We start from the raw sequence: 228,700 nt of genomic DNA, 5'->3' as shown, positions 1-228,700 counted from the left end.
CGGGACGCCAATCCCGGCAACGGATTTTGCCGCTGCCCGCGCAGTATCGCGCAACCAACCGCAACCAATCAACCACCAATCGACACAAACCCGCCCGACCGCACACAACACCAGCAGCAGGGTAGCGATTTCCGTCAGGGCAGGGGATGTCTGTTTAGGCTGGGGGCAAACACAGAGTGGTGATTTACAGTTGATTAGCTAATTAGCGGTTGAAGAACTGTTCGGCAATCTCGGCAAGTCGGCTTAGAAAGAGAGCGTTCCGTGCCATAGCATGCCCAGGTTTCAGTAAGGCAATGACACAAGCATGGCCTTTTAGCTCATCGATACAGTACACCAGATGCACATCAGAGGTTTGACGGTACTTGAAGCCTCTGTAGCGCACGGATAGCGTACTTAGTGGCAGTATATGAACATGGCGTAACTTGGCTGCTTTGACACTGGAGGGGGTGTCCAAGTGGTCATAGAGTTCATCTCTGCCAAAGAGCCCAGTTGGCTTGGTGTAGAGATGCTGCCCACGTTGCAAGTAGGCTTTGAAGTCTTTGAGTAGTTGTGTCTTGCTCGCCTCTAACTCTGGATCATCTGTCAAGTCGGCCCTGAACATCGCGTCATAGCTGACGACTTTTGTGATCTTCATGAGGGCCGACGGGGTCAGATTTCAGAGAACGTGGCGTTTTTGGGGTCACTTGTCAGGATGGACGCCATAGATAACATGGCGAGGCGATCGAGCTGCTCGGCCGTTACGGCAGTCTTCATGGTCTCATGGTGGTGGTCATGAGGACGCTTTAAGGCCACAGCAACCCCTTCATGCACCATATCTTGGCGCACTTTGGTGTGGGGTTTGAATTTGTTTGCTGTGTGCATGATGACTCTCTGTCTGAGGTTGGTTAAGGCAGTACGCCTCGCTCTTAGCGTAGTCCCGATTCGGGATTTCAGGCGCATTATTACGCAATACTGCGCAACGGACAACCGCCAAAAGCGACTAAGAGCCACCATTAACCACAAATCAGGGCCAATTAGTGAGCATGATCAATCTGCTTGCCAACATAGACGAGCATCAGGCCAAAAGTGAAAAGTGCAGCGTAGAGAGAGAAGGCGCCAGCTGTCTCGGGAATGAGAGCATTAATCAACGGCCATTGTGCAAAAGGGCTTATTGGCTGGGGTAAGACGACTTGACCGTTAGTGATGGCTTCTATTCTGTTGTTAACTCGGTCGACGCGGTGATGGAATCTAGAGAGCAAGAATCCAGCAGAAATAGCTACAGAAGCGATAGAGATACAGCATTTCCCAACACCCTTCAAAAATCCAGGCTCGAGTATCAGGCTCATCAGAAAATCTTGTATGCGTTCCTTCATGTACACAATCCATTTAGGCCTCAATCGATGCAGCTTATCCCGAGCTGCAGGTAAGCACCAGATGGAGTTATGAGGTCAACCGTGCCAGCAACAAGTCTTCCAGCAGCTCCACCTCCTCAGAGGTTATCCCCAACAGCTCCCTCGCCGGATAGCGGATCTCGCGGCCCTTGATGCGGTCTTTGAGGCCGTATTGGTGAATGGTGGCGAGGCGATTGGCCGAGCCGACAAACTCGACCACGGCCTGATGTTCTGTGCTGGTTGCCTTGAGCCAGCGGGGGCTGATCAGATGCTGAAACATCTTGCGGCGAGTGGCACCGCGTTTTTTCGCCAGCGTCTTGAGCGGCTTGCGCGGGGTCATGGCGCTGCCATCGGGCTGGATGTTGGCCCTGATCCTTTTGCTCTGACTGGCGCGCAGGTTTCGGGCCATTTCCCCCATCAGTTGCCGGCGGGCGGCCTGTGTCATGCCGGCCAGCAGAGCATCGGCCCAGTTTACCAGCCGGTTCAGGTCGTCGGTGGCCATGGCTGCGGTTCCCCGTTGATAAAGAGCTCCCAGGTGATGCCGTCATAAGGGTCTTCCGGCGGTTCTGGCAGATGCTCCCAGCCTATCCCCTGTTCGTTCTGCCATACCTTGACCCGTTCGGTCAGTTTGACGGTGATGATGAGATCCATCAGGTCGTTGGCGAGGTATTCGGCCTCGAAGGTGATGCCATCCTTGCGCAACTCGTCGTTGGTCATCAGCTCGGACTGGTGTTGGCGCAGCCAGGCCAGCAGCGGCACCATGATCTGATCCGGGTGGCCGGCAAAGTCTTCAATGCCGATGGTGAGGGGGTATTGCCACTCGAACGAGAGGGAACGGGCGCCGGTGCTTTCGACGTTACCCGGGGCGATAAAGATGTGCAGCTTGTCCGGGTTGGCCTTGAGGTGCGGCACGCAGCGGGTCAGTACCTCACGGATCTGTTTTGGCTTTTCCATCTTCACTCCGTTGTTGTCGTGTCTGGCAGGTGATGAGGCTATCGACCTTGGCGGCGCAACTGGCCCAGGCGGCCTCGGTCTGGCTCAGTTGGTCGAGCAAGTCGCCGTTATTGCGTGGCGCCGCCGGCGGCAGCTGGCAGGGGCTCGGGGCCGGACAGGTGAGCCTGATAATCTGCGGCGCCGGTGAGGGCGGGGCGCTGGAGCAGCCTGATAACAGGGTCAGGCAGAGGGCGATCAGCCCAAGCGCTGAGTTCGGCATTTTCACGTTTGAGCCTCTTGATGGTGTCGGCGCGGGTGGCGGCGGCCTGCGCCAGCTGGTCGAGCTGTCCCTGCAGCTGCTGCGCCGCTTGTGCCTGGGTGGTCAGTTCCCGGGTGAGGGTAGCGATGGCGGTCTCTTTAAGCTGCTCGCGTCGCTCGGCCTCTCTGGTTTTCTCTTCGGCTGCCTTGAGACTGGTTTGCAGGGTGGTGACGTCCCCTTTGGCCTTGGCAGCCGAGCGGGCTGACCAGCCCCAGCCACCAAGGGCGACAGCCAACGCCAGCAGCAACCAGCTGAGGGGCGAGCCCAGCAGCTCACGCCACATTAGCCACCTCCTGCCCCTGATAAACCTTGGTGAAGTGCGCAAACCACTTGGCCAGCTTGGTGTCGTAGTCGTTCTCCTTAAACGCCGGGCCGTTATAGCGGCGGGCGAAATCCGCCCATTTTCGCCCCTGCAGCGCTTTGTGCATGGCGGGGTCTTGCTGGATAAAGCGGCACAGGGCGGTGAGGTGTTCGACCTCGCTGCGCTGCATGGCCGCCTGCCAGTCGCTGGCAGAGGCAAAGCCCAGCGGCTGCCAGTGGTAGCCCATGATCTGGAACATGCCCCAGCTGGCCGACTCGATGGCCGCATCCCGATGCAGGCTGATGGCCAGTTGCAGCCGCTCCCACTCGGCTGCGCCGCCTGCATAGCCGCCGCGTTTGGGGTTGACCAAGTTGGGGTAATGGGCGGCCAGCTGGTCGGCAGCCGCCTTGCCCAGATGTTTGGTGAGCTGCTTGTAGAACACATGCCGCTCGAACAGCACCACCGGGCGCATGGCTTGGGTGAAGCCTTCACCGATGCTCTCGACCTGGGCAACGGTGGCCATGGTGGCCAGCGGTACCGCCAGCAGATCGGCGCCGGCCTGCATGTGGTTGATGGTCAGCTGGTTGCCGCGCTCACTGCCGAGCAGTGCGGCCAGGGTACGCGGGCCCGCCTGACCGATGGCGGCGATCATGTAATCCCGCTGGAAGGCTACCAGTGCATTTTCGGTTGCCTCACCAAACCAGCCATCGACTGCCAGCGGATAACCGGCGGCGGTGAGGCGGCGTTGCAGGTCGGCCACGGCGGTGCCGGTATCCCCTTTTTTCAGGCTCATGGCTGGTACCTCCGGTAAATATCCCGGGCATGGTCGGTGCTGGACGGTTTGCTCCGGGGCAGCAGGTGGTGCACCGAGCCGCGAGTGTTGAGCACGGCGCACAGCAGGAAGAGGGCGAGCCCGAAGGCGGCCGGATCTGGCACCGGAATGCCACCGAACAGAAAGCGCAGCGGAATGGAGCCTGACAGCACGCAGAGCAGCCACGCCATCCAGGCGGGCAGGGCGCGATACTCACCACCTTTGCGGTCAAACAGCATGACCCGCAGGAAGATGGCGGCGCAGATCAGGGCGTAAAGGGCGGTGTAGATAAACACACCGGTCGGAGTAGTCGGGATCATGGTTGCCCCCTTTTGTTAAACAAGGCTTCAAGTAGCCGATCCTGATTGCGCATGATGAGCTGCAGCAGGCGCACCATCATGGCGGAGGCGATCAGCGAGCCGATCGCATTGCTGACCTGGACGCTGGCGGGCAGCAGTACCTCCAGCAGTTGGCAGGTAAAGCCGGCCAGCAGCAGGCCGCTGATAAATGAGGCGATAAACAGGGCAATCCGGCGCAGGCGCCCCTGCTCTTCGGCGGCCGAGATAAACAGCACCGCGCCGGTGAGCGCGCCGAGCACGACGGAGGGATCCACCCCAGGCAGGGTGAACAGCAAGGCCAGACCGGTGAGGGTGCTGGTTGCGGCGCTGGAGGAAATCGGTTCTGGCATCGTGCTCTCCTATCGTTTGCTGCCGCAGTGGCGGGCGAGTTGGAATTCGTGGATGGTCTGGCAGTCGGCGCAGCGCTCGCAGCCCCGGATCGCCTCGCGGCGCTCTTGCGGGATCGGGTCGTCGCAGTCGATGCAGTAGTGGGGGCCAGTGCCCGCAATGCGGGCGGCATGGATGCGGGCAGCCAGTTGCTGCTCGCTGATGTTGGCCAGTCGTTCGAGTTCGTCGTCGAGGCGGCTCATGTCGGTGTTCTCTTTTTTCGCATGACAGTCAGTCCCATAGCTGGAGCAGCGGCTGTTCGGCCTGCGTGGGGGCCGCTGGCATGTTGATGAGGGTGCCGGTCGGCAGGATGGGGCCGAGCGCTGCCAGACCGGGGTTGAGGTTGAGCACCTGCTCGGTGATGCCTGCGGTGTAGCCGTAGTGACGAAACAGGATGAGATCGAGGGTGTCGCCCTGCAGGCTGCGCAGTTGCATCAGATGAGCTCCACCGTGGTGTGGGTGGTGCCGATGATGTCGCGGATGGCAAAGCGGGCATCGCGGTAGAGGTCATCCGAGCTGACGATCTTGGCATCTGCCGCTTTGACGCCGTCACCGGTGGCGCTGTAGTCGGTGTAGCGCTCCAGCAGGTTGGCGCGGGTCATGGCGTAGACGGCGCGCCGGTAGCTGTGCAGGTATATCGATTCGCCGTTGATGGGCTCGGCGGGCACGGCTGCCAGGGTGGCGTGACCTTCACTTTCTCTGGCGCTGCGCCACTGGGCCAGATCCCGGTTGACGCTGGTGATGGCGTCGATCACCGCATGGGTGAGGCGGGCGGTGGTGACGGTGCCATCGAGCCGGACGGTGTCGCGCAGCGCGCAGAGCGAGATCGCCGGCCAGAAGGGGGCGCTGGTGATGTCGCCCTCTTCTGTGGCGGCCGGGGTCGGGTTGGTGGCTAAAAATCCGGTGCTCATGGTGCTCCTGATGTGAGGTGGCGCCGCATGTTGGGCGGTGGTCGGGCCGTCTGGTATGCCGCTGGCATTCATCAGGCCCGAGCCGCCCAGGGTGCGGGGTTCGCTCGGTTAGCTGGCCTCGCCGGGGGCGGAGTCAGGCTGTTCGGGGGGCTGTGATTCGGATTGGGGCTCAGCGTCTGGCTGCGGTGCCGGTTCGTTGGCCGGCTGGCCGGCGGCGGCTTTCTCCTTTTTGATCTCGCGCACCAGATCTTCCAGCTCTCGCTTGATGCCCACCTTGTCGTGCAGTTCGATGGCGCGGCGGTAGTAGTCGGCCGCTTGCTCTTTGAGCCCTTCGGCATAACAGGCGCGGCCCACCGCCTTGTGCAACTTGGCGCGCACCTGGTCGAAGATGTCGCAGTCAGCCAGCATGCTCATGTAGCTGCTGAGCAATGGCAGGGACGGACCATTGCCCGCCTCTTGCAGCTTGATGGCTGTGTCGGCCACCTCTTCGGCGATAAGGGTGGGGGCGGTGCGTTCGTACTGGTCAGGGGTATTGAGGCCGTGGCGGATCACGTAATCAGCCATCGGCAGGGCACCTGCCAGATCGCCGGTGTCGAGGTGCCACAGCATCACGGTCACCATGACGTCATCCTGACCACCGCGATCGGCGGCCAGCAGGCCATCAATCCACGGTGTGTAGGTGGCCAGCATGGTGCGTTTGGCGTCAATCTTGCGCTCGAGGCTCTGGATACCCTTGAGGGTGCGACGGTGCTCGGCCAACTGCATCAGCTGGAGTTCGTACTGGTTGGCGGCGGCGCGATCCTGCTCGGGGTTGGCCGCCCCTTGCAGGGCGGCCATGATGCGGGCGGTGTGTCGTTGTGCAGGTGTCATCGTGGCTCCTTAACCGCCTGCAGGCGCAGGTTTGGCGCCCAGCGTGATGTTTTCTGCGACGGCGATGCAGTCGTAATCCTCGACCACGTAGGCATCGTTGGAGGATTCCCAGTTGACGATGCGGTCGAGGCTCGGCTGCTCTTCCAGGTGGCGACGGCGGCCGCCGATCTGCCAGTAGATGGAGAGGTTGTCGAGGCGGGTGACGATCAGAGTGTCTTCCGGGACGAAGGGGACGCGGATCGCCAGCAGGCCGCCAATCTGTTTCTGGCTCACCAGCACCTGACCGGCCAGCTTGTTCTGGTTGTCCCGGGTCTCGTTAAGGATGGGGAAGTATTTGTCGGCCAGCAGTTTGCGACCGCAGATCACCACCAGATCGGTGTCGTCCTGGTACCAGGGTTTGATCTTGCTGTTGACCAGATCGAACACCAGGGCGTCGAGGTTGCCGTAATCACCCTCTTTGGTGTCGGCTTCACTGTTGGGCTGGTAGATGTAGATATGGCCGGTGCCCGCATCCCCTTCGCTCATCACCTGGGCGGGAGCATCATTGCGGGTGTGCTCAATCCAGCCGATGTTGACGTCCTGCAGCATGGGGAACTGGACGCGATCGGTGTCTTTTGCGGCGAGTTTGCCGTTCCAGCCGATCATAATGCGATCCAGGCCCTGGCGCTTGACGATGGCATCGCGAATGCGGATCTGGAAGTCTTTGAACTTGGCCCAGGCATCAAGCTTGGCGTAACCGATGCTGGTGTCGTAGTTGGTCTTTTCGCACTCGTATTTGGTGTTTTGCAGTCCGGTCGGGTCGAACGGGACGCGGGCCTTGCCGCCACTGGTATCGGTGCGAGAGGCGATGGTGCCATTGATGCCGATGCCGACCTTTTCCCCTTTGAGTTCGTCCACCGGCACGATGTTGATCATGCTGAGGAAGTCGACGGACTCCTGCATTTTGGTTTCCAGCTTTTGCTGGATGCTGGGCTCGACACTGAATTGCACCATGGCCGAGCTGACGGCATTCAGGCTCGCCAGTTGGCTGGTGTACTGCTCGAATTGCTGACGGGTATCGTTGCGCATTATCGGGGTCCCTTAAAAATCGGTGGAGGTCGGCTTGGTGCCATCGTCACCGGTGGCAGGCTGGCGCTTGTGGCTGAAATCTTCCTGGCGCTCGAGCTGGGTGGTCAGGTCGGCCAGGGCGTTGGCGGTCGCCGTTTGCCGGGCAGTCAGTTCGTTGAACCTGGTTTGCAGGTCGGTATCGAGGCTGGTCACCTCTTTGGCGACGGCTTCGACGGCCTGATGCACCTCGCTGAAATCGGCGGTCGATTGCTGCTTGTGACTGGTGAAAATGGCGCTGATCCGTTCCAGCAGGCCCGGGCCTTTCTCCTGCTCATCTTCAAACTCGATGACGGTTTCGAGGGCTTCGGTAAACAGGCATTCCGGATGGTATTTGCGGTCGGCCAGCGGGTTGACCGCGGCCTTGCTGCAGAACTGCAGCATTTCAGTGCCAAGGCTTGCCGGGCTGTCTGTCACGGCCAGCCCCATCATGTAGGCCCCTTTTTCGTTCAGGTTGGGGTGGATCTCGATGGAGGTGTAGACCTTCTGGCGCTTCTTGTTGAGCGCGATCAGCTCCGGCGTCGGGTCAATCTGGACGAACAGGGCCAGCCGCTGTTCCCCTTCGATGGTGACCTCTTCGGTCTTGGCGGCGGTGATGTCGCCGTACATCTTGAACAAGCCGTTGGGGTCGAGGCCCCGGATATGCTCCATATTGACCCGTGCGCCATAGGTGGCCTGGTTGTAGCGCTGGGCCATCTGCTCAATCCATTCGCGGGTGATGGCGCGACCATCGGTGGTGCCCCCCTCAACCGCAACACGGAAGAATTTGGACTTAGGCATGTGCTGGGATCCCTTTGGTAATTGGGTAGTGATGTCGCGGTTATGGTCTGGGTGAGCGGCGGGATCGTGCAATCCGGGGCCAGTGTGGGATGGCGCTACACACTGGCAGTGGGGCGTTTGGGGTGGTAGCGGCTGGGTAGACTGGCGCCATGACAACAGCACCCATCATCTTTCCCCATCTCGACCCCAGACGGCAGGCCATGTACCTGTTCTTTCAGGGGTACCCGTTGCGCGCCATTGCCGAGTTGCTGCAAACGCCGGAGGGTACCGTCTCGACCTGGAAGAAACGCGACGGCTGGGAGGACATCAAACCGATAGACCGGGTGGATAGCGCCATCGAGGCGCGCATGATCCAGCTGGTGATGAAGGAGACCAAGAGCGGCGGCGACTTCAAGGAGATTGACCTGCTGGGCCGTCAGCTCGAGCGTATCGCCCGGGTCAACAAGTACAGCAACGGCGGCAACGAGGCCGACCTCAACCCCAAGGTCGCCAACCGCAACAAAGGGCCGAAGAAGGCCCCCGAGCGCAACGTGGTGGAGCCCGAGCAGCAAGAGCGTCTCATCGAGCGGTTTGAGTCGACCATGTTCGATTACCAGCGGGTCTGGTATCAGGCCGGGCAGGAGTACCGGATCCGCGACCTGCTCAAGTCGCGCCAGATCGGGGCGACCTACTTCTTTGCCTTCGAGGCCTTCATTGATGCCCTGGTGACCGGGCGCAACCAGATTTTCCTGTCAGCCAGCAAGGCGCAGGCCCACATGTTCAAGCAGTACATCATCCAGTTCGCCAAGGAGGAGGGGGTTGAACTGAAAGGTGACCCCATGGTGCTGCCAAACGGGGCGCACCTTTACTTCCTCGGTACCAATGCCCGCACCGCCCAGAGCTACCATGGCAACATCTACATGGACGAGTATTTCTGGATCCACGGCTTTCTGGAGTTTCGCAAGGTGGCGTCCGGCATGGCGATGCACAAGAAGTGGCGCCAGACCTACATCTCCACCCCTTCCAGCCTTTCCCATCCTGCTTATGGATTCTGGTCTGGCGCTAACTTTAACCGCGGCAAGGCCAAGGCCGACCGGGTCGAGATTGACCTGAGCCACGCCAACCTGTCTGCCGGAAAACTGTGCGCCGATGGTCAGTGGCGGCAGATCGTCACGGTGGAAGATGCGGTGCGCGGCGGTTGCAATCTGTTCGACCTGGTTCAGCTGCGCAGTGAGTATTCCGAGGATGAGTACCGCAACCTGCTGATGTGCGAATTCATGGATGACACCGAGAGCCTGTTTTCGCTGGCGACGCTGCAGCGCTGCATGGTCGACAGCTGGCTGGTGTGGGAGGACTACAAGCCTCACACCTTGCGGCCGCTGGCCAACCGGGCTGTGTGGATAGGCTATGACCCAGCCAAAGGTGGCAAAGGTGACAGCGCCGGCTGCGCTGTGTTGGCCCCGCCACTGGTGCCCGGCGGCAAGTTTCGGGTGTTGGAGCGCCACCGCTGGCAGGGGATGGACTTTGACGCCCAAGCCAAATCCATTCGCGCCATCTGCGATCGCTACAACGTCGCCTATATCGGCATCGATACCACCGGGATCGGGGAGGGGGTCTATCAGCTGGTGAAGCAGTTTTACCCGGCAGTGACCGCCATTCAGTACAACCCCAACGTGAAGATGCGGATGGTGATGAAGGCACAGGATGTGATGAACAAGGGGCGGCTGGAGTTTGACAGCGGCTGGACCGACTTGGCCCAGGCGTTTATGAGCATCCGCCGCGCCGTGACCCAAAGCGGCAAGCTGCCCACCTTCGAGGCCAGCCGCTCCGATGAGACCAGCCACGCCGATATTGCCTGGGCAACCATGCAAGCCCTATTACACGAGCCCCTTGAGGGGCAGACCGGCACCAATTCCGGCTTTATGGAGATTTACTGATGAGTGAGCAGATCAACTCGCCTGCCGGTGTGCAGGCGTTTACGTTTGGGGAGGCTATCCCGGTGTTGTCCCAGCGGGAGGTGTTCGATTACCTGGAGTCGATGCATAACGGCCGCTGGTATGAGCATCCCCTGAGCCTGCACGGGCTGGCGCGGGTCTATCGGGCGGCAGTACATCACGCTTCGGCCATCCAGGTGAAGCGCAATATCTTGCGCGGCTGTTTCATCCCTCATCCGAAACTGAGCCTGGCCGCCTTCACCGGGCTGGTGATGGATTACGAGATCTTCGGCAACGCTCACCTGCAGCGGGTACGCAACCGGCTGGGTGGCACGCTGCGCTATGACCAGATGCCAGCCAAGTACACTCGCCGATCCCTCGAGCTGGATCGCTACTGGTGGGTGCCAAGGCCAGGGGATGAAGTGGAGTTGCCCGCCGGTGATGTGGGGCATGTGATGGAGGCGGACGTTAACCAGGAGATTTATGGCATCCCTGACTATGTGGCCAGCCTGAACTCGGCGCTGCTCAACGAGTCGGCCACGCTGTTTCGCCGCCGCTACTACGAGAACGGCAGCCATGCGGGGTTTATTCTGCACATCAGCGATGCCCTGCAGAACGAGGGCGATATCACCGCGCTCAAGACGGCGCTACAAAACAGCAAGGGGCCGGGCAACTTCCGCAACCTGCTGCTCTACACCCCGGGTGGCAAGGCGGATTCGGTGAAGCTGATCCCGGTGGCTGAGATTGCGGCCAAGGATGATTTTCTATCCATCAAGGGGGTGAGCCGGGATGACCAGCTGGCGGCCCATCGGGTACCGCCGCAACTGATGGGGGTGGTACCGAACAACACGGGCGGGTTTGGGGATGTGACCAAGGCGGCCCAGGTGTTTGACGTCAACGAGATCGACAGCATGAAGGCGAACTTTGCGCAGTTCAACGAGTGGGCAGGGGAGGAGATAATCCGATTCACTTCTTATCGACTGTCAGATCTGACAGTGCAAAGCTGAAAACCTTGGCTATCTTCAAATTGGAATTCCTCCAAATTCCTCCATGATTTAATTCAAAGCCCCCTACCCAGGGGGCTTTGTTTTGGCTGAGCACCCATCCTGCCAGAGCCCACCAGTCGCGTTACAGGCCATCGCCGGCTATCCCTTCGCAACCACACTCCCGAGATCCTTCACGCGCACCTGCGAGCATGAGCGAAGCCTCGAAAGGCCCCTCAACACCCAGCGCGCGCAATCGGGACCCCGCCTCGCCTGCGCGCTTCCTGTGTCGATTTTCATGCGGGTGAAAGACTGCTGGCGGCCGGCTGCTCCCCGTGCCAGCACTGGCCGCGCGGGGGATTCCAGATCCTTTTTGCGATCCTTCACTTTCTGTCAGATCCTTTCACCTTCTGTGCGGGAGCTGGCACGGCACCACCTTGTCCTTTCCACTCACTGATAAGCGCACCTGGAAGCTTTGATATAAAAATCCGGCTTGGCTTTGAGCTGATCAGCAAACTTGCTGGCAAGCTGATGATGCCAGTAGGGAGCCATCATCTCTTGATCGGGAGACTTGGGGCCCAGGGTGACATGTTTGATCGGGGCAAGGTGATTGGTTCGGTGCATCTCCAGATAGAGTCGGGGAGGAATGCCTTTTATCAAATCAGGTTTTTGCACTTTAATTTCTTTGGCACCGTATTCCAGATGGGTGACGATAATGCGGTGTTCTTTCTCTGCTTCATAGTCCGCATCTTTGAGCAGATAGGGTAATGGCCCCAACAACAGCGACAGCTGCTGAAACCTTTCCGTATCTGGTTTAGAGCCTAGGAATTTTTTCACCGCGTTTTTTAATTCCTTGAACGTCTTCAAGAGAGTGTTTTCTTTGTCATCGCCATGAATCTGCATATCCCCTTTGATATAGACGACGCGATAAAAGGCTGCGCTCTCTTGAGGTGACTTTCCTGAATTGGGAAAAGACAAGTTTTTTACATCTTTCTGTGTATCACTTGGTTTTTTTTTCAACAGGTCGAATTTGAAAAAACCGTCGGTATTAAAGGTAATGGCACAGCCGCAGGCATCATCGTTTTGATGATTTTTGCTGTAAAACCGCCACATATTCAGGCTGTCCTCCTCTGGCAGGAAGCACCCTACAAAGGCAGGCTTATTCTCCACCGGGGAATGGCCAAGATAGCGCCAAAGCAGCTTCCCTTCATTGGGGTCATTGAGCGCATTGATATGCCCCAGCCGCAAAGGGCTCTGCTCTAGTAACAAGGCATTGCCTACCTGCAGCGAGGTGTAATGGGTCATGGTGACGCTTTCTTTGACTTTCAGAAGATCCAGAATGCGTTCCCGAATTTTGGTTATCTGAGGTGATAGTGCATAGCGCTTTGCTTGGTCTTGAAATTCAATGGCTTTAAAACGCAGCTGGGGCTGTGCAAGTCGGGCAGCTCTGCGAAAAAGGGCTTGTGCCCTTGCATAGCTTCGTTTACCACCTATTTCGCTCATATACGTCAAACCAAAATTGAAACAGGCCTGAGCATTTCCTTTTTTGCTCGCCTTGCGAAATAACTCGACAGCTATGCGATCGTTCTTCTCTACTCCTTGGCCCGTAACGTACTTGACTCCCAGATTGCACTGGGCATCAGCATCCCCTTTTTCAGCAGCTTTGCTGTACCACTCGACCGCCGTGATATGGTTTTGAGTTACTCCTTGACCTCTTTCGTACATACCTCCCAAATTGAACTGGGCAGAAGTTTCCCCTTGTTCGGCGGCTTTGCGGTACCACTCGACAGCTGCGCTATCGTTTTGAGTTACACCTCGGCCCTGCTCGTACATCCATGCAAGAGAGAACTGAGCTGCTGCATACTCTTGTTCGGCGGCTTTGCGGTACCACTCGACAGCCTTGGTGTCGCTCTGTTCGATACCTCGCCCTCTCTGGTATCTTTTACCGAGTAGATACTGTGCGGCTACATCCCCACTCTCTGCTGCCTCTATCAGTGCGTTTAGTTCTTCTGATTGTTCTGACTTATCCATATCTGATTACCCATGCATTTGTTGTTATACCAACCCACACCGATCTTCATATGTTGTTTTTATCCGCAACCTATTGAAAATGATGCACTTATTTTAAGTGCGGATATCTTGCCCTAAGCCCTAAATATTGTCGATTGAAGGGGGCCTGGGCCCCCGAGGATTTAACTGATCGAGTTCACATTACCAACTTTTTGTTGCTGGCAGATGGTTCTGGTGTGGGGGCAACCCGTTCCTGTTGTGACTACTGTGGGTAGAGCTCTGAAAATGGTGGGTTTTGTCTGCTAGGAGATGTTTGGTGGCGGTCAGTGTTAGCCATGGTAGGGGATAGCGGTGAACTGGATGTCATGGAAGCGGGGGTTGTTCATGGCTTGGATTCCTTTGCTCTGAAGGTAATCGCCACCATCGATACCAATCCCGGCAACGGATTTTGCCGTTGTCCGCGCAGTATCGCGCAACGCAGCACGACCAGCAACACCCAATCAGCCCCAATAAAGCGGGATAAGCCCCAATAGCCCCACCCAGCAACACAACACCGCCGGCAGGGTACCGGTTCTACACAGGGAAGGGGACGTTAGTTTCGGCAGGAAACATACACAGGGCGCCGAAGGCGCCCTTGGTCATTGGCTACTTGGCTGCATCGCGCTTCTCAATAGCATCACGCGCACCTTGGGGTAACTGATCGAACATGGCATTGATTTCATTTGGCCTTGTTATGAGTTCAGCAACTAAGAAGTTAATCATCTTGAACATCATGTGTGCGATTTCTGGGGTGTCCTCTATGTTTAACTCCCCAGGGTGGGCTGCGTTATTGCCAGCTACTCGACAGATATCCAATGCCCTCTGGACCTCGGTAGAAACTCCTTTGGCCACGAGGAACTTGATATCGTCATTGATATTCTTGCCTACTGCTCCGAAATGGACCATCAGCTTCTGAAGGCACAACCGTAACAGGGCAGCAGCCCCCCGAGGTGAGCGGCCAACGATATCCCTCGCTTCTTCATACTCCGTTCGGCAATCTTCCGGCAGGTCATAGTGCATTTTTTCTGCCTGGCTTGTATGAGGAAACACAATTTGTTGTTCATACCAAACTGAATGCTTCTGACAGTGGCTGCAGTACGCACCGATTAGTCCGTTTGGATCTATGGGAGTCCTAGTAAGATTGTTGTGGGTAAAATAGTCCCATCTCTGATGAGCCCAAACACCACAATGCGGGCAATTAAAATTTTTAGCCTGAAAGATCGGAGGATAATATTTGGATTGCATAGTGTATTTCCGGGTTACTGATGATGCGCAATTGCACATAAGGCTGATTGGAAAAGCAAACCATATTTATTGGGGAACAGTGGTCAGTGATTGTATCTATGTTATCCACCTTTTTCCTCACTCATTTTCCCCCGTATAAAGCCAATTTGGCTCCTGAGTGGGTGGAGCCAAACGCCGAACGGTGATCCTCTCTGGGTTGGTTGTTATACTGTATTTTTATACAGTCACCTGAGGTCGTCCCCATGTTTGCTCAACCCGCTCCCGATGCTCCCTTGTTGGAGCTACCCCTGTTTCTCTCCCCAGTGGCCTGCGGCTTTCCGTCGCCAGCGCAGGACTACACCGAGCAGACCATCGACCTCAATCAGTTGTGCGTGGCCCATCCGGCGGCCACCTACTTCGTGCGGGCGGCCGGCGACAGCATGGTGGACCACGGGATCCGCGATGGCGACCTGCTGGTCGTCGACCGCAGCCGCAAGGCGCGCCACGGCAGCGTGGTGGTCGCCGCGGTCGATGGCGAGTTCACGGTGAAGAAGCTGCAGCTTGCGCCAACCGTGGCGCTGCTCCCTGGCAACCCGGCATATCGGCCCATCCAATTCAGTGAGGGGCAGGAGCTGGAAAGCTAGCCGATTTCACCCCTACCAACATGCAGCAGAGCGACCTGTTTGCTGCACGGCAGCAATCCCAACGCTGTGAGGAGCTGATGCCGGTCATCGACAAGATCAACCAGGGACGGTTGGGGAAGGTCTACTTCGTGGCCGAGATAGCAAAGAGTGGATGATGAAGCGGGGGCAGCTAAGCCCCCTATATACCACCGCGATTGACGAACTACTGGTGGCAAAATGATCTTTTTAGTATGCAGGCCGCCATCATCTAGGCTTTGCGTAACAGCACCCCCGAACTGGAGCGGGAACTGAAGGACCCGCTGGAGAGAGTGATGCAGAGTATGGATTACGCTCAACCATCATCTTGATTCGGTAATGAGTCAAACAAGGAGGAGTGATCATCGATGAACTATCATGGGCCCTGTAATAAATCCATTTTTACAGGGCCATTTTAAGAGCGCTTACAAACTTTTCGTGCTGGTGATCGTTACAGGTTCTTGGCTATTAAAAATGATGCGTCTGAATTTTTCAGCATTCCTTTCAACAATATAGTGCATAAAAGTGCCAAAAAGCAAAACGACAAAATAGATGCTTATTATTGAAAAAATATTTAGGTTGTTGCGTTCAAAAAACCAAAATACATAATTATACAAATAAATTGAATACGATCGCACACCTATAAATGACATTGTTTTAATGAAGTAACCCGAAGTACGTGAATCGTTTAAACTAATAAATCCAACCATGAGCAGGCCAACTATCGTTGATATAATTAGCTCATATATTTTAATGTGATTGTTAAATCCATTCCCTTTATAACAAAGCAATGCCACAGATATGATTACCATCAAAGCCATGAGTATTGGGTTGGTTACAACATTAGCTATTTTTCTTTGGTGCATAGCAAGTAACCACCCAAGCAAAAACAAATATAGATATGTGCTCAATCCCCACGTAAATAACTGGTTTGATGAAAGCAAATTTATGGCGATCCCCACTGATGCTGATAAAAACAACACGATTAGTTGTGAGTATACTTTTCGGAATAATACTAAAAATAAAGGGAGTAAAAGATAAAACTGCATTTCCACGGCTAGCGACCAATACACCCCGCTAATAGAGAAAAATGTTTCTTGGTGAAGGTTGTGTATGAATAAGAGGTGAGTAATTATATCTACAGTCCCTGTTGGCTTTACCGCGACGCCAAATCTCTCAATAACAAATACCCAAAAGACAATTGATATGTAATATGGAATTGCAATCCTTAAATACCGTTTTAAAAAATACATGGAATATTTTCTACATGTAACGTTAGGGTTAAATGCTTTTGATGTTACCCCGAACATGCAATATCCAGAAATAACAAAAAACAATCCAACACCAATCCAACCATTACCGAAGATACCCATGGCATCAAAACCACCCCATAGGGGAATTGTTGATGTTCCAGACCACATGAAGAGATGAAATCCTGTAACTAAAAGGACAGCAATACCTCTGAAAACATCAATAATATCATTGCGCTGTGACACGTCATCACCAGTTCGATTAAGATTTTTCGCAATTATAACGGTTTGAGTAGTCAGGTAAATGAGCAATGAAGGCTCAACTCGATTAGGCACACCTAGATTCGGTAAATCAACGGGTTCAAAATCAATTCCCATTAGATTCCAGTCTGACACCCGCCGTCAATCCAGACCCTCCAACACACGCCACATCTCTGACTGATAGGGCTGCGGCAGCATCTCGATCCAGCGGTGCGCCCCGGTATGCCCCTGTGCCTGGTAGACCTTGCCGCACAGCTCAACCAGCATCGACCAGTCCGGATCCCCCTCTGGTACCGCGTATTCATCCGGCAGGCCCTGTTCGGCTGGCTGTAGTCCCTCCAGTTGCCAATCCGGCTCGCTTGGTAGCGATCGATTCGACTGCACCTGCCCGTTCTCCAGCCAAAGGATGAAACCGTCCACTGTTACGCTGGCACCTGACCGTAATCGGTCGATAGAGAAGGGCGATAATCCCCATTGTTCCCTCATGATCTGGTCTGCGAAGGCATCAGGATCTGGCCGCGTACAGTTATTGTCAGAGCTCCAAGGGGCCGGGCTGTCGCCCGTCTTAACCCCAACCCCCCTCGCTGCAGCCTCGGCGGCTTTCCTGGCGTCATGGGTGCCGGCAGGCACAACTTCCCACCCTTGCAGGCGGGTCTTGATGCCAAGGCGAGCGGAGGTAATGCCCATCAGGCGTTTGATGTCTTCGCCATAGCTGTTGGCTTGCACCTCAATGAGGTGGGCCAGTTTGATGGGGTGTTCGGCACGGGTGGCCAGTGCACCGCCCATGGCGTGTAGATAGCAGCGAAAGATGCCGTTATCTGCAGCAAAGCGAGCCGCCTCAAAGCGCGGGTCTTGCAGCACTGGCTTGGGTGGGCCAACCAGATCGGCATTCTTCTTGGCGTTGCTGATACGGCGCAGTTCACGCCATACCCCGACCGGGGCACCGCCGATCTGCTGGAAGGTGCGGATCCCCCACCAACTGGCCCACGCGCAAGCATGTTGGGCGCCCACGTCTGCCGGGGTACCCGCCTCGTCATCACCATCAACGTGCTCGCCGTCGATGTTCTTGGCGATATAGGCAGCGAGATAACCGGTCGCATCGCCCTTGTCTGGGTCAACTATTTTCCAGTCAAAGCGGGGTGTTATGTCGGTAAAGGAGGCCGCCTCTGACGTGGAGCGAACCAGCTCGGTTTTGTCGTCGTGCAGGGCGTAATACTGCAAGGTGCTGATCACTTTGTTGCGATCGTGCGGGCGCATAAAGAGCAACATGTGCCAGTGCGGGGTTCCGTCATGGTGCGGTTCGCAGACCCGAAAGCCGTAAACAGGTAAATCATTTCGCTTGAGTGAGGCGCGGGTCAGGCTCCACAGCTTGGCCAGATAGGAGCAGGTTTCGCGCGGTGTGGCGCCCTGATACTTGTCGTTCTCGATGGTCTTACCATTGCGGCCGGTCTTCCAGGCATGGAAGCGACTAGGGGCCGTCCAGGTAAAGAACACCCCCACATGACCCTGTTCCTCGGCGTAGTCCTCAAAGCCGCGCATCCTAGTCATCATCTCTTTGCGGCGGTTGACCGGGTTCGAGACGCTGGCCTCCCAGCAATCCTTCATCGATACGATCAGGTCATACTGCTCGTTGACCATTTCCGACTCGGCCAGCCAGCGCATCATGGCCCGCTTGCGCTCTCGCACCACCTTCATGGTGGCGTTCGATACATAAGCCGACACACCCTTGCGCACTTTGCCGAGCAGAATGTTGATATGCTCTTGCAGTCTGTCCCAGCAGCGGTTGACGCGTTTCTCCCACCACTTGGCAGAGAGCAGGCGCACCATCACGCTCAGGATCCAGTTATCCCGCGCCTCTTCGGTTTTGAAATTCGGCAGCTCGCCGATAAACCCCCACAGGTCTGCTGGTTGGCGCATCAGCTCCCAGGTCAGCAGCAGATCCGGCTCAGCACCCTCTTTGATGCCTTGTTCGATGTTCTTGTAAATAGCTGCGGTCTGGTTGGCGAACTGGTGGGCAATCTGTTTGCGGCCGGTGTCATCGCGCATCTGTTTCGGATCGACCGGGATAGCCTGGAGCTGCATCCGCACCCACTTGGTTCGCTCCCTCAACCAGATGTTGGCGGAGCGGCAATGGGTAAAGCTGCAATCCTTGCGGCGGCGGATGTACTGCTTGAACAGGTTCTTGGTCAACTCGGTGGAGAGCCCATCGAGCAGTTGCATGGCCCAGATCAGATCGTACTGGCCGCGGTCACCAGCAAAAGCGGCGTCAAAGTTGACGCCGGGCAGAGAGTTGCAAAGGGTATCGATGCGCTGCCGCAGCGTTCTTTTCGACAGCGGCAGGCGTTTGGTTTTGCTGGTCATGCAGAGAGATAACCGGATAGCTGTTTGATGTGGGATTGGCAGCCACGAACGCTCTTTTGGGCATGCTTTTTTAATCGACGGGCAGCAGCACATTGGCGCAGCAACTGTCTGATGCTGGCGTGGGGGCGGGCAGGTAGTCGGCGCGCATGGGCCAGCTCCCGCTGATAAATGCGCAGCCGTGCCGCGTCTTCCCGGTAGGTGGCTTGCCAGCGATCTTGCAGGAGCGTGAGCTCCCATTGCAGTCCATGGCTCATTTGATGATCTCCCCCTGTCCATGCAGTGGTGCGCACTCGGCCCACCACTCGGCAATTTCCCGGGCCAGTGCCAACTCCAGATTTGCAGCAGCCAACCAGTAGACGGTGCGCATTGCGCCCAGCGCCAGCAGCTCGGCCACCTGATCCCGGTTGCCTCTGGCATCGCTGCCCGCAGCGATAAACTCGGCACGGGCGGCAAACCAGTGGGTGGTCAGCTGGCTGACCGGTGTGGTGGGCTGTATATGAGCAGGGCCGGCTTCGCTCTGCTCTTGTTGGGCGTCCAGCTCAAACAGTTCGAAGTTGCTCATCGTATGCCTCATCTATTGCCTGAAAGTCCGGCTCATCGATGGCGATATGGCCCGCCTCAATGCGGATCGAGATACCGAGTTCACCACCACAGCAGAGCGGGGCTGTCGGCAGCAGTTTCGATTCGTTCTGGGCCAGCCACTCTTTCAGGTTGGCTAGGGTGAACAGCGTGGTACTCATGCCTCATCCCCCATCACCAAATCGTCATCGAGTAGATCCGCACGCTTGCTGGTCACCACCAGTTGCACCTGGATGTATTCATCCCCCGAGTAGAGTGCGCCCAAGGCGATGCGGTTATCCTCGGCGCGTGCGGCAAACATCTCGGCCAGCAGACCCTCGATCACCTTGGGTGCTTGGTTGGCAATCTTGATGGCGTCACTCATGGGCGGGCCCTCCGGTTGAGGTGGTGAAACAACTGGTGCCAGCGCAATGACTGCTGCGCCTGGACTAACAGGGATTTGCCCTCTGACCCCCGATAGGTAAAAGAGGCAGGGCGAGCTTTGGCGGTCAGCCGTTGTTGAAGGCGCGGCAACTCTGCCAGCGCTTCTTGCTCGGATATGGGGTGGAAGATCTGCCTCATGGCTGCACCTCCGGCGTGGCGATACCGGTTAGCAGCCAGTCGATGTGCCGTTTCAGCTCCGGGTTGTTGGCAATCAGCAGGAACAAACCGCCGCCAATCTCGCGGTACCCCAACTCGTAGTTCTTGAGCGTGGTGGGCGGAATATCCAGCAGGTCGGCAAACTTCGGGCGGCTCAGCTTCAACTGTTCCCGCAACTGGCGCAGGCGCTTGGCGGCATGGTGGTTGAGCAGATTGATTTGGGTCGGTTGTGCGGTCATGGTCAGGCTCCTTGTTGAGGTGTGCAGGGGTTGATGCGGCTGAACAGAGAAGCCCAAGCCAGTGCGGTGGAACGCTCGAGCAGCGCCACCCCGTCAGGGTGCTGGCTAAGACGGGCGCCATAGCGGCCCGTCAGCTTGCGTTGCTGGATGCGAAGGTTGCGCAGTGCGCATGGGATCGCTAAAGTTGCCATGTCGACTTCCTCATACGTTGTTGATAAAGGCCCGCTTGGAGTTGCAGCTCCGTTAAGCGGGCTTTTTAGTGCCCGATGGGTCTCGGGCCTTCTTGGCCAATCTGGCCAGCGACATGCATCGCATGATCCAGTTGCTGGCGTTTGGCCTGTTCTCTCTGCTTCCGCTCGGCCAGTTCTGCCGGCATCACCTTCACCGATGGGTGCCACACCTTCGGATCACACCCGCTGTGAAACAGCGACTGATAATCCAGCGCAATCACCGCAAGGCGGATCGCCTCACGCTGCTGATAGGGAAGGGCAGAGAGGGTCGCCATCATCAGCGAATCCCACGGCTGGCGGGCGATGGTGCAAATGGCGACGCGCTTGGTCTTGGGCGCATTAAGCCAATCACCGTCGAGGTTTGAACCCGCCCGGTTGAGGTGCTCCCGCAACAGCGCTATGCCTGCGGTATTCATCAACACCTGCTCCTCGGCGGTCAGGCCGGCGATGTTGCGGGGTTCGTGTTGGGTGTGTTGCATGCTGGTTTCTCCTTCACCTGGGCGCAGAATCTGGCGGCCAGTGAGGGGATCACTGGGCCACCTCTTTCACTCTGCGTGGGACAATAGGCAGCACAATGGCCGGATTGGGCATGGCACTGGGGCTGATGGTTGCGATGATTTCGAACCCCGCCTTGAAGGTGTGGCCGCAATCCACATTGCTGCATTGATAAGTGGCGATGCCGCAAAGCGGGCTCATCCGGATGGATGTGCGAGTGCTGGCGCGGGCACCACAGTGGGGGCAAATCAGTCTCATGGCTTCTCCTATGCGCCCAGTGCTGCACGCGCCATATCAGCGGCACACGCAAGACCAGGGACGGCGTGAAAGCGGTCTTCGACCTCGGTAGCCAGCAGCACAAGGTGCTCAATGCCAGCCCAGATGCCGGTGACGACGGTGTTTCGGTTGGATTTGGTGACGCGGTCACCGGCAAGCAGCGTGGTCGCCTGAGCGGTGACGCCCAGGATCTGGGCCCCCGCATTGAGCGCCTGCTGGGCACGTGCTTCTGGTGCAGCGGTCGCTGCCGCCGGCAAGCGCACGGCCGTCAACTGGCAATCAAACAGCAGCCCGTCGAACAGGGTGTCGTCACCGGTGACGCGGTAGAGGTCGATAAGGTCAGTCGCCGTCAACTTGTGCCGCGCCTGAGCCGGGTTGAACTTGTTGCGCAGCACATCGGCGCTCATGCCGATCTGCGCGGCCAGGTCGGCAAGGTTGTGCACCTGCTTGAAGCGGTCGCAGGCGCTGGCGAAATGGCGGTGTAGGTTTTGTTGACAGTTAGACACTTTCGGCTCCTGTTCGCAGTCGCTACTGTGGGATCAAGCCACAGAGCGGGACGTGGGCTTCTTGGTCAGCGCACGGCTTGCTAGCCGCCGCCCGGAGTTCTCATTGACCAGCTTGAAATACTGCTCCGGCTCGCTGGCCATCTCGCGCCAGCGCACCAGATTGACCCAGGGCTGATCGCCGGCGCGCAGCTTGGGAATGATGGGAATACGGCCATCGGCAATCATGTCCTGGGCGGTGCGCTTGGGGAGCTTGAACTTGTAGACGTCGAGCAGCATGTCCAAAAAGGCATCGAGCGGAATGGCCGGCAGGGCTTGCAGGGCCAACCCTTGCTTGATGGCCGCCAGCTCACGCAGTACCTCGGTGATGGGCTCGACAGGATGACTTTCCATCGTCATGGCGATCTCCTTACTGCGCCGGGCGGGCAGAAGATGCCGCCGGGTTGGCTTTCAACTGGCCACCGGTCAGTACCTCGATCTGGTAGGCGCGGCCTTGGGGGATGGTTTCGCCCCATTGAGATACGGCGCCCTTGTTAATGCCTAGTGCTCTAGCAAGGGCCGCTTTTGAGCCGAAATATTTGACGGCATGGCTTGTTGTCATAGTCACATCTCACGGTTTTGAATGCTTAACTTGTTGTGATTTCCAAACATGCAAAGGTTAAGTCTTCACAACTTCACCTGTCAAGCATTCACAACATGATATGGTTTATATTCCTTAACCATGAAAAGCGAACGCATCAAAGAACTTCGGAAAAAACATGGCCTTACCCAACAAAAGTTGGGTGAGTTAGTTGGCGTCAATAAGGCATCCATTTCGCAATGGGAGCAGGGTGAGTACGCACCAAGTGGTGATAATCTCGTCGCTCTTGCGAAAGCGTTAGGAGTCTCTGCGCACTGGCTGGCAACAGGGAAGGGCTCCCCAGACCCTTCGGTTGTTTTGATAGATGAGGCTCATCAGGCTGCTGGAGTTGGCAATTCCCACGATGTTTCTGAACGCGATGTTTCGGAATATGTGAATAAGCTTTTTGACGAGTGGGCGAAGAGCAAGAACCTTATTGCCATGTCTGCTGCGCCAATGAGTAAAACGGCTTCTGTGGTTAATGAAGATGATGTGAGATTTAGCAACGTCGAACCGGCGGAGATCCCCGTCGGACGGCGAGTGCCGATCCTGAGTTATGTACAGGCGGGCCACTGGCGAGAGATGTGCGAACAGGCCAGCGGGTTTGATGGCAATGTAGAGTATGTGTCTGCCAGTATCGATATTGGCCCTCGCGGGTTTGGTCTCTGGCTGCGCGGTAATTCCATGACCCCATTCTTCAATGAAGGGGACCTGGTCATCATCGACCCCGATGAACAACCACGCCCAGGCGACTATGTGGTCGCCAAGAACGGCAGCGAAGAGGCCACCTTCAAGAAGTACCGCCCCCGAGGCATCGACGAGAGTGGGCAAGAGGTCTTCGAACTGGTGCCCCTCAACGACGATTTCCCCACCATGCACTCCGACCGGCAGCACATCGAGATCATCGGCGTGATGGTAGAACACCGGATTTTCAGAAAAAGATAAGGGCGCTGATGCGCCCTGTTTGCATTGTCAGGTTTTAGCGGGTGCAAGAATCAGCAGTCTGGCATGCCTTAACAGCAGGCATTGAAAGGCAAAGTGCTGAAGTTGATCGAAGGTATGCCAATGAAGGCCGGTACAAGTGATGGGATAACTATCTTGGTGAATTCGCAGTATAAGTTGGCGGCATAGAAGCGCCGTGACTGCGCAAAATGCCAGATAGATAAATAGAGTAAACCGTCTGACAAGCCCTCTGGGCGTCATGGTCAGTACAACGGCATCTGTTCGAGGATGTCTCTCAAAGTATGCAAGGGGAGTTGAATGACACACTACAGTGAACATGGCGGCCTAACCTTTCTGATTTATGGAGATGCAACCGATTTAGACAAGATGTTGAATCAGGAAGCGATCGCTCACGACTATCGGCTACAGTTTAGCGCTGGTTCACCCCATGCCATTCTGGAGTTAATCGGTAACTTTACTGGTGTTGTCGTTCCACTGGCAGGCGTTATTGTCGCATGGCTGCATAATCGTCGAAAAGGCTCGATTGAAGTGGTGAGAAAAGATGGTTCAAAGATCTCACTACAAGGTCTTACAGAAAAACAGATTGCGACTATCTTGAGCGGAGATGATATTGCAAACATCATCCTTGACTCCAGGAATGATAAGAATGAGCCATAAAAAAATAATGGAATAGGCATATCAATATGAAACCTGTAGCTGAGAAAACATGTTTGTCTAAGCTGTGGGCATTGTTTTCCTATATTAAGGTGATACTAACGCATTGGCTTTTTGTCGCGGTATCCTTACCTTCAATTATATTTTTGTTTTGGTTTCACTATCCAAATATTGTTTGGTATTTGCAGGGCAGAAGTCCAGTAACAGAGTATGCCGAAATAGGCGTGTTTGGTGACATGTATGGAGCACTGAATACACTGTTTTCTGGCTTGGCATTTTCCGCTGTTGTAGTGACTTTGCTGCTTCAAAAACGGCAACTGGCAGTGTCCCAATTAGAGCTTAAGCTGACGCGGGATGAAATGGCATCCCAAAGTGATTTGTTCAAAATTCAAACCGATGTGATGAATCAACAGTTATTTGAAGGGACAGTATTTCAGTTGCTTGGGTTTTATAAAGAACAGTCCGCCAAGATACGCACTGGGGAAACTCAAGGAAGAGAAGCTTGGAATATGTTTTATTACACAATGAATGCAGAGATTGATTTGCAAAACTATAATGGATTTAATTATTCAGGCTATGATAGAGCAATGAATCTTTATAGTATGCAATCTGTCATTTCTCCTGTGTCATTGGCGTTTAAGTTATTAAAGTATATCGATGAGTCAATGTTGATTTCTAATGAAAAAAAACAATTTTATGTAGAGTTATTAAAAACCAACTTGGCTGATGCTGAAATATATTTCATGGCTGTTATAGCGGTATATGATGAGAAGTTTAGTGAGTATCAAAAGTACATTGAAAAATATGCAGTCCTTGATTGCATTAACACCGAATGCACACTCCCATCAAGCGTATTTACAGATTATAGCATGAGTGCGTATAGGTCTTTAAGGGCAGAAGTTTTTGATTATTATATTTCTAGGGTAAAGGACGCTGGTGTTTATAGTGCGATAGTTGATGGGGAGACAAATGAATTTGTGTGTGAGCTTGCGTTGTTCTCTAGATTTGATGTTCGTAGCAATGTATTAAATGAGCACAACTTCAATTGTTTTATTCGTTGATGGATGTCTGGTTCTGTAATTGTACAAAAGCAAATGTTTATCAGGAAGATGAGCATTTTGCTAGGCAAGAGTTGTGATGATGCTGGGCAAACTTTGCTGGTTTTCATGACCATGTAATCTACTACCTCGCTTGTACAGGAACCTGGCTGAGCAAGTCGGCCGAACTCGGCAAGTAGGTCTTGAGTTTGGGAGTACATCAACCGGCCAGGGGGGGAATAAGTTTTCTGCGCACTTCTTCAAGTGCCGATGCAAGTGCTTCCGCCAGCTGTTCGGCCCCTTCTGCTTCGGTGAGGTTCGGGAGGTGGGTACGCCAAAAGGCACGGGCTCTTACGGCGTCCACTGAGCCGTTGAGTTGTGACACGATGTGCCTCTTCATGATGTCGGTTAGCTCGTATCGGCGCTGATGGTCGGCAAATGACGCTTTTAATGAAGGATTCATATGGTCTCCAATATTGAACGGTTCGATATCATTGTGGTGCTGGCACTGGCTGATCTGTATAGCCGGTTTCCGGTGCGCCAGTATCTGGCCTCCAGCAAGTTCATCGTCACCGAAGATGGTGAGCACATTGACGGTCTTTCACCTGAGGAGGAATGGCTCATGCGCGATAAAAACACCCGCCTCGATGATCCCTATTTTAAGCGTAAGAAATTTGCGTCCGAAAGTTTGAAATGGCTGGTTGATGCTGGATATATCCATGGCACTTCATTGGAGTATGAGGGTATCAACGATGCTGTGTTGACAGCCAAAGGGTTGGAGGTGCTCAAGGCCACCCCCGATAGTCTGCAAGGGAGCTTGGGTGAGCGATTGGTCGAGGCCGTCAAGGCGGACTCCCGGGAGGTCGGCCGCACGGTACTGGGGCAGATTTTTGGATTGGCAGTGGGTTTGCTTTCATGACCGTGCGCAAACTCGATGATGGTAAGCCGCTACCCTGGATTGCCGATGTTCGCCCAGGTGGTCGCAATGGGCCGCGCAGGCGCAAGCGGTTTGCCACCAAAGGGGAGGCGGCTGCCTGGGAGCTGTGGCTGCTTGAGCAGTTCGCCGAAAAACCTTGGATGGGTGATGATGAGCAGGTCGCCGAACCTGTGGCAGATACCCGGCGCTTGTCTGATCTGGTTGAACGTTGGTATGGCCTGCATGGCCAGAGCTTGCGTGATGGTGAGCAGCGTCGGTCCAAACTGCTGCTGATCTGCGAAAGCTTGGGCAACCCACTGGCTGCTGAGTTTACGGGTAATGACTTTGCCAAATACCGTGAGGCGCGTCTCTCTGGCGTAGTGAGCGATCGACGGGCGGCGACGCAAGAAGGGAAGGGGGTTAGCGCATCGACGGTGAACCGTGATCACGCTTATCTGCGAGCAGTGTTCAATGAACTAAAGCGGTTGGGTGAGTGGACGGCAGAGAATCCGTTGGCCGGGATGCGGCTTTACCGGGTTACCGAATCAGAGCTGGCGTTTCTGTACCCTGACGAGATCAAGGCATTGCTCGAGGCCTGTGACACTGCCAGCAATCCAGATCTCGGCATTGTGGTGCGGCTCTGCTTGGCCACAGGGGCGCGTTGGGGAGAAATCCAGGACCTGACCCAGTCGCAGGTGTCACAGAACCGGTTGACCTTCACTCATACCAAGGGTGGCAAACGTCGAACCGTGCCCATTAACCAAGAGCTGATCGACATTATCCCCAAGCGCAGGGGAAAACTGTTCAGTGAGTGCTACCACCACTTTGAATCCGCCATCAACAAGGCAGGGATCCAGCTACCGGCGGGGCAGAGTACCCATGTGTTGCGGCACACCTTTGCCAGCCATTTTATGATGAACGGTGGTAACATTCTGGTGCTACAAAAGATACTCGGGCACTCGACCATCACCATGACGATGCGCTATGCCCACTTTGCCCCAGACCACCTTGAGGATGCGTTGCGGCTCAATCCGCTGACAGTGAACAAGCTGCGCTAGTGTCCACATTTGATCCACACAGCTCGCAGAACACCGTACTTTTCCGCATAATGACGTGTTTATAAGTGACTGTATTTATTTAACTATTTGATTTTAAAGGCTGGGTGCAGGCATTTAAAATCCCTCGACGTTCGCGTCGTGCCGGTTCGATTCCGGCCTCGGGCACCATTAAAATCAAAGAGTTACAGAAGGCCACTAGAAATAGTGGCCTTTTTCTTTTGCCTAAATGGCGACAAAGTGGCGACAGCGCTTTTTTAAGCGGTTCACCCTTCCTGTAATGTTTAGCAACAGGATCTTCTTGTATGATGCCGCTCTGCCTGATAGCGCACTTCATTCGGCGACTTTCCCTGGCCATGTTTCGGTGTGCTGTCAGACAGAAATGAGAATGGCCCCACATTGTGGGGCCATTCTCGGATCCAGTTATCACTCCTGCGTTTCTTCTAGCTGCACGTCGATAATCTTCTTCTGGGTGGCATCGCCGTTGGTCAACGATGTTATCGTCTGGTCGTTTTGGACTATGCACACCTGTATTCAGCTGCGTAGTCTACAGACCAAGGCATAAGCCTGTAATCAGAACCGGTACTCGATATGGAGGGTATGGCTGTCCAGCCCCGGGTTCTTGTCATACATATAGGCGTTGGACATGTGCTCATACTGATAGCCGATCGGCCAATTCTTGGTGATGGCGTAGCCGAGGCCGATCCCCAGAGCGAACTGGAAAGGGCCGCCGTAATCCTTGTAGCCGTGGCCGCGAGAGCCAAATTGGTACTGATCGAGCCAGACCATTTCGCCGGGGAGCCAGGTTACCCAGTTACCCCATTGGCATTCGATACGGGCGCCGCCCCCCAGTCTGGCGCTCTCTTCATCTTCTACCTTGAGCGTTCCGGCACGTACCCCCACCCCAAATTGACAGCTTGAGTCTTCCCAGCGCCAGAACATGTGGTGGAACTTGGCGTCGGCGATGTTGATGTCGAGCTTTTCATTGCTGAAGGCCTTGCCAAGCTGCAGTAACACGATATTGTCATTCGCCATTGCAGACGGACTGGCAAGCAGTGCTGTCAGCAGGGCGATCCTTGATAGAGTGTTAGCGTCCATGCCCCCTCCCGATCCTTGTTGTCATCGTGGTGATCCTGTTGATCACCCTTCAGGCATAGTCAATCGACGCGCTCCCTGTCAATGCATGGTCACTCGGTAAAAAAATTAAATATTTATGAAAAATCAACTATCTGCGATGGTCTGATGTGATTTGGCAGTCGTGACCGCGGGGACATGAAAAAGCCCTTCACCATGGTGAAGGGCTTTTTGCTATCTGACGTTATGCGCTTGGGTTGCTCCGTCCGGGTTTAGTAGCCCTGCTGGTGCACGTCCATTACGGCGCGGCCTGACGGGTCGGCCATCTCTTTGAACTTGGCATCCCACTCCAGCGCGGTGGGGGTGGAGCAGGCGACCGACTTGCCGTAGGGCACGGTACGGGCGGCAGCTTCCAGCGGGAAGTGCTCGTCGAAGATGGCGCGGTAGAAGTAGGCCTCCTTGGTGAGCGGGGTGTTGATGGGGAAGCGGAAGGCGGCCGCTTCGAACATCTGATCCGTCACTTCCTGTTCCACCATGGCTTTCAGGCTGTCGATCCACGAATAACCTACGCCGTCGGAGAACTGTTCCTTCTGGCGCCATGCCACTTCGTGGGGCAGCAGATCTTCAAACGCTTCGCGCAGGATGTGCTTCTCGATCTTGCCCTTGCCACACATTTTGTCGGCGGGCTGCAGGCGCATCGCCACATCCATGAACTCCTTGTCGAGGAAGGGCACGCGACCCTCCACACCCCAGGCTGCCATCGACTTGTTGGCGCGCAGGCAGTCATAGAGGTGCAAAGAGGCGAGCTTACGCACGTTCTCTTCGTGAAATTCGCGGGCGTTGGGCGCCTTGTGGAAGTAGAGGTAGCCGCCGAACAGCTCGTCGGAGCCTTCGCCGGAGAGCACCATCTTGATCCCCATCGCCTTGATGTAGCGTGCCATCAGATACATCGGCGTGGAGGCGCGGATGGTGGTGACGTCATAGGTCTCGAGGTGATAGATGACATCGCGCAGGGCATCCAGACCCTCCTGCACGGTGAAGTGGATCTGGTGGTGGATGGTGCCGAGGTGATCAGCCACCTTGCGGGCGGCGGCGAGATCCGGCGACCCTTCCAGCCCTACGGCGAAGGAGTGCAGTTGCGGCCACCAGGCTTCGCTCTTGCCATCGTCCTCGATGCGGCGTGCCGCATAGAGCTTGGTGATGGCGGAGATAACGGAGGAGTCCAGCCCGCCGGAGAGCAGCACGCCATAGGGCACGTCACACATCAGCTGGCGTTTGACCGCCGCTTCCAGTGCGGCTTTCAGCTCGGCCTTGTCGCTGACGTTGTGCTCGACCGAGCTGTATTCCATCCAGTCGCGCTTGTACCACTGTTTGAGCTCGCCATCCTTGCTCCACAGATAGTGTCCCGGCGGGAAGGTTTCGACGCTCTTGCAGACCGGCACCAGCGCCTTCATTTCGGATGCGACATAGAAGTTGCCGTGCTCGTCACGACCGGTATAGAGGGGGATGATCCCCATGTGGTCGCGACCAATCAGGTAGGCATCCTGTTCGGCGTCATAAAGAATGAAGGCAAAGATGCCGTTGAGATCGTCGAGAAACGCCGGGCCCTTCTCCTTGTAGAGAGCAAGCAGCACTTCACAGTCAGATTTGGTCTGGAACTGGAAGTCGACCTTGAGGCTCTTCTCCAGCTCTTTGTGGTTGTAGATCTCGCCGTTGACCGCCAGCACATGGGTGCGCTCGGGGTTGTAGAGCGGCTGGGCGCCATTGCCCGGGTCGACGATGGCCAGACGCTCATGCACCAGAATGGCTTTGTCGGAGCTGTAGACGCCGGACCAGTCAGGCCCGCGGTGACGAAGTCGCTTGGACATCTCCAGCGCCGATTTGCGCAGGGCTACTGCATCGGACTTGATATCCAGAATGCCGAAAATTGAACACATTGGCGGTAATCCTCTTGATTTTTATATGAGCCCCCCACGTTTGGGCTCGAAATTCCATTTACATTCCTCGTCAGACACAATGCCTAGCGGAAAAACCTTTTGCAAGCGGGAAAACCGCAGAAAATCATGCCGTAAGCGTCAAGCAGATCAACAGGATAAGGGCTGCTGCAACGGGGCAGGGTGACGTGAACGTCAAGCAGAGGCGGGTTCGAAGATCACATAGACCTTGCGACAGGGGGTAAGGGTCTCCCACTCGCCGACAAAGCCTGCCGGAATTACGAATTGATCGCCGGGTTTGAGAGCCAGCTGGCCGCCCTCACTGTCGTGGATCACCACATCCCCCTCCAGCAGCTGGCAATACTCGTGCTCGGTGTAGTGGATGGCCCAGCGGCCCGGCTCGCAAGCCCAGAAGCCCACGTGAAACTGCTTGCTGGGATCGGAGTAGTGGTTCCACACCGTTTGCGCCGGGTGGCCCGCTTTAATGCGCTCGGGGGCTGGCATCAGCGGGGTAGGGGTCGCCTCGTGGCGGCCCGGCAAAATCCAGTCGTTGAGGGTCTTCATGGTGCCTCCCTGGCAATGGGGATATGAAAACGGGGCCATCCCGGCCCCGCGTTTGTTCGTTTTATTAAACGAGGTTGTGCATAACTTAAACGATGCGCGTTCCCTTGCCAAGAGCCGCAGCCCGACGACTCAAAGCGGCTGCAAGCGGCGGATCACATGACGGGCAAAGCCGCTGCCCGCTTCGTTGTAGACGTTGAACACCGCATCCACCCCTTGCTCCTGCAGGGAGGCGATATCATCCTCGAAGCGGACGATGGCGGCGATCTTGCCGTTGAATCCGTGGCTGCGCAGCTTCTCGATGGCGTAGAGATTCCCCGAATGGTGGGGCATCGCCAGCAGCACCAGATTGACCTGATTGGAGAGCAGCACCTTGTCCCAGAAGTCGGTATCGGTAGCATCTCCTTCGATGACGTTCATCCCCTGGGCACGCAGGGTGGGCAGCTTCTCGCTGTCGTTCTCCACCCCGAGGATGACGTTGCCGTACTTGTTTTCCAGCTCGAAGTAGGCTCCCTGACCGATCCGCCCCATACCGAGGATGATCACTTCGGCATCGCCCAGCTCTATGGGTCTGTCTTCCGGATGGAGGTTGCTCGCCTGCAATCCCCGCAGCCAGTGGCCGATGCGATGGTAAATGCGTTCGCTCTGGGCATTGAGGGGAGCGGAGATCATAAAGCTCGCCGCCAGCGCCAGCGAGACCGCCACCAGCCACTCGTGGGAGAGCCAGCCCGCCTTGGCGGCGATGGCGGCGACGATCAGGCCAAACTCCGAGAAGTTGGTGAGCGCCAGGGTGGAGAGGAGGGCGGTACGCACCCTCAGGTGAGCGCCGCTGTAGACCAGATAGTAGAGGACACTTTTGAGCGGCAGGGCCAGCACCAGCGCCAGTGCCAGCAACATGGTGTCGTGGGTCGGCAGGCCGTTGAGGCCGATGGTGAGAAAAAAGCAGACCAGAAAGAGGTCTTTGAGGTTAAAGAGCGCTTTGGCAAGCCCTGCCGCAGCCGGATGAGAGGCGAGCAGCATGCCGATGATGAGGGCCCCCAGATCCGGCTTGAGGCCGACCACTTCAAAACCGGCAGCCCCGACCACCAGTGCCAGAAAGACTCCGAACAGTACCTGCAGCTCGCCATGACCGGCCCGCTCCAAGAGCTTGAACAGCAGCGGGCGCAGCAGCGGCAATCCCAGCACCCAGAGCGCCCAGATACTGGGCCACTTGCCGCTGGAGAAGGCCAGAAAGGCCACCGCGAACACATCCTGCATCACCAGCACACCGATGGCGATGCGGGCGTAGAGGGCATTCATGTCACTGCGATCTTCCAGCACCTTGACCGCGAAGACGGTGCTGGAGAAGGAGAGGGCAAAGCCCAGCAGCAGTGCCAGCTTCCAGTCCAGCGAGAGGGCAAGTTCAAGCCCCAGTCCTTTGCAGACCAGCAGCACCACGGTAAAGAGCAGGGTGGAGAGCAGCAGGTGCAGGCTGGTGGTGCCCCACACATCGCGCCGCATCAGGGTCCTGATATTGAGCTTGAGACCGATGGTGAACAGCAGCAGGGTGACGCCGAGATCGGCCACCTCGCTCAGGGCGGGAGTATTTTCATATCCCATACCGTTGAGGATAAAACCGGCGGCCAGAAAGCCGAGCAGGGGGGGCAGGCCAATCAGATTGACTAACATGCCGCAGCCAAAGGCCACGGCGATCAGAATGGGTTCCATAACAGATCCTGCAAGGGCAGGAGATACCTGCCCTGTTTAACGCTTGGGTGGTGATTAGACGATATCGATGTCGACCACGGAGTCGAAAATATGGTTCGGGCGAAACGGCATGCGGTCGATATCGGCGACCTTGCTCACCCCGGAGAGCACCAGCACCGTCTCGAGGCCTGCCTGAAAGCCCGCCAGAATGTCGGTGCGCAGGTTGTCGCCGATGATGATGGTGTCGTCGGAGTGGGCCTCCATCCGGTTGAGCGCCGCACGGATGATCCAGGCGCTCGGCTTGCCGACGTAGAACGGCTTCTTGCCGGTCATCCGCTCGATGGGGGCGCACAGGGCGCCGCAGGCCGGGTGCATCATGGGGCCGTGGGTATCCGGGTTGGTGGCGATAAAGCGAGCCCCCTGCTCGACGAACTTGGCCCCCTGTTGCATCATGGTCCAGTTGTAGTTGCGGGTCTCGCCCACCACCACGAAGTCGGGGTCGATATCGGTGATGGTAAAGCCGGCCTTGTAGAGCTCGTGGGTCAGGGCCCCTTCACCGATCACATAGGCCTTCTTGCCATCCTGACGCTTGAGAAAGTCGGCGGTGCCCATGGCGGAGGTGTAGAAGCACTCCTCCGGCACTTCGATCCCGGCGGAGCGGAAGCGGTTTTGCAGATCTTTCTGGGTCTGGGCCGGATAGTTGGTGAGGAACAAGAGCTTGCTGCCCTGCTCCAGCAGGCGATGGACGAAACGGTCGGCACCGGGGATGAGATCGTTGTTGTGCAGGATGACACCGTCGATATCGCAGATGACGTTCTTCTTCATGAAAACTCCTTGTCAGGGCGCAGGCGAGCCGCCAATCGTTAAGATGTTCAATCATTTATGATTTTTGTGACGCCATTATAAGTCTGTTTGATGACAAGTCTCCCCTGTCTTGCCACTTAGGTGCACAATAAAGCTGCCGTCGGGTCAGTCTGGTGGAGGGGCTGACGCCGGATCACTTTGCTGATGGAGCCGTCGCTATGGACACCCCGATTCCCAAGTCAGTCACACCCGAACACCTCACCGCCGCGCAATTTATCGCCGGACTGCTGAAACTGGAGCTGCACCTTCACATTGAGGGCACCCTCGAACCCGAGCTGATGTTCGAGCTTGGCAAACGCAACAATGTGTCGCTGCCCTGGCCCGACGTGGCCAGCGTGCGCGCCGCCTATGACTTTGACTGCCTGCAATCCTTTCTCGACCTCTACTATCGCGGCGCCAGCGTGCTGGTGACCGAGCAGGACTTTTTCGACCTCACCTGGGCCTATCTTGAGCGGTGCGCCGCCGACAAGGTGGTGCATGTGGAGATCTTCTTCGACCCCCAGACCCACACGGCCCGCGGTATCCCCTTTGCCACAGTGCTGGGCGGCATCGAGCGGGCGCTGCAGACCGGGGAGAAGGAGTTTGGCATCAGCTGGCGGCTGATCATGAGTTTTTTGCGCCACCTTAGCGAGGATGAAGCGTTCGCTACGTTGGCAGAGGCGGAGCCCTTCCTGTCACGGATCCACGGCATCGGCCTCGACTCGGGGGAGAAGGGCAATCCGCCGACCAAGTTTGCCCGGATTTTTGCCAAATGCCGCGAGCTGGGGCTGCCGGTGGTGGCCCACGCAGGTGAAGAGGGCCCTGCCGACTACATCTGGCAGGCGATCAACGAGCTGAAGGTATGCCGTATCGATCACGGGGTGCGCTCGGCCGACGATCCCGAGCTGCTCCGTTATCTGGCCGATACCCGGCTGCCGCTCACCGTCTGCCCCCTCTCCAACACCCGGCTCAAGGTGTTTGACCAGATGGCACACCACAATGTGCTGCGACTGCTGGAGCAGGGGATCTGCGTCACCATCAACTCGGACGATCCCGCCTACTTTGGCGGCTATATGAATGCCAACTTTGTGGCGCTGGCCGATGGCCTTGGCGCGACCATGAGTCAGTTCTGTCGCTTGTCGCTCAATGCGGTGGAGGCGAGCTGGCTCTCTGTGGCCGACAAGGCGCGGCTGACTCGGGAGATCCGCAGTTATGCCGAGACTCACGGGGTGATCCTGCACTGAGTCAGGCGCCAATGAAGTCGAGATGACATGCACTAGATATAAAGAGAGGCCCGTCATCACTGGCGGGCCTCTCTTATTTCAATGGCTGGTGTGGTTGCAGGAGGAGGGCTGTATTACGCCACTCGCACCAGAAACTTCTCGCCCTGTCCTTCGCGCTTGAAGCGCTCGAGCAGGGTAGGCAGTGACTCAAAGTCGCCGACCACCAGCGGCGGCAGGGTCAGCTCGCCGCTCGCCATCTGCTCCATCATGGCGACACCGGCGGCGACCAGTCGGCTCCACTGTTTGTCCGAGCCAAAGGCGTGCTGGGCGCCCAGCGCAATCTCGTGCAACGAGTGGCAATGGCTAAAGGCGGGCAACGGATTGTGCGGGATGCGCCCGAGCACAGTCACCATATGGCCGTAGTAGCCAAGGGCGGGCAGCAGGCTCTCTGCCTGTTGGCTCGAGACCAGATCGATGATCCCCTCAAACGGCTCGTTGCCGTTGGCGGCTTGCAAGGTGGCCAGCCAGGCGGGATCCCGATAATCGGCTACGCCCTGCACACCTATCTGTTTGAGCCACTGATGGTGGCGTGGGCTGGCGCTGGCAAAGACCCGCGCTCCTTGCTGGAGGGCGAGCTGCACCGCAAAGCGGCCGACACTGCTGCCGGCACCTGTGATGAGCAGTGCTTCCCCGTGCAGGCGCGGCAGCTTGGCCAGCGCCTGCCAGGCGGTGAGACCGGGACAGGGCAGGGCGGCTGCCGCCTCATCGCTCAGTGCATCGGGTACCGGCAATAGGGCGCGCGCCGGCACCCGGGTATGACGGGCAAAGCTGCCGTGGTGGCGCAGATCGGTGTGGTAGGCGACCCGGGCGCCGAGACGCAGATGACTGACGTTGGCGCCGAGCGCCACAATAGTGCCCATGCCATCGACGCCGGGCACCTGACCATCTTGCCAGTTGGAGTGGCCATATTCGATCAGCTTCCAGTCCACCGGATTGAAGGCGATGACCCGGTTGGCCACCAGCACCTCGTCAGGGGCGAGCGGTGCCAGGGGCAGATCGGCGAGGGTAAGCTGGGTCGGTTCACCGGGGGCATGCCAGCACCAGGCTTGGGTGTGATTCATGATGACTCCTTGTGAAAGCGAGGGGAGAGAACAACGAGATCATTGCAACAGTGATTCGGTCAGTCATATCACTGTTGCTAATGCGCAACAATACGGCAGGCCCCAACCTGTGGGGCCTGCTTCACGTGGCCGATTGGTCATCGGCAATCAGCGGCTGGTGGTTGCGTCATCAGCCTGATAGACGGGGTAGTCGGTCAGCCCTTTCTCGCCGCCGCCAAACAGGGTGGCCGGATCGTGGGGGGCCAGCGGATAGCCGTGACGCAGCCGGTTCGGCAGATCCGGGTTGGCGACGAAGGGGCGGCCAAAGCCAATCATGTCGGCCCAGCCCGCGTCGAGGGCGGCGCGAGCCCGCTTGCCATCATATTTACCGGCGTAGATCAGGGTGTTGGGGAAGGCATCCCGCAGACCCTGCTTGAAGTTCTCCGGCATCAGGGGGGCATCGTCCCAGTCCGCCTCGGCAATGTGCAGGTAGACCACGTTGAGCTGGCCCAGTAGGCTGGCGGCCGCCAGATAGGTCTCCTGCGGATTGGCATCGACGGTGCCGTTGAGGGTGGTGAGCGGCGCAAGGCGCACCCCGACCCGGTCAGCCCCGATTTCGCTGCTGACTGCCTCGGTCACCTCTTTGAGGAAGCGCAACCGGTTCTCCAGCGATCCGCCGTAATTGTCGGTGCGGGCGTTGGATTCGGAGTCGAGGAACTGGTTGATCAGATATCCGTTGGCGGCGTGCAGCTCGATGCCGTCAAAACCGGCGCTGATGGCGTTGCGGGCCGCCTGACGGAACTGGCCCACCACCGCATCGATATCGGCCTGGGTCATGGCGCGCGGAGTGACGGTCTCGACAAAGCCCGGCGCATCGCTGCCATTATCGACGAACACCTTGACGCCCACTGCGGGCAAGGCCGAGGCCGAGATGGGCTGGGCGCCGCCGATGTTGTCCGGATGGGTGACTCGGCCCACGTGCCAGAGCTGGGCGAAGATGGTGCCCCCCTTGGCGTGCACGGCATCGGTCACAAGCTTCCAGCCAGCGATCTGCTCGGCGCTGTAGATGCCCGGCGTCCAGGCATAGCCCTTGCCCATGGGGTCGATTTGGGTGCCTTCGCTGATGATCAGGCCCGCCTCGGCGCGCTGGGCGTAGTAGGTGGCCATCATGGCGTTGGCCACGTCACCCGGCTGACTGGCACGGGAGCGGGTCATGGGGGGCATGACGATGCGGTTGGCAAGGTGCAGCTGACCCAGTCGCTGCGGGCAAAACAGGTGATCGTGGCTCATCTTGAGTTCCTCATGGTGGGATTGATGGTGACTCTAGCCGCCAATAGCGTTGCAACAAAGAGGGGTAATTGCACCATTGAATTGCACTGAATGCAGCAATCGCGACTGACTGCGGATGAACGTCGCGGCGGATGGCTGGCGGGGCAGAGAGGGTGTTGCAATCGGTGCATCACATGCAAATGAAAGGCGAATAAAAAAAGAGGGCTCGCTGGCCCTCTTCTCATGATTGCGTTGCGGCTCGATTAGCCAGCGACCGGCATCACCCGTACCCGCTCAATGCGCCGCTCGCTTACCTCCAGCACCTCGAAGTTGAGCGCCTGCAGTTGCAGCTGCTGGCCCGGGGTGGGCAGGGTGCCGAAGTGGGAGAGCAGCATGCCGGCCAGGGTCACGTACTCGTCGCTCTCGCTCACCAGCCCCTCGTGCTCCAGCACCTGCTCCACATGGTGGATGTTGGTGCTGCCATTGATCAGCCACCCTTCGCCATCGCGCACTATATCCGGGGTTTCGTCCTCGTCCGGCAGCTCGCCGACGATGGCCTCCAGCAGATCGTGGGTGGTGACCAGCCCCTGGATCACGCCAAACTCGTCGGAGACCAGAATAAGGCTCCCCTTGGCTTTGCGCAGCTCCGCCAGCAGGCGGATCACGTTGATGGTCTGCGGCACGATTATGGGATCGTTCTGCTTGGCCAGCGCGCTTAAGGATTGCCCTTCGTTGAGGGCAAACAGCAGGTCCCGCGCCTTGACCACTCCGATCACCTCGTCCAGATCCCCGTCACAGATGGGGAACAGGCTGTGGGGCTCGCGCTGCAGCAGGGCGCGGATCTCGTCGCTGGAGTCGTTGATATCGATCCAGGCCATCTCCGAGCGCGGGGTCATGATGGTGCGAATGGAGCGCTCGGCCAGCGACAGCACGCCGGTCACCATATAGCGCTCCTCCTCGCCAAAGCTCACCGGCGCTACGGCCGGGGCATCCAGATCGTCATCCGGCTGATCCTGATAGGCCTTGCTGCCCATCAATTTGAAGATGGCGGCGGTGGTGCGCTCGCGCAGGGGCTGTTTGGATTCGTGACGCATGGCGCTGCGCTGGGCCAGCTGGTTGAAAAACTCGATCAGCACCGAGAAGCCGATGGCTGCGTAGAGGTAGCCCTTCGGAATATGGAAGCCGAATCCTTCCGCCACCAGGCTGAAGCCGATCATCAGCAGGAAGCTCAGACAGAGCACCACCACGGTAGGGTGGGCGTTGACGAAGCGGGTCAGCGGCTTGGAGGCCAGCACCATCACCACCATGGCGATGGTCACGGCGGCCATCATCACACCCAAGTGTTCCACCATGCCGACGGCGGTGATGATGGAGTCGAGCGAGAAGACCGCATCGAGCACCAGAATTTGGGCGATCACCACGCCGAAGCTGGCGTAGGCGCCGACAGGGCCGTCATCCTGAGGTTTGGCTTCCAGCCGCTCGTGCAGCTCGGAGGTGGCCTTGAACAGCAGGAACAGGCCGCCCCCCATCAGGATCAGGTCCCGACCGGAGAAGGGGTGATCCCACAGGTGCAAAATCGGGGTGGTCAGGGTGACCAGCCATGACATGACGCTCAGAAGTCCTAGTCGCATCAGCAGGGCCAGCGACAGGCCGATAATGCGCGCCTTGTCCCGTTGGGCGGGGGGCAGTTTTTTCACCAGGATGGCGATAAAGACCAGGTTGTCGATCCCCAGCACGATTTCCAGAATGATCAGGGTAAACAGACCAATCCAGATATGGGGATCCAGCAGCAATTCCATTGTATGACCTCAATAAAAACAGACAGAGCAGAGAGTGATCACGGCGCACGATGGCCGCAGTAACAGCAAGGCAAAGGTGTTATTCAGAGGCGCTGATTAAGCAGAAAAAGATAGGCTTTGACAGAGAGAGACGAAGGGCAACTTCGGGGATTGTCCATGATGGGCAATAAAACCTCGGGTGAAAAATGAGCCCTGATGATAGCGGCTGGCGCCAATTTGGCAAGAGCAGTGTCAGTGGGGCGTGATGGGGTTGTGATGCGACAGGGGGAGGCGGCGGTGCCACGCTCCCCCATGCGGTCGTTACAACCAGCGCTTTTCACGGGTGAAACAGACCGACAGCCAGGCATCGCCCAGGGTGTCGCCAAGGCGAGACCAGAGCTCCTGGCGCAGGGCATCCTGACGTTCGACGGGCCACTCCTGACCCGGCGCCACCAGAATGTTCAATTCCAGATCGAAGCGGCGACCGCTTTTGGCCAGATGGCTGTAGCACTCTATGCCGTGGCGCTGGCGCAGCGCCTCGATCTCCTGCTCGACTTGCCGTGGCACATCTCCCTTGGGGGCGATCTTCAACACTTCCCGCAGGTTGCGACCGAGCACCTTGATGGGAATGAGAGTGGCGCAAAGGGCCAGTAGCGAAACCAGCACTGGGTCTATGTAGCGGTTGTATTGGCCGTAGCCGATGGCATCGAGGCCGATGGCGACCACGAAACCGATAAGCAGGGTGGCGCTGAGCAGGGTATCCACCAGCCACTCCTTGGAGTCGACCCGCACCAGCTCGGAGTCTACCTGCTCGGCGACCTGGGCTTCGATACGATAGATGATGGCGCAGAAGAAGGTGGAGACGGCGGCATAGATGAGAGCGTGGCCGAGATCGATCTCCCGTCCTCCCTCCAGCAGGGTGGTGATGCCGCTATAGAGAGCGCCAAGGCAGAGCAGCAGAATAATGGTGCCATTGATGACGTTGGTGATGGGCTCGAAGTGGGCATAGCCATACTGGAAGCGCGCATCGGAAGGGCGGGTAACGAGATAGGCGGTAACAAGACCGAGGCCTGTCATGCCCATGCTGAACAGGGTGAAGATACCATCGAGCATGATGGCGTTGGAACCGACGAAGAGGCCGTAGCCGATGCCGAAGATGGCAAAGGTGATACAACCGAACAGCGACAGGGTAAGCGCCTGTTTTTCGGTGGTGACCAGCGTACTGATAACATGGCTGTGGTGAGCCATAAAAGTCCTCCTTTCAAATGGTGAATATTGCCAAGCGCAAGCGGTTTTCTAGCTGATATACTGCCCGCTCACATGTGAGCGGACTGGCCTGACTGCCATTGACAGGCGGCTGGCCAGTCGTTGTCGCCGGCGTGCCGGCATCAAGCAAAGGATGGGAACAAGGATTCATGATCCCGAGACTCGATTACCAGGACAGTTTGTCACCCGCAACCCTGCAGTTTCTTGAGTTGCTAGAGCGCAGCGCATTTCGTGGTGATATCGAAAAGTCTTATGCAAGCCGGTTGGCGATGGCGACGGATAACAGCGTCTATCAGGTAGTACCTCAGGCGGTTCTCTATCCGCGCAGTGCGGACGACATAGCAGCAATGCTCAAGCTGGCCGCAGAGCCGGCGTTCGCCTCCCTGAGTTTTTTCCCTCGCGGTGGCGGTACCGGCACCAATGGCCAGTCATTGGGCGGCGGCATTATCGTCGATCTCTCCCGTTATATGAACCAGATCATGGAAATTAATCTGGAGGAGGGGTGGGTGCGAGCCCAGGCCGGGGTGGTGAAAGACCAGCTCAACGCCTATCTCAAGCCCCACGGTTACTTCTTCTCGCCGGATCTCTCCACCTCCAATCGCGCCACCTTAGGGGGCATGATCAACACCGATGCCTCGGGGCAGGGGTCTCTGGTCTACGGCAAAACCTCGGATCACGTGCTGGGTCTCAAGGCGGTGCTGGAGAATGGCGACATCATGGCCACCGAGCTGCTGACCGGTGAGCGACTGGCCGACAAGCTGGCGCTGGAGAGTCGCGAAGGAGAGATCTATCGCACCCTCTATCGCATCGGCAAGGAGCGCCGCGCCGACATCGAGGCGACCTTCCCCAAGCTCAACCGCTTTCTGACAGGCTACGATCTCAAGCACCTCTATCAACCGGATACCGACACGCTGGATGTGAGCCGGGTGCTGTGCGGATCTGAAGGGTCTCTCGGCTTTATCACCGAAGCCAAACTCAATATCACGCCAATCCCGCGCTACCGGACGCTCGTCAACGTCAAGTACGACAGTTTTCCCTCCGCCCTGCGCAACGCCCCCTTTATGGTTGAGGCCCAAGCGCTGTCGGTGGAGACGGTAGACTCCCGGGTGCTCGGGCTGGCCCGCGCCGACATCATCTGGCATTCGGTGAAAGAACTTATTCAGGATGTGCCCGGCAAGGATCTGCAGGGGCTCAATATCGTCGAGTTTGCCGATACCGATGAAGCAGAACACAAGGCCAAGGTGGCGGAGCTCTGTCGCCGTATTGATGCGCTGCTGGCCAAGGGTGAGGCGGGGATCATCGGCTATCAGGTGTGTGACCACCTGCCGAGCATCGAGACCATCTACACCATGCGCAAGAAGTCGGTGGGGCTGCTGGGCAATGCCGAAGGTCGCAAGAAGCCGGTGGCCTTTACCGAAGATACCGCGGTGCCGCCCGAATCTCTGGCCGATTTCATCATGGAGTTTCGTGCCCTGCTGGATGCCCACGGCCTCGACTACGGCATGTTCGGCCACGTCGATGCCGGTGTGCTGCACGTGCGCCCGGCGCTGGATTTGTGCGAGCCCGAGCAGGAGGTGCTGCTGCGCCGCATCTCCGATCAGGTGGTGGCGCTCACCGCCAAATATGGCGGCCTGATGTGGGGCGAGCATGGCAAGGGCTTTCGCTCCGAATACAGCCCCGCCTTCTTTGGCGAGCTGTGGGAAGAGCTGCAGCGGGTCAAGGGGGTATTCGACCCGGGCAACCGCATCAACCCGGGCAAGATCTGTATCCCCTACGGTAGCGGCGCTGAGTTAGTGTCGGTGGATGGGCCCAAGCGCGGCAAGTATGACCGCCAGATCCCGCTCGCGGTGCGCACCAGCTACACCCGCGCCATGGATTGTAACGGCAACGGCCTCTGTTTCACCTTCGAGACCGACTCCCCCATGTGTCCCTCGGTCAAGATCAGCCGTGATCGCCGCCACTCCCCCAAGGGGCGGGCGGGTCTGATGCGTGAATGGTTGCGTCAGCTGGCGGAGCAGGGCTTCGACCCGTTGGCGGAAGAGGTGGCGCTGCAATCCGGTGGCGTACGCTTCAAACAGCTGGTGGACAAGGTGCGCAACAGCTGGGCCAAACAGCGCGGCGAGTATGACTTCTCCCACGAGGTGATGGAGGCGATGGCGGGCTGTCTGGCCTGCAAGGCGTGCACCAGCCAGTGCCCGATCAAGGTGGATGTGCCCGATTTTCGCGCCCGCTTTATGCAGCTCTACCACGGCCGCTACCTGCGCGCCCCCAAGGATTACTTCGTCGGCACGGTGGAGAGCTATGCGCCGCTGCTTGCCAAGGCGCCGAAGCTGGTCAACTTCTTCCTCGAAAAAGAGTGGGCCCAGAAGGCGACCGAGAAGAGCATCGGCATGGTCGATGTGCCGCTGCTCTCGGTGCCGACCCTGGCCGAGAGTCTGCACGACAACCGCGCCCGCTATTTTGATCTGCCGGGTCTGGAGCGGATGAGCGCCGAGCAGCGCAAGCAGGTGGTGCTGATCGTGCAGGACCCCTTCACCAGTTATTACGACGCCCCCGTGGTGCGCGACCTGGTGAAACTCGCCAGCAAGCTCGGCTTCCAGCCCTACTTGCTGCCCTTTAAACCCAACGGTAAACCCCAGCATATCAAGGGATTCCTGCGTGCCTTTGCCCGCACTGCTGCCAACAGCGCCCAGTTCCTCAACAAGGTGGCGGCGCTTGGCATTCCCATGGTGGGGGTGGATCCGGCCATGGTGCTTTGCTATCGCGACGAGTATGCCAAGGCGCTGGGGTCGGCCCGCGGTGATTTTCAGGTGTTGTTGCCGCAGGAGTGGCTGCTCTCGCTGCCGGCAGATCAACTGCCTGCCAGCGCCAACAAGGCAAAGAGCGAGGAGGGGAGTGAGCCCTGGTATCTGTTTGCCCACTGCACCGAGAAGACAGCCAAGCCCTCCACTCACGGTGACTGGGGTACCCTGTTTGGCCGCTTCGGCGCCAAACTGCAACCAGTCTCGGTCGGTTGCTGCGGTATGGCGGGCACCTATGGTCACGACGTCAAACAGGTGGAGAACTCCAAGGGCATCTATGGGTTGAGCTGGGCCGACCCGCTCGCCCGTCTACCCAAAGCGCGCTGTCTGGCAACTGGCTATTCGTGCCGCAGTCAGGTCAAGCGGATGGAGGGGGAAAAGCTCAAACATCCATTGCAAGCCCTGCTGGAGCTGCTCTGATGCTGACGTTTCCCAAGCGGTTTCGGGTGCCGAAGGCCTATCGACATCCACGTTTCTTGCTGTTACCCGCCACTCCTGCTCAGGCGGTGGTGGAGTTTGTCGCCATGTTGCGCGAGCGCGAGCAGCTTCATCAGCTGTTTCGCTCGAACGATCTCTGGCCCTCGTCCAACTTCAGCCTGAGCCAGCACGAAGGAGATCTGGAGTGGCAGCAGTCGGAGTTTCTGGCCAAGCGCTCGTTCGCCTATGGCCTCTGGAGTCCGGATCGGGAGCCGCAATTTTGGGGTGGGGTTTATCTCTACCCCTCGGTGTTGCCGGAGGTAGCGGTGGAGCTCTTCTTCTGGAAGGTGGCCGAGGCGCCCATCACGGATGAGGAGCTGGAGATTCAGCTGCGCGAGTGGCTCGCCAGGGTGTGGCAGTGGCCAGACCCCCGCTTGCCGGGGCGAGATGTGCCTTGGGCCGAGTGGCCCGGCGTTACCTACCCCTGGTGACATCCAGCTTAAGGGCATGATTGTGTAACACGCAGCGCCGGGTCGGGGCTGCGTTGTTACCACGTCACCTGGTAACCAACAACTCATATAACAGAACCATGTTGCCGATGGAGGTCGTTTCACCCATATCGGTACGCATTCATCGCTACATAAGGAGTCTGCTCGCAATGAGTCACGATATTGCGCCCATCTGGCGTAAACCCATGAGTCTGGAGGGGCTCAACGCCACCTCCCGCAACACCCTGATGGCCCATCTCGATATCGTCTACACCGCTTTTGGCGCCGATTGGCTGGAAGCGACCATGCCGGTGGATCACCGAACCCACCAGCCTCTTGGCATGTTGCATGGTGGCGCATCCGTGGTGCTGGCGGAGACGCTTGGGTCGCTGGCGGCCAATATGGCGGTAGGGCCAGATAGTTACTGTGTAGGGCTGGAGGTGAATGCCAACCATCTGCGAGCTAAACGGGAAGGGGTGGTGACCGGGCGTTGCACACCGCTCCATCTGGGGGCGACGACCCAGGTGTGGCAGATTGAAATTCGGGACGAACGTGAGCGTTTATTATGCACCAGCAGACTGACCATGGCGGTGCTCAAACACAAGCGGGGCAAGGACTCCAGCGAGGAGTGATCTGCAATAACGCACTATGAGTGCAAAATAAGCAAGCCATACTCGTCAGATCCCTCTATAATTGCCAACGTCTTGAGAGGCTTATCACATTTTTCAAGACAGCAGAACAAAGTGGCGCTATAATCGCCGCCTTTTTGCTATTCCGCGGTGTTAGCCGCCTGCCTTAATCTGGAAGAATCTATGTCTGATACCGAACAACTGCCCCTTTTTAGTGAGCTTGGACTGGCCGCGCCTGTATTGAAAGCGCTGCAGGACGTGGGCTATGAGCGCCCGTCACCGATCCAGGCCGCAGCAATTCCCCACCTGATGGCGGGACACGATCTGCTGGGGCAGGCGCAAACCGGTACAGGGAAGACCGCTGCTTTTGCCTTGCCTCTGTTGTCTCGTCTGGAAGCTGGTAACCGCAACACCCAGATCCTGGTGCTGGCGCCTACCCGCGAACTGGCGCTGCAGGTGGCTGAAGCGTGCCAACGCTACGCCCACCACATGCCTGATTTCCATGTACTGCCCATCTACGGCGGTGCCTCCTACGAAACCCAGACCCGCGCCCTGCGTCGCGGTGCTCAGGTTGTCGTCGGTACTCCGGGCCGTGTGATGGATCTGATCCGTCGCAAGAACCTGGATCTCTCCGGCCTGAAAGCCTTGGTACTGGACGAAGCTGATGAAATGCTGCGTATGGGCTTCATCGACGACGTTGACTGGATCATGGAGCAGTGCCCGAGCACTCGTCAGGTTGCCCTGTTCTCTGCCACCATGCCGGAACAGATCCGTCGTGTGGCCCAGAAGCACCTGAAGCAGCCCAAAGAGATCAAGATCGCCTCCAAGACTGCTACCGCTACCACTATTCGCCAGCGTTACTGGCAGGTAACCGGTCTGCACAAGCTGGACGCCATGACCCGTCTGCTGGAAGTGGAATCCTACGAAGCCCTGCTGGTGTTTGTGCGTACCAAGAACGCTGCCGAAGAGCTGGCAGGCAAGCTGGCCGCCCGTGGTCACGCCTGTGAAGCGCTGCACGGCGACATCCCGCAGAAACTGCGTGAGCGTACCGTCGACAAACTGCGTCAAGGCCAGCTGGATATCCTGATCGCCACCGACGTTGTCGCCCGTGGTCTGGACGTTGAGCGCATTACTCACGTAGTGAACTACGACATTCCGTACGACACCGAATCTTACGTTCACCGTATCGGCCGTACCGGTCGTGCCGGTCGTAAAGGCGAAGCCATCCTGTTCGTGGCTCCCCGCGAGCGTCGTATGCTGCGCGCCATCGAGCACGCAACCCGTCAGGCCATCGAGCCGATGAAGATGCCGAGCACCGAGGACATCAACCAGCATCGTCTGGCCAAGTTCAAGGAGCGCATCCGCGAAACCATGATGGGTGAAGAGCTCGAGATCTACCACAACCTGGTGAACGAGCTGATCGAAGAGGATTCTGCCGATCCGCTGGAGCTGGCTGCCGCACTGGCCAAGCTGGTACAGGGTGACCAACCGCTGCTGCTGGATGACTCCATTCCGGATCCGCTGCTGAACGCTGGTAACGATCGTGGTGGCTTCGAGCGCCGTGACTTCAACGACCGTGGTGGTCGTGACTTCGGTGACCGTGGCGAGCGTCCTGCCCGTCGCATGCCGTCTCTGGAGCCGCGTCCGCTGAAAGACAACCCGGACGTGGAGATGGAGCGCTATCGTGTAGACGTGGGTGCCCATCACGGTGTCAAGCCGGGCCAGATCGTGGGCGCCATCGCCAACGAAGCGAACATCGAGAGCCGCTTCATCGGCAACATTGACATCGCTGATGACTTCTCCACCGTCGATCTGCCGAAAGGCATGACCGCCGATGTGCTGGAAGTGATCAAGAAAGCCCGTGTTTGCCAGCGTCCGCTGCAAATCGCCCGCTACACCGAAGTGCCGGCCGGTGGCAACACCAGCAGCCGTCCGCCCCGTGGTGATCGTCCGTTCCGTGGCGACCGTCCTTTCAACAAGGATCGCCGTCCCCAGGGTGACCGTCCGTTCAACAAGAGCGGGGAGCGCCGTGAAGGTGGCTTCAACAAAGATCGCAAATTCGGTGGCAAGCGTCGCGAAAGCTGATTGCTGATCCCGTTATGAAGAAGGCCGCTCATTGAGCGGCCTTTTTTTCTGCCTGCGGTTTACCCTGTGTTCTTACTGAACGCCAGATCGGCATAAGCCGTTACATGGGGGAGCGCATGATGGCCACTATTTGATGACTGGATGTCGGGGAAAGAGAGAATACCTTTTCTACTCGACAGGCGGTTGTGACGTGGTTGGGTATCATCCGCCGTTCTGCCATAGGTCTGGGCTGGCAGCCGTTTCTTTGTATTGGCAAGCGTTGGGACGTGTGCACTTGGGCGGATAGTTGGATGGGGAGTGACAGCATTGCGCCCGCTGACTCCGGCAATCGTAAGGGGTGGCGACTAGGTGGCCGCTCAGAGGCTTTGTCTGGCTGGCAGCCATTATTCATATTGAGTGGGGTAATTGGTTGGCATCAATGAAGAAGGCGACCATCTGGTCGCCTTCTTGTTGTGCATTGTGACGTGCAGAGTTCGCAGCCCGAGGGGCTATCAGAGCACCATGGCGGCAATCCAGCCGAAGATCACCAGCGGGATGTTGTAGTGAATAAAGGTGGGCACCACGCTGTCCCAGATATGGTCATGCTGGCCATCGGCGTTGAGACCGGAGGTGGGGCCCAGCGTCGAGTCGGAGGCCGGTGAACCCGCATCCCCCAGCGCGCCTGCGGTACCGACCAGTGCGATGATCGCCATTGGTGAGAAGCCGAGCTGCAGACAGAGCGGCACATAGATGGTGGCGATGATGGGTACGGTGGAGAAGGAAGAGCCGATCCCCATGGTGATGAGCAGACCCACCAGCAGCATCAGGAAGGCGGCGATACCTTTGTGCTGGCCGATGCCAGATGCGACCACCTGAACCAGAGAGTCGACCCCGTGGGTCGCCTTCATCACGGCGGCAAAACCGGCGGCAGAGATCATGATGAAGCCGATCAGCGACATCATCCGCACCCCCTGAGTGAAGGCATCCTGGCTTTCGCGAAACTTGATGACGCCGCCGCAGGTGAAGATGACAAAACCGGCCAGCGCACCCAGTACGATGCTGTTGGTCATCAGTTGTAGCCCCAGCGCCACGCCAATGGCCAGCAGGGCCACCCAGATGTGGGTGAGGTTGAGCTCGACCGCTTCGGGCTCGGCGTCCAGGATCTTGGCCAGATCGTACTGGCGCGGTTTGCGATAGCTGATGAATACCGCAATCAGCAGGCCCAGTACCATACCGGCGACCGGAATGGCCATCGCCAGCGGGATCTGGCTGGTGGTGATGGACACGCCGTTATCGATCAGGTTCTTGGCCAGAATGTTGTTGAGGAAGATGCCACCAAAGCCGACCGGCAGCACCATATAGGTAGCTGTCAGGCCAAAGGTGATGACACAGGCCACCTGACGACGGTCGATCTGCATCTGTGCCATCACATGCAGCAGCGGCGGGATCAGGATGGGAATAAAGGCGATGTGAACCGGGATCAGGTTCTGGGAGGAGATCGCCACGGCCAGCACGGAAGAGAGCAGCAGGGTTTTGACCCACATGATGCGGGTCGAGCTGGCATCCTTGCCCAACTGGTTGATCACCTTGCGGGCCAGCAGGTCGGTGATCCCGGAGCGGGAGATGGCAACCGCAAAGGCGCCCAGCATGGCGTAGGAGAGGGCAATCTCGGCGCCACCGCCCAGGCCACCGCTGAAGGTGGTGAGGGTATCGGTCAACGACAGCCCACCGACCAGGCCGCCAGCAATGGCCCCCAGCGCCAGCGAGACCACCACATTGATCCGCAGCAGACTGAGCACCAGCATCAGCCCGACTGCGATAACAACTGGATTCATTTGATTTCCTTATAGTTTGTTATTGCTGTCTGTCATGTGAAGGGGAGTTAGTTTGCGAAAAATGTGACAAATGTCGAGTAAAAAATCAGTCAAACCCCTCATATCGCAGCAGCATGTGGCACAAGGTTGCTCAACATGAGGGTTTGTAACCTGTTTGTCTCCGTGCATCCCGTGCGCAGCGGTGGATAGTGACCTTGATAGCGATCTCCGGTGCGCCTTGCAATCAATCACTTCCCCAAAAAAGCAAAGGCTGCCAGTGGCAGCCTTCATTCGTTTATTCTTGCCCCTCATCGTCGGCAGGGGCATCGGTTGTGTCATCATCCGGATGCGCTGGCGGCCATCCCCCCATGCTCTTCCAGCGGTTAACGATATGACAGAACAGCTCTGTGGTGCGTTCGGTGTCATAGAGGGCAGAGTGCGCCTCTTTATTGTCAAACGGGATGCGGGCGCTCTGGCACGCTTTGGCCAGCACGGTCTGACCCAGCGCCAATCCGGAGAGGGCTGCGGTGTCGAAGGTCGCAAACGGGTGGAACGGATTGCGCTTGAGGCCAGCGCGCTCGGCGGCAGCCATCACGAAGCCGTGATCAAAGGTGGCGTTGTGGGCCACTATGATGGCGCGGCCGCAATCCTGCTCCTTCATCCCCTTGCGGATCCCCTTGAAGATCTCGGTCAGCGCCTCTTTTTCCGAGACAGCGCCACGCAACGGGTTGTAGGGGTCGATGCCGGTGAACTCCAGCGCGGCCTTTTCCAGGTTGGCCCCTTCGAAGGGTTCGACATGAAAGTGGAATACCTGATCGGGAACGAGCCAGCCCTGCTCATCCATTTTCAGGGTGTAAGCCGCGATTTCGAGCAGGGCATCGGTCTTGGCGTTGAACCCGGCTGTTTCAACATCGATGACGACAGGGTAAAAACCACGGAAACGGCCCTTGAGGGTATGAACTGCGTCGGTCATGGGATCTCGGTCGGGATAAAATGAGGCGGCATTATGGCAAAAAAGCGCTGGCTTGTCCTCCCATCCCACGCAGGATGCCGCGCCAAGATGGCGCACGATTCAATATCTGTGCAGCCACCAGCGGGCGGCAATTAGCGCCGTGAGCGTACCCAACAGGGCGCTGGCCAGCACATCCACCGGCCAGTGCATCCCCATTACCATGCGCGACAGACCAACCCCTAGCGCCCACAACGGCAGCAGCCAGACGCCCGTAGGGGCGCGGGCCAGCCAGATAAGGCCAAAGAACTGGGCCAGGCTGATGGCGGCGATACTGTGGCCGGAGGGGAAGGCGTAGTTCACCTCGTCCTGCCAGTGGTGGCCGAGCCACTCTGGCAGGGCCAGCAACTGGCTGGCGGCGTGAACCTGTTCACTGCGCACATCGATGCTACTGGCGTAGAAGCTCTTGATGGCCGGGATCAGCGCCTGACTCTCAAGCCAGAGCAGATAGGGTCTGGGCTCTTCGGTCAGGTGTTTGATCAGGCTCTTGAGCCCCCAGTCGCTGGCGAGCAGGGCCGCCAGCGCACACCCCAGCGCAATGAAGGGGGTCAGCTCCAGTTTGAGTTTGTAGCGAGTCAGCATCAGCAAGAGGGCGCCACTGACCCCGATCCCGGGAAGGTCGACCATGCGGGTGAGGGCGTATGACCACCATAACCAGCCTGATTGCAGGGAGCCGGTCAGAAAAGGCTGCCAGGGCAGGGTGGCGAGCAGCAGCAGAGGCAGGATCAACAGGGCAGTGAATCCAAGCACCTGACTGCGGGTGAGTGAGGCGGTTGACGTTGGGAGCGACGAAGCGTGTGGCGGCATGGTGGGTATGGGCGATCGCGGAAAAAGAGGGGCATTGTGCCACCGTGATATGCCCGGACAAAGCCGAGCAGCACGTTTGTTACCTCTGCTTACACATTTGTGGCCACATCCTCTGTTTGAGCGGGCGTATGGAGCGGCTGCCGCGCAATCTGGTCCCGTTTCGCGCCGGATTGCATCACAGGCTGAAATCTCGGGCGGCTTTGCGCTAGAATGGCGCCCCCGTGGCGGTTGTGACCAAAGAGAGCCCGATGAAGATAGTCGTTGATGAGAATATGCCCCATGCCGTGGAGCTGTTTGCCGAATTTGGCGAGGTGATCCCCTTGCCCGGGCGGCAGATGCAGGCCCGCGATCTGCTGGATGCCGATGTGCTGCTGGTGCGTTCGGTCACCCGTGTCAACGGCGATTTGCTGGCGACCAGCCCCAAACTCGGGTTTGTCGGCACCGCCACCATAGGCACCGACCATGTGGACAAGGCGCTGCTGGCAAGCCGCAATATTCCCTTCTTCAGCGCCCCCGGTTGCAACAAGTATTCGGTGGGGGATTATGTGCTCTCAGCCCTGCTGGTGCTGGCGGAGCGTTACGAACTCGACCTCTCGGCCATGACTTTGGCGGTGATTGGCGCGGGCAATACCGGCGAGTGTGTGGCGGCCAAGGCCCAAGCGCTCGGCATGCGGGTACTGCGCTGCGATCCACCCAAGGCGCGTAATACCCCCGATGCGGGCTTTGTCGATTATCAGACCGCTCTTGGTGCCGATATCGTCAGTTTCCACGTGCCCATTACCCGTGAAGGGCCGGATGCGACCTACCATCTGCTCGATGCCGAGAAGATTGCCGCGCGTCCTGCCGGGCAGCTCCTGATCAACGCATCCCGTGGCGAGGTGTGGGATAACCGGGCCCTGCTGGCACGCCAGCTGAGCGATAAGCCGTTGCGACTGGTGATGGATGTGTGGGAGAACGAGCCCGAGCCACTGGCTGCGCTGGTGCCCCATACCGAGATTGCCACCCCCCATATCGCCGGTTACAGCCTGGAGGGGAAGGCGCGCGGCACCTGGATGCTCTATCAGGCGCTCTGCCAGCAGCTGGGACGCCAGCCTCGTCAGGATTTGAGTCGGCTGTTGCCTGCCCCCGATGTGCAGGCGGTGGTGCCGGGCCGCGCATTGGATCAGGCGTTGATCAAGCAGCTGGTGCATCTGGTTTATGACGTGCGCCGCGATGATGCCCGTTTCCGGGCCCGACTCGGCTTGCCCGGCAGCTTTGACGAGCAGCGCAAACACTACCCCGAGCGCCGTGAACTATCCTCCCTGCAGGTTGAGGGGGCGTTTGCCGACCAGGCGCTGGGCGAGCTGGGATTTGCGCTGTCACGCCCCTGAATCGGGGCCTAGGAGTTGGAAGATAACCGGAAGGGGTGAGCCGTACTGGCTACCTCGCCACCATTTTTTTACTGAGCTGGCGCAGATACTACTGCGCTGGCTCAGCCATATCAGGCAGCGTCATCTCGCCGTGCGAGCGCCTGCCGACCATGGCGCCACCCGGCGCCATTGCAGCATTATCAGAGGAGAACAGAATGAGCCAGCAGTTTAACGTAGCGGTATTGGGTGCCAGCGGCGCCGTGGGTCAGGCGATGATCGAGATCCTGGAAGAGCGCGAATTTCCGGTAGCGACCCTCTATCCGCTGGCTTCCAGCCGTAGCGCCGGTGATACCGTGCGCTTTGGCGGCAAGAACCTCGAGATCCTCGATGTGGAGGAGTTTGACTGGAGCCAGGTGCAGATCGCACTCTTCTCCGCCGGTGCCGAGGTCTCTGCCAAGTGGGCGCCGATTGCTGCCGAACACGGCTGCATCGTCATCGACAATACCTCCTGCTTCCGTTACGACGAAGATATCCCGCTGGTGATCCCGGAAGTGAACCCGGATGCGCTGGCCGATTTTCGCAATCGCAACATCATCGCCAACCCCAACTGCTCCACTATCCAGATGCTGGTGGCTCTAAAGCCGCTGCACGACGAAGTGGGGATCGCACGCATCAATGTGGCCACCTATCAATCCGTGTCAGGCTCCGGCAAAGAGGGGGTCAGCGAGCTGGCGGGCCAGACCGCTCATCTGCTCAACGGTCGTCCGGTGGAACCGACCCTCTATCCGCAACAGATCGCCTTTAACCTGATCCCGCAGATCGACAGCTTCACTGACAACGGCTACACCCGTGAAGAGATGAAGATGGTGTGGGAAACCCAGAAGATCCTCGGCGATGCCAGCATTGCCGTGAACCCCACCTGCGTGCGGGTGCCGGTCTTCTACGGCCATGCCGAGGCGGTACACGTCGAACTGCACCAGCCGCTCGATGCCGAACAGGTCAAGGACCTGCTGCGCAATGCGCCGGGCGTGACCCTGTTTGATGACGAAGGGGATTATCCGACCCCGGTGCGTGACGCAACCGGCAAGGATGAGGTGCTGGTGGGTCGGGTGCGCCAGGATATTTCTCATCCGAGTGGTATCAATATGTGGATCGTGGCCGATAACGTTCGTAAGGGCGCGGCAACCAACAGTGTACAGATTGCCGAGCTGCTGGTTCGCGACTATCTGTAAGGCTGGTCAGATGCCACAGATGCGCAGCAGGGAGTGCTGCGCATCCGGCCTGTGATCAAACCGGGGTGTGACCCATGCCGCACTCCGTCACTTCAAGATTCTGTTGCGATATCAACTGATTAAGTTTTTTCCTACACTCAGGGTCAAGTTGGGTGCTAAATGTGTCGGACTGCTGGCTTGCCAGGCGAGCCTGATTTATATTGAACCGACTGTTTTGGGGTAACTATCCAGATTTTTCAATGTGATAGGGCCGTCATACGAAGGAACGAATATGGGACATTCCCGCATAACATTGGCAACGCTACTCGCATTGGGTCTGCTGGGCACCGTCCAGGCTGAAGACTCGGCGCGGGAGCCTTTTTTTGTCGAGCTAAAAGGCCCTGACGAACCCGCACCTCCCGCCGTCAATTCCCAACCGCTGGCGCAGCCGGTCGCCAGACCCGTCGCGCAACCGGTGCGTACAACCGCCCAGCCGGTGGTGCGTCAGGTCACTGCCAATGCCGGTAGCTATGGCCCTGTTCGTCCGACCGATACCCTCTGGAGCCTGGCGAGCAAATATCGCCCCTCCAATCGGGTCAGCGTCTACCAGACCATGGTGGCGATTTACGAGAAAAACCCCCGCAGTTTCGCCGATGGCAATATCAACCACATTCTGGTGGGATCCCGCATTTTGCTGCCGACTGCGGCCGAGGCGAGCGTCATCACTGATGCACAGGCCCGCGCCAAGTTCCGCAGCGATAACGCCAGCTGGAAGGGGTTAAGCCCCAAATATCTGGCTGACAAGCAGGCCCATACCGCCAAGCCGGCTGCCGCCAAACCCGCGAAGGTTGAAGCCGCCAAGACCGAGCCGGTGAAGGCTGCGCCTGCGCCGCTGCCAGTGGCGAAAGCCGCCCCCATTCCCGCTCCGGTGGTGGCACCGCAACCGGCTGCTGAAACCAAAGAAGTGGCCAAGGTGAGCGAGCCTGCGCCGAAAGAGGCGGTAGCACCTGCTCCTAGCGCTGCAGAAGGCACCACCCCGGCGCCTCTGCCTTCCGATCTGGATAAACCGGTGGGCAAACCGGCTACCGAGATGGCGCTGGCACTGGAAGATGCCAATGCCCAGCTCGGCCAGGTGACCGAGATGAACCACAGGCTCAAGCTGCGTCTGCAATCCCTGACCGAAGAGGTGGAGACCCTCAAGGCCCAGCTGCAGGATCAGACGGCGCTGCAAAAAGAGATTGCCGAGCTCAAGGCCCAACCGGTCCCGCCGGTGGCAGCCGAGCTTGAGCCTGAGAAAAACTGGTTGATGGATCTGCTCTCCTCACCGTTAAACCTCGCCATGATCATCCTGCTGCCGGTGCTGCTGGTATTGGCGCTGGTGACCCTGTGGCTGCGTGCCCGTGCCCGCCGAGAGCTGGAAGAGCAGGAGAAGAGCCTCTCCGAATCCACCGCCATGATGATGGATCAGGAGCAGAGTGAGTTTGATGATCTGCTGAGCGTCGATGTGACCGACAACGAGCCGGTGCGCCCGGTGCCGGATCTCAACACCCCGGATGGCTTTATGCCGATGGAGCCTGACGAGCCGGCCGCCAAGCCGGATGTCGACTTGGTGTTCAGCGACGACGGCGAGATGGAGCTGCAGGGCTTCGAGCCCGAGCGGATGGCGGCCCAGCCAGCCAGTCGTGACCCGGATCTGGTGCCGGATCTCGATCTCTCGCTGGATGAGCCCATTGCGCTGGCCAACGAGCCCGCCATGGATCTGGCCAGCGAGTTCAACCCCAAGCCCAAGGCCGCTGACGAGATCATGAGCGAAGAGGAGCTGCAGGCAGCCCTGTTTGCCGAGCTGGATGCGGATCTCTCAGCCGACCTCGAGCCTGATTTGAGCTCCATCGACGAAGTCGGCGCCGCTGACGACGATCTGGCGAGCTTCGATCTCGGCGATTTCGACAATGCCCTCGACGAGTCCGCCACAGGGAAAGATGACAATGCCATTGATCTCAGTGCCGCAGAGGACGCTGACGAGAGTGCGGATGCCATGCTGGCCGAGCTCGGTCTTGAGCCTGTCAAGGCGAAGGAAGCCGAGCTGGATCTGGAGTGGGATCCCAACGAGCTGGCGCTCTCCGATTTCGAAGATGCGTTCGCCGAGGTGGAATCACATCCGGCAGATCTCCAGCCCCGTGAGCAGGCACAGGAGAGTGGCTACGTCGAGATCGACAAGCTGCTGGCTGAAGCGGATGCCACTGCGCCAGAGCAGGAGCCTTATCAAGGCTTCTCGCTGGATGTGGGGCTCGATGGCTTCCCCGAGGTGCTGCCGGAATCCACCGGATTTGACGTGGATGCCGATGACGGCGGTGTGGGTGCCAAGTTGGATCTGGCCCGTGCCTACCTCGAGATTGACGACAAGGATAGCGCCCGCGAGCTGCTGCAAGAGGCAGCGGAGCAGGGTAGCGATCACCAGCGCGCCGAAGCCGAGAAGTTGCTCAAGCGGTTGGGTTAAAGCATCTCCCATCACGGGGTCAGCAAAACGAGGGCAGCCAGCAGGCTGCCCTCTTATTTTGGCGATTTGTTATGGGGGCCGTGCAGGCTGACCATCCAGGCCAATTGCGGCGTGTGGTGGGACTTTTCGGGCTGAGCGCGTATAATCCGCCCCGTTTCTTTCACTGCGTTTTCACAACAAGACAAGTTTATCCATGCGAATTGCCCTAGGTATTGAATATGACGGCAGCCGGTATTTCGGCTGGCAGCGTCAGCGTGAAGTGATCAGCGTGCAGGCTGAACTGGAGACGGCGCTGAGCCGGATCGCCAACCACCCTGTCTCCATCCAGTGTGCCGGACGCACCGATGCCGGTGTCCATGCGACCGGTCAGGTGATCCACTTCGATACCGAGGCGAACCGTGCCGAAGGGGCCTGGACCCTGGGGCTCAATTCCAACCTGCCGCCGGATATCGCCGTGCGCTGGGTCAAGCAGGTGGACGAGAGCTTCCACGCCCGCTTCAGCGCTACCGCCCGTCGCTACCGCTATGTCATCTACAACCACAACTACCGGCCGGCGATCCTCGGCAGTGGCGTCAGCCACTACCACGAGACCATCGATGCGGAGTTGATGCACCAGGCGGGCCAGAGCCTGCTGGGGGAGCACGACTTCAGCACCTTCCGTGCCGTCGCCTGCCAATCCAACACTCCGTGGCGCAATGTGACTCATCTGTGTGTCAGCCGCTCCGGCCCCTACATCGTGCTCGACATCAAGGCCAACGCCTTCCTGCACCATATGGTGCGCAACATCACCGGCTCCCTGCTGCTGGTGGGGCAGGGGCTCAAACCGGTGGAGTGGGTTGCCGAGGTGCTGGCTGCCAAGGATCGCAATCTGGCCGGGCCGACCGCCAAGGCCGGTGGCCTCTATCTGGTTGACGTGGATTACCCGGCCGAGTTTGCTCTACCGCAGTTGCCGCTCGGCCCGCTGTGGCTGCCCGACTCGGCACCGGGTACGACCAGTTTTTAGTAACTGCGCCCGAAAAATTGTGGTTTAATGACCCGTCATTTGTTGCCATCGAGCTATTAAGTCATTGAACAATCTAGGCTCGATGCGTTTTGTCAGGCACAAAAGCATTAAGGAATTCCATGAGCTGGCTTGAGAAGATTCTTCCCAAGAGCAAGATCACTGCGCCTCGTCGTCACAACATTCCGGAAGGGGTGTGGACCAAGTGCAGTGCTTGTGAACAGGTGCTCTACCGGGCAGAGTTGGAGCGCAACCTCGAAGTGTGCCCCAAGTGTGATCATCATATGCGCATCAGCGCCCGCGCCCGTCTCGAGAGCTTCCTCGACGAGCAGGGTCGTACCGAGATCGGTGCCGAGCTGGAGCCGCAGGATGTACTGAAATTCAAGGATTCCAAGCGCTACAAGGATCGTTTGTCTGCCGCTCAGAAAGAGACGGCGGAGAAAGATGCGCTGGTGGTGATGAAAGGGACCCTCAAAGGGGTACCGGTTGTCGCCTGTTCGTTCGAATTCTCCTTCATGGGTGGCTCCATGGCCTCCGTGGTCGGTGCCCGCTTCGTGCGTGCCGTCGAGGAGTGCATCAAGGAAGGCCGTGGCCTGGTCTGTTTCTCCGCCTCTGGTGGTGCTCGCATGCAGGAAGCGCTGTTCTCCCTGATGCAGATGGCCAAGACCAGTGCGGCGCTGGACCGTCTGTCCAAAGCCGGCCTGCCCTATATCTCCGTGCTGACCGACCCCACCATGGGTGGCGTCTCTGCCAGTCTGGCGATGCTGGGTGACATCAACGTGGGCGAGCCCAAGGCGCTGATCGGCTTTGCCGGCCCGCGTGTTATCGAGCAGACCGTGCGCGAGAAACTGCCGGAAGGCTTCCAGCGCTCCGAGTTCCTGCTGGAAAAGGGTGCCATCGATATCATCATCGATCGCCGTGAAATGCGTAACCGTCTGGCCAGCCTGCTCGCCAAAATGCTGAATACTCACGTCATCGAAGAGTGAAGATGAGTTCAAACATGCAACAATCCCAAAGCCGGTCGCTTGTCGACTGGCTTTCTTATTTGGAGCAGATCCATCCGGTCAATATCGACATGGGGCTGGATCGGGTCGGTGCTGTCGCCCGGCGCATGGGTCTCACCCAGCTGCCGTTCAAGGTGATCACGGTGGCGGGCACCAACGGCAAGGGCTCCAGCTGCGCCATGGCGGCCAGCATTCTGATGGCCGCAGGCTACAAGGTCGGCGTCTACTCCTCGCCCCATCTGCGGCGCTTTACCGAGCGGGTGCGGGTCAACGGGCAGGAGCTGCCCGACAGGGATCACTGCGCCGCCTTTGCCGAGGTGGAAGCTGCTCGCGGCGAGATTGCGCTCACCTTCTTCGAGTTCGCCACCCTGGCCGGCTTGTGGCTCTTCTGCCGCGCCGCCCCCGATGTGCTGCTGCTGGAAGTGGGACTGGGCGGTCGGCTCGACGCCACCAATGTGGTGGAGTCCGATGTCGCCATGATCACCTCCATTGCCCTCGATCACTGCGACTGGCTGGGGGATACCCGCGAAGCAGTGGCGGTGGAGAAGGCTGGCGTCTATCGCGCCGGTAAACCCGCCATCAGTGGCGAGCCCAATCCGCCTGCGACTATTGCGAGCGAAGCACAGCGTCTTGGCGCCAACCTGCGTCAGGTCGGTATCGATTTTCGTGGCGATGAGCACGAGAGCGGTTGGGATTATCATGGCCTCAACCAGTGGCGGGATCTGCCAAAACCGGCGCTGCCACTGATGAACGCTGTGACCGTGCTGGCGGCGCTGGAATCCCTCGGCTTGCCGCTGCCGGAGTCCGCCATTCGCGACGGGCTGGCCAATGCCCGGCTGGCTGGCCGGATGCAGCAGTTGCAAAGTGCGCCGCTGGTGATCGTCGATGTGGCCCATAACCCCCATTCGGCGGCCTATCTGGCAGCGCAATTGCGCAAGATGCCCAGCTCGGGTGTACGCCGCGCCGTGGTCGGCATGCTCAAAGACAAGGACATGGCGGGCTCCCTTGCCGAACTCGATGGCCTGATTGGCGAGTGGTATCTGGCCAGTCTCACCGGCCCTCGCGCCGCCACCGCAACGCAACTGGCTGCGGCACTGGGAGAGGGCAAGGGGCCTGCCAGGGAGTTTGATGATGTCAGCGCCGCTTATCAGGCAGCGTTGGCCGCATCGAGTCCGGACGATATGGTCATTGTGTTTGGTTCGTTTTACACTGTCGCCGACATTCTGGCGGGTGTCGCCGTCTAGGCCACACCCCGGCTCCCCGGCCTTCGGGCGGGGAGCCAAATCGCATATTGAGTTACGTAAAGGTAGGATTCAACTTGGCCTCGAAGTTTCAAAACCGTCTGGTGGGCACCGTCATCCTGGTGGCCCTGGTTGTTATTTTCCTGCCGGACTTGCTGGATGGTCACAAGCTGGCACAAAAGGAGGAGGCCTTTGCCAAGATCCCGCTGCGCCCCGAGCTGGAGCCTGCCAAGCCTGCGCTGCAGGTCTCGGCGGCCAGCAGCCTGCCAGCCGATCATCTGGCCAGCCAGCAACAGGCCTCTGCGGCCCAGCAGTGGCAAGTGGAAGAGGTGGCTGACCCCATGACCCTCGCCGGTCAGGGCAACGGTGCGCAGCCGGCGACAACCCCTGCCGCACCGGCACCGGTTCAGCCGCAACAGAATGCCCAACCCAAGCCACAGCCCAAGCCGGAAGTGGTGGCCAAAAAACCGGTCGAACCGCCAAAGCCAGCACCCAAGCCGACGCCAGCCAAACCGGTTGAAGTGGCCAAGGCGCCCGCACCGGCCAAGCCGCAGGCGGGTCAGATCAAGTCCCTCGACGATCTGATTGAAAGCAAGATGACCCAACCGACCACCCCCGCGCCTGCTGCGGCACCGGCACAGGGTAGCTGGATCCTCCAGCTTGGCGCCTTCAAGAACGTCGACAGCGTCAACGCGCTGGTGAGCAAGCTGCGGGCGGCGGGCTACTCTGCCCACACCTCGCCGCGCACGCCGGTGCAGGGTCAGCTCAACCGGGTCTTTATCGGACCGGATGTCTCCAAGGCCAAACTGCAGGGCATGCAGGGGCGGATCTCCCAGATGACCGGCCTCAGTGGCTCGGTGGTCTCTTACAATCCGTGACGGCTTGCCGTTGGCAATAGCCCTTTGAAACAAACACCGCGCCCCGTGCGCGGTGTTTTTTTATCTTGCCGTCGTGATTTTTAAGGTCGGCGTCGTACAGGCCACCCCCTGGTTGGGATTTTCGGGCAGTTGGGGTAGTCTGAGCCCTTCTGCTACTCACAGGAGTTCAAGATGATCCTCTCGACGACCCCCACGCTGGAAGGCAAAACCATTCGTGAATACCGCGGCATCGTGGTTGGCGAAGCCATTCTCGGCGCCAACATTTTCAAGGATCTCTTTGCCGGGATCCGCGACATCATCGGCGGCCGCTCCGGCGCCTATGAAAAAGAGCTGGCCCGTGCCCGCGAGATCGCCTTCGATGAGCTGAAAGAGCGTGCCGCTGCCCTTGGCGCCAATGCGGTGGTCGGCATCGATATCGACTACGAGGTGGTGGGGCAAAATGGCAGCATGCTGATGGTCAGCATCAGTGGCACCGCCGTGGTGGTCTGATCGGGCACCCGCCTCTGCATGGGCAATGAGCCGATAACCGGGTTATCGGCTTTTTTATTGCCTGTCTGATACGTGGCGGCTGGCAGGAATGTAACTTAACTCATTGATTATAAACATTTATATTTATTAATAATTCCACTGACCGGTTTTATTTTTTTTAACTTGGTAGCCCGAGAGGGTCAAACTAGAGTGCCGCCATCAGGAACGACACCGCTCACGGACGAGGTTCTCTTCTCTTGAAGGCGTATCACTATGAATCAAAAACCTGCTCTGCTGACCCTTGTCATGTTGGCCATGACCGCCCATGCCGGCAGTGCCCTCGCGGCGCTGCCCAACTTCAGCGCCACCTGTCCCACCGATATCCGGGTCAAGTCGCAAGGGGGCAATGTCTTTATCAATGGCAAGAAGGCTACCCTGAAAACGCAGGCGCCCGCCGCCTATTCGGCCACAAGCGGCAAGGTGGTCATCGGGATCACCTTCGATCTGCCCGCCAGCGAACCCACCCTGGATTACGTCATCAAGCATGATCGCCGGGCCCACGGCTTTTGCACCGTGCACGCCTGGTCGGCGGGCAAGGCCGCCGCACTGCCGATGGCCAAGGGGGACTCGCCCTATCAGGGCAAGTGGGTAGCCAAAAACCGCGAGACAGGTGCCACGGTGGCCAATATTCAGGTGGATGGCAAGGAGCAGGTGTGGGTCAACGGAGTCAAGGTGAAGGCGAAACGGGCCGATGGCGCGCTGCAGTTTCGTCAGGGCACCATCCTCTACACCTTGCAGGGGGATCCGCGCATTCGCGATGAGAGCGACTGGAATGACAGCGATGTTCAGAATACCGGCCCCATCACACTGGAGTAACAGACGCGCCGTGCCACGGCTTGGTCATTGATGTAAAAAGCAGAGAGCGGCATGGCCGCTCTCGGTTTTGTTGTCTCTATTGGGTGATCGCCGTGCTGGGTTAGATGCCGTGGATGGCGTTGGCTTCCCCATACCAGTCCAGCTTGTCGGCCAGGGTGACCACCGAGCCGATGATGATGAGGCTCGGGCTCTTCACCTGACGGGCCAGTTCGGCCAACTGCTGCAGCTCGCCGCGCACCACCCGCTGACTGAGCTGGGTGCCTTGCTCCACCAGCGCCACCGGGGTGTGACCGGGCATACCGTGGGTTTGCAGCGCATCCTGAATGCGGGCGGCGTGGGCCAGCCCCATGTAGAACACCAGGGTCTGGCGTGGGGCGGCCAGCGCCGACCACTCCTGGGCGATATTGCCCTCCTTGTCGTGGCCGGTGATGAACTGCACCCGCTGGGCGTGATCACGGTGGGTGAGGGGAATGCCGCTGTAGGCGGCGCAACCCGATGCAGCCGTGATGCCCGGTATCACCGAGAAGGGGATGCCCGCTTCGGCCAGGGTTTCCAGCTCCTCGCCACCCCGGCCAAAGATAAAGGGATCGCCCCCCTTGAGCCGCACCACCTGTTTGCCCAGCTGTGCTTGTTCCAGCAACAACTGGTTGATCGCCTGCTGGGGCACGCAGTGGCGGCCCGCCTCCTTGCCGACAAAAATCCGCTCGGCATCCCGGCGAACAAGCGCCAACACCTCCTGCGAGACCAGTCGGTCATAGACCACCACATCCGCCTGCTGCAACTGCTGCAGACCGCTTAGGGTAAGCAGCCCAGCATCGCCGGGGCCTGCTCCCACCAGGGTGACGCTTCCCTTGCTCTGCAGCGGCTCATCGAGCAGCTCTGCGACGCTCTGCTCGGCAGCCTGCTGTTGGCCACGGGCCAGTTGGCGGGCGAGGCGATCGTGGCGGAACAGCCGCTCCCAGAAGTGGCGGCGGGCCAGCTTGTCAGGAATGGCCTTGACCCGCTCGCGCAGCTTGCCCGCCAGCGCAGCGAGCTGGCCGAGGTGTTGCGGCAGCATGGCTTCGAGTTTTTCCCGCAGCTGGCGGCTTAGTACCGGCGCCGCGCCTGCGCTGGAGATGGCCACCATCAGCGGCGAGCGGTCAATGATCGCGGGCATGATGGCGCTGCAGTGGGCCGGAGAGTCCACCACATTGCAGAAGATCTGGCGCAGGTTCGCCTCATGAAAGACCTGCTGGTTGACCTCTTGCTGGTTGGTGGCGGCGATCACCAGCCACTTGCCATCGAGCAGTTCGGGATGAAAGCTGGCGGCGCAGACGGTCAGGCGACCCTGCTCGGCCCAGCTCATCAGCTGGGGTTCCAGATGCGGGGCATTGATGGTGATCTTCGCCTTGGTATCGAGCAGCAGGCGCGCCTTGCGCACTGCCACCTCACCACCGCCGACGATCAGGACCGGCTTGTTTTGCAGCTGACAGAAGAGAGGGAGAAAGTCCATAACAGGCTCCGGATACTGGCCCGCTCGCAATGCCGCGCCGGGCGAGATAGCAGGGTGCGCTGTGGCGCACCCCGGATGGTCGGGGGAAAGATCCCCCGACGGGAATAAAAAAGGGGAAGGGTGATCTACGCCCGGGCCAACGACAGATCCCCACCGGTGTCGGCCACTTGATCACGCTTCCCCAAACGAGGTTTTTCCTATTGCACCGCTTTGACGTGCATGTTGGCGACGTACTGATCTTCGGCCCAGAAGATGCGGTCAGCGACCATGGCTTCCGGATTGAGGGTGACGCCGCGCAGCACCCGCTCCTTGAACTTGTGATAACCGGCCCGGTCGATAAGGTGACCCATGTGCAGGTAGATGGGTTTGCCATCCAGCATCTCGGCCTCGAACTCGAACAGGTTCTTGATCACTGCGTGCAGCACCTCTTCGGTGACCCAGTTGAGGAACAGCTTGCCGGTACGGGGGGTCTTCTTGCTGGTGCGTCCCCCCAGCTTGACCATGTAGAGCTGCTTGGGATCCCGCTGCCAGGCCAGGGTCGGGCAGGCCAGCACGCACTCGCCACAGCCGATGCACTTGCTCTCCTCTTTGACCGCCTTGCCATGCTTGATGGCGAGGCAATCCACCGCGTGGTGGCTACATGCCTTGACGCAGGCGCCGCAGCCGATGCAGCGCTCGGCATTGAAGTGGATTTTGGCGATGCCGAGGATGCCGAAGTCGGCCATGTTGGCCTTGGCGCAGTCGTTGGGACAGCCGGCGATCACCATCTTGAGGTGATAGGGGTTGGGGTAGAGGTGTTTCTCCATCCGCTGGGCCAGCCCGGTGCAGTCGATATTGCCCTTCTGGCAGATGGTGTTGCCCTGACAGGCGACGATGTTGCGCCCGCCGATGGTCTGGTAACCGGCTGTGGTGTCCTCTACCTCGATGCCGCAGGTCTCCACCTCGATCTCCTTGATAAAGGGTTCGAGGGCGGCGTTGACCTTGTCCATGTCCTGATACTTGATGCCGGGCATCGCCAGCTTCTGGCGGGTGGTGAGGTGGATCAGGCCGTTGCCGTACTGTTCGGCGATCTGCTGGGCCACTGCCAGCAGGTGGGCGGGCATGATCCCGCCGGGAATGCGTACGCTGATCATCGCTTCGCCGCGCACCTTGGAGAGGCGGTATTCATTCTTGGCGCGGGCCTTGATGATGTCGATATCGAGACTCATGGTGTTCTCCCTCAGTCGATCAGATGCTGGGCCTGGTCAAAACGAAAGACCGGTCCATCCACGCAGATATAGGTGTCGCCCATCCGGCAGTGGCCACACTTGCCCACGGCGCAGGCCATGCGGCGTTCGTAGTCGACCCAGATGCGATCCTTGGGGATGCCCCGCTCGAGGAAGGCGAGCACCACGAAGCGGATCATGATGGGGGGGCCGACCACGATCACCTGGATATCCTCCTTGTCAGCGAGATCCAGCTGGTCGATATAGTCGGTGACCCGGCCGATGCGAAACTGCTCGCTCTCCTTGCCCTCGTCCAGGGTGACGATGAGGTTCTGCTGCTCGGCCCAGAGCGGCATCTCGTGGCGATAAAGCACCGCCTGCTCGTTCTTGAAGCCGAGGATCATGTCGAGGGATTTCACCTCTTCCGGATGCTTGCTGAAGCGACGCAGCAACCCCTTGACCGGGGCGACGCCGGTGCCGCCCGCCACCACGATGAGGTGCTGGTTGCGGTAGGTCTCCAGCGGGTAGCCGTTACCGTGGACGCCGCGCATCCACACCTTGTCGCCCACATCTAGGGCAAACAGCGCATCGGTCACCTTGCCGACCTTGCGGATCAACAGGTCCACATAGCCATCGCCATAGTCGGAGACCGAGATGGGTGCTTCGCCGACGGTGGGCAGGGAGATCTCCACAAACTGGCCGTAGTGGACATCAAAGTCGCGTGATACCCGAAAGTTCCACTCCAGCTCGGTGTGGCGCTCGATGGCCAGAATGGTGTAGGCCTTGGGCAGCAGGCGGTTTTCGACCACGTCCTGCTGTTGTTCTGCTGTTGCGGTTTGCTGGCACTGGCACATATCAGTTCGCCCCCTGCGCGTGGTCGGCTGCGATGGTCTGTTCGACCACATCGGTCATCTTGTTGATGATGTTGCTAAAGGAGATGTAGTGAGGGCAGCGATCGTCGCAGCGGCCACAGCCGACGCACATGTGCTCCTCCCCCTGACGGGCCTTGTAGTCGTTGACCTTGTGCAGGGCGCGATAACGCAGGCGCTCGCCATGCTTGGCGCGAAAACCGTGGCCACCGGCCATGTCGCTGAAGCCATCCACCATGCAGCTGGCCCACTGGCGACGGCGCTCACCCTGCTTGGGGTTCTCTGCATAAGTGAGGTCGTGCACGCTGTAGCAGCTGCAGGTCGGGCAGGAGGTGGTACAGCGGCCGCAGCCGATGCAGCGGCTGTCGTACTCGGCCCAGACCGGATGGGCGGTGAGGATCTGGCGGATCCGCTGGGGGTCGTCACAGACGCTGTCCGGGGTGCGTACCTTGACCGGGTTGCTCTGGACAAATTCCGGGGTGAAGTCATCGGATTCACCGAGTTCGGCAAAGTAGCCGAGCAGCTCGGGATCCTTCACCTCGATACGGGCACCCTCATCGCTTAGACGAATGGCGGCGGCGTAGTCCCGGGTCTCGTTGCTGCCCATGGAGACGCAGAAGCAGTTCTCGAAGCTCTCGCGGCACTCCAGCAGTACCAGCTTGAGCTTGCTGCGCAGTCTGGCGTAGTAGACGTCGCTGTTCTGGCCATTTTTCAGGTAGACCTGATCCAGCCTGCGGAGAGCGTGGATATCGCAGCTGCGCAAGAACAGCAGGGTGGGCTTGGCCTCCACCTTTGATTCGCGCAGCTCCAGATTGTCGAAGTGGAACAGGGTCTGGGTGATGGGGAGCACCACCTCTTTCGGGGAGAAGTGGGACTTCTCCTGCCACACCAGATCGGCCGGATGGCGGATGCTGTGGTAGGTGACGTTGTCGGTGTCGGAGAAGCGGCCACCCCGATATTCGGCCGCGGGCGCCATGATCCGGTAATCGGGCAGCAGCCGCTCGAACAGCTGCGCCAGCGCGGGATGGGTGAGAAGAAACGACATAAATAAACACCTTGTCTTGGGGTGACATGCCTTGGCATTGCAAGGGGCTGTCTGTCCCGGTATTGACTGGCCGGGAGAGCTGGGCTGCTCTCGCCGCGGTCCGGTTTATGACTCATCTTGTTCAACTGACCCGATTGTTATTGTGTTGGCGGCGCGTGCGTCGCGGCAGGTCGGGTCATGCCTGTAAAACTGTTATCAATTGAGCAGGGCGGCCTGATAGCCTGCGCACTTGCCCATCACGTATCCCATCTCCAGCTTGTTGATGTCGCGGGTAAAACGGGAAACAGGGAAGTAGTCGGCCGGGGCGATCACCTCGATCTGGCAATCAGCGGGCGGATTGGCGATGAAATCGAGCGCCTCGTTGTAGCTGCGATCCCGCTGCTCCAGCGCCTGTGCCAGCGCGGGGTGAGTCTTGAGCAGGGTGCGGATCATCCAGGGGAAGGGCATCGGCTTGAGCCGGTAGCCCAGCGGCTCGGAGAGGATCACCGTCATCTGGCGGGCGCCGCGGCGGTAGGCCTCGATCACCGGGATGGAGTCGGCGACGCCACCATCGGTCATCGGCACCCCGTGCACCTCGGGATATTCGCGGGAGGCGAGGGGAATGGCGCAGCTGGCGGGCAGCACCTCGTTCATGTTCTCCGGCTTGACCCGGATGTACTCCGCCTTGCCGGTCAGGGTATTGGTCACCACCGCATAGAAGGGGATGCCGGTCTCCCGGTAGGCGTGAATGTCGAGGGGATACTTGCGACAGCTGGTGTTCCACAGCCAGTGGATATCCACCAGATTGCCCCCCTTGGCAAAACGCAGGGGATCCATAAACTGCTGGCTGCACGCCAGTTTGGTCAGGATCTCGTGGCTGCGGCCATGCTGGCTGGCGAGATAAGCCAGCAAGTTGGTGGCTCCCGCCGAGACGCCGATGGCGAAGTCAAAGGGGCGATAGTCATGCTCGATAAACGCATCCAGCACGCCGCTGGCAAATATGCCGCGCATGGCGCCGCCTTCTACAACCAATGCGCTGGGGGATGCGTTTTTGTTCATGACAGGCACCTCATTGATAAGTCAGAGAAAAAAGTGGGAAAGAGAACGTTCGGGCTGTCAGGCCGACCATTCTGACAACCAACCGGGGTTGGCCATCGCAATGAGGTCATTCTAGGAAGGGGATGGTGTTTAGAATATCTGTTAATAATGAATCAAGTGTTTTGTATTTCTAAACGACCGTAATAAACCCGTTGTGATAAAAGGGGTTGTGTTGGAGTCTCAACGACTCTGTGATGGCTGGATATTGGCAAGGATGAGTGTGTCATGACGTTATTGGTTCCCCCGCTGCTCCAACGTGGCGATACCATCGCTTTTTTCTCCCCCTCCAGCGCGGCGACCGCCTGGGCACCCAACCGTTTTGCCCGCGCAAAAGCCTTTCTTGAGGGGCAGGGCTTTAGGCTCAAGGCCGGTAGCCTGACCGGCCAGCAGGATCACTGGCGTTCCGGCTCCATCGCCGCACGGGCCGAGGAGCTCAATGCCCTTATTCGCGACCCAGAAGTACGCTGCATCATGTCGGTGATTGGCGGCAGCAACTCCAACTCCCTGTTGCCCTACCTCGATTTTGAGGCGCTCAAGCGCGATCCCAAGATCATCGTTGGCTACTCCGATGTGACGGCGCTGCTGCTCGGCATCCATGCCCAAACTGGCCTGGTTACCTTTTATGGCCCGGCGCTGGTGGCCTCCTTTGGCGAGTTGCCGCCGCTGGCGGATGAGACGCTGGCCAGTTTTTTACAGATTGCGTTGGCCGACGAAGCTGGCGTCCCCTGCACGCTGCCCACCCCGGTGCAATGGAGTGATGAACGGCTGGACTGGGAGAATCAGACCCGGGCCAAGCAGTGCCAGCCCAATTGGCTGATCTCGGTGGGTTCAGGTCGGGTTGAGGGACGACTGATTGGCGGCAACCTCAACACCATGGCGGGGATCTGGGGCTCCCCCTATATGCCGCCCATCGAGCGCGGCGACATTCTGCTGCTGGAGGACAGCCTGAAATCAGCCGAGACGGTGGAGCGCTCCTTTGCCCATCTCAAACTGTGCGGGGTGTTTGATCGGATCGGCGCGCTTATCCTCGGCAAGCACGAGTTGTTCAACGATCAGGGTAGCGGCAAGCGCCCCCTCGATATCCTGCTGGAGGTGGTGGGGGAGCCGAGCTTCCCCATTCTGGCGGAGTTTGACTGCGCCCATACCCACCCCATGCTGACGCTGCCGCTGGGTATCGAGGTGGCGCTCGACCTCGACCGCCAGCTGCTCACCTTGCTGCAGCCCTGGTGGCGAGCAGAATGAGGGCGAAATGTATGTCCAACAACAAGGCCGCGGATGCGGCCTTGTCTGTTTTTGGGGGGAGGGATCAGGGCAGGGCATCGGGCCGGAAGCTGGCGCGGATCTGCGGCACCAGGCTTGATGGGTCGAAGCCTTTCTCCTCGCCCAACACCGGATGGAGCAGGGGCTTCTCTTCGATGGGGGTGATATCCCCCGCCAGCAGCTGGCGGGTGGCCTGACCCATCTGGTAGAGCTGGCGCACCGGCGCAAACTGGGTAGCCAGATTGAGGGGGTCATCGGCGCGGGTGAAGGCCATCATGGGGATCTGGTAGGTGGCATCGCGTGCCGGCTTGTCACCGTGAATGCCCTTGCCGGCAGACATCAAAAACGGCTGGTGATCACCAAAGGCCACCACCAGATAGCGCTTGCCCGACTGGTCTAGGGTCTTGAGCAGTCGCTCCAGCGAGGCCATGGCATCCACCACCCCTGTGTAATAGGTGTTGAGTAACTGGGTGTCGCTCTCGCTCTGGTTCGGACAGGCGCCGCTGCGCTCCTGCCCCTGATAGCGGGGGCCATCGAAGGGGCCGTGCCCCTGCATGGTGACTGCATAGGCAAACAGCGGTTTGTCATCCTGTTCGCTGCGCTTGAGTATGTGGTCGATGAGCGCATCATCGGAGATATAGAGCCCCTTGTGCTCAAGGGTGGTGAAGCGGGTATCGAACCAGCGATCCTCATAGCCGAGCGCCGGGATCGCCTTGGCGCGGCCCCAGAATTTTTCCACATAGGGGTGGGCGAACAAGGTCTTATAGCCGCTTTGTCTGGCGCTCTGGGCCAGCCCCGGTACTTGCTGCGAGAGGTAGTAGTAGGGCACCACCCCCTGCTTGAGCAAGCCCACCGGCAGGCCGGTGTTCATCTCGAACTCCGCCAGCACCGTCATGCCGCCGGTGGTGGGGGAGTGGATGGTCTTTTGCCACTGCTGCACGCTGGCGGGCAGGGAGAGGGTGGGAGCCGGGGCGCAGATCCGCCCCTTCCAGTCGAGCCAGAGCGACTCATATTGCAGCACGATCACCAGATCCCAGCGCGGCGCTATGCCCTGGGGCGGATAGCTCAGCTGCGGGGTCAGCTCGTTGATCTGCAAGGGGTAGCGAAACACGCTGCCGCTTTGCAGCATCTCGTCCACCAGATTGAACAGATAGAGGCCGGGGCCGGAGCGGATGATGTCCCTGTGGTAGTTAACCGCGCGATCCACGTAGCGAATGTTGGCTCCCAGCAGCTTGTTGCCGGTCTGGGTGGCAAAGACGCACAGGGCAAAGAAGGCGACGGTGGCAGCGGCTGTGCGCAACACCCAGCGTGACAGGGCAAAGCGCCAGCAGAGAAACAGTGCTAGCAACACGGTGAAGATGGGCAGGATGGGGTGCTGGTCGAGCAGGATCCGCAGAAGCGCGAGCAGGTTGCCAAAATCGTCCCCGCCGAGCGGCACGCCGTAGATGGCAATCTTCATAAAGTTGGCGAGCAGACCTATGCCAGAAAGCGCGGTAAAGATCAGCCCCATATAGAGGTTGAAGCCCGCCAGCGCGCAGAGGCTCCAGCCCAGCACCATGCTGCCCCAGGCGAGATAGTAGTGCTCCGGGCGAAAGCCTGACCAGAGCAGAAACTCCCCCAGCTTGAATACCACGAAGCCGTGCAGCAGCACGAAGGTAAGGTTGCCGAGCAGCAGGCTGCCGATGATCCGCCAGCGCAGGCTGCGGCGCAGCTTTGGCAGCACCGTTTTTAGCACGGCGGCGCTCAGGGCCAGCACCAGCGTCAGGCTCACCACCAGATAGGTGATGTTGAAGCCCTGCTCGGGCAGGGTTTGCAGGATCTGGCTGAAATCGCCGCTATCGGGGCGATCCTTGAGCAGCAGACCGATGCGCAGCTGATAACGGCTGGCCAGCGCATCGTCCGGGGCGCGCAGGGTGCTGTTGAGATCCAGAGTACAGCGGTTATTGCGGCACACCTGACGCTTATCCACCGCCTGACTCAGCTGGTCAATCCGCTCCCCCTTGTCGTTGAGCAGCTCTACCCGTACCTTGTCCCCCGCTTGCAATGGCCCTCGCAACTGCCACTGGCTGCGCACCACCAGATAGAGGCCGCGGCTGTCGCTTTTATAGAGCAGGGCGTGGCGGGTGAGGGTGGCCAGTGGATTGTCGGCGGGGCCCAGTACCAGCGGCTGGGCACGGCCCAGCCAGCTACCGGGATTGATCAGCGGCAACAATAGGGTCAGCAGCAGCAATCCGCCCAGCAGGGCAAGCAGCAGAGAGGGCAGACTCAAGACGCGGGGGCGGCCTGAGGAGGGGCGATTCATATAAGCTCATCCTTTGAGCGAGTGAGGGAGAGATCGTTCATCCGCATAGAGTTTGACCCGATGGTGCGGGCCTTGTTTCAGCTTGTCAATTTAATGACCACTTAATGAATATTTGGTTACAGCTCAACCTTGCAAATTGTGATCCCGATCGAGGGGTTGTTCGGAATATGTGATGAAAGCGTCATCATGGGGTTTTGCCACTGGCTTGGGAGGGATCTGCTGTTTAGTCTCTCGATAGCGACTGGAGGTACATGTATGAATCCCAAAGTGATGGCACGTCAGGCCAGATTGCTGCGCATGCTGGAGAGCAAGGAAGAGATCCGGATCGGACGCGAGCGCGACTGCCCGCTGCCGCTGGCTCAACTGGTCAAGCTGAAGGATAGCCATCCGGCTGTGGTCAAGGTCTATCGCCACGGTCTCACCGCCGAGGTGTTTCACCTCAAGGTGGAGGGGCATCACTGGTGCCTCAAGCGGCGCCGTCAGGATTCACTGGTGGCCAACCTCGATGGCAAGACCGCCTTTCTGACCGAGCTGGAGCGGCGGCGCGAAATCGAGGCGCTGCGCGAGCTGCATCCTACTGTCCTCTCCCACGTGGTTTGCACCAGCTTCGGCTCGGCGCGGGCCGGGGTATTGGTCTCCCCCTGGTTGCGGGGTGTGCCGGTCCATCAGCTCAACGAACGTAATCTGGCCCAGATGCTGGAGGTGCAGGGTGAGCTGGCCCGCTGGGGCTGGTTTGACTGGGACCCGAGTCCGGGCAACCTGCTCGATGACGGCGAGCAGATCTGCGTGTTCGACTTTGGCTATATGTGGACCTTCGATCCCCGCTTTGAATACAACTCCAATGGTCTGGTCGACCCGCAGTTCCATGTACCGGAGCGGTTGGAGACCCGCACCCTCTCCGGACTCTGGCTCGATGAGGCCGATCCTCTGCCGCAATTTCGCTACTGGCGCGAGCTTTGTCTGAAATGGGTCAAACGGGAGATCCACCACCTGATCCGTGAAGGGGCCAGCGCGCCCGTGCTGGCCCGCCTGCACGCCCTGCAAGGGGAGTGGAGCGCCGCGCTGGCGAGCGACGAGGCGCTGGTCGCCAACTGGTGGCGGGACATGTATCGCAGCCACCGGCTCGATGTGGCCGATGATCTGAGCGGCCAGAGCTGCGGCCCGCTCACCCTGCGTCGCCTCGACTGGTTGATGCAGGCGGTGACGGATCACTATCCGCTGCTGGTGGATAATCTCTCGCCTCAGGAGACTGAGTTGGGCCAGACCGGGCTGCTGGCCCGCTTGCAGCAGCTGCGCCGCGAAGCCGTCGCCTGTCAGTTGCCAGCCACCAGCCTTGCCTGAGCCAATACCTTTGCGGAGTACAAATGAACAGGGCGCCTTGCTGGCGCCCTGTTGCGTGTTCGAAATTGCCTCGGGTGAGGATCAGTCCAGCAACTCCTGATGGAGGCGGTTGACGATATTGCCCGCCTCGCTCTCCTTGACCAGGAAGCAGAGGTTGTGGGCGCTGGCGCCGTAGCAGATCATCCGGATGTTGTGCTCGCGCAGGGCGTCGAAGACCTGACTGCCCACCCCGTTCACTTCGCTCATCCGGTTGCCGATGAGCGCCACCAGTGCCAGACCGGTTTCCACTTCCACTTTGCAGAGCTGCCCCAGCTCGGCCAGTACCTTGTCGCTCAGGATCGGCTCGCCGTTGCTCTGGCTGCCGGTGTGATCCAGCGTCAATGACACGCTCACTTCCGAGGTAGTGATGAGGTCGACCGAGATGCGGTGACGGGCCAGAATGCCGAACACTTCGGCCAGGAAGCCGTAGGCGTGGAACATGTTGAGGCTGTGCAGGGTCACCAGCACCTGCTGGCGGCGCAGGGCGACGGCGCGAAACAGCGGGCTTGAATCTGTGCTGGCGCGGATCCAGGTACCACCGGCGGCGGGGTCCTTGGCGGAGCCGACAAACACCGGAATATTCTGGCGCACCGCCGGTTGCAATGTGGCGGGGTGGAGCACCTTGGCGCCGAAAGTGGCCATCTCGGCCGCTTCGACAAAGCTGATTTCCGGGATCGGGCAGGCGCGGGTGACGAGGCGCGGATCCGTGGTGTAGATGCCGGGCACATCGGTCCAAATCTCGATACTGGCGGCATCGAGCGCTTCGGCGAGCAGGGCTGCGCTGTAGTCAGAGCCGCCGCGACCCAGCGTGGTGGTGCGGCCATCGCCATCGGCGCCGATAAAGCCCTGGGTGATGATAAGGCTGTCGCCCAGCTGCGGGCCCAGCGTCTGCTGGCAGAGGGTACGGGTGGTGGCCAGATCGACGGTGGCCTTGCCAAAGCGGCTGTCGGTGCGCATCAGCTGGCGCACATCCTGCCAGTGGGCCTTGACGCCGCGCTGGCGCAGCAGCTCGGTAAAGAGGCGGGTAGACATCAGCTCGCCGCTGGCGATGAGGCGATCGGCCAGCTCCGCATCGGTATGCTGGTGAGCTTGTTGGGCCATGAGGCGAATTTCGTCCAGCTGGCCATGAATGAGGGCGCTCACATCAACGGGGTTGCCGAGATCGGTCAGAATAGCCTGCTGGATCCCGGCCAGTTTGGCCAACTGCTCGTCGCGGCCCGCTTCGTCCAGCTCCCCTTGTGCCAGGGCGACCAGCAGGTTGGTGACACCGGCGCTGGCGCTCAGTACCACCACGCGGGTAGCGGGATTGGCCAGCACGATGTCGGCGCAGTGATTCATGGCCGGGAAGTTGGCGACACTGGTTCCGCCAAACTTGGCGACATTGATCGGGCTCATTGCTTACTCCTGTCTTATTTTAAGATTCCGGTTCCATCGGGCAAAAAAGAGAGGAGGAGGCTGAAAATGGCAGGAATGAACGAAGCTATCCCGGCCAGAAGCACTCCACCTGCAGAGCCCATCCCGTACCGCCCCTGACAGGGCGCGGTGGGGGATGATCACTACCGATGACAACCCGGGGGATTCAGCCCCCGCAGCCGACGTTGAGGTCACCAGTCTCCTCACTCGTCTCGGCGCTGCTCCCCCTGACCCAAGTTCACCGGACGCTGGCGTCCTCCCTTGGGCTGCCTGGGCAGCGCTCCTCTTCTGGCTCCACCAGGGCGGTGGAGTGCATTTAGAAATACCCTGCGTTGGATTGCACTGTCAATCGAGTTTGTGAAAAAGTTCAAATTGTCAGCTAACTCAACGCAGGATCAATGACTTAGGCAATGCTCTTTGACAAAACCTTGGAACGGCGCTGCCAGTTGTAGAGACGCTGGCGCGCCACCGGCAGATCTTCCACTTCCAGCGGATCGAAGCCCCGCTCCCGGAACCAGTGGATGGAGCGGGTGGTGAGCACGAACAGGCGGCGAATGCCAAGCCGTTTGGCCCGCTCGGCCACCTTGGCCACCAGCTGATCCCCCCGGTTGGAGTTGCGATAGTCGGGGTGGATGGCGACGCAGGCCATCTCCGCCATCGCCTCTTCCATAAAGCAGTAGAGGGCCGCGCAGCCGATGATGAGACCATCGCGCTCGATGATGGTGAACTTGTCGATCTCCATCTCCAGCTGCTCGCGGGAGCGGCGCACCAGAATGCCTTCCTCCTCCAGCGGGCGGATCAGATCCAGAATGCCGCCGATATCCTCGATGGTAGCGGCGCGGGCCTGCTCGGCACTTTCCCGCACTATCTGGGTGCCGAGGCCGTCGCGACTGAACAGCTCCTGCAACATGGCGCCATCATCCTGATAGCTCACCAGATGGGAGCGGGGCACGCCGCCGCGGCAGGAGGCAATTGCCGCGCGCAGATAGCGGGCGGTGCCGGACATCTCTTCGCCCGCCTGCTCCAGCTCCACCAGCAGCTCTTCGGCCTGTTCGGGGAAGAGCTCGGAGATGGCTTCGCCGCGTCTGTCCATCACCCCCTGGGTGCTGCTAAAGCAGATGAGCTTGTCCGCCTTGAGGTCGACCGCCACCCGGCGGGCCACCTCTTCGGAGCTGAGGTTAAAGCTCTCGCCGGTGACCGAGCAGCCGATGGGGGAGATGAGCACCAGACTCTTCTGATCGAGCTGGCGGGTGATCCCCTCCACGTCGATGCGGCGCACCCGGCCGCTGTGGCAAAAGTCGATGCCATCATCCACCCCCAGCGGCTGGGCGGTGACGAAGTTGCCGCTCACCACACTGATCCGCGCCCCCTGCATGGGGGTGTTGGCGAGCCCCATGGAGAGCTGGGCGGTGATGTCGTATTGCAGGCCGCCACACACCTGCTTGATGATGGTGAAACTCTCGTCATCGGTGACCCGGATCCGCTTGTGATACTGGGCCTCGATACCGGCGCGGGCCAGTGCTTCATCGTTTTGCGGACGTGAACCAAACACCAGCACCAGGCGTATGCCCAGTGTCTGCAGCAGGGCGATATCGCTGACGATATTGGCGAAGTTGGGGTGGCAGATGGCTTCTCCCCCCATCATCAGCACAAAGGTGGCCCCCCGATGCACATTGACATAGGGGGTGGATTGCCGGAAGGCATTGACCAGACTGGGTTCGCGTTCACGCACTTGATATTTCTTCCATAAAAAAACAGCGATTGGCTCAATATATGAAAATTAATTCACAAATCAAGACTAAATATTGATTTTGGCTGTTTCTGGTCTACGAGGGGCGGGTTGGCCGTGCGGATCGGGAAAGGATGGTTGGAAGCGCAGATGGCCGTTGGGGCGAGCGGGGAAGGGCCCGCCGGTTGATCCGGCGCGATAAACTGCTATCTTCGATGCTCCTTTTCGTCAGCTGTGTGATTTCACAGGGTTTTATACAAGGACAGAATTCATGGAACAGATTATTTCACCGGCAGATGCCCTGCCGGGACGACGCGAAGCGATGGTGATTGGTCAGCAGCATGCGGTGAATGGCAACCCGACCCAGGGTCCCTGGCCCGAGAACATGGAGATCGCCTGGTTTGGTATGGGCTGTTTCTGGGGCGTTGAGCGCCTGTTCTGGCAGCAGCCGGGCGTCTACTCTACCGCGGCCGGTTATCAGGGCGGCGTCACCCAGAATCCCACCTACAAAGAGGTGTGCAGCGGCCTGACCGGTCATGCCGAGACGGTGCAGGTGGTGTTTGATCCGGCGGTGATCAGCTACGGCGATCTGCTCAGACTGTTCTGGGAGCAGCACGATCCGGCGCAGGGGATGCGTCAGGGCGGGGACATTGGCACCCAGTATCGCTCGGTGATCTTCTATGGCGACGAGAGCCAGCAGATCATTGCCCAGCAGAGCATGGCGGCCTATCAGCAGGCGATGGCGGCAAGCGGCGACAGTCGTGCCATTACCACCCGCATTCTGCCGCTGGCACCCTTCTATTACGCCGAGGATTACCATCAGCAATATCTGGAGAAAAATCCGGATGGTTACTGCGGATTGGGTGGCATTGGAGTCTGTTTGCCGCCAAGCCTGAACCGCTGAACAGGTTTGTAGTCGATTTCTTAATAAAAGTGAAAATAAATGGTCGGAGGAGGGAACTTATTGCGGCCAGTCGGGACTAACTAGGTAGCGTCCAGGGATCGGATGCAAAGTCCAGACACATTTCTTGCCTTGATAACCGCCTGATGAATGAACGCACTGGCGGGTTGAAAATGATAGCAAGCAGGGCTGCCCACCAAGGCGGCCCTTTTCCTTATCTGCTGCTTTGAAATCTTGCGTTGGGCGGGAAAACCGGACGGCAGATCAGCCGATGGCGCTGTCGAACAGGTTCTTGATGAGATCGATAAACTCGATGAGGAAGGTTTTCTGTTCCGGGGTCGGGGCGCGCAGCCAGACGGCAGAGAGCACCTCTTCCAGATCGGCGACCACGGCGTCGGCCTCCTGCATGATGGCGAAACGCACCTTGGGATCGAGCTGGGGGTTTTGCTCGCAAATGGCCATCAGGTTGCTGGCAACACGGCCACTGACCAGATCTTCGATGGTCTCTTCACCATCGTTCTGTTGCTGGGATTCAAACAATCCCAAACTCTCCACCAGATACTCGATCAGCGAGATATAGCCTTCACTTTCTACCACCATGGTTGCTGCCTCAATACAGTAACAATACGAAAATTAAGCGTATTTTAGTGGCTTGCCCTAGCTTGGCAAGCAGCAGTGCAGGCGATGGCGAGTAAAACTGACTCCGCCCCGCTCCACGCACTCCAGCCCGGTCAACGTAAAGCCATGTCGTAAAAATAGCTCATAACTGAAGGCGCTGGCCTCGGTGGTGATGAGGGTTATACCGAGCCCTCGGGCCCCCGCGAGCGCCGTGGTGAGTAGCAGATTGCCCAGTCCCTGGCGCTGATGGTCGGCGCTCACATAGAGCAGGCTGAGGTGGCCATCGGGGCTCAGGGTGACAAACCCGAGGGGCACATTTGCCTGCTCCGCCACCCAGCCGTGGTGCTCGCGCAGCTGGCTGACAAAGCCCGGATGTTGTGAACCGAGGGCCCACTGCTCCACCTGTTCGGCGCTGTAGTGCTCGGGGCCGCTGCGTCGCACCGCCTGCTCAAACAGGGCTACGAGGGCGGGGATATGTGCCTCGCCAAGGGGGACAATACAAAGTGCTGGATTAAGTGCTGGGGTCATAAGGTTGGGTCGTCAGTGGGGGAGAGGGGGCGCGGCGCCTGTGGCCGTTTGGCTTTGGGCAGACCCGCGACAACCCGCTCATAGGAGTGGTGCACCCAGCCCTGCCACAGATCATCCGGCAAGGTGCTGTTCAGGGTCACTGTGTTCCAGTGTTGCTTGTTCATATGCCAGCCCGGTTTGACCTCGGGGTGGATCTCGCGCAGCAGCAACGCCAGCTCAGGCTCGCACTTGAGGTTGATGGTAAGCGGCTCGGCCTGCCAATCCACAAGCGCAAACATCTTACCCGCGATGCGGTAGACCAGGATCTCCGGGCCAAACGGGGTATCTTCGGTGGCGCCCGGCAGGGTCAGCAGAAAGTGGCGCAAACGGGTCAAATCCATGGAAAGTTCTCGCGCAAGGGGTGATCCGGGTCATGTCAGGCGCATATCTATCGGCGGGGCTGTTCTGTTAATATGCGCGCAGCCGAGTATACCCCCCATCACCAAGGGAGCCTATTGGATGTTGTATCACAAGACTTTCGAACTGGGTCCCGAGCGGGATTGGGTGGTGTTTGTCCACGGCGCCGGTGGCAGCTCCTCCATCTGGTTCAAGCAGCTGCGCGCCTATCGCGAGCACTTCAACGTGCTGCTGCTGGACTTGCGCGGCCACGGCCAGTCCCACCAGCTGCAACAGGTGGTCAAGGGACACTACAGCTTTCGGGAAGTGACCGAAGATATCGTTCGGCTGCTCGATCATCTCGATATCCGCCGCGCCCACTTTGTCGGCATCTCCCTTGGCACCATCCTTATTCGCCATCTGGCCGAGCTCTGCCCGGAGCGGGTGAAAAGCATGGTACTGGGGGGCGCTATCTTGCGGCTCGATATCCGCTCGCGGGTGCTGGTGCAACTGGGCCGACTCGGCCAGCACTTCCTGCCCTATATGTGGCTCTACCGGCTGTTTGCCTTCATCATCATGCCGCGCCAGCACCATCAGGAGTCACGCAACCTCTTTGTGCGCGAGGCCCGCAAGCTCTGCCAGAAAGAGTTCAAACGCTGGTTCCGCCTCGCCACCGAGGTCAACCCGCTGATGCGCTACTTTCGTGAACGCTCCCTGCCCATTCCCACCCTCTATGTGATGGGGGAGGAGGATCATATGTTTCTGGCACCGGTGCGCGAACAGGTAGCCCGCGATGCCAGCTCCTCATTAGCGGTGATCGAACAGTGCGGCCATGTCTGCAATGTGGAGCAGCCGGAGCAGTTTAATCGCCGTACCTTGGCGTTTATTCAATCGCTGGGAGGGGGGAGGAAATAATCCTTTGCCTCAATCCCGACTCAAACAAAGCGGGGGCATATATCTGGGCCAGCGCATATCCAGTTTGTTCAGCGATGTCACAGGAATAGCCGTACCTGCGAATGGGGCTAAACCAGCACGCTGGCGTTCCCTATCACTTAATGTTTTTATAGTGTTCAATTACTTTTGCTATAGGGTCTAGAAGCACTTTTAATCCAGTGAAATCAATGCTTTTCTTTTTCTCCTTTACAATGTGAGTAGCAAAAGCATCCTTGCTAAGGTCATTTTTTGTATCTCTTTTTTCAACAGTATTAAAGAATTTTCCATTTGAATGTTTCATCAGCCTTGTTTTGTCATCGAAGAAGTACTCTATATCCGTTTCCTCACCAGAATTTCCTAAAGGTGTAAATATTACATATAGATTATCCATAACATGTATAAATTCTGATTTTCGTATGTCATCCTTCTTATCCAAATGTGACGGGATTAATGTGATCATTTTTTGAAATTTATTCCCCTGCAATAAACTGACTATATTACTTGGTCCGGTATCATTATCTAGGAAAATAATCACAGGGTTTTTGGGCTTTAAGTTTTTATACGGAGCCATATTTTTATGGAAGTTTTCAATGAATCCTTTTAGATAGTCTGTGCCACCAAAAAGCTCCAATAAAAATCTAGTTCTCTTGGTATACTCAACAAAACGTATCAATAATTCGTATTTACCATCAGTCTTTATAGCTAAAGATGGATAATGTGCCATGAGTTCACTTATAGCTGACTTTAAATAAATGTTATCAGTTTTACCCTCACATAGAATTGTTGGTTTCTCGTTGCCGTAAAATAATCTATAGTATAGAAATTGGCTGAATGTTTTTTCTCTTCCAGAAAGTAAAATATTTGTGCTTTTGCCTATAGTCTTCAAACTATATTCTGGTGATAATGGTGCTTTTTGTCTTAAACGATTATAATGATCTACGTGGTCAATGAAATTTAGCTGGCCCTCTAATTCATCTAGATTACCTATAACAGATACACCATCTTCAATGGTAGTAAAAGTGCCAGTTTTGAATAGTGCATTGCATTTAGCTCTTGCTAAACGCCAATACTCTTTTTTTGTATTAGGTTTTTTGTTAACGACAAGTCCCGTTACATCTTGTCGAGAATTCTTATACTGAATCCTAGTTTTACCGTTATTAACAGAGAACCCAGAGCGTTTTATTTCATAAAGTAACTCGTTACCTAAAGTGTAATAACCCTCATTTTGCTCTGCAATTTTCTTAGGGAATTCAGATTTTCTAGTGGAAAAAGTTATATCATCGGCATATCTTGTGTATGTGCATTTATATTTTTTTGCTAAAGATGATAAATTAATATCCAAGCTGTGACATATTAGGTTTGATATAACAGGGGAGCAGGGACTCCCTTGAGGGAGTTTATTATCATAGCAAGCTATTTGAGCTATTACTGTTGCAATATGAGGATCCAGTTTGAAATCATTATTCTTTATAAAATAGCCTCTAACCCTACCGAAATTAAATCTATCAAAAAAGTTCTCTATATCAATGTTTAGAATGTTTTTCTTTCCTATGTGCATCATTGCATTGGTAATAATGGAGCGATTTCTTGAAAAGCCATGTGATAAAGAAGGTTGTTTAGATTTTGAAGAGGGAATTTTAATTTTCAAAACTTTTGCTGTGTAGTCAATATCACCATTCTCTCTGACTTTTGGTGCGGCTAGTTGGGATGTTGGATATTTTATTTTGTTAATTTCATCGATGCAATCTAAGAGTAAATTGGACAATTTCCTTTGTAGGCTTTTCAATTCTTCAGATGGAGCGTTAATCACTCTTTTACCGCCAGATTTTTTATCTATGGTAAATTGATGATATTGGTTTTCAGGCCGCACAATGTATAAGGTTCTAGTTAAGAATGCAGCATCCACACCTAACAATTTAGCTAATTCTGGCTTGGAGGATATAGACTTCAAGGACTGGAGTTTTGACATATATATACCCGTATATGAGGAGGCTTATGGGCACTCTTACGCACTATATGCTCAGCATGCACATCGACACACTATAATAGGGCAATCCAAGTGGACAATTTTTTCACTGCTCGCGAAGCGCGAGCTAATAATCTGCCCATAAGCCGATGTTTAGGTTAAATTAAATAAAAAGAGAGTTCAACAACAATAATGTGACAGTCATAACAGTATCGTCAATGTTTACCTTCCCAAAAGATGGGAAAGCTCGAAGCCTCTGGTGATTTTACTGTTATATTGACGAGTGTTTATTTCCACGACAGTAAAAGTTATGGATAGGTAAATTCACTCAATACCCCGTCATTTCCAGATAGCCGACCCCCTTGGCATCCCCCGAGACAGAGACAGCTCCCTCCCAGTAGTCAAAGCGACCTGTCATGGCCTGATTGGGCTGACGTGCTTTGATGGTGAGGCTCATTCCGGCGGCGTTTAGCTGCCACTCAACGGGGTACGCTTGCCCCTTGGGGCCGCGCCAGGTGTTGCCCGGCGTAAGGCGAATCGCGTCGGGGGCGAGCACCCGGCTGCTGCCATCCCGCTCAATCAAGATGCCGTAGCGATTCTCGGGCTCTGCGCGGCCCGTCTTGGTGCGTAGGCGAAACAGCATCAGCTCGCGGCCATCGGCCAGTTGCAGCGAAAACCAGTCCCAGCCCGATTGCCACTCGGCCAATACCGAGCTGCTCCACTCGTGATCAAACCAGCCTTGTCCGGTGACGGTGCGGGTCTCGCCATCGCGAGTCAGGGTGCCGCGAAGAGTGAGGCGCGGGTAGGAGTAGTAAAAGGAGGCGTTGCCCGGGCTCTTCTCGCTGTAACCGGCCTTGCCTTGCAGCACCAGCGGCTTGGCGGCAGTGACGGTGAGGTTCAGCTCGCCAATCTTGCTCTGCACCTTGAGGGTGGCGGGGAACAGCGCTGCCCCTTGCGAGGCAAGCCGCCACTCCCTGAGCCAATATTGGCCGCCGCTGGCTCCCGCCAGCCCCGGCCCCTGCCGACTGGCCCGCTCATCTTGCTGGTGGCTGCCACGGTCGAGATCCGTGATGGCAAACTGGGCCAGCCAGAGCTGGGGGGTGAGCCAGGGGTTGCTGGTGCGGAGTTCTTGTTCGATCCCTTGGCGAAACAGGGTCCACTGCATGCCATATTCGCGCCCCTGTTCATCCTTGAGGTTGCCGGTGAGATACCACCACTCGGAGCGGTAATCGGGGTGGGCAGCGTGATCCTCCGGCAGCTGGATGGTTTGCCCCGGCAGCACCTTTTTAAAGCTGTCGTTGCCGCCGCCGAGCAGGGCGCCCAGATCGCTGGCAGCGATAGCCCCGCTATAGAGCGTCCAGAGCATACCCAGCGCCAGCGGCGACCCTTTGATCTGTTTCATACCACTCTCCTTGCCGCATACCAGGATGCCAATGCGCCACAGACCGGCGCCAGCAACAGGGCCGTGACCGCATGAAGGGGGGCGGCCTCGAAGGCGAGGCGCCAGCCAAAGGCGCGGGGATTGACCACCTCGATCAGCACCCAGGCGAGGCCATACCCCACCGGCAGTGCCAGCAGGGCGGTGAGCAGCCCCAATCCCGCCCCTTGCCACACCAGCAGCTGGCGGCAGTGGCGGGGGCTCAAGCCCAGACTTTGCAAGGTCTGCAGCTCGCCACGGCGCGCCAGCCCCAGCACCATAAAAGCCGAGCCAATCCCGACAAAGGCGATGCCGAGGATCAGCAGTTTCAATAGCTCGGTCACCACAAAAGTCTGGTCAAACACCTTGAGCGCCGCGCTGTGGATGGCGGGGGCGGAGAGCAGATTGAGCTGCTCGCCAAAGCGCTCGCGCAGACGGTCGGCCAGCTGTTCGGGGTCGTTGCTAAAGAGGGCGAGGGATTGCACCGCCCCCGCCTCGAAGGCGTGCAGGATCTGTCCCTTGTCGCTGCCGTAATCCTGATAGACACCGGTGACGGTGAACTGCCTTGGCCCCTGCTCGCCGCTGATCGCCAATGTCTGGCCCACCTTGACCCCGAGGCGCACCGTCAGGGGTTCGCTCACCAGCACCTCGTCAGGATGGGTCGGCCAGCGTCCGGCCAGCAGCGGATAGGCCGCTTTAAGCTGGGGGATAAAATCCATCTGCGCCCACTCGATGGGCTGCCCCTGCCAGCGGGCAGGGTGCACCGAGCGGCGCGAGGCGGCGATTACCAGCGGATTGGCGAGCAGGCTCTTAAGGGTTGTGTCGCTCAAGGTGCCCTTGTTGCCCGCCACCCCCTTGGGGGCGGTGACATAGAGATCGGCAGCCAGACGCTGGCCGAGCCAGATCTCCACGCTGGAGCGAAAACTCGACACCATGACCCCGATGCCGATGGCCGCCGCGATGGCGAGCTGCAACGCCATCACCGCGATGGCGGTGCGGTCGAGATGATAGAGGGTCTCGGCCACCCCGAGCCGGGCTGTGAGGGGGCCGCCCGCGCGCTGTCGCAGCCAGCCAAGCAGGCCGCGCAGGGCATCGGGCAGCCAGAGTGCCATGGCCAGCAGCCAGCCGCCGGCGATAAAGAGGGCGCCGGTCAGACCTGTTTGCGGCAACCACAGGCACAGAGCGCACAGCAGCAAGATGGCGATGGCCAGCACGCGCCGTCGCCACGGGTGAGCGGGGGGACGGCTGTTTCCGGCTCGCAGTTCGAGGGGGGATTGGCGCAGCAGCTGCCACCAGCCGGGCAGGTTGGCGGCCAGCGTGCCGAACAGCCCGATCAACAGCGCCTTGAGCAGGCTCACAGGGGAGAGGCGCAGCAGATCGATGGGGTTGGGCCCATAGAGATCGGCCAGCGCCTGGGTCAGTTGCCCCATCAGGGCCAGCGCCAACAGGCTGCCGAGCAGCACCCCGAGCAAGGTGCCGAGGGTGGCGAGAATAAGCAGCTCCAGAATGAGCCAGCGAAGCACCCGACTCGGCCCCATCCCCAGAATGATCAACTGGGCCAGCTGGGGACGGCGTACGTTCTGCACAAATCGCTGGGCGTTGAACACCAGAAACAGTCCCACCGCCATGGCGAGCAATGAGAGCGCCGTCAGATTGAGGGCCAGCGCATCGCCAAGCTGGCTGGCATCGAGCGCCGGGCTAATGGGCTCAAGCCACAAGGGCTGGTTTGGGTAATCGGTTTGCAGGGTGGCCTGCAGGGTGCGAGCCTCGGCGTCGCTTAGCTTGAAGACGATGCGATCGAGCCGACCCGCTTTGCCCAGAAGCGGTTGGGCGAGGCCGATGTCGGTTATCAGCAGCCGCTCCATGGGCACGGCGCCCGGTTCAAACGTGCCTACCAGCGTCAGCGTCAGCGTCAGGGTCAGGGGGCGGGCGCTGGCGCCATCGCTGCCGCCCAATACAAAGCGGCGGCTCTGGCCCGCTTGCCAGCCAAGGCGAGCTGCTTCGGGGGCCGCCAGCCAGATGCTGTCGGCGCGGTTGAGGGAAAAGGCGGGCTCGCTTGCGGGTTGGGCGCCAAACAGCTGGCGCAGGGGGCCGGGGTTGAAGAGATCCATTCCCAGCAGTTGAAAGCTGCGCCCCTCTTCATCCTTGAGCCAGCCATGGAGCTGGGGCATGGCATCGAGGGCGGGCTGGCTGGTCACCAGCTGCACGTAAAGCTGCTCATCCAGCCCGCCAGCGGGGGCCAGCCGGTAGTTGGCTTCTCCTGCTAGCTGGCTGCGGGCGGCGACGAAATTGGTGCGGGCACTGTGATTGAGCAGCTCGATGGCCACCACCAGCGACACTCCCAATACCAGCCCGGCCAGACTCATCAGCAGCAACCAGGGGTGACTGCGATAGAGGCGCAGCAGCGCTTTGAGTGGCAGCATCAGCGTGCCTCCGACAGACGCAGTCGCCGTTTAGTCATGGCGGGGCCCCTTGAGCTCGATAAGTTGACCCCCTTCAAGGCGCAGCACCCTGTCGGCCAGCGCGGCATAGGCGGGGTTGTGGCTCACCAGCAGCAAGCCTGCGCCTGTGCCCCGCACTGCCGCCACCATCAGCGCCATCACCTGTTCGGCATTGTGCTCATCGAGGCTGCCGGTGGGCTCGTCAGCGAGCAGCCACTGGGGCTGATGGATGAGGGCGCGGGCCAGCGCTACCCGCTGACGCTGACCGCCGGAGAGCTGCTCCGGCCAGGCATGGCGCTTGTGGCTCATATCGAGCCGGTGCAGCAACTGGTCAATCCTTGTCTCATCCGGTGGCAGAGCGTTGATGGCGAGCGGCAGGGCCAGATTCTCGGCCACGTTCAGGGTCGGCAGCAGGTTGAAATCCTGATAGACGATACCGAAATGGCGACCCCGCAGGCGCGCCCGCTCGTCGGGGGATCGGGTGTCGATCCGGGTCTCCCCCAGCCAGATCTCCCCTTCATCCGGTGCAATCAGTCCGGCGATCAGATTGAGCAGGGTCGACTTGCCACAGCCGCTTTGGCCCAGCAGCAGGGTGATCTCGCCTGCGGGGAGGGCGAGATCGAGATGGTGGAACAGCGGCAGTCGCTCACTGCCGTTATCGAAGCTCTTGCAGAGGTTGCGCAGGGTCAGCATGGGATAACCGTTTGATGGTCAATGGCTTTCATCATGCTTGGTACGCTAGCACGGCCAGCATTGATCAACACCCCTTACGGTTGATCAAGAGTGCCAGTTAGTGATCAAGGCGGCAAAAGAGCAGTGGATCCTCGCTGGATCCCGCTTGCCCGAGGTGGTTAGAATAGGGGCTTCCATGGGTCACAGGATGAGCAAGGATGTTACACAAGCAAGTCAGTTTTATCATCGATAGCAAGGGCAACAAGCAGGCTGCCGTCGTCCCCATCGAGATCTACAACGAGCTGATGACCCTGCAAAAGGCACTCTCCGACAACCGGCCGGGGGAGCGCGAGCTCTACCACTTCAACGGCAAGGGGGCCGAGGCCCACGGTTATCCGGTGGGCAAGCGGCAAAATCCCGGCTTTATGGTGCTGGCCGGTTCCACCGCCAATGGCGAGGATGCCGCCTCCCTGCGTGAAGCGGTGATCGAGCTGCGTCACGAACTGCTGGAGAAGGGGGTCATAGTGCCCCGCAGTCAGGGCGGCTTTGTCTTTACCGCCGATCAGCTGTTCAACAGCCCGAGTCTGGCCGCCAGTCTGGTGGCGGGCAATAACCGCAGCGGTCTGGATGCCTGGCAAAACAGCGCAGGCTATACCCTCAAGCAGTCGGGTTTCGGCAAGAAATAATCCCGCGTTTCGACAGCAAACCAATTAAGCGTTAATTGACCTGGATGAATTTTTCTTTTCATCCAGGTGCTAGCATCATTGCCAGACGGTTCTAAAAGGAAGAGACCATGTCTGCGCTCACCCCAGTTATTTTGCTGCTGTCCCTGTTTATCCCTCCCGCCCATGCCAGTAGTGGCCCTGTTTTGTTGACATCCTCCTCAATCGGACTTTTTTGTGTCGGATTGTTTGTGTTGGCCTACGCCCTGGTGATGGCTGAAGAGTATCTGCAACTGCGCAAGTCCAAACCCGTGCTGGTGGCCGCCGGGGTGATCTGGATCCTGATCGGTATCGCTTATGCACAGCAGGGGATGAGCCCTGTCGCCGAGCAGGCATTTCGCCATACCCTGCTGGAATATGCCGAGCTGATGCTGTTCCTGCTGGTGGCGATGACCTATATCAACGCCATGGAGGATCGGCGGTTGTTCGATGCCCTGCGCGCCTGGCTGGTGCGATCCGGCTTTCACCTTCGCACCCAGTTCTGGTTGACCGGAGGACTTGCTTTTTGTATTTCGCCGGTGGCAGACAACCTGACCACTGCGCTCTTGATGTGCGCCGTGGTGTTGAAGGTGGCCAACGGTGATCGACGTTTTGTCAATCTTGCCTGCATCAACATAGTGATCGCCGCCAACGCCGGAGGGGCGTTCAGTCCCTTTGGCGATATCACCACCCTGATGGTGTGGCAGGCGGGCAAGGTGCAATTTGGCCAGTTCTTCACCCTGCTTATTCCCTCTCTGCTCAATTTTCTGGTCCCGGCCATCCTGATGAGCCTGATGGTGCCGCGCCATGTGCCGGAGGCTGATAACGAGGTGGTCGATCTCAAGCGGGGAGCCCGCCGCATCGTCGCACTGTTCTTGCTGACCATCATCACGGCAGTGCTATGCCACAGTTTCCTCCATCTGCCGCCCGTACTGGGCATGATGCTGGGGCTCGGTTATCTGCAGTTTTTCGGCTTCTATTTGCGCAAGTCGCTGCCGCGATCTCTTGCCCGCAAGCGTGCGCTCTATGAACGCAATGGTGATGAGGTACGGTTGCGCAGTCTGGGTTCTGTGGTGCCATTTGACGTGTTCAACAAGGTGGCCAAGGCGGAGTGGGATACCCTGCTGTTCTTCTACGGGGTGGTGATGTGTGTCGGTGGGCTGGGCTTTATGGGGTATCTGGAGCTGGTGTCACACTGGCTGTATGACGCAGGGGATCCCACCATGGCCAACATCTTTATCGGGGTCTTGTCCTCCGTCATCGACAACATTCCCGTGATGTTTGCCGTGCTCTCGATGAACCCGGATATGGCGCTGGGGCAGTGGCTGCTGGTGACCCTGACCGCCGGGGTGGGCGGCAGCCTGCTCTCTATCGGCTCTGCGGCCGGGGTGGCCCTGATGGGACAGGCCCACGGCATGTATACCTTCTTTGGCCACCTGAAGTGGCTGCCGGCTATCTTGCTCGGCTATCTGGTGAGCATAGGGGCGCACCTTTGGCTCAACAGTGCCCAGTTCTGAACGTCTGGCCGCCAGTACGAAAAGAGGCTTCCGTTGACGGAAGCCTCTTTCGTTTTTCTGACCGGGGGAGGGGGATCAATCGCCTCGTTTGCCGGTCAGCAGCCAGTAACTCAGGGTGGAACCCACGCCGCAGCAGGCGATGGCAATGGCCATGGGCAGCGGCGAGTGGGGCGGATTGAGGTTGACCAGAATGCCGACCAGGGCGCCGATGCCAAAGCGCAGGGTGCCCGCCAGTGCCGATGCGGTGCCCGCAGATTGCGGGAAGTGGCCCATCAGGCCGGTCATGGCGTTGGCGCCCACCAGACTGATATGGCCGACAAACAGCACCACCGGAATGACGATGCCCCACAGGCCGCCGGTCTGGCTCCAGGCGTTGTAGACCAGCAGGGCGCCCGCGCAGGGCAGCACCAGCAGGCCGTATTGCAGCATCCGCTCGGCACCCACCCCTTTCACCAGTCGGCTGTTGACGAAGGTGACCACCATCATCAGCAGAATATTGAGGCCAAACAACCAGCCGTAGTGCTCGGTCGGCACCTTGAAGTACTCGATATAGACGTAAGGGGAGCCGCTTAAGAAGGCGAACATGCCGGAGCTGGAGAGGGAGCCACACAGCACATAGCCCATGGCGCCGCGATGGGAGAGCACCCCCCAGTAGTTCTTGAGGATCTGGCCCAGATTAAGGGGTTGGCGGTGCTCCGGTTTCAGGGTCTCCTGAATTTTCCACTGCATCACCAGACAGATCAGCAGGCTGATCCCCACCAGCAGCCAGAAGATCACCCGCCAGTCGGCGTGGGCACTGATATAGCCGCCCACCACAGGCGCCACCAGCGGCGCCAGCGTCATCACCAGAATGACGAACGACATGGCGCGAGAAAACGCATCCTTCTCGAACAGATCGCGCAGCAGGGCATTGACCACTACCGACCCCGCGGCGCCGCCCGCCGCCTGCAGCATCCGATAGGCCAGCAATTCGGGCAGGGAGTCCGCCATGGCGCAGCCCACCGAGGCGATGGCAAACATCACCAGCCCCGCCAGGATCACTGGCTTGCGGCCATAGCTGTCGGCCAGCGGGCCGTAGAATAGCTGGCCGATGGCAAAGCCGCCCAGAAAGGCGCTGATGGTGAGCTGGGCACCGTCGATGCTGGTGGCCAGATCCCGGGCGATGGCCGGAATGGCGGGCAGATACATATCCACCGCCAGCGGGGTCAGACCCGCCAGAGCGCCGAGCAGGATAAACAGAAAACGGGGGGAGAGGGCGGCAGCCTGAGCTGTTGGCGATTGGGGCATAGGGTATCCGCTGGTGAACCTTGGTTGAAAAAGGGAGAAGGGTGAGTCTATCAGGTTTGCCCCCGCTCGGCATGACGTTCCTGCCCCCTCAAAAGGGGGAGGTGCCCGGCGGCTCAGCCACCTTGGGGAGCTCGCTTGCGGTCATGGGGGCGCGCTGCGCGGATCACTCCCCCCAGCCAGAGCAGCCAGGCCAGCAACGAGATGGCGTAACCGAGCCGCTCCGGCCAGCGGGCGGTGAGGGTAAAGGTGAGGCTGTGTTGTCCGGCGGGCACCCAGACTTGCACCAGGCCGTTGCGGGTGCTGCTGACGCTAAGGGGCAGATGCTGGTCGAGCCTTGCCTGCCAGCCCGGGTAATCAAACTGGTGCAGGATCAGTTTGGCGGGCGCCGGGGCATCCACTGTCAATTCGATATGACGAGGCTGCCAGCGCTGGATCTGCCAGTTTACCCCCTGATGGTCGCTGGTGATGGCGGGCTGGAATTCCTCTTTCCAGGCCAGCAGGGTGGGGGCAAACATGCCGCGTGGCACCTGCTTTGGTCGGTATTCGCGGGCGCTGCGCTTGCTGTCGAACTCCCCGTCGAGCTGACTCTTTACGGGAGCCTGGGTGAGCGGCGCCTCGCGTACATAGAGTCCCTGCGAGAGCAGGGTGAGGGCAAGCAGTAACCACCAGACCCACTGCCACGGGCGATAGGTGGGGGTACCCAGCGCCACCACGGCGACGGTAGCGATGACCAGCAGCAGATTGAGGCGCCAGGGAAATTGCACCAGTTGCAACGGAGTGAGCAGGCGCCACAGAGGCTCGCTTGGTGGCAGCATCATCAGAAAGCTCAGGGTGCCAATGACCCCCCAGAGCAGCAACTCGGGATGGCGCGGCTCGCGGGCAGCCGCCCAAGCTACCAGCAGCAGAGCCAGGGTGAGCAGCGTCAGCCAGGCGAGATGGCCGCGAAAGCGCCAGTCATCACGGCTTTGGGGCAAACGATCGAGAAAGTTGCGCTGAAACTCGAACATGCCGGTGCGCATCTGCTCCATGGAGATCCCCCCCTGATCGAGCAGAGCGGGCAGCAGCAACAGGCTGGCCATCGCCAACCCCCAGAGCTGGCCCAGCAGGGTGCCAATGAACGGGGAGGCGGTGACAGGGACACTGACAAGCGCTGTGCTCCCCTTGTAGCGCCAGACCAGCAGCAGGCTGCGCAGGGTGAGCAAGCCCAGAATGAGCAGGGTGCTTGGTAGATGGGAAAGCGTCAGCATGGAGACGGCCAGTGCGAGCAGCAGTAGCGCAAAGGGGGCGCCGCGGCAGAGGCGATCCTGAGCCAGCAGTGCCAGCGGCGCCCAAACGAAGGCCCAGCTCTCCGCCAGGGCAAAGCGGGCGTAGATATCGATGGCCAGATGATAGGGCAGCGCCATATAGAGCAGACTGGCCGCCAGCGCCCGTCCGTGGCCGGCAAAGGGGCGCAACCAGAGATAGGCAAACAGGCCGGAGAGCCAGAGTGCCACGCTGCTGCTCCAGAGCAGCGGCGTCATCGCCTCGTGGGCCAGTGGGGTGGGGCCGGCGAACAGGGCGCTCACATAGTAGAGCAGGGGGGGATAGAAGAAAAAGACCGGGCTGCCAAAGGCGCCGTTCATCTCCATCAACCAGCGCGGATAGAGCTCACCTTGCCACAGTTGCACGGCAAAGAAGTGACCGGAGAGCAGGTGGTGAAACAGATCATGGCCCTGACTGCCGCCACGCAGCCAGAATGGTAGCAACAGGAGGGCACAGGCCCCGGTCAGCACCGACAAAACCCACAGCCACTCTCTGGTTACACGCATAAGGAGACTCGTCTGTTATGGATGCGCTGTGAGTGTACCCGAGTTGTTCCCCTCTTTTTTAGTTGCCTTGGCGGATTTTTGTGCTCTTTATGTGTTTCTTGTCACTTTCCCCATGGGTTGTCTGCCGCGAGGGAATGGCGAGCCAGAGTCCGGGCTCGGCGGCAAAGCGTGGGGCAAACCAGTGCTGGCGCACCGCGCTGGGCATTTCGTTCGCGGCGATGGGGCGGCGACTGAGGCGGCAGGCTCCTTGAGAGAGCGCCAGCGCCGCATCCCCCTTGTACCAGCCGTCCGTTACCGGCAGTGCCGTGGTCTCCCGCAGCAATCTTACCCCCCACTGGGTCACCAGCGCCGGGCACGCTGTTTCTGCCAGTCTTGCCGCCTGCACCATGGCGGGCGGACGGGGCAGGGTGAAGGTCGCGCCGAGCAGCAGCAATCCGGCCACCGCGACCAGCCCCTCGCCACGGCGCGGCAGCAAGCCTGCCAGCAGCACGATACCGAGCAGGGTGATGGGGGCCAGATGGCGAGGATTGTCGGGATTCTGGCCAAACAGGGTCCAGAGCAGCAGGACGAGCCAGTAGAGCGTCCAGAGCGGAGAGAGGGTCGCATTGTGATCCTTTGACCGTTGCCAGAGTGGCAGTATCAGCAAGGCCCCCATCAACAGGGGCCAGACCGGGGTCAGCTGATCGTTGAAGGTGCGCGCCCAGCTCAACAGCCGATCACCGTGGGCCGCCGCCGTGTTGCCCCACAGGGTAAAGTGGCCATCGGTAAAGCGCCGCCCCTCGCTGAAGTAGGCCCAGCCATCGGCCTGCCAGACAAAGAGCAGGCTGATAAGCCCCACCAGCACGATGGGGAGAACAAACCTGACGCGCGTGCCCTGCTGCGCCAGCCCGAGCCACAGGGGCAGCAGCGCCAGCACAAAATAGGAGGGGCGCAGTGCCAGCATAAGTCCCAGTAACAGACCCGCCAGCGTAATTCTGCGCTGCTGCAAAGCCAAGAGCGCGCCCAGCCAGGCGGCCAGCGCCGGCCCGTCCGAAAGGCCGGAGAGGGCGAGCGTCGGGGTGAGCGGCAGGGCCAGCACCAGCAACCAAACCGGCGCCAGCAGGCTTGGCCGTTGCCACAGCCTGACCGCCAGCAAGGCGGCGAGCGGCGCCAGCAAACCGCTGCCCAAGAGGCTTGCCCACTGCACCGCGCGGGCCGGATCGTCCACCGCCAGATTGATCAGCCGCGCCAGCCAGATAAAGGCGGGGTAGCCCGGAAAGTGGGGTGAGAACTCCAGCACGCTAAAGCGCGTCACCCCGTGGGCGAAATTGAGGACATCGTCGGAATCGAGCGCCACCGGGAAGGCCAGCAGCCAGCAAAGCCAAGCCAGTTGCAGCAGGATCAGCAAGTAGGGTCGATTAGCGAAGCGTAATCGGCCGTGGTGACGCCCCCCTTCTCCCCTTGCGGGAGAGGGGCCGGGGATGAGGGGGGCCGTCGGCATCAATGAGAGGTCATCAAAGCGGCGCCAGCACGGCCATCAGCGCTTTTTCTGCATCGCTAAAGGCGGCGGGGTCGGCGGGCTTGGCGCCCACCCCGAATACCCCCGGGTTACCGATGGCATCGAGCACCCTGGCCAGCGCCTGCTCGGCCGCCTTGCGATCCCCTTCGCTGAGGGAGGGGAGGATCAAGTCGAGGAAGCGCTTGCTCTTGACCACCAGCACCTTGGCGGTCTGGTAGTCGCCAAGATTCTGGCTGGCCCCTTCGAGGCGGCGCTCGATCTCCGCCTTGTAGGCGCGATTGAGCAGGGCGGCGGTAGCTGCGGCATCTTGGGCCTTGATGGCTGCGGCCAGTGGCGCTTGCAGCTCCACCTTGTGGTGCTGTTCCAGATAGATCAGCTCCTCGGCAATTTCGCTCAAGGTGGCGCTGGCATCCTTGCCGTCAGTGGCGGCGCCCAGCAGCGCTTCGCGGGCGTCGATCAGTGGCTCCTTGCCAGCGGCGGCGTAGGAGTAAGCCTGCGCCTGCCCGCTCAGGGCCAGCAGCAGGGTGAGGGCGAGTAAACCCGGGCGGATGGTCATCCTGTTCTCCTTACTTATGCCAATGGCGCGGCACTCAGGCCACGCTCTGGGTTTCAATCACGGTATTTTCGTTGCGATGGTTGAAGATGGCGTGACGTCTGTCCACCCCGTCGATCACCATGTCAGCGGCCATCATGCCCATCTCCATGGCGGTGTCGGTGAAGATGTAGCGGAATGTCCCCTGACGGCCGGTCATGATGAGGTTTGTGATGGGCATCAGCGCCTTGATGGCTTCGTTACGACGGGCCTGATAGCCGAGATCCATCAGCGGATAGGCGTATTCGCTACGCGCTTCAAAAGTTTCATCGCCAAGCTTGGCGGTATCGACACCGAGGCTGGCCAGATCAGTGGTAACCCGACCGCGCAGATCGGCCAGCGGCGCCTGCCAGGTGGCATCCCCCGGGTTGCAGGGGATCTCCAGCATTACCGAGGTTTGGCCCTGGGGCGCCATAAAGGGGCTGCGGCGGCGCGGCTCCTGCAGGCGGGTGGCCAGAATATGGGGGTCGGAGAGATACTGCCAGGTGTTGTCCGACAGGTTCTCTGTTTTAAGCGGCATATTGACGAAGCGAAGCGACCGGTAGTGCAGATCGCACGGCAAGCCAAGATGCTGGCAGGTGAGCGGCAGCGGCAGGGTAGAGATCACCTGATCAAAGTTCTCGCTCTGCTCAACGTCATCTTGTTTCCAATAAACCCGTTCGATGCGGCCATCAGCCTGCTCAAGGCGGGTGATGGTGGCACCGGTTTTCAGCTCAACGCCCTCTGCTACCAGCCGCTCCCCCAGGGTGGTGAAGATCTGGCCGAAGCCATATTTGGGATAGCGGTATTTGCGGGCATAGGTGCGCACCGAGATACTGCCGTTGCGTCTTGGCAGCAGGCGGCGCGCCACGTCTTTGAGATCGATGAGGCTGATGCGCTGACCGGCCCAGTCGGCGGAGAGCTTGTCCGGATTGATGCCCCATAACTTGCCGGTGTAGCCCTCGAAAAACTGACGGTAGAGGGTGCGACCGAAGTGACTCTGGATCCACTCGGCAAAGCTCGCCTTGGCAAAATCGTCAGGCTTCTTGCTAAAGGGCAACAGCAGCAAGTCTTTTAACGCACCGGCCATCAGGGCCAGCGGCGCCGTTTTGAGCAGGTTGGGCAGGTTCAATGGGTAGTCATAGGTGCGCCCGCCAAAGCGGATCACGCTCTTGCGCTCGGCGTGGAGCAGGTCATCTCCCATCAGCTCGTCGATAAAGGCGAGCAGCTCGGGGTTTTTGGTGATAAAGCGGTGACCGCCGTAGTCGAAACGATACTCCCCATCGCGCCCCTTGAAGGTCTGGGTGGCGCACATGCCGCCGACCACCGGCTCCTGCTCGAACAGGGTGACGGCAAAACCGGCGCGGCGCAGGCGCCAGGCCGCCATCAAACCGGCGGGGCCAGCACCCAGCACCGCAATGCTTTTCTTGTTGTTATCGCTCATGACCTATTCCGAAACTGCTTGATAGATAAGGGAACCGCGCCAAGGCGCGGCTACCGAATGGTGTTATTACCCCGTGGCCTTGTTGCCACAGGGCGTGTTGGCTCAGCCCTTGCTGGATGCGGCGCTCACCTGCGGGCTGTAGTTGCGCTGCCAGAGGGTAACGAAGATCGCCAGATAGAGGGCCCAGGTCAGCAGCTGCAAGCCAGCGGGTGAGGCATTGTAGCCAAACAGGGCGCGCAGGAAGGTACCAAATACCCCCTGATCGTCGAGAATGTGGCTGATGTCGAACACCGGCGTGGTCCAGAAGGTGATGATGTTTGCCGCCTGCAACATGTTGACGGCAGACGAGAGCAAGCCTGCGGCGATGATGATGATAAGCAGGCCCGTCCAGCGGAAGAAGGGAGCCAGCGCCACCTTGCGGGTGGAGCGCAGCAGCCCCCATACCAGCGCGATGGAGACCAGCAGCCCCGCCAGAGCGCCTATCAGGCCGGATTGCAGATCGACCCCTTGCCCCGAATAGAGCAGGGCGGAGAAGAAGAGCACGGTTTCAAACCCCTCGCGCATCACCGCGAGGAAGGCGAGCAGCACCAGACCAAACAGGTTGCCGCCATCGATGGCCGCATCGATGCGCGCCGTCATGGCACCTACCTGGGATTTGGCCTGCTTTTGCATCCAGATCGCCATATAGGTGAGCACCAAGGTGGCGAAGATGAGGATCCCCGCCATCAAGAGGTGGTTGTAGCGCTCGCTCTCGAACTGGCTCACCACCACCTGGAACAGGAAGGCAACGACAAGGGAAGCGATAAGGCCGAGCCCCACCCCCAGATAGATGAATTTGTTGTAGCGGCTCGCCCCCAGCTTGGCGAGGTAGGAGAGGCAGATGCCGACCAGCAGGAAGGCTTCCAGCCCCTCGCGCAGGGTAATGAGAAAACTTGCAAACATCAGGATTGAGGCTCCGTAGCGGGCGTGACGGGAACAGGCTGCAGGGTAAGTTGCAACCGATTTAGCTGCACTATGGGTGGCTCCGGCAAGCTTGGCTCGGCGGCGCGCACCGCATCATTGACCCACTTGGGGTAGGTGCGGAAATTGAGTTTGATATCGGCCTTGAAGGGCCCTTGGGCATCTGCGGGTAGCGGCCAGGCTTCATCGCGCCAGCCATCGGCCGGAATGCGGGTATCTTCCAAGAGCTTGGCGTAGCGCCAGAACTTGAGCCCCACCGGCTTGCCCTCGGCATCGCCGAATACTTTTCTGAACAGTCGCGCATCCTCAGGGACGGCGCCATCCACCGGTTGGCCGCTGGCAAGCACCAGCTTGCCGGTGGCGTCGGTGACGGTCAGCTCCAGCCAGAGTTCACGAAAATCAGCTACGCCAGTGGGCAGGGCATGGCCCGCGCCGGTATTGGCGACCCGCACCACCAGTTGCTGACTATCGGCCGCCTGTTCGATACGGGCGGAGAGGGTAGCGCTGGAGCGCAGCAGGGCCAGACTTTCCTGCTCGAGTTCAGGATTGCGCAGCCCCACCAGCTGGTGCTGGGCGCCGGTGAAATTGTGGCGATAGAGCCGCGCTTTCATGGTGCCGTTTTCGGTGGATTGGCCCGCCACCGGCGCGCCGCCATTACCCGGCTCCGGGTTCATATGGCAGTCGATACAGGTGCGCCGCTTGGCGGGATCCTCCGCGTTCGCGAAGCTGGATTTTTCCCACTCGTCCCAGGTGTTGACGATATTGGCGCCGGTGCCCGGGGCAAACTCGTTGTGGCACGACTTGCACAGGGCCGCGTCGCGGTAGAAATCTTTCTGATAGGAGGCTTTGTGGGCTGCCGGGCGGGCGTTGATCTGCCGCTCGGCCAGCCAGTGCTTAAGGCTGCCGCCCGGGGCATCCTCGAACACATAGCTCTCGCGGTCTTTCAGATTCACGGTAAAGGCGCTGTTGCCACCAGCATCTTCCACTTTGGTGATGCGATGGCAGAGCACGCAGCCGGTCCCTTCCTCCACCACAGGTTCGCCCGCCTTGTGGGCGGCAATCAGCGAGGCGCCACCCTGCTCGAACATGTGGGAGCCCTTGGGCAGATCCAGCTGGCCGGTCATCACCTGCTGGGGCATATGGCAGCCTTGGCACCACTGACCGAACGCTTCCCCTTCGGTTTCGCGGGCCAGCGCCTGTACCACCTTGTAGTAGGGGTGTGAGTTGCCCATCAGCCGGTGGTTGCTCTCGCTCCAATCCTTGAACGCTTGGCTGTGACAGTTCTGGCAGGAGGCAGAGTTGAGCCACTCTTTCGGGTGGGTAGTCGGCGCCTTGGCGGGATCCGTGCGCGGGGCATCGAGCCGCAGCCAGTTGGCCAGATAGGGGAGGTTGCCATCGGCGGTGACGAAGGCGTGCAGATCTTCCATCATCGCTTTCACTTCCGGTTGGGGCTTGGCGGGGTCAACTGTCTCGGCCCCATCGCGGGTGTCATGGCCCATACCGCCCTGGGTCTGCTGGGTCATGCGCAGGTATTCGCCGACAAAATCCCCCGCCACCATGTTGGTGAGGTTGGCGTGGCCGTTGATGGCGTTGTCGCCGCTCTTCTGGCGATGGGCCGCCATCAGATAGCGGTTGGTGAAGTTGAACCCGTCCAGATGGCAGGAGTTGCAGCTCATCCAGTTGTCCCCCGCCATGGGGAAGCGTGGGTTGGACGCAGTGTTACCCAGGTTAAACAGCCGCTCGCCGCGCTGAAGCGGCTCGGGGCGCGGATCCGTCTCTACCAGCTTGGCGAAGTGGGGCACATCGACGGTGACCCGGGCAAACGGGCCGCTGCCGCCGCTATTGAGGCGGGTAAGATCCTGCCCCATGGCGTTGTGCACCAGAATATGGTCACCATCGATCAGCAGATCCCGCGGATTCTGGCCCGGCAGGTGACGCAATAGCTGGGTCGCCTTGGCGCCCCCCTGAAACTTCTTGCGGCGGTGGCGGTTGTTGTTGGATTTGCCGCTGCGAGAGAGGTCAAACACCAACAGATCTTCCGAGCCCGCCAGGGTCAGATAGACCCGCTTGCCGTCGGCGGCAAAGCGCGCCGCGAAGGGGTTGGAGACGATCTGGCTGCGGTTGCCGACGCTGGGCAGATTGATCTGCAAAAAGAGCTGTTTTCTTTCATCGACCCGCTCTTTCTCCTCACCGAGATCGATGATGGAGACCGCCGGAAAGACGGTGCTCTGAAACTGGAAGGGGTGGCTGAAGCTCCATAGCACATGAGGCAACCAAGCCTCGCTGCCATCGGGGGAGAGGGCGATGCCGTCGAGCAGGCGCGGCAATCCCTGCGAGTCGCTCGGCGTGTCGCTATGTGTCTCGGCCAAGGTGATGAGCTTGGGCTTGGGAAGCGAAGCCCCCTTGGCGCTGTGGCCAAGCTTGGCGAGATCATAGATGGCGAGCTGGCCGGTCATGGCGTGGGTGAGCAGCAGGCGATCGTTGTCGGTCAGTGCCAGCCCACGGGGAGTCTCGGCGGTTTCTGCATCCAGCTGGAGGTTGCCGGCGGTGTCATAGGCCTGCAGGCGAGCGGATTCGAACAGCGTGACCCAGAACCACTGCCGCTTGTGGTCAAAGATGACCCCGTAGGGCCTATGGCCGGTGGGTATCGCCTTTTCCAGATCGAGATCATCATCCAGCAGCAGCAGGCGATCACCGCTGTAGTCGGTGACCAGCAGGGTGCCATCATCGGCGCGGGCCAGTTGGCGCAGATCGCCCCCCAGCAGCACCTCTTTCAGCCGCTTGCCGCTATCGCGCTCAAGCAGGGTGACGGAACCTGCGCTCAGGTTGGCGGTGACGAGGCGCGGGTTTTGCCCCTCTTCATAGGCGAGCATCCCTGAACCCATCTGCTGGGCCAACGCGAAGGGGCTGGCCAGCAGCATGACGAGGGCCAGCAGGGATGACAAATATGCAGAGAACGATGACTTCAACATGGGATCAGGAGCGCCATTTCAAGATGGTCCAGCGCCAGGCGTGGCGCAGCTCCAGAGGAGTTAACGCCAATGCGCTCAGCCAGTGGGCCCAGCTGGCGAGGTTGCCCATGGCATCGCCCGGGGTGCCGTGCAGCACCAGCAGCAGGCCGCTGGCCAGACAGATCAGCAGGAGGGCTTCGATAATCCGCCCCGTGGTGCGTAAAAAGGGTTTGTTGCTGCGGTTCAACAAGCTGCGATGGGAGAGCCAGAAGGCGCCAAACAGCAGCGGGAACAGGGTGAGCGAGAGCATCACATGGAAAAACAGATTCCAGCGTGCCAGCGACCAGAGCGGGGTCAGCGGTTCCCACAGCAGCAGGCCGGAGAAGAACATCAGATAGAGGGTGCCCTCGGCGGCCTGATGGTGGTAGGCCAGCCACTGCCAGAATTGTCGGGGTGAGAGAGAAAGGCTTGTCATAAAGGCTCCAGCACCCGGGCGGGGCAGCCCGGGGGGAGCAAGTTTATAACGCAGTAAAAATAATGAAAAGTGTTATCAATTGTATTGCTGGTGAATCAAGGCTGAACAAGCACAGTGATCCGGCTCGACTATTTATGCTCCGCCATCCGCTCGGTCACCGCATAGATGAGCGCGGCCAGCGAGAAGGCGAGAAACACCACCACGGACCACTTCATATCGACTTCGTTGATGATGCCATCTTCGAGGAATGCTTTGAGTACCTCCACTCCGGCGATGGTCACCAGCGAGTTGATGACGATGAGCTTGAGGGAGGCAAAGTTGATCTTGCTAAGCCAGTTGCTGCTAAGGGAGGCGCGCTGCTCTTCCGTCTGGATAAATTGCACATAGCCACAGATAGCGACCAGGATCAGCATCTGGGCCACCAGTATAAAGTCCACCAGGGTCAGCACGCCGGTAATGAGGTCCAGATAGGGGATCTCGAAAATGTTTACAGAAAGCTGATAGAGCTGCATGGCAAACTTCACCATCAGCAATACCACGCAGATGAGGATGCCAATGTAGAAGGGGAACATCATCAATCTGCTGCCATTGAGCATGAAATTGAATCGACGCATGAGAACTCCGATGTTGGGAACAGGGCTAAATAGAGTGAGTATGGCGCGAGCAGCCCGCAGCGTTGCAAGGCTGTGGGGGCTCATTATGCCGGGTCGCCCCCTGCTTGCGCCTATAAAAAAATAAAAAGCCATCATAAAAAATAAAACCGCATCCCGCTGTCTTATTTGTGATTTTTCCCTGCCGTAACATGCCGCTTCTCAATTCAGGGGGGCGACTGTCTCCCTCCTATTTATCAGGCTCGGCCCACCGAGAGTGGCCGCTTGCCAGGAGTGTTGCGATGCGTATTGGTCTGCTGTTGAGTTTGGGGATGCTGGTTGCAAGCGGGGTTCAGGCTGAAGCTCTGGGTGCCATTCCTGAGGAATCTGGCTTTTCCGGCAGTGTGCTGGCGGGAGCCAGCGTTGGCGAGACCAAGTCCAATTTTGCCACGGGGAGTGCAGGTAGCGAGCGTATTGACGCTTTGGGTGCTGCGGCGCAGCAGCGCCACCTTGATCCGGTGATCAACGGGGATCTGCGTTACACCTTTGCCTCCACCGGTAGCCAGTTGTTCCTGGGCAACCTCATTCAGGATGCCATTCGTGGCGACGGTACCCAGCAGTTCGGGCTGCGCCAGCAACTGGGGGACAAGGGGATCGTGGCCGGTTCGCTGGTGTTCAATGCCACCCCGGTCAAGGTCTGGCGCGATCCCTTTGCTGTGGGTGTGGAACGCGAGCAGAGTGACGTGCGATCCCGCGGCGCCCGTCTGGCGTGGGACAACATCTGGGGCAGTGCGCTCAGTGGCAGCATCACCAGCCGCGACGTCAAGGTGGATGGGGAGTCCAGCGGCGAGCAATATGGTCGCGCTGTGATGGGGATGCTGGATCGCAATGGCCGGGTCAACTCCGCCGAGCTCTCCTACCAGTTCCGGCTGGTAGACGATCAGTTCCTCGAGCCAGCATTGCGCTATGAGAAGGCTGATCTGGCGGGCAGTGCCGAGTCTTATGCGAGCAAGGGGTTGCAGCTCACCTACGCCAAAACCTCGCCTCGCTGGTCGTTCGTCAGCAACCTCTATCTGGGCAAGCGCGACTATGACGAGGCCAATCCGCTGTTTGGCCTGCGTGCCGACAGCCGCGACATGGCTATCGATGCCACCCTCTTCTGGCACCAGCTGTTTGGCATTGCGCCGCTCTCTGCACTCCTGAGCGCCAGCTACGCCACGGCAAACTCCGGGATCGACTTTTACGATATTCGCGCCACCAGCATCACCACGGGTCTGCTCTACCGTTTCTGATCCCGGCATCCGGCAGTGAGATGAGGTGCATACAAAGGGGCTGGTCAATCCAGCTCTTTGTTTATGGGATGGCGCTCAATAGACAATTCAAGCTGTATGCAGGTTGGTCATCACATGCAGGTAAGAGGCGTTATGACAGAGGGCATTTGAAGGGCGCGCGTGACAGGGAAGGAGGCGAACAGCAGATACGAAAAAGCCCAGCCAAAAGGCTGGGCTTTAGAATTTGGCTCCCTCGACAGGACTTGAACCTGTGACATACGGATTAACAGTCCGCCGTTCTACCGACTGAACTACGAGGGAAAAGTGGCTCCTCCTACTGGACTTGAACCAGTGACATACGGATTAACAGTCCGCCGTTCTACCGACTGAACTAAGGAGGAATTGCCTGTCTCGTTAAGACGTGGCGAATATTAATGACCAGGGCGGCGGGTGTCAACCCGCGAATTTCCCGAAAACCGGATTTTCGGACTGTTTGCCCAAAAGTTGTGCTTTGCGGTTTATTTTCAGCACAATCAGTCCCTTGCCATCGCTCCCCCAACCGGCGCAGGGGGCATTGGTTCGGTTCGCATCAACCTGATGATGACAGCATGATGTCGCGAACGTGCTGGCAACTCAATGAGGCTCAAATGGTAATCTTTGTTGCTAAAAGGGGGAGAGCTGGAGTCAAGATCGGCGATTTGGCGGCAAATAGGCCAAATAATGGGTGAGCGCGCGTTTCATTGATCCTGCCCATCGAAAAAATGGCCCGTCTGGAGTAAGGTTACGCAGGATACCATCGCCGCGTCGACAGCCCTGCCGGCCCTTGATGATGATCGGGCGCCGGATCTCTCCGGCCTTTATCTCCCTCTTCTGGTATTACGATATACATGCACAAGCAAGCCTCTTTAAATAGCGTGAAGCTCGCCATAGCCTTACGCCAGTCCTGTATTGATGAACCCTACAGCATGGCCCGCTTCGGCCGTGATCTTATCGCCGGTGTGACGGTGGGCATCATCGCCATCCCGCTCGCCATGGCACTGGCCATCGCCAGCGGTGTGCCGCCGCAACACGGTCTCTATACCGCCATCATTGCCGGAATCGTGATCGCCGTGACCGGTGGCTCCCGCTACTCCATCTCCGGCCCGACCGCTGCCTTTGTGGTGATCCTCTATCCTGTCGCCCAGCAGTTCGGGGTCGGTGGTCTGTTGATGGCGACCCTTATCTCAGGCCTTTTTCTGGTGGCGATGGGGATGGCCCGTCTTGGCCGCCTTATCGAGTACATTCCCCCGTCAGTGACGCTGGGCTTTACCGGTGGTATCGCCATCGTGATCGCCACCTTGCAGATCAAGGACTTCTTTGGACTGAGTGTGCCCGAGATGCCGGAAACCTATCTGGGCAAGGTCGAGGCGCTGGCCGCCTCCCTGCCAAGCTGGCAGTGGGGCGATACCCTGGTGGGGGTCGCAACACTGGCCGTGCTGCTGCTCTGGCCACGCCTGCGTCTGCCTGTGCCCGGCCACTTGCCCGCGGTGCTGGTCGGGGTGGGTCTGGGTTTTGGCCTCCATTACTTTGGGGTGGATGTGGCCACCATCGGCAGCAAGTTCAGCTATACCCTGGCCGATGGCACCCAGGGGATGGGGATCCCGCCCATCGCGCCGACCCTGGTGATGCCCTGGGCCTTGCCCGGACCCGATGGCTTGCCGGTTGAATGGAACCTGGCGGCTGTTGAGCGGCTGCTGCCTGCCGCCTTCTCCATGGCGATGCTGGGGGCGATCGAATCGCTGCTATGCGCCGTGGTACTCGATGGGATGACCGGTCGCAAACACAGCTCCAACGCCGAACTGGTGGGGCAGGGGCTTGGCAACATCTTCGCCCCCTTCTTTGGCGGTATTACCGCTACCGCCGCCATCGCCCGCTCTGCCGCCAACGTGCGTGCCGGCGCTACGTCCCCCGTCTCGGGGATCATCCATGCGCTGGTGGTGCTGGCCGCCATTCTGGTGCTGGCCCCCTGGCTCTCCTGGTTGCCGCTCTCGGCCATGGCTGCCTTGCTGCTCATCGTGGCCTGGAACATGAGTGAAGCGCACAAGGTGGTGGAGCTGATCCGTCGCGCCCCCAAATCCGATGTGCTGGTGCTGCTGGTCTGCCTGTCGCTCACCGTCATTTTCGACATGGTCATCGCCATCACTTTCGGGGTGATCCTGGCCTCCCTGCTCTTTATGCGCGAAATCGCCAAGATGACCAAACTGCACGACTTGGCCGAGCACAAACGCTATGCCCACGAGGTGCCGGACAACGGCCTGCTCTACAAGATCAACGGCCCGCTCTTCTTCGCCGCGGCCGAACGGGTCTTTGCCGAGCTGGAAGCGCAAGTGAAAGGGCACAAGGTGCTGGTGTTGCAGATGGAGGCGGTCTCCATCCTCGATGCGGGCGGCCTGTCTGCCTTCCTCCACTTTGGCAAGCAGATGGCCAAAGCCGGTGTCGAGTTGCGGGTGGCCGAGTTGCAGTTCCAACCGCTCAAGACCCTGGCGCGCGCCAAGGTGCGGCCGCAGCCCGGCAAGCTGGAATTTTACGGCTCGCTGGAAGAGGCGCTCAAAGGTGAACATTTGCACGAAGCGGCAGTAAATTGATTGAAAGGGATACGAAACGGCATATTTTTGGTCACTTGGTTCGGATATTGAGCAAACGAACGCAAAAAGTAAAAAATTGCATTGACCAAAAGCCATCGTATCCCTTACATTACGCCCCGTCGCCACGGCATGGTCCGCAAGCGAATGTGCAGCTCAAGCACATAAAGCAGTGAGCAAAAATTTGGTGAGGTGTCCGAGTGGCTGAAGGAGCACGCCTGGAAAGTGTGTATACGGCAACGTATCGAGGGTTCGAATCCCTCCCTCACCGCCACATTGCAAAGCCCTGATGGAAACGTCAGGGCTTTTTGCTTTCTGGGGCAATCTCCGCGTGGTTGCTGGCATAGGAATGCGAATCTTCGTTCTTGATAGCGCATCTGGCTGAACCACTTGGGCAATCGTAGTGAAAAGCCTCGGTGACTTTGACGCCACGGCCAACCCATTGGTCGATCCTTGTAAAGTTTCCGCCCAATTCAGTAAAAGGGCCTCTCGAAAGAGAGGCCCTTTTCATTACTCGCTGATTTGCCCTGCTCGGTACTTAAAAGGCATTCCGTGGTGATACCGATTAATGCTCCACAGTCAGCGGATCCGGGGGCAGGTTCAGAAGCTTGGTGATGGCCTGATAGAGCTGGGGGTAGTTATCGTCAAAATGGTGTCCTCCCGGTAGGGTGACGCTGGTGACGTTGGGCTGGTTGAGAAGGGGGCAGAGGCGGTCGTCGTCATCGTCATCGGCACCTTGCAGGCAGACCATCGGCAGATCCCGAATGGTTTTCACCTGCGGCTCGGTCGGGTAGCTGCGGGCCTTGTGGGTCAGCATGTCGCTGACGTGGATCTCGAAGTCCGAGCTGGTGGAGGGGGAGAGCATCACGGCCCCGACCAGCCCCTGACGATAGTGCTCCGGCAACCGGTTGATGACGAAGGGGACAATCTCGGCACCAAACGAGAAGCCCACCAGCAGCCAGCGGGGACGCTGCCAGCGAGTCTGGTAATCATCGAGGATCCGCTCCAGATCGGCGGTCACCTGCTCCGGGGTTTTTTTCTTCCAGTAGTAGGTGAGGGAGCTCCAGCCCACGACCGGCATGCCGTGCAGCTGAAACTGGGCGCTCAACCCCTTGTCGAGGGCCGCCCAGCCGCCATCACCGCTGAGAAAGATCACCATGGGGGCGTCGGATGGCTGCTTGACCGGCAGCTCAATCAGGCTCAGGTCATCCTTGACCGGGGCGGCGTGCGCCGCAAAAGACGAAACGGGCAGTACGAGACTGAGTAACAGCAATATCAGGGCTCTCATTGGCCATGCTCCTATTTCTTGATCAGCCCCAGCGGGCCGCGGCTAATCAGGGTGATCAGGTGAGTCAGGGTTCTGGGCAGTACCAGCTTGCTGCTGCAGAGCAGGTAGCGGGGTTCCCAGCGGGGCGAAAATTTCTCCTTGTAGCGTCTGAGCCCCTGAAAGTTGTAAAAGCGGCTGCCACGCACAAACAGGGTATTACCAAGGCGGGCCCAGTAGCTGTTGAGCGGGTGATCGTTGAAGCCGGACATGGGGGCCATCCCCAGATTGAAGCTGGCGTACCCTTGCGCCTTGCCCCACAGCAGCAGTTCGACAAAGAGAAAATCCATTATGGGGGCAGTGCCGGTATCCAGGCTGTAGCGCATCAGATCGATGGAGAGCATCTCCTTGTTATCACTCACCCAGAGGTTGGCAAAGCCCACGATCTGCCCCTCGTGCCACACCAGCGCAGCCGGGCTCAAGGTCAGGTAGTCAGGCTCGAAACGGCCGACCGAGAAGCCCTTCTCCTTGCCCATCTTGCTCTGCAGCCAGGTATCTGAGACGGTCTGCAATCTGGGCAGCAGGGGCGCCACGGCACTTGCCTCGACCACCTCGAAGGTCAACCCTTCCCGTTTGCCCTTGGCGTGGCTCTGGCGCAGGTTGCGCAGCCGGCTACCCGCCAGATCGAAGGTGGCCAGATCGACCATCGCCTCTTCACCGAGCTTGAAGGGGATCAGCCCAAGTTCCAGATAGAGCGGCAGATAGCGGGCCGAGACCTGATAAAAGACCGGATTGGCGTCGTGCTCGTCGCACCGCTCGCGAAATTGCCAGAGCAGCTCTTCAATCAGCTCCGGGCGGCCGACCGGATCCCCCATCACAATCCAGCTGTTGCCCTCGATGCCATACATCAAGAAGGCATCGCCGGCGGGGTGGAACAGCAGGGACTTGTCCTGCAGCTGGGCCAGATAGCCGTGGATCCCCCCTTCTCGCACCACCAGCTCGTGGGCGCGCGCCAGCGCCTCCTTGTCCGGCTTTTCACCGACTACGCGCAGCGGTGCAAGCAGTTGGGCAACCCCAGCCACTGCCAGCACGGCCACCACGCTCCCCATGGCGCGCAGGCCGCGGGCAGCCCCGCCGTGTGGTGAGAAGTGGAACCAGAGGGCGTGGTCATACTCCACCTGACGGTAGGAGAAGAGCAGCAGCCACAGGGCCCCCAGCAGCACGGCACCGACCGAGATCAGCCAGCCCGGAGTGAACTGGGGATAGAGCAGTGACCCCTTGCGATAGAAGAGGGAACGGCAAGGGGTCATGATGAGCAGGAAGCTGCCAAGCAGCAGGGCTGACTCCCAGTCTCCCCCCTTGAGCAGGGAGAAGGCGATACCCAGAGCCAGCAGCAGCTGGGTGATGCGAAACGCGGCGTCGTGACGGCGATAGAGGCTGCGAGCCAGCAGGATCAGGAGGATACCGCTCACGCTGCCGAGCACGTGGGAGAGCTCAAGCAGATGGAGCGGCAACACCTGCAGCCACACTTCAATGTGGCTGCGCATGGTCGGAATCATCCCCGAGCAGAGCAGCAGGCTACCGGCGGCGAAGGTTCCCATGCTGATAAGGGCGGGCAGAAATTCGCGTACTGCGCTCATCAGCCCCTGTAGCCGCTGCCAGCGCGCTTTTTGTTGCAGCATCTCCTGACTCGCAAAGAGCAGCAGAGCACAGAGAAAGGGAAGCAGATAATAGATGCAGCGATAGAGCAGCAGCGAGGCGAGCAGCTTGTCGGCCGGCAGGTAGTGGGCCAGCAGCAGGCTCATACTCGCTTCGAACACGCCGATCCCACCAGGCACGTGGGCCAGTACCCCGAGGAAGCTGGCCAGCACGAAGGCACTGAGCAGCACAGGGTAGGGGACGCTATCTGCAGGCAACAGCACAAACAGCACTGCGGCGGCGGCCATCCAGTCGGCCAGCGCGACCAACAGCTGCAACAGACGAACCTTGAAGCCGGGCAGGATCAGGCTGTGTTCGCGCCAGGAGAGACGGTGTGTGGGCCAGCAGAGGTAGCAGGCCACCAACAGCAGAGCCATGACGCCCGCCAGCTTGAGCAGGGTATCTGCCCATTGCGGCCAGTCAGGCAGCAACTGTGATACATCGCAGGTCAGTAGGGCGCCACCTCCCCACGCCAGCAGGCCGAGGAAGAAGGTGATGGAGCAGAACAGCACCACGCGGGCCACTTCCCCGGTGGCGAGCCCCAGTGCGGAGTAGAGGCGATAGCGTACCGAGGTACCGGTCAGCAGGGCAAATCCCAGGGTGTTGGAGAAGGTGTAGGCGATAAAGGAGGTGATGCTGACCTGTTGCCAGGGAAGGCGCTTGCCCAGCGCATGGAGCGCCAGCATGTCATAGCTGCAGAGGCAACCATAACTGAGCAGGGTCAGCAACAGGGCGCCCGTCAGTCGCGGCAGGGGTTGGGACCAGATGGCCAGACGAATATCGTGCCAGTGCCATGCCTGAGTCAGGTGATACAGCACGATCAGAGCGGTGCCGAGCAGCAGCAAGCTGCACAAGGGGCCGAGCCATTTAAGCAGATGACGCCACATGCCATGTTCCTGTGGTCATTGACTGTTTCCCGCAAAGGGGGCCTGGTCGTGGATCCGGTTTGGACGAGGGAGGCGCTCGTCAGGAAAATTTCGGGAAGAGATGGAAAGGGAGGCGTCAGCCTCCCTCTGTGTTATCCAGTGACCGGTTGGATCACTTGGTTTTTGGCGCGACTTTGACGGACGGCGCTTTGTGTGCAGTTTTATGGTGCTTTTTCACAACCTTGGTCTGGGTCGCTTGCGGGGCGGCCGTTTTGGTCGGGGTAGCAGCCATGGTGAAACCGGAAGTCAGGGCGAAAACGGCGGCCAGAGTCAGGGGAATGATTTTTTTCATGGTCAATTTCCTTATTCGGATTGGTGGTATGGAGCATTTCTCCATGGCTTCATCCTATGACGCTGACCGCGGTACTTCAGTGAGCACTTGGTGACGGTTTGTATCCAAATGTACAGGGAGGGTGAGGCAGAAGCGGGCTCCCTTGCCGGAAGGAAGCAATGCCACATCGCCGCCGTGGTGGAGCGCTATGCTGCGCACAATGGCAAGCCCCAGCCCGGTGCCACCGGTGCGGCGATCCCGACTCTGATCAAGACGCACGAACGGCTCGAAGATCTGGTGCGCCAGTGCGGGGTCGATACCCGGCCCATCGTCGCTGATTTCCAGCAGATAGTTCTCCTGTAGCCGCGAGATGGAGAGGGTAACCTCGCTTTCGGCGTAGCGCAGGGCGTTGCTGATGAGGTTCTCGACGGCGCGTGTCAGCAGACGATGATCGCCGCACCAGGGCATCTTGATGGGAGGCAGAGCGAGGGTCAGATGTTTCTCCGGCCGCAACGCTTGCCAGTCGCCGAGGTGATGCTCTGCCCAACTGCCGAGCTCCAGTTCATCCCGCTGCAGCGGAAGCTCCGGCCTGTCCAGCTTGGCGTAGGTCAGCATCTCTTCGATAAGCGAGTCCAGCGCGCCCAGATCCCGCTCCAGTGCTCGCTGCTCTTCTGCGGCAGGGGCAGGATCGAGCATGGCAAGCCGATAGCGCAATCTGACCAGCGGGGTACGCAGCTCATGGGCGATGGCATCGGTCAGCTGCTTGCGACTGGCAATCATGGCCTGCAATTGGGTCGCCATTTGATCGAAGGTGCGTCCCACCCGGGCCAGACTGCTGCCCGGTGGCAGATTGGTTCGGCAGGAGAGATCCCCATCGCCTACGCGACGTGCGGTTTGCTCCAACTGCTGCAAGCCGCGCCAGTGGGGACGCAGCCACAGAAGGATGGGCAGGCCGAGGGATAGGCCGATCACCAGCAGCAGCCCCACATCGACCCAGTGCAGCTCGTGCAGGTAGGAGAGGTAGGGTACAGGGCCGACAATCAGCACCCGCTCGGTATCGGGGATGCGCTGCAGGAAGGTGTCATCCTCCTCGACGATGACAATATTGCCAGCGGTCAGAAAGGCTTGATCCTCGCTGGCCAAGGGCTGGCGCACCAGCTCGCCGATCTTGAGGGGGAGGGTAAACTGACTGCTCTGCTCGGCCAGCCGATCGGGCCAGCGCTCTGGCGGGGTTCTTGCCAACTCGCCGGTCAACAGGCCAAGAGAGCCCTGCATCATGCGTTCGAGATAGCGATCACCCGCCCGTTCGGCGGTCACCTGATAGACCACTCCCACCAGCAGGATGGCCAAGGTGAAGCAGCCGATCAGCAAAAGATAGAACTGGATAAAGAGACGGCGCATGGCGGTGCTCCCGAAAGAGGGTTATTCCCAGGCGTGGGGGACGAAGAGGTAGCCTTTCTGGCGCACAGTCTTGATCCGGGTCGGGTTGTCGGGGTTATCACCCAGTTTGCGGCGCAGGCGGGAGATGGCCACATCCATGCAGCGATCCTGACCGTCGTACTCCCGGCCGCGCAAGCTGCGAAAAAGGGCTTCCCGACTCAAGATTTGGCCCGCGTGGCAGGCGAGCTCCCACAGCAGATCAAAGTCGGCGGTCGAGAGAGCCACGCTCTCGCCATCGAGCCGCACATCTCGTCCTGGACCATCCACCCGCAGCCGACCAAATTGCAGTTGCTGGGGAACGCTGCTGGTGGCTGCCGGTTGGGTTGATGCTTGCTGGTGCTGGCGAAACTGCACCCTCAGTCTGGCCAGTAGCACGGGGGGCGGGGTGGTTTTAAGGATGTAGTCGTTGGCGCCCAGCTCCAGACTCAGGATCTGGTTCATGTCGCTATCCAGCGAGGTGAGCATTACGATGGGGCCGTCGAAGCGCGGCCGCAGATCCCGACAGAGGGACATGCCATCCTGCCCCGGCAACATGATATCGAGCAGCACCAGATCGGGCTGTTCGGCCTCGACCCGAGCCAGCGCCATATCCCCTCTGGGCTCGAGGATCACGTCCATATCGTGGCGACCGAGCCAACTGCTGATGAGCTGGCCAATCTCGGGATCATCTTCGACAAAAAGAATGCGTTGCATAGAAAAGCTCCAACGGAAAGCAGGAGAGAAGAAGAGCGATCAGCATATCAATGGCGCTTGGGAAATACAGAAAAAGAACCGGGCAGACTGATGTGCGGGGGAGTGTGGCTGTGTATCGACGGGGAGCGCGAAGCGTGACAAATGGGCGGAGCCGCGTTTATCGATCTGGAGGATGATGGCCTTGCAGACAAGGCAAGGCGCGGTCGGGCGTAAAAACAAAAAAACCGACCAAGGCCGGTTTTTCGCGGAGCAGATCAGAAGGTCACTGCACCAAGTCGATGGACATCACCTTGCGGCGATTATCGACAGAATAATGGGGTGGCTGATGGGGCTCGAACCCACGACAACCGGAATCACAATCCGGGACTCTACCAACTGAGCTACAGCCACCACTGAAATTTTCATCAACGCTCGCCAATCCAGAAGGATTGGGGAACATCAATGGCGCGCCCTGCAGGATTCGAACCTGCGACCCACGGCTTAGAAGGCCGTTGCTCTATCCAACTGAGCTAAGGGCGCTTTGTATCAACACGTCTTGACGACAAGTTGATGAACATGGTCGGTGATAAAGGATTCGAACCTTTGACCCTCTGGTCCCAAACCAGATGCGCTACCGGACTGCGCTAATCACCGAAAATCCCTGACCAGCATATCGACATGAGTCGTACTGGGCAACGGGCGGGCATCATAGCCAAGCGTAAGGGCCAGCGTCAACGACTTTTTCCCCCAGTAAATTCAAGTGCCTACTTATTGCCCGCTACAGGTCTGGCGTGCGTCTGCCGCTAACATCCCGGCTAAAAAAATGCGACAATGCGCGGCAGTTGAACACATGGTGAGTGGAGAACGATGTCTGCCAAAATCATAGATGGAAAACAGGTTGCGCAAACGATTCGCAGCCAGGTCGCGGCACAGGTCCAACAGCGGTTGGCTGCAGGGAAACGGGCTCCAGGGCTGGCAGTCATTCTGGTGGGGGCAGATCCTGCCTCTCAGGTTTATGTCGGCAGCAAGCGTCGGGCTTGTGAAGAGGTCGGTTTTCACTCTCGCTCATATGACCTGAGTGCAACTGCAAGTCAGGATGAGTTGTTGGCGCTGATCGATCAGCTGAATGATGATCCAACTGTTGACGGGATCCTCGTTCAGTTGCCGCTGCCGGATCACTTCGATACCACTCTGGTGCTGGAGCGGATCCAGCCTGACAAGGATGTAGATGGATTTCACCCGTATAACGTCGGTCGTCTAGCCCAACGTATTCCGGCGCTGCGCCCCTGCACTCCGAAAGGGATCATGACACTGATCGAGACCACCGGCGTGAAGACACATGGTCTGCATGCTGTCGTGGTGGGAGCGTCCAACATAGTGGGGCGTCCCATGACTCTCGAATTGCTGCTGGCGGGCTGCACAACTACGACCTGTCACCGCTTTACCCGGGATCTGGAAGATCAGGTACGCCGTGCCGATCTGCTGGTTGTTGCGGTCGGCAAGCCCAACTTCATACCTGGCGAGTGGATCAAACCGGGAGCACTGGTAATTGATGTGGGTATCAATCGCCTGGCTGATGGCTCGCTGGTTGGGGATGTGGAGTTTGAGACGGCGCGCAGCCATGCCTCCTTCATTACCCCGGTACCCGGTGGCGTGGGCCCGATGACGGTCGCCAGCCTGATGGAAAATACCCTGATCGCCTGCAGTGAATATCACGACTGATCATGGTTGGCGATAACCTGTGATCCCGTGAGGAGGCAGGATTCGCCAGAAATCTGACAATAAAAAACCGGTTGCTCAGAGAGGAACCGGTTTTTTATTTATCCAACGGATGTTATTTACATATTTTGTGCTTCGTTTGGCACAATCACAGAGGCGTGATTTCCTTTCGGCCCCTGTTGCAGTTCAAAATTGACAGCCTGACCCGCTTTCAGGGTCTTGTAGCCCTCCATTTGAATCGTGGAGTAGTGAGCGAAGATATCCTCACCGCCCCCTTCCGGACAGATAAACCCAAATCCTTTTGCGTTGTTAAACCACTTAACTGTGCCGGTTGCCATACTTCTACATCCTTTTATTGATTACCCAGAAGTCGTTGAGTAACCTGCGCCAGCCCATTATAACTAGGGACATGAGCCCATAGCAGACGGGCACAGATTAGCAAGTAACCAATCTAGTCTAACTTTTGAGCGAGTCAAGAAGTTGTTAACAGCTGATGTGATCTGGTTAACAAGTCTATTGACAACCTTGTGTTAGACGGTAGTAATCTAGAGGTACCAAAGCGCGATTATGAGCAAGCAGAAAGAACTCTTTGCTAATGAAGAGATTGCAGAAGCAGAGAAAACAAAGCTGCAGCCGCCACCCATGTATAAGGTTGTGTTGAACAACGATGACTACACGCCCATGGAGTTTGTGGTGGAGGTGCTGCAAAAGTTCTTTGGTATGGATTTGGACAAGGCGACTCAGGTCATGCTGAGTGTGCATTATAGTGGTAAGGGTGTCTGCGGCATGTTTACCGCAGAGATCGCCGAAACCAAGGTTGTCCAAGTCAACACCTATGCACGTAACAACGAACATCCACTGCTCTGTACTATGGAAAAGGCTTGAATCTGATGACTTGATGGCGAGTGTGACACCACATTGTAGCTGTACTAGGGGAGGTGCCTATGTTGAATAAAGATCTAGAAAAGACGCTGAACGAGGCTTTCAAACTGGCCCGTGACGAGCGCCACGAATTCATGACCGTCGAGCACCTGTTGTTAGCCCTTCTGGATAACAGTTCAGCCCATGAGGCGCTGAGCTCCTGTGGTGCCGATGTCGAGCAGATGCGCAAAGAGATCCGCGCATTCATCACCCAAACTACTCCGCTCATACCGCGCGATGATGAAGATCGGGAAACCCAGCCGACTTTGGGCTTCCAGCGCGTGTTGCAGCGTGCGGTCTTCCATGTGCAATCCTCCGGCAATACTGAAGTCAGTGGTGCCAACGTACTGGTCGCGATCTTCAGCGAGCAGGAGTCGCAAGCTGCCTATTTCCTGAAAAAAGCCGAGATCAGCCGTCTCGACGTCGTCAATTTCCTCTCCCACGGGGTGCGCAAGGACAGCAAACCGGATGTTGGTAGTAACAATCCGGAGTCTGATGATGATGTCTCGGCCGCACAGATCGAGAGCTTTGCCACCAACCTGAACCAGCTGGTGCTGGAAGGGCGCATCGATCCGCTCATCGGTCGTGATCAGGAGCTTAATCGTACGATTCAGGTGCTCTGCCGTCGTCGCAAGAACAACCCGTTGCTGGTGGGTGAAGCGGGCGTGGGGAAAACAGCCATTGCCGAAGGGCTGGCCTATCGCATCGTCAAGGGTGATGTCCCCGAGGTGATTGCGGGCAGTACCATCTATTCGCTGGATATGGGTTCTTTGCTGGCGGGCACCAAATACCGTGGGGATTTCGAGAAGCGCCTCAAGGTACTGCTCAAGCAGATTGAGCGTCAGGAAGGGGCCATCCTCTTTATCGACGAGATCCATACCATCATTGGTGCCGGTGCGGCATCCGGTGGTCAGCTGGATGCGGCCAACCTGATCAAGCCGCTGCTCTCCAATGGTTTGCTCCGCTGTGTGGGATCCACCACTTATCAGGAGTACGCCCAGATCTTCGAGAAAGACCGTGCGTTGGCCCGTCGCTTCCAGAAGATCGATATTGTCGAGCCGACTATCGATGACACCACTCGCATCTTGATGGGGCTCAAGAGTCGCTACGAAGCCCACCACGGCGTGCGCTATACCGCCAAGGCGATCCGTGCAGCTGCCGAGCTCTCTGCCAAGTACATCAATGATCGTCACTTGCCCGACAAGGCGATCGACGTGATCGACGAAGCGGGTGCCGGTCAGCGGTTGCTGCCGGCGAGCAAGCGCAAGAAAGTGATCAATGTGCAGGAGATAGAAACCATCGTCGCCAAGATTGCCCGTATTCCGGAGAAATCAGTTTCTTCCTCGGATAAAGAGGTGCTGAAGAACCTGGAGCGCAATCTGAAGATGGTGGTCTTTGGTCAGGATAAAGCCATCGAGGTGCTGACAGATGCGATTCGCCTCTCACGCTCAGGTTTGGGTAATGAGCGTCGTCCGGTTGGCTGCTTCCTCTTTGCCGGTCCCACCGGTGTCGGTAAAACAGAGGTGACTCAGCAGTTGGGCAAGGCGTTGGGAGTCGAGGTGTTGCGCTTTGATATGTCCGAGTATATGGAACGCCACACCGTTTCTCGCCTGATCGGGGCACCTCCCGGTTATGTCGGTTTTGAGCAGGGCGGTTTGCTGACTGATTCGGTGATCAAGCATCCCCACTCGGTAGTGCTGCTCGACGAGATTGAGAAGGCACATCCGGATGTGTTCAACCTGCTGTTGCAGGTGATGGACAACGGCACCCTGACCGATAACAACGGGCGCAAGGCGGATTTCCGTAACGTCATTTTGGTGATGACTACCAACGCCGGTGTGCAGGAGACCCAACGCAAATCGATTGGCTTCCAGCAACAGGATTTGAGCCACGATGCCATGGCGGTGATCAACAAGACCTTCAGTCCGGAGTTCCGTAATCGGCTTGATCACACCATCTGGTTCAACCATCTCGATATGACGGTGATCCATCAGGTGGTCGATAAGTTCATTGTCGAGTTACAGGTTCAACTGGATGCGAAGGGGGTCTCTCTCGAGGTCTCCGAGCGTGCCCGCCACTGGTTGGCAGAGAAGGGATATGACAGAGCCATGGGCGCCAGACCGATGGGGCGGGTAATCCAGGAGCACCTCAAGAAACCCCTGGCCAACGAGATCCTGTTCGGTTCACTGGTTGACGGGGGAATTGTGAAGGTTGAGTTGGTAAATGACAGCCTCAGCTTTGATTTTCAGGTCAATGTTGAAGCTGTTTCCCACTAAGCGTCAGTGATCAGAAAACGACAAAAAACCCCAACCGAAAGGTTGGGGTTTTTTGCTGAATTCCTGGCTTAGCGAGAGCGGAAAACAATACGTCCCTTGGAGAGATCGTAGGGAGTCAGTGCTACCGTTACTTTGTCTCCAGTCAGGATACGAATGTAGTTTTTGCGCATCTTGCCTGAAATATGAGCGATAACCACGTGACCATTCTCCAGTTCCACACGGAACATGGTATTGGGCAGGGTTTCGAGAATAGTGCCCTGCATCTCAATACTGTCTTCTTTAGCCATTGAATCCTCTTGATAAGCCACAACAAAAAACCGCTGGATCATGCCGGATTTAAGGCTATGTGTAAAGTTTACTCGGGCTTGGTGTCGATATTTTTCCATTCCCCCTGAATTAACAGCTCGTGAGGGAGGTAATTGCGTTTGTAATTCATCTTGCGACACGCCTCTACCAGATAGCCAAGATAGAGCCAGCTTCGCCCGGTTCTCCTGGCCAGATCGAGCTGGCAGAGGATGGCAAAGGTGCCCAGGGAGCGATCGGCATAATCCGGATCGAAGAAGGTGTACATGGCGCTCAAGGAGTGGGGCAGCAGGTCTGTGGTGGCGACACCGATCAGGCGGCCCTCTTTGCGCATCTCCAGGTAGAGCGGCGGCATCCAGTCACAATGGAGAAACCCGCGATACTGGCTGCGGTTGGGGGGATACATGCTGCCATCCTGATGGCGTTCGCGGATATAACGTTCGTAGAGCAGGTAATACTCGGGTTTGTCATCATAGCTCAGGACGATCTCGATATCCCTGTTGAGCTGGCGGATCCGCTTCTGGCCACGGCTGGGACGAAAGCGTTCGCTGTGAATACGAAGGGACTGGCAGGCATGGCACGCCGGGCAGTGGGGGCGATAGATGTCGTTGCCACTGCGGCGAAAACCGGCAGTCAACAATCGCTCGTAACCGTTGGCGTTGAGCAGATTGTGATCCATCAGCACCAGCAATTGCTCCTGTTCATGGTCCAGATAACTGCAGGGATGCTTGGGAGTCAGCCCTACTTTGAGGATCACTTCTTCAGTCATAAGTTGATCTCCCCCTCTCGCCAGCAGGAAGCCAATAGTGGTTGATGGCCAAGGCGCGCCAGCTCAGCCAGAAAACGGGCCCTTGGCCACTCCTCGATACCCAGGGTCGCCAGAAACGGGTTTTGCATCTGGCAATCGATAAGTGCTCCACCATGGCGTGAAAAGTGGCGACAGAGTGCCACCATGGCAAGTTTGGCGCCGTTATCAATCCGGCTGAACATGGATTCACCGCAAAACAGTCGGCCGATAGAGAGGCCATACAGTCCCGCTTGCAGCTCTCCCTCCTGCCAGATCTCGATAGAGTGGGCATGACCCAGCCGGTGCAACTGCTGGTAGGCCTCGATCATGGGCTGGCTGATCCAGGTGCCATCGGCAGTGCGACGAGGGGCGGCGCAGGCGGTAATGACTTCATTAAAGGCGCGATTGACAGAAATATCGAATGGGGTTCGACGGATAATCTTCTGCAGTGTCCGTCCCACATGGAGTTGGTCTGGGCGGATCACTCCGCGGGGATCCGGTGACCACCACAGGGTCGGCTGGTGGGGTTCATTCCACGGGAAGATCCCCTTGTGATAAGCTGCCAGCAATCTGGCAGGGGATAGATCCCCGCCGATCGCCAGCAAGCCGTTGGGCTCTTCCAGCGCATGGCTGGGGTCGGGAAACCAGCAAAGCTCATCATCCAGTTGGGTAAGATAGCGAGACATAAGGCAACGAGGTTCATAGATGAAGGCCATTATCCTGATAGTATCCAGCTTGCTCTGCTTTGTCACTGCGCCCGCCGGGGCGGAGGTCTACCAGCGCAATACCGCGCGGCCAGTCAATCAGGTGGTGTTTGGTCAGGTCGAAACGGTGCGCAATATTACCCAGCGCCAGATCCTGGAGTCAGAGCACTCTGGCTGGAAGACGCTGGGGGGGGCTGTGTTGGGCGGCCTGCTGGGGAACCAGTTTGGCGGCGGTCATGGCCGTGAAATCGCCACCGCCGTCGGGGCGCTCGCGGGTGCTGCGGCTGCGCAGCAATACCAGTCCGGGGGAACCGTGGTGGAAAACAAGTTGGTGGAGCTGCTGATCCGCAACGAGCAAAATGCCCTTATCAACGTGATCCAGGATTATGATCCCGCTATGGTCTTTACCAACGGGGACAAGGTGCGCATTCTCTACTTCGATGATGGGGTGCGGGTCGACAAGACTTACTGACTTTCGATAGTCTCGGTGATGGGGAGACTGTGGCAGGAAAGGAACCCGCAGACTCTCCTGCTGAAAAGTCTGTCGGGCGGTAATACACGGGACTGATGCCCTGAGGATTCAGATAGCTGTCTCTTGAGAGACTATCTTGTCGCGACCGGTGTTCTTTGCCTGATAGAGCAGCCGATCCGCTACGCTCAGCGCCTCGTCCATGGATATCCGCCCGACGCTGATCACGCCGTAACTGGCGCGAACAAAGAGCGGGGTTTCCGGTGACAAGGGTTGCTGGCGCAGCTGCTGACGCAGCCCTTCAAGACGCTTGATCAACACGGGGACGGTACAGTGAGGCACCATCATGGCAAACTCCTCTCCTCCAAACCGGGCGATCATGGCATCGGGGAAGAACTGTGTCAGTAGCCGGGTCAGATGGCAGAGCAGTTGATCGCCGATGGCATGGCCCCAGTGATCGTTGACCTGCTTGAAGTGATCCACATCGAGCACACAGAGTGCAAGAGGCGTCTGTTGGCGCTGATGCTCTTCAAACCATTTTTGCCCTTCGTTGAACCAGTAGCGCCGGTTGTAGAGACCGGTCAGGTAGTCACGATTGGCTGACTCCTGAATGCTGTTGAACTGCTCGAGCGCTTCCAGATTGTGGCTGACCCGACACTGCAGCTCTTCCGGCTCGAACGGCTGGTTGAGAAAGTCGTTGGCGCCTTGCTTGAGGTAGCGAGCAGAGAGACCGCGCTTGTCCGAGACCGAGATCCCGATAATCGCGAGCTGCTGCTTGCTGTAACGCTCTCTCAGCATCCGCACCAGACTGATGCCATCGATATCCGGCATATAGTAGTCGACCAGTGCCAGCCGGATGTCCGGGTGTTGCTCCAGCATCGCCATCGCTTCACGGGCATGACTGGCCTCATGCACCTGCAACAACTGCTTGCGCAACTGGGCCATGGTGCGGTGACGGGAGGTGCGTGAGTCGTCGACTACCAGCACTTCGATGGACTGGTTGAGATAGAGGCGGTGCACCAGACTGACGGCATATTGCAGCGAGTGGCGCGAATCCTTCATCACATAGTCCAGCACGCCGGTTTCCAGCCAGGCGGCACGTTTATCCTCGCTGATGTCGGCAGTGAGGATCACCACCGGCAAACCTCGAGCCAGCAGCTCGTTGACCGCTTCGCCACGGGGCGCATCCGGCAAGGTCAGGTCCACCAGCGCGACCACATACTCCTCGCCCCGGCAGTGACGGGCGCCTTCGAGGGTATCGAAGGCGTCAATCTCGAGGCCAGTTTGCTGGGCAATGGCCTGAGTCAGCATACGGCGGATGGTCAGGCTATCTTCGACAATCAATATCTTCTGTTTCATTAGACTCCTTTAAATAAAAAAGGCATACCGACTGGTATGCCTTATATCACAACTGCGCTTGTTTATTGCGCGTCAAGGTAGCGTTCGGCATCGAGGGCTGCCATGCAGCCGGTACCGGCAGAGGTGATCGCCTGACGGTAGTTGTGGTCGGCCACATCGCCGGCAGCGAAGACACCTTCAATGCTGGTCTGGGTGGCAAAACCGTCGAGGCCGCCACGTACCTTCAGATAGCCGTTTTGCATCTCCAGCTGGCCATCGAAGATCTGGGTATTGGGCTGGTGGCCGATGGCGATGAAGACACCCATCAGTGGCAGCTCGCTGGTGCTGTTGTCCTGAGTGTTGCGCAGGCGCACACCGGTGACTCCCATCTGATCACCCAGCACTTCGTCCAGGGTCTGGTGGGTGTGCAGCACGATATTGCCGCTCGCAACCTTGTCGTGCAGACGCTTGATCAGGATCTTCTCGGCACGGAATTCGTCGCGGCGGTGGATCAGGTGCACCTTCTTGGCGATGTTGGCCAGATACAAGGCTTCTTCAACTGCGGTGTTGCCGCCGCCGATCACCGCCACTTCCTGATTGCGGTAGAAGAAACCGTCACAGGTAGCACAGGCGGAGACACCGCGCCCCTTGAAGGCGTCTTCGGAGGGCAAACCCAGATACTTGGCGGAGGCACCGGTGGCGATGATCAGGGCATCACAGGTGTATTCGCCATTGTCACCCTTGAGGCGGAACGGGCGCTGGGTCAATTCGACACTGTTGATGTGATCGAACAGAATGCGGGTATCGAACTTCTCAGCATGGTTTTTCATGCGCTCCATCAGCGCCGGGCCGGTCAGCCCTTCCGGATCGCCGGGCCAGTTTTCCACTTCGGTGGTGGTGGTCAGCTGACCCCCTTGCTGCATGCCGGTGATGAGCAGGGGATTGAGGTTGGCGCGGGCGGCGTAGACGGCCGCGGTGTAACCGGCCGGGCCTGACCCCAGGATCAGCAATTTGCTGTGAGTGACTTGGCTCATGATGTGATTTCCGAGACGTGATGATTTTGCGCGATTGTAGGTAATTCGTGATCCGGGGTCAAAGGCCAGTGAGTCGATTGTTTCAATCGGCTTCCTGCATCACTGCGCAGTCCGGTCGGGCATGAAAAAGAGATAAAAAAACCGCCCATCGCGGGCGGATTTTCACTCATCTCCAACTGGCGCAGGCCAGAGCAGATCAGTTCAGCAGGGTCAGGGGATCCGTGTAGGCAAGGCCATGCGCCACGGCCACTTCCTTGCAGGTGAGCTTGCCCTCCATCACGTTGAGCCCGTGCAGCAGGTTGGGATCGTTCAGCAGTGCCTGACGATACCCTTGCTGGGCCAGCTTGATAATAAAGGGGAGGGTGGCATTGTTGAGCGCCACGGTCGAGGTGCGGGCCACCGCCCCTGGCATGTTGGCGACACAGTAGTGCACCACCTCATCGACGATATAGGTCGGATCCTGGTGGGTGGTGGCGTGGGAGGTTTCCACACAGCCGCCCTGATCGATGGCCACATCGACGATGGCAGAACCCGGCTTCATGCGCGCAATGTGGTCACGGCGGACAAGTTTTGGCGCAGTGGCACCCGGCACCAGCACACCGCCGATGACCAGATCGGCCGCCAGCAGATGGCGTTCCAGGGTCTCGCTGTTGGAATAGACCACTTTGGCCGCTCCCTGGAACTCGTTATCGAGACGGCGAAGGGTATCGACGTTGTTGTCGAGGATGGTCACATCCGCGCGCAGGCCAATGGCCATGCGGGCTGCATTGGAGCCGACCACGCCGCCACCGATGATCACCACCTTGGCCGGTTCGACACCGGGTACGCCGCCGAGCAGCACACCGCTACCACCGCGCGATTTTTCCAGCGCCTGGGCACCTGCCTGAATAGACATGCGACCTGCGACTTCCGACATGGGGGCCAGCAGGGGCAGGCCCCCACGGCCGTCGGTGACGGTTTCATAGGCGATACAGATGGCGCCGCTTTTCAGCAGGGCTTCGGTCTGGGGCAAGTCTGGCGCCAGATGCAGATAGGTGAACAGGGTTTGACCCGGACGCAGCATGGCACATTCGACAGGCTGAGGTTCCTTGACCTTGACGATCATCTCGGCTTTGGCGAAAACCTCTGCTGCAGAGGCCAAAATTTCGGCTCCAACAGCGATATAATCTGCATCGCTGAAGCCAATGCCGTTTCCGGCACCGCTTTGGACGAAAACAGTATGGTTTCGTGCTGTCAGTTCACGTACACTGGCCGGAACCATGCCTACGCGGTATTCATGGTTTTTTATCTCTTTAGGTACACCGATAATCATGCTATCCCTCGTCTATAGATTGGTGTTTCATGTTGCCAAAATGTTAACCAACATTTGCGCCTAGTATATTCAGGTATTGACAGGATTTGTGACCATAATTATAAAATGACTGGTGATTCTTACCAAAAAATAGCCAAAGGATGGAATAAAATGATGGAAGCTAAGAGTCGGCTAAAGGATTTGGACAGGATTGACCGCAACATTCTTAATGAACTGCAAAAGGATGGCAGGATTTCGAATGTTGAGTTGTCCAAGCGAGTTGGCCTGAGTCCTACACCGTGTCTGGAACGGGTTCGTCGCCTCGAGCGACAAGGTTATATCGAAGGATATGCCGCTATTCTGAACCCTCATTATCTGGACGCATCTCTGCTGGTGTTTGTAGAGATAACCCTCAATCGTGGGGCGCCTGATGTGTTTGAACAGTTCAACAAGGCTGTTCAGGTACTCGAAGAGATCCAGGAGTGTCATCTGGTTTCCGGTGACTTCGACTATCTGCTCAAGACCCGAGTCAGCGACATGTCGGCTTACCGCCGTCTGTTGGGGGAAACCCTGCTGCGTCTGCCCGGTGTCAATGACACCCGCACCTATGTGGTGATGGAAGAGGTCAAGCAGAGCAGTCGTCTGGTGATCAGCACCCGATAAAGCAGGTTACGCCGTGGTATCTTTTCCATATGAGACACCATGACAGTCAGAAACGAGCGGCCGGTCCGCTCGTTTCTTCTTGTAAAGATAATTGCAAATATGGCCCCGTCTCATCAGGCTCTGGCTGACAATCGATGGGCTTTTCGGGGATACTAGGCCCCCTTATTTCCTGCATTACATGTTTTCAGAAAGGAGCCGGAGTTTGGCCGATAAAAAGCTGTTTACTCCTTTATCAGGTACACAACGGATCTTCGAAGCCGTCTTGATCGCCATCACCCTGATGGCTGCTTATCTTCTGCTTGCCCTGTTGTCCTATCATCCCGCTGATCCCGGCTGGTCTCAGACCTCCTGGCAAGGGGAGGTGAAGAACCTCGCCGGTAGTGCCGGTGCCTGGCTCGCCGACATCACCATGTTTACCTTTGGTGCCTTCTCCTATCTGGTGCCGCCGCTGGTGGTGCTGCTGGGCTGGAGTCTCTTCTGGCGCCCGAGCCGTCTGCTCGATGTGGATTACCTCACCCTGGGGGTGCGGATCATCGGCTTTATCCTGACCGTGCTCGGCATGTCGGCCATTGCCAGCATGAACTTCAACGATATGCAGAACTTCTCCGCCGGTGGTCTGGTGGGGGATGTGATCGCTTCTGCCGTGGTGCCGCTGTTTGGCGGCGTCGGGGCCAACCTGATGCTGCTCTGCTTCGTGGCAACCGGCATCACCCTGTTTACCGGCTGGTCCTGGCTCACCATCGTCGAGCAGATCGGCGCGGCCTGTACCGGTTCGGTCAGCGCTGTTTACAACTTCCCGACCACCCTCGGCCGCTGGCTGACCGGTGGCTGGCGTCAACCCCGCAACGAGGGGCCGGATCCCTTGCTGGAAGGCGGGGTAGGGGCCATCGCGTTTGATGACGAGGAAGATGAGCCGCACACCAGCTGGACTCGCAAGCCCAAGGCCAAGAACCAGAAGGCTGCCGCCGAAGAGTGGCTGCCGGAACTCGACGACGATACCTTCGAGTTCGATCCTCAGTTTGATGATGAAGATGATGAGCCGGTTCCGGCTGCCAAGCCGAAACGTGCGGTGGCGGCCGCCAATGGTCGCCGTCAGCCGGTACTGGCTGTGGCCGATGACGATGATGAGGACGATCTGGATCTGCCCTGGGCCGAAGGGGACGACGAGGTTGCCGCGCCGGTAGCCGTCGCACCAACCAAGCCCAAGCGTCGTCCGCAGTCAACAATGCCGCCGTTACCGAGTATCGAACTGCTGGACAGACCGCCAGCCAAGACCCAGATGATGAGCAAGGATGAGCTGGATCGCATGGGCCGTCTGGTGGAGGCCAAACTTGCCGACTACAACGTGCAGGCCAAGGTGGTGGGTGTCTATCCGGGCCCGGTCATTACCCGTTTCGAGCTGGATCTGGCGCCGGGCATGAAGGCGAGCAAGATCACCAACCTCTCGCGCGATCTGGCCCGTTCCCTCTCTGCCAGCAGCGTGCGGGTGGTTGAGGTGATCCCGGGTAAGACCTACGTGGGGATCGAGCTGCCCAACCGGGTGCGTCAGACCGTTTACCTGCGCGAAACCCTCGACTGCGATGCCTTCCGAGATAGCCGCAACCCGCTCACCATGGGCCTGGGTCAGGACATCGCCGGCGAGCCGGTGGTGGTGAACCTGGCCAAGATGCCGCACCTGCTGGTGGCCGGTACCACAGGTTCCGGTAAGTCGGTAGGGGTCAACACCATGATCATCTCGATGCTCTACAAGTCATCCCCCGATGACCTGCGTTTCATCATGATCGACCCCAAGATGCTGGAACTCTCCGTCTACGAAGGGATCCCGCACCTGCTGACCGAGGTGGTGACCGATATGAAGGACGCCGCCAACGCCCTGCGCTGGTGCGTGGGGGAGATGGAGCGCCGTTACAAGCTGATGTCGGCGGTCGGGGTGCGCAACCTCAAGGGCTACAACGACAAGGTGCTGGCTGCCATCGAGGAGGGGGAACCCCTGCTGGATCCGTTGTGGCGCCCGGGTGACTCCATGGATCAGATGCCGCCGGAGCTGGAGAAACTGCCCCACATCGTGGTGGTGGTGGACGAGTTTGCCGACATGATGATGATCGTCGGCAAGAAGGTGGAAGAGCTGATCGCCCGTATCGCCCAGAAGGCGCGGGCCGCCGGTATTCATCTTATTCTGGCGACCCAGCGTCCGTCGGTGGATGTCATCACCGGTCTTATCAAGGCCAACATCCCGACCCGGATCTCGTTCCAGGTATCGAGCAAAATCGACTCGCGCACCATCATCGATCAGGGGGGCGCCGAATCTCTGCTCGGTATGGGCGACATGCTCTACATGCCGGCTGGGACCTCCAACCCGACCCGGGTACACGGTGCGTTCGTCGATGACCACGAAGTGCACAAGGTGGTGGCGGACTGGAAACTGCGCGGCGAGCCGAACTACATCGAAGAGATCCTCTCCGGTGAGTCGGGTGGCGAAGGTGGCAGCGGCGAATATGGCGGTGGTGGCGATGAAGAGCTCGACCCCCTGTTCGACGAAGCGGTCGCTTTTGTGGTGGAGTCCCGCCGTGGCTCGACCTCCAGCGTCCAGCGCAAGTTCAAGATTGGTTACAACCGGGCAGCCCGTCTCATCGAGCAGATGGAGAATCAGGGCATCGTCAGCTCACCGGGTGGCAATGGTCAGCGCGACGTGCTGGCACCGCCGCCGGTGCGGGACTAAGCCTCACCGTTTCATCCTATCCCTGGCCATGCCCTCCACGGGCGTGGCCTTTTATCGAGAGCGTCTTTATGAAGAGCGTGATGAAAAAACAACTGTTGATGGGTACCGTGCTGCTGATGGCCAGCAGCCAGGTGTGGGCCGATGCGGCCAGCGATCTCAAACAGAAGCTGGCGGGGGTGAGCCTCTTCTCCGCCAAATTTGCCCAGACCGTCTATGACAGCAAGGGCAAGGAGCTGCAAAAGGCCAGCGGCGATCTGCTGGTGCAGCGGCCAAACCGTTTCAACTGGCACACCACCTCGCCGGACGAGAGCCTGATCGTGGCCGATGGTCAGGATGTCTGGGTCTATGATCCCTTCGTCGAGCAGGTCACCGCCCTCAAGCTGAAAGATGCGGTGCTCAACACCCCCTTTATTCTGATTGCCGGCAATGACGACAAGTTCTGGAAGAACTATGACGTGACTCAGGAGGGGGATGTCTACACCGTCACCAGCCGCAACAAGGATGAGCTGATTGCCTCCTTCCGTGTCACCTTCGACAGACAAGACAACATCAGTCGTTTCGATGTGAAAGAGGCGCAAGGGCAGTGGAGTGAATTCACCCTGAGCAGCTTCAACCGCAAGCCGGTGCTCAAGGGCAACGAATTTGTTTTCAAGATCCCGAAGGGGGTCGAGCTGGACGATCAGCGCTAATGAGTAAGCGGTCGTTGGATTGCTCGCCACTGCGCCAGTCAAAGGCGAGTGGCGTGACGCTGGGTGGTCAATACAGATGAGCAACTTGTCGCTGGATTTCTCATCGGACTTTCGTCCGCTGGCGGCCCGGATGCGGCCGCAAAACCTCGACCAGTATATCGGTCAGCAACATATCCTGGGGGCTGACAAGCCCCTGCGCAAAGCCATTCTGGCGGGTCACTGCCACTCGATGATCCTGTGGGGGCCGCCCGGTACCGGCAAGACTACGCTGGCGGAGCTGATGGCTCACTACTGCCAGGCGGAAGTGGAGCGACTCTCTGCGGTCACCTCCGGTATCAAGGAGATCCGCGCCGCCATCGACAAGGCGAAGGAGAACAGCTGGCGCGGGGTGCGCACCATTCTGTTTGTGGATGAAGTGCACCGCTTCAACAAGAGCCAGCAGGATGTGTTCCTGCCTCACATCGAGGATGGCACCATCACCTTTATCGGTGCCACCACCGAAAACCCCTCGTTCGAACTCAACAACGCACTGCTCTCACGAGCCCGGGTCTATCTGCTCAAACGACTGGAGGAGAGCGATATTCTCGCCATGCTCGATCAGGCGATGACCGATCCCCGTGGTCTCAATGATCCGGCACTCACCTTCGCCCCCGGCGTCAAAGAGGCGTTGGCCAAGGCAGTTGATGGAGACGGGCGAAAATCCCTCAACTATCTGGAGCTGTTGGCCGACATGGCCGAAACCGACAGCACTGGGGCGCGGGTGATCGACAGTGCCCTGCTCGCCGCCGTGGTGGGGGAGCACGTGGCCCGCTTCGACAAGGGGGGCGATCACTTCTACGACCTCATCTCGGCGGTGCACAAATCCATTCGCGGCTCGGCGCCGGATGCGGCGCTCTATTGGTACGCCCGCATGGTGAGTGCCGGTTGCGATCCCCTCTATATTGCCCGCCGCTTGCTGGCGATTGCCTCGGAAGATGTGGGCAATGCCGATCCCCGTGCCATGCAGGTCGCCCTGTCAGCCTGGGATTGCTTCCATCGGATCGGGCCGGCGGAAGGGGAGCGGGCTATCGCCCAGGCGATCGTCTATCTCGCCTGCGCCCCGAAAAGCAATGCGGTCTACACCGCCTGGAAGGCGGCGCTTCATGATGCCAAAAACCTGCCTGACTTCGAGGTGCCGGTCCACCTGCGCAATGCGCCGACCAAATTGATGAGCGATCTGGGCTATGGCGCCGAGTATCGCTATGCCCATGACGAGCCGGGCGCCTATGCTGCGGGCGAGCAGTATTTCCCGCCCGAGCTTGCCGGCAAGCAGTACTACCAGCCCACCGATCGCGGCCTTGAAAAGCAGATTGGTCAGAAGCTCGATTACCTCCATGAACTGGACAGGCAAAGTCCGCAGCAACGGGGCAAATAGCCCCTTTGTTACCTCGCATGGCTGAAAATTGGTCAGGCGTTTGAATATGCAGGACGGTTTGCGTGCCAAAGTCGGTAAAAACGACACAAATAGTCCCTGTTCGGGCGGGGGGGCGGTCTGCTACACTGCCCGTCTGACCCCGCTTGTCTTGGCCTTGCGCCATCTTCTTGATCTCGAAGGCCTGATTGTTGAGGCCCGATTCTGAAGACGATTGGGGTGCGCCAACCGATGTTAACTTCCGGATCTGTTTCCCAGCCCGTCATGACGACTCAGGCCCAGATCCCATTTTAAAAAAGTAGGTAAACCATGCTGGATCCCAAATATCTGCGCAGCGATATCGAAGAGGCTGCCGCTCGTCTGGCGACACGTGGCTACGTTCTGGACGTAGCGGCTGTCAACGCTCTGGAAGAGAAACGCAAGGATCTGCAGTCCCGTACCCAGGAGCTGCAGGCCGAGCGCAACGCCCGCTCCAAATCCATCGGTGAAGCTGCCCGTCGTGGTGAAGATGTTGCCCCGCTCAAGGCCGAAGTGACCAAAATCAACGACGAGCTGGAAACCAGCAAGGTCGAGCTGGATGCCCTGCTGGCCCAGTTGAAAGCCATTGCCGACGCCATCCCCAACCTGCCGAGCGAGACCACGCCGGTGGGCCGTGACGAGAACGACAACGTGGAAGTGCGTCGCTGGGGTACCCCGCGCGAGTTCAGCTTCCCGGTACGCGATCACATCGATCTGGGCGAAGCGGCCAAGGGCGTTGACTTCAAGAATGGCGTCAAACTCTCCGGTACCCGTTTCGTAGTGATGAAGGGTCAGATTGCCCGTCTGCATCGTGCCCTGGCTCAGTTCATGCTGGATCTGCACACCCAGCAACACGGTTACACCGAGTGCTACGTGCCCTATCTGGTGAACCCGGACAGCCTCTATGGCACCGGCCAGTTGCCGAAATTTGCCCAGGACCTGTTCAATACCGGTATCGAAGGTGAAGGGGAAGAAGAGGGCAAGGTGCGCAAGTTCTCTCTGATCCCGACCTCCGAAGTGCCGCTCACCAACATGGCCCGTGACGAGATCTTTGACGCGCAAGAGCTGCCGATCAAGATGACCGCTCACAGCCCCTGCTTCCGCTCCGAAGCCGGTTCCTACGGTCGTGATACCCGTGGCCTCATCCGTATGCACCAGTTCGACAAGGTTGAAATGGTTCAGCTGGTTCACCCGGAGAAATCCTGGGATGCGCTGGAGGAGATGGTGGGTCACGCCGAGAAGGTGCTGCAACTGCTGGAGCTGCCGTATCGCGTGATGGCGCTCTCTACCGGTGACATGGGCTTCTGCGCTTCCAAGACCTACGATCTGGAAGTGTGGCTGCCGGCCCAGAACACTTACCGCGAGATCTCCTCTGTCTCCAACTGCACCGACTTCCAGGCGCGCCGTATGCAGGCTCGCGTGCGCATCGACGGCAAGCCGCAGCTGCTGCACACCCTGAACGGTTCCGGTCTGGCGGTGGGTCGTACCCTGGTTGCCGTGATGGAGAACTACCAGCAGGAAGATGGCCGCATCGCCATCCCGGCTGCGCTGCAATCCTACATGGGTGGCCTGACCCACATCGGGTAAGCTCACACCGCAGACCACAACGCCATGGCATTGCCATGGCGTTGTGCATTCTGGCGCCGATCAACCGTTTTAGTGCTGAAAAAATGCGGCTTTTCGGCGTCGCTTTGAACAGTTAACACATTTTTATCAAGCAATGCGCAATCGTTTTTGTTAGACTGCGCCGCAATTTCGCAGGACATCATTTTCTATGGTCTGGATTGATTACGCCATCATCGGCATCGTCGGTTTCTCTGCTCTCATCAGCTTGGTGCGCGGCTTCGTCAAGGAGGCCATGTCTCTTGTCACCTGGTTCGTCGCCTTCTTTATTGCCAGCCATTTCTATCCCGATCTCGCCGTCTATTTCACCTCCTTCTCCGACGCGCTGGTTCGCAACGGTCTGGCCATCGCGGCGCTGTTTGTGGCGACCCTGATCCTCGGCAGCGTGGTCAACTATGTGGTGGGCCTGTTGGTGGACAAGACGGGTCTCTCCGGTACCGATCGGGTGCTGGGTGTCTGCTTCGGTGCAATTCGCGGGGTGCTGATCGTCAGTGCCCTGCTTTTTTTCATGGATACCTTCACCAGCCTCTCCCAGAGCGACTGGTGGGTGGCGTCCAAGCTGGTGCCGGAGTTCAAGCCGGTGATCCAGTGGTTTTTCGGGTTCATGTTGAACTCATCCAGTTTTCTTAAACAGGTATAGTGACTTCGAGGTAGCAAAGACATGTGTGGTATTGTCGGTATAGTTGGCACCACCCCCGTCAATCAGGCCCTCTACGACGCCTTGACGGTGTTGCAGCACAGGGGACAGGATGCCGCCGGGATCGTGACCATTGATAGTGGAAACTTCCGGCAACGCAAGGCCAATGGCCTGGTGAAGGACGTGTTTGAAGTGCGCCACATGCAGCGTCTGCAAGGGAACATCGGCATAGGTCATGTCAGATACCCCACCGCAGGCAGCTCAAGTGCCGCTGAAGCCCAACCTTTTTATGTGAACTCGCCCTACGGCATGGTGCTGGCCCATAACGGCAACCTCACCAACGCCAAGGAGCTCAAGGAGCAGCAGTTCAAGGTCGCCCGCCGTCACATCAACACAACCTCCGACTCGGAAGTGCTGCTTAACGTGCTGGCCCACGAGCTGGATCGCTGTGACAAGATGGCGCTGCGTCCCGAAGATATTTTCGCCGCGGTGCGCAGAACCCATCAGCAGATCCGCGGCGCTTATGCGGTGGTCTCGCTGGTGATTGGCCATGGTCTCATCGGTTTTCGTGATCCCAACGGCATTCGTCCGCTGATCCTCGGTCGTCGTCAGGACGAGCAGGGCCAGGTGGAGTACATGCTCGCCTCCGAGAGCGTGGCACTCGACGCCATCGGTTTCGAGACGGTGCGGGATATTGCGCCGGGTGAAGCCATCTACATCACCGAGCAGGGCCAGCTCTTCTCTGAGCAGTGTGCGGAGAACCCGCAGATGAGCTCCTGCATCTTCGAATACGTCTACTTCGCCCGTCCCGATTCGTGCATCGACAAGGTCTCGGTCTACGCCGCCCGCCTCAACATGGGTCGCAAGCTGGGTCAGAAGATTGCCCGCGAGTGGGAAGATCTCGACGTCGATGTGGTTATCCCCATCCCCGAGACCTCCTGTGACGTGGCGCTGGAGATCGCTCACACCCTGGATCTGCCATACCGTCAGGGCTTCGTGAAGAACCGCTATATCGGCCGTACCTTCATCATGCCGGGCCAGACCCAGCGCAAGAAGTCGGTGCGCCGCAAACTCAACGCCATCAGCTCCGAATTCAAGGGCAAGAAGGTGTTGCTGGTGGATGATTCCATCGTGCGTGGTACCACGTCCGAGCAGATCATCCAGATGGCCCGTGAAGCGGGGGCAGCCAAGGTCTACTTCGCCTCGGCGGCGCCGGAAATTCGTTTCCCCAACGTCTATGGCATCGATATGCCCACAGCCAACGAGCTGATCGCCCACGGCCGTGAAGTGGAAGAGGTGTGCAAGCTGATTGGCGCTGACGGTCTGATTTTCCAGGATCTGGAAGATCTGGAAGCCGCCGTGCGGGAGATCAACCCGGATCTGCGTCACTTCGAGACCTCGGTGTTCAATGGCCACTACGTCACCTCCGACGTGGACCAGTCCTATCTGGACCACCTCAATGCCCTGCGCAACGATGACACCAAAGCGGTGCGTGAATGGCAGGAAGGCACCAGCAATCTGGAAATTTTTAACGAAGGCAGTTAAACGTTTGCGGTTTTGCAGGATGGGATAGAGAGATGGGGGCCAGTGGCCCCCATTGTCGTTTCTACCTCGCACCGCCAGAAGGGGGAGGGTGTATCTGTTTGAAAAACATCCGTTTATCTTGCCGGATATGGGCATGGCCAGCGGGATCCGCTAGCATAGGCGGCAACATATATGACCGATACGCTTTTAAGAGACGAGAGTTCAGATGGATGATCTGCTAGCCCCAGTGCGCCAGTTTTTGCAGTGCGAGACCCCGGATGAGTGGGTAGAGATGGCGCGGGATCCGGCCCGTTTACCGACCCTGCTCATCGATCACGCCAACTGTGAGACCAAGGCTGCACTCACTGCCCACAGTCTGGTGCGCCGCTACTGCCTGCCCAAGGGCAAGCGCCATCTGCTGCCCAAACTGGAGTTTTATCGCGAGCTGGATGCCATTCCGGAGAAGGCCGAGATTCTGGGCAAACGTAGCATGGGGGAGTCTGATCGCACCGTGTTTGCAGAGCTGGAGCGCAATCCGCTGCTGTTTCCCATGGTGCGGCTCATTCAGGAGGAGCTGCATCACTTCGAGCAGGTGCTGGAGATCATGCAGGCCCGCGGCATCGAATACGGGCCGGTGACGGCCTCCCGCTATGCCCGCCAGTTGATGCAGCATGTGCGCACCCATGAGCCGGCCACCATCGTCGACAAGATGATCATCGGCGCCTATATCGAGGCCCGCTCCTGCGAGCGCTTTGCCAAGCTGGCGCCCCATCTGGATGAAGAGCTGAGTCGCTTCTATGTCTCTTTGCTGCGCTCCGAGGCGCGCCACTATCAGGATTACCTGAGCCTGGCCGAACAGTACGCAGGGGAGGATATCAGCGAACGGGTGGCCTTCTTTGGCAAGCTGGAAGCCGAGCTAATCTGCTCGCCGGATCCGCAGTTCCGGTTCCATAGCGGCCTGCCTGTCACATCTGACAGTTGTTGACGCACAGGGGGCAAACTACTATTGCCCTGTTCCTACTACGAGCGACAAGTAGTTACTTTTGAGCGCAATTCCCGGCCCTGAGCCGGGATCTTTTTTTCTGTCGTACCTCCCTCCTGCTTTTGGCGCTCTATGCTGAATCTCTGGCTATTTTTGCGTCTTCCCCTTGCGATGAAATCCTGTTCGATCAGCCGGTTATTGTGGTGATAAAGTGCTCACTCAGGTGGCTCACCCTTGTAGAAACGGGCGAAACCGTGTACTTTTTTGCCTTCGCAAGATTTGAATAACCAATCAATAGGAGCGTGTATGCGCATTGTTCTGTTGGGGGCTCCGGGCGCCGGCAAAGGTACCCAGGCTCAGTTCATCATGGAAAAACACGGTATTCCCCAGATCTCCACCGGCGACATGCTGCGTGCGGCGATCAAAGCGGGCACCGAGCTCGGTCTGAAAGCCAAAGCTGTGATGGACGCAGGTCAGCTGGTCTCTGACGACATCATCATCGGTCTGGTGAAAGAGCGCATCGCTCAGCCGGACTGCGCCAAAGGCTTCCTGTTGGACGGTTTCCCGCGCACCATTCCCCAGGCGCAAGCCATGAAGGACGCCGGTGTCGTGGTTGATTTCGTGCTGGAGTTCGATGTGCCGGACGAAGAGATCGTCAAGCGCATGAGCGGCCGTCGCGTTCACTCCGGCTCCGGCCGTACCTACCACGTGGTGTTCAACCCGCCGAAAGTGGAAGGCAAGGATGACGTGACCGGTGAAGAGCTGGTGATCCGCGCCGACGACGAAGAGACCACAGTACGCAAGCGTCTGGATGTATATCATCAGCAGACCGCGCCGCTGATCGGTTTCTACGGCAAAGAGGCGGAAGCGGGCCACACCCGTTACGTCAAGATCGACGGCACCCAGCCTGTTGATCTGGTCAGCAAGCAGCTTGCCACCATTCTGGGCTGATCTTTGCTGCCGGCACTGTTTCCCGTGCCATCAGATAAATAAAGAGAAGGGCCCTGTCGGGCCCTTTTTGCATAATGACAGATAGACAGGAAGCCAACGTGACCACGAAAACCGGAATATTGCTGGTCAATCTGGGTACCCCAGCCGCACCGACCACCGCTGCCGTCAAAGCGTTCCTCAGCCAGTTCCTCCACGATCCCCGTGTGGTGGACCTGCCCCGTTACCTCTGGTGTCCGCTGCTCCACTTCATCATCTTGCCGACGCGCTCGCCCAAAGTGGCCAAGCTCTATCAGCAGGTCTGGACCGAGCAGGGCTCGCCGCTGATGGTGATAAGCAAGCAGCAGCGTGCTGCGCTGGAGCAGGAGCTCAAGCGGGAGGGGGTTGAGGTGCCGGTGGAGCTGGCGATGACCTATGGTTCCCCGTCAGTGAATGATGGCTGGCAGGCGCTCAAGGCCAAAGGGGTCAACCGGGTGATCCTGTTGCCGCTCTATCCGCAATATTCGGTCAGTACCACCGCCTCGGTCTTCGATGCCTGGAGCAAGGCGATGAAGAGAGAGCGCAATCTGCCGGTGGTACGGCTCATTCGTGATTATCACGCCCATCCCGAATACATTCAGGCGCTGGCCATGAGTGTGCGCCGTCACTGGGAGCAGCACGGTCAGGGTGATCACCTGCTGATGTCGTTCCACGGTATTCCCGAGCGCTACGAGAACGAAGGGGACCCCTATGGTCACCAGTGTCGCTACACCGCCACTCTGCTGGCCGAGGCGCTCGGGCTGGAGGCCGGGCAGTGGACGGCAAGCTTCCAGTCCCGCTTTGGCAAGGAGGAGTGGCTCAAGCCCTACACCGACGTGACCATCGCTGGCCTGCCGGCCGCCGGGGTCAAGCGACTCGATGTGATTTGCCCTGCCTTTGCGGCCGACTGCCTCGAAACCCTCGAGGAAATTCAGGTACAGAATCGGGAGATCTTCATGGAGGCCGGTGGCGAGCGGTTTGAATATATTCCGGCCCTCAACAGCGATCAGGCCCATATCAGGATGATGGTCTCGCTCATCTGCCGCGAATTGGCATGAGTGACCGGCAGTCAGTCAAACAAGGAGTCGAGTCATGGTACATATCACGCTGATATACGCAGGCCTGCTGGGGCTGCTGTTTCTGGGGCTCTCCTTCTGGGTGGTCAGACGCCGCGCCCAGTTCGGGGTGATGATAGGGCAGGGGGAAGCCCCCGAGCTGCTGGCGGCGATCCGGGCCCACGGCAATTTTGCCGAGTATGTGCCGCTGACCCTGCTGCTGATGGCGCTGTGCGAGCTCTCCGGTGCCGGTGTGCTCTGGCTGCATGCCGGTGGCGCCATGCTGTTGGTCGGCCGCATCCTGCATGCCATCGGCATCCAGATCCCCAAAGCCCCCAATGTTCCCCGTTTTCTGGGCACCTTGCTGTTCTGGCTCGCCCTCGGCCTCTTCACAGTGCTGGCTCTGTTGCAGGGCATGGCGGCCGCCTGAAAACAGGCGCTTTTGTATGCTATGGAACCACCCTGGGTTGGGTGGTTTTTTATGGTGAAAAGGCAAACGTTTTTCCTTGCAGGCCTTGTCTATACTGACTCCATTATTTAAACAGGGCGACTTTTCGGGGCGGCGGATTGTGTTAAAATCCCGCCCCTCTTTCCCCCAGAGCACAGAACATTGCCATGAAATTTCCCGGTCAGCGCAAGTCCAAACACTACTTCCCTGTCGACAGACGCGATCCCCTTGTTCCGCAAAATCCCCTGTTAACCGAGCTGGGTAAAGCCTACGTGGTCGGGATTGATCAGACACTGGTTGATATTGAAGCCCATGTGGATGAAGACTTTCTGACCCGTTATGGTCTGAGCAAGGGGCACTCCGTCGTCATCAATGACGACGTGGCCGAACGGATTTATGACGAGCTCAAGGCCAACAACATGGTAGTGAGCGAGTTTGCCGGTGGCACCATTGGCAACACGGTACACAATTACTCGGTACTGGCCGATTCCCACTCCATCCTGCTGGGTGTGATGAGTCAGGATATTCGAATCGGCTGCTACGCCTACCGTTATCTGTGCAACACCTCTTCCCGCGTCAATCTGGACTATCTGCAGCCGGTGGATGGCCCCATCGGCCGTTGCTTCACTTTCATTACCGAGTGCGGCGAGCGCAGCTTCGGTATCAACGCTGGCAAGATGAACCAGCTGGATGTGCAGCACATTCCGGAGGATGTGATCAAAGGGGCGTCTGCACTGGTGATCACCGCCTATCTGGTACGCGGTGACGATGGTGATCCGATGAAAGAGGCGGCCATGACCGCGGTGCGTTATGCCCGTGAGGCCGGTATTCCCGTGGTGCTGACCCTGGGCACCCGTTTCGTCATCGACGAAAATCCCCAGTGGTGGCGCGACTTCATTGCCGAGAACGTGACCGTGCTGGCGATGAACGAAGACGAAGGGGAAGCCCTGACCGGCATCGCTGATCCGCTCGGTGCTGCCGACAAGGCGCTCGACTGGGCCGATATGGTGCTCTGTACTGCTGGCCCCATCGGCCTCTACATGGCGAGTTATACCGACGAGGACTACAAGCGCGAGACCACTCATACCCTGTTGCCGGGCGTTATCCCCGAGTTCAACATGTATGAGTTCAGCCGCCCGATGGCCCGCGCCAAGTGCCGTAAACCGGCCCGCATCTACTCCCACATCTCCCCGTATATGGGGGGCCCGGAGAAGATCAAGAACACCAACGGGGCAGGGGATGGCGCGCTTTCCGCCGTGCTGCACGACATGGTGGCCAACTCCTATCACCGGATGAATGTGCCCAACTCCGCCAAGCACATCTCCGAGTTCCTGACCTACTCCTCACTGGCCCAGGTGTGCAAATACGCCAACCGCGTCAGCTACGAGGTGTTGGCCCAGAGCAGCCCACGTCTCTCCCGCGGTTTGCCTGAGAAAGAGGACAGCCTGGAAGAGGTTTACTGGGAGCGTTGATCTCCAGAATCTGCAAGACGCCTCCATCGGGAGGCGTTTTTGCAGGCAAATGGGGGTTATCCCGGCTTTTTTCCCGGAATAACCCCAATATGCTTGAGTCCATGTCACTTTTACGACACCATTTGGCCATCGTATTGTCGCTCGACAATGCCGCAGCACCCGAAAGAAAGAGAGAATCCCATGAGCATGCTTAACGACAACCTTGACGCCAATTTCCAACTGTTTATCGAACAAGTCCGCGAGTCGGGTCAGGTGTGGGGTCTGCGCTATGGGGAAGACTGGGTCGTCTGCCGCTCCGCCGAATTTGAAGATGCCGACGTGATGCCGCTCTGGTCTGCCGAAGAGGACGCCCGTCTGCACTGTGTCGACGAGTGGGCCGATTACGAGCCGGAAGTGATCGATCTGGAAGAGTTTCTCGATATCTGGATCAACGATCTGGATGAAGACGATGTACTGGTCGGCCCGAACTGGAACGCCGATCTGGAAGGCCAGGAGCTCGAGCCCATCGAGCTGGCCAAGGCACTGGTTGAACTGGACGCCTGAAAGCGCCTCCATTGATGGCCTGAACGCACAGGCCATCGGGACAAAGACCGGCATCCGTGAGGGTGCCGGTCTTTTTTATGGTCGAATGGCCCGATTGATGAGTTAAAAGCCGATTTGCCTTTGCACCTGTCAGGGGGATGGTCCATCATCAACCTTTTGCCAAGGGAGGAGCGCCATGTTTGTATTCGACGTAACGGGAGCTGCGGGTGAGAAAGCCAGCATTCGGGTGCAGGCGCTGGATTGGGCGCAAGCCGGACCAGTGACCTTCCAGTGCGATGACGATCAGCTGGCGGTCGTGCTTCTGAGCGGTTGTCGTTGCGACGCGGTGGGCTTTTTCAACCTGTTGGCGGGGTGCAAACCCCTCTATATCGAACAGTGGCTCAGCTATCTGCAGGAGAGTGGTCGCATTGGCAAGTGGAGCCATCAGACCGAGAGTCCCGCCGATGGGGACTATCTGGCCAAAGCCGGTCTGGAGCACGATGAGCTCAATACCCTGCTTGGCCAGGTCTATCAGGTGGCGGGGTTCAATCGCCTGCAAATCAACCGTTACCTCAAGAACCGCCACAACCCCACCACGCTGGCGACCCGTTACGATCAGAAAGAGCTGGAGCGCTATCGCCAGCTCAATGACATCATTCTGACCCTTTTGAAGCTGAAGCATCCTCAGTAAAGAGCCCCAGCTGGCTGATATCCGGTCGCAGCGGTTGCGGCCGGGCGATCAGATAGCCCTGCAAACCATCCACGTACATCCCCTGCAGCAGCTGTTTCTGGCCAAGCTGTTCTACCCCCTCTGCAATGACCTGACACCCCATCCGATGTGATACATCGACGATCATCCGCACGAACTGCTGGTTGGTCTGATCCTGCTCCAGTCCGGTGATCAGGGCAGGATCGAGCTTGATGTAGTCGGGCTTGAGCTCGCGAAACAGGGTAAAGGAGCCGATCCCCTTGCCGAAATTGGCGATCGCCGAGCGGCTGCCGTTGCGGCGCAGCAGTTCAAACACCCGCTTGGCGCCTGTCAGGTTGCGCTCCAGATGCTCTTCATCCAGTTCGAACACCAGATTGGCGCTGGTATTGGGATCTTTGAGCAGCTGGCGGTCAAGCCAGATCAGGAAGGCGCTGTTTTGCAGCAGGTTGGGGGAGAGGTTGATCCCCCAGCGACTCTGGTTGGCACCAAAGGCCCGGTACTGACGCATGATGTGGGTAATGACCAGCTGCTCCAGCCGCATCACCATATCCAGCCGCTGGGCCATGGCAAACAGGGTGTCGGTGGGCAGGGCGGTGCCGTCATTGCCGCTGAAGCGGGTGTAGATCTCGTTGTAGGCCAGCATGCTGCGGTGCAGGGGCTGGATCGGCTGGTAGGTAAAGCTGAGTCGCTCCTGTGCCAGCACTTCGGTCAGCACGTCGCGCCAGTGGTGTTGCCCCTGCAGATCGGAGGCACTGTCATCTTGTTGGATGGCCCAGCCGTTGATGGTTTCAGTCTGGGCGCGAGCCAGCGCCAGATCCGCTCTGGCCAGTACGGCTTCGATTTTTTGGCCGCTGCTGAGCTTGGTCAGCCCCGAGTAACCGGTGCTCTCCAGCTCGTGCTGATCCTGATAGTGATCGAAGGCCACCTTCAAATCCTGCCCCAGCAGATGGGGAGGAATATTGGCCACCGGTTGCACCAGCACGGCGAAATCAGCCCCCGAAATGCGGTAGACCTGATTGCCCGGGAAGCGGCTTACCACCCGCTTGATAAGGGCCGCCATGTCCTTGATGTAGGCATCACCAGACTGGAAGCCGCGCTGGGCGTTGATCTTGCCAAGCTCGGTGGCACGGATCAGCACCAGGGTCGCGGTCTGGGTGTCCTGATCCCGCTGCAGCAACTCGGTCATGTCGCGGCGAAATGCGTGGCGGTTGAGAAGCTGAGTCAGCTCGTCGGTGGTAGCCAGGTTGCTGAGCTCGGTCAGCTGGCGATGGGCGCTCTGCTCGGCGCTTTCGAACTGTTCCAGCAGCTGTTGCAGCACCTCCTGGGAAGCGGGCTCATCGAGTTGTGAGGGATCCCGTCCTCTGATCGCCTTGACCCAGGTGAGCTCCTGATGCTGAAGCATGCCATCCATGGTGCGGATGGCCAGCATCAACAGCAGGATCATGCCAAGCAGTGTGGTGGCCAGAATAATGGCCAAAGTGAGCGGTGTGCTCTGCAGGGCTAACCAAACTGCTTGCAGGAGCAGCAGGGGTATGGTCACTATGGTGGCGATCAGAAAGAGGGTACGTCCGAGCTTGTGAACCATCTTGTCATCCTTGAAGTGGCTGCTTTGTGGGGGAATTTTAACCAAGCTGGCGGAGCAAAGCATGCTATTCCTCGCAACTCGGTGAAAAGGGTCAATTGAGATCGGTTAAATGTGAGTGAAACCACTTTCACAGGTGCTGAAACAGGCGAAGATGAGTTGAAAATAGATCAAACAAGGCAGAGGTAAATCATGTTGTTAGAGCCCGAAAATAGTGCCAAAGCACGACAATTATTGAACCAGAGTATGGCACTGGTGCTGGCGGGTGGACGTGGTAGTCGCCTGAAGCAGTTGACTGACAACCGCGCCAAGCCTGCCGTCCATTTCGGTGGCAAATTCCGGATCATTGATTTTGTGCTCTCCAACTGTATCAACTCGGGGATCCGCCGCGTTGGTGTAGTCACCCAATACAAATCTCACAGCCTGCTGCGTCACCTGCAATCGGGCTGGTCCTTCCTGCGTTACCAGATGAACGAATTCATCGACCTGCTCCCTGCCCAGCAACGGGTGGACGAGGTGCACTGGTATCGCGGTACCGCCGATGCCATCTATCAGAACGTCGATATCATCCGTGACTACGGCCCCAAATACCTGGTGGTGCTGGCGGGGGATCACATCTACAAGATGGATTACGCCGCCATGCTGCTCGACCATGTGCGCCTTGGCGCCAAGGTGACGGTCGCTTGTATCGAGGTGCCGCGGGCCGAGGCATCCGCCTTCGGGATCATGGATATCGACGAGCAGCGCAAGATCCGCGCCTTCGTCGAAAAACCGGCCAATCCGCCCGCCATGCCGGGTTGTGAAGATCGCTCGCTGGCCTCCATGGGGATCTATATCTTCGAGGCGGAGTACCTCTACCAACTGCTGGAGGAGGACATTCTCAATCAGGACTCCAAACACGACTTCGGGATGGATGTGATCCCCCGCATCGTGGAGGAGGGGATGGCATTTGCTCACCCCTTCAACATGTCCTGTGTCGGGGCACGCGAGGGGCAAAAGCCCTACTGGCGTGACGTGGGTACGCTGGACTCCTTCTGGGAAGCGAACATGGATCTCGCCTCCGTGCTGCCCGAGCTCGATATCTACGATCAGAACTGGCCCATCTGGACCAGCCAGACCCTGACGCCACCGGCCAAGTTTGTGCAGGACCGCAACGGTCAGCATGGCATGACCATCAACTCCATGTTCTCGGGCGGTACCATCGTCAGCGGGTCATTTGTGCTCAACTCGGTGCTCTTTACTAATGTGCGGGTGCACTCCTTCTGCACCCTAGATCAGGCCATCATCTTCCCCGGGGTAGAGATTGGTGCCGGTTGCCGTCTGCGCCGGGTGGTGGTGGACAAGGGATGTGTGCTGCCCGATGGGCTGGTGGTGGGCGAGAATGCCGATGAGGATAGCCGCCGCTTCTACCGCTCCGAGCAGGGGATTGTGTTGGTGACCAAGGAGATGCTGGACAAGCTGGTTTGAGGAAGGCCCTTGAAACTGTGTCAGACGCTGTAATGCAAAGGGAGCCAATTTGGCTCCCTTTTTCATGCTGGTGAATGGCGAGGATTACTCGCTAACCACTGCTTTAGCGGCCATCACCATGGCGGTGCCGTGCTTGCCACCGGCGGCGGTCACTTGCGGTACGCCATCTTCATCGGTGTCGCTGCCGGCACCTTCGATGATGTTCTCGCCGGAGTCACCGATCCACTCGGCCATCTGCATGCCACCGTTGACGGTGCCACGGAACCAGCTGACGTACTGACCGGTCAGCTTGGCCAGCTCCAGCTCGGGCGCCTTCTCGGCCCCTTCGTTGCGCAGGTTCAGCATGGCAGAGCGCAGGGCGCCGGAGATGGCAGCCTGGGTCCAGGGGGTGTATTCACCCTGTTTACCCGCCAGCCAGGTGCCCGCTTTGGCATTGAAGTAGGCCTTGTCGGCAGCGATAAACAGCTCGCGGGCGGCAGTGCGGTACTTGGCATCGGAGGTAGCGAGGAACGCAGCGGTCAGACCACGGATGGCGGCGAACTGTGCATCGATGGAGTGGCCGGCATCGAGCTTGCCACCCAGCGTGATGCCGTCATGCACCAGACCATTTTTGCCCTTGAGGTTGGCAAGGATGAAATCGGCCTGCTTGCGGATAAGCTCAAGCGCTTGCTGACCCTGCTTGGTCTTGAGGTTCAGCTCGCCATTGTCACCGGCGGCGTAACCGACCGGCAGCGCGTCCTGAGCGCGCTGGAAGATCTGCAGGGCGACCAGTGCGTAAGCGGCGTCAAAGGTGGTGACGTGCTTGCCCTGTTTGCCTGCCTGCCAGCTGTCGACCAGGGTACCAGCCTTGGCATCAAAGTGCAGGGCTGCCAGGTTCTTGAAGGTGAGGTTTGAGAGATTGATCGCCAGCGAGAAGGCATCGCTGCCCGCAACCGCTTTGCCCAGGTCATTGACCTGGTTGGCAGCCGGTGCGGCGGCAAACGGCGCACCGTCAAACACGGCGTGGAAGGCCGGGTTCTGGTTGGTGTTGGCGCTGCGCTGATCGCTGAAGGCATAGAACTCGGAGAGTGGCCACAGCATCATCCAGGCATCGCGCAGCTGGGCGGAGCCATCCACCACCTCCAGCTTGCCGATGGCACCGGCATCGTTGTTGCTGGTTTCGGTCACTTTCACCTGATGGGGGAAGTAAATCACGCCCTTGGCCGGATCGTACTGCGGGGTGATTTTGGCGCCCAGTTGCTTGCCATCGAAGCCAAGCTGGTTCTGCATGATGGCCAGCTTGTCGATGGATTGCTCGGTCAGCATCATGCCGTTGAAACCATCGGCGGCAGAGACGCCCAGCTTGTGCTTGCCATCCTGATCCATGGTGGCGGAGGCGGCTTCTACCTCTTCATCGGTCTCGGCCACGTGCATGCCGCCGAGGAAGTCCTGGGACCACATCACCTCTTTGAGCAGGATGCCGCCCACCGCTGCGGGCACCAGCAGGTTGTCGCTGCCGCTCCAGCGCAGGGTGCTGTAGTCGCGGAAGTAGGCGGGCACCTGGGTCTTGACGGTTTTCTCGGTCCCTTTGGCGGTCTTGATGGTGATCTGGTCGCCATTGATCGGGGTGGCGTTGACGGCCTGGACAAACTCCGGATTGGCGGAGGCGTAGGGCAGGGAGAGGGGATACATGCCCTGCGGCACTTCATCAGCCGGGAAGCCAACGGCGTCGGCCATGGCCAACACCCGTTGCCCCAGAGAGGCCATGGTGCCGCCACGGGCCAGGTTTTGCGGCCCGTTTACCAGATGAGGACCCATGCCGGATTGGTAGTTGAGGGCGTACATCGCCTCTTCGGAGTATTCGTAGGATTCGATGCCGGCAGCGAAGTCGAACGGGGTCGGCTCATCGGCACGGTTGGCATCCAGCACATCCAGATCCAGCCCCAGCGCTTCGGCCAGCGGCTCACCGGAGAGCTCGAATTCGGTATAGGCCAGCATGTTGGCGGCGGTATTGAATGTCTTATCTTCGACCTTGACGGCAGCGTGTGCGGCGCCGCTGATCAGTGCGCAGGCGATCGCCTGAACCAGTACGGTTTTTCTCATGTCCCTTCTCACCATTGGTTTTATTATTGACGCTTCTCATAACGAATCTAAATGAGAATGGTCTGCATTATGCTGTGTTGGAGGGGACTTGAGAAGTAAAAAACCGCCCCATTCGGCTGCACGTTAAACCGGATGTGCGCTGTCGAAGAGGACGGTTATCTGTTTATTGCGCTGAAAGTGCCGGTGCGGCGGCGATCAGAGCAGCTTGAACGGGATGACCAGACGGCCCGGTTCCACCTTGAGGGCTTCGACCTTCTCCTTGATCCTGGCTTCGTTCTTGCGGCTGCTGTCGAGGCGATAGACCGGAGTCTGCGACAAGAACAGGGAGAGCGACTGATTGAAGGTGGGCAGCAGCGGGGTGAGGGCAGCCCCGATATCGGCCGGCTCGGTCTTGACCGAGACCAGTTCAAGGTCGCGCAGATAGATGGCGCCCTGATCGGCCACATAATCCGGGCGTGCGCTCAGGGCAAAGCGGATCTTCATCTGCTGGCTGCCAAGGGGGCTGCTCACCTGCAGGTCGCCAGCGGCGTCCAGCTCGATGCGATCTGCTTGTTTGCGGCCGATACGGCTCTGCATCTCATCCAGACGGATCTTGCTCGACATGATGCCGGGGATCCCCAGCTGTTTTTCAAAAGAGACCTGATCTTTGAGGTACTGGTTGATTTCGGCCTCGCTGACGTTGTACTGGGTCAGGGAGCAGGCCCCCAGCAGCAGGGCGAGAGGGAGTAACAACAACTGTTTCAACATGATGGATTCCGCTTGGGCAACGATGATGGCGCTATCTTACGCGATAACGGGCGTGGAATGAGAGCTTCAGACGGTGGGAAAGCTCGAACTTGCTGCATTCCCGATTGTTTTTTGGCCACCGCCGGGTTCATCATCGACGGGTGAGCGGAATAGGGCCGATCAGTTGGCTGCGGGTGTGGGTCTACGCACAGAGAACGAGGAGAGCGTAATGGTTCGGATGGGCAAGGTTGGCCGCAGGGCGCTGCTGTGGCTTGGCTGCATGATGGGACTGTGGAGCCCGTCGCTGTGGGCCGAGGTGAAGGTGATCCCGGTCTTCGAGGCGCAGGCGGCGGTGCAGACCCTCAAGGAGATCTATCCCCAGCTTGGGGTGAGTGCCATGGGTAATCAGCTGGTGCTGAGCGGGACGCCAGCCCAGCTGCAGGAGGCCGAAGCCACGCTGGCGCAGATCAACCAGCCACCGCAAAGCCTGCTTATCGAGTGGCGGGTGGAGGGGGCCGCCAGCGGTCAGCAACTGGGAGGCTCAATCAGTCGCGATGAGGTCAAGCGGCAGTGGTTGCTCGATGGCAACGCCCGGCAGTACCAGCGCAACCAAAACGACAGCTGGCAGGTGCGCGGGCTGTCGGGCCGTCCCGTGCTGCTGCAGATGGGCTCTTATCAGCCGGTGACTTTCTACCAATGGAACGGGGGGGCAGTGGTGGGGATGATGCCGCTGGTGAACGGCCTCTATGCCACGGCCACCTTGATTGGCGATCGGGTGCAGATTGCGCTGAGCAGCGAACAGGCGAGGCTGGATCAGGGCACCATCAATCGTGGGCAGAGTGCCACTGAAGTGAGCGGGGCCCCGGGCCAGTGGCTGACGGTGGGAGAGCTTTCGACCAGCTCAGCGGATCAGGGGAGTAGCCTCGGCACCCAGCTACAGGGGGGGCGAGGCAGCCAGAGCGAGCGCCAGACCCTGCAGATCCGGGTCACTCGTCAATAGGTGTCAGCCCCGTCAGTGGGGCTGATCTGCGGCATATTCCCGCAGTTGGCGGCTGCGCAGCAGATACCAGAGCGCCCAGAGGCTGGCGACCAGCACCAGCGCGGTGGGCCAGCTGAACGACCACTTTTGCAGATTGAGGCTGTGCAACTGCATCAGCAGGCCGCTGACGGCAGAGCAGAGCAGCAGCAGCGGGCTGTGGCGCCGGAGTCTGGCGCGAATGCTCTGGGTCTGCTGATAGGTGCCGCCGCAGGCGAGCAACGCCAGGATGGCGGGCACGTCGGTCAGCAGGCTGATGTAGAGGGTGATCTTGTCCGGATAGAAGAGGGTCAGGATCTCGCTGCCGCTCTCGCGGGTCACTCCCGCCATCAGAAAGAGCCAGACCGAGCGGGTCAGCAACAGGGCGATGGGCCAGAACCAGAGGGGCGGGCGCAACTGGCCGTGATCGTCATATCGGTGTTCGGGGTAGAGGGTCATGGTTGCCCGTTATCCACTTGAATTGAGTGATGAAGGGGATATGGGGCGACGAAGCGTCCTTTGCAAGGCGTTGGGCGTGGCGCAAATTAATCGGGGGGCCATGCCCCCCAATCCGTTTCTTAAGATATCGCAGCGCGCGTCGGCGGCGTTACAGCCAGCCTTTGCGCTTGAAGAAGAGGCCGGTGCCGAGTGATGACATCACCATCAGCACCAGTGACATGGGATAACCATACTCCCAGGCGAGCTCCGGCATGCGGCCAAAGTTCATGCCGTAGATACTGGCGATCAGGGTCGGCGGCAGGAAGATCACGGCGGCTACCGAGAAGATCTTGATCACCTTGTTCTGCTCCAGATTGGTCACCCCCATGGAGGCCTCCAGCTGGAAGTTGATCTTGTCGAACAGGAACTGGGTGTGGGGCAACAGAGATTCCACGTCGTGCAGCATCTCGTCGATCCACTTGTTCTGCTCAAGGCTCATGCGCTGGCGCAGGCTGCGTTTGAGGAAACGCAGGGCGCGGCGGGTATCGTGCAGGGAGAGACGGATCTGGCCGTTGGCCTCTTCCTGCGCCATCAACTCTTTCAGCATGGGGTTGATCTGATCCGGCTCGAAGATCTGATCGGCGGTGTTTTCCAAAGTCTTGTAACCATCTTCGATAAGGTCAGAGAGGTACTCCACCTTGAGGTTCTGCACCTCCAGCAGGATGTCGAGGGCATCCTCCACCTCCAGCCGATCCTGGCGCATATAGTGACGCAGCAGGCGCACCAGCCCGATGTCATCTTCGCGAATGCTGATCAGCAGGTTGTTGCGCAGGGTAAAGGAGACGTGAACACCCTTGGTGTCACGACCGATCCGCTGGGGAAACAGGGAGTGAATGTGCAGACCATCGGTATCCCAGTAAAAACGGGCGGATGCTTCGATGTCGTCGAGCTCTTCCTTGTCGGGGACCTCTTCCAGGAACAGGCCCGTCAACCATTCTCGCTCTGCCGTGTCCGGCTTGTAGGCATCCAGCCAGACCGTGTTGTCAGGTACTATGTCGTCAGGCCCGAGCGTGACTATGTCCAGCACCTTGTTGTTGAGAATGTAGGCGGTGATCATCTGTCCCCCCTTAAAAAGTCATGGGTAATCAGGGATGGTTGCACAGGTCATGCGGCCTTAGATCGCTGCAGAAGGCGATCCCGTGGATAAGCAGATCGGGCCGATGGAAAACCTGAATGCGGCGAACTATACAGTGGCGGGCCGCGCTTGTCAGGGGCTATTCATCAGGGATTCAGCCTGTTTGTTCAAAAAAACAGCGAGGTCGGATCACCTGAGCGGCTATGCGGGGTAGAACCCGCCTTTGGCTGGGGGAGAGCTAGCTGGGGCTGCTTGTTGCCGCTGCCCCGCTTCATCACATATTCGGATAATTGGGCCCGGAGCCTCCCTGTGGCGGCGTCCAGATAATGTTTTGACTGGGATCCTTGATATCGCAGGTTTTGCAGTGGATGCAGTTGGCGGCGTTGATCTGCAGTTTGGCCGCACCTTCCATTTCAAGCACTTCAAACACCCCTGCCGGGCAGTAGCGTTGGGCGGGTTCGGCCCAGGTGGGCAGATTGACCTCGACCGGAATGCGCTCGTCCTGCAGCTTGAGGTGGCAAGGCTGATCCTCGTCGTGACTGGTGTTGGCCAGATACACAGACGAGAGCTTGTCAAAGCTCAGTTTGCCATCGGGTTTGGGATAATGGATGGGCTCGCAGCGGCTGGCCACGCGCAGCTGACGGTAGTCGTGAGCCTTATCGAGCAGCTTGAAGGGCGAGTTTGCGCCAAACAGCCGTTGCTCCAGCCAGTTGAAGGCCCCGCCCAACCAGGGACCATAGCGATGAAGCGCCGCGCCGAAGTTGCGTGCCGCCTTGAGCTCGTGGGCCAGCCAACTCTGGTGCAGCTCGTCACCATACTGGGCCAGATCCCGGCCTCCCTCATCGCCCCCCCGCAGTGCCATCGCGACGGTTTTTGCCGCCAGCATGCCGGACTTCATGGCGGTGTGGATCCCCTTGATGCGGGAAAAGTCGAGGGTGCCAGCATCGCAGCCGATCAGCAGGCCGCCCGGGAAGTGCATGCGGGGCAGGGCGTGCCAGCCCCCCTTGGTGATGGCGCGGGCGCCGTAACTGATGCGTTCACCCCCTTGCAACACGCCGGCGATAAGCGGGTGATGCTTGAGGCGCTGGAATTCGTCAAACGGGCTGAGCCAGGGATTCTGGTAGTTGAGATCGACAATCAGCCCGACCGCCACCTGATCCGCCTCCATGTGATAGAGATAGAAACCGCCGTGACTATTGCCGCCTCCCTGCTTGCCAAGGGGCCAGCCACTGCCGTGCAGCACCTGTCCTGCTTTGCCTTGACCTGCTGGCAGTTGCCACAGCTCCTTGAAGCCGATGGCATAGTGCTGGGGCTGGGCAGGGCTTGCCAGATTGAATGTGGCGATCAGCTGCTTGCCGAGATGACCGCGGGCCCCCTCGGCAAAGAGGGTGTAGCGGCCGAGCAGCGCCATGCCGGGCACATGATCTGCTTTCGGATTGCCCGCCCGATCCAGCCCCAGATCGCCGGTGATGACCCCCTTGACCCGGCCCGCTTCCATGATAAGTTCGCTGGCGGTAAATCCCGGGTATATTTCGACTCCCAGCTGCTCGGCCTGCTGACCGAGCCAGCGACAGAGGTTGCCGAGGCTGATGATGCGGCTGCCCTCGTTGTGCATGCGTGGCGGCACCGCCCAGTTGGGCAGTTGCAGGGCGCGGCTGTCGCTTTGCAGCAGGTGCACCTGATCGTCGTTGACCTCGACCCCGAGCGGGGCCTGTTGCCAGCTCTCTGGCAGCAGCTCCTTGAGGGCGACGGGATCCAGCAGGGCGCCGGAGAGCAGATGGGCGCCGATCTCCGCTCCCTTCTCCAGCAGGCAGACCGACAGCTCGGCATTGTGCTGCTTGAGGGCGATGGCGGCACTGAGCCCCGCCGGACCGCCGCCGACGATGACGACATCAAATTCCATTGCTTCCCGTTCCATCTTGCCTCTGCGCTCTGGTTGGCCTAGGGTAATGCTGGTAGTTTACGTAAACGTAAAGCAGTTGTAAGCAAAACTGAGCAAGAAAAAGCAAAAAATCAGGGAAGAGCGTACTGCAACAAACGCAGAGGCACACTAATGAATTCAATCCAAAGAGACGAGGCATGACCCCATGAAGCTGCTGGTCGCAATCAAACGGGTAGTCGACTACAACGTCAAGATCCGGGTGAAGGGAGACGGCTCCGACGTGGAGCTCGCCAATGTGAAGATGGGGATCAACCCCTTTTGTGAAATTGCGGTGGAGGAGGGGGTCAGGCTGCGGGAAGCGGGTATCGCCAGCGAGCTGGTGGTGGTGACTTTCGGCCCTGACGCTGCCGCCGAGCAACTGCGCCATGGGCTGGCGCTGGGGGCGGATCGGGCGCTGCATTATGTCACCGATGAGACGCTCACCCCGCTGACTGTCGCCCGCGCCTTGCACAAGGTGTGTGAGCAGGAGCAGCCGGATCTGGTGCTGCTCGGCAAGCAGTCCATCGATTCAGATAACAATCAGGTGGCCCAGATGCTGGCAGCCCTCAATGATTGGCCGCTGGCGACCTGCGCGTCCGCCCTTAAGGTGGAAGCGGGAGAGCTGCTGGTGACTCGTGAAATCGACGGTGGCCTCGAGACCCTGGGCATGCCGTTACCTGCGGTGGTGAGCGCCGATCTGCGTTTGAATGAACCGCGCTTTGCTTCGTTGCCCAACATCATGAAGGCCAAGCGCAAGCCGCTTGATAGCGCCCCCTTCTCGACACTCGCCGTTGAGGTGGCCAATCAGACCCGCTTGCTCGGGGTGATGGCGCCGCCAGCCCGCAGCGCCGGGATCAAGGTGGGCTCGGTGGACGAGCTGGTGGACAAACTCAAACACGAAGCGAAGGTGCTGCCATGAGCGTGCTGATCATTGCCGAACATCATCAGGGCCATCTGGCCGACAACGTGGCACAACTGGTGACCGCAGCCGGCTCCATCGGCGGTCAGGTCGATCTGCTGTTGCTCGGGCAGGGGCTGACCGAGGCGGGTGAACAGGCGGCTGCCATTGGCGGTGTCGGCAAGGTTCTGCTTGCCGAACATCCCCTGCTGGCCGACGGGCTGCTGGATTGGGTCGACAAGCTGCTGGCCAGCTGGTGCGAAGGTTACAGCCACTGCCTGATGGCGGCGAGTACCATGGGCAAGGCGCTGCTGCCACAGGTAGCGGCTCGGCTCGGGGTGGAGATGCTCTCCGAGGTGACGGCTATCGAGAGTAACGACACCTTCCTGCGCCCCATCTATGCGGGCAATGCCATTGCCAGAGTGGCAAGCTCGGCGCCCGTCAAGGTGATGACGGTGCGGGCCACCGCGTTTGCCAAGGCGGCGACGGGCGGGCAGGCTCTCATCGAACGCTTGGCCGTGCCCGAATTCGCTGGCCGTACCCGGCTGGTAGAGCGCCGCGCGGTGCGTTCCAGCAGGCCCGAACTGACCGCCGCTCGGGTGGTTGTCTCCGGTGGCCGGGCTCTGGGCTCCAAGACGCAGTTTGCTTTGATAGAAGCGCTGGCCGACAAGCTGGGCGGTGCTGTGGGGGCATCGCGAGCCGCTGTTGATGCAGGATATGTCGCCAACGATCTGCAGGTGGGGCAGACCGGCAAGGTGGTGGCACCCGAACTCTATATCGCGGTCGGTATTTCGGGCGCCATCCAGCATCTGGCGGGGATGAAGGAGTCGAAGGTGATCGTGGCCATCAACAAGGACAGCGATGCCCCCATCTTTCAGGTGGCGGACTACGGGCTGGTGGGGGATCTCTTCACTCTGCTGCCGGAGCTCACCGCCAAACTGTAAATTTGTCAGAAATGGCTGAGCTGTGGTCGTTTATGCGCTCTGCCCGCCATTTCTGTGCATGTTCCCTGCAAGCCCTGACCCGTTCAGGGCTTTTTCTCCTGCAAGGGGGATGCAGAGTGACGGTAAAAGGTTGAGCCAGCTCCCAAAAAGCCTTTGATCCGCTGGCTGCTCTTGTGTAAAACCTGACAAGTCATCGATTACTCTCATCCACTCACGGAAAGCGTCATGAGCAAACAGATTTACAACTTCTGCGCCGGCCCCGCCATGCTGCCGGTTGAAGTCATGGAGCGCGCCCAGCGCGAATTTTGTAATTTTCAGGGGCTGGGAGCCTCGGTCATGGAGCTTTCCCATCGCGGCAAGCCCTACATGGCGGTTGCCGAGAAGGCCGAAGCGGATCTGCGCGAACTGCTGGCGGTGCCGGAGAACTACAAGGTGCTCTTCATGCACGGTGGCGGCCGCGGTCAGTTCTCCGCCGTGCCCATGAACCTGCTGGGCGGCGCCAACAAGAAGGCGGACTTCCTGCTGACCGGTGTCTGGTCCCAGAGCGCTGTGGATGAAGCCAAAAAGTATGGCGATATCCAGACCTTCCAGGGGGTTGCCAAGAACGAGCAGGGGATCTCCCACCTGCTGCCGACCCCGGCGTTTCGCGCCGATGCGGCCTATGTTCACTACTGCCCGAACGAAACCATTGACGGCATCGAGATGTTCCACATCCCGGCCACCGGCGAGGTGCCGCTGGTGGCGGATCTCTCCTCCACCATTCTCTCCCGTCCTCTCGACGTGAGCCGCTTTGGTATCATCTATGCCGGTGCCCAGAAGAATATCGGGCCGTCCGGGCTTGCCATCGCCATCGTGCGCGATGATCTGCTGGATCAAGCGAGAGCCGATGTCCCCTCGATTTTTGACTACAAGCTCACCGCCAAGAACGACTCCATGTTCAACACGCCGCCCACCTACGCCTGGTATCTGGCCGGTCTGGTGTTCGAATGGCTCAAGGAACAGGGTGGCCTCGAGGCGATGGAAGCGCGCAACAAGGAGAAGGCCGACTTCCTCTATGACTATCTCGATCAGTCGAGCTTTTACAGCAATCAGGTGGATGTCAGCTGCCGTTCGCGGATGAACATCCCGTTCCAGCTGAAAAATGCCGAGCTGGACAAGCAGTTCCTGGCAGAATCGGAAGCGGCCGGCCTGCTGGCCCTCAAAGGGCACCGCATCGTCGGTGGCATGCGCGCCAGCATCTACAACGCCATGCCGCTGGAGGGTGTTAAGGCCCTGGTGAGCTTTATGGATGGCTTTGCCAAGCGTCACGGCTGAGAAGAGAGCTCCACCTGTTTGCTGGTGGCCTCTCGTGACATCTCGTGAGCCGCTTCCAGCTATTGCAGTGATTCAAGACGCCGGGGATACCCCGGCGTCTTTTTTTCAACAGAACCAGCGCGCTGGCGTTTGCCGTGCGATTTCCCCTGAAAGTGCCCTTGCCGAGCGGGACGCAGGCTGTTAACGTCCGGACAGGCGTTTATTTTTGAGATAGCACAGGAAGTCTATGAATTCGTTGCGTTTGGAACCCATTTGTCGTGTGGTCGGTGAGGTCAATCTGCCCGGCTCCAAGAGTGTCTCTAACCGTGCGCTGCTGTTGGCGGCGCTGGCTCGTGGCACCACCCGTCTGACCAACCTGCTCGACAGCGATGACATTCGTCATATGCTGGCTGCGCTGACCCAGCTCGGGGTCAAGTACAAGCTCTCCGCCGACAAGACCGAGTGTACCGTGCAGGGTCTGGGCCGCAGCTTTGCGGTAAAAGAGCCGGTTAATCTGTTCCTCGGCAACGCCGGTACTGCGATGCGACCGCTCTGCGCCGCGCTATGCCTCGGCTCAGGTGAATATACTCTGGGCGGCGAGCCGCGCATGGAAGAGCGTCCCATCGGCCATCTGGTGGATGCCCTGCGTGAAGCAGGTGCCCATATCCAGTACCTGAAACACGATGGTTATCCGCCGCTGGTGGTGGATGCCAAGGGGCTGTGGGGCGGCGATGTGCACGTCGATGGCTCCGTCTCCAGCCAGTTCCTGACCGCGTTTTTGATGGCAGCCCCGATGGCGGCCGGTGATACCCGGATCCACATCAAGGGGGAGCTGGTCTCCAAGCCTTACATCGACATCACCCTGCACATCATGAAGCAGTTCGGGGTGGTCATCGAGCACGACAACTACAAGCTGTTCTACATCAAGGGCAACCAGACCTACATCAGCCCGGGTGACTTTCTGGTGGAAGGGGATGCCTCCAGCGCCTCCTACTTCCTCGCGGCGGGTGCCATCAAGGGCAAGGTACGGGTCACCGGTATCGGTAAGCACAGCATTCAGGGTGATATTCACTTCGCCGATGTGCTGGAGAAGATGGGCGCGCGCATCACCTGGGGTGATGATTTCATCGAGGCGGAGCAGGCGCCGCTGCACGGAGTGGATATGGACATGAACCATATTCCCGATGCGGCCATGACCATCGCGGTTGCCGCGCTGTTTGCCGAGGGGCCGACCTCCATTCGCAATATCTACAACTGGCGGGTGAAGGAGACCGACCGTCTGCACGCCATGGCGACCGAGCTGCGCAAGCTGGGCGTCGAAGTGGAGGAGGGGCATGATTTCATCACCGTGACCCCGCCGACCCAGCTCAAGCATGCCGAGATCGATACCTACAACGATCACCGTATCGCCATGTGCTTCTCGCTGGTGGCGCTGTCGGATACCCCGGTCACCATCAATGATCCCAAGTGCACCTCGAAGACCTTCCCGGATTACTTCGACAAGCTGGCCAGTATCAGCCAGCGTGGCTGATCACTGACAAACCCGTCATCACCGACGCTTCGGGCCCGCGCTGAGCGGGCCTTTTTGCCTTCCTCACCAGCATCGTCATTTCGCTTAGCATCATTTCAATAACTTGCAAGATTGCCATATAAAATAGTTTTGTGATTGCTGTAATTTCCTATTTACACATGCCCTGTCGCGGGCTATGTTGAGATTTCCTAATCGCAGTCATCTAGCAGGAAGCCTTGTCATGCAGCATCAAACCGACGACGTTCGTATCAGTGAAATCAAAGAGTTATTACCCCCGGTTGCGGTGCTTGAGAAGTTTCCGGCTACCGAGGTGGCCTCGTCCACCGTTTTTGAATCCCGTCAGGCCATTCACAATATCCTGGCCGGCGAAGATGATCGTCTGCTGGTGGTGATTGGTCCTTGCTCCATCCATGATCCGGTTGCCGCGCTGGAGTATGGCAAGCGCCTCAAGGCGCTGCGCGACGAGCTGAAAGGTCAGCTGGAGATCGTGATGCGTGTCTACTTCGAAAAACCGCGCACCACAGTGGGCTGGAAGGGGCTGATCAACGATCCGTACCTCGACAATAGCTGCAAGATCAACGACGGTCTGCGCATTGGTCGCAAGCTGTTGCTGGATCTCAACGACATGGGGCTGCCAACTGCCTCCGAGTTCCTCGACATGATCACCCCGCAATATGTGGCGGATCTGATGAGCTGGGGCGCGATCGGTGCCCGTACCACCGAATCCCAGGTACACCGCGAGCTGGCCTCCGGTCTCTCCTGTCCGGTGGGCTTCAAGAACGGCACTGACGGCACCATCAAGGTCGCCATCGATGCCATCGGGGCTGCCAGTGCGCCGCACCACTTCCTGTCGGTCACCAAATACGGTCACTCCGCCATCGTGGCGACCCGTGGCAACCCGGATTGTCACATCATCCTGCGTGGTGGTCGTGAGCCGAACTACAGCGCCGCCCATGTCAGCGAAGTTGTGAAGGGGCTGGAGAAGGCCGGTCTGCCGCAGAAGGTGATGATCGACTTTAGTCATGCCAACAGCAGCAAGCAGTTCAAGAACCAGATGGTGGTGGCCGAGGATGTGGCCGGCCAACTGCGTGCCGGCAGCAAGGCGGTGTTTGGTGTGATGGTGGAGAGCCATCTGGTAGAAGGCCGTCAGGATCTGGTGGAAGGGTGTGAACTCACCGTCGGTCAGAGCATCACCGATGCCTGCATCGGTTGGGCTGATACCGAAGTGCTGCTGCGCAATCTGGCGGATGCCGTCGCAACCCGTAACGCCCGCTAAAACCATCCCGGCGGCGCTGTTAATCCTCAACGCGCCGCTGGAGTAGCAACGCGGCCGTTCGGCCAAATCGAATCCATAAAGCAAAAGCGCGACCCTCGGGTCGCGCTTTTTCATATGTGAAGTGGATTACCAGCGGTAGGTTTTCAGCAGCGCCTCCAGTTTCTGGCACTGCTCTACCAATTGGATGCTGGCGAGGTTGGCGGCGTGCGCTTGACCCAGGGTGTCGTTGGAGGTGTTGCGAATATCGCTCACCGAGCAGTCTACCTCATGGCAGACCCTGTCCTGCTCTTCGGCCGACTGGGCCATCTGGGCGTTGAGGTCGTTGATGCGGGCGATGCGCTCGATGATGTTCTGCATGGCTGCCAGGGTCGCTTCGGTCTTGCTGATGCTCTCATCGGCTTTGCTTTTTGCATCCCCGATCACCGTAACTGCGCTCTGGGCCTCATTTTGCAGGGCGGCGATCATCTGAGAGATCTCTTCACTGGCGGCGCGGCTGCGATTGGAGAGGGCCCGCACTTCATCGGCCACCACCGCAAAGCCACGGCCTTGCTCGCCAGCCCGGGCCGCTTCAATCGCAGCGTTGAGGGCCAGCAGGTTGGTCTGATCGGCAATCCCCTTGATCACCTCGAGCACACCGTCAACAGCCAGGCAGCGGCTGTCGAGTTGCTGGATCACCTGATCCACCCGATCGATCTCTGCCGACATCTCGCCCATGTCAGTGATGGAGTGCTGGGCGAGGCGGCTGGTATCAGCGGCATCCTGATTGGTGAGGGCGGAGAGCTCGGCGCTGTGGCGGGCATGTTCGCGCACTTCATGAGAGCTGGCGGCCAGTTCGCTGACGGCGGCGGCGACCTGGGTGGTCATCCCCTCTTGCTGGCGGGCCGAGTTTTCGGTCTGGGTCGCCACCTGACGGATCTGGTTCGACTCCTGATAGAGCTGGTGGGTTGCCCCTTCCACCTCCTGCAGGCTGTGGCGGAATCCCTGCACCATGTCATTGACGGCGCGGGTCATCTGGCCCAGTTCATCCCGGCTGTCATTGACCAGGGGGAGGGCGAGGTCGCGCTCTTTGGCCATCCGGATCATGGTGAGCTGAAGCTGGCGCAGGGGGTGTTTCACGTAGCGTTGCAATACCCACCAGAGCAAGCCGAAGCCGAGGCTGAAGACGGCGGCCAGGCTGCCGCTCAGGATCAGGTTGTTGTGGCGGATCTCGCCGAAGGTGTGGCTGAGGTCATAACTGATCCGCACCGCCCCCATCACGGTCCCCTCATTGACCTGGTGACAGGTGAGGCACTGGGTGCCGCGATACTCCTTGTAGGCTTTGAACGGTTTGATCAAGGTGAGCAGGTTGCCCTGCTGCTCCAGAATGGCTTCGCCCTGATTGATGGCTCGCTCATCGAGGGGATCCTGCGCTTTCTGATCCGGATGACCCGGGCCAAACAGGTTGCTTACTGCTGGTGCGCGCACCAGACGGGCCTCAACGATGCCCGCTTCACTCTTGAGTTTGGTCTGCACTATCTGCCGGTTGGCCATGCCACCTGTCATCATCAGCACGTTCACCTGATCCATATAGGTGTTTGCCATGCTCTCAACTTTCTCCTCTGCCAGCCGGATGGCGAGATCCCGTTGCAGCCAGGCGGAGAGTTCGAAGCAGAGGCCAAAAGTGGTGCTGATGACCAGCGCAAGAGGGAGGAATATTTTCCAGTTCAAGGAGAGGTTATGCATTTTGGGCAAGTTCCATGCGCTTGGTGTTGTTATGTGATCCCGTATCATCTTGATCGTAGACGAAGAAACGGCGGGAGATGGTTCTCTATCGGCACACGACAACCACTCTTGAGTAAATAATCTGTTAAGCAGATCGGTAATGCAGGTTGCCAAAATGCCTTTCGAGAGGGGGGCTGCTCCTCGGGTTGATCCAGAACAAATTGCCAGTAACGATAATCGTTATCATTGTCATTATTTGCTGATAATAGTGACCATCATGAATCTGACCCCTTCCATGACCGGTATTGCCACGCCGGATCCCCTCAAGTTTGCTTTTAGCGCCAAGACCTCGGCTCACGCCAGTCGGGGAGGGATGCGCCCCTTCCCGCTGGATGAGGCTGGCTGGCAGAGCTGGTGGCAGCGAGAGAGTGAAGCTGAGGAGCGCGCCCTCTACATCCACATTCCGTTTTGCCGAAAGCGCTGCAGTTTCTGCAATTTCTTTGAAAATGGCGCCAACCCGGCGCGGATCAACCGCTATGTCAACGCCCTCTGCGCCTCCCTTGCGCAGGCAGCTGACACCCCGCTGGCGCAGAGCATGCCATTTTCAGCCGTCTATGTGGGGGGCGGTACGCCGACCGACATGAGCGCCGACGAGCTGGCCATGCTGGCCGCCGTGATCCGCCGTTTTCCGCTGGCGGCGGATGCCGAGGTGACGCTGGAGGGACGCCTCAACGGCTTTGATGATGAGAAATGGCAGGTGGCGTTGGCGGGGGGCTTCAACCGCTTCTCCTTCGGGGTGCAGAGCTTTGATACCCGGGTGCGTCAGCAGGCGGCCCGTTTCGATGACAGGGAGACCTTGCTGGCCCGTCTGGGTGAGCTGACCCGGGATGATGCGGCTGTGATCGTGGCGGATCTCATCTTTGGTCTGCCCGGTCAGGATGATGCCGTGTGGCAGCAGGATATCCGCGATGTGATGGCGAGCGGTGTACACGGGGTCGATCTCTACCAGCTCATCGCCATGCAGGGCACCAATCTGGAGCGGGCGCAGGAGAAGGGCACCTTGGATTGGCTCGCCGATGGCCAGCAGCGGGCGGCCATGTATGCCTATGGCGGGGCACAACTGGAAGCTCACGGCTGGGAGCGTCTATCTTGCAGTCACTGGCGGCGCAGTCCGGCCGAGCAGAGTCGTTATAACCAGATGGCCAAGCGCGGTGCCGAGATCCTCCCCTTTGGCGCCGGTGCGGGGGGCAGCATTCTTGGCCACGGCTTGATGTATGGACGGGATCTGGCCCCCTGGCATGACGCGCTGGCCAGTGGCAAGCGGGCGCCCGGGATGGTGATGGGGCGCAATCCCAATGCAAGGATGGACGGTCTGCTGCGTGGCGCCCTCGACAGAGGCGTGCTGGCGCTGGATCGTCTGCCAACGCCTTTGCTGACCCATCTGATGCCGCTTTTTGCCGCCTGGCAGCAGCACGGGCTGGCCGAGATCGAGAGCACACGGTTGCAACTCACCCTCGCCGGACGCTTCTGGAACGTCAATATGCAGGCTGGCTTGTTCGAGTTCTTGCAGCTCAATCCGCTCGATGGTTCAGCGCCGCCCAGCCATGGTACCGCCGCGGTGCGACATTCGCTGGTCTGAGCCCGAGTGGAGCATTTGCACGGCTCCGTGTGATCCATAACGAAAGAGGGAGCCTTAGTGGCTCCCTCTTTGGGTTTGACAGCAAGAGCTGAGAGCGAGCTTACTCGTCGCTGCTGTCCTGATAGCTGTCGCGCATTGCTTTGGGCAAGCGGCGCATCGGTGCAAAGCCGATATCCTCACCCACTACTTCCCGCTTGCGGGACTTGTTTTGAGGAGACTGGGCGGGATTTTTGCTGGCGTCACCTTTGGCTTTGCCCTTGCCCGCGGCTGGCTTGCCCTTGGCATTGCTGCTCTTGGCGTTGGCATGGCCGCGAGCCCGAGGCGGGTTCTGCACCGGCTTGCTGCCAGGCAGAGTCTGGCGACTTGGCTTGCCGCTTGGCTCATACCCTTCCAGGATCTCCACGGACAGGGATTGGCCGATCAGGGCTTCGATCGCCTTGAGCTGACCCAGCTCGTCCTGACTGACCAGCGAGATGGCCTCGCCGCCACGACCGGCGCGGCCGGTACGGCCGATACGGTGGATGTAATCCTCCGCCATCTGGGGCAGTTCAAAGTTGATCACGTAGGGCAGTTGATCGATGTCCAGACCGCGGGCGGCGATATCGGTCGCTACCAGCACCCGTACCTCGCCACTGCGAAAATCGGCCAGCGCCCGGTTGCGGGCACCCTGGCTCTTGTCACCGTGGATCGCCACGGTATTGAGACCATCTTTTTGCATCTGCTGGGCGAGGCGGTCGGCGATCTGCTTGGTGCGAACAAACACCAGCACCCGTTGCCAGTTGCCACGGCCAATCATGTGGGAGAGCAGCTCGCGGCGGCGTTCCCGATCCACCTGAATGATGCGTTGGGTTACCTGCTCGGCAGCAGTATTGCTGGGGTCCACCTCGATCAGGGTGGGGTCGTTCAGCAGATCATCGGCCAGCGCCTTGATGTCGTTTGAGAAGGTGGCAGAGAAGAGCAGGGTTTGCCGCTCTGCAGGCAGCGCCTTCATGATGCGGCGAATGTCGACGATAAATCCCATGTCGAGCATGCGATCCGCTTCATCCAGCACCAGCACTTCCAGCTGGCTCAGGGTCAGGGCGCCCTGGGTCAGCAGATCCAGCAGACGGCCCGGGGTGGCGACCAGAATGTCCACACCCAGCTTGATGGCGTCCAGATTGGGCTTGATGCTGACACCGCCATAGGCGATCAGAGTCTTGAACGGCAGGTGGTGGGCATACTTGATGATGCTCTCGCCCACCTGTGCCGCCAGTTCGCGGGTCGGGGTCAGTACCAGTGCGCGTACCTGACGACGGCCACGACCGTGGTTGGCCAGCAGACGCTGCAACATCGGCAGGGTGAAACCGGCCGTTTTGCCTGTGCCTGTCTGAGCGCCGCCGAGCACATCCTGACCGGCCAGAATGGCCGGAATCGCTTGCTGCTGGATGGGGGTTGGCTGTTCGTAACCCAGCTCCTTGACGGCCCGCAGAATATGCGGAGACAGACCCAGTTCGTTGAATGACATGTTCGAGAGAAACTCCTGAGATGAGCCTTTGGCTCAACGGGCAGCCAGCGTGTTGGGGCCAGCCACGATATGGAAAAGATAGTGGGGCCGTAATATAGCAAAAGAGCGGCCGATGCGCAGTAGCTGTCGCACCGGCCGCCATACAATCGTTCAACGCAGTGGCGTAAAACGGTGCGGGAGCATCAGAGCATCTCGCGGATCTGCTCGGCCAGACTCTCCGGTTTGGCCTGGGGGGCGAAACGCTCTACCACATTGCCATCGCGGTCGATCAGGAACTTGGTGAAGTTCCATTTGACGTTTTCCAGCCCAAGAAAGCCCGGTTTCTGTTGCTTGAGCCACTGATAGAAGGGGTGGGCATGCTCACCGTTGACATCGCATTTGGCCATGATGGGGAAGGTGACCGGATAGTCGAGGGAGCAGAAGCGGGCGATCTCGTCCGCATCCCCCGGCTCCTGATTGCCAAACTGGTTGCAGGGGAAGCCCAAAATCACCAGCCCCTTGGGGCCGAGCTCCCGATAGAGCGTTTCCAGCCCTTCATATTGGGGAGTAAAACCGCAGCGACTGGCCACATTGACCACCAGCACCACCTTGCCCGCCAGTTGAGTCAGCGGGTAGGGGGTACCATCCAGTCGTTGCAAAGTGAGATCGGGCAGAGGCATGAGAAGATCCTTTCGTGGGTGATGCGCGGGTTGTGCCGTGAGTGGTTCGGTCGGTGACAGAGACAAGCGCCGGATGAACAGCAACATGGCGATGCGGCTACGGTATCGGTTGGCTCTTGGTACCGCAAGGAGGCCGCGGCGCCTCTTCGTTCCGATTGCAAGGGCCATCACAGTTTCGACAGCCAATACGCCTGTTGGCGGAGCGGGATCACAACTGGCGATAAAAAGCGGGGAGGCGAGCAGCAACTCGCGTATTGATGTTGGGACTTCTCAAGAGAAGCAAACCGGTTTGTGACTTTGCCGGTAAGTCGCTACAAAGCGCCCTCTTTCCACTCATTGTGAGCCAATCTTGGACTATCAAGCTGCCATGGATGCCATTTACACCCGAGGATGGGTGATAGTGGATGATTTTTTGACCGCCGCCGAGGTGGATGCCCTCAAAGCCTGTTTGCCAAGCGAATGGCAACCGGCCGGGATCGGCCGTGACGCCCTGCACCAGGGCAATCCCGATATTCGCCGTGACCAGATCCACTGGCTGGAGCCCTCCCTCGGTGCGCCGGTGGCCGACTATCTCGCCCGAATGGAGTCCCTGCGTCTTGCCGCCAACCGGATGCTGATGCTGGGATTGTTCGACTACGAGGCCCACTTCGCCCGCTATCGCAGCGGGGATTTTTACGCCACCCATCGGGATGCCTTTGCCGGTCGCTCCAACCGCCGTCTTACCACCGTGTTTTACCTCAACAACGACTGGCTGCCCGAAGCGGGTGGAGTGCTGCGCATGTATGACGACAAGGAGCAGTTTCTGATGGATGTCAGCCCCAAGGGGGGGCGGCTGGTCATGTTTCTCTCCGAGGAGTTTCCCCACGAGGTGCTGCCTGCCAATCGCGAGCGCTACAGCATTGCTGGCTGGTTTCGGGTCAATGGCAACGGCATGGGAAGGGTCGATCCCCCGCGCTGAGGGGCAATGTGTCCCGATTTTGACACAGGGGAGACTTTTCACTGCAAGAAGTGGGGTCATGGGTCTCCCATCAGCTGACAAGGGTTGATCTCCCTTGCTACACTGGCGCGCACTTATGTTCGTATCTGGCTTCGTCCGGTTTTTATGGTGGTTGGCTTATCAAATGGTCATGACGAGGCCGCTTTTCCCAAGGGATCACATCTAATGAAGAACATGCATGTCTTGCTGCTGTGCGGCGGCGGTGGCTCCGAGCACGAGGTTTCTCTGCGCAGCGCCAATTTCCTCGAGCAACAACTGGGCCTTCTGCCCGGTGTCGAAGTGACCCGCGTCGAGATGTTCGCCGATCGCTGGCTCAGCGCCGATGGCCGCGAGTGCAAGCTGGGGCTCGACAAGCTGCTTTCGTTTGACAGCGTGGCCCGTCCGGTGGATTACGTGGTGCCCTGCATCCACGGCTACCCGGGTGAGACCGGCGATCTGCAATCCTTCCTCGAGCTGGCCGGATTGCCTTATCTCGGTTGCGATGCCGAGGCGAGCAAGATCTGCTTCAACAAGATCAGCACCAAGCTGTGGCTCTCCGCCATCGGCATTCCCAACACCCCGTACCTGTTCCTGACCGAGCAAAATGAGGCGGCGCTTGCCGAGGCCAAAGCCGCGCTGGCCAAGTGGGGCAAGGTCTTTATCAAGGCCGCTTCCCAGGGCTCTTCCGTTGGCTGCTACTCCGCCAGCAACGAAGCGGATCTGGTAAAAGGTATTGCCGATGCCTTCGGTTACTCCGAACAGGTACTGATCGAGAAAGCGGTCAAGCCGCGCGAGCTGGAAGTAGCGGTTTACCAGTACGGTGACGAGCTGGTGGCGACTTATCCGGGCGAGATCTGCGTGCCGCAGGACAAGTTCTACACCTATGAAGAGAAGTACAGCAGCGCCAGCCATACCGAGACTGCACTGCGTGCCGAGGGGCTGACCCAGGCGCAGGCCGATGCGATCCACGAGTATGCCCTCAAGGCGTTCCGTCAGCTGAAACTGACCCATCTCTCGCGCATCGACTTCTTCCTGACTGAGGAGGGGGAGATCCTGCTGAATGAAATCAACACCTTCCCGGGCATGACCTCCATCTCCATGTTCCCGAAACTGCTGGAGCATCACGGTCACCGCTTCGCCGACTACCTTGAGCAGATCCTGCGCAAGGCCAGCTAAGTGCGCTCTCCCGCTCGCGGGATGAAGCAGGACTCAATAAAAAATCCCCGCCAATCGGCGGGGATTTTTTTATGTCTTTATCAAGCGGGACAGGCCAGCTTGAAGGGATAAACAGGCGGGGAGGGGATGACTCTTCCCCGCCTGTTGCTAGCTGTGGGGGTTACCGGCGGTTAGCCGCGAGCCACCCGAAAGCGCACGCTGCGGGAGTGGCACGGCGCCAGCTCGCCAAACTCGCCAGCGACCAGTTCAAGGGGCAGGGGCTGCTCGTCCATCCGCACCGCTTGCCAATCGCTCAGGGCATGTTCGCTGGTCACCTTGCCCCCCTCCAGCTCCGCTTGTTCGCTCGGGTTGTAGACCCTGATCACCAGCGCCTCTTCATCCTCGGCCTTTTTCAGGGCGCTCAGCACCGGACCGGACGGACCCATGGCGAGCAGGCTGAAGTGGAGCGGGGTGGTGAAGCTTGCCTTGTTGAGCTTCATGGCATCGAACGGGATCTTGTTGTAGCAGCGTACCGGAGTGAGGTAGCTGCGCGCCGCCTGCATCACGTTGGCGCTGATGTGATCACCGGCAAACGCCAGCAGGCTGAAACGGCAGCTGAGTTTGCCGCGCACCTGGGAGTCCGGGGTGGGCAGCTTGATGCCGGAGGGGCGGCCCGGGCGCAGCAGCAGCTCCTCTTTACCGAGTACGCCGACCCCGCGCAGCAGGGTAAGTGCCAGGGTGTCGCACTGCTCGCCGATCACTTCAAACTCGCGCAGACCGTCGCTCAGCACCGCCAGCCCCTGCTTGCCATCTTGCAGAGCGACGAAGTTCATCAGCTGCCAGACCGGAATGGGGGCCTCTTTCCACCCCTCCGCTTCCCAGTTCGCCATGGCGCTGTCGCGGGTGGGGCGGGTAATGCAGCCAAACTGGTTGTCAGAGACTACGGTGTCGCTCGGGAAGGGGGTGGGGATCAGCACTCGCACCCGGTGGTCATCAGCCTGATTGTCGAGCTCCAGCTCGATGTCGATGCGCGGACTCTGATGTGCAAGCGTGATGCGGCAGGTGACATCGAGATGGCCGCAGCACTGGCGTTTGGCGCGCTCGGTGAGGTTGGCCGGCACGGCCATGCGAAGTGCAAGGGTCGCAATGCTCTGCCACGCCTGATGGGTGACCTCGCGGGTGACCGCAAACTCGGTGGAGTAGCGCAGCCACTCGTCCCGCGATGGCGAGTAGTCATACTCGTCGCCATCATCGGAACCCTCTTCGAGCGTGAGCACCTGATCGAAGGTGGTGCCGCGCAGCTTGTCCAGGATCTGCAAGGTGCCGTTGTCATTGAGGGCGATGCGATAAAAATCGTTCTCCAGCAGCTCGCCGCTGGCCGTCACCGGTTGCTCCAGTCCCGGCTGATTGCCCTCGATATGGAGGGTGCAGTAGCCCATGGCCGGCAGTGGATGGCAGAGCTGGATGTCGTACTCCATAAAGGGGTCGTAGTTGCCGTAGTGAACGATTTGTCTGTCCACCAGACCCGGGTCAATCTCCCGTTTGGCGCGGATGAAGTAGGGGACCGGCTGGCCCGCCACATCGCGCAGGGCAAAGGATTGGGCGCGAATGCGGATGCTGGTGTTGATCACCTCCTGACGGGGGAAGGGCATCAGGTTGAACAGGCAGAGCTTGTCAGCCACCTGTACCCCGTCTTCGCACAGCGCCACCGGCATGTTGTCGACAATCTTGCGCATGTAGAAGCGGATCAGGTTCTCGGCCATGTCGTCGGCCAGAATGAAGCGGGTCATCACCTCCTGATGCACCTTGTCGCTGCAGCAGCAGCCGATGCTGTCGTGGGCGTGGTTCTTCATGATCTCCTTCCACATCTTCTCCAAAAGCCCGTGGTGGTACTCAAAGCCGAGCGCCCAAGCGATGCTCGCCAGCGGTTCGAGGATGTTGACGATCTTGTTCTCGATGGCGGCGTGGGCCAGCTTGATGTCCATCCGGGTGGAGGAGATGGTGCGGTGTACCCGCATGTATTTGCCGTCGTTGAACTCCCCCTTGAGGGTGGCCAGTTGGTCACGGCACGCCTCGATGCGCTCGAAGACCTGCTCGAAGCGGCTCATGTGGAATTCACGCTGGGGGTAGATCTCTCGCAGCTTGTCGATGATGGCGAAGATGTTCTGTTGCAGCGGCATCTGATCATGGCCGTTGGGCAGCAGGATATCCTTGGTCACCGAGGCCTTCTCCAGCACCTCGAAGTAGGATTCGAGCCGCTTGCGCAGGCCCGCTTCATCTTCCGGCAGGTACTTGCCGATGGCGTAGCCCAGCGGCAGCACCTGGGCGGTCACCTCGCTGCCATCGTTGCTCTGCCAGAGGAACTCGGTCTTGTCGGTGCCGTGGCGCTCGGAGCAGCCGCGCCAGAACATGGCACGATCGATCCCGAAGCCGTTGAAGATGTGGGGCAGCTGGGAGGACATGCCGAACGAGTCGGGCAGGTAACCGATCTTCATCGGCTCGCCGAAGGCCAGGCAGTCGCGCATCCCGTAGAGCAGGTTGCGCAGGATGGACTCGCCGCTCACCTGCATGGTGTCGGTCTGGGTGTACCAGGGGCCGATGATGAGCTTGCCCGCTTCCACCAGCGCCTTCACCCGTGCCTTGTTCTCGGGCTGGATGGCGAAGTAATCCTCCAGCACCGCGGTTTGGCCGTCCAGCACATAGAACTTGTAGTCAGGGTCGGATTCAAGACGCGCCAGGATCTCCGCCATGTTGTTGATCAGCAGGATGCGGGACTCCTCGGTGGTGAAGTACCACTCCCGATCCCAGTGCATGTGCGGCGTGATGTGAACTCGTGAAACTGTCATGACAATGATCCTTTGCTGACGCACGGCGGCCCTTGCCAGCCGTGCGGAAAAATAGTCTGTTGAAAAAGCGGTTGTGAAGATGAGCCTTACTCTGCGGCGACCACCTGATAGGTGCCGCGCTGCATGGCGTGACGGCGCCAGACGATCAGCGCCACAGTGGAGATAAGGGTGCCCACCAGCGCCGCACCGAGCCAGACTGCGGCAGCCATCAGGGCGCCGTGGCCGCCATCGTGGAGCAGAAAGAGGGAGAAGATGCCAGCTCCCGGGGTGGAGAGACCAATCCCCATGGCACCCACCATGGCGCCGGTGACCACCGAGCCTGCGAGGAAGGAGCCGATCACCCGGATCGGATCTTCGATGGCCATCGGAATGGCACCCTCGGTGATCCCCGCCAGCCCCAGTAGCCAGGTCGATTTGCCGGTCTCGATCTCGAAGGTCTGGAACAGGCGTGGCGCCAGCAGGGTGGAGGCGGTGACGGTAAAGGCCGAAACCATCTTGACTGCGCCGAAGATGGCGTAGGGGCCATAGACCCCGTTGGCCATGGCGCCGAGGCAGAAGGCGTAGGCCGCCTTGTTGACCGGGCCACCCAAGTCAAACGAGCACATAAAGCCGAGCAGGGCGCCCAGAACCAGCGCGTTGGTGCCGGAGAGGCCGTTGAGCCACTCGGTGAGGCTGTTGTTGAGCCAGGCTACCGGCTGGCCGATGACAAACAGCATCAGGCTGCCCGCCACCAGGGTGCCGATCACCGGATAGAGGTAAAAGGTGAGAAAGCCGTTGAAGTTGGGGCTAAGGCGCACATGCTGTTTGACCCAGCGCATCAGGTAACCGGCGATCAGGCCGCCGACCACGCCGCCGAGAAAACCGGAGCCAATCATGTTGGCGGCCAGTCCCGCCGCAAAGCCCGGACCAAGCGCCGGTTTGTCGGCCAGCGAATAGGCGGTATAGGCCGCCAGCACCGGCACCATCAGGGTGCCCAGCATGCCGCCGCCCAGCTTGCGATACATCCAGAGCCAGGAGTTCTCGGTATCAAAAAGATGCTGCAGGCCGAAGATCTGGGCCAGCAGCACAGAGACGGCGAGCACGGTACCGCCCGCCACGATCAGCGGCACGGCAAAGGAGATGCCGCTCAGCAGCGCTTGCTTGAGCTCGGTCTTGAGGCTCACCTTCTTGCCGGTCTGCGCGTCGCTCTGGCTGGTGTTGGGCGTCGGGGCGGTGCGCCCGGCCTTGGCGGCCTCCAGCGCGTCATTGAGGATCCGCTCGGCATGGCGGATGGGCTCGGCCACCGGCGTCTCGATACGGGGGATGCCAATAAAACGCTCCTGCTCCTTGATGGCCACCTCGGCGGCGAAGATGCAGGCCACCGCAGCATCGAGCGCCTCTTGCGGCAGGCGATCCTCGATACCGTTGGCACCCTGCTTCTCGACCAGTACCCGAATGCCCAGTTTGCGCCCCGCTTTTTCCAGATACTCGGCAGCCATATAGGTGTGGGCGATCCCCGCCGGGCAGGCGGTGACACAGACCACAGTGGGTTTATTTGTATCTGATTTGTCTTCTTTTTCTGGTTGCTTGTCGCCATCCCCTTCACCATCAAGCAGCGCCATCAGCTGCTCGGCACTCTGTGCCGCCAGCACCGCCTCGCGGGTATCGTCATCCACCAGGGCAGTGGTGAGGGTGGTGAGTAGCTGCATATGGGTGGAGCCCGCCTGATCGGTCGGGATCGCCAGCATGAAGATCAGGTTGACCGGCTCGGGGCCGTCGATCCCCTCCCAGCCTAGTTCCTCGCTCAGGGTGGCGACGGCAAAGGCCGCTTCGCGCACCGCATCGCACTTGCCATGGGGCACTGCCAGCCCTTCGCCAAGGGCGGTGGGGCCTTGCGCCTCGCGGGCCATGACCGCAGCCAGAAAGGCAGCCTTGTCGTGCAGCTTGCCGGCCTGAGCGAGCCGATCAGCCAGGGCATGAATGGCCGCATCCCGATCGGCAAACCGGGTTTGCAACGTGATGAGATGGGGGCCGGTAAGACTGGTCAGATTCATGATGATCCTCTGTCAGGTTGGCTTGCCAGCAAGCCGTCATGGTGAAAGTGACAGCGATGCTAACAAACCGGCCGACTGATTTTTGTGAGTGGTATCATACAATTCGCTATTTGTATTATTTTTGTATTGTTTGTTCAAGGTGATTTGTTAGGTCAAATGAGGCCGAGCCGTTTTGTCTGCCGGGCAACTGGGGTAGAATGGCGCCTCTTCCATTTATCATGGCGCAGAGCCGACGAGGTGGCCTTTCGTGTCGAAAAAACCCATGTATCGCCAGATAGCCGACACCATCCAGCAGTGGATTGCGCAAGGGGAGCTGGCCCCCGGCGATGCCCTGCCCACCGAAGCCGAGTTGCGCGAGCAGTTCGGGGTGAGCCGGGTGACGGTGCGTCAGGCCCTCAAGCAGCTTACCGAACTCAACGTCATCGAGAGCATTCAGGGCAGCGGCAGCTACGTGCGGCAGGAGAAGGTGAACTACGACATCTATCAGCTCACCAGCCTCTACGAGAAGGTGACCGATCCGGCGGCCGAGACCCACAGCGACATTCTCGCCTTCGAGGTGATCAAGGCAAGCAGCGAGCTGGCCGAGCGGCTCAATCTGCTGGAAGGGGCGCTGGTCTACTACGTCAAGCGGGTGCGCTTTATTCGCCAGATCGCGGTAACGCTGGAGGAGACCTGGATGCCGCTCGCCCTCTTCCCCGATCTCAGCTATGCGGTGATGCAGGGCTCCAAGTACCACTACATCGAAGAGGTGAAGCAGCTGGTGATTGACCGCAGCGAGCAGGAGATCATTCCGGTGCTCCCTTCGGCGCAGGTGGTGGAGGCGCTCGGTATCGATCCTGCCAAGCCAATCATCGAGAAGGTCTCTCGCGGCTTCTTGCAAGATGGCACCGTGTTCGAGTTCAGTCGCAACTTCTTCAAGAGCGATGATTACAAGTTCACCCTGGTCGCCCGCCGCGCCAAGGGGTGAGCGGTCGCCAGCACCCGAGATAAAAAAGGCCACCACCGTGTTTGCGGTGGTGGCCTTTGTTTTTGGCTGATTGCCAGGCTGAATAGCAGATTGGCTGGTGGTTTGATGCAGCCGACCTACTGCGCAGAGTCCTTTACGATCCCCTCGACCCGCACCTGCAGGCTCCCTTGTGCCAGGGTGGTGATGAGCTGATCGCCACTGTTGACCTGATCGGCGCGGCTGATGACGTCGCCACGCGCAGTGCGGGTGATGGAGTAGCCGCGCCCCAGAGTGGCGAGCGGGCTCACCCCGTCGAGGCGGGCGGTGAGCATGGCGAGGCGGTGGCTAGCAAGATCCTGGCGCTTGGCAATCAGGGCATGAAGCCGCTCCTCGGCCAGCTGGTGGCGGCGCTTGCCAGCTGCCAGCAAGCGCTCCGGGCTCTTGCCCTGCAAGCGCAGCTCAAGATTGGTGAGGCGTCGCTCACCCTGATGCAGCCGCTGGCGCAGCAGTTGCTGCAAACGTGCAGAAAGTTCGTCGAGGCGCTGGGACTGCTGCTCCAGCCGCCGCTTTGGATCCTGATGGTCGAGCCGCTTTTGCAGCAGGATGAAATCGTGGCGGGCGGCGGTCTGCTGGCGACTCATCGCCTGCAGCAGTCGCTGCTTGAGGTGGGCGAGGCGCTGGATGCGGGCCTGATTGTCTGGCGCCACCAGTTCGGCGGCGGCCGACGGGGTCGGGGCGCGCAAGTCGGCGGCAAAGTCGCTGATGGTGACATCCACCTCGTGGCCCACCGCGCTCACCACCGGGATGGCTGAGTGGGCAATGGCACGGGCCACCGCCTCTTCGTTAAAGCACCAGAGATCTTCAAGCGACCCGCCGCCACGCCCGACGATCAGCACATCCACCTCGGCGCGCTGGTTCGCTTTGGCGATCGCTGCGACGATCTGGCTGATGGCGGCGCTCCCTTGTACCTGGGTCGGGTAGATAAAGACCGGCAGATCCGGCGCGCGCCGTTTAAGCACCGTCAGCATATCGTGCAAAGCCGCGCCGGTGGCGGAGGTGATAAGGCCCACCGCCCGCGGTTCGCGGGGCAGCGGCCGCTTGCGGCTTTCGTCAAACAGCCCCTCGGCACCGAGGCGGCGCTTGAGCTCTTCAAAGCGCAGGGCCAATACGCCGTCGCCCGCCGGCTGCATCGACTCGATGATCAGCTGGTAGTCGCCGCGCGGCTCATAGAGGGAGACCCGCGCCTGCACCAGCACCTGCATGCCATCCTGCGGGCGGAAGGCCACCCGCCGGTTGTTGCCCTTGAACATGGCGCAGCGCACCTGCGCCGACATGTCCTTGAGGGAGAAGTACCAGTGGCCGGAGCTTGGCATCGCCAGATTGGAGAGCTCGCCGGTCAGCCACACCAGCCCCAGATCCTGCTCCAGGATCATGCGCACGGCGCTGTTGAGGCGGGTGACGGTAAAGACCTGCTGCTCGCGGCTGTTCGCCGTACTGGATGGAGTAAATCGGTTCAATGGCGTACCTGTGGTCTGCTCCGGCGGGGCCGGGATAAAACGGTGGCCGCTATCTTAACCCGAAACAGGGGGAGGGCGTTAAGCAGGAGGCGCCAGCAGCAGAAAAGCAAGATTGGAAACGCTGCCGTTTATTCGAGCAGGCAGTATGGCTCCCGATAAAAGCCCTCGTGCTTGCCTGCATCTGGCCAAGTTACGGCTTGCCTAGATGCCGTTGATCTCTCAGGTGTTGCTGATGTTCACGGCGCCACCATCTTGACCAACGTTTACTCGCCCCCTGTTTGGAGTAGCTTATGAATCCCTCAATCCACTTAAGTTTGACGACCCGTTTGCTGCACTGGTCGGTTGCCTTGCTGATGATTGGCCTGACCCTTGTCGGTTATCTGATGGTTAAATTTGAAATATGGGATCTCTATGCCCTGCATAAATCCCTGGGGATGATTGCACTGATTTTGATCCTGCCCCGTGCCATTCTCCGCCTTGTTAAAGGGTGGCCTGAACCTGTGCGTCAATATCCTGTTTACGAGGCATTGGCAGCCAGGGCGATCCACTGGGGTTTGCTGATTTCAACGCTGCTTATTCCGGTGTCCGGTCTCTGTTATTCCGCAGCGGCTGGCCGAGGTGTCGCGATATTTGGCTGGTCTATTATTCCGATGAATCAAGATATCCATGACCCGGCCAATGTGATTCCATTCAGTGAATCTGTTCGGGATATTGCTCACACAATCCATATTTATTTGCCATATGTCATGCTGGCATTTTTGCTGGTGCACATTGTCGGGGCGTTGAAACATCATCTGCTGGATAAAGATAATACCTTGCTGCGGATGGTGGGGCGAAAATAATAAAGAGAGGTACCCCTTGTTGTGCCGGGAAATATATATTGGCAGCGGGTGAAATTTATTATCCAGACCGAGCAAAGGACATTGAGAGGAGAATGATACCGGTGCGAGTGGTGGCCGCGAGGGCAAGAGACAATACAAGGACACACAACAAGGGGAGGGTGGTCAGAAGCCGCTTGCCCCCTGAGCCCCTGTCGACCATTCCTTTGCATGGGGGTTGCGCTGCGTCGGCACCTACCGGTTTTGCATAAATCACCGGCTAGCCAACTCTTTTGCCCCGAAATGGCGCTTTTCGTACTGATAATCTTGGTTTTTTGGCGTTTTGGCCGCCTAAAAGAGGGCTATGCCATAAAAAATTCAAAAAACTTCTTTACCAGTGACCAATGCGTGAGTAAACTTCGTCGGCAATATTTTACACCCCCACTTCCTCAACGGTGAGATATTGCCATGCTCAGGATTGCCAAAGAAGCGTTAACCTTCGACGATGTACTGTTGGTTCCCGCCCACTCCGAAGTTCTTCCCAATACTGCCGATCTGCGTACCAAGCTGACCTCCGCCATCAGCTTGAACATCCCGATGATCTCCGCTGCAATGGACACAGTGACCGAAGCCCGTCTGGCTATCGCACTGGCCCAGGAAGGCGGTATCGGCTTTATCCACAAGAACATGTCCATCGAGCAGCAGGCTGCCGAAGTGCGCAAGGTCAAGAAGTACGAGAGCGGCGTGGTCACCGACCCCGTCACCGTGCGCCCTGACATGACCATCGCCCAAATCAAGGAGCTGAGCCACAAGAATGGCTTCGCCGGTTACCCCGTGGTGACTGACGGCAATCAGCTGGTCGGTATCATCACCGGCCGTGACGTGCGCTTCGTGATTGACCTCTCCCAGACCGTTGAACAGATCATGACCCAGAAAGATCGTCTGGTCACCGTGCGTGAAGGGGCCCCTCGCGAAGAGGTGGTTGCCCTGATGCAAAAGCACCGTATCGAAAAAGTGCTGGTGGTGAACGCCGACTTCAAACTCAAGGGCATGATCACCGTTAAAGATTTCCAGAAAGCCGAGCGCAAGCCCCACGCCTGTAAAGATGACAAGGGTCGTCTGCGGGTTGGTGCTGCGGTTGGTGCCGGTGCTGGCAACGAAGAGCGCGTCGCTGCGCTGGTGGAAGCCGGTGTTGACGTGCTGCTGATCGACTCCTCCCACGGCCACTCCCAGGGCGTGCTGGATCGCATCAAGGCCACTCGCGACGCCTATCCGGATCTGCAGATCATCGGTGGCAACGTGGCGACTGCCGCGGGCGCCAAGGCGCTGGCTGCTGCCGGTGTCAACGCCGTCAAGGTCGGTATCGGCCCGGGCTCCATCTGTACTACCCGTATCGTGACCGGCGTGGGTGTGCCCCAGATCACTGCCATCTCCGACGCCGTTGACGCGCTGGAAGGCACCGGTATTCCGGTGATTGCCGATGGCGGCATCCGCTTCTCCGGCGACATCGCCAAGGCCATTGCCGCGGGCGCCAGCTGCGTCATGGTAGGTTCCATGTTCGCCGGTACTGAAGAAGCGCCGGGCGAGATCGAGCTCTATCAGGGTCGCTCCTTCAAATCCTACCGTGGTATGGGTTCTCTGGGCGCCATGTCCAAAGGTTCCAGCGATCGCTACTTCCAGACCGACAACGCCGCCGACAAGCTGGTGCCGGAAGGCATCGAAGGTCGCGTGCCGTACAAGGGGCGCCTCAAAGAGATCATCCACCAGCAGATGGGCGGCCTGCGCTCCTCCATGGGCCTGACCGGCAGCGCCACCATCGACGACATGCGCACTAAAGCTGAGTTCGTGCGCATCTCCGGCGCCGGGATGAAAGAGTCCCACGTCCACGATGTGACCATTACCAAAGAAGCCCCCAACTATCGGATGGGCTGATAAAACGGGGCCCTGCGCCCCGTTTTTCCACCCTTTTTTTATCCCGTGCCCTTTGTGACAACATCAGCCTGATGCAGGAATAAAATGACTAAAGACATTCACCAGCACCGTATCCTTATCCTCGACTTCGGTTCCCAGTACACCCAGCTGATCGCCCGCCGTGTGCGCGAAATCGGCGTTTATTGCGAACTGTGGGCCTGGGACGTAACCGAAGAGCAGATCCGCGAATTCAATCCGAGCGGCATCATCCTCTCCGGCGGCCCCGAGTCCGTCACCGAAGCGGGCAGCCCGCGTGCCCCCGAGTATGTGTTCAACGCCGGTGTCCCTGTGTTCGGTATCTGCTACGGCATGCAGACCATGGCCGAGCAGCTGGGTGGCAAGGTGCAATCCTCCACCGAGCGTGAATTCGGTTACGCCAAGGTGGAAGTGCTGGGCGAAGCTGGCAAGAGCAGCGCCCTCTTGCGCAATATCGAAGATGCCATCGCCGACAACGGCAATGCCCTGCTGGATGTCTGGATGAGCCACGGTGACAAGGTCACCACCATTCCGGCCGACTTCACCACCATCGCCCAGACCCCGACCTGCCCGCACGCGGCCATGGCGTGTGAGGCCAAGCGCTTCTACGGCGTGCAGTTCCACCCGGAAGTGACCCACACCCGTCAGGGTGCCCGCATGCTGGAGCACTTCGTCAAAGACATCTGCGGCTGCGAATGCCTCTGGACCCCGGCCACCATCATCGACGACGCCGTTGCCCGCATCCGCGAGCAGGTGGGTGACGATGAAGTGATCCTCGGCCTATCCGGCGGTGTCGACTCCTCCGTGGTCGCCATGCTGGTGCACCGCGCCATCGGTGATCGCCTGACCTGCGTCTTCGTGGACAACGGTCTGCTGCGTCTGAACGAAGGTGAGCAGGTGATGGAGATGTTTGGTGACCACTTTGGTCTGAACATCATCAAGGTTGAAGCGGAAGAGCGCTTCCTCTCTGCCCTGGCCGGTGTTGACGAGCCGGAAGCCAAGCGCAAGATCATCGGCCGCGTCTTCGTCGAAGTGTTTGATGATGAAGCGAAAAAGCTGAAAAACGCCAAGTGGCTGGCACAAGGCACCATCTATCCGGACGTTATCGAATCCGCTGCCAGCAAGACCGGCAAAGCCCACGTCATCAAGTCTCACCACAACGTCGGCGGCCTGCCGGAAGAGATGAAGATGGGTCTGGTCGAGCCGCTGCGCGAACTGTTCAAAGACGAAGTGCGCCGCGTTGGCCTCGAGCTGGGTCTGCCCTACGACATGCTCTACCGTCACCCGTTCCCGGGCCCGGGTCTGGGCGTGCGCGTCCTTGGCGAAGTGAAGAAAGAGTACTGCGATATTCTGCGCCGCGCCGATGCGGTCTTTATCGAAGAGCTGCGCAAAGCTGACCTCTACAACCAGGTCAGCCAGGCATTCGCCGTGTTCCTGCCGGTGCGCTCCGTTGGCGTCATGGGCGATGGTCGCAAATATGACTGGGTCATAGCCCTGCGCGCCGTCGAAACCATCGACTTTATGACCGCCCACTGGGCACATCTGCCGTACGACTTCCTCGGTCACGTATCAAACCGCATCATCAACGAGATCAACGGTATCTCCCGCGTGGTGTATGACGTCTCCGGCAAGCCGCCCGCAACCATCGAATGGGAATAAGCGTCTCGCGCCCTTCTGCCCTTCGAGCATAAAAATGCAAAAAAGACGCCCTTGAGGCGTCTTTTCTTTTCTCAATCGTTTGCGCCACATATCTTCTTTTTTTCGAGCAGCTTTTTTGCCACCTTGCCCCTGTCATATGTGACAGGGGCATTTTTGCCATCCCGCACTAGGCTCTCTCATGCCAATTGAGCCCGCTGTCAACAGCGGCTCGTGGCTGGGGGGAGGGCTGATCCAGTTGCAGATAGCTGCGTAAATTTGCCTATCGTTATCGCGCCAACCGGCAGTGATGACACCCCGGTGGAGACCGGAAACCACTTGAATCAACGGGGCGCAGCCCGAACGGCCAAACGAGTCGGGATCATAGAGCACGGAGAGTTTGATATGTCAGAACAAGCAGTGTTGGTGGGTGGATGGACCGCATATCACAAGCTGACCGCCGAGGATCAGGCGGTATTTGATCAGGCGCTGAAAGGATTTGTCGGGGTGCAGTACGTACCCTTTGAAGTCTCCACTCAAGTGGTGGCTGGCACCAACTACCGCTTCAAGTGCAAGAGCACTGTGCCGCTTGCCAAACCGATCCATGGCGAAGCCGTGGTGCAGATCTTCCAGTCTCTGGATGGCTCGGCCCATATCACCTCCATTACCCCGATTTGATTGGGGGCGGGGCTTGGCGGGGAGGGGGAATAACCTCCAAGCTTTTTGCTCCAAGTCCTGAAAATAAGAAAGGCGCCTTAGGGCGTCTTTTCTTCTCCACCACAACCCGTTACCTCTGATATGTGGTCGGAATTTGTACTTGTTAATTATTTTGTTGATCTCGATCAGGAATTTATCATCAATCTCTTCTGCATATTTCCTTGCTCGTTATGATGACTATTTGGATATAGCTCTTTGAAGTCTCTGATGAGTCAGGCCAGAGACATTTGCCAAAGCTTACTGCTAAATTTTTATGTAGAAGTAATTATTGAATAAAAGTAAACATCAATCGAACATATTTAGATATCTGTAATTATTTAATGTTATGATTTATTTTTTGTGTCTGTCATGAGAATGCAGCGGAGTTATATGGTAGACTCTGCTATTGGATTGGTACAGTTTTCCATCTGGTCTCTGTTAGAGGAAAAGGAATGAATCTCTTTACTCCAGTCGTAGAACCTGAAAAATTTCACAAGAACTTTGCATCGGTTTTGGTATCGTTTCGTGAAGCAGAGAGGCGACTGCTAGAGAAATGGGCGGACGGCTTCGTAGATAGAGATGGTAAGTTTGTAAAAGAATTCCAGACTACATTTAATTCGTCTTTCTGGGAAATATATCTATACGCATTGTTTAAAAAATATAACATCACGGTGGATTGGTCTTATCCAACACCAGATTTTTATCTGAGTTCAAATCGTTGTGAGTTCATAGTTGAAGCAGTAACAGCAAATTCTTCGCATGGGAAACCAAATGAGTGGGATAAAGCATTCAGTCGTGAAGAGTTGGAGAAGCTTGGGAGATTGAAAGAATTAAACACGGAAGCAATAATTAGACTGTCAAATGCAATTATTGCAAAAGTTAGAAAGTACAATGAGTCTTATAAAAAACTGAAACATGTCGCGGGAAAGCCTTTCATTCTAGCTATTGCACCTTTTGAACAGCCTCATTTTAATATTCAGCATGACAGGCCAATCAGAGCGCTACTTTTCGATCATTATGTAGATGAAGATGCATATTTAGATAATCCTGGCGCATTTCCGAATGGGCCACCAAGTGTAAATCTTGAATATGTAACAAAGGAAAATGGTGCTGAGATTCCCTTGGGCCTTTTCAAGAACGACTCATTATCTGAGGTAAGTGCGATAATTTTTAGTTGTTTGGCAACATGGGGAAAACTTAGTGCAATGTCAAATAACCCCGCAACAAATACTATCGTAAGCTCTCTTTGGGCAACCCCACCCAGAGGTGCTCCAGAAATGCGCTCATGCTCTCCTTCTGAACACGGTGAAACAATATTGGATGGACTACAGATTTATCATAATCCGTTCGCATCTAATCCATTGCCTCCAGAAGTATTCAGAGCACATCGAGTGGTTCAGCATTACGTTAACAACAAAACTGGAGAATGGTTGTATGAGGGGAACACTCAGGCACTGCTATTTAGGCAAGTCCATGCCACGCCCAAGATGAAATGATCTATCGAGCAAAAAGTTAGCTGGGCTCATTTATACGTGTTAACTAACTGGTCGTTAATATCGTAGGGTGCAATGAAATTGCACCTCTACTTTTGTTCCTCATACCTTGCACAAAAGCCGCTCGGCAAACGGTGCAATGCGCTGCGCTTATTGCACCCTACGTGTTTCGTTAATTTGCTGGGGTGGGGCGGCTGAGCGCGGAGCCTCGCCAAAGCAACCAAAGGGGCGATCTGCGCCCCGATTCTTCTTATGTCCCCGCTTTATATCGCCGCACGCTGTCTGGCGCTGCCTGATTGTCTGCTGACTCACTACCAAGATGCCTGTGTTCCTCATCAGGCGGACAGAAAAAGCCACCTTCACTCATACCTCGCCGCTTCCCAGGCGTGTATCGCCTGTTTGCGGGTCTCGCCCCAGTGATAGCCGCCGAGTTTGCCGTTTTGCTGAATGACTCTGTGGCAGGGGATCATCAAGGCGACGGGGTTGGCGCCCACCGCCAGTCCCACGGCGCGGGCGGCTTTGGGATTGCCGACGGCGCTTGCCACCTGGGCGTAGCTCACCACCTTGGCGGGCGGGATCTGCAGCAGCGCCCGCCAGACGCTGATCTGAAAGTTGGTACCGCTCACGTGCAAGGAGATGGGGCGATCCGGCGCCTTACTGCCATCGAACATGGTGTTGATGACGTTCTGGGTGCGTGATGGCGCCTCCCGCAGCTCCGCTTCGGGCCAGCTGTGGGCGAGGGCGGCCAGCGGCGCCTCTGGGGCCTTTTCATCGAGAAACGAGAAGTTGCACACCCCCCGCGGGGTCAGGGCGACGAATGCCTGACCAAAGGGGGTGTCGTGCACCCCGTGATCGATAACCAGCCCGGCCCCGCGCTGCTTGTACTCGCCCGGTGTTACCGCTTCGAGCTGTACAAAGTGATCGTAGAGCCGCGAGCCGCTGCTAAGGCCCAGGGTATCGGCCACCTCAAGCAGCGGGCGCGACTCCTGCAACAGCGCCTTGGCCCGCTCCAGGGTCAGCACCTGCAGATAGCGTTTGGGCGTCACTCCGGCCCAGCGGCTGAACAGCCGCTGGAAGTGAAAGGGACTTAAGTGCACGTGCGCCGCTATCTCGTCCAGAGTGGGCTGGCGCTCCACCTGACTTGCGATAAAACGGATGGCATCGGCGATGCGGGCGTAATCAGACATAAGGCGCTCTCACGATAAGTTTGCAGCCGCAGGATCTTGGGGGCGACAACGTCATGTACGACAAATTGATACCCCACCATCGGCCAGCAGGGCAATGCCGGTGGTAAAGCTGGATACATCGGACGCGAGATAAAGGGCCGAGCGGGCGATCTCCTCCGGTTGGGCCAGCCGTTTGAGGGCATGCATATTCTGCACAAAGGCGAGGCTCTCTGGCGTATTGGCAAAAGCCCGCCCCATGGGAGTGTCGGTGCCCCCCGGCAGCAGGGCGTTGACCCGCACCCCTTGTGCCCCATACTCGGCAGCCAGCACCCGGGTCAGGCCGATGAGGCCTGCCTTGCTCGCCGCATAGGCCGCCATGCCGGGCAGTCCCAGGGTATGGCCGACAAAGGTAGAGGTAAAAATAAGCGAGCCACCGCCGCGAGCCTGCATGGCGGGGATCTGATACTTGGCACCCACAAAGGCGCTGGTGAGGTTGGTATCCAGAATTTCCTGCCACTGCGTCAGCTCAAGCTCCTCTACGTTGCCCGGCGTGCCTGTGGTACCTGCGTTGTTGAAGGCGATATCGAGCCCGCCGAAACGGGTTAGCGCGAGATCAACCAGATCGCGGGCGTAACTCTCGCTTTTCACATCTCCCGCCAGACTCACCGCCTGGCCACCCTCATGGCGGATCTCCTCAACCAGCAGATCCAGCTCGGGCTGGCGGCGGGCGCCGACGACGACACTTGCTCCCTCCCGGGCAAACAGGATGGCGCTGGCGCGACCGATACCGGAGCTGGCGCCGGTGATGATGGCGACCTTGTTGGACAGTAATGACATGGCAGTTCCCTCGCTGAGTGTGTTGTGCGCCAGCTAAGTGGCTCACAAGGTTGGCTGTGGGTTGGAACTCCAATAGGTTCCAACCGACTTGGGTTTGGCCCCCACTATGGCAACCACTCCTTGCCGGGACGACCCGAATCTTGCTCTCTTTGTACCCAAGTCGTTTTGCTACATGTCGATACAGGCCTTCGTGGCAACAAAAGGGGCGAACTGCGCCCCGAATTCTTTATAATGCCCCCCTTTAAAATCGCCGGACCCGGGTTCGGCGCGCGCTGATGGCTGGCGCCATCAGGCAGATCATCAGGATTGAGAAACGGTTATGCATACTCTGGAACAGCTGCGCGCAGGTGAACTGTGCGGTGCCCGCCATCTGAAGCTCTCTGAAAACCTGACGGAGTTCCCCACCGAGATTTTGAGCCTGAAAGAGACGCTTGAGGTGCTGGATCTCACCGGTAACCAGCTAAGCGCACTCCCTGACGAGTTGGCCGGGTTCAGCAAACTGCGCATCATCTTCTGCTCCGAGAACCGCTTTACCGAGCTGCCCGAGGTGCTGGGGCGCTGCCCGGCGCTCACCATGGTGGGCTTTAAGGCCAACCGGATTGCTACCGTCTCGGCCAAGGCGCTGCCTGCGGGGCTGCGCTGGTTGATCCTGACCGATAACGCAATTGAGCAGCTGCCCGATGAGCTGGGCCAGTGCGACGCTCTGCAAAAGCTGATGCTGGCGGGCAACCGTCTGTGCGAGTTGCCGGCCAGCCTTGCCAACTGCCGCAATCTGGAGCTGCTGCGCATCGCCGCCAACCGCATCGAACGCTTCCCCGAGTGGCTGCTCTCGCTGCCGCGCCTTTCATGGCTTGCCTACTCCGGCAACCCCTTTAGCGAAGGGGCGGAGGCGCGGGCCATCAATGATGCCCATGACGAACCCCTTGCCTGGGAGACGCTGGCGCTGGGCGAGTTGTTGGGGCAGGGAGCATCCGGCGTTATCCATCGCGCCACCCTTGTGGCTAATCCTGCTGATGCAGCGACTCAGGCGAGCGGCAGAACCGAGGCCAGTCAGGTGGCGGTCAAGCTGTTCAAGGGGGCGGTGACCAGTGACGGGTTGCCCCGCTGCGAGATGGCAGCGTCGCTGGCGGCGGGCACTCATCCAAACCTTATCAAGGTGATGGGCAAGGTGGCGGATCACCCCTCCGGTATTCCGGCGCTGGTGATGGAGCTGATCGACCCGGCCTTTGCCAATCTGGCCGGGCCGCCGAGCCTGGATTCCTGCACCCGGGATGTCTATCCCGAGGGGCTGTATCTGAGTGTGCCGGATGCGCTGGCGATGGCCCAAGGCATCGCCTCGGTGGTGGGCCATCTGCACCGCGCGGGCATCATGCACGGGGATCTCTATGGTCACAATATCCTGTTTGCCCGTAGTTCTGACGCGCCGGCTCGCGCCCTGCTGGGGGATTTTGGTGCGGCTTCCTTATATGACCGCTGCGACCGCGAGCGGGCCGTAGGCCTTGAGCGGTTGGAAGTGCGCGCCTTTGGTTGCCTGCTGGAAGAGCTGTTGGCCCATTGCGATACGCAAGACTCAACGCTTGATGGGTTGCATCAGCTCAAAGCGGCCTGCCTCTCGGAACTCCCCGCCGATCGTCCCGATTTTGCTTATATCGAGCGTCAGCTGGCGGCCGCTCGCGCCACGCTGTCGTGATCTTTTTGGCGTTGGCAGGCACGTTTTGGCTTGCCAACGTCATTCCTTTTATTCATTCATCGCCATACACCCATGACGTTTTTGCATGGGTTGGTATGTCTTGTCCGTTATAAATGCAGCCAATAGCGCCGATTGCGACAGCGAGGCGCACGGTAAGGGGATGTCCCGCCATTCGCCCGATAACACGCAGAGGCTGCGCGGCAAAAAGGGAATGGCAGAGGGTTGCACGGTGCCGGTTAAGTTGTGATATTGAGGCATCTTTAGTACAGAAGGGTAATAACGATGGAAGCTGCGTTTTGGCATCAGCGTTGGGAAGAGAACCGGATTGGCTTTCATCAGGCGGACTTCAACCACTGGCTGCAATCCTGGTGGTCAGCCCAGCAAGCGGACGAGCCGGTGCTGGTTCCCCTGTGTGGCAAATCCCGCGACATGCTCTGGCTGAGCGCTCAGGGCCATCCGGTCGACGGTTTCGAGCTATCGAGCCTTGCCGTCAGCCAGTTCTTCAGTGAAAACCAGCTCGCCGCGACCGTGAGCGAAGTGGGCCCTTATCAGTGCCATCAGGTGGACAGCCTGCGCATTTTTCAGGGGGATTTTTTCGCCGCCCCCAGTCTGGGTCGCCGTTACCGGCTGGTCTATGATCGCGCGGCGCTGATCGCCCTGCCGACCGCGATGCGCCGCCAGTATGCGGCCCTGATCAGTTCGCTGGTCGAGACCGGTGGCCAGATCCTGCTGGTGACCCTCGAATATCAGCCGGAGCAGCAGAGTCAGCCCCCCTTCTCGGTGGGCGAGATGGAGGTGCGAGCCCTGTTCGAGCGCGATTTTCGTATCGAGGTGCTGGGGCGCGCCGCCGAGGTGGATCACCCGCGGGTGCTGTCGGGTCAGCTCTCCTACTTCGATGAGGTAGCCTACCGGCTGGTTCGCCGGGGTTAACGGGCAGCTAGTGGGCGGCCAAAGGGTGATCTGCGCCGACAAATCGTCGGGCTACGCGCTCTTCGCTACCTCCTTTGACGTAGATCAACGTGACTGGCGGGGGGAGTGCCTAATATGAGGCTGTTTCTCAATCACTGTTGGCATTGCAAAGCGAGTATCGGGTCTTTCCCGCTTGCTGATCAGCAACTCAGTGTCTGATTTTCACGCTCATGTTCACTTTTGGCGGCTTTGGTCGCAATTGTTATGGTTTTTCCAGCCGACCCAGATGGGTCGGCTTTTTATTGCCTGCGATATGCCGTGGGAATGGAAAAACGGGGGAGTGCGAGGCCTGATCAGGCCTCGAAGGTGGCGGCATTGAGCCGAAATGCCCGTGGATCGTCGATAAACTGGCCGGTGATCCGCTCGTCATGTTCGTGCCCCTGACCATAGCTGCAGAGGATCAGCCGATCGGAGGTGCGCGAACGCAGCTGGGTGATAAAGCGCACCAGATCGGCGCGACTCAACTTGCCCACCTCATCGCAGACCCGTTCCCGCTGATCGAACCCCAGGTCCTTGTTGCCAATACTGACCCACAACCGCTGGCCGCGACTGCGCAGATTGGCATCCCGCTCGCTCAGCTGGGCTTGCAGCCCTGCCTTGCTCTCCTGCCACTGCTGCTCGGTAAATTCGAGCATGGCGAGCGGGAAGAGGTCGATAAACTCCTCCACCGCATCCAGCAGGATCTGCGGCCCTGCCACCGGCGACTGGATGTAGAAGATCAGCCCCGGATGGCGATTGAGGGGCAGGTTGCCGGCGCCCACCACATACCCCAGTTGCTGGCGGGTGCGCAGCTCGTGAAAGAAGGTGGAGGACATGATGTGGTTCGCCAGGGTAAAGCAGGCGAGATCCCGCGCCCGGGTGGTGTGGGACTGGTAGTAGACCAGGAGCGCCGAGTCTTCGTGATCGCAACCCTGCTCGCGAATAAGGGTGCCTCTGTCCTGAATGGAGATGAGCGGGCGGCGGGTCTCGCCGCTCGGCTTGCTGCTGGTGCCATTGATGTCGCTCAGGTGGCGCTCCATCAGGGCGGCCAGCTCCAGCGCTTCGGCGGCAGTCCAGTCGCCGTGTACCAGCGCCTCGACATGCACCTCGCCAAACAGCTGGGCCACGAAGCCGGGCATCTCTTCCAGCTCGACGGTGCGAAGGTGGCGCAGCAACTGCTCGAACGGCGGGTTGTTCGGTTGCAGCAAACTGGTGAGCTGGTTAAAGAGCTGGGAGATGGGGCGCGCCTTGGACTGGTTGTCCCAGTTGCGGATGAGCTGCTCTTTGATCTCGGCGAAGCGGCCCGGATCCGGATACCCCAGCGTGCGGTTGCCGAGGATCATGTCGAGCAACAGCGGCTGCTTGTCGGCAAAACCGCTCAGGTTGATGGTAAAGCCCCCCTGATGGGCATAGATCTGGTAGCCCAGCCCCGCCAGCTCCGCCGGATAGGTGAGGGCGTTGAGGTGGTCTGCCAACAGCTCCACGGCGAGGCGCGCCATGGCGATATTGCGCGGATTTTTGACCGCATGTTCGCTGTCGATGGAGATATAGAGATTGCCCTTGGGCACGCTGAACAGGTGCTCATGGAGGTGCCAGAGGCGAAAACCGGGGCGATCGATAAGGCAGGCGGGCATGTCGGCGGCAAGCTCTGGCGTGCGCGGATCGAGCCTACTGCTGATAAAGGGGTTGGGCTTGGGTAGCGCCAGCGCCGGATCCGGTTCGCTCTGCTGCCAGCGAATTTTCTCGGCCTCGGTAATGGTTGCCACGCTGTAGGGGGTCTGATACCAGCGGGCCAGCCGATCGGTTGCCACTTCCGGCGCAGTGATGGTGATACGCAGGTTGTGCGGGGTGAGCTTGGCGAGGAAGCGGCGGATCAGCCCCTCGTCATATTCGCGCATCATGTAGTCGCCGTAGAGCAGATCCTCAGGTTTGTAGCTAAAGAGGTTGAGCACCAGCCCCGACACCGTATCGAGGGGGCGGCCGCGCTCCTGAAAGCGAAACGCCGATTCAAGCACGGTCCGTTTTTCGTCATAGCGCCAGCTCTGCAGCCCTTCGCGGCCAATCAGTTTCAGATAGCCAAAAAGGGCGGCGAGGATGTCGTCCACATGCTCAAGGCCCAGAGGTGTGAGGCCAAAGTTGACGCCAAAATCCTTGAAGTTGGCGCCGCTGATGCCACCACCTGCCGAGAGCTGGTTGACCCAGCCTTTCGCCTTGAGCAGGGAGAGCAGGCTGCCATCCCCCTCATAACCGATCAGATGGCTCAGGAAGGTGAGGGGCTTTTTGTCGTAAAACTCGTCCACATTGGGCAAGGGGAAGCTGAGCGACAGCTTGCGGGTCTCTTTGACCGGATTGATGTGGATGCGCACGCCGAGATCGTCGAGCCGGTAGAGCGGCATGGTGAGGGTCGGGGTTCCCAAATTGCGATTCAAAATGGGAGCAAAGTAGCGACAGCACCACTGCAACTGGGTATCAATGGATTCCGGCGAGATCATCACCAGCGCCATGCGATCCGCGCTGTAGTGGCTTTCGTAAAAACGGATAAGGTCGGAGCGCAGATCCCGTCCCGGCAGATCGGCCAGGGTATCGAGGTTGCCCACCGAGAACTTGGAGAAGGGGTGCGCCGGGTTGACCGTCTCTTTATGCACCTGATAGCTGCGGCGCATGTCGTCCTGCAGCTTGAGGCGATACTCGGAGTCGACCGCGTTGCGCTCCTTGTCCACCCACTCCGGATCAAAGGTGGGGCAGATAAAGAATTGGGAGAAGCGATCCAGCCCCGCTTCGAAGAAGCCGTTGTCGATCTCGAAGAAGAAGTTGGTGAACTCGGTACCGGTCCAGGCGTTGTTGCTGCCGCCATGACGGCTCATAAATTGTTGGTACTCACCAGGCTTGGGGTAGGTGCAGGTGCCAAGAAACAGCATGTGCTCCAGAAAATGGGCCATTCCCTGCCGGTCGGCGGGATCGTCAAAATGGCCGGTATTGACCGCCAGCGAGGCGGCTGATTTGTCGGTGTCGGGATCACAAATCAACAAGACCCTGAGCCGGTTGGCCAGCTCCAGAAAATGGTATTGCCGATGGTCATTGGGACTGGCATATGGGCTCATTGGCGTGTGACTCACGTTGGATTTATTTGAATTTAAACATGATTATCGACCCCGCTATCCCGTCAGGCAAACCCTTTTCTGAGAGGTAGCGCAATTGTTTCCACACCCGTGGCGGGGTAAGATCCCCCGGCTATCAAAACAGGCCCGTTGGGCGAGGTTGTAATGAAGATCTATATCATGCGTCATGGCCAGGCTGGCATGAATGCGAAAACAGATGAACAGCGTCCATTGACCGAGCAGGGTATTGAAGAGTCTATCCAGATGGCCCGCTGGCTGGCGCCTCAGCTGATTGGCCCGCTGGATCGGGTGATCCACAGCAACTATCTGCGGGCACGCCAGACCTGGCAAGCCATATGCAGTGAATTACCTGACGCAGCAGCCGTTGAAGAGAGTGGCGACATTACCCCTTACGGTGATCCCGCTTTCGTGGCCAGCTACCTCACCACCCTGGCGCAGCAACATGACCAGATCCTGATGGTCAGCCATCTGCCGCTGGTGGGTTATCTGGTGCAAAGCCTCTGCCCGGCCGCAGGAGCACCCATGTTTGCCACCTCGGGGATCGCCTGTATCGAGTGGCACGATGGCAAAGGAGCCTTGCTCTGGCTCGAAGGGCCGCATACAATAGGCTAAAAGTTAATAAAAAGTTATAGGTTGAATTTTTTGGGAAGAGATGGGCGAGTTTTCTGGATTTTTATAAATACTTTACGGAATTAATTCGCAGAAGCTGCTGTCATACGGATACAACTGCAAGAGGTTGCAAACGATGAGAGTGTTCAAGAAGTACCTGCCACTGATGGTGGCAAAGCATGTCAAAACATTCTTTAAAGGTCGGATTTACATCCATGGTCGGGGGCGGTTTGATTTCCAATCCGGTTTGTTGCTGATGCCGAATCCGGCGGATATTCCCCATCGCCAGACAGTCACCGAGGTCAACGAGCTGATCTCCAGACTGCACATGGATGCCGCGTGATGCGCTTCTGAACCTGTTTCTGCACTGATATGCCCGCGCTTTTGCGGGCATATTTGTTTCTGGCGACTGGCGTTCACTGCGTCGCTGTTCATGCCCACACCTTTGTTTCTCTCCCATCGCCCCCTATACTGGCCCGCTGTTGTCTCTTCGGTCTGGATCCTCTCATGCCTCTTGCCTTTCTGTTTCCCTTCTCCTGCATTGCCATCTGGGCTGGCAATGGCATCGTCAGTAAACTGGCGGTTGGTGTGTTGTCTCCTGCAGCCTTGGCCTGGTCGCGCTGGGTGGTGGCTGCGCTGGTATTAAGCCCGTTTCTGGCCCGTCGGGTATGGCGTGCGCGTGCCCGTCTGCGCGCTGGCCTTTGGCAGATCGCCATGCTGGCTTCACTGGGCATGGTGCTCAACCAGACTTTTGGTTACTACGCGGCGCAAACCCTGGGAGCCACCGAGATGGGGTTGATGATGGGACTGACGCCGCTGCTGACCGTGTTGTTCAGCATCTGGCTGTTGCGTGAGCGACCCACCTGGGGCGCCGTGCTGGGGGCGCTGCTTTCCATCCTTGGCTTGTCTATCTTGCTGGGGCAGGGGGATCCGACCCGGCTGTTTACCCAAGGCATTCATATCGGCTCTGTCTATATGCTGATTTCGGCCGGTACTTATGCCCTTTACAGTGTGCTGCTCAAGAAGTGGGATCTGGGGCTCGACAACTGGTCGTTGCTCTACGGTCAGGTGATCTGCAGTGTGGTGATCCTGACCCCCTTCTTTTTGCTGGTGGATGGCCAGTGGCCGGATGGCCGGGCTCTGTGGCTGATCCTCTATGCCGGTATCCCCACTTCGGCGCTCTCGCCCTGGCTCTGGATGCAGGGTATCGCCCTGCTCGGTGCCAACCGTACCGCCATCTTTATGAACCTGCTGCCGGTGATGACGGCTGGCCTTGCCATCACCCTGCTGGGTGAGCGGTTGACCAGCTATCACCTGATCGGGGGCGGTCTGACCCTGCTGGGTGTCTTGCTGGCACAGCTCTTGGTGCGTCCGGTGGTGATGGGTCGCCGCCGGGTGGTGCTGGCTCCTTGTCCCGAAGAGTAATCTTGCGTGAAAGCGTAAGTGGCCCAATGGCCCGCTTGGCCGCCAATGAAAAGCGCCTGCAGCAATGCAGGCGCTTTTTTATGGTTACATCTTCCTAGCCGGTTACTGGGCAACCAGATAGAGCTCCTTGCTGTAGACCACATCCTGCGGGTTAAGGTGGGGATAGCCTTTCACGAAAGGTTTGAGCAACCTGGATTTGACCGAGAAATAGATGGGAGCGATGGGGGCATCCGCATCAATGAGTGCCTCTGCCTGTTGATACAGGGCATTGCGTTCAGCGGGATCCAGCGAGTCGTGGGCCTTGGCCAGCAGGGCGTCGTACTCCTTGTTGAACCACTTGCCGCTGTTGGCGCTGCTGCTGGAGGTCATGATGTCGAGGAAGGTGGAGGCGTCGTTATAATCCCCGTTCCAGCCATAGCGGCTAACCCCGAAATCCCCCTCGTTGAGTGCCGAGACCATGGTCTTCCACTCCATGTTGTTGAGGGTGGCAGTGACCCCCAGGTTGTGTTTCCACATGGAGGAGACGGCCAGCGCAATCTTTTTGTGGCTCTCGTTGGTGTTGTAGAGAATGTCCACTGTGAGTGGCTTGTCCGGGCCATATCCCGCTTCGGCCAACAGGGCTTTGGCTTGCTTGATCCGCTCCTCTTTGCTCTGCAGCTGGCTGGCCGGTTTTTTCAATTCAAAACCGTCCACAATGGGGGGCGTGAAGCTATATGCGGCAATTTGTCCCTGTCCCAGGATCTTGTCGGTGATGGTCTCCCGGTCGATGGCCAGCGAGAGCGCCTTGCGTACTTTCGGATCATCGAACGGTTTGCGTTGGGTATTGAAGACATAGTAATAGCTGGCCAGTGTGGGGACGCTGACCAGTTCTTCCGGGCTCTTGCTCTTGAGCTGTTTGTACTGCTCCAGCGGATAAGTGGTGTAGTGCAGTTCACCGGTGCGATAGCGGTTGTAGGCGGCGGTTTCCGAGACGATCTCCAGATAGATTACCTTGTTCAGGACGGTGTGCTGGTTGTTCCAGTAGTGGGTGTTGCGCTCGGCGCTCAGCCGCTCGTTGGGGGTCCACTCCTTGAGTACAAAGGCACCGTTGGAGACGATATTGCCCGGTTTGACCCAATCCTTGCCGAATTTTTCAATGGTGGCCTTGTGGGCCGGGAACGTGGTGTAGTGGGCCAGCGTCTTCAGGAAGAAGGGAACCGGATTTTTCAGGGTGACCTGCAGGGTGTGGTCATCGAGCGCCTTGATCCCGAGCTCTGATGGGCTCTTCTTGCCCTGGGTCACCTCGCTTGCATTGACCACTCCGGTCAACTCGATAAACCAGGCGTAGTTGGAGGCCGTCTTGGGATCGGCCGCCCGTTGCCAGCCGTAGACATAATCGGCGGCGGTGACCGGTTCACCGTTTGACCACTTGGCCTCGGGTCTCAGCTTGAAGGTGTAGACGGTACCTGTCTTGTCGACCTCGTAGCTGACGGCGCCTGCTGGTTTGATCTTGCCGGTATTATCCAGCTCATAGAGCCCTTCAAACAGATCGTTGACGATGGCACTACCGGCGGTCTCTTCTACCAGCTGGGGGTCGATGGTGGTGGGTTCGGTGCCGATATTGGTCACGTAGATTTGTTGGGCATCCGGCAGCAGCTTGGTACCGGCAGGCACCTGGGCAGCCCAGGCGGGAAGGGCAAACAGTCCGGCTACCATGCCGGCAATGAGAGTCTTGTTCATTGATAATCCTTGAGTTTTATTTGCTTCCAAAGCGAAATCAGTGTGCTGGATTGGCGATCGGATCTCAAGAGGCAATGGCTGAGGGAACGGCAGGCCCATCAGACTCCATTTTTAATGGCTCAAGGCCAGTCAGCTCATGGCTTGTCGCAGGTTATTGCCACGAATTAAGGGTCCGAAAGTTATCGATTGAAACCCAATAAAAAGTGTCTTTTACTATAACGTGAGGCGAAATAGCCTATTTAATAGGCCGCTTAATTCGCTGCAAAAACAAAAAACAGACGTTACATTAGGTTACAAATCAAGGCCGCCGGTGATCGGCATTTTTTTTGCTGACGCCTGCAAACGTTTTCAATGCCAACGGATGCGATCTAAAGGAACAAAAATGCGAAACATGATCACCATGGGTGAGTTCATCGTCAAAAAGCAGGCGGATTATCCTACCGCGACCGGCGAGCTAACCTCGTTGCTCAGCTCGATCCGCCTTGCTGCCAAGGTGGTGAACCGGGAGATCAACAAGGCGGGACTGGCGGATATCATCGGTTCCATGGGCGCTGAAAACGTACAGGGCGAGGTGCAGCAGAAGCTGGATGTTTATGCCAACGAACGCTTCAAGGCGGCGCTGGAAGCGCGCGGCGAGGTGTGCGGCATGGCCTCGGAAGAGGAAGAGGACTTCGTGGCCTTTGACTCGCCACTCTCCAAAAACTCCAAGTATGTGGTGCTGATCGACCCGCTCGATGGCTCTTCCAATATCGACGTCAACGTCTCGGTCGGAACCATCTTCTCCATCTACCGCCGTTTGAGCCCGCAAGGTTCGCCGGTGACCCTGGAGGACTTCCTGCAGCCGGGCAACCGTCAGGTCGCCGCCGGTTATGTGGTTTACGGCTCCTCCACCATGCTGGTCTACACCACTGGCTTTGGCGTCAACGGCTTTACCTACGACCCCTCCATTGGCTGCTTCTGCCTCTCCCACGAGAACATCCGCATTCCGGAAGAGGGCAAGATCTACTCCATCAACGAGGGTAACTACATCAAGTTCCCGGACGGGGTGAAGAAGTACCTCAAATATTGCCAGGAGCGCGACGAGGCGACCCACAGACCTTATACCTCCCGTTATATCGGCTCCCTGGTTTCCGATTTCCATCGCAACCTGCTCAAGGGCGGCATCTACATCTATCCGTCCGGCACCAACTCGCCGAACGGCAAGCTGCGCCTGCTCTATGAGTGCAACCCGATGGCGTTTCTGGTGGAGCAGGCTGGTGGCAAGGCCTCCGACGGTTTTGGCCGCATCATGGATATCCAGCCCACCGCGCTGCACCAGCGTACCCCTTACTTTGTTGGCTCGACCAAGATGGTGGAGCGCGCCGAGGCCTTTATGCGCGAGTTCTCCGCCCATGAGGATCCTGCCAACCAGGGCTGAACGTACGCAGTAGTCAGATAGCAAATAAAAAACGGGAGCCGATATGGCTCCCGTTTTAGTTGGCGTTATCTCTCTGGCTCGCCGCCAGCACTGCAAATGCTTACAGGCTGTTGTTGGCAAGATCTGCCAGCAAGCCATCCACCAGTTTCAGGCGCATGGCGCGCTCCTGGGTTGGCATCTGGAAACGCAGCCGGGTCGGCCCGTCCATCTTGTAGACTCGTGGCTGGCTGGAGAGCAGCTTGACCAGATAGGCCGGATTGACCTTGGTCTCCTGGGTGAAGTCGAGATAGCCACCGCGCTCGCTCATCTCCACCCGGCGAATGCCAAGGGCGGTGGCACGCTGGCGGAAGGCGGCCAGCTCCAGCAGGGTTTTGGTCGCCTCCGGCAAGAGGCCAAAGCGGTCGATCAGCTCCACTTTCAGCTCGCGCAGCTCCTGCTCGTCCGCCGCACTGGCGATCCGTTTGTACATGGAGAGGCGCATATTGACGTCCGGAATATAGTCATCCGGCAGCAGTGCCGGCAGGCGCAGCTCCACCTCGGTGTGCTGGCTCATCAGCTGATCGAGCGATGGCTCCTTGCCCGATTTCAGCGCCTCGACCGCCTGCTCCAGCATCTCCATGTAGAGGGTGAAGCCGACCGATTCAATCTGGCCGCTCTGATCATCGCCAAGCAGTTCGCCCGCGCCACGGATCTCCAGATCGTGGGTGGCCAGCGCAAAACCGGCGCCGAGATCTTCAAGCGACGCGATCGCCTCCAGCCGCTTGGCCGCATCCTTGGTCATCAGCTTGGGATGGGGGGTGAGCAGGTAGGCATAGGCCTGATGGTGGGAGCGGCCAACCCGGCCCCGCAGCTGGTGCAGCTGGGCCAGACCGAGATGATCCGCCCGATCCATGATGATGGTGTTGGCGCTCGGTACGTCGATGCCGGTCTCGATGATGGTGGTGCAGACCAAGAGGTTGAAGCGCTGATGGTAGAAGTCGGACATGATCCGCTCAAGGTCGCGCTCGCGCATCTGGCCGTGGGCGATGCCGATGCGGGCCTCGGGTACCAGCTCCGCCAGGTCGGCGGCGCACTTCTCGATGCTCTCGACGTCGTTGTGCAGGTAGTAGACCTGGCCGCCACGTTTGAGTTCACGCAGCACCGCCTCGCGCACCACCGCCGGTTCGTGCTGGCGGACAAAGGTCTTGATGGCGAGTCGCTTGGCGGGTGGAGTCGCGATGATGGAGAGATCCCGCATGCCGGACATCGCCATATTGAGGGTGCGCGGAATAGGGGTGGCGGTGAGGGTGAGGATATCCACATCGGCCCGCAGCGCCTTGATCTTCTCCTTCTGGCGCACCCCGAATCTGTGCTCTTCATCGACGATGAGCAGCCCCAGATCCTTGAAAGTGAGCTCGGAGCCGAGCAGCTTGTGGGTGCCGATGATGATATCCACCTTGCCTTCGGCCAATTCCTTCATCACAGCGCTCTGCTCCTTGGCGGAACGGAAGCGGCTCAGCACCTCGACCCGCACCGGCCAGTTGGCAAAGCGGTCGCGGAAGTTGTCGTAGTGCTGCTGCGCCAGCAGGGTGGTGGGCACCAGCACGGCAACCTGCTTGCCGCCGTGCACGGCCACAAATGCCGCCCGCATCGCCACTTCGGTCTTGCCGAAACCCACGTCGCCGCACACCAGTCTGTCCATGCTCTTGGCCTGACACATGTCCCCCAGCACCGCATTGATGGCGTTGAGCTGATCGTCGGTCTCCTCGAACGGGAAGCTGGCGGCAAACTGGCGATAGGCCTCTTTGTCGTGCTTGAAGGCAAAACCGGCGCGAGCGGCGCGATGAGCGTAGACATCCAGCAATTCGGCTGCCACGTCGCGCACCTTCTCCGCCGCCTTGCGCCGCGCCTTGCTCCAGGCTTCGCCGCCGAGCTTGTGGCTGGGCGGGTTATCAGAGCCGGTGTAGCGGCTGATAAGGTGCAAACTGGTGACCGGCACGAACAGCTTGTCGCCGCCGGCATATTCGAGGGTCAAAAACTCGGTGGGCAGGCCACCGGCATCGATGGTTTCGAGCCCCAGATAGCGGCCGACCCCGTGATCCAGATGGACCACTGGCTGACCCTGGGTCAGCTCGCCCAAGTTTCTGATCACCGCATCGGAGCTCAGGTTCTTGCTCTTCTCCCGCGCCCGCTTGCTGCGCACCTTGCCGCCCAGCAGTTCGGTCTCGGTGATCAGCGCCAGTGGATCCTGACCGACCTCCTGCCACAGGAAGCCACGCTCAAGCGGTGCCACCAGCAGGCCGTGGCGATCCGGGCTCGCCATAAAGGCGTCGAGAGAGGGGAACTCCTTGGGTTGCAGTGAGATACGCGCCAGCAGATCGCCGAGTACCTCCCGCCGTCCTTCGGACTCCACCGCAAACAGGGTGCGCCCGGCAAAACCTTGGAGGAACTGGTTGAGCGCCAGCAGGGGTTGCTCTTTGCTGTGATCGAGTTGCAGGTCGGGCAGCGCGGAGATGGGCAGATCGTGCTGACCAGCATCACCGGCGGTAGCGGACTCTTGCAGCCGCACCGCACCATATTGGCCCAGAGAGGCAAAGAGCTGCTCCACCGGCAGATAGAGCTGGGCCGGGGGTAGCAGGGGGCGAGTGTTGTCCCAGCGTCTGTCTTCATAGCGCTGGCCGATATCGTTCCAGAAACGCTGGGCGGCGGGGTAGATATCCCCCACAGTGAGCAGCAGGGTCTCTTCCGGCAGGTAGTCAAACAGGCTGGCGGTCTGGTTGAAAAAGAGCGGCAGATAATACTCGATGCCGGCGGGCCAGCGCCCCTTGCTCACCTCCTGATAGACGGAACCCTCGGCCCGCGACAGCTCGAACTGCTCGCGGAACTGGCCGCGAAACAGCTCGATGGCTGCCTCGTCGGTAGGGTATTCCCTGGCGGGCAGCAGGCTGACCGTCTTGACCGGTTCGCTGGAGCGCTGGGTTTCGGGATCGAATGGGCGGATGGAGTCCACTTCATCGTCGAAGAAGTCGATGCGATAGGGGCTGCTACTGCCCATGGGGAAGAGATCGAGCAGGGAGCCGCGGGCGGCAAATTCGCCATGTTCCAGCACCTGATCCACCGCCACGTAACCCGCCTCGGCCAGGCGGCCGCGCAGCTGTTGCAGATTGAGACGCTGACCAGCCTTCACCATCAGGCTGTATTTGTCGAGATAGACCCGGGGGGCGCAGCGCAACATCAGGGTGGAGATGGGGACAATCAGTACCCCCTTGCTCATCTGCGGCAGCTTGTAGAGGGTCTCGAGCCTTTGGGAGATGATGTCCTGATGGGGAGAGAAGGTGTCGTAGGGCAGGGTCTCCCAATCGGGGAACAGCAATACGGGGGCGGACTGATCGGCTAGCTGTTTGTCTGTCAGCAAGTACTGTAACTCCTGCTCCAGGCGCAGGGCGCTCGGGGTATCGGCGGTGATAAGCAGTACCGGTCCCTTGGCTTCACTGGTGAGACGGGCTGCAATCAGCGAGAGGCTGCTGCCGACCAGCTGGCCGAGCGTGATCTTTTGGCCCGCTTTGGCGGGCAAGGCGGGGAGTGTCATTGGCATGATTCGATTCTTTTAACGTTGACGTTATCTATCGCGACGTTCGCTATGGTTAGCGCTGACGTTCTTGGGCGCGCAGCTTGAGCTGCTTCGATTGCACGTGGAGGCTGGCACGAACCAGCAGTTCACGGTCATCTTCGCGGATCCGCACATAGTCGAGCTGCACATGGGTGCCATGTTCACCGCCGTCGAGCTGTTTGACCTGGCCATAGCAGTAGATGGCGGCCGCCTCTTCCCGCAGGAAAATCTTGAGGCGCACGATCTGGTGCAGGTGCGGCGCATCCCCGTGACCATGATAGGGGTGCAGGTAGGTGAGTTGGCCAGCCCCGAAGCGCAGGGTGTGAAAGCGCTGCTCCGGATGGTCCTGCAGGGAGAGCACATAGCCCATGATCATGTCGATCTTGCGGGACTGCTGATTGACGATCTCGATCAGATCGTGCATCGACTCGTTCTGGTTGCGCAGCAGGCGAGTGGTCACCAGATCGATGGAGGTAATGGCCGAAGAGATCCGAAAGGGCTCCGGCAGCTCAGCGTCCAGCTCCTCCAGCGAGGGGAGGTGGAAGTCGGCCGGCATGGGGATCACATTGACCGGCGTGGCATGAGTGACGCTGAAGAACTGTTCCTGCATGGAGGCTATCCCTTGTTGTCATGGACGGTTTCCCTTTATTATCCGGTATCTTATTTTGTTGGCAACGTACATATCCTTGAAGACCGGACTTTTTCAGCCCCTTTCGCTGGCCATCGGCCTGCGTTATGCAGGCTCGAAGCGCAGCAATCGCTTCGTCTCATTTATCTCCCTGTTCTCTACCTTTGGCATCGCCATCGGGGTCGCCGCCCTGATGGTGGTCATTTCGGTGATGAACGGTTTCGAAGGGCAGCTCAAAGGGCGCATCCTCGGGGTGATCCCCCATGTGGTGGTGACCAATCAGGCTGGCCGTATTGATGCAGACCCGCAAGGCTTGCCGGATCTGGCCAAATTACCCCATGTGGTCGCCTCGGCCCCCATGCTCGACAGCGAAGGGATGCTGCAAAGCCCCGGCCAGCTGACCGGGGTGAGTGTGCAGGGGATCGACCCTGCAAAGTGGCCCAAGGATGACATCCTCCACAGCCAGATGCTGGGGGGGCGCCTCGATACCCTGCAGGCCGGCCACTACCGCATCGTGCTGGGGCAGGGGGTGGCACGTCGCCTCAATGTCTCCATCGGCGATCAGGTTCGCCTGATCCTGACCGAGGGGACCCGCTTCACTCCCTTTGGTCGGGTACCGGCCCAGCGCCTCTTTACCGTCTCCGGTATCTTCGGGGTCGGCGCCGATGTGGATAACCAGATTGCGCTGATCGCACTGGGAGATGCCCAGCGCTTGCTGCGTCTGCCGACAGAAACCGTCGGTGGCATTCGCCTCTGGCTCGATGATCCCTTTGCGGCTGACGAAGTGATCAAGACGCCGCTGCCGGATGGCTTGCTATGGCAGGATTGGCGCCGCGAGCGGGGCGAGCTGTTCCAGGCGGTCGCCATGGAAAAACGGATGATGGGGCTGATGCTGGTGCTGATCATCGCCGTCGCTACTTTCAACATCCTCTCCGCGCTGGTGATGGTGGTGACGGACAAGGAGGGTGAAGTGGCTATCCTGCGCACCATGGGCATGAGTGAATCGGGGATCGTCAAAATCTTCATGGTGCTTGGCGCCTCCAGCGGGGTGATTGGCGCCCTGTTTGGCGGACTGGCGGGCCTGGCGCTCTCCCTGGGTCTCAACCCTCTGCTCAATGCGGTGGGGCTCAACCTCTATATGGCGGCGGGCGGCAGTGGCCTGCCGGTGATTGTCGAGCCGGCTCAGGTCATCACCATTTTGCTGGGCGCCGTGCTGCTGAGCTTCAGTGCCACCCTTTACCCGGCGGCACGCGCCGCACGGGTGAAACCGGCCGAGGCGCTGCGTTATGAGTAATGCCGTGAATAATGCATCTTCTGTTGTGACTGGTGCCCCCGTAGTTGCGGGTGCCAGCGTTGTTACCGAGGCAAGTGGAGCCCCTGTTATGAATGAAGCCGTATCCCGTGAACCTCTGCTGCGCTGCCAGGCGCTCAATCATGTCTATAAAGAGGGGGAGCTGGAGACTCAGGTGCTCAAGGGGATCGATCTCTGCGTCGCGCCCGGTGAAATGCTGGCGGTGGTGGGGAGCTCGGGCTCCGGCAAGACCACTCTGCTGCATCTGATGGGGGCGCTGGACAACCCCTCCAGCGGCGCCGTGCTGTTCAAGGGGGAGGATATCCACCATTGGGACAGCCGTACCCAGGCCCGTTTTCGCAACCGCGAGCTGGGCTTTGTCTACCAGTTCCACCACCTGCTCTCCGAGTTCAGTGCGCTGGAAAATGCGGCCATGCCGCTGCTGATCGCCGGTGAGTCGGTGGCGGTTGCCACCGAAAAGGCAACCAGGATGCTGGGGCGGGTGGGGCTCTCCCATCGCTTGAATCACCGTCCCTCCGAGCTCTCCGGTGGCGAACGTCAGCGGGTGGCGATCGCCCGGGCGCTGGTCAACGAACCGAGTCTGGTGCTGGCGGATGAGCCTACCGGCAATCTGGATCACGCCAGTGCCACCGCGGTGTACGAACTGCTGTGTGAACTGAATCGTGAACTGGGCACTGCGTTTGTGGTAGTGACTCACGACTTGAGCCTCGCGGCCAAGCTCCATCGCCGGGTGACCCTGGTGAGCGGCGTGATGGCGGAGGTTGCCTGATGTTCAAACCGCTGCCCCTCTTTCTGGGCCTGCGTTACAGCCGCTCCCGCCGTCGCAACGGGTTTATCGCCTTTATCTCTGCCTCTTCCCTGATCGGTATTGCCCTCGGGGTGATGGCGCTGATCCTGGGCCTCTCCGCCATGAACGGTTTCGAGCGGGAGCTTAAAGATCGGGTGCTCTCGGTCGTGCCGCAAGGTGAGCTGGACGCCGTCGAGCGGCCGCTGCCGGATTGGCCACGTCTGCGTGACTATCTGCTGGCCCAGCCGGGCGTTGAGGCGGCTGCGCCGGTCATTCGCCTTAATGGCCTGCTGGAGCATGGCTCTGCCCTCAAGGGGGTGCAACTGCGCGCCGTGCTGCCCGATCTGGAAGCCAATCTGTCGGATGCCGGCAAATACATGACGGGCCGTGGTCTGCGTGAGCTGCAACCGGGTGAACGTGGGGTGATCCTTGGCAAGACCATCGCCGACAAGCTGGGGGTCAAGGTGGGGGATTCTGTTGCCCTGCTGCTGCCGCAAGGGGGCGATCAGGCGGGGATCAAGAATCCCCGCCGCGAAGCCCTGACCGTGGTAGGGCTGCTGGAGATCGGCGGTCAGCTCGACGGCCTACTCGGCTTTATGCATCTGGCCGATGCGCAAGCGATCACCGGCATGGGCAGCGATGTGGAGGGCTTCAGCCTGCGGGTGAGCGATGTGCTCAAGGCGCAATCCATCACCGTAGCCGCCGCGCAGCAGTTCCCTCATCACGTCTATATCCGCAGCTGGATGAACAGCCAGGGTTACCTCTATCAGGACATCCAGATGGTGCGTACCGTCATGTATGTGGTGATGCTGATGGTGGTGGCCGTCGCCTGCTTCAACATCGTCTCCACCCTGGTGATGGCGGTGAACGAGAAGCGCAGCGAGATCGCCATCCTGAAAACCATGGGGGCGAGCCCTGGCCAGATCCGGCTTACCTTCGTCATTCAGGGGATGGTCAACGGCGTGGCCGGTGCCCTGCTTGGCGCCCTGCTGGGCGGGCTGCTTTCGAGCAAGCTGACCCAGATCTTGAGCGTTGTCGAAAAGCTTATTGGCCACCGCTTCCTCAATCCGGATATCTACTTTATCGACTTTTTGCCAACCGAGTTGCATATGCAGGATCTGCTCATCGTGACGGGTGCCGCCATCCTGATGAGTCTGGTGGCGACCCTCTATCCCGCCTGGCGGGCGAGCGGTCTGGTACCGTCCCGCGAGCTGGGTCACTGATGGGTTGCATCTAATCCGCTGATAAAGACGAAGAGCCCGCCGGTGTTAAACCGGCGGGCTCTTCTGTTTTCAGGTCATGTAGACTGGCTTAGTGAGCGTTGAGCTCATCGAGCGGCAGGGAGAAGCTGGCCACAAAGGTGTCGATAAAGTAGCGCATCTCATCGCTCATCCGCGCTGCCAGCATGGCCTCAAGGCGTTTGCGAGCCGGTTCGAACTCCCGGTTTCCCGCGTTGATCTCCTCCAGACACTTGGTATAGGCGCAGAGGGTGTCGGCATCCTTGACCAGCCTGGCCAGCTCGTCATCCTGGGCTGCCGAATCGAGCAGGGGGCGAAAGTCCTCCACCAGTTCCGGCGGCAGCATGCCAAGCAGACGCTGCTCGGCGGCCAGTTCTATCTTCTTGTACTCGCGGGCAATTTCGGGGTTGAAGTATTTGACCGGGGTAGGCAGATCGCCGGTCAGCACCTCACTGCTGTCGTGGTAGAGGGCCATCACGGCGGCGCGGTCGGCATTCACGCTGCCGCCAAACAGCCGGTTTTTGATGATGCCGAGGGCATGGGCCACCATGGCGACCTGCAGGCTGTGTTCGGCAATGTTTTCCGGCTGGATGTTGCGCATCAGGGGCCAGCGGTAGATGAGTTTCATGCGGGCGAGATTGGCGAAAAAGTGGCTGGGTAACATGATGGCCTCAACAAAAGAGAATAAAAAAGGACAGACCCTAGTCTGCCCTTTTTTTCGTTGCAGGGCAGCGTCTGCCCGCGCATTTCCCGTGTTTAGCGGATATAGCGGCCCGATTCCGCCTCCTGGTTGGTCACAATCATCTGGCCGATAGGAGCCAGGCTGATCAGCGCCAGCTTGAGGTGCTGGATACCGAACGGGATACCGATAATGGTTACGAAGCAGGCCAGCGCGGAAGCGATGTGGCCGATGGCGAGCCAGACACCGATCAGCACGAACCAGAGGATGTTGCCAATCAGCCCCAGAGTGCCGGTGCCGATATCGCTCTGGCCGGTCATGGTCTTGCGGTTGACCGCCTGCTTGCCAAACGGGAAGAAGGTAAAGGTGCCGATCACGAAGCAGGCACGTCCCCAGGGGATGCCGACCAGCGAGATAAAGCAGACAAGACCGGCCAGCCACCATGCCAGGCCCATAAAGATACCTCCCAGTACAAACCAGAGCAGATTGAACAAGAAGCGGAAAAAGGCCATGTGAGTGACTCCAGATCATCAATTTGGTTGCCACCATAACGAGGGAGGGGTAGGGACGCAATGGTTGATTGGCCCAATCGCCATTTGGCTGGACAAATTGAGTCGCCGCCCGCAACGGTGGGCTGTGTTTCGGCGAAAGATGGGCAATAAAGCGGCGTTCGGATGAAAAAAGGTGAGCAAACGCAAAATTATTGCCATCGGATAGTTGAAGTCTGGCACCTCTCTCCCCATATAAAGGGCAGTTTTGCACGAATTGTGCTTGCACGCCGCTCAATGTGGGGGATGTGTGGCTCGACTCGACCAAAGTGCGCCGCTATAATGCCGCGTCATATTTTCTCATCACAAAGACATATCGTTGTCTTTATAAACAGGAAGACTCCGGGCTTTGCCCAGGGGCAATAAAGGGTCAGCACACAGTGCTGAGTTGAACGAGGTAGAAGAATGCAAGTTTCTGTAGAGACAACCCAGGGTCTGGAACGCCGTCTTACCATCACTGTACCGGCCGCTACCGTAGACGCCGCTGTGCGTAAAGAATTGAATGGCCTGGCCAAAACTCGTCGCATCGACGGTTTCCGTCCTGGCAAGGCTCCGGTTGCCATCATCAAGAAGATGTTCGGCGCCATGGCTCACGCCCGCGTTGCTGATGAAATGATGCAGAGCAACTTCATCAAAGCCATCATCGAAAACAAACTGAGCCCGGCCGGTGCCCCGACCATGGATCCGAAAGAGATCAAAGAAGGTCAGGATTTTGAATTCACCGCCACTTTCGAAGTGTATCCGGAGTTCGAAGTTGCAGGTCTTGAGACCATCAAGGTCGAGAAGCCGGTTGCGACCGTGAAGGATGAAGATCTGGCCAACATGATCGACACCCTGCGCAAGCAGCACGCTACCTGGGCTGATGCCGATGTTGCCGCTGCCAATGGCATGCGTGTGACCATGGATTTCGTCGGTTCCATCGACGGTGAAGAGTTCGACGGCGGCAAAGCTGAAGGCTTCAACCTGGTGCTGGGCGCTGGCCGTATGATCCCGGGCTTCGAAGACGCCATCCTGGGCAAGAAAGCGGGCGACGAGTTCACCATTGAAGTGACCTTCCCGGCTGACTACCACGCTGAAAACCTGAAAGGCAAAGAAGCCAAGTTCGCTTCCAAGCTGATCAAGGTTGAAGAGCAGATCCTGCCTGAGCTGACCGAAGAGTTCGTCAAGCGTTTCGGTATCGAGAGCGGTTCTGTTGAAGAGCTGAAAGCCGAAGTGCGCAAGAACATGGAGCGCGAACTGGCTCAAGCCCTGAAAAACAGCGTGAAAGAGCAGGTTCTGAACGGTCTGGTTGAAGCCAACCAAATCGACCTGCCGAAAGCAGCTGTTGCTCAAGAGATCGACGCTCTGCGTCAGCAGGCTCTGCAGCGCTTCGGTGGTTTCCAGGGCGGTAACGCTCCCGAGCTGCCGGCTGAACTGTTCCAGGCTCAAGCCGAGCGTCGTGTACGCGTAGGCCTGCTGCTGGGTGACGTGATCCGCACCAACGAGATCAAGGCTGACGATGCCCGTGTAAACAGCATCATCGAGTCCATGGCGACTGCCTACGAAGATCCGAAGGAAGTGATCGAGTACTATCAGAAGAACGAACAGATGCTGAACGGCGTTCGTAACCTGGCAGTAGAAGATCAAGCCATCGACCTGATCCTGTCCAAAGCGCAAGTGACCGAAAAAGAAGTTGCCTTTGACGAAGTGATCAACAAGTCTGGCGCCGCTGCCTAAGAACATTTGACTTAAGGTCAAGACTGTTAAGTATAATGGCTCGTGTGATCTCCACTCGGGCCATTTTATTTTAGGGACAATGCCTTATGTACAAGAACTATAACGATATGACCGATTCTCCCAGCAATGCGCTGGTCCCCATCGTGGTCGAACAGACTGCCAAGGGTGAACGTTCCTACGATATTTACTCCCGTCTGCTGAAAGAGCGGGTGATCTTCCTGACTGGTCAGGTTGAAGATCACATGGCTAATCTGGTGGTTGCCCAGCTGCTGTTCCTCGAGTCCGAGAATCCGGACAAGGACATCTATATCTACATCAACTCGCCGGGTGGTTCGGTGACTGCGGGCATGTCCATCTACGACACCATGCAGTTCATCAAGCCGGATGTCAGCACCGTCTGCATGGGGCAGGCCTGCTCCATGGGTGCCTTCCTGCTGGCTGGCGGTGCCAAGGGCAAGCGTTTCTGCCTGCCTAACGCCCGCGTGATGATCCACCAGCCGCTGGGTGGCTTCCAGGGTCAGGCATCTGATATCCAGATCCACGCCCAGGAGATCCTGAAGATCAAAAATACCCTGAACGAGCGCCTGGCGTTCCACACCGGTCAGGATATGGCTACCATCGAGCGTGACACCGATCGTGACAACTTCATGTCCGCCGAGCAGGCCGTGGCCTATGGTCTGGTAGACGGAGTCCTGAGCCAGCGTAGCTGAGCAGGGTGTCCCGGTCTGTTGTAAACTCAACAGGCCGATCCATCCTCTATTGATAAAACGAGGTTGCTGAATGACAGAGAAACGCAAGGGTGAGGGTGATAAGCTGCTCTACTGCTCTTTTTGCGGCAAAAGCCAGCATGAAGTGCGCAAGCTGATCGCTGGCCCTTCCGTCTACATATGTGATGAGTGTGTCGAGCTGTGCAACGACATCATCCGCGAAGAGATCCGCGAGATCTCGCCCAAGCGCGATGGTAACGAGCTGCCGACCCCTCATCAGATCCGCGCTCATCTCGATGACTATGTGATCGGGCAGGAGTATGCTAAGAAGGTGTTGGCCGTTGCCGTCTACAACCACTACAAGCGTCTGCGCAACAGCGGCGAAAACAGTGGTGTGGAGCTCGGCAAATCCAACATCCTGCTGATTGGCCCGACCGGTAGCGGTAAAACCCTGCTGGCCGAGACTCTGGCTCGTCTGCTGGATGTGCCGTTCACCATGGCCGATGCGACCACCCTGACCGAAGCCGGTTATGTGGGCGAGGACGTGGAGAACATCATCCAGAAGCTGCTGCAAAAGTGCGACTACGACGTAGAGAAGGCCCAGCGTGGCATCGTCTATATCGACGAGATCGACAAGATCTCCCGCAAGTCGGACAACCCCTCCATCACCCGCGATGTCTCCGGGGAAGGGGTACAGCAAGCACTGCTCAAGCTGATCGAAGGGACCATCGCTTCCGTGCCGCCGCAAGGCGGTCGCAAGCACCCGCAGCAGGAGTTCTTGCAGGTTGATACCTCCAAGATCCTCTTCATCTGTGGCGGTGCCTTTGCCGGTCTGGACAAGGTGATCGAGCAGCGTTCCGTTAAGGGAACCGGTATCGGTTTTGGCGCCGAGGTGAAATCCAAGGATGCCAAGGCCACCCTGAGTGAGACCTTCGCCAAGGTAGAGCCGGAAGATCTGATCAAGTATGGTCTCATCCCCGAGTTCATCGGCCGTCTGCCGGTGGTGGCGACCCTGACCGAGCTGGACGAGTCTGCCCTTATCCAGATCCTGAAAGAGCCGAAAAACGCGCTGACCAAACAGTACGCGGCGTTGTTCGATCTGGAAGGGGTCGAGCTGGAGTTCCGTGACGATGCGCTCAACGCCATTGCCCGCAAGGCGATGGAGCGTAAAACCGGTGCTCGTGGTCTGCGTTCCATCGTGGAAGCCGTGCTGCTGGATACCATGTATGACCTGCCTTCTCTGGAAGGGGTCAGCAAGGTGGTGATCGACGAAACCGTGATCAAAGGGGACTCCGCGCCCTTGATGATCTACGAGAATCCCGAAACCCAGGCTGCTGCATCAGAGTAAATGTCTGATTTTTAATCAAATGGAAGGGGCTTTTTGCCCCTTTCATGCTTTTTACGGTTTCGGCGATTGAATCTCATCTCAGCGCCCCCATATACTCAGCCAAGCGCTTTGCCAACGGTATAACAAGCCGAGAGGACATATATGAACCTAGAGCGTTCAGAACGCATCGAGATTCCCGTCCTGCCTCTTCGTGACGTGGTGGTTTATCCCCACATGGTCATTCCACTCTTTGTGGGGCGGGAAAAATCCATTCGCTGTCTGGAAGCGGCCATGGAGCAGGACAAGAAAGTTCTGCTGGTGGCCCAGAAGGATGCGTCAACCGATGAGCCAACGGTGGAGGAGATCTTCACCGTCGGGACAGTGGCCAATATTCTGCAGATGCTCAAGCTGCCGGACGGCACCGTCAAGGTGTTGGTAGAGGGTGGGCAGCGTGCCCGCCTGGAGCGGATGATCGACGACAAGGATTTCTTTGTCTGCGAGGCCCAGTACATTCCCTCCCAAGCCATTGAGGAGAAGGATCAGGAAGTGCTGGTTCGCTCCGCCATCGGCCAGTTTGAAGGCTATATCAAGCTCAACAAGAAGATCCCGCCCGAGGTACTGACCTCGATCTCGGCGATCGACGATGCTGCGCGTCTGGCTGACACCATGGCGGCCCACATGCCGCTCAAGCTGGAAGACAAGCAGAAGGTGCTGGAGATCGTCTCGGTCTCCGAGCGCATCGAATTCCTGATGGCGATGATGGAGTCGGAAATTGACCTGCTGCAGGTTGAGAAGCGCATCCGTACTCGCGTCAAGAAGCAGATGGAAAAGAGCCAGCGCGAGTATTACCTCAACGAGCAGATGAAGGCCATCCAGAAAGAGCTGGGTGAGTTGGAAGATAGCCCGGATGAGTTTGAAGCCCTCAATCGCAAGATTGAAGAGGCTGGCATGCCGGAAGATGCCCGTGAAAAGGCCCAGGCCGAGCTTGCCAAGCTGAAGATGATGTCTCCCATGTCCGCCGAGGCTACCGTGGTTCGCAGCTATGTGGACTGGATGGTACAGGTGCCGTGGAAGGCGCGATCCAAGGTCAAGAAAGACCTTGGCAAGGCGCAAGAGGTGCTGGATGCCGATCACTATGGCCTCGAGAAGGTCAAGGATCGCATCCTCGAATATCTGGCGGTACAGGCACGGGTGAACAAGCTAAAGGGCCCCATCCTCTGTCTGGTTGGGCCTCCCGGTGTGGGCAAGACCTCGCTGGGTCAATCCATCGCCAAGGCGACAGGCCGCAAATATGTGCGGATGGCCCTCGGTGGGGTGCGTGACGAAGCGGAGATCCGCGGTCACCGCCGTACCTATATCGGTTCCATGCCTGGCAAGCTCATCCAGAAGATGGCGAAAGTCGGCGTGAAGAACCCGCTGTTCCTGCTCGACGAGATCGATAAGATGAGCTCGGACATGCGTGGCGATCCCGCATCCGCCTTGCTGGAAGTGCTGGATCCGGAACAGAACAACAGCTTCAACGATCACTACCTGGAAGTGGATTATGACCTGTCGGACGTCATGTTCGTGGCCACCTCCAACTCCATGAATATCCCGGGTCCCTTGCTGGACCGGATGGAAGTGATCCGCCTCTCCGGTTACACCGAAGACGAGAAGCTCAACATTGCCAAGCAGCATCTGGTTGCCAAGCAGATCCAGCGCAACGGCCTGAAAGAGTCCGAGATCACCATCGAAGATTCTGCCCTGGTCGGAGTGATCCGCTACTACACCCGCGAGGCGGGTGTGCGGAGTCTGGAGCGCGAGATCTCCAAGATTTGTCGCAAGGCGGTCAAGCGCATCCTGCTGGACAAGAGCATCAAGCACGTTCAGGTCAATCAGGAGAACCTCAAGGAGTTCCTCGGGGTGCAGCGTTTCGATTACGGCAAGGCCACCGACCAGAATCAAGTGGGTCAGGTGTGTGGTCTGGCGTGGACCGAAGTGGGGGGCGATCTGCTCACCATCGAGACCACCAACATGCCGGGCAAGGGCAAGCTCACTTATACCGGTTCTCTCGGTGATGTGATGCAGGAGTCCATCCAGGCGGCCATGACGGTCGTACGAGCCCGTGCCGAGAAGCTGCGCATCAATGCCGACTTCTACGAGAAGCGCGATATCCACGTGCACGTACCGGAAGGGGCAACCCCGAAAGATGGTCCGAGCGCCGGTATCGCCATGTGTACCGCCCTGGTCTCCAGCTTGACCGGTAATCCGGTTCGTGCTGATGTGGCGATGACAGGGGAGATCACCTTGCGCGGCGAAGTGCTGCCCATCGGTGGTCTCAAGGAGAAGTTGCTGGCAGCCCACCGTGGCGGCATCAAGCGAGTGCTTATTCCGAAAGAGAACGAGCGTGACCTTGAGGAGATCCCGGCAAACGTCAAACAAGACCTTGAAATTTATCCGGTTCGCTGGATTGACGAGGTGCTGGAATTGGCGTTGCAGGACAATCCACAGGGGTTTGAGCGCGTTTCTGTCGTGTAAATGTTGATGCGCCGCAAATTTGGCGCATTCGGCGGGTGGTTAAGGCTTGCATGCGCCCGATAACGGAAGTAGCCTTGACCACCGATCGGGTACTCGTGATGAGTCGCAATGCGTTGTGTGGCGCGGGTTTGCGCCAGATTGTCACTTGCAACTGATCAGGAGGCTTGCTATAAAACCTCCACTTGTTGTGGCCAGGGAAATCAGCGCCGCAGCGGTGTTTGATAAAAGGGGAATATAAGAGTGAATAAATCTCAACTGATTGACAAGATTGCAGACGGTGCCGATATCTCCAAAGCTGCCGCTGGCCGTGCGTTGGATGCCTTCATTGATGCTGTTGGTGAAGCGCTGAAAGAGGGTGACCAGGTTGCTCTGGTTGGTTTCGGTACTTTCGCTGTACGCGAGCGTGCTGCCCGTTCAGGCCGTAACCCGCAGACTGGCGCGACCATCGAAATCGCTGCTGGTAAAGTTCCTGCCTTCAAAGCCGGTAAGGCCCTGAAAGACGCTGTTAACTAAGCCGGTCGCTGATATCCGTCGGCTACCGTCCTTGGTCGCAGACCAGACAAGTTAGAGAGTCTTCTCTCATACTGATTGACCAAGGCGCATCGCAATCGGTGCGCCTTTTTATTGTTTACGCCCATCGAGTTCGGGAGCATAAGTACAAACATGATGTTGGATAAACTACGCGAAGGGGCGCAGGGCAAGGTAGCCAAGGTTATCTTGGGCCTGATCATCCTCTCCTTTGCCTTGGCTGGTGTAGGTAGTTACCTGAACGGCCCGGCCCGTACCGCCCCCGCCACCGTCAATGGCACCGAGATCAGTGCTGCGGCACTGGAAAATGCCTACCGTAACGAGCGCGCCCGCATGGAATCCCAGATGGGAGAGGCATTCAGCCAGCTGGCCGCGAACCCCGATTACATGAAACAGTTCCGTCGCGGTGTGCTGGATCGCCTGATCGATCAGGCGCTGCTGGACAGCAAGGCTCGCGAGCTGGGTCTGCGCGTCAGCGATGAGCAGATCAAGCAGGCCATCGTGGCCATGCCCGAGTTTGCCGAGAACGGCAAGTTCAACAATGATCGCTATCTGCAGCTGATCCGCCGTGCCGGCATGACTCCTGAAATGTTCCGTGACTCCCTGCGTCAGGACATGGTGCGTCAACAGTTGATGAGCGCCCTGCTGGGCACCGAATTCTCCCTCAAGGGCGAAGCGGAGCAGCTCGACAAGCTCTACAACCAGACTCGCGATCTGCGTTTGGTGCGTCTGGCTGCTGCCAACTACATGGCTGACGTTCAGGTCTCCGACAACGAGCTGGAGCAGTACTACAAGACCAATGGCGCCCGTTTTATGAACGACGAACAGGTCAAGGTCGACTATCTGCTGCTGGACGCCGCCAACCTCGCCAAGGATATCAAGGTCACCGAGCAGGATGCCCAGGATTACTACGATCAGCACCAGGATCTGTTCCAGCGTGCCGAGCGTCGCCACGTGGCTCACATCCTGATCCCGTTTGGCAAGGACGAGAAAGCGGCCGAGCAGAAAGCAGAAGCCGTGCTGGCCAAAGCCAAGGCAGGTGATGATTTCGCTGCGCTGGCCAAGGCTGACTCTTCCGATACCTTCTCTGCCAAAAAAGGCGGCGAGCTGGACTGGTTCGAGAAAGGGGTGATGGATCCGGCCTTCGAGAAAGCCGCGTTCGCCCTGAACAAGGCTGGCGATCTCTCCGGCGTGGTGAAGAGCCCGTTCGGTTTCCACATCATCAAGCTGCTGGGGGTTGAAGCAGCCCAGACCAAGCCGTTTGCCGATGTGAAAGAAGAGACCATCACTCGTCTGCAAGCTGACAAGGCCAAGGAGAAATTCTTCGCCGAGCAGCAGAAGATGGCTGACAACAGCTTCGAAAACCCGGACTCGCTGGATCTGACCGCTGATGCCATGGGGATGAAGGTTCAATCTTCCGATTTCTTCACCCAGGCGACTGCTCCGGCTCCGCTGAACGATCCCAAGGTGCTTTCCGTAGCGTTCTCCGAACAGCTGCGCGATGACAACACCAACTCCGACGTGATCGAGCTGGCTGACGGCAAGGCGCTGGTGCTGCACATCACTGGTCACAAGCCCAAAGCGGTCAAGCCGCTGGCCGAGGTGAAAGAGCAGGTGATTGCCGCCATCAAGCATGACAAGGCTAGCGAAGTGGCCCGTGGCAAGGCCCAGGGCCTGCTGGACAAGCTGAAGGTAGGTGAGAGCATCACCGCCGATCTGACTGCACTCGGTCTGAAAGTGGAGACCCACAAAGGGGTTGCCCGCTTCGATCGCGAGCTGGATCAGAACCTGATTGCCCAGGCGTTCACGCTGCCTCATCCGGTCGACGGCAAGCCGAGTGTGGCTCTGGTTGCCGAGACCAATGGTGACCGCGTTGTGGTTGCGCTGGACAAGGTCAACGTCCCTGCCGCTGCATCCGGTATGGCCGCCATGCTGCAAGCTCAGCTGGGTCAGGGCAAAGCCCAGGTGGATTACAAGTCTCTGATCGACGAGTTGCGCAAAGCAGCCAAGATCGAGTACTTCACCAGTGTGGAAGCGACCGTCGAGTAATCGGCACTGCGCAATCCATTGAAAACGGCTCCTTGATGGAGCCGTTTTTTTATCTGTGGGCAAAAGAGGGGGATACTCAAGCTCTGCTCTCTGCTCTCTGCTCTCTGCTCTCTGCTCTCTGCTCTCTGCTCTGTGGCGTGTAGTCACACCACTGCTATATGCCATCTCAGTCGTCTAAAAACGGGATATAAAAAAACCGGCACGTGAGTGCCGGTTTTTCATTGCGAGCTTGCAAGGCGGGGGTTACACCACGCCCTGAGTGCGCAGGTAATCCTCGTAGGTGCCGCCGAAGTCGCGGATGCCATCTTCGGTCAGCTCCAGGATGCGGGTCGCCAGAGAGGAGACGAATTCGCGGTCGTGAGAGACGAAGATCAGGGTCCCCTGGTAGAGCTCCAGTGCCATGTTCAAGGATTCGATGGATTCCATGTCCAGGTGGTTGGTCGGCTCATCCATGATCAGGATATTGGGGCGCTGCATCATCAGCTTGCCGAACAGCATGCGACCCTGTTCACCACCGGAGAGCACCTTGACCGGCTTCTTGATGTCGTCCTGAGAGAAGAGCAGACGGCCCAGTATGGAGCGTACAGCCTGCTCGTCTTCGTTCTCCTGTTTCCACTGGGCCATCCAGTCGAACACGTTGAGATCAGTGTCGAAGTCTTCGGCGTGATCCTGAGCGTAGTAACCGATCTGGGCGTTCTCGGACCACTTGATGGTGCCGGTATCCGGTGCCAGTGCGCCGACAAGGGTCTTGATCAGAGTGGATTTACCGATACCGTTGGTACCCAGAATGGCGACCTTCTCGCCCACTTCCATCATCATGTTGAGGCCCTTGAACAGGGGACCGTCGCCATAACCCTTGGATACACCTTCCACTTCCAGGATGTTGCGATAGAGCTTTTTGTCCTGCTCGAAGCGGATGAAGGGGTTCTGGCGGCTGGAGACCTTGACGTCCTCAATCTTGATCTTGTCGATCTGCTTGAGACGAGAGGTCGCCTGACGGGACTTGGAGGCGTTGGCGCTGAAACGGGAGACGAAGGATTGCAGATCGGCGATCTGGGCCTTCTTCTTGGCGTTGTCGGCCAGCAGACGCTCGCGCGCTTGGGTGGCGGCCAGCATGTAGTCATCGTAGTTGCCCGGGTAGACGCGCAGCTCGCCGTAGTCCAGATCCGCCATGTGGGTACAGACAGAGTTCAGGAAGTGACGGTCGTGAGAGATGATGATCATGGTGCTTTCACGTTCGTTGAGCACCTGCTCCAGCCAGCGAATGGTGTTGATATCCAGGTTGTTGGTCGGTTCGTCCAGCAGCAGGATATCGGGGTTGGAGAACAGCGCCTGTGCCAGCAGCACCCGCAGTTTCCAGCCCGGCGCCACTTCGCTCATCGGGCCGCTGTGCTGCTCAAGGGGAATGCCGACACCCAGCAGCAGCTCGCCTGCACGCGCTTCAGCGGTGTAGCCGTCATACTCGGCGACCAGACCTTCCAGCTCGGCGGCCTTCATATAGTCTTCGTCGGTGGCTTCGAGGTTGGCGTAGATGGCATCGCGCTCGGCGATAGCCGCCCACAGCTCGGTGTGACCCATCATGACCACGTCCAGTACGCGCATATCTTCGTAGGCGAACTGATCCTGACGCAGCTTACCGATGCGCTCGTTGACGTCCAGGCTCACATTACCGCCAGTGGGCTCCAGATCACCACCGAGGATCTTCATAAAGGTGGACTTGCCACAGCCGTTGGCGCCGATAAGGCCATAGCGGTTGCCGCCGCCAAACTTGACGTTGATGTTCTCAAACAGCGGCTTGGCGCCGAACTGCATGGTGATGTTGTTGCTACTTAACAAGGTATGTGTCCCGATTGGTCTGTCAAATGGCGCGCATTATGGCACAGATCCCCCGAAAGTTTTAGCGAGAAGTGTGATCTTGATCGGGGCAAGCGGGGCGTGCAGCCGATTGATGGGCAATAAAAAAAGCCGGCGCGAAGCCGGCTTGGAAGGATGAACTTGATCTGTTAGTGGGAGGTGGCGCCAGAGGCCCCCAGCCCGGTTTGGGAGCGAACGAACTGCGGCAGGAACTTGGCATGCTCGTCGGCGGCGTTCTGGGAGCTGTCGGTGATGGAGAAGAACCAGATCCCGACGAAGGCCAACCCCATGGAGAAGAGGGCAGGGTATTCGTAGGGGAAGATGGCCTGGGCATGGCCCAACACTTTCACCCACACGGTCGGACCCAGGATCATCAGGGTCACTGCGCTCGCCAGTCCCAGCCAGCCACCGTAGACGGCGCCACGGGTGGTCAGGCGTGACCAGAACATGGAGAGGAACAGCACAGGGAAGTTGCAGCTGGCGGCGATGGAGAAGGCCAGACCCACCATGAAGGCGATGTTCTGCTTCTCGAACAGGATCCCCAGACCAATGGCAACCACACCCAGCACCAGAGTCGTCATCTTGGAGACGCGCAGTTCATCAGTCTCGTTGGCCTTGCCCTTCTTCAACACGCTGGCATAGAGGTCATGGGAGACCGCAGAGGCACCGGCCAGGGTCAATCCGGCGACTACCGCCAGAATGGTGGCAAATGCCACGGCAGAGATGAAGCCAAGGAACAGACTTCCACCCACTGCATCAGCCAGGTGGACGGCTGCCATGTTTGTGCCGCCCAGCAGGGCGCCGGTGGCATCCTTGAAGGCTGGGTTGGTGCTCACCAGCAAGATGGCGCCAAAACCGATGATGAAGGTGAGAATGTAGAAGTAACCGATAAAGCCTGTGGCGTAGAACACCGATTTACGCGCCTCTTTGGCATCGCTCACGGTGAAGAAGCGCATCAGGATGTGGGGCAGGCCGGCGGTACCGAACATCAATGCCAGACCGAGCGAGATGGCGGAGATGGGGTCGGAGACCAGCCCGCCCGGGCTCATGATGGCGGAGCCTTTCTCGTGCACTTTGACCGCTTCGCTAAACAGGGCGCCGATGTCGAAGTTGACTGACTTCATCACCATGATGGCCATGAAGCTGGCACCGGAGAGCAGCATCACTGCCTTGATGATCTGCACCCAGGTGGTAGCCAGCATGCCGCCAAACAGCACGTAGAGCACCATCAGGATACCGACCAGCACCACGGCCACATGGTATTGCAGGCCAAACAGCAGCTCGATCAGTTTGCCGGCACCGACCATCTGGGCGATCAGGTAGAGGGCGACCACCACCAGCGAGCCGCAGGCGGAGAGGGTACGCACCTCAGTCTGCTTCAGACGATAGGAGGCGACATCGGCGAAGGTGTATTTGCCGAGATTGCGCAGCCGTTCGGCGATCAGGAACAGAATGATGGGCCAGCCCACCAGAAAGCCGATGGAGTAGATGAGGCCGTCATAGCCGGAGGTGTAGACCAGCGCGGAGATCCCGAGGAAGGAGGCGGCGGACATATAGTCACCGGCGATGGCCAGACCGTTCTGGAAGCCGGTGATACGGCCACCGGCAGCATAGTAGTCGGAAGCCGAGCGGTTGCGCTTGGAGGCCCAGTAGGTGATGAACAGGGTAGCGGCCACAAACACCAGAAACATCACGATGGCGGCGACATTAAGGGGCTGACGCTCCACGGCGCCCGAGATTGCATCGGCCGCCAGCAGGGGAGAGGAGGCCAGTGAGGTCAACAGCAGCAACTTGCCTTTCATGATTGCACTCCCTTGAGGATCTTCTGGTTCAGTTCATCAAACTCGCCGTTGGCGCGAAAGACATAGACGCCGGTCAACACGAAGGAGGAGAGGATCAATCCTACCCCGACAGGAATGCCGCGAGTAATGGTCGACCCTTCGCTCAAGGGGGTGCCGAGCCAACCGGGGGCAAAGGCGATGAGCAGAATAAACGCCAGGTAGAGTCCCAGCATCAGAGCCGAGAGGGCCCAGGCAAAACGCTGGCGCTTGGCGACCAGCTCCTGGAAGTTGGGATCTTGCTGGATCCTCAGATAGCTTTGCTGTTCCATTGCAGTTCTCCATGACATGAGTGTCAGCGGTGGATGGGGTAACCCCGACGAGCAGGCAATCTGCTCATGTAAGCAAAATGTGAATTAAATGTTATTTCTCGACAATTAGACTTTGGGATAAGTGAGCGGCGAGCCGCAGGTCAGGCGCAGGTAGATGAGCGCGGCCGTGGTGGCATCGGCAAGGGCATCGTGGGCGGGCAGGGCGGGCAGCGCCAAGTGACGGCAGATGGCACTCAAGTGGAGGTCAATCGCAGCATCGGGGTAGCGGCGATAGAGGTGGTCGTGATAGAGCTGGCTTACCTCGATCCCTCGCTGGGGCAGGGTCAATCCCCACAATTTCTGGCAGGCGAGATTGAGAATACGCAGATCGTAGGCGATGTGATAGCCCACCAGTTCGCGCGGGCCGATATAGTCGAGTAGCAGGCGCAGCGCGGCTTCCAGCTCCATCCCCTGTTGCAGATCCTGATGGCGCAGACCGTGGATCACCACTGATTGGCTGGTCAGGCTGGCCGGTGGCTGTACTTTGATGGCGAGGGCCTCACCGGTCAGCAGCCGGTTGCCCTGAATGCGCACCGCCCCGATGGAGACGATCTCGGCCTGCTCGGGATCGAGACTGGTGGTCTCGAAATCGAGGGCGATCCGTTCATCTTTCGGTGGGGTGGCAAAGAGTGGTGCGAACTCGCCCGTTCGGAACGCGCGGCCATACCAGTAGCGTCGAACACGGCTCAACATGGCTATTGTCTCAGACGAAAGTGCAAGGTGAGCCACTGCTGGAATTTCTTCACCTGATGCAGCGCCTGACGCAACAGATCCCGCTCGCTGTGGCTAAGCTCGCTTGTCTGCACCCGACTATTGCCCCCCTTGAGCTGGCTGCGCAGCCTCAGCCGGATAAAGAGGCGGAACGCCTCTGCCAGATTGCTGCCATAGTCGGCACTGAGCCGCTCGGCAGCCACCAGCGCATCGATACGCCCCAAGGTTGAGGTCTCCAGAATGCCTGCCTCAAGGGCCAGCATGCGGATACCGTGCACCAGCGGGAACAGGCCGCCCCGCTTGAGATCCAGCCCTTCCGGTGGCTGCTCCAGCCTGCCAAACAGGGTGAGCGGGGCATGAAAGGCCACCGCCGGTCGCACCATCTCCGCCAGCAGATCCCGCCTGTCCGCCAACTGCTCGCGCAGCGCTCTGGCAACCGGCAGATGGAGCTGTCGATCCCCCGCTATGGGGTGAGCATCGGCCAGGGTGGCGAGCCAGAGCAGCTCATCCTCATTTGCCGTGGTACAGGCGCTGGCAATGGCGCTTTGCCACTCGCTGCCTGTTTTTACCCAGGCCGGATTGTTCACCATCACCTGCCCGGGACACAGCGGGTAGCCGAGTCGCTCCAGCAGGCCGCTGAATTCGGCCAGATTGGCTGTCTGGGTGGGCCATGTCAGCCCCTCTGGCAGGATCAGGGCGTTGTCCTGATCGGTTTTGAGGATCTGCTCGCCGCGCCCCTCCGAGCCCAGCATCAGCAGGCAGACCTTATCCTGCACCTCGGGGGGGATCACCAGCGCAAAGGCTTTGGCGATCAGCTGTTCATTGATGGTGGCGATGAGCTTCATCAAAAAGGCGGTGTGGATCCCTTGGGCAAACAGCGAGCGGGTCAATTGTTGCTGCTCGCGGGCGACCGCCTCCAGCGCCGGCAGGCTGTCGGCGCGGGCAATGCGCAGGGTCAGCACGTGGGAGTGGGTCGAGAAGAGCCCCAGCACCTGGGTCAGTTGCAGGATCCCCGCCACCTCGTTGCCGCGCCACACCACCAGTCGCTTGATGCGATGGCGGGTCATCAGCAGCAGGGCATCAAACAGATAGCTCTCCAGCGGCAGACCGATGAGCGGCGTGGGGGTCAGCACCGAGAGGGGGGCCGTCAGCGGCAATCCCTTGAGGGTCAGGGCATGGAGCAAGGTCTTGCGGGTTGCCAGCGTGAGGGAGCCATCATGAGCTGGGTAGAGCAGGCAATCGGTCCCCTTGCTCACCATGGCTTCGGTCGCCGCCAGCAGTGAGAGCTTGCTGTCGACGATAAGCGGTGCCTGCAGGTGGCCGGGTTCGATGCGGGTCAGGATAAACTCCGCCAGATTCTTCTGACCCAGTTGTTCGCGTTGCTCCTGCTGGCGCTGGCGCTCGGCCAGATTGGCGGTGAAGTAGCTGGCAAACTGCGGATCCTGTTCACAGAGCGCCAGAAAGGTGTGGCGAGGAATGAGCTGGCAGAGGCTATCTTCCAGCGCGGTGAAGCGGTGGCGGCAGCGGCCGTCAAACTGGGCGCGCACGTCGAACAGATCATCGACCCCGTAATCACCAAACTGGTGGTGAGGGGCCGACTCTTCCACCGCCCCCTTGATGATGAGATAGAGGCCGGGAGGCTCGTCCCCCTCCTTGAGCAGCAGATCCCCGGCCCGAAAATAGCAGAGCGAGAGGTGACGAGAGAGCCGCTCGCGCGCCTCCTCATCCAGTCGGTCGAACGGTGGTCTGGCAAAATTGAACAGGGTTGACATGACAGCGTCCTCTGCTGGCTTGCGGCACTCATGCAGCTCCCAGTGTGACAAAGGGAGGGGGAGGCGACCAGCCGACTTTAGTCTCAGCTGTACCGCCTGTTCACACTCTGATAACGTGGTGGTATGACCAGTGAGTCAGTTTCAGGGATCAAGGAGAGGACAAGGGAGATGGAAAAACCAAGGATCAAGTGCGAGATCCACGACGGGATTGCCGAAGTGATGCTGACGCGGGGGGACAAACTCAATGCGCTGGACAGGGCCATGTTCAGCGCTATCGATGAGACTCTGACGCAACTTGCTCAGCTGAAGGGATTGCGAGCGGTGATCCTGCATGGCGAAGGGCGCGCGTTTTGCGCTGGACTGGATGTGAAATCGATGCTGCGCCAGCCGGTCGCCGCCCTCGATATTCTCAAGCGCGAGGCGGACGAGGCGACCAATCTGGCCCAGCGTATCGCCTATGGTTGGCACCAGCTGCCGGTGCCGGTGATTGCGGTGACCCAGGGAGTCTGTTTTGGCGGTGGCTTGCAGATCGCCCTTGGCGCCGATTTTCGCTTCAGCACCCCCGATTGCCGTTTCTCGGTGATGGAGATCAAGTGGGGCATCATCCCCGACATGAGCGGCAGCGTCACCATGCGCAACCTGATGGGGTTGGATACCGCCATGGAGCTGGCCATGAGTGGGCGCGAGCTGGATGCCGTCGAGGCCAAATCCCTCGGGATGGTGAGCCGGGTCTGCGCCGATCCGCTGGTGGAGGCGCGAGAGTTTGCCCGCACCCTTATTACCAAGTCGCCGGATGCACTGGCGGGGATCAAGCAGCTCTACAGCCAGGCCTGGGCCCGCAGTGACGAGGCGATGCTCAAAGAGGAGACTCGGTTGCAGAAGCAGATCCTGGGGCGACCCAATCAGTGGCGAGCCACCCTTAATAGCCTGTTTCGCTGGCGCCTGCCCTTCGGGCCGCGCCGCAATCCGCTCTGAGATGAGGTGACAGGAAAAAGAAATGGCAGCCGAGGCTGCCATTTTTATCGAACGGTTATTTCGTGTCGGTTTAGGAGATCTTGCGATCCTGATCCGGCTCGAACTGATGGCCCGATTTCTCCCGCTCCAAGTTCTCTTCGGAGCGTTTGCCCACCCAGTAATCGGCGTTCTTGATGCCGAGCTTCTCCGGGTGGAATACGGGGTCAATCCCTTGTGCCTGCTGCGCTTCATAATCCTTCAGACAGGTGAAGGCGGTTTTTTGCAGCAGCAGGATGGCGATGATGTTGAGCCATGCCATCAGGCCGACCCCGATATCACCCATGCCCCAGGCCAGATCTGCCGTCTTGACGGTGCCGTAGACGGTGGCAGCCATCAGCGCAATCTTCAGCAAGAAGGTGAGCCAAGGGCGATTAATCTTGCGGTTGATGTAGGCGATGTTGGTTTCGGCGATGTAGTAGTAGGCAACGATGGTGGTGAACGCGAAGAAGAACAGCGCGATGGCCACGAAAATGCTGCCAAAGCCCGGCATCATGCTCTCCATGGCGGTCTGCACATAGCCCGGGCCTGCTGCGATACCGGCAATACCCGTGTAGATGGCGGCGCCGTCCGGCCCTTGTACGTTATAGAGACCGGTGATCAGCAGCATAAAGCCGGTGGCGGAGCAGACGAACAGGGTGTCGATATAGACGGAGAACGCCTGCACCAGACCCTGCTTGGCCGGGTGACTCACTGCCGCAGCAGAGGAGGCGTGCGGCCCGGTACCCTGACCCGCTTCGTTGGAGTAGACCCCGCGTTTTACCCCCCACATGATGGCCAGACCCAGAATGGCACCGAAACCGGCATCCAGACCGAAGGCGCTCTTCCAGATCAGCAGGAGCACGCCCGGCAGCTGGCCGATATTGAGGGCGATGATGACGCAAGCCACGATGATGTAGCCCAGCGCCATAAAGGGCACCACGGTACTGGCGAAGTTGGCGATACGCTTGACGCCACCGAAGATAATAAAGCCGAGCAGCAGCGCCAGACCGGCGGCAGTGACGTTCGGATCGATATTAAAGGCGGTCTGCAGGCTTGAACCGATGGAGTTGGCCTGCACCCCCGGCAGCAGCACGCCGCAGGCGAAGACGGTGGCGATGGCGAAGGTCCAGGCGTACCACTTCATGCCAAGCCCTTTTTCGATATAGAAGGCCGGGCCGCCGCGGTATTCACCGTTGATCTTCTCTTTGTAAACCTGACCCAGAGTGGACTCCACGAAGGCGGAGCTAGCGCCGAGGAAGGCAACCATCCACATCCAGAACAGGGCGCCCGGGCCACCGAAGGTGATAGCGGTGGCCACACCGGCGATGTTACCGGTACCCACACGACCGGCCAGGGTCATAGCGAGCGCCTGGAAGGAGGAGACACCGGCATCGGTGCTCTTGCCATCAAACATCAGGCGCACCATCTCTTTCATATGACGCAGTTGCAAAAAACGGGTGCGCAGGGAGAAGTAAAGACCGACCCCCAGACACAGGTAGATGAGCGCAGGGCTCCAGATTACACCATTGATGGCATTGACGATTTCATTCATGTACAACAACTCCTTTGTTGTGTTTGTGGCGCTGTCTTGGCGAGATCTTGGCCTCGCTCTCTGTCACTGTTTTCGGCCCTGTTTGTTAACAATCCAGTTAACAAATGAGCGCGAGGTTGAGGGGTTAAGCAGAGCGCAAACACGCGCCATGCATGGCTTGTAACATATCGAGTTGTATCGGTGCTTCCCAGCGAAAAATGTTGCCTTGTTGCAAATTTGTGAATTGACAAGGGTGGGGGGATAATGGCAGGCAGCGTTTTCTATGAGTAAAGATGAGATCCTCCTTGTTGATCTGCGCCAGACAATGTGACGGGCGTAACACAATGGAAAGCAAACATGAGGCCAACAATGAAAAATGACCCAGAGACGTTGACGATCCGTCCCCCCGAGGCCGACGACGGGAGCGCCATCGCCCACCTGTTCACCCAATTGGGGTATCCTGCCGAAGGCGCTGACGTCACGGCGCGCCTGTTGGCGCCGGATCCCGCGAGCGTTGTGCTGCTCGCCTCCCTAGGCGACAAGGTGGTCGGCGTGCTGGTGTGGCACAAGCTGGCACCGCTGCATGTTGCACCAGCTTGGGGCCTGATCTCGGCGCTGGTTGTCGATGAAGGGGCAAGAGGGGCGGGAGTGGGCGCAGCCTTGCTCAAGGGCGCCGAAGAGATGGCGCGGGCCGCAGGTTGCGCCCAGCTGGAGCTATCCAGCAGTCTCAAGCGCGAGGCGGCCCACCGTTTCTATCTGGCGCAGGATTATCAGGAGCGGCCGAAACGGTTCGTCAAACTGCTGTAACCTGTTTTTTGCATCAAAAGAAGGAGTAGGCGTGCTGGGATGGTTCAAATGGCTGGGTGGTCGCCCGCAAACGTCCATGAGTGAGGATGAGTTGGCATTGTGGCGTCAGGCGCTGGCGGCTGTGCCCATCTTGCAAGGGCTCAGCGACACCGAGCAGACGACGCTTATCGGGTTGGGGCAACAGCTACTCAAGCGCAAGACCCTGACCCTGATCGGGGTCGAGCTCAGCCACCGTCAACAGGCGGTGCTGGCGCTGCAGGCGGCGTTGCCCATTCTTCATCTCGGTATCGACTGGTATCGCGGCTTTCACGAAATCATCATCATTCCCGAACCCGTCACCCGGCGTCAGGAGGTGCAGGATGAGTTCGGTCTGGTGAGCGAGTTTGAAGAGGAGAACGCAGGTGAATCCTGGCCGCAAGGACCGCTGGTGCTGGCCTGGAGCGAACTGCAGCAAGATGGTGACTGGGACGGCTTTAATCTGGTGATCCACGAGCTGGCTCACAAGCTCGATATGCTGGGCGGTGAGGCGGACGGTGCGCCGCCGTTGCCGGGGCCGATGAGCAGCCTGCTGTGGCAGCAGGCCTTTCAGGCCGCCTTCGATGCGCTGTGTCAGCAGTTAGATCGGGATGAGGTAACCGCCATCGATCCCTATGCGACCGAACATCCCGCGGAGTTTTTTGCCGTCAGCTGCGAGTGCTTCTTTACCGATCCGCTGTGGCTGCAGCAGGTCTATCCCGCGGTATACCGGCAACTGAGCCAGTTCTTTAGCCAGGATCCCGCGCAGCGTTTTCCCGCGACCCGCTTGCTGGCGGGGGAGGGGGTTGCAGGAGCCCGTGCCATTAATACAGATCACCCACTGTAAAACAGTGAAAAAACACCATTAATATCGGTTTGTTTTTAGCCATATACCCAGAGTTGCTGGACTCTGGGTATATGGTTTTGCGGTACTCTATTTTTGCAAATAATTTATTACACGAAGCCCGCAGGCGGGAGCAGATGAGCGCGGATTTCGTGACTCATCTGAGTTAGTTTGAAAGCTATCTAAATATTTACAGGCATGATTAAAATATTCTCTAGACAACATATGTGGCACCATTAAATTTTGACCTTGATCCATTAGCTCAGAACTAAATGAGTTTGAAAAATTTATTTTGTTTCGATAGTTTTAAAACAATAAATTTGTTTGGGTTTTTCAATATCGATATCTTATCGGAAAGAATTGATATGATGGTCTGTGTTTTTCTCTGTTCCACATATTCAATTAATGCACTAAGAGAATATTCGTCAATAGCCTCTAAATAATCTTGCATGGTAAATTGAATGCTATTTGTCCTTTTTCCCTTCATATACTCGACCATTGCGACATCAAAGGCAAATGCCCCTGCTCGGGGAACTCCATCCCCCGTATTTAAATGCTCATTGATTATGGAAAAGGTAACTTCACCACGGTCATTGGCATTAGCTTTAAAAGTATTTTTGTATTTCTTGAATGTTTTGTGCGTAATTTGCTCATAAAAAACATTAAAGGCACTTATGTTGCTATTTAATGTTTCCAGCCCAATATTAATCTCTTTGTTAAGTAATGCTAGACCTGTTTCTTTGTTTGATATATCCTCTAGAATGCTGCTAACCTCTTGAACGACATATGAGACGTTTCCTCTAATTTCCGCAAGCGATTCTATTTCTTTATCTATAAGAATAAACCCACTTAAATGACCATCTTTTGCCAAAAGGCTTACTATTTCTTTTTCTTTTTCCAAATGTTCATCTAGCTTTTGCTTTTTATGCTTCAACTCAAGCTCTAATATTGAAACCTGCTCTTTTACATAGTCAGCTTTTTTTAAAAATATCGAATTATGGAATTGTACAACCTCAGATAATTTTTTTGATATTGTAGGCAAAAATATTTTCGCTTCATTATATATTGATTCAATTGCTGATGAGTCAACATCTGTTATATTGCTTTCATATACAGCAATCGTTTTTTTACTATAAAGTAACTTTGTTTCGATGCTAGTTATTTCTTCTGTTAGTGCTGCACCTATTTCTCTTGATTGGCGAAGTGCTTCAATAGATTTGTTTTGAAAAAATCCGATATTGTAATTCTCTGCCTTCTCTCTAAGATCCTTTATCTCAAGGTCTATTTCGGCTAGTCGCTCTTTAAAATCAAGAAGGTTTTTTCCATTAAGCAGCGCATTTTTTCTATTTTCTAAAATCTGAATGTCTTTTTTTAAGAAAAAGCTATCCTTCAATTTTTCAAGTTCAGAGAAATCGAATAGATAAGCATATACTAGAATGTAGTCATCATCACGACTATAAATATCAAGAAATTTATATGCGTTATTGACAGTTTTCTTGGATATTCTAAAAAACTTACTTTTTATCATTTTGAATGTTGGCTTTTCTGCATTATGCCCAAAGAGTTGGCTTATAGCAGAAACAAATGCTGATTGAGAGTTTATGCTCTCATCATCAATCGAACTTATATATTTCAGTCTTTTATTAACAAGGGTGCACTTTCTTCTTATTGTGTGAAGGATTGAGCCTAGCTTTATTTTTAACTCGAAGGTTATTCTTCCTGATGTAATATAGGACTCTACCTCAACATTAACTTTGTTATTTTCTGGGTCTTTCCAGATGGATTTCCCATCGGATCCTAAGCAAAAGTTTATTACCCTTAGCGCCGTACTTTTCCCAATCTGGTTACCATTGTCGCCGTCATCAGTTATTATATTTATTCCCTCTCTGAAAGGAATGTTTCTAATTAGTTCACCATTATCATAAACATTTAATTCAATCAGTTGCATAATTTTATATCACCGGATTCATCAAGATAAATAGCATCAATTATAAACAGCCAGTCCAACCCATAGATAATATAAGATAGAGATATTGAGTTGTGCTTTATTTTGTATTTTTCATATAAGGAAATAGGTGGCAACGCCTCGCTGTCATTATCTAAAAAAATCTCTATTATGTTTGCTCCAATAACATAAAGATATTTTTTAGGAGGAGAGGCTTTTGATAAAATCATTGCGGGGCCTCAAGGATTTGGCAGTTTATAAATCCATAGCAAACTATAAGTTCCTGTGCAGCTTCAATTAACTCAATAGGCGCTGATAATGTTGAAGTCGCACTTGACATTATATTTTCTGAAACTAGATTTATGATTTTATCTGCATTGGCGTTAATCAATTCCATTACATCATCTTCTAATGGATTAAAACCATGATCCATCATTAGTTGTCGCTTGACATCTCTATACTTTTTCTTTATTGACCATAAGAATCGCTCTTTTGAACCCGGTTCTTCACTATCAATTGTGTCGATCACCATTTCAATCACAGACATATAATTACAACACTCTATCAGATTGTATGCATATGCCTTAACTGCATTAAACTTAATTTTTTCCTCTACGCCTGGCATGCCTATATCTAAATCAGATACATCACAAGAGGGGTTATAGACCTCAATGATTCGCACCATAATCGGAGTTAGAAGTGAGGTTACTGCGCGAGTCTGACTCAAGATGTTTTTGTTAACAGTTACACTGCCCGGGCCACTATTAACAACAGCCACGCCATCATCGTCAGCTCTTGCATTGCTTGTCGGAAACATACCCATACCTATTTAATGGTGCGATTGATGTGTACATTTCCACTGCCCGAACTTACAACAGCAATGCCATCACCACTTGCAGTCGCAGAACTGGTAGCCTTATTTTTTCTTAAATAAACTGTAAGCAGTGTTAGCGCAAAAATAAAGGTCAGCACCACCGACAGGATCAAAATGTAAAAAGTCTGGTCTGGAGATAACTTGGAAAATATAGGTAACTTTAACCATTCAAGATAAATCATTAAGAAAACAGCACTTGATATACCAGCTAAACCTGCCCCAGCTTTAAGAATAAGCCCGATCAATGTATCCATACCTACCCCCGAAAAAATCACGAAGAATGTGTTATATCAATAACAGCTGCCGTGCGTCAATTGAATATCATGCACTGTTGTGCGCTAAATCCCATTGTTGTGGCATTTTCATTATGTTTGAACATTGGCCGTACAGTTATTGCAGGAGATCCAAGGAGCGCAGCTGGCGCTGCTTGAGGGCAACTCGTTGCGCTCGCTCAATTCCTCTATCGTGCCCGCAGTGGGTGCCTCTACCATTTTGCGGCGCACCACCTATCCATCAAGGGGGGGGCTGCCTTGATGATCTTGTAAGGGCCATACCGATAAGCTGGAGCATTTGTTCCCTGCGCTTACGGTTAATGCGCTGATATAGCTGTTCTGAAGCGGCTAAAAGAGGTCAATAAGGGGGAAGGGATAACGAGGGGATGCGGCAAAATCCAAGGCTTGGGATATTTGACTGTGAGGCGGTAAAGGGAAAAAGTGCGCGCGGGACAATCAACTTTGCGAGATATCTCGTATGTTAAGCTAAAGGTGCTGAACGAAGTGAAGCCCAACGTTTACCGTGAAATATGCTTGTCAATCTGTTTACTGCTCGGCCACATCCTCGTTTATCCCGCTCTGGTTGACGTAATCATGCTCGCCTGTTGGGCTTCGCTACGCTCTGCGCCAACCTACACATCACGCTATCTCAACCCTGCCGCCACAGGGGCCCATCAGCGGATCACGCGTGGCGATAATGCTCCCTCAAATTTCACCTGTAAAAATGCCGACTCTCGGGTCGGCATTTTCAAGAAATAGGGTGTGGGGCGAAACAGTATGAGAAATGGTTGCCCTCTATCGCCGGGCTATTTATCCGCCTTGCCCGCCGCATCGGCAAGTTTGGCCAGCTGTTTGTCATACCAGGCCACCGGGCGGTTCTCATCTTCCGCCCGCTCCTTGCGCCGGATGGCATTGCGCACCGCCATGGCGCCCAGCCAGCGGAATGGCTCTGGCGGGAAGTAGCCGCGCGGGCCGCTGACCAGCGCGCAGTCGCGCCACGGCTTGTCCTCCTCCCGCACTTCATCGCGCACCAAAGTTGCCAGTACTTGACCGCCCATCCAGCTCTGCGCCACCCCGTTGCCGGAGTAGCCGAGGCCATAGACGATATTGGGCTGCCCTCGCCAGTGGCCGAAGAAGGGAAGGCCATCTACCGAGCGGTCGGAGGCGCCGCACCAGCTGGCGGCGATGGGCACCTCTTTGAGCGCCGGAAAGAAGCGGCGCAGGGTGCGGGTGAGGGGGGCAAGGTAACGGCTGGGGGCATCAAACTCGGCCAGATGGCGGTTGGCAAAGGCGAAGGTGTTGCCCCCCTTGCCCAGCATCAGCCGCCCTTGTGGAGTGGAGCGGTAGTAATGGACAAAGGTGCGGCCATCCACCACGCTGCGGCCGTGCTCAAGCTGCTGGGCAGCCAGTGCATCCGGCGCGGGGTCGGTTATCACCATATCGGAGGAGACCAGCACGATACTGCGGCGAAACTCGCGAAAGTGCTGCACCATGGCGCTGTTGAGGGCCAGTACCACCTTGCGGGCACGTACCTCACCTTGCGGTGTTTGCACCCGCGCTGGCTGGCCCGCCTCAAGGCGCTGCATGGGGGAGTGCTCATAGACCTCGATCCCCAGTTCCCGCGCTACCCGCAGCAGGCCGCGCACCAAGAGCGCCGGTTGCACCGAGCCCGCGTGGGGGCTGTAGAGCCCCTCCAGATGAACGTGGGAACCGCACTGGCTCGCCAGTTCACCCTCTTCAATCGCCTGCCACTGGTTAAGGTCGGCTCGCTGTAGCTCCCGCAATACCGGCTCCATCAGGCCGCGCTGCGCCTCGCTGGTGGCGGTGTAGCAGGTGCCCTCGACCCTCAGCTGCGCCTCAATATTGTGCTGTTCGCAGAAGCGGGCGATCTCGTGCACCGCCTGCTCGGATCTTTGTACCAGCCAGGCAGCCTGCTGCTCGCCAAACAGGTGTTTTAAGGTCAGGTATTTGGCCGACCAGGTGAGCAGGCAGCCGCCGTTGCGCCCCGAGGCGCCGCTGCCGCAGCGATCTTTTTCCAGCACCAGGATACGTAAGGCTGGCTCGGCCTGTTTAAGGGCGATGGCGCTCCACAGCCCGGTAAAGCCGCCACCGACGATGCAGACATCGGCCTCATGGTGGCCGTGAAGTGGCTTGGGAGGTGCGGGTTGTTCGGCGGCTAGCGCCTCGGCCAGCCAGAAGGGGAGAGTGGACATGATGACTCCTCGATAAGGTTATGGGTGGCGCCAGCGCTGGGTGCGATCCAGCAGGGCGCGACTTAAAAAGAGCTGGAGCAGCTTGACGGTGGCGGCGGCCAGCAGGATCAGGGTGGCCATGGCGGCGGCCGCGGCGGTATCGCCGGAATCCTCCATATTGAGCACGGCGATGGAGGCGAGCACGCTGTCGCTCGAATAGAGGAAGATCACTGCCGAGGTGGTGGTCATGGCGTTGACGAACAGATAGATGAAGATCTCCAGCAGCGCGGGCAGGGAGGCGGGCAGGGTGACTCGCCAGAACGCCTTCCAGAGCGGAATGCGCAATGAGATGGCCACCAGTTCCAGCTCCTTGGGCAACTGCTTGAGGCTGGTCAGCGCCGTCATATGGCCCACCGTGTAGTAGTGGATGACGCAGGAGAGCACCATTAGTGGCAGGGTGCCGTAGAGGCTGCCAAAGAGCGGATTGCCGTTGAAAAAGAAGATGTAACCCAGCCCCAGCACCATGCCGGGCACCGCCAGCGACAGCATGGCGAGCAGATGCAGCAGCTGGCGCAGCGGCGCGAAGTGGCGTCCCTTCTCCTGCGCCCAGGCCAGCACCATCACCAGCACGGTACCGATAAGCGCGCTATAGAGGCCCAGCTGCAAGGTGTTGGTAAAGGGCTGCCAGCCATAGACGCTGTTGCTGTCAAAGGCGTAGTGATCCAGCGTCAGCCCGAGGTTGTAGGGCCAGAACTGCACCAGGGAGCCGTAAACGGCCATCACCACCAGCGCCAGAAACAGCAGGGCCCAGAGCGTGCACCAGCCGAGCGCCAGCAGATCCCGCAGCCGATGGGGTTTGGGCTGATAGGGCACCGCCTTGGTGCTGCTCTGCTCCTGCATCTTGCTGCGTACCCTGTGCTCCAGGGCAAAGCTCAACAGTGCCGGCAGCAGCAGGGTAACGCTGGCAACGGCGCCGAGTGAGAAGTTCTGCATCCCGATCACCTGCCGGTAGATATCGGTAGCCAGCACGCTGTACTGGCCGCCAATCACCTTGGCAACCCCGAAGTCGCAGATGGTGAGGGTGAAGACGGCGATGGCGGCGCTGAGCAGGCCATAACGGGCGGTAGGCAGGGTGACGGTGACAAATGTGCGCCAGCCGCTGCTGCCCAGCACCCGGGAGGCTTCATAGAGGCGGGCATCGCTCTGACCCAGCGCCGTGATAAGGATCATCAGGGCGTGAGGGAAGCACCAGAAGCCAAGGCCAATGACGATGCCGATGGGGCCGTAGATGCTCTCGCCGCCGAGCAGCCCCTTGGCGATCCCCTGATTGCCAAACCAGTAGACCAGACTGATGGCGGGCAGCAGGGAGGGCATCAACAGCGGAATAAGGCCGATGAGGCGAAACAGGGGTTTGCCCGGCATGCAGGTGCGGGTGAGGGCATAGGCGTAGCCAAAGGCGATGGTCACCACCAGCGCGGTGATCAGCACCCCGAGCCAGAGGGTGTTGCCGATGGTGCGCCCCAGATGAGGGGAGTCGAAATAGGCGCTGAAGTTGGCAAGGCCCACCCAGAGGCCGTTCTCATCCTGCAGACTCTTTTGCAGCATGGTGAGCAGCGGCAGCAGCAGACCGCCGGTGAGCAGGGCAATGCCGAGCACCAGCAGGATCAGTTGCAGCAGCTGATCCCGGCTCCAGCCGCGACAGAGCCGCTGCCAGCGAGAGTCTTGGCGGGCTGTCACTGGTGGCAGCAGGGAGGAGGTCGCGAAGGGGGCTGTCATGGGCGATCTCCTTCGAACAGCTGCATTGCCCCGGCGGGCCAGTGCAGCGAGCAGCGCATGCCGCTGCGCCAGCCACCCTGTTCGTGGCGGGGTAGCTCGTGGGTCGGGCGCTCCACCAAAATTTGCTGCGGGCCCAGGTAGGTGTCGGCGGTGCAGATTAGGCGCTGGGCGGCGCCGAGAAACTCCACCTGATCGATGGTTGCTTCAACGCCATGTTGACCAAGATACGGCTCGCTCGGCGCGCTTAGCGTGATAGCCTCGGGGCGGATCGCCACCTGCAATTTGCTGCCGGCCGCGGCCTGATTGGCGAGTTGCAACGGTTGTTCGTTGAGACGCACCTGATTGGGGCTCAGCACCAGGGTCTCGAGGAAGTTCATGGTACCGACAAAGCTTGCCACGAAACGGCTGGCAGGCTGGTGGTAGATCTCCTGCGGAGTGCCCACCTGTACGATGCGGCCGCCCTCCATCACCACGATGCGATCAGCCATGGTCAGCGCTTCTTCCTGATCGTGGGTCACCATGATGGTGGTGATGCCAAGGCGCTGCTGCAGGGCGCGGATCTCGCTGCGAAGGTGGGTACGTACCAGTGCATCCAGCGCGCTGAGCGGTTCGTCCAGCAACAACAGACCGGGGGAGAGGGCGAGCGCCCGGGCCAGCGCTACGCGTTGCTGCTGGCCGCCGGAGATCTGGCTCGGGTATTTGTGGGACTGGGCAGTGAGATCCACCAGCCCCAGCCAGTGATCGACCCGCTCCTTGATGAGATCCCGCGCCAGCCCCTGATTCTCAAGGCCGAAGGCGATGTTCTGGGCCACCGTCAGGTTGGGGAAGAGGGCATAGGATTGAAACACGATGCCAAAATCGCGCTCCTGGGGCGGCAGCCGGGAGATATTGCGTCCCCCTTGCCAGATCTCGCCGCTGTCCGGCAGATCCAGCCCGGCGATGGCTCTGAGCAGGGTGGTCTTGCCGCAGCCGGAGGGGCCGAGAAAGCAGATAAACTCCCCCGGCTCAATGGTCAGAGAGATCCCCTTGAGGGCCTGAAAAGCACCGAACTGCTTGTTGAGATGTTGAATGTCCAGATAGGGCTGGGTCATGGTTCGACTCGCTACTGATTTGGTATATACCAGTTTGCAGGTGAAGTGTGACGGTCAGGTGATCGGGGGATGACAGCTTGATGACAGTCAAATGACATCGGGCCGTCAGCAAGTGGCTGGGCCCTGTGTGGATGGGCGAAGCGTCGCTAATTGAAGGCAATACAAACTCGGGAAGTTAAAACCAAAAAGCGAAGGCCAACACCTGTTGGCCTTCGACTGACAGTTTATTGGTGGTTGTGTGTGGGGCGTTAACAAACCGCCGCCCTTCACGCTTACTGTTTGGCTTCGGTCTTGCCGTCGAAGCTGGCGCTCCACTGGGCCAGGATGGCGTTACGCTCGCGGGCTGCCCAGCTAAAGTCGTTGTCGATCATCTGGCCTTTGATATCCGCCGGATAGCCCGCTCTCGGTTGGGCCACATCGGGGATGGCGACCACGGCGAACGATTTGTTGTAGAGGGCGTTGGCCTGTTCGGTGGCGGCAAAGTCGAGCAGCTGTTTGGCGGCTTCCAGCTTGGGGGTGCCTTTGATGATGGCGGCAGCTTCCATATCCCAACCTGACCCCTCTTTCGGGAACACCACCTCGATGGGTGCACCCTTGGCCTTGAGGCTGGTGGCCGGGAAGTCGAAGGAGATCCCGATCACCGTCTCACCGCTGGCGGCCAGCTTGCAGGGGGCAGAGCCCGAGTGGGTGTAACGGTCGATGTTCTGGTGCAGGCCGTTCATAAATTGCCAGCCCTGCTGTTCGCCCATGGTCTGCAGCCAGCCCGCAACGCTCAGGTAACCGGTGCCGGAGGAGCTGGGGTTGGGCATGATCACCTTGCCCTTGTAGATGGGCTTGGTGAGGTCGGCCCAGCTGGTGGGGGCCGGGATCCCCTGTTTTTCCGCCTCTACCTTGTTGAAGCAGATAGCGCTGAAGAAGGCGTCCAGACCGATCCAGTGCGGCTCGGCCTTGCTGTCGCGAAAGCGGCTGTCGAGCTTCTCCAGCCCTTTCGGTGCATAGGCATTGAGCATCTGCTGCTGATCGAGCTGCATCAGGCTGGTGGCGGCCAGTCCCCACACCACATCCGCTTTGGGCTGGGCTTTTTCTGCCAGCAAGCGGGCGGTGACCACGCCGGTGGAGTCACGCACCCACTTGATGTTGATGTCCGGATGCTGGCGCTCGAACGCGGTTTTCAGCTCGTTGAGCTGCTCCGGTTCGAAGGCGGTGTAGACGGTGAGATCGGTCGCGGCCAGTGCCGGGGCGGTCATGGCAGCCAGCACGGCGGCGGCCAGCAGATGGGTTCCCTGTTTCATCCTCTTCTCCAGTTAAATTGGTTTGGTATAAACCAGATTGGTCGAGAGAGAGGCTAGGGGATCTTTATGACGTGACCGTGACAGCCCCGTGACGTTTTGCCGTTCCTGATTTATCCGTGACTAATCCTGGGTATCCACCTCGATCTCCAGACTGTCGTGACGCCAGTACTCCAGATCGAAGTCGAGCACCCGGCCGTGCTGATCGAAGTTGAGCCGCTCGAGGCGCAGGGCGGGCAGACCGGCGGTGGCCCCCAGCGCCTTGGCCACCTCGTCCGGCAGGGCGGTGGGGAAGAAACGCACCTGCATGCGGGCGTAGTGGAGATCGTAATGGGCCTGGTAGATCTCGGTCAGACTGCCGTTGAGATCCAGCGCCAGCAGGCCGGGCACCCGCTCAGGCAGGCAGTGGTTCTCGCAGTAGCAGATGGCACGCCCGTTGGCGTAGCGCAGTCGCTTGAGCAAAAAGAGGCTGTCAAACGGCTTGAGCTGCAACTGCGCCATCAACGCGGGCGGCACCGCCTGGCGGCTTTTCTCCAGCAGTTCGGTGCGCGGCTCGCCCCCTTGTTCCCGCACTATCTGGTGAAAGTTGGAGGTGCGTCTGGGGTTCAAGCGAAAGCGCGGCGGGGTGACGAACCAGCCGCGGCGATCCTCCCGATAGATAAGGCCGTTCGCCTCCAGCTGCACCAGTGCCTCGCGGATGGTAACCCGGGTGGTGCCATAGAGTTCCCCCAGCAGCCGCTCGGAGGGAAGCTTGTCGTTGGGGGCCAGCCCCCCTGCCAGGATCTGGTTGGCGAGGGCATCTTTGATTTGCAGATATTGCGGTTTGCTCATGAAAATCCCTGGTTTTGCAATAAGTTGTGCAATGAGTTGGGCAATTGGCTGGGCACAGGACAGGTCATCTGCCCGGTCGTTTCACGGCAACATCAACATGCGTTGGTAGATACCAGAATCGCCCCTGTTGTTCAGGCTTCCTAGATTATCGCGATCCCTGCGCTGAAAATGAATTTTTTGTTGCACGTAGCGCCACCCCTTTGACCTTGGCGGGGGAGTTACCCACAATGCGCTCATTCTGGTATATACCAATAGGAGCGAAATCATGACCCATATTCCTGCGGCCCCCGCCGCCGTCGATTACCTGCTGCTGACCCCAGGCCCCCTCTCGACCACCGCTACGGTGCGCGCCGCCATGCTGCAAGACAGCTGCACCTGGGATGCGGACTACAACCAGGGCGTGGTGGAGCCCATCCGCCGCGAGCTGGTGCGCCTCGCCACTGGCCCGGAATATCAAAGTGACTACAGCGCAGTCTTGCTGCAGGGGAGTGGCAGTTATGTGGTGGAGAGCGTACTGGGCTCGGCGATAGGTAGCGATGAGTGTCTGCTTATCATCAACAACGGCGCCTACGGTGCCCGCATGGGGGAGATGGCCCGCTGCCTTGGCCTGCGTCACCATGAGTTCGACTGCGGCGAGACCACCCGCCCGGAACCCGCCGCCATCGAGGCGATGCTGGCGCGCCACCCCGAGATCACCCACTTGGCCATGGTGCACTGCGAGACCACTACCGGCATGCTCAACCCCCTTGAGGAGGTGGCTGCGCTCTGCCAGCGCCGCGGCATTCGCCTGATCGTCGATGCCATGAGCAGCTTTGGCGGTATCCCCATCGACATGGGACGCCTTGGCATCGAGTTTCTCATCAGCTCGGCCAACAAGTGCATTCAGGGGGTACCGGGCTTTGGCTTCGTCATCGCCCGCCGCGCCGCGCTGGTGGCCTGCGCCGGTCGCGCCCGCTCGGTCTCCCTCGACCTGCACGCCCAGTGGCAGACCATGGAGCTGCAGGGGGGCAAGTGGCGCTTTACCTCGCCCACCCATACTGTGCTTGCCTTTTCCCAGGCGCTGCGTGAGCTGGACGAGGAGGGGGGCATTGAAGCCCGTCATCAGCGCTACAGTGAAAATCAGCGTACGCTGGTGGCGGGGATGGCTGCGCTTGGCTTTGCGCCGCTGCTGCCAGAACAGTGGCAATCCCCCATCATCACCGCCTTCTACTCTCCGGCCCACCCTGACTACCGCTTTGCCGATTTCTACCAGCGGCTCAAGGCGCAGGGCTTTGTTATCTATCCGGGCAAGGTCTCCCAAGCCGATTGCTTCCGTATCGGCAATATCGGTGACGTGACCCCGGAGCGGGTGCGCGAGCTGCTCGCCGCCATGGCCAGCGCCTGTTACTGGCAAGGGGACGCGCGATGACCAGCATGCTGGCTCAGGGTCGTGATCTGCGTGGCCGCGATTTGCATGACCATAAGCTACACGGCAGCGGCCGTGCCGACAGCGAAGGGGATATCAACCTCGGCGAGGGGCGGGCGCGCTGGTGGGCGGGCCAGAGCGAGGCGGTGCAGGCGGGATTGGCGGAAGATAGCCGCTACTTCCTCCATCAGGCACTCTCCACCCCCTGTCTGGATTTGATCGAGGGGGCGCAGGGGAGCTGGTTGACCAGCGTATCGGGCAAGCGTTACCTCGATTTTCACGGCAACAGCGTCCATCAGCTGGGTCACGGTCACCCCAGGGTGGTGGCCGCGGTGCAGCAGCAACTCGCCGATCTGCCGTTTGCGCCCCGCCGCTACACCCATCAGGTTGCCATCGACTGCGCCCGCACCCTGGCTGAACTGGCCCCCGGCGATCTCAACCGGGTGCTGTTCGCCCCCGGTGGCAGCGAGGTGGTGGGGATTGCCCTGAAGCTCGCCCGTTTCATCACCGGCAACAGCAAGGTGGTGTCCCTCTGGGATGCTTTTCACGGTGCCTCCCTCGATGCCATCTCGGTCGGCGGCGAGGCCTGTTTTCGCGCCGGTATGGGCCCGCTGATGGCCGGAGTGGAGCGCATCCCGCCGCCCACCCGTTATCGCGGTGTCTGGTACTGCGGGGAGGGTGATGACCTGCACTACGCCGATTATCTGGAGTACGTCATCGAGAAGGAGGGAGGGATCGGCGCCTTTATCGCCGAGCCCATCCGCAACACCGATGTGCAGGTGCCCTCGAAAGCCTACTGGCAGCGGGTGCGGGAGATCTGCGATCGCCACAAGGTGCTGCTGATTGTCGACGAGATCCCCAACGCCCTGGGGCGCACCGGCCACTGGTTCAGCTTCGAAGAGTTCGGCATCGAGCCCGACATCATCTGTCTGGGCAAGGGGCTGGGGGGCGGGGTGGTGCCGTTTGCCGCGCTCATTACCCGCGACCATTTCAATCAGGCTGCGGCCATCTCGCTCGGTCACTACACCCACGAGAAGAGCCCTATCGGCTGCGCGGCGGCGCTCGCTACCATCAGTACCATCCGCGAAGAGGGGTTGCTGGCAAAAGCGCAGGAGGATGGCCGTTTTATGGCGGCCGAGCTCGGCAAGTTGGCCGAACGTCACCCGCTGATCGGGCAGGTGCGCGGTATCGGTATGCTTTGGGCGCTCGATCTGGTGGTCGATCACCAGAGTCGCACCCGCAACAGCCAGGCCGCCGAGCGCCTGCTCTACCGCTGTCTGGAGCTGGGGCTCAGCTTCAAGGTCTCCCAAGGGAACGTCATCCAGCTCTCGCCACCGCTCAATATCGCCCGCGCCGATCTGGTGCGCGCCATCACCATTCTCGATCACGCCCTTGGCGAGATCGCACTTTCACCGAAACAGGAACATCACCATGACTGATTTGCAGACTGCCATCGACCCGACCACCGACGTGGAGGCGCTGATCCTCGACTGGGCCGGCACCGTCGTTGATTTCGGCTCCTTCGCCCCCACCTCCATCTTCGTCGAGGCCTTCGCCCGCGCCTATGACTTTCCCGTGACCCTGGATGAAGCACGCCAGCCCATGGGCCTTGGCAAGTGGGATCATATCGCCGCGCTGGGCCGTCTGCCCTCGGTGGATGCGCGTTGGCAGGCTCGCTTCGGCCACCCCATGAGCCACGCCGAGGTGGACCACATTTATCACACCTTTATGCCGCTGCAGATTGCCGCCGTGACCCGCTTTGCCGCCCCCATCCCCGGCGTGTTGCCGGTGCTGGACGCTCTGCGGGTGCAGGGGATGAAAATCGGCTCCTGCTCCGGTTATCCCCGTCCGGTGATGGAGGCGCTGGTACCTGCTGCGGCCGATCATGGCTATCGGCCGGATCACTGGGTGGCCACCGACGATCTCAAAGCCGGTGGTCGCCCCGGTCCCTGGATGGCGCTGGCCAACGTGATTGAGCTGGGAGTAAGCGCGGTGCATCGCTGCATCAAGGTGGATGACGCCGTGCCGGGTATCAGTGAAGGGTTGAACGCGGGCATGTGGACGGTGGGATTGTCGGTCTCCGGCAACGAATTTGGTGCCACTTGGGACGAGTTTGCCGCCATAAGTGAGACGGAGATCGCCGCCCGGCGCGCACCGGCCGAGGCCAAACTGCGGGCGGCGGGGGCACACTATGTGATTGATACCCTGGCCGACATCGCCCCGGTTATCGCCGGTATCAACCGCCGTCTGGCCGCTGGCGAGCGGCCGTAGGCCATCTGCTTGGTCTAACAAAAGCGCTTGGCTGGCTTTAGATGCAACACGCCCCCATCCGGGGGCGTGTTGCATCTACAGGGGGAAGTTGTGCGCAGTCAGCGGATATCGACCCGCATCAGGGGAGAGGGGGCGTTGTCGACAAAGTGGTGCCAGATATGGTCGTAGAGCGCCTTCTGGCCGGGGAAACTCACCAGAGCCTTGGCCTCGGCCAGAGAACACCAGCGATATTCGGTGTGCTCGTCGTTGAGGGTCACCGCCTGATTGGGCGGGCAATAGACCACAAAGACCGGTACCACCTCCACCGTATTCAAGGCGGCATCGTAAAACTGCTCCAGATACTGGCCGTTGTAGAGTTCGGTGACCCTGATCCCCGTCTCTTCGCCAAACTCCCGAATAATGGTCTGCCAGCCGGTTTCACCCGCCTCCACCGTGCCTGCCACATGACACCAGAAGCCCCCCTTGACCCGTTTCATCACCAGCAATTTGGTTTCGCCATCGACAGTGGTAAGGGCAACGCCGGAGACGGCCTTGCAGCGAATGGGGATCATGATCTTCTCTCCGGGTTTGGGCTCTGTGATAGCCATGAATAGTGTGAAGGCGTGTTAATTGAAATACGCCTCGGCGGGCAGGCCCATGACCTCTATTTCATTCAGGCCATTTTTGGCCAGATAGTTGGCCACCAGATTGAACCCCACCCAGTAACCGGCATATTTGGGAAATAGCCGGTTATCACGGCAGTAGAAAAAGTCTAAAAAGTTGAACTGCTTGCTGGATAGATGGGGCGTCATCTCTGCCAGGAGCGATTGCCAGTCATGGTGATGAGACTCCTTGAACAGCGAGGGGAGGGTGCCGCCATTGAACCTCTGCTCAAAGTAGCAGGCCAGCCCTTCAAAAATCAGGTTTTCGGCCAGTGTTTCTGCTTCCACCTTGTTCTTCTTTTGCACGATATGGTGGACTTCGTGGGCCAGCACGGCAGGCAATTCGGTGATGATCACCTCTTTGATATCAGGCCGTTCCAGATCAAGCTGGAGTTCTATTCGATACATGTTGATGGCCCAGCCACCGATACCCGAGTCGGGAGCATCCCCCTCGGCAAAAGGACTGAAGGTGACATCCAGTTGGGAGAGATCGAACAAGGTATTCAATTTGTGCGCCGTCTAGGCAAAAACGTGCCTAATGGTGTCATCGAGCCCATCGAATTTGCCCGAGTCGTTTAACAGGGTGAGTTGCATCCAGACATCCTTGTCTATTGAAAGAGAGTGCTGAGCCACTTGCGTGGTCGCGGCGCCATATCACCACGATTACCCTCCTTCAATCAAGGGGTTACCCGCCCATTATGCTTGCCGTCTGGATCGCCTCGATCAGCGCGGCCCGATTGATGCGAGGGCGCTCGCCATCGAGCAGTTGCTGCCACAGCGCAATGGCCTGACGGTAGCGACCATGCAGAAAGTGATCGGAGGCGAGCAGCATCAGGGCGCTCACTTCCCCCGCGTCCTGCTTGAGGGCGCTCTCCAGCAGGCGGG

The 228,700-nt window shown here is 58.7% G+C and carries 206 protein-coding genes, 6 tRNA genes and 1 riboswitch (1 of these 213 running past the window's edge); of the genes, 88 read left to right on the top strand and 124 right to left on the bottom strand.

The features are described from left to right. Window positions 1–202: 202 nt before the first annotated feature. The 16 genes from I6L49_RS07605 to I6L49_RS07535 all read right to left on the bottom strand — a co-directional run bounded on the left by I6L49_RS07605 (window position 203) and on the right by I6L49_RS07535 (window position 8,124). Window positions 203–634 (bottom strand): type II toxin-antitoxin system YafO family toxin, encoded by a 432-nt coding sequence (locus I6L49_RS07605; protein WP_216951087.1) that lies wholly within the window; start codon window positions 632–634, stop codon window positions 203–205. 14 nt (window positions 635–648) lie between these two features. Beyond that, complete coding sequence (locus tag I6L49_RS07600) at window positions 649–861, bottom strand: hypothetical protein (protein WP_216951085.1); 213 nt, start codon at window positions 859–861, stop codon at window positions 649–651. 152 nt (window positions 862–1,013) lie between these two features. Further along, window positions 1,014–1,352, bottom strand: coding sequence for a hypothetical protein (locus I6L49_RS07595; protein WP_216951083.1), 339 nt, complete (start codon window positions 1,350–1,352; stop codon window positions 1,014–1,016). 67 nt (window positions 1,353–1,419) lie between these two features. Continuing rightward, a complete protein-coding gene (locus I6L49_RS07590) occupies window positions 1,420–1,872 on the bottom strand; it encodes a phage virion morphogenesis protein (RefSeq protein ID WP_216951081.1) in 453 nt (150 codons plus the stop codon). Next, window positions 1,854–2,324 carry a phage tail protein gene (locus tag I6L49_RS07585; protein ID WP_216951079.1) on the bottom strand — a complete coding sequence of 157 codons (471 nt, stop codon included), beginning with the start codon at window positions 2,322–2,324 and terminating at the stop codon, window positions 1,854–1,856. The genes I6L49_RS07590 and I6L49_RS07585 overlap by 19 nt, the downstream gene beginning before the upstream one ends. Then, window positions 2,299–2,541: an Rz1-like lysis system protein LysC gene (gene lysC, locus I6L49_RS07580; RefSeq protein WP_254127601.1), complete on the bottom strand. Its 243-nt coding sequence runs from the start codon at window positions 2,539–2,541 to the stop codon at window positions 2,299–2,301. The genes I6L49_RS07585 and lysC (I6L49_RS07580) overlap by 26 nt, the downstream gene beginning before the upstream one ends. After that, entirely contained in the window at window positions 2,432–2,905 is a 474-nt protein-coding gene (gene lysB / locus I6L49_RS21045; protein WP_254127556.1) for an Rz-like lysis system protein LysB, read from the bottom strand. The genes lysC (I6L49_RS07580) and lysB overlap by 110 nt, the downstream gene beginning before the upstream one ends. Further along, the gene (locus I6L49_RS07575) at window positions 2,895–3,716 is read right to left on the bottom strand and encodes an N-acetylmuramidase family protein (protein WP_216951075.1); all 822 of its coding nucleotides are present in this window, start codon (window positions 3,714–3,716) and stop codon (window positions 2,895–2,897) included. The genes lysB and I6L49_RS07575 overlap by 11 nt, the downstream gene beginning before the upstream one ends. Then, window positions 3,713–4,054, bottom strand: coding sequence for a phage holin family protein (locus I6L49_RS07570; RefSeq protein ID WP_216951073.1), 342 nt, complete (start codon window positions 4,052–4,054; stop codon window positions 3,713–3,715). The genes I6L49_RS07575 and I6L49_RS07570 overlap by 4 nt, the downstream gene beginning before the upstream one ends. After that, a complete protein-coding gene (locus I6L49_RS07565) occupies window positions 4,051–4,422 on the bottom strand; it encodes a putative holin (RefSeq protein WP_129503787.1) in 372 nt (123 codons plus the stop codon). Before I6L49_RS07565 ends, I6L49_RS07570 begins: the two co-directional genes overlap by 4 nt. Before the next feature lie 9 nt (window positions 4,423–4,431). Next, window positions 4,432–4,662 (bottom strand): TraR/DksA C4-type zinc finger protein, encoded by a 231-nt coding sequence (locus I6L49_RS07560; protein ID WP_019445413.1) that lies wholly within the window; start codon window positions 4,660–4,662, stop codon window positions 4,432–4,434. Between the two features lie 28 nt (window positions 4,663–4,690). Further along, complete coding sequence (locus I6L49_RS07555) at window positions 4,691–4,894, bottom strand: tail protein X (protein ID WP_216951072.1); 204 nt, start codon at window positions 4,892–4,894, stop codon at window positions 4,691–4,693. Beyond that, entirely contained in the window at window positions 4,894–5,370 is a 477-nt protein-coding gene (locus I6L49_RS07550) for a head completion/stabilization protein (protein WP_216951070.1), read from the bottom strand. The genes I6L49_RS07555 and I6L49_RS07550 overlap by 1 nt, the downstream gene beginning before the upstream one ends. A gap of 108 nt (window positions 5,371–5,478) precedes the next feature. After that, window positions 5,479–6,240 carry a phage terminase small subunit gene (gene gpM, locus I6L49_RS07545; protein ID WP_216951068.1) on the bottom strand — a complete coding sequence of 254 codons (762 nt, stop codon included), beginning with the start codon at window positions 6,238–6,240 and terminating at the stop codon, window positions 5,479–5,481. A gap of 9 nt (window positions 6,241–6,249) precedes the next feature. Next, window positions 6,250–7,308 carry a phage major capsid protein, P2 family gene (locus I6L49_RS07540; protein WP_216951066.1) on the bottom strand — a complete coding sequence of 353 codons (1,059 nt, stop codon included), beginning with the start codon at window positions 7,306–7,308 and terminating at the stop codon, window positions 6,250–6,252. A 12-nt stretch (window positions 7,309–7,320) separates the two neighbouring features. After that, the gene (locus I6L49_RS07535; protein ID WP_216951064.1) at window positions 7,321–8,124 is read right to left on the bottom strand and encodes a GPO family capsid scaffolding protein; all 804 of its coding nucleotides are present in this window, start codon (window positions 8,122–8,124) and stop codon (window positions 7,321–7,323) included. Window positions 8,125–8,273: 149 nt separating this feature from the next. Here I6L49_RS07535 and I6L49_RS07530 point away from each other — a divergent pair, with 149 nt between their 5' ends. Both I6L49_RS07530 and I6L49_RS07525 read left to right on the top strand, forming a co-directional pair. Continuing rightward, window positions 8,274–10,040: a terminase ATPase subunit family protein gene (locus I6L49_RS07530; RefSeq protein WP_216951062.1), complete on the top strand. Its 1,767-nt coding sequence runs from the start codon at window positions 8,274–8,276 to the stop codon at window positions 10,038–10,040. Further along, entirely contained in the window at window positions 10,040–11,044 is a 1,005-nt protein-coding gene (locus I6L49_RS07525) for a phage portal protein (protein WP_216951060.1), read from the top strand. Before I6L49_RS07530 ends, I6L49_RS07525 begins: the two co-directional genes overlap by 1 nt. A gap of 426 nt (window positions 11,045–11,470) precedes the next feature. Here I6L49_RS07525 and I6L49_RS07520 read toward each other — a convergent pair whose 3' ends face one another. Together I6L49_RS07520 and I6L49_RS07515 are read right to left on the bottom strand one after the other, a co-directional pair. Further along, entirely contained in the window at window positions 11,471–13,051 is a 1,581-nt protein-coding gene (locus I6L49_RS07520) for a DUF2971 domain-containing protein (RefSeq protein WP_216951059.1), read from the bottom strand. 624 nt (window positions 13,052–13,675) lie between these two features. Next, window positions 13,676–14,089: a DUF4145 domain-containing protein gene (locus tag I6L49_RS07515; protein WP_216951058.1), complete on the bottom strand. Its 414-nt coding sequence runs from the start codon at window positions 14,087–14,089 to the stop codon at window positions 13,676–13,678. Window positions 14,090–14,556: 467 nt separating this feature from the next. Here I6L49_RS07515 and umuD point away from each other — a divergent pair, with 467 nt between their 5' ends. From umuD to I6L49_RS21040, 3 genes are read left to right on the top strand one after another with little or no spacing between them, the layout of a single operon-like run. Beyond that, window positions 14,557–14,937, top strand: a complete 381-nt coding sequence (gene umuD / locus I6L49_RS07510; RefSeq protein WP_216951057.1) for a translesion error-prone DNA polymerase V autoproteolytic subunit — start codon at window positions 14,557–14,559, stop codon at window positions 14,935–14,937. Window positions 14,938–14,957: 20 nt separating this feature from the next. Beyond that, window positions 14,958–15,092: a hypothetical protein gene (locus tag I6L49_RS21090; protein ID WP_302054412.1), complete on the top strand. Its 135-nt coding sequence runs from the start codon at window positions 14,958–14,960 to the stop codon at window positions 15,090–15,092. Next, complete coding sequence (locus I6L49_RS21040; protein WP_367947733.1) at window positions 15,089–15,157, top strand: DUF4113 domain-containing protein; 69 nt, start codon at window positions 15,089–15,091, stop codon at window positions 15,155–15,157. Before I6L49_RS21090 ends, I6L49_RS21040 begins: the two co-directional genes overlap by 4 nt. Before the next feature lie 220 nt (window positions 15,158–15,377). On the opposite strand, the gene I6L49_RS07500 is transcribed toward I6L49_RS21040, so the two are convergent. The 13 genes from I6L49_RS07500 to I6L49_RS07440 form a co-directional block, all read right to left on the bottom strand. After that, window positions 15,378–16,598, bottom strand: a complete 1,221-nt coding sequence (locus tag I6L49_RS07500) for an acyltransferase (protein ID WP_216951056.1) — start codon at window positions 16,596–16,598, stop codon at window positions 15,378–15,380. 6 nt (window positions 16,599–16,604) lie between these two features. Continuing rightward, window positions 16,605–18,824 (bottom strand): replication endonuclease, encoded by a 2,220-nt coding sequence (locus I6L49_RS07495; RefSeq protein WP_216951055.1) that lies wholly within the window; start codon window positions 18,822–18,824, stop codon window positions 16,605–16,607. Continuing rightward, window positions 18,821–19,078 carry a hypothetical protein gene (locus I6L49_RS07490; RefSeq protein WP_216951053.1) on the bottom strand — a complete coding sequence of 86 codons (258 nt, stop codon included), beginning with the start codon at window positions 19,076–19,078 and terminating at the stop codon, window positions 18,821–18,823. The genes I6L49_RS07495 and I6L49_RS07490 overlap by 4 nt, the downstream gene beginning before the upstream one ends. Beyond that, window positions 19,075–19,386, bottom strand: coding sequence for a hypothetical protein (locus tag I6L49_RS07485; RefSeq protein WP_216951051.1), 312 nt, complete (start codon window positions 19,384–19,386; stop codon window positions 19,075–19,077). Before I6L49_RS07485 ends, I6L49_RS07490 begins: the two co-directional genes overlap by 4 nt. Continuing rightward, window positions 19,364–19,564 (bottom strand): hypothetical protein, encoded by a 201-nt coding sequence (locus I6L49_RS07480; protein WP_216951049.1) that lies wholly within the window; start codon window positions 19,562–19,564, stop codon window positions 19,364–19,366. The genes I6L49_RS07485 and I6L49_RS07480 overlap by 23 nt, the downstream gene beginning before the upstream one ends. Further along, the gene (locus I6L49_RS07475) at window positions 19,561–19,767 is read right to left on the bottom strand and encodes a hypothetical protein (RefSeq protein ID WP_216951047.1); all 207 of its coding nucleotides are present in this window, start codon (window positions 19,765–19,767) and stop codon (window positions 19,561–19,563) included. Before I6L49_RS07475 ends, I6L49_RS07480 begins: the two co-directional genes overlap by 4 nt. Before the next feature lie 193 nt (window positions 19,768–19,960). Continuing rightward, complete coding sequence (locus I6L49_RS07470) at window positions 19,961–20,221, bottom strand: DNA-binding transcriptional regulator (RefSeq protein WP_216951045.1); 261 nt, start codon at window positions 20,219–20,221, stop codon at window positions 19,961–19,963. A gap of 2 nt (window positions 20,222–20,223) precedes the next feature. Beyond that, a complete protein-coding gene (locus tag I6L49_RS07465; RefSeq protein WP_058056131.1) occupies window positions 20,224–20,412 on the bottom strand; it encodes a hypothetical protein in 189 nt (62 codons plus the stop codon). Window positions 20,413–20,477: 65 nt separating this feature from the next. After that, entirely contained in the window at window positions 20,478–20,930 is a 453-nt protein-coding gene (locus tag I6L49_RS07460) for a hypothetical protein (RefSeq protein ID WP_216951043.1), read from the bottom strand. A gap of 49 nt (window positions 20,931–20,979) precedes the next feature. After that, entirely contained in the window at window positions 20,980–21,204 is a 225-nt protein-coding gene (locus I6L49_RS07455) for an ogr/Delta-like zinc finger family protein (protein ID WP_005351998.1), read from the bottom strand. Between the two features lie 8 nt (window positions 21,205–21,212). Then, on the bottom strand, window positions 21,213–21,728 hold the full coding sequence (locus I6L49_RS07450) for a phage regulatory CII family protein (RefSeq protein ID WP_216951041.1): 516 nt from the start codon (window positions 21,726–21,728) through the stop codon (window positions 21,213–21,215). 33 nt (window positions 21,729–21,761) lie between these two features. After that, the gene (locus I6L49_RS07445; protein WP_041214936.1) at window positions 21,762–22,124 is read right to left on the bottom strand and encodes a hypothetical protein; all 363 of its coding nucleotides are present in this window, start codon (window positions 22,122–22,124) and stop codon (window positions 21,762–21,764) included. A 10-nt stretch (window positions 22,125–22,134) separates the two neighbouring features. Then, window positions 22,135–22,326: a Cro/CI family transcriptional regulator gene (locus I6L49_RS07440; RefSeq protein WP_150388901.1), complete on the bottom strand. Its 192-nt coding sequence runs from the start codon at window positions 22,324–22,326 to the stop codon at window positions 22,135–22,137. A gap of 120 nt (window positions 22,327–22,446) precedes the next feature. Between I6L49_RS07440 and I6L49_RS21035 the strand changes: the two genes are divergently transcribed. The 3 genes from I6L49_RS21035 (at window position 22,447) to I6L49_RS07420 (ending at window position 25,022) form a co-directional block, all read left to right on the top strand. Beyond that, window positions 22,447–23,289: a S24 family peptidase gene (locus I6L49_RS21035; RefSeq protein WP_254127554.1), complete on the top strand. Its 843-nt coding sequence runs from the start codon at window positions 22,447–22,449 to the stop codon at window positions 23,287–23,289. A 315-nt stretch (window positions 23,290–23,604) separates the two neighbouring features. Then, window positions 23,605–23,964, top strand: a complete 360-nt coding sequence (locus tag I6L49_RS07425) for a hypothetical protein (protein WP_216951039.1) — start codon at window positions 23,605–23,607, stop codon at window positions 23,962–23,964. Between the two features lie 26 nt (window positions 23,965–23,990). Further along, window positions 23,991–25,022, top strand: a complete 1,032-nt coding sequence (locus tag I6L49_RS07420; protein ID WP_216951037.1) for a putative phage abortive infection protein — start codon at window positions 23,991–23,993, stop codon at window positions 25,020–25,022. Window positions 25,023–25,218: 196 nt separating this feature from the next. Here I6L49_RS07420 and I6L49_RS07415 read toward each other — a convergent pair whose 3' ends face one another. Then, window positions 25,219–25,461: a hypothetical protein gene (locus tag I6L49_RS07415; protein ID WP_216951036.1), complete on the bottom strand. Its 243-nt coding sequence runs from the start codon at window positions 25,459–25,461 to the stop codon at window positions 25,219–25,221. Between I6L49_RS07415 and I6L49_RS07410 the strand changes: the two genes are divergently transcribed. Together I6L49_RS07410 and I6L49_RS07405 are read left to right on the top strand one after the other, a co-directional pair. Beyond that, complete coding sequence (locus I6L49_RS07410) at window positions 25,462–25,917, top strand: hypothetical protein (RefSeq protein WP_216951034.1); 456 nt, start codon at window positions 25,462–25,464, stop codon at window positions 25,915–25,917. Then, a complete protein-coding gene (locus I6L49_RS07405) occupies window positions 25,914–26,972 on the top strand; it encodes a tyrosine-type recombinase/integrase (protein WP_216951032.1) in 1,059 nt (352 codons plus the stop codon). Before I6L49_RS07410 ends, I6L49_RS07405 begins: the two co-directional genes overlap by 4 nt. Window positions 26,973–27,051: 79 nt before the next feature. Here I6L49_RS07405 and I6L49_RS07400 read toward each other — a convergent pair whose 3' ends face one another. The 6 genes from I6L49_RS07400 to I6L49_RS07375 all read right to left on the bottom strand — a co-directional run bounded on the left by I6L49_RS07400 (window position 27,052) and on the right by I6L49_RS07375 (window position 33,049). Then, entirely contained in the window at window positions 27,052–27,306 is a 255-nt protein-coding gene (locus I6L49_RS07400) for a hypothetical protein (RefSeq protein ID WP_216951030.1), read from the bottom strand. 236 nt (window positions 27,307–27,542) lie between these two features. Then, window positions 27,543–28,067 carry an acyloxyacyl hydrolase gene (locus I6L49_RS07395; RefSeq protein ID WP_216951028.1) on the bottom strand — a complete coding sequence of 175 codons (525 nt, stop codon included), beginning with the start codon at window positions 28,065–28,067 and terminating at the stop codon, window positions 27,543–27,545. Window positions 28,068–28,315: 248 nt separating this feature from the next. Continuing rightward, complete coding sequence (gene asnB, locus I6L49_RS07390; RefSeq protein WP_216951027.1) at window positions 28,316–29,980, bottom strand: asparagine synthase B; 1,665 nt, start codon at window positions 29,978–29,980, stop codon at window positions 28,316–28,318. Window positions 29,981–30,172: 192 nt separating this feature from the next. Next, window positions 30,173–30,541: a cupin domain-containing protein gene (locus tag I6L49_RS07385; protein ID WP_216951025.1), complete on the bottom strand. Its 369-nt coding sequence runs from the start codon at window positions 30,539–30,541 to the stop codon at window positions 30,173–30,175. A 129-nt stretch (window positions 30,542–30,670) separates the two neighbouring features. Then, entirely contained in the window at window positions 30,671–32,245 is a 1,575-nt protein-coding gene (locus I6L49_RS07380; protein ID WP_216951023.1) for a cation:proton antiporter family protein, read from the bottom strand. Window positions 32,246–32,299: 54 nt separating this feature from the next. Next, window positions 32,300–33,049, bottom strand: a complete 750-nt coding sequence (locus I6L49_RS07375; RefSeq protein WP_216951021.1) for an HAD-IIA family hydrolase — start codon at window positions 33,047–33,049, stop codon at window positions 32,300–32,302. A gap of 197 nt (window positions 33,050–33,246) precedes the next feature. Here I6L49_RS07375 and I6L49_RS07370 point away from each other — a divergent pair, with 197 nt between their 5' ends. After that, window positions 33,247–34,311: an adenosine deaminase gene (locus I6L49_RS07370; protein ID WP_216951019.1), complete on the top strand. Its 1,065-nt coding sequence runs from the start codon at window positions 33,247–33,249 to the stop codon at window positions 34,309–34,311. A gap of 113 nt (window positions 34,312–34,424) precedes the next feature. On the opposite strand, the gene I6L49_RS07365 is transcribed toward I6L49_RS07370, so the two are convergent. The 4 genes from I6L49_RS07365 to I6L49_RS07350 all read right to left on the bottom strand — a co-directional run bounded on the left by I6L49_RS07365 (window position 34,425) and on the right by I6L49_RS07350 (window position 39,685). Continuing rightward, complete coding sequence (locus I6L49_RS07365; RefSeq protein WP_204383006.1) at window positions 34,425–35,411, bottom strand: zinc-binding dehydrogenase; 987 nt, start codon at window positions 35,409–35,411, stop codon at window positions 34,425–34,427. 147 nt (window positions 35,412–35,558) lie between these two features. Then, on the bottom strand, window positions 35,559–36,680 hold the full coding sequence (locus tag I6L49_RS07360; RefSeq protein ID WP_216951017.1) for an alkene reductase: 1,122 nt from the start codon (window positions 36,678–36,680) through the stop codon (window positions 35,559–35,561). A 242-nt stretch (window positions 36,681–36,922) separates the two neighbouring features. After that, window positions 36,923–38,458: a TerC family protein gene (locus I6L49_RS07355; protein ID WP_216951016.1), complete on the bottom strand. Its 1,536-nt coding sequence runs from the start codon at window positions 38,456–38,458 to the stop codon at window positions 36,923–36,925. 300 nt (window positions 38,459–38,758) lie between these two features. Further along, a complete protein-coding gene (locus I6L49_RS07350) occupies window positions 38,759–39,685 on the bottom strand; it encodes a cation diffusion facilitator family transporter (RefSeq protein ID WP_042080468.1) in 927 nt (308 codons plus the stop codon). A 167-nt stretch (window positions 39,686–39,852) separates the two neighbouring features. Between I6L49_RS07350 and I6L49_RS07345 the strand changes: the two genes are divergently transcribed. The 4 genes from I6L49_RS07345 (at window position 39,853) to I6L49_RS07330 (ending at window position 46,123) form a co-directional block, all read left to right on the top strand. Beyond that, entirely contained in the window at window positions 39,853–42,924 is a 3,072-nt protein-coding gene (locus I6L49_RS07345; protein ID WP_216951014.1) for an FAD-binding and (Fe-S)-binding domain-containing protein, read from the top strand. Next, window positions 42,924–43,412, top strand: a complete 489-nt coding sequence (locus I6L49_RS07340; RefSeq protein ID WP_216951012.1) for a hypothetical protein — start codon at window positions 42,924–42,926, stop codon at window positions 43,410–43,412. The genes I6L49_RS07345 and I6L49_RS07340 overlap by 1 nt, the downstream gene beginning before the upstream one ends. A gap of 167 nt (window positions 43,413–43,579) precedes the next feature. Then, window positions 43,580–44,041, top strand: coding sequence for a hotdog fold thioesterase (locus I6L49_RS07335; RefSeq protein ID WP_139747391.1), 462 nt, complete (start codon window positions 43,580–43,582; stop codon window positions 44,039–44,041). A 180-nt stretch (window positions 44,042–44,221) separates the two neighbouring features. Further along, window positions 44,222–46,123 carry a DEAD/DEAH box helicase gene (locus tag I6L49_RS07330; RefSeq protein WP_216951011.1) on the top strand — a complete coding sequence of 634 codons (1,902 nt, stop codon included), beginning with the start codon at window positions 44,222–44,224 and terminating at the stop codon, window positions 46,121–46,123. A 491-nt stretch (window positions 46,124–46,614) separates the two neighbouring features. Here I6L49_RS07330 and I6L49_RS07325 read toward each other — a convergent pair whose 3' ends face one another. The 3 genes from I6L49_RS07325 to I6L49_RS07315 all read right to left on the bottom strand — a co-directional run bounded on the left by I6L49_RS07325 (window position 46,615) and on the right by I6L49_RS07315 (window position 49,732). Continuing rightward, complete coding sequence (locus I6L49_RS07325; protein ID WP_129503823.1) at window positions 46,615–47,937, bottom strand: Na+/H+ antiporter family protein; 1,323 nt, start codon at window positions 47,935–47,937, stop codon at window positions 46,615–46,617. A 274-nt stretch (window positions 47,938–48,211) separates the two neighbouring features. After that, window positions 48,212–48,889 (bottom strand): ribonuclease T, encoded by a 678-nt coding sequence (gene rnt, locus I6L49_RS07320; protein WP_005333780.1) that lies wholly within the window; start codon window positions 48,887–48,889, stop codon window positions 48,212–48,214. A gap of 99 nt (window positions 48,890–48,988) precedes the next feature. After that, a complete protein-coding gene (locus I6L49_RS07315; protein WP_216951010.1) occupies window positions 48,989–49,732 on the bottom strand; it encodes a phosphatase PAP2 family protein in 744 nt (247 codons plus the stop codon). Between the two features lie 248 nt (window positions 49,733–49,980). Between I6L49_RS07315 and I6L49_RS07310 the strand changes: the two genes are divergently transcribed. The 9 genes from I6L49_RS07310 (at window position 49,981) to I6L49_RS07270 (ending at window position 60,256) form a co-directional block, all read left to right on the top strand. Continuing rightward, window positions 49,981–51,102 (top strand): 4-phosphoerythronate dehydrogenase, encoded by a 1,122-nt coding sequence (locus I6L49_RS07310; protein ID WP_216951009.1) that lies wholly within the window; start codon window positions 49,981–49,983, stop codon window positions 51,100–51,102. Between the two features lie 194 nt (window positions 51,103–51,296). After that, window positions 51,297–52,313: an aspartate-semialdehyde dehydrogenase gene (locus I6L49_RS07305; protein ID WP_005344937.1), complete on the top strand. Its 1,017-nt coding sequence runs from the start codon at window positions 51,297–51,299 to the stop codon at window positions 52,311–52,313. A 271-nt stretch (window positions 52,314–52,584) separates the two neighbouring features. After that, window positions 52,585–54,789, top strand: a complete 2,205-nt coding sequence (locus I6L49_RS07300; protein ID WP_216951008.1) for a FimV/HubP family polar landmark protein — start codon at window positions 52,585–52,587, stop codon at window positions 54,787–54,789. Between the two features lie 193 nt (window positions 54,790–54,982). Then, window positions 54,983–55,792, top strand: a complete 810-nt coding sequence (gene truA, locus I6L49_RS07295; protein ID WP_216951007.1) for a tRNA pseudouridine(38-40) synthase TruA — start codon at window positions 54,983–54,985, stop codon at window positions 55,790–55,792. Window positions 55,793–55,911: 119 nt separating this feature from the next. Beyond that, a complete protein-coding gene (accD, locus tag I6L49_RS07290) occupies window positions 55,912–56,775 on the top strand; it encodes an acetyl-CoA carboxylase, carboxyltransferase subunit beta (RefSeq protein WP_042053089.1) in 864 nt (287 codons plus the stop codon). A 2-nt stretch (window positions 56,776–56,777) separates the two neighbouring features. Next, a complete protein-coding gene (gene folC, locus I6L49_RS07285; RefSeq protein ID WP_216951006.1) occupies window positions 56,778–58,037 on the top strand; it encodes a bifunctional tetrahydrofolate synthase/dihydrofolate synthase in 1,260 nt (419 codons plus the stop codon). A gap of 74 nt (window positions 58,038–58,111) precedes the next feature. Then, the gene (gene dedD / locus I6L49_RS07280; RefSeq protein WP_005352757.1) at window positions 58,112–58,912 is read left to right on the top strand and encodes a cell division protein DedD; all 801 of its coding nucleotides are present in this window, start codon (window positions 58,112–58,114) and stop codon (window positions 58,910–58,912) included. A gap of 171 nt (window positions 58,913–59,083) precedes the next feature. Further along, window positions 59,084–59,401, top strand: a complete 318-nt coding sequence (locus I6L49_RS07275) for a heavy metal-binding domain-containing protein (RefSeq protein ID WP_005333757.1) — start codon at window positions 59,084–59,086, stop codon at window positions 59,399–59,401. Window positions 59,402–59,653: 252 nt separating this feature from the next. Beyond that, window positions 59,654–60,256, top strand: coding sequence for a hypothetical protein (locus I6L49_RS07270; protein WP_216951004.1), 603 nt, complete (start codon window positions 59,654–59,656; stop codon window positions 60,254–60,256). Between the two features lie 100 nt (window positions 60,257–60,356). On the opposite strand, the gene cysG is transcribed toward I6L49_RS07270, so the two are convergent. From cysG to I6L49_RS07245, 5 genes are all read right to left on the bottom strand, one after another. Next, entirely contained in the window at window positions 60,357–61,748 is a 1,392-nt protein-coding gene (gene cysG / locus I6L49_RS07265) for a siroheme synthase CysG (protein WP_216951002.1), read from the bottom strand. Between the two features lie 197 nt (window positions 61,749–61,945). Beyond that, window positions 61,946–62,956, bottom strand: coding sequence for a sulfite reductase subunit C (asrC, locus tag I6L49_RS07260; RefSeq protein ID WP_040066440.1), 1,011 nt, complete (start codon window positions 62,954–62,956; stop codon window positions 61,946–61,948). An 11-nt stretch (window positions 62,957–62,967) separates the two neighbouring features. Beyond that, window positions 62,968–63,807 carry an anaerobic sulfite reductase subunit AsrB gene (asrB, locus tag I6L49_RS07255; RefSeq protein ID WP_216951000.1) on the bottom strand — a complete coding sequence of 280 codons (840 nt, stop codon included), beginning with the start codon at window positions 63,805–63,807 and terminating at the stop codon, window positions 62,968–62,970. A 1-nt stretch (window position 63,808) separates the two neighbouring features. Further along, complete coding sequence (asrA, locus tag I6L49_RS07250; RefSeq protein WP_058058512.1) at window positions 63,809–64,867, bottom strand: anaerobic sulfite reductase subunit AsrA; 1,059 nt, start codon at window positions 64,865–64,867, stop codon at window positions 63,809–63,811. Window positions 64,868–65,062: 195 nt separating this feature from the next. Beyond that, entirely contained in the window at window positions 65,063–65,905 is an 843-nt protein-coding gene (locus tag I6L49_RS07245; protein WP_216950998.1) for a patatin family protein, read from the bottom strand. A 264-nt stretch (window positions 65,906–66,169) separates the two neighbouring features. Here I6L49_RS07245 and I6L49_RS07240 point away from each other — a divergent pair, with 264 nt between their 5' ends. Further along, window positions 66,170–67,186: a S66 peptidase family protein gene (locus I6L49_RS07240; RefSeq protein WP_216950997.1), complete on the top strand. Its 1,017-nt coding sequence runs from the start codon at window positions 66,170–66,172 to the stop codon at window positions 67,184–67,186. A gap of 64 nt (window positions 67,187–67,250) precedes the next feature. Here I6L49_RS07240 and I6L49_RS07235 read toward each other — a convergent pair whose 3' ends face one another. Continuing rightward, window positions 67,251–69,506 carry an LTA synthase family protein gene (locus I6L49_RS07235; RefSeq protein ID WP_216950995.1) on the bottom strand — a complete coding sequence of 752 codons (2,256 nt, stop codon included), beginning with the start codon at window positions 69,504–69,506 and terminating at the stop codon, window positions 67,251–67,253. Between the two features lie 255 nt (window positions 69,507–69,761). Here I6L49_RS07235 and I6L49_RS07230 point away from each other — a divergent pair, with 255 nt between their 5' ends. Continuing rightward, window positions 69,762–70,847 (top strand): hypothetical protein, encoded by a 1,086-nt coding sequence (locus I6L49_RS07230; RefSeq protein WP_005333743.1) that lies wholly within the window; start codon window positions 69,762–69,764, stop codon window positions 70,845–70,847. Between the two features lie 81 nt (window positions 70,848–70,928). On the opposite strand, the gene lysC (I6L49_RS07225) is transcribed toward I6L49_RS07230, so the two are convergent. Together lysC (I6L49_RS07225) and argA are read right to left on the bottom strand one after the other, a co-directional pair. After that, window positions 70,929–72,281, bottom strand: a complete 1,353-nt coding sequence (lysC, locus tag I6L49_RS07225) for a lysine-sensitive aspartokinase 3 (protein ID WP_216950994.1) — start codon at window positions 72,279–72,281, stop codon at window positions 70,929–70,931. Between the two features lie 90 nt (window positions 72,282–72,371). Next, window positions 72,372–72,595, bottom strand: a riboswitch (Lysine riboswitch). Window positions 72,596–72,702: 107 nt separating this feature from the next. Then, window positions 72,703–74,031, bottom strand: a complete 1,329-nt coding sequence (gene argA, locus I6L49_RS07220) for an amino-acid N-acetyltransferase (RefSeq protein WP_139739920.1) — start codon at window positions 74,029–74,031, stop codon at window positions 72,703–72,705. A gap of 268 nt (window positions 74,032–74,299) precedes the next feature. Between argA and msrA the strand changes: the two genes are divergently transcribed. Continuing rightward, window positions 74,300–74,932, top strand: coding sequence for a peptide-methionine (S)-S-oxide reductase MsrA (gene msrA, locus I6L49_RS07215; RefSeq protein WP_005352745.1), 633 nt, complete (start codon window positions 74,300–74,302; stop codon window positions 74,930–74,932). 261 nt (window positions 74,933–75,193) lie between these two features. Here msrA and I6L49_RS07210 read toward each other — a convergent pair whose 3' ends face one another. The 3 genes from I6L49_RS07210 to I6L49_RS07200 are packed head-to-tail and all read right to left on the bottom strand — an operon-like array spanning window position 75,194 to window position 76,455. Then, window positions 75,194–75,529: a DUF3802 family protein gene (locus tag I6L49_RS07210; protein WP_005333735.1), complete on the bottom strand. Its 336-nt coding sequence runs from the start codon at window positions 75,527–75,529 to the stop codon at window positions 75,194–75,196. A 57-nt stretch (window positions 75,530–75,586) separates the two neighbouring features. Then, window positions 75,587–76,075, bottom strand: coding sequence for a GNAT family N-acetyltransferase (locus I6L49_RS07205; protein WP_216950993.1), 489 nt, complete (start codon window positions 76,073–76,075; stop codon window positions 75,587–75,589). After that, a complete protein-coding gene (locus I6L49_RS07200; RefSeq protein ID WP_005333730.1) occupies window positions 76,072–76,455 on the bottom strand; it encodes an MmcQ/YjbR family DNA-binding protein in 384 nt (127 codons plus the stop codon). Before I6L49_RS07200 ends, I6L49_RS07205 begins: the two co-directional genes overlap by 4 nt. Before the next feature lie 118 nt (window positions 76,456–76,573). On the opposite strand from I6L49_RS07200, the gene I6L49_RS07195 reads away from it, so the two are divergent. Next, entirely contained in the window at window positions 76,574–77,365 is a 792-nt protein-coding gene (locus I6L49_RS07195) for an alpha/beta fold hydrolase (protein WP_005333728.1), read from the top strand. 133 nt (window positions 77,366–77,498) lie between these two features. On the opposite strand, the gene I6L49_RS07190 is transcribed toward I6L49_RS07195, so the two are convergent. The 4 genes from I6L49_RS07190 to I6L49_RS07175 all read right to left on the bottom strand — a co-directional run bounded on the left by I6L49_RS07190 (window position 77,499) and on the right by I6L49_RS07175 (window position 83,900). Further along, a complete protein-coding gene (locus I6L49_RS07190) occupies window positions 77,499–79,352 on the bottom strand; it encodes a retron Ec67 family RNA-directed DNA polymerase/endonuclease (protein ID WP_216950992.1) in 1,854 nt (617 codons plus the stop codon). A gap of 325 nt (window positions 79,353–79,677) precedes the next feature. Beyond that, on the bottom strand, window positions 79,678–80,751 hold the full coding sequence (locus I6L49_RS07185) for a lipocalin-like domain-containing protein (RefSeq protein WP_254127552.1): 1,074 nt from the start codon (window positions 80,749–80,751) through the stop codon (window positions 79,678–79,680). After that, the gene (locus I6L49_RS07180; RefSeq protein ID WP_216950991.1) at window positions 80,748–83,189 is read right to left on the bottom strand and encodes an FtsX-like permease family protein; all 2,442 of its coding nucleotides are present in this window, start codon (window positions 83,187–83,189) and stop codon (window positions 80,748–80,750) included. Before I6L49_RS07180 ends, I6L49_RS07185 begins: the two co-directional genes overlap by 4 nt. 30 nt (window positions 83,190–83,219) lie before the next feature. Next, window positions 83,220–83,900: an ABC transporter ATP-binding protein gene (locus I6L49_RS07175; protein ID WP_216950990.1), complete on the bottom strand. Its 681-nt coding sequence runs from the start codon at window positions 83,898–83,900 to the stop codon at window positions 83,220–83,222. A 197-nt stretch (window positions 83,901–84,097) separates the two neighbouring features. Between I6L49_RS07175 and I6L49_RS07170 the strand changes: the two genes are divergently transcribed. Both I6L49_RS07170 and nhaD read left to right on the top strand, forming a co-directional pair. Next, window positions 84,098–84,565, top strand: a complete 468-nt coding sequence (locus tag I6L49_RS07170) for a DUF4357 domain-containing protein (RefSeq protein ID WP_005333716.1) — start codon at window positions 84,098–84,100, stop codon at window positions 84,563–84,565. Window positions 84,566–84,672: 107 nt separating this feature from the next. Then, a complete protein-coding gene (nhaD, locus tag I6L49_RS07165; protein ID WP_216950989.1) occupies window positions 84,673–86,097 on the top strand; it encodes a sodium:proton antiporter NhaD in 1,425 nt (474 codons plus the stop codon). A 75-nt stretch (window positions 86,098–86,172) separates the two neighbouring features. Here nhaD and I6L49_RS07160 read toward each other — a convergent pair whose 3' ends face one another. The 9 genes from I6L49_RS07160 to I6L49_RS07120 form a co-directional block, all read right to left on the bottom strand. Continuing rightward, on the bottom strand, window positions 86,173–87,384 hold the full coding sequence (locus I6L49_RS07160; protein WP_042055658.1) for a Bcr/CflA family multidrug efflux MFS transporter: 1,212 nt from the start codon (window positions 87,382–87,384) through the stop codon (window positions 86,173–86,175). A gap of 113 nt (window positions 87,385–87,497) precedes the next feature. Continuing rightward, window positions 87,498–89,192, bottom strand: a complete 1,695-nt coding sequence (locus I6L49_RS07155; protein ID WP_216950987.1) for a hypothetical protein — start codon at window positions 89,190–89,192, stop codon at window positions 87,498–87,500. 58 nt (window positions 89,193–89,250) lie between these two features. Continuing rightward, complete coding sequence (locus I6L49_RS07150; protein ID WP_216950985.1) at window positions 89,251–90,672, bottom strand: hypothetical protein; 1,422 nt, start codon at window positions 90,670–90,672, stop codon at window positions 89,251–89,253. A 13-nt stretch (window positions 90,673–90,685) separates the two neighbouring features. After that, the gene (locus tag I6L49_RS07145; RefSeq protein ID WP_216950983.1) at window positions 90,686–91,246 is read right to left on the bottom strand and encodes a hypothetical protein; all 561 of its coding nucleotides are present in this window, start codon (window positions 91,244–91,246) and stop codon (window positions 90,686–90,688) included. 34 nt (window positions 91,247–91,280) lie between these two features. Continuing rightward, a complete protein-coding gene (locus I6L49_RS07140) occupies window positions 91,281–92,705 on the bottom strand; it encodes an NAD(P)/FAD-dependent oxidoreductase (protein WP_216950981.1) in 1,425 nt (474 codons plus the stop codon). Between the two features lie 102 nt (window positions 92,706–92,807). Next, a complete protein-coding gene (locus I6L49_RS07135) occupies window positions 92,808–93,647 on the bottom strand; it encodes an FTR1 family protein (protein WP_216950980.1) in 840 nt (279 codons plus the stop codon). After that, window positions 93,647–96,637 (bottom strand): YncE family protein, encoded by a 2,991-nt coding sequence (locus I6L49_RS07130; protein WP_216950978.1) that lies wholly within the window; start codon window positions 96,635–96,637, stop codon window positions 93,647–93,649. Before I6L49_RS07130 ends, I6L49_RS07135 begins: the two co-directional genes overlap by 1 nt. 4 nt (window positions 96,638–96,641) lie before the next feature. After that, entirely contained in the window at window positions 96,642–97,091 is a 450-nt protein-coding gene (locus I6L49_RS07125) for a hypothetical protein (RefSeq protein WP_216950977.1), read from the bottom strand. A gap of 128 nt (window positions 97,092–97,219) precedes the next feature. Beyond that, the gene (locus I6L49_RS07120) at window positions 97,220–97,705 is read right to left on the bottom strand and encodes a YqhA family protein (protein WP_005333692.1); all 486 of its coding nucleotides are present in this window, start codon (window positions 97,703–97,705) and stop codon (window positions 97,220–97,222) included. Between the two features lie 278 nt (window positions 97,706–97,983). On the opposite strand from I6L49_RS07120, the gene I6L49_RS07115 reads away from it, so the two are divergent. Beyond that, window positions 97,984–98,973, top strand: coding sequence for a DUF2860 family protein (locus I6L49_RS07115; RefSeq protein WP_216950976.1), 990 nt, complete (start codon window positions 97,984–97,986; stop codon window positions 98,971–98,973). Window positions 98,974–99,197: 224 nt separating this feature from the next. On the opposite strand, the gene I6L49_RS07110 is transcribed toward I6L49_RS07115, so the two are convergent. Continuing rightward, a tRNA-Asn gene (locus I6L49_RS07110) sits at window positions 99,198–99,273 on the bottom strand. Window positions 99,274–99,277: 4 nt separating this feature from the next. Beyond that, window positions 99,278–99,353: transfer RNA gene (locus I6L49_RS07105), tRNA-Asn, on the bottom strand. Between the two features lie 486 nt (window positions 99,354–99,839). Here I6L49_RS07105 and dauA point away from each other — a divergent pair. Together dauA and I6L49_RS07095 are read left to right on the top strand one after the other, a co-directional pair. After that, a complete protein-coding gene (dauA, locus tag I6L49_RS07100; protein WP_216950975.1) occupies window positions 99,840–101,576 on the top strand; it encodes a C4-dicarboxylic acid transporter DauA in 1,737 nt (578 codons plus the stop codon). 183 nt (window positions 101,577–101,759) lie between these two features. After that, window positions 101,760–101,847: transfer RNA gene (locus I6L49_RS07095), tRNA-Ser, on the top strand. 291 nt (window positions 101,848–102,138) lie between these two features. Here I6L49_RS07095 and I6L49_RS07090 read toward each other — a convergent pair. From I6L49_RS07090 to I6L49_RS07055, 8 genes are all read right to left on the bottom strand, one after another. Continuing rightward, window positions 102,139–102,861, bottom strand: coding sequence for a virulence factor (locus I6L49_RS07090; protein WP_216950974.1), 723 nt, complete (start codon window positions 102,859–102,861; stop codon window positions 102,139–102,141). An 11-nt stretch (window positions 102,862–102,872) separates the two neighbouring features. After that, window positions 102,873–105,422, bottom strand: coding sequence for a bifunctional lysylphosphatidylglycerol flippase/synthetase MprF (mprF, locus tag I6L49_RS07085; protein WP_216950973.1), 2,550 nt, complete (start codon window positions 105,420–105,422; stop codon window positions 102,873–102,875). Window positions 105,423–105,573: 151 nt separating this feature from the next. Beyond that, window positions 105,574–105,753 (bottom strand): hypothetical protein, encoded by a 180-nt coding sequence (locus tag I6L49_RS07080; protein ID WP_033115160.1) that lies wholly within the window; start codon window positions 105,751–105,753, stop codon window positions 105,574–105,576. A gap of 54 nt (window positions 105,754–105,807) precedes the next feature. Next, the gene (gene rstB, locus I6L49_RS07075; RefSeq protein WP_216950972.1) at window positions 105,808–107,133 is read right to left on the bottom strand and encodes a two-component system sensor histidine kinase RstB; all 1,326 of its coding nucleotides are present in this window, start codon (window positions 107,131–107,133) and stop codon (window positions 105,808–105,810) included. Between the two features lie 21 nt (window positions 107,134–107,154). Next, complete coding sequence (gene rstA / locus I6L49_RS07070) at window positions 107,155–107,865, bottom strand: two-component system response regulator RstA (protein WP_216950971.1); 711 nt, start codon at window positions 107,863–107,865, stop codon at window positions 107,155–107,157. Window positions 107,866–108,179: 314 nt separating this feature from the next. Then, window positions 108,180–108,255: transfer RNA gene (locus I6L49_RS07065), tRNA-His, on the bottom strand. 52 nt (window positions 108,256–108,307) lie between these two features. Then, a tRNA-Arg gene (locus tag I6L49_RS07060) sits at window positions 108,308–108,384 on the bottom strand. Between the two features lie 37 nt (window positions 108,385–108,421). Beyond that, window positions 108,422–108,498: transfer RNA gene (locus I6L49_RS07055), tRNA-Pro, on the bottom strand. A 213-nt stretch (window positions 108,499–108,711) separates the two neighbouring features. On the opposite strand from I6L49_RS07055, the gene folD reads away from it, so the two are divergent. After that, a complete protein-coding gene (folD, locus tag I6L49_RS07050) occupies window positions 108,712–109,566 on the top strand; it encodes a bifunctional methylenetetrahydrofolate dehydrogenase/methenyltetrahydrofolate cyclohydrolase FolD (protein WP_216950969.1) in 855 nt (284 codons plus the stop codon). A 116-nt stretch (window positions 109,567–109,682) separates the two neighbouring features. On the opposite strand, the gene cspD is transcribed toward folD, so the two are convergent. After that, window positions 109,683–109,901 carry a cold shock-like protein CspD gene (cspD, locus tag I6L49_RS07045; protein WP_005300025.1) on the bottom strand — a complete coding sequence of 73 codons (219 nt, stop codon included), beginning with the start codon at window positions 109,899–109,901 and terminating at the stop codon, window positions 109,683–109,685. Window positions 109,902–110,130: 229 nt separating this feature from the next. Between cspD and clpS the strand changes: the two genes are divergently transcribed. Together clpS and clpA are read left to right on the top strand one after the other, a co-directional pair. Beyond that, window positions 110,131–110,448, top strand: a complete 318-nt coding sequence (clpS, locus tag I6L49_RS07040; protein ID WP_005337111.1) for an ATP-dependent Clp protease adapter ClpS — start codon at window positions 110,131–110,133, stop codon at window positions 110,446–110,448. 59 nt (window positions 110,449–110,507) lie between these two features. Beyond that, the gene (clpA, locus tag I6L49_RS07035) at window positions 110,508–112,760 is read left to right on the top strand and encodes an ATP-dependent Clp protease ATP-binding subunit ClpA (RefSeq protein ID WP_216950968.1); all 2,253 of its coding nucleotides are present in this window, start codon (window positions 110,508–110,510) and stop codon (window positions 112,758–112,760) included. 68 nt (window positions 112,761–112,828) lie between these two features. On the opposite strand, the gene infA is transcribed toward clpA, so the two are convergent. The 3 genes from infA to aat form a co-directional block, all read right to left on the bottom strand. Beyond that, on the bottom strand, window positions 112,829–113,047 hold the full coding sequence (gene infA / locus I6L49_RS07030) for a translation initiation factor IF-1 (RefSeq protein ID WP_005300033.1): 219 nt from the start codon (window positions 113,045–113,047) through the stop codon (window positions 112,829–112,831). 68 nt (window positions 113,048–113,115) lie between these two features. Beyond that, window positions 113,116–113,832 (bottom strand): arginyltransferase, encoded by a 717-nt coding sequence (locus tag I6L49_RS07025; protein WP_216950965.1) that lies wholly within the window; start codon window positions 113,830–113,832, stop codon window positions 113,116–113,118. Beyond that, a complete protein-coding gene (gene aat / locus I6L49_RS07020; RefSeq protein WP_216950963.1) occupies window positions 113,829–114,536 on the bottom strand; it encodes a leucyl/phenylalanyl-tRNA--protein transferase in 708 nt (235 codons plus the stop codon). Before aat ends, I6L49_RS07025 begins: the two co-directional genes overlap by 4 nt. 19 nt (window positions 114,537–114,555) lie before the next feature. Between aat and I6L49_RS07015 the strand changes: the two genes are divergently transcribed. Continuing rightward, window positions 114,556–115,026, top strand: a complete 471-nt coding sequence (locus I6L49_RS07015; RefSeq protein WP_058059142.1) for a glycine zipper 2TM domain-containing protein — start codon at window positions 114,556–114,558, stop codon at window positions 115,024–115,026. 108 nt (window positions 115,027–115,134) lie between these two features. Here the strand turns inward: I6L49_RS07015 and I6L49_RS07010 are convergent, their stop codons facing one another. The 3 genes from I6L49_RS07010 to ald form a co-directional block, all read right to left on the bottom strand. Further along, window positions 115,135–116,382, bottom strand: coding sequence for a diguanylate cyclase (locus I6L49_RS07010; protein WP_005351207.1), 1,248 nt, complete (start codon window positions 116,380–116,382; stop codon window positions 115,135–115,137). Window positions 116,383–116,444: 62 nt separating this feature from the next. Next, window positions 116,445–117,395: a thioredoxin-disulfide reductase gene (gene trxB, locus I6L49_RS07005; RefSeq protein ID WP_216950961.1), complete on the bottom strand. Its 951-nt coding sequence runs from the start codon at window positions 117,393–117,395 to the stop codon at window positions 116,445–116,447. A 196-nt stretch (window positions 117,396–117,591) separates the two neighbouring features. Continuing rightward, entirely contained in the window at window positions 117,592–118,707 is a 1,116-nt protein-coding gene (ald, locus tag I6L49_RS07000) for an alanine dehydrogenase (RefSeq protein ID WP_005351212.1), read from the bottom strand. 150 nt (window positions 118,708–118,857) lie between these two features. Between ald and lrp the strand changes: the two genes are divergently transcribed. From lrp to I6L49_RS06930, 14 genes are all read left to right on the top strand, one after another. Beyond that, the gene (gene lrp / locus I6L49_RS06995) at window positions 118,858–119,349 is read left to right on the top strand and encodes a leucine-responsive transcriptional regulator Lrp (protein ID WP_005300047.1); all 492 of its coding nucleotides are present in this window, start codon (window positions 118,858–118,860) and stop codon (window positions 119,347–119,349) included. A gap of 202 nt (window positions 119,350–119,551) precedes the next feature. Beyond that, the gene (locus I6L49_RS06990; RefSeq protein WP_139463894.1) at window positions 119,552–122,068 is read left to right on the top strand and encodes a DNA translocase FtsK; all 2,517 of its coding nucleotides are present in this window, start codon (window positions 119,552–119,554) and stop codon (window positions 122,066–122,068) included. 80 nt (window positions 122,069–122,148) lie between these two features. After that, window positions 122,149–122,757, top strand: a complete 609-nt coding sequence (lolA, locus tag I6L49_RS06985) for an outer membrane lipoprotein chaperone LolA (protein WP_041236057.1) — start codon at window positions 122,149–122,151, stop codon at window positions 122,755–122,757. 76 nt (window positions 122,758–122,833) lie between these two features. Continuing rightward, window positions 122,834–124,171 carry a replication-associated recombination protein A gene (locus I6L49_RS06980; protein ID WP_021230553.1) on the top strand — a complete coding sequence of 446 codons (1,338 nt, stop codon included), beginning with the start codon at window positions 122,834–122,836 and terminating at the stop codon, window positions 124,169–124,171. Window positions 124,172–124,477: 306 nt separating this feature from the next. Next, a complete protein-coding gene (gene serS / locus I6L49_RS06975; RefSeq protein ID WP_005337087.1) occupies window positions 124,478–125,773 on the top strand; it encodes a serine--tRNA ligase in 1,296 nt (431 codons plus the stop codon). Window positions 125,774–125,960: 187 nt separating this feature from the next. Then, window positions 125,961–126,449 carry a CvpA family protein gene (locus I6L49_RS06970; RefSeq protein WP_005337086.1) on the top strand — a complete coding sequence of 163 codons (489 nt, stop codon included), beginning with the start codon at window positions 125,961–125,963 and terminating at the stop codon, window positions 126,447–126,449. Between the two features lie 21 nt (window positions 126,450–126,470). Continuing rightward, window positions 126,471–127,991, top strand: coding sequence for an amidophosphoribosyltransferase (purF, locus tag I6L49_RS06965; RefSeq protein ID WP_005351229.1), 1,521 nt, complete (start codon window positions 126,471–126,473; stop codon window positions 127,989–127,991). A gap of 205 nt (window positions 127,992–128,196) precedes the next feature. Further along, complete coding sequence (miaE, locus tag I6L49_RS06960) at window positions 128,197–128,955, top strand: tRNA-(ms[2]io[6]A)-hydroxylase (RefSeq protein WP_005346385.1); 759 nt, start codon at window positions 128,197–128,199, stop codon at window positions 128,953–128,955. A 303-nt stretch (window positions 128,956–129,258) separates the two neighbouring features. Beyond that, window positions 129,259–129,903 (top strand): adenylate kinase, encoded by a 645-nt coding sequence (gene adk / locus I6L49_RS06955; protein ID WP_201938036.1) that lies wholly within the window; start codon window positions 129,259–129,261, stop codon window positions 129,901–129,903. 98 nt (window positions 129,904–130,001) lie between these two features. After that, complete coding sequence (gene hemH / locus I6L49_RS06950; RefSeq protein WP_201938035.1) at window positions 130,002–130,976, top strand: ferrochelatase; 975 nt, start codon at window positions 130,002–130,004, stop codon at window positions 130,974–130,976. Window positions 130,977–131,010: 34 nt separating this feature from the next. After that, the gene (locus I6L49_RS06945) at window positions 131,011–131,403 is read left to right on the top strand and encodes an MAPEG family protein (protein WP_216950959.1); all 393 of its coding nucleotides are present in this window, start codon (window positions 131,011–131,013) and stop codon (window positions 131,401–131,403) included. 185 nt (window positions 131,404–131,588) lie between these two features. Then, on the top strand, window positions 131,589–132,893 hold the full coding sequence (locus tag I6L49_RS06940; protein ID WP_005337079.1) for an inosine/guanosine kinase: 1,305 nt from the start codon (window positions 131,589–131,591) through the stop codon (window positions 132,891–132,893). A gap of 180 nt (window positions 132,894–133,073) precedes the next feature. Then, the gene (locus tag I6L49_RS06935) at window positions 133,074–133,436 is read left to right on the top strand and encodes a DUF2750 domain-containing protein (protein ID WP_005337077.1); all 363 of its coding nucleotides are present in this window, start codon (window positions 133,074–133,076) and stop codon (window positions 133,434–133,436) included. 175 nt (window positions 133,437–133,611) lie between these two features. After that, the gene (locus I6L49_RS06930; protein ID WP_103252376.1) at window positions 133,612–134,106 is read left to right on the top strand and encodes a hypothetical protein; all 495 of its coding nucleotides are present in this window, start codon (window positions 133,612–133,614) and stop codon (window positions 134,104–134,106) included. On the opposite strand, the gene I6L49_RS06925 is transcribed toward I6L49_RS06930, so the two are convergent. Further along, complete coding sequence (locus I6L49_RS06925) at window positions 134,069–135,709, bottom strand: EAL domain-containing protein (protein WP_031227665.1); 1,641 nt, start codon at window positions 135,707–135,709, stop codon at window positions 134,069–134,071. The genes I6L49_RS06930 and I6L49_RS06925 overlap by 38 nt on opposite strands. A gap of 189 nt (window positions 135,710–135,898) precedes the next feature. On the opposite strand from I6L49_RS06925, the gene glgC reads away from it, so the two are divergent. After that, window positions 135,899–137,173 carry a glucose-1-phosphate adenylyltransferase gene (gene glgC, locus I6L49_RS06920; protein ID WP_108613211.1) on the top strand — a complete coding sequence of 425 codons (1,275 nt, stop codon included), beginning with the start codon at window positions 135,899–135,901 and terminating at the stop codon, window positions 137,171–137,173. A gap of 84 nt (window positions 137,174–137,257) precedes the next feature. Here the strand turns inward: glgC and I6L49_RS06915 are convergent, their stop codons facing one another. Together I6L49_RS06915 and I6L49_RS06910 are read right to left on the bottom strand one after the other, a co-directional pair. After that, on the bottom strand, window positions 137,258–139,255 hold the full coding sequence (locus I6L49_RS06915; RefSeq protein ID WP_216950958.1) for a hypothetical protein: 1,998 nt from the start codon (window positions 139,253–139,255) through the stop codon (window positions 137,258–137,260). A gap of 195 nt (window positions 139,256–139,450) precedes the next feature. Further along, a complete protein-coding gene (locus tag I6L49_RS06910) occupies window positions 139,451–140,002 on the bottom strand; it encodes a lipoprotein (protein ID WP_005337065.1) in 552 nt (183 codons plus the stop codon). 208 nt (window positions 140,003–140,210) lie between these two features. Between I6L49_RS06910 and I6L49_RS06905 the strand changes: the two genes are divergently transcribed. Further along, window positions 140,211–140,981 (top strand): hypothetical protein, encoded by a 771-nt coding sequence (locus tag I6L49_RS06905; protein WP_216950956.1) that lies wholly within the window; start codon window positions 140,211–140,213, stop codon window positions 140,979–140,981. 12 nt (window positions 140,982–140,993) lie between these two features. Here the strand turns inward: I6L49_RS06905 and I6L49_RS06900 are convergent, their stop codons facing one another. The 3 genes from I6L49_RS06900 to I6L49_RS06890 form a co-directional block, all read right to left on the bottom strand. Further along, on the bottom strand, window positions 140,994–141,455 hold the full coding sequence (locus I6L49_RS06900; protein WP_005337060.1) for a DUF2919 domain-containing protein: 462 nt from the start codon (window positions 141,453–141,455) through the stop codon (window positions 140,994–140,996). A gap of 148 nt (window positions 141,456–141,603) precedes the next feature. Next, complete coding sequence (gene corA, locus I6L49_RS06895; RefSeq protein WP_005337059.1) at window positions 141,604–142,551, bottom strand: magnesium/cobalt transporter CorA; 948 nt, start codon at window positions 142,549–142,551, stop codon at window positions 141,604–141,606. Window positions 142,552–142,843: 292 nt separating this feature from the next. Next, window positions 142,844–144,487 carry an electron transfer flavoprotein-ubiquinone oxidoreductase gene (locus I6L49_RS06890; RefSeq protein WP_216950954.1) on the bottom strand — a complete coding sequence of 548 codons (1,644 nt, stop codon included), beginning with the start codon at window positions 144,485–144,487 and terminating at the stop codon, window positions 142,844–142,846. Window positions 144,488–144,656: 169 nt separating this feature from the next. On the opposite strand from I6L49_RS06890, the gene I6L49_RS06885 reads away from it, so the two are divergent. From I6L49_RS06885 to aroG, 5 genes are all read left to right on the top strand, one after another. After that, a complete protein-coding gene (locus tag I6L49_RS06885; protein ID WP_216950952.1) occupies window positions 144,657–145,409 on the top strand; it encodes an electron transfer flavoprotein subunit beta/FixA family protein in 753 nt (250 codons plus the stop codon). Beyond that, window positions 145,406–146,332: an electron transfer flavoprotein subunit alpha/FixB family protein gene (locus I6L49_RS06880; protein ID WP_216950950.1), complete on the top strand. Its 927-nt coding sequence runs from the start codon at window positions 145,406–145,408 to the stop codon at window positions 146,330–146,332. The genes I6L49_RS06885 and I6L49_RS06880 overlap by 4 nt, the downstream gene beginning before the upstream one ends. A gap of 225 nt (window positions 146,333–146,557) precedes the next feature. Beyond that, entirely contained in the window at window positions 146,558–147,646 is a 1,089-nt protein-coding gene (gene serC / locus I6L49_RS06875) for a 3-phosphoserine/phosphohydroxythreonine transaminase (protein ID WP_216950948.1), read from the top strand. A 226-nt stretch (window positions 147,647–147,872) separates the two neighbouring features. After that, window positions 147,873–149,156 carry a 3-phosphoshikimate 1-carboxyvinyltransferase gene (aroA, locus tag I6L49_RS06870; protein WP_216950947.1) on the top strand — a complete coding sequence of 428 codons (1,284 nt, stop codon included), beginning with the start codon at window positions 147,873–147,875 and terminating at the stop codon, window positions 149,154–149,156. A gap of 220 nt (window positions 149,157–149,376) precedes the next feature. Further along, window positions 149,377–150,432: a 3-deoxy-7-phosphoheptulonate synthase AroG gene (gene aroG / locus I6L49_RS06865; RefSeq protein WP_005351268.1), complete on the top strand. Its 1,056-nt coding sequence runs from the start codon at window positions 149,377–149,379 to the stop codon at window positions 150,430–150,432. 126 nt (window positions 150,433–150,558) lie between these two features. Here aroG and I6L49_RS06860 read toward each other — a convergent pair whose 3' ends face one another. Next, on the bottom strand, window positions 150,559–152,154 hold the full coding sequence (locus I6L49_RS06860; protein ID WP_216950946.1) for a methyl-accepting chemotaxis protein: 1,596 nt from the start codon (window positions 152,152–152,154) through the stop codon (window positions 150,559–150,561). A 256-nt stretch (window positions 152,155–152,410) separates the two neighbouring features. Here I6L49_RS06860 and hutW point away from each other — a divergent pair, with 256 nt between their 5' ends. After that, window positions 152,411–153,772 (top strand): heme anaerobic degradation radical SAM methyltransferase ChuW/HutW, encoded by a 1,362-nt coding sequence (hutW, locus tag I6L49_RS06855; protein WP_216950945.1) that lies wholly within the window; start codon window positions 152,411–152,413, stop codon window positions 153,770–153,772. 100 nt (window positions 153,773–153,872) lie between these two features. On the opposite strand, the gene I6L49_RS06850 is transcribed toward hutW, so the two are convergent. Both I6L49_RS06850 and I6L49_RS06845 read right to left on the bottom strand, forming a co-directional pair. After that, window positions 153,873–155,276, bottom strand: coding sequence for a DEAD/DEAH box helicase (locus I6L49_RS06850; protein ID WP_216950944.1), 1,404 nt, complete (start codon window positions 155,274–155,276; stop codon window positions 153,873–153,875). Window positions 155,277–155,458: 182 nt separating this feature from the next. Then, on the bottom strand, window positions 155,459–155,935 hold the full coding sequence (locus I6L49_RS06845; RefSeq protein ID WP_042080383.1) for a glutathione peroxidase: 477 nt from the start codon (window positions 155,933–155,935) through the stop codon (window positions 155,459–155,461). 349 nt (window positions 155,936–156,284) lie between these two features. Between I6L49_RS06845 and I6L49_RS06840 the strand changes: the two genes are divergently transcribed. Both I6L49_RS06840 and I6L49_RS06835 read left to right on the top strand, forming a co-directional pair. Continuing rightward, complete coding sequence (locus I6L49_RS06840; protein ID WP_005360026.1) at window positions 156,285–156,893, top strand: 2OG-Fe(II) oxygenase; 609 nt, start codon at window positions 156,285–156,287, stop codon at window positions 156,891–156,893. 204 nt (window positions 156,894–157,097) lie between these two features. Beyond that, on the top strand, window positions 157,098–158,087 hold the full coding sequence (locus tag I6L49_RS06835; RefSeq protein WP_058057457.1) for a D-alanine--D-alanine ligase: 990 nt from the start codon (window positions 157,098–157,100) through the stop codon (window positions 158,085–158,087). 170 nt (window positions 158,088–158,257) lie between these two features. On the opposite strand, the gene mngB is transcribed toward I6L49_RS06835, so the two are convergent. Both mngB and mngA read right to left on the bottom strand, forming a co-directional pair. After that, the gene (gene mngB, locus I6L49_RS06830) at window positions 158,258–160,912 is read right to left on the bottom strand and encodes a mannosylglycerate hydrolase (protein WP_216950943.1); all 2,655 of its coding nucleotides are present in this window, start codon (window positions 160,910–160,912) and stop codon (window positions 158,258–158,260) included. Window positions 160,913–160,998: 86 nt separating this feature from the next. Continuing rightward, the gene (mngA, locus tag I6L49_RS06825) at window positions 160,999–162,945 is read right to left on the bottom strand and encodes a PTS 2-O-a-mannosyl-D-glycerate transporter subunit IIABC (RefSeq protein WP_216950941.1); all 1,947 of its coding nucleotides are present in this window, start codon (window positions 162,943–162,945) and stop codon (window positions 160,999–161,001) included. A 247-nt stretch (window positions 162,946–163,192) separates the two neighbouring features. Here mngA and I6L49_RS06820 point away from each other — a divergent pair, with 247 nt between their 5' ends. Then, the gene (locus tag I6L49_RS06820; protein ID WP_005337027.1) at window positions 163,193–163,912 is read left to right on the top strand and encodes a GntR family transcriptional regulator; all 720 of its coding nucleotides are present in this window, start codon (window positions 163,193–163,195) and stop codon (window positions 163,910–163,912) included. A gap of 116 nt (window positions 163,913–164,028) precedes the next feature. Here the strand turns inward: I6L49_RS06820 and xseA are convergent, their stop codons facing one another. After that, window positions 164,029–165,408, bottom strand: a complete 1,380-nt coding sequence (gene xseA / locus I6L49_RS06815; protein WP_216950940.1) for an exodeoxyribonuclease VII large subunit — start codon at window positions 165,406–165,408, stop codon at window positions 164,029–164,031. A gap of 290 nt (window positions 165,409–165,698) precedes the next feature. On the opposite strand from xseA, the gene I6L49_RS06810 reads away from it, so the two are divergent. The 5 genes from I6L49_RS06810 (at window position 165,699) to I6L49_RS06790 (ending at window position 172,000) form a co-directional block, all read left to right on the top strand. Continuing rightward, entirely contained in the window at window positions 165,699–166,250 is a 552-nt protein-coding gene (locus I6L49_RS06810; protein ID WP_216950937.1) for a cytochrome b, read from the top strand. A 444-nt stretch (window positions 166,251–166,694) separates the two neighbouring features. Then, a complete protein-coding gene (guaB, locus tag I6L49_RS06805; protein ID WP_005360033.1) occupies window positions 166,695–168,158 on the top strand; it encodes an IMP dehydrogenase in 1,464 nt (487 codons plus the stop codon). An 84-nt stretch (window positions 168,159–168,242) separates the two neighbouring features. Then, window positions 168,243–169,832 carry a glutamine-hydrolyzing GMP synthase gene (guaA, locus tag I6L49_RS06800; protein WP_019445882.1) on the top strand — a complete coding sequence of 530 codons (1,590 nt, stop codon included), beginning with the start codon at window positions 168,243–168,245 and terminating at the stop codon, window positions 169,830–169,832. Between the two features lie 381 nt (window positions 169,833–170,213). Continuing rightward, window positions 170,214–170,486, top strand: a complete 273-nt coding sequence (locus I6L49_RS06795) for a hypothetical protein (RefSeq protein ID WP_139401676.1) — start codon at window positions 170,214–170,216, stop codon at window positions 170,484–170,486. Window positions 170,487–170,956: 470 nt separating this feature from the next. Then, window positions 170,957–172,000, top strand: coding sequence for a hypothetical protein (locus I6L49_RS06790; RefSeq protein ID WP_216950935.1), 1,044 nt, complete (start codon window positions 170,957–170,959; stop codon window positions 171,998–172,000). Window positions 172,001–172,356: 356 nt separating this feature from the next. Here I6L49_RS06790 and I6L49_RS06785 read toward each other — a convergent pair whose 3' ends face one another. Further along, window positions 172,357–173,184: a bifunctional transcriptional activator/DNA repair enzyme AdaA gene (locus I6L49_RS06785; RefSeq protein WP_216948745.1), complete on the bottom strand. Its 828-nt coding sequence runs from the start codon at window positions 173,182–173,184 to the stop codon at window positions 172,357–172,359. 51 nt (window positions 173,185–173,235) lie between these two features. Further along, window positions 173,236–174,000 (bottom strand): SDR family oxidoreductase, encoded by a 765-nt coding sequence (locus I6L49_RS06780; RefSeq protein ID WP_216950933.1) that lies wholly within the window; start codon window positions 173,998–174,000, stop codon window positions 173,236–173,238. A 319-nt stretch (window positions 174,001–174,319) separates the two neighbouring features. Here I6L49_RS06780 and I6L49_RS06775 point away from each other — a divergent pair, with 319 nt between their 5' ends. Together I6L49_RS06775 and I6L49_RS06770 are read left to right on the top strand one after the other, a co-directional pair. Beyond that, a complete protein-coding gene (locus I6L49_RS06775) occupies window positions 174,320–175,690 on the top strand; it encodes a leucine-rich repeat-containing protein kinase family protein (RefSeq protein WP_216950931.1) in 1,371 nt (456 codons plus the stop codon). A gap of 282 nt (window positions 175,691–175,972) precedes the next feature. Further along, the gene (locus tag I6L49_RS06770) at window positions 175,973–176,620 is read left to right on the top strand and encodes a thiopurine S-methyltransferase (protein WP_005337003.1); all 648 of its coding nucleotides are present in this window, start codon (window positions 175,973–175,975) and stop codon (window positions 176,618–176,620) included. Window positions 176,621–176,952: 332 nt separating this feature from the next. Here I6L49_RS06770 and I6L49_RS06765 read toward each other — a convergent pair whose 3' ends face one another. Continuing rightward, complete coding sequence (locus tag I6L49_RS06765) at window positions 176,953–179,739, bottom strand: insulinase family protein (protein ID WP_216950928.1); 2,787 nt, start codon at window positions 179,737–179,739, stop codon at window positions 176,953–176,955. A 162-nt stretch (window positions 179,740–179,901) separates the two neighbouring features. Here I6L49_RS06765 and sixA point away from each other — a divergent pair, with 162 nt between their 5' ends. From sixA to I6L49_RS06750, 3 genes are all read left to right on the top strand, one after another. Continuing rightward, window positions 179,902–180,369 (top strand): phosphohistidine phosphatase SixA, encoded by a 468-nt coding sequence (sixA, locus tag I6L49_RS06760; RefSeq protein WP_005351311.1) that lies wholly within the window; start codon window positions 179,902–179,904, stop codon window positions 180,367–180,369. 133 nt (window positions 180,370–180,502) lie between these two features. Further along, entirely contained in the window at window positions 180,503–180,709 is a 207-nt protein-coding gene (locus I6L49_RS06755; protein ID WP_005336998.1) for a DUF1107 domain-containing protein, read from the top strand. A gap of 164 nt (window positions 180,710–180,873) precedes the next feature. Further along, entirely contained in the window at window positions 180,874–181,791 is a 918-nt protein-coding gene (locus tag I6L49_RS06750; RefSeq protein WP_005336996.1) for a DMT family transporter, read from the top strand. Window positions 181,792–181,893: 102 nt separating this feature from the next. Here the strand turns inward: I6L49_RS06750 and I6L49_RS06745 are convergent, their stop codons facing one another. Further along, the gene (locus I6L49_RS06745) at window positions 181,894–183,510 is read right to left on the bottom strand and encodes a peptide ABC transporter substrate-binding protein (protein WP_181497361.1); all 1,617 of its coding nucleotides are present in this window, start codon (window positions 183,508–183,510) and stop codon (window positions 181,894–181,896) included. A 382-nt stretch (window positions 183,511–183,892) separates the two neighbouring features. On the opposite strand from I6L49_RS06745, the gene fbp reads away from it, so the two are divergent. Then, window positions 183,893–184,927, top strand: coding sequence for a class 1 fructose-bisphosphatase (gene fbp, locus I6L49_RS06740; protein ID WP_005336993.1), 1,035 nt, complete (start codon window positions 183,893–183,895; stop codon window positions 184,925–184,927). Window positions 184,928–185,027: 100 nt separating this feature from the next. On the opposite strand, the gene mfd is transcribed toward fbp, so the two are convergent. Then, window positions 185,028–188,495, bottom strand: coding sequence for a transcription-repair coupling factor (mfd, locus tag I6L49_RS06735; protein WP_216951609.1), 3,468 nt, complete (start codon window positions 188,493–188,495; stop codon window positions 185,028–185,030). A gap of 55 nt (window positions 188,496–188,550) precedes the next feature. Beyond that, on the bottom strand, window positions 188,551–189,126 hold the full coding sequence (locus I6L49_RS06730; RefSeq protein ID WP_064336238.1) for a hypothetical protein: 576 nt from the start codon (window positions 189,124–189,126) through the stop codon (window positions 188,551–188,553). A 76-nt stretch (window positions 189,127–189,202) separates the two neighbouring features. Here I6L49_RS06730 and I6L49_RS06725 point away from each other — a divergent pair, with 76 nt between their 5' ends. From I6L49_RS06725 to lolE, 3 genes are all read left to right on the top strand, one after another. Then, on the top strand, window positions 189,203–190,438 hold the full coding sequence (locus tag I6L49_RS06725; protein WP_040068101.1) for a lipoprotein-releasing ABC transporter permease subunit: 1,236 nt from the start codon (window positions 189,203–189,205) through the stop codon (window positions 190,436–190,438). An 88-nt stretch (window positions 190,439–190,526) separates the two neighbouring features. Continuing rightward, window positions 190,527–191,225: a lipoprotein-releasing ABC transporter ATP-binding protein LolD gene (lolD, locus tag I6L49_RS06720; protein ID WP_005360062.1), complete on the top strand. Its 699-nt coding sequence runs from the start codon at window positions 190,527–190,529 to the stop codon at window positions 191,223–191,225. After that, window positions 191,225–192,466, top strand: coding sequence for a lipoprotein-releasing ABC transporter permease subunit LolE (lolE, locus tag I6L49_RS06715; protein ID WP_005345089.1), 1,242 nt, complete (start codon window positions 191,225–191,227; stop codon window positions 192,464–192,466). The genes lolD and lolE overlap by 1 nt, the downstream gene beginning before the upstream one ends. 88 nt (window positions 192,467–192,554) lie before the next feature. Here the strand turns inward: lolE and yfbR are convergent, their stop codons facing one another. Both yfbR and I6L49_RS06705 read right to left on the bottom strand, forming a co-directional pair. After that, window positions 192,555–193,145 carry a 5'-deoxynucleotidase gene (gene yfbR, locus I6L49_RS06710; RefSeq protein ID WP_047436789.1) on the bottom strand — a complete coding sequence of 197 codons (591 nt, stop codon included), beginning with the start codon at window positions 193,143–193,145 and terminating at the stop codon, window positions 192,555–192,557. Between the two features lie 92 nt (window positions 193,146–193,237). Beyond that, window positions 193,238–193,672, bottom strand: a complete 435-nt coding sequence (locus I6L49_RS06705; RefSeq protein WP_158110079.1) for a YccF domain-containing protein — start codon at window positions 193,670–193,672, stop codon at window positions 193,238–193,240. Window positions 193,673–194,113: 441 nt separating this feature from the next. Here I6L49_RS06705 and tig point away from each other — a divergent pair, with 441 nt between their 5' ends. The 6 genes from tig (at window position 194,114) to ppiD (ending at window position 202,552) form a co-directional block, all read left to right on the top strand. Continuing rightward, window positions 194,114–195,424 carry a trigger factor gene (gene tig / locus I6L49_RS06700; protein ID WP_005345092.1) on the top strand — a complete coding sequence of 437 codons (1,311 nt, stop codon included), beginning with the start codon at window positions 194,114–194,116 and terminating at the stop codon, window positions 195,422–195,424. An 86-nt stretch (window positions 195,425–195,510) separates the two neighbouring features. Then, window positions 195,511–196,134 carry an ATP-dependent Clp endopeptidase proteolytic subunit ClpP gene (gene clpP / locus I6L49_RS06695; protein ID WP_005336979.1) on the top strand — a complete coding sequence of 208 codons (624 nt, stop codon included), beginning with the start codon at window positions 195,511–195,513 and terminating at the stop codon, window positions 196,132–196,134. 70 nt (window positions 196,135–196,204) lie between these two features. Beyond that, window positions 196,205–197,479 (top strand): ATP-dependent protease ATP-binding subunit ClpX, encoded by a 1,275-nt coding sequence (gene clpX / locus I6L49_RS06690; RefSeq protein ID WP_005336977.1) that lies wholly within the window; start codon window positions 196,205–196,207, stop codon window positions 197,477–197,479. A gap of 141 nt (window positions 197,480–197,620) precedes the next feature. Then, a complete protein-coding gene (lon, locus tag I6L49_RS06685; RefSeq protein ID WP_005336976.1) occupies window positions 197,621–199,975 on the top strand; it encodes an endopeptidase La in 2,355 nt (784 codons plus the stop codon). Window positions 199,976–200,215: 240 nt separating this feature from the next. Then, window positions 200,216–200,488 carry a nucleoid-associated protein HU-beta gene (gene hupB, locus I6L49_RS06680; RefSeq protein WP_005315375.1) on the top strand — a complete coding sequence of 91 codons (273 nt, stop codon included), beginning with the start codon at window positions 200,216–200,218 and terminating at the stop codon, window positions 200,486–200,488. A 150-nt stretch (window positions 200,489–200,638) separates the two neighbouring features. After that, window positions 200,639–202,552 (top strand): peptidylprolyl isomerase, encoded by a 1,914-nt coding sequence (gene ppiD / locus I6L49_RS06675; RefSeq protein ID WP_216950926.1) that lies wholly within the window; start codon window positions 200,639–200,641, stop codon window positions 202,550–202,552. Between the two features lie 243 nt (window positions 202,553–202,795). Here ppiD and I6L49_RS06670 read toward each other — a convergent pair whose 3' ends face one another. The 5 genes from I6L49_RS06670 to I6L49_RS06650 form a co-directional block, all read right to left on the bottom strand. Next, entirely contained in the window at window positions 202,796–204,388 is a 1,593-nt protein-coding gene (locus I6L49_RS06670) for an ABC-F family ATPase (RefSeq protein ID WP_139474278.1), read from the bottom strand. A 167-nt stretch (window positions 204,389–204,555) separates the two neighbouring features. Next, the gene (locus I6L49_RS06665; protein ID WP_047434904.1) at window positions 204,556–206,208 is read right to left on the bottom strand and encodes a cation acetate symporter; all 1,653 of its coding nucleotides are present in this window, start codon (window positions 206,206–206,208) and stop codon (window positions 204,556–204,558) included. Further along, on the bottom strand, window positions 206,205–206,516 hold the full coding sequence (locus I6L49_RS06660) for a DUF485 domain-containing protein (RefSeq protein ID WP_040068110.1): 312 nt from the start codon (window positions 206,514–206,516) through the stop codon (window positions 206,205–206,207). The genes I6L49_RS06665 and I6L49_RS06660 overlap by 4 nt, the downstream gene beginning before the upstream one ends. 105 nt (window positions 206,517–206,621) lie before the next feature. Further along, the gene (locus tag I6L49_RS06655; RefSeq protein WP_216950924.1) at window positions 206,622–207,248 is read right to left on the bottom strand and encodes a 3'-5' exonuclease; all 627 of its coding nucleotides are present in this window, start codon (window positions 207,246–207,248) and stop codon (window positions 206,622–206,624) included. Between the two features lie 2 nt (window positions 207,249–207,250). Further along, window positions 207,251–209,038 carry a putative nucleotidyltransferase substrate binding domain-containing protein gene (locus I6L49_RS06650; protein ID WP_216950922.1) on the bottom strand — a complete coding sequence of 596 codons (1,788 nt, stop codon included), beginning with the start codon at window positions 209,036–209,038 and terminating at the stop codon, window positions 207,251–207,253. A gap of 168 nt (window positions 209,039–209,206) precedes the next feature. Between I6L49_RS06650 and I6L49_RS06645 the strand changes: the two genes are divergently transcribed. Beyond that, entirely contained in the window at window positions 209,207–210,013 is an 807-nt protein-coding gene (locus tag I6L49_RS06645; protein WP_216950920.1) for a crotonase/enoyl-CoA hydratase family protein, read from the top strand. A gap of 70 nt (window positions 210,014–210,083) precedes the next feature. Here the strand turns inward: I6L49_RS06645 and I6L49_RS06640 are convergent, their stop codons facing one another. Continuing rightward, window positions 210,084–211,583 (bottom strand): sodium:alanine symporter family protein, encoded by a 1,500-nt coding sequence (locus I6L49_RS06640; protein WP_216950918.1) that lies wholly within the window; start codon window positions 211,581–211,583, stop codon window positions 210,084–210,086. A gap of 348 nt (window positions 211,584–211,931) precedes the next feature. On the opposite strand from I6L49_RS06640, the gene I6L49_RS06635 reads away from it, so the two are divergent. Beyond that, complete coding sequence (locus I6L49_RS06635; protein ID WP_216950917.1) at window positions 211,932–212,369, top strand: GNAT family N-acetyltransferase; 438 nt, start codon at window positions 211,932–211,934, stop codon at window positions 212,367–212,369. A 76-nt stretch (window positions 212,370–212,445) separates the two neighbouring features. Further along, a complete protein-coding gene (locus I6L49_RS06630) occupies window positions 212,446–213,231 on the top strand; it encodes a zinc-dependent peptidase (RefSeq protein ID WP_254127597.1) in 786 nt (261 codons plus the stop codon). A 265-nt stretch (window positions 213,232–213,496) separates the two neighbouring features. Here I6L49_RS06630 and I6L49_RS06625 read toward each other — a convergent pair whose 3' ends face one another. The 9 genes from I6L49_RS06625 to phnR form a co-directional block, all read right to left on the bottom strand. Then, window positions 213,497–215,176, bottom strand: a complete 1,680-nt coding sequence (locus tag I6L49_RS06625; RefSeq protein WP_216950913.1) for a DUF2326 domain-containing protein — start codon at window positions 215,174–215,176, stop codon at window positions 213,497–213,499. After that, window positions 215,167–215,403 carry an ABC-three component system middle component 6 gene (locus I6L49_RS06620; RefSeq protein ID WP_216950911.1) on the bottom strand — a complete coding sequence of 79 codons (237 nt, stop codon included), beginning with the start codon at window positions 215,401–215,403 and terminating at the stop codon, window positions 215,167–215,169. Before I6L49_RS06620 ends, I6L49_RS06625 begins: the two co-directional genes overlap by 10 nt. Next, window positions 215,400–215,990 carry a hypothetical protein gene (locus I6L49_RS06615; RefSeq protein WP_139748169.1) on the bottom strand — a complete coding sequence of 197 codons (591 nt, stop codon included), beginning with the start codon at window positions 215,988–215,990 and terminating at the stop codon, window positions 215,400–215,402. Before I6L49_RS06615 ends, I6L49_RS06620 begins: the two co-directional genes overlap by 4 nt. Before the next feature lie 8 nt (window positions 215,991–215,998). Then, window positions 215,999–216,301 carry a hypothetical protein gene (locus I6L49_RS06610; protein ID WP_139748170.1) on the bottom strand — a complete coding sequence of 101 codons (303 nt, stop codon included), beginning with the start codon at window positions 216,299–216,301 and terminating at the stop codon, window positions 215,999–216,001. 824 nt (window positions 216,302–217,125) lie between these two features. After that, window positions 217,126–218,532: an FAD-dependent oxidoreductase gene (locus I6L49_RS06605; RefSeq protein WP_216950908.1), complete on the bottom strand. Its 1,407-nt coding sequence runs from the start codon at window positions 218,530–218,532 to the stop codon at window positions 217,126–217,128. 18 nt (window positions 218,533–218,550) lie between these two features. Beyond that, window positions 218,551–220,287: a putative 2-aminoethylphosphonate ABC transporter permease subunit gene (locus tag I6L49_RS06600; protein ID WP_216950906.1), complete on the bottom strand. Its 1,737-nt coding sequence runs from the start codon at window positions 220,285–220,287 to the stop codon at window positions 218,551–218,553. After that, window positions 220,284–221,378 (bottom strand): putative 2-aminoethylphosphonate ABC transporter ATP-binding protein, encoded by a 1,095-nt coding sequence (locus tag I6L49_RS06595; RefSeq protein ID WP_216950904.1) that lies wholly within the window; start codon window positions 221,376–221,378, stop codon window positions 220,284–220,286. The genes I6L49_RS06600 and I6L49_RS06595 overlap by 4 nt, the downstream gene beginning before the upstream one ends. 272 nt (window positions 221,379–221,650) lie before the next feature. Continuing rightward, window positions 221,651–222,670, bottom strand: coding sequence for a putative 2-aminoethylphosphonate ABC transporter substrate-binding protein (locus I6L49_RS06590; RefSeq protein WP_043824248.1), 1,020 nt, complete (start codon window positions 222,668–222,670; stop codon window positions 221,651–221,653). 120 nt (window positions 222,671–222,790) lie between these two features. After that, on the bottom strand, window positions 222,791–223,498 hold the full coding sequence (gene phnR / locus I6L49_RS06585; RefSeq protein ID WP_021231304.1) for a phosphonate utilization transcriptional regulator PhnR: 708 nt from the start codon (window positions 223,496–223,498) through the stop codon (window positions 222,791–222,793). 265 nt (window positions 223,499–223,763) lie between these two features. Here phnR and phnW point away from each other — a divergent pair, with 265 nt between their 5' ends. From phnW to phnX, 3 genes are read left to right on the top strand one after another with little or no spacing between them, the layout of a single operon-like run. Then, window positions 223,764–224,906, top strand: coding sequence for a 2-aminoethylphosphonate--pyruvate transaminase (gene phnW, locus I6L49_RS06580; protein WP_216950903.1), 1,143 nt, complete (start codon window positions 223,764–223,766; stop codon window positions 224,904–224,906). Continuing rightward, the gene (locus tag I6L49_RS06575; protein WP_216950901.1) at window positions 224,903–226,342 is read left to right on the top strand and encodes an aspartate aminotransferase family protein; all 1,440 of its coding nucleotides are present in this window, start codon (window positions 224,903–224,905) and stop codon (window positions 226,340–226,342) included. The genes phnW and I6L49_RS06575 overlap by 4 nt, the downstream gene beginning before the upstream one ends. Then, entirely contained in the window at window positions 226,335–227,174 is an 840-nt protein-coding gene (gene phnX, locus I6L49_RS06570; RefSeq protein WP_216950899.1) for a phosphonoacetaldehyde hydrolase, read from the top strand. The genes I6L49_RS06575 and phnX overlap by 8 nt, the downstream gene beginning before the upstream one ends. A gap of 98 nt (window positions 227,175–227,272) precedes the next feature. On the opposite strand, the gene I6L49_RS06565 is transcribed toward phnX, so the two are convergent. The 3 genes from I6L49_RS06565 to nrfF all read right to left on the bottom strand — a co-directional run. Beyond that, window positions 227,273–227,725, bottom strand: a complete 453-nt coding sequence (locus I6L49_RS06565; RefSeq protein WP_216950898.1) for an NUDIX pyrophosphatase — start codon at window positions 227,723–227,725, stop codon at window positions 227,273–227,275. Between the two features lie 54 nt (window positions 227,726–227,779). After that, the gene (locus I6L49_RS06560; RefSeq protein WP_254127551.1) at window positions 227,780–228,322 is read right to left on the bottom strand and encodes a DUF2268 domain-containing putative Zn-dependent protease; all 543 of its coding nucleotides are present in this window, start codon (window positions 228,320–228,322) and stop codon (window positions 227,780–227,782) included. A gap of 178 nt (window positions 228,323–228,500) precedes the next feature. Continuing rightward, window positions 228,501–228,700, bottom strand: partial view of a heme lyase NrfEFG subunit NrfF gene (gene nrfF / locus I6L49_RS06555; protein WP_254127595.1) — the 3' portion only. 964 nt of this gene lie beyond the right edge of the window; the window shows 200 of its 1,164 coding nt (coding positions 965–1,164); the start codon falls outside the window, past its right edge — the gene reads right to left on this strand; its stop codon occupies window positions 228,501–228,503.

Origin of the sequence: Aeromonas sp. FDAARGOS 1419, assembly GCF_019047045.1 — a bacterium.
Taxonomy (GTDB): Bacteria; Pseudomonadota; Gammaproteobacteria; order Enterobacterales; family Aeromonadaceae; genus Aeromonas; species Aeromonas veronii.
This window is presented reverse-complemented; position numbering and strand designations above follow the sequence as displayed.

Coding starts and splice junctions, on each gene's coding strand:
- I6L49_RS07400 (WP_216951030.1), bottom strand. CDS start 27,306: ATGAAGTGCGCTATCAGGCAGAGCGGCATCATACAAGAAGATCCTGTT.
- I6L49_RS07410 (WP_216951034.1), top strand. CDS start 25,462: ATGGTCTCCAATATTGAACGGTTCGATATCATTGTGGTGCTGGCACTG.
- I6L49_RS07200 (WP_005333730.1), bottom strand. CDS start 76,455: ATGGATTTGACCCGTTTGCGCCACTTTCTGCTGACCCTGCCGGGCGCC.
- asrA (WP_058058512.1), bottom strand. CDS start 64,867: ATGTCGTTTCTTCTCACCCATCCCGCGCTGGCGCAGCTGTTCGAGCGG.
- I6L49_RS07595 (WP_216951083.1), bottom strand. CDS start 1,352: ATGAAGGAACGCATACAAGATTTTCTGATGAGCCTGATACTCGAGCCT.
- I6L49_RS06705 (WP_158110079.1), bottom strand. CDS start 193,672: ATGGCCTTTTTCCGCTTCTTGTTCAATCTGCTCTGGTTTGTACTGGGA.
- I6L49_RS07440 (WP_150388901.1), bottom strand. CDS start 22,326: ATGACAACAAGCCATGCCGTCAAATATTTCGGCTCAAAAGCGGCCCTT.
- nhaD (WP_216950989.1), top strand. CDS start 84,673: ATGTCTGCGCTCACCCCAGTTATTTTGCTGCTGTCCCTGTTTATCCCT.
- umuD (WP_216951057.1), top strand. CDS start 14,557: ATGTTTGCTCAACCCGCTCCCGATGCTCCCTTGTTGGAGCTACCCCTG.
- I6L49_RS07195 (WP_005333728.1), top strand. CDS start 76,574: ATGTTGTATCACAAGACTTTCGAACTGGGTCCCGAGCGGGATTGGGTG.
- folD (WP_216950969.1), top strand. CDS start 108,712: ATGTCTGCCAAAATCATAGATGGAAAACAGGTTGCGCAAACGATTCGC.
- I6L49_RS07425 (WP_216951039.1), top strand. CDS start 23,605: ATGACACACTACAGTGAACATGGCGGCCTAACCTTTCTGATTTATGGA.
- trxB (WP_216950961.1), bottom strand. CDS start 117,395: ATGAGCCAAGTCACTCACAGCAAATTGCTGATCCTGGGGTCAGGCCCG.
- ald (WP_005351212.1), bottom strand. CDS start 118,707: ATGATTATCGGTGTACCTAAAGAGATAAAAAACCATGAATACCGCGTA.
- I6L49_RS07240 (WP_216950997.1), top strand. CDS start 66,170: ATGACGTTATTGGTTCCCCCGCTGCTCCAACGTGGCGATACCATCGCT.
- I6L49_RS06910 (WP_005337065.1), bottom strand. CDS start 140,002: ATGTTGAAACAGTTGTTGTTACTCCCTCTCGCCCTGCTGCTGGGGGCC.
- I6L49_RS06880 (WP_216950950.1), top strand. CDS start 145,406: ATGAGCGTGCTGATCATTGCCGAACATCATCAGGGCCATCTGGCCGAC.
- I6L49_RS07360 (WP_216951017.1), bottom strand. CDS start 36,680: ATGAGCCACGATCACCTGTTTTGCCCGCAGCGACTGGGTCAGCTGCAC.
- hutW (WP_216950945.1), top strand. CDS start 152,411: ATGAATCTGACCCCTTCCATGACCGGTATTGCCACGCCGGATCCCCTC.
- clpP (WP_005336979.1), top strand. CDS start 195,511: ATGTACAAGAACTATAACGATATGACCGATTCTCCCAGCAATGCGCTG.
- serC (WP_216950948.1), top strand. CDS start 146,558: ATGAGCAAACAGATTTACAACTTCTGCGCCGGCCCCGCCATGCTGCCG.
- clpX (WP_005336977.1), top strand. CDS start 196,205: ATGACAGAGAAACGCAAGGGTGAGGGTGATAAGCTGCTCTACTGCTCT.
- msrA (WP_005352745.1), top strand. CDS start 74,300: ATGGAACAGATTATTTCACCGGCAGATGCCCTGCCGGGACGACGCGAA.
- rstB (WP_216950972.1), bottom strand. CDS start 107,133: ATGCGCCGTCTCTTTATCCAGTTCTATCTTTTGCTGATCGGCTGCTTC.
- lysB (WP_254127556.1), bottom strand. CDS start 2,905: ATGTGGCGTGAGCTGCTGGGCTCGCCCCTCAGCTGGTTGCTGCTGGCG.
- I6L49_RS07575 (WP_216951075.1), bottom strand. CDS start 3,716: ATGAGCCTGAAAAAAGGGGATACCGGCACCGCCGTGGCCGACCTGCAA.
- I6L49_RS07340 (WP_216951012.1), top strand. CDS start 42,924: ATGCTGACGTTTCCCAAGCGGTTTCGGGTGCCGAAGGCCTATCGACAT.
- I6L49_RS07420 (WP_216951037.1), top strand. CDS start 23,991: ATGAAACCTGTAGCTGAGAAAACATGTTTGTCTAAGCTGTGGGCATTG.
- I6L49_RS06635 (WP_216950917.1), top strand. CDS start 211,932: ATGAAAAATGACCCAGAGACGTTGACGATCCGTCCCCCCGAGGCCGAC.
- I6L49_RS06930 (WP_103252376.1), top strand. CDS start 133,612: ATGTTTGTATTCGACGTAACGGGAGCTGCGGGTGAGAAAGCCAGCATT.
- fbp (WP_005336993.1), top strand. CDS start 183,893: ATGCGAAACATGATCACCATGGGTGAGTTCATCGTCAAAAAGCAGGCG.
- I6L49_RS07485 (WP_216951051.1), bottom strand. CDS start 19,386: ATGAGCAACTTCGAACTGTTTGAGCTGGACGCCCAACAAGAGCAGAGC.
- clpS (WP_005337111.1), top strand. CDS start 110,131: ATGAGCAAGCAGAAAGAACTCTTTGCTAATGAAGAGATTGCAGAAGCA.
- I6L49_RS06925 (WP_031227665.1), bottom strand. CDS start 135,709: ATGGTTCACAAGCTCGGACGTACCCTCTTTCTGATCGCCACCATAGTG.
- I6L49_RS06595 (WP_216950904.1), bottom strand. CDS start 221,378: ATGACCCAGCCCTATCTGGACATTCAACATCTCAACAAGCAGTTCGGT.
- I6L49_RS06610 (WP_139748170.1), bottom strand. CDS start 216,301: ATGGATACATTGATCGGGCTTATTCTTAAAGCTGGGGCAGGTTTAGCT.
- I6L49_RS07185 (WP_254127552.1), bottom strand. CDS start 80,751: ATGAAACAGATCAAAGGGTCGCCGCTGGCGCTGGGTATGCTCTGGACG.
- I6L49_RS06980 (WP_021230553.1), top strand. CDS start 122,834: ATGAGCAACTTGTCGCTGGATTTCTCATCGGACTTTCGTCCGCTGGCG.
- I6L49_RS07555 (WP_216951072.1), bottom strand. CDS start 4,894: ATGCAACTGCGCAGCCTGCAGGGCGACACCCTCGATCTCATCCTGTTT.
- corA (WP_005337059.1), bottom strand. CDS start 142,551: ATGATCACCGCCTACATTCTCAACAACAAGGTGCTGGACATAGTCACG.
- I6L49_RS06625 (WP_216950913.1), bottom strand. CDS start 215,176: ATGCAACTGATTGAATTAAATGTTTATGATAATGGTGAACTAATTAGA.
- I6L49_RS06970 (WP_005337086.1), top strand. CDS start 125,961: ATGGTCTGGATTGATTACGCCATCATCGGCATCGTCGGTTTCTCTGCT.
- I6L49_RS06845 (WP_042080383.1), bottom strand. CDS start 155,935: ATGCCTCTGCCCGATCTCACTTTGCAACGACTGGATGGTACCCCCTAC.
- I6L49_RS07190 (WP_216950992.1), bottom strand. CDS start 79,352: ATGTCAAAACTCCAGTCCTTGAAGTCTATATCCTCCAAGCCAGAATTA.
- I6L49_RS06665 (WP_047434904.1), bottom strand. CDS start 206,208: ATGAAAGGCAAGTTGCTGCTGTTGACCTCACTGGCCTCCTCTCCCCTG.
- I6L49_RS07205 (WP_216950993.1), bottom strand. CDS start 76,075: ATGACCCCAGCACTTAATCCAGCACTTTGTATTGTCCCCCTTGGCGAG.
- I6L49_RS07520 (WP_216951059.1), bottom strand. CDS start 13,051: ATGGATAAGTCAGAACAATCAGAAGAACTAAACGCACTGATAGAGGCA.
- I6L49_RS06765 (WP_216950928.1), bottom strand. CDS start 179,739: ATGAGCCCATATGCCAGTCCCAATGACCATCGGCAATACCATTTTCTG.
- aroG (WP_005351268.1), top strand. CDS start 149,377: ATGCAGCATCAAACCGACGACGTTCGTATCAGTGAAATCAAAGAGTTA.
- cspD (WP_005300025.1), bottom strand. CDS start 109,901: ATGGCAACCGGCACAGTTAAGTGGTTTAACAACGCAAAAGGATTTGGG.
- rnt (WP_005333780.1), bottom strand. CDS start 48,889: ATGACCGACGCAGTTCATACCCTCAAGGGCCGTTTCCGTGGTTTTTAC.
- I6L49_RS07560 (WP_019445413.1), bottom strand. CDS start 4,662: ATGAGCCGCCTCGACGACGAACTCGAACGACTGGCCAACATCAGCGAG.
- accD (WP_042053089.1), top strand. CDS start 55,912: ATGAGCTGGCTTGAGAAGATTCTTCCCAAGAGCAAGATCACTGCGCCT.
- I6L49_RS07570 (WP_216951073.1), bottom strand. CDS start 4,054: ATGATCCCGACTACTCCGACCGGTGTGTTTATCTACACCGCCCTTTAC.
- I6L49_RS06900 (WP_005337060.1), bottom strand. CDS start 141,455: ATGACCCTCTACCCCGAACACCGATATGACGATCACGGCCAGTTGCGC.
- I6L49_RS06630 (WP_254127597.1), top strand. CDS start 212,446: ATGAGTGAGGATGAGTTGGCATTGTGGCGTCAGGCGCTGGCGGCTGTG.
- I6L49_RS07525 (WP_216951060.1), top strand. CDS start 10,040: ATGAGTGAGCAGATCAACTCGCCTGCCGGTGTGCAGGCGTTTACGTTT.
- I6L49_RS06835 (WP_058057457.1), top strand. CDS start 157,098: ATGAAGAACATGCATGTCTTGCTGCTGTGCGGCGGCGGTGGCTCCGAG.
- mprF (WP_216950973.1), bottom strand. CDS start 105,422: ATGTGGCGTCATCTGCTTAAATGGCTCGGCCCCTTGTGCAGCTTGCTG.
- serS (WP_005337087.1), top strand. CDS start 124,478: ATGCTGGATCCCAAATATCTGCGCAGCGATATCGAAGAGGCTGCCGCT.
- I6L49_RS07160 (WP_042055658.1), bottom strand. CDS start 87,384: ATGCCCCAATCGCCAACAGCTCAGGCTGCCGCCCTCTCCCCCCGTTTT.
- tig (WP_005345092.1), top strand. CDS start 194,114: ATGCAAGTTTCTGTAGAGACAACCCAGGGTCTGGAACGCCGTCTTACC.
- I6L49_RS07585 (WP_216951079.1), bottom strand. CDS start 2,324: ATGGAAAAGCCAAAACAGATCCGTGAGGTACTGACCCGCTGCGTGCCG.
- infA (WP_005300033.1), bottom strand. CDS start 113,047: ATGGCTAAAGAAGACAGTATTGAGATGCAGGGCACTATTCTCGAAACC.
- cysG (WP_216951002.1), bottom strand. CDS start 61,748: ATGGACTTTCTCCCTCTCTTCTGTCAGCTGCAAAACAAGCCGGTCCTG.
- I6L49_RS06940 (WP_005337079.1), top strand. CDS start 131,589: ATGAAATTTCCCGGTCAGCGCAAGTCCAAACACTACTTCCCTGTCGAC.
- I6L49_RS06745 (WP_181497361.1), bottom strand. CDS start 183,510: ATGAACAAGACTCTCATTGCCGGCATGGTAGCCGGACTGTTTGCCCTT.
- guaA (WP_019445882.1), top strand. CDS start 168,243: ATGACTAAAGACATTCACCAGCACCGTATCCTTATCCTCGACTTCGGT.
- phnW (WP_216950903.1), top strand. CDS start 223,764: ATGACCCATATTCCTGCGGCCCCCGCCGCCGTCGATTACCTGCTGCTG.
- glgC (WP_108613211.1), top strand. CDS start 135,899: ATGTTGTTAGAGCCCGAAAATAGTGCCAAAGCACGACAATTATTGAAC.
- I6L49_RS07355 (WP_216951016.1), bottom strand. CDS start 38,458: ATGGAATTGCTGCTGGATCCCCATATCTGGATTGGTCTGTTTACCCTG.
- I6L49_RS07415 (WP_216951036.1), bottom strand. CDS start 25,461: ATGAATCCTTCATTAAAAGCGTCATTTGCCGACCATCAGCGCCGATAC.
- I6L49_RS07455 (WP_005351998.1), bottom strand. CDS start 21,204: ATGAGACTGATTTGCCCCCACTGTGGTGCCCGCGCCAGCACTCGCACA.
- I6L49_RS06565 (WP_216950898.1), bottom strand. CDS start 227,725: ATGATCCCCATTCGCTGCAAGGCCGTCTCCGGCGTTGCCCTTACCACT.
- miaE (WP_005346385.1), top strand. CDS start 128,197: ATGGATGATCTGCTAGCCCCAGTGCGCCAGTTTTTGCAGTGCGAGACC.
- I6L49_RS07245 (WP_216950998.1), bottom strand. CDS start 65,905: ATGAACAAAAACGCATCCCCCAGCGCATTGGTTGTAGAAGGCGGCGCC.
- I6L49_RS06750 (WP_005336996.1), top strand. CDS start 180,874: ATGCCTCTTGCCTTTCTGTTTCCCTTCTCCTGCATTGCCATCTGGGCT.
- I6L49_RS07385 (WP_216951025.1), bottom strand. CDS start 30,541: ATGAAGACCCTCAACGACTGGATTTTGCCGGGCCGCCACGAGGCGACC.
- I6L49_RS06640 (WP_216950918.1), bottom strand. CDS start 211,583: ATGAATGAAATCGTCAATGCCATCAATGGTGTAATCTGGAGCCCTGCG.
- I6L49_RS07180 (WP_216950991.1), bottom strand. CDS start 83,189: ATGCTGCCACTCAAAGCGCTGCTGCGCCTCTATCGCAGTCACCCCTGG.
- I6L49_RS07155 (WP_216950987.1), bottom strand. CDS start 89,192: ATGCGTGTAACCAGAGAGTGGCTGTGGGTTTTGTCGGTGCTGACCGGG.
- mngB (WP_216950943.1), bottom strand. CDS start 160,912: ATGACAGTTTCACGAGTTCACATCACGCCGCACATGCACTGGGATCGG.
- I6L49_RS07600 (WP_216951085.1), bottom strand. CDS start 861: ATGCACACAGCAAACAAATTCAAACCCCACACCAAAGTGCGCCAAGAT.
- lysC (WP_216950994.1), bottom strand. CDS start 72,281: ATGAGCCCGATCAATGTCGCCAAGTTTGGCGGAACCAGTGTCGCCAAC.
- I6L49_RS07530 (WP_216951062.1), top strand. CDS start 8,274: ATGACAACAGCACCCATCATCTTTCCCCATCTCGACCCCAGACGGCAG.
- I6L49_RS06780 (WP_216950933.1), bottom strand. CDS start 174,000: ATGTCATTACTGTCCAACAAGGTCGCCATCATCACCGGCGCCAGCTCC.
- folC (WP_216951006.1), top strand. CDS start 56,778: ATGAGTTCAAACATGCAACAATCCCAAAGCCGGTCGCTTGTCGACTGG.
- I6L49_RS07335 (WP_139747391.1), top strand. CDS start 43,580: ATGAGTCACGATATTGCGCCCATCTGGCGTAAACCCATGAGTCTGGAG.
- I6L49_RS07445 (WP_041214936.1), bottom strand. CDS start 22,124: ATGACGATGGAAAGTCATCCTGTCGAGCCCATCACCGAGGTACTGCGT.
- I6L49_RS07405 (WP_216951032.1), top strand. CDS start 25,914: ATGACCGTGCGCAAACTCGATGATGGTAAGCCGCTACCCTGGATTGCC.
- I6L49_RS06660 (WP_040068110.1), bottom strand. CDS start 206,516: ATGGAACAGCAAAGCTATCTGAGGATCCAGCAAGATCCCAACTTCCAG.
- I6L49_RS06905 (WP_216950956.1), top strand. CDS start 140,211: ATGGTTCGGATGGGCAAGGTTGGCCGCAGGGCGCTGCTGTGGCTTGGC.
- I6L49_RS07125 (WP_216950977.1), bottom strand. CDS start 97,091: ATGACAAGCCTTTCTCTCTCACCCCGACAATTCTGGCAGTGGCTGGCC.
- I6L49_RS07300 (WP_216951008.1), top strand. CDS start 52,585: ATGGGACATTCCCGCATAACATTGGCAACGCTACTCGCATTGGGTCTG.
- I6L49_RS07150 (WP_216950985.1), bottom strand. CDS start 90,672: ATGCCGACGGCCCCCCTCATCCCCGGCCCCTCTCCCGCAAGGGGAGAA.
- I6L49_RS07120 (WP_005333692.1), bottom strand. CDS start 97,705: ATGCGTCGATTCAATTTCATGCTCAATGGCAGCAGATTGATGATGTTC.
- I6L49_RS06770 (WP_005337003.1), top strand. CDS start 175,973: ATGGAAGCTGCGTTTTGGCATCAGCGTTGGGAAGAGAACCGGATTGGC.
- adk (WP_201938036.1), top strand. CDS start 129,259: ATGCGCATTGTTCTGTTGGGGGCTCCGGGCGCCGGCAAAGGTACCCAG.
- I6L49_RS07210 (WP_005333735.1), bottom strand. CDS start 75,529: ATGGTGGTAGAAAGTGAAGGCTATATCTCGCTGATCGAGTATCTGGTG.
- I6L49_RS06885 (WP_216950952.1), top strand. CDS start 144,657: ATGAAGCTGCTGGTCGCAATCAAACGGGTAGTCGACTACAACGTCAAG.
- I6L49_RS07330 (WP_216951011.1), top strand. CDS start 44,222: ATGTCTGATACCGAACAACTGCCCCTTTTTAGTGAGCTTGGACTGGCC.
- I6L49_RS07235 (WP_216950995.1), bottom strand. CDS start 69,506: ATGAATCGCCCCTCCTCAGGCCGCCCCCGCGTCTTGAGTCTGCCCTCT.
- rstA (WP_216950971.1), bottom strand. CDS start 107,865: ATGCAACGCATTCTTTTTGTCGAAGATGATCCCGAGATTGGCCAGCTC.
- I6L49_RS07080 (WP_033115160.1), bottom strand. CDS start 105,753: ATGAAAAAAATCATTCCCCTGACTCTGGCCGCCGTTTTCGCCCTGACT.
- lon (WP_005336976.1), top strand. CDS start 197,621: ATGAACCTAGAGCGTTCAGAACGCATCGAGATTCCCGTCCTGCCTCTT.
- clpA (WP_216950968.1), top strand. CDS start 110,508: ATGTTGAATAAAGATCTAGAAAAGACGCTGAACGAGGCTTTCAAACTG.
- I6L49_RS06590 (WP_043824248.1), bottom strand. CDS start 222,670: ATGAAACAGGGAACCCATCTGCTGGCCGCCGCCGTGCTGGCTGCCATG.
- sixA (WP_005351311.1), top strand. CDS start 179,902: ATGAAGATCTATATCATGCGTCATGGCCAGGCTGGCATGAATGCGAAA.
- I6L49_RS07305 (WP_005344937.1), top strand. CDS start 51,297: ATGAGCCAGCAGTTTAACGTAGCGGTATTGGGTGCCAGCGGCGCCGTG.
- I6L49_RS07515 (WP_216951058.1), bottom strand. CDS start 14,089: ATGCACTATGACCTGCCGGAAGATTGCCGAACGGAGTATGAAGAAGCG.
- purF (WP_005351229.1), top strand. CDS start 126,471: ATGTGTGGTATTGTCGGTATAGTTGGCACCACCCCCGTCAATCAGGCC.
- I6L49_RS06655 (WP_216950924.1), bottom strand. CDS start 207,248: ATGTTGAGCCGTGTTCGACGCTACTGGTATGGCCGCGCGTTCCGAACG.
- I6L49_RS07230 (WP_005333743.1), top strand. CDS start 69,762: ATGAATCCCAAAGTGATGGCACGTCAGGCCAGATTGCTGCGCATGCTG.
- I6L49_RS06795 (WP_139401676.1), top strand. CDS start 170,214: ATGTCAGAACAAGCAGTGTTGGTGGGTGGATGGACCGCATATCACAAG.
- I6L49_RS21090 (WP_302054412.1), top strand. CDS start 14,958: ATGCAGCAGAGCGACCTGTTTGCTGCACGGCAGCAATCCCAACGCTGT.
- I6L49_RS06915 (WP_216950958.1), bottom strand. CDS start 139,255: ATGAGAAAAACCGTACTGGTTCAGGCGATCGCCTGCGCACTGATCAGC.
- dauA (WP_216950975.1), top strand. CDS start 99,840: ATGCACAAGCAAGCCTCTTTAAATAGCGTGAAGCTCGCCATAGCCTTA.
- I6L49_RS06620 (WP_216950911.1), bottom strand. CDS start 215,403: ATGATTTTATCAAAAGCCTCTCCTCCTAAAAAATATCTTTATGTTATT.
- I6L49_RS07375 (WP_216951021.1), bottom strand. CDS start 33,049: ATGAAGAAGAACGTCATCTGCGATATCGACGGTGTCATCCTGCACAAC.
- I6L49_RS06600 (WP_216950906.1), bottom strand. CDS start 220,287: ATGACAGCCCCCTTCGCGACCTCCTCCCTGCTGCCACCAGTGACAGCC.
- I6L49_RS07270 (WP_216951004.1), top strand. CDS start 59,654: ATGAATCAAAAACCTGCTCTGCTGACCCTTGTCATGTTGGCCATGACC.
- I6L49_RS07475 (WP_216951047.1), bottom strand. CDS start 19,767: ATGAGTGACGCCATCAAGATTGCCAACCAAGCACCCAAGGTGATCGAG.
- I6L49_RS07175 (WP_216950990.1), bottom strand. CDS start 83,900: ATGCTGACCCTGCGCAACCTCTGCAAGAGCTTCGATAACGGCAGTGAG.
- I6L49_RS06730 (WP_064336238.1), bottom strand. CDS start 189,126: ATGCAGGAACAGTTCTTCAGCGTCACTCATGCCACGCCGGTCAATGTG.
- I6L49_RS07275 (WP_005333757.1), top strand. CDS start 59,084: ATGATCCTCTCGACGACCCCCACGCTGGAAGGCAAAACCATTCGTGAA.
- I6L49_RS07135 (WP_216950980.1), bottom strand. CDS start 93,647: ATGTTTGCAAGTTTTCTCATTACCCTGCGCGAGGGGCTGGAAGCCTTC.
- I6L49_RS06860 (WP_216950946.1), bottom strand. CDS start 152,154: ATGCATAACCTCTCCTTGAACTGGAAAATATTCCTCCCTCTTGCGCTG.
- phnR (WP_021231304.1), bottom strand. CDS start 223,498: ATGAGCAAACCGCAATATCTGCAAATCAAAGATGCCCTCGCCAACCAG.
- asrC (WP_040066440.1), bottom strand. CDS start 62,956: ATGAGTCTCGATATCGACATCATCAAGGCCCGCGCCAAGAATGAATAC.
- I6L49_RS07025 (WP_216950965.1), bottom strand. CDS start 113,832: ATGACTGAAGAAGTGATCCTCAAAGTAGGGCTGACTCCCAAGCATCCC.
- I6L49_RS06945 (WP_216950959.1), top strand. CDS start 131,011: ATGGTACATATCACGCTGATATACGCAGGCCTGCTGGGGCTGCTGTTT.
- phnX (WP_216950899.1), top strand. CDS start 226,335: ATGACTGATTTGCAGACTGCCATCGACCCGACCACCGACGTGGAGGCG.
- I6L49_RS07365 (WP_204383006.1), bottom strand. CDS start 35,411: ATGAATCACACCCAAGCCTGGTGCTGGCATGCCCCCGGTGAACCGACC.
- I6L49_RS07470 (WP_216951045.1), bottom strand. CDS start 20,221: ATGACCGCACAACCGACCCAAATCAATCTGCTCAACCACCATGCCGCC.
- mngA (WP_216950941.1), bottom strand. CDS start 162,945: ATGAATCTGACCAGTCTTACCGGCCCCCATCTCATCACGTTGCAAACC.
- I6L49_RS07115 (WP_216950976.1), top strand. CDS start 97,984: ATGCGTATTGGTCTGCTGTTGAGTTTGGGGATGCTGGTTGCAAGCGGG.
- I6L49_RS07315 (WP_216951010.1), bottom strand. CDS start 49,732: ATGCCGCCACACGCTTCGTCGCTCCCAACGTCAACCGCCTCACTCACC.
- I6L49_RS07310 (WP_216951009.1), top strand. CDS start 49,981: ATGAAGATAGTCGTTGATGAGAATATGCCCCATGCCGTGGAGCTGTTT.
- I6L49_RS06575 (WP_216950901.1), top strand. CDS start 224,903: ATGACCAGCATGCTGGCTCAGGGTCGTGATCTGCGTGGCCGCGATTTG.
- I6L49_RS06775 (WP_216950931.1), top strand. CDS start 174,320: ATGCATACTCTGGAACAGCTGCGCGCAGGTGAACTGTGCGGTGCCCGC.
- I6L49_RS07605 (WP_216951087.1), bottom strand. CDS start 634: ATGAAGATCACAAAAGTCGTCAGCTATGACGCGATGTTCAGGGCCGAC.
- I6L49_RS07465 (WP_058056131.1), bottom strand. CDS start 20,412: ATGGCAACTTTAGCGATCCCATGCGCACTGCGCAACCTTCGCATCCAG.
- I6L49_RS07535 (WP_216951064.1), bottom strand. CDS start 8,124: ATGCCTAAGTCCAAATTCTTCCGTGTTGCGGTTGAGGGGGGCACCACC.
- I6L49_RS06615 (WP_139748169.1), bottom strand. CDS start 215,990: ATGTTTCCGACAAGCAATGCAAGAGCTGACGATGATGGCGTGGCTGTT.
- I6L49_RS06810 (WP_216950937.1), top strand. CDS start 165,699: ATGAATCCCTCAATCCACTTAAGTTTGACGACCCGTTTGCTGCACTGG.
- I6L49_RS06650 (WP_216950922.1), bottom strand. CDS start 209,038: ATGTCAACCCTGTTCAATTTTGCCAGACCACCGTTCGACCGACTGGAT.
- I6L49_RS06785 (WP_216948745.1), bottom strand. CDS start 173,184: ATGTCTGATTACGCCCGCATCGCCGATGCCATCCGTTTTATCGCAAGT.
- I6L49_RS06645 (WP_216950920.1), top strand. CDS start 209,207: ATGGAAAAACCAAGGATCAAGTGCGAGATCCACGACGGGATTGCCGAA.
- I6L49_RS07145 (WP_216950983.1), bottom strand. CDS start 91,246: ATGACCATCCGCCCGGGTTTACTCGCCCTCACCCTGCTGCTGGCCCTG.
- I6L49_RS07015 (WP_058059142.1), top strand. CDS start 114,556: ATGAAGGCCATTATCCTGATAGTATCCAGCTTGCTCTGCTTTGTCACT.
- aat (WP_216950963.1), bottom strand. CDS start 114,536: ATGTCTCGCTATCTTACCCAACTGGATGATGAGCTTTGCTGGTTTCCC.
- yfbR (WP_047436789.1), bottom strand. CDS start 193,145: ATGTTACCCAGCCACTTTTTCGCCAATCTCGCCCGCATGAAACTCATC.
- I6L49_RS07090 (WP_216950974.1), bottom strand. CDS start 102,861: ATGAGAGCCCTGATATTGCTGTTACTCAGTCTCGTACTGCCCGTTTCG.
- I6L49_RS06790 (WP_216950935.1), top strand. CDS start 170,957: ATGAATCTCTTTACTCCAGTCGTAGAACCTGAAAAATTTCACAAGAAC.
- I6L49_RS06605 (WP_216950908.1), bottom strand. CDS start 218,532: ATGTCCACTCTCCCCTTCTGGCTGGCCGAGGCGCTAGCCGCCGAACAA.
- I6L49_RS07480 (WP_216951049.1), bottom strand. CDS start 19,564: ATGAGTACCACGCTGTTCACCCTAGCCAACCTGAAAGAGTGGCTGGCC.
- I6L49_RS07370 (WP_216951019.1), top strand. CDS start 33,247: ATGGACACCCCGATTCCCAAGTCAGTCACACCCGAACACCTCACCGCC.
- I6L49_RS07565 (WP_129503787.1), bottom strand. CDS start 4,422: ATGCCAGAACCGATTTCCTCCAGCGCCGCAACCAGCACCCTCACCGGT.
- mfd (WP_216951609.1), bottom strand. CDS start 188,495: ATGACACTCCCCGCCTTGCCCGCCAAAGCGGGCCAAAAGATCACGCTC.
- I6L49_RS07345 (WP_216951014.1), top strand. CDS start 39,853: ATGATCCCGAGACTCGATTACCAGGACAGTTTGTCACCCGCAACCCTG.
- ppiD (WP_216950926.1), top strand. CDS start 200,639: ATGATGTTGGATAAACTACGCGAAGGGGCGCAGGGCAAGGTAGCCAAG.
- I6L49_RS07325 (WP_129503823.1), bottom strand. CDS start 47,937: ATGAATCCAGTTGTTATCGCAGTCGGGCTGATGCTGGTGCTCAGTCTG.
- I6L49_RS07130 (WP_216950978.1), bottom strand. CDS start 96,637: ATGTTGAAGTCATCGTTCTCTGCATATTTGTCATCCCTGCTGGCCCTC.
- I6L49_RS06850 (WP_216950944.1), bottom strand. CDS start 155,276: ATGTCATTCAACGAACTGGGTCTGTCTCCGCATATTCTGCGGGCCGTC.
- aroA (WP_216950947.1), top strand. CDS start 147,873: ATGAATTCGTTGCGTTTGGAACCCATTTGTCGTGTGGTCGGTGAGGTC.
- I6L49_RS06755 (WP_005336998.1), top strand. CDS start 180,503: ATGAGAGTGTTCAAGAAGTACCTGCCACTGATGGTGGCAAAGCATGTC.
- truA (WP_216951007.1), top strand. CDS start 54,983: ATGCGAATTGCCCTAGGTATTGAATATGACGGCAGCCGGTATTTCGGC.
- lolA (WP_041236057.1), top strand. CDS start 122,149: ATGAAAAAACAACTGTTGATGGGTACCGTGCTGCTGATGGCCAGCAGC.
- asnB (WP_216951027.1), bottom strand. CDS start 29,980: ATGTGTTCAATTTTCGGCATTCTGGATATCAAGTCCGATGCAGTAGCC.
- lrp (WP_005300047.1), top strand. CDS start 118,858: ATGATGGAAGCTAAGAGTCGGCTAAAGGATTTGGACAGGATTGACCGC.
- I6L49_RS07350 (WP_042080468.1), bottom strand. CDS start 39,685: ATGGCTCACCACAGCCATGTTATCAGTACGCTGGTCACCACCGAAAAA.
- guaB (WP_005360033.1), top strand. CDS start 166,695: ATGCTCAGGATTGCCAAAGAAGCGTTAACCTTCGACGATGTACTGTTG.
- I6L49_RS07460 (WP_216951043.1), bottom strand. CDS start 20,930: ATGCAACACACCCAACACGAACCCCGCAACATCGCCGGCCTGACCGCC.
- I6L49_RS07490 (WP_216951053.1), bottom strand. CDS start 19,078: ATGAGCCATGGACTGCAATGGGAGCTCACGCTCCTGCAAGATCGCTGG.
- I6L49_RS06935 (WP_005337077.1), top strand. CDS start 133,074: ATGAGCATGCTTAACGACAACCTTGACGCCAATTTCCAACTGTTTATC.
- I6L49_RS07540 (WP_216951066.1), bottom strand. CDS start 7,308: ATGCGCAACGATACCCGTCAGCAATTCGAGCAGTACACCAGCCAACTG.
- I6L49_RS07590 (WP_216951081.1), bottom strand. CDS start 1,872: ATGGCCACCGACGACCTGAACCGGCTGGTAAACTGGGCCGATGCTCTG.
- I6L49_RS07170 (WP_005333716.1), top strand. CDS start 84,098: ATGTTACACAAGCAAGTCAGTTTTATCATCGATAGCAAGGGCAACAAG.
- lolE (WP_005345089.1), top strand. CDS start 191,225: ATGTTCAAACCGCTGCCCCTCTTTCTGGGCCTGCGTTACAGCCGCTCC.
- I6L49_RS07010 (WP_005351207.1), bottom strand. CDS start 116,382: ATGAAACAGAAGATATTGATTGTCGAAGATAGCCTGACCATCCGCCGT.
- I6L49_RS07395 (WP_216951028.1), bottom strand. CDS start 28,067: ATGGACGCTAACACTCTATCAAGGATCGCCCTGCTGACAGCACTGCTT.
- asrB (WP_216951000.1), bottom strand. CDS start 63,807: ATGTGCCAGTGCCAGCAAACCGCAACAGCAGAACAACAGCAGGACGTG.
- gpM (WP_216951068.1), bottom strand. CDS start 6,240: ATGACACCTGCACAACGACACACCGCCCGCATCATGGCCGCCCTGCAA.
- lolD (WP_005360062.1), top strand. CDS start 190,527: ATGAATGAAGCCGTATCCCGTGAACCTCTGCTGCGCTGCCAGGCGCTC.
- I6L49_RS07380 (WP_216951023.1), bottom strand. CDS start 32,245: ATGGAACCCATTCTGATCGCCGTGGCCTTTGGCTGCGGCATGTTAGTC.
- I6L49_RS07140 (WP_216950981.1), bottom strand. CDS start 92,705: ATGAGCGATAACAACAAGAAAAGCATTGCGGTGCTGGGTGCTGGCCCC.
- I6L49_RS21035 (WP_254127554.1), top strand. CDS start 22,447: ATGAAAAGCGAACGCATCAAAGAACTTCGGAAAAAACATGGCCTTACC.
- I6L49_RS07550 (WP_216951070.1), bottom strand. CDS start 5,370: ATGAGCACCGGATTTTTAGCCACCAACCCGACCCCGGCCGCCACAGAA.
- I6L49_RS06890 (WP_216950954.1), bottom strand. CDS start 144,487: ATGGAACGGGAAGCAATGGAATTTGATGTCGTCATCGTCGGCGGCGGT.
- I6L49_RS07495 (WP_216951055.1), bottom strand. CDS start 18,824: ATGACCAGCAAAACCAAACGCCTGCCGCTGTCGAAAAGAACGCTGCGG.